The organism is Oryzifoliimicrobium ureilyticum (assembly GCF_037199735.1).
Lineage (GTDB): Bacteria > Pseudomonadota > Alphaproteobacteria > Rhizobiales > Rhizobiaceae > Rhizobium > Rhizobium ureilyticus.
Genome location: NZ_JBBBVQ010000004.1, coordinates 54468 through 278917, shown reverse-complemented (window position 1 = coordinate 278917; position 224450 = coordinate 54468). Strand labels below are relative to the sequence as shown.

Sequence of the window (224450 nt, the reverse complement as noted above, 5' to 3'; positions counted from 1 at the left end):
ATGAGCAATGTATTTGAAGAAGCCACGAAAAGAGGCAAAGAACTGCCCGGATACGCTCATGGCGCAAAACTGATCCGCGTCGACGAAATTGAGAGCCAGATCGATTTCATTTCCGGAATTGTGTACGCCCAAGTCCATTTGATGCGCGCATCGCTTGCGATCAGACGACTGCATATGTCATTGATGGTCCCGCGCGACGACGGTCTTAAACCCGCAATTGTCTACTTTCCAGGCGGCGGTTTCGTTTCCGCTAACCATGAACAATTCCTTCAAATGCGCTTTGCATTGGCAAAGGGCGGTTTTGTCGTCGCATCCGCAGAATATCGCACCGTGCCCGATACCTATCCTGGCCTTGTAGAGGACGGAAAATCTGCCATTCGCTTCCTGAGAGCACATGCGGCGGCCTATGGAATCGATCTGAACCGAATCGGCGCTCTCGGTGACTCGGCCGGTGGTTATCTTGCTCAGATGGTCGGCCTCACCCATGGTGAAAAAGCCTATGATCAAGGCGATTATCTTGATCAGACTTCAAGCGTGCAAGCTGCTGCGACGATCTTCGGCATCTCGAACCTGCTCAACATCGGCGAAGGCTTCTCGACGGAAAGCCAACAGATCCATCAATCCCCCTCTGTCACAGAAGCGCTCTTGGTCAATGGCCCTGCATTCGATAATTTTCCGGGTGCATCGATTGCTTCCGATCCGGAAAAAGCACGTGCAGCAAGCCCGATGGGTCATATTGACGGGAAGCATCCACCATTCCTGATCATGCATGGCACCGCCGATACGCTTGTGTCGCCAATCCAGAGCAAACAGCTCTATGAGGCCTTAAGCACAGCCGGTCGCAAGCCGGATTATGTTCTCGTGGAAGGCGCTGGGCATGGCGGAGCCCCCTGGCACCAAAAGCCGATCATCGACACCGTCGTCAACTGGTTCAAAACGAACCTCGCCTGAGGGTGAGACGTTGACGCCAGCGGGTTGCCGACGATCCCGGGGAGCTATTTTTCAGGCGCGCGGTGAATAACCAATATTCCCGGTACCGATGGTCGCTCCCCGGATCACCTTTGAACCAGTATGGCGGGTAAGAGGCTACCCGCTTGGGATTTGCTGTATCGCGACACTTTTGTTGAAGCATCCCCCGTTCGCCGGGACGAGGTCCACTTGCGAGATGCTCATGTGAAGGTCGCCACCATCATGGTCGCGGCAAGTCCAACGGCGGAAACCATACCAAGGCAATTCAGACACAACGCAACCTTCCCCGTTGTTTCCTCGTAGCGGGCAAGATTACGGCTCGTGCCAACCAAGGCCGTCAGACCTGCAGCAAGCCAGCACGCAAGGGTCACTACGCCAAACATAACGGCGATATGATAAGTCGCTTGCATCAATGTCCTCCTGATCACGTTGCGCGGTTTCGGACTATCTGTCTCAGAGTTACACTATGATCGGCTGACGGGACGATTGCCGTCTTGCGGCAAAGTCTGACAAACCGCATCGCAGCGGACGGTGTAAGAAACGCGGGGTGTGTTTATCTCATCCCTTTATCCTTAAACGTTTTCTCGATGACACGCCGTTCATAACCCCACTCGTTCGTACCGAAAAAGAATAGAAACACCGGACACCCAGATCCTTTCCTCATCTTTCCAACGGAAGCGGGCAAAGACAGGTTCCATTATCCATACGAGCAATTCTTCGGTCAGATTGCCGACCTCTGGTAGCAGCTCGATCGCGGCGGGAACTTCGAAAGTCATGTGAAGTTCGCACTGCGTTTGGCCTCGCATCGTCCGGCGCCGCAAGCAGCACAATTGCGCTGATAGCGAAACGGACAGCCATCGACGGGATGATGATAGTGGAAGAGACTTCAGATCGGAGCAAAGGATCGACCTCTCGCATCAAGTTGAGGCGACTAGGGCGAACTCTTGTGAGAGGTATCGTGACCGGAGCAGCGGATGATGACCCGTCTGCCATCGGCACTTATGCCAGCGCTGGCGCACGGTTCGGAACTGCGGCCCTGTGGCTGGCTCCCGTCATGCTGCCGATGATGTATACGGTGGTTTATCTATCCTCGAAGTTGGGTCAGGTTTCCGGACGTGGGCTCTTCCATGTCATCAGGGACTTTTATCCGCGCTGGTTGCTATGGTCGGTCCTTGTCGGCGTCGTCATTGGAAACACGATTGAGGCCGCAGCCGATCTCGGCGGCATGGCGGCCGCGCTCGGGCTCTTCGTCCCTGCGCCGAATGCCCTGCTCGTCACCGGCATTGCGCTCATAGTGTTCGCGGTACAATGTCTGGCCTCTTATAGAACAATTAGCAAAGTGCTGCGTTGGCTGGCGCTAGCGCTTCTGGCCTATATCGGGGCTGCGGTGCTTGCAAAGCCTGATTTGACTGCCATTCTTATGGGCACATTCATCCCGCACATTGCTTTCTCACCAGAGTTTCTATCGATCGTGGTCGCCATGGTCGGCACATCCCTTTCCGCCTACATCTATACCTGGCAGTCGAATCAGGAGGTGGAGGAACAGATCGCCGATGGGAAGAAAACCCTGTCGTCCCGCCTGGGCGCAAGCCGGGAAGAATTGCGTAGCACGCAGCGCGATGTACTGGCTGGCATGGGGTTCGCCAACATCATCATGTACTGCATCATGCTTTCAACAGCCGCAACTCTCCACGCCAATGGTCAGACCTCGATCGATACGGCAGCCCAGGCGGCGGAAGCACTCCGTCCTATTGCGGGCGATGCAGCTGGAATTTTATTCGCGCTCGGCATCATCGGGGTGGGCTTTCTGGCCGTTCCCGTGATGACGACGGGCGCAGCCTACGATCTTGCCCAGGCGTTTGGATGGAAGGCGAGCCTCAATGCCCGACCGCGGGACGCGAGGAAATTCTATCTGGCGATCGGCGCCTTCACGGCCGCCGCCGTCGCGTTGAATTTCCTCGGCTTCAATCCGATGAAAGCCTTGGTCTGGTCAGGTATCGTGCAAGGATTTTCGACACCGCCGCTGCTTTTCCTGATTATGTTGATGACGAACAACCGCCGCATCATGGGTGACAAGGTCAACGGTGGCCTGACCAACTTCCTCGGTTGGACGACAACGCTCGCCATCTTTTCAGCAACGGCCGGGTTGATCGCGACATGGTTCCTGTAGATCAGACGACCTAGGCGGGGACATGTCGGGCGCCGCCACCCGTCAGCGAAAAATAGAAATAGGCCGCCACAAAAAAAGCGATGATGCCTAGCACGATTAAAAGCCGCTTCAGCCATGGCGGGGTCTGCCGAGGCGGTTTCGGCTGTGGGCGGCGTTGGAACTTGATCACATTGTCTGTCATGGCGACTGCTTAGACCTTCTCATGCATCTTGCCAACAGTCTGACGCTGTTGCGTAATTGTCAGGTTAAGAGATGTAAAAAGGTTCGAATGAGGTCGGGTGTCGGCAGCGATTGGGATTGTCGTTCTCAACAGAAAGGGATGAGCATGGCGATCTGGAAACCGCGGGATATCATCAAGGCAAAAGTGCTCGGTATCGTCTGGCGCGGCCCGGAGCTTTTGGCCGCCGAAGTTTACGACAGCGATGGAGCGCTCAAGGGTGTCCGGCCCCTCGGTGGCTCCGCCGAGTTCGGTGAAACCCGCGAGGAGGCCTTGCGCCGTGAATTCAAGGAGGAGCTCGGATGCTCGATTACGATCTCTTCGACCTGGCATTTCTTTGAGAATATTTTTGTGCATGAAGGAGCCCTTGGTCACGAAATGATCTTTGCCGCAAAAATCGAGCTCGACAATGAAGAACTCTACCGAAAAGATCGTATCACTTTTTTCGAAATTGACGGACACGAGGAAGTGGCAGGCTGGTTCACGCTCCAAGACCTCGCGAGCAAAGAGATACCGCTCTTTCCCAATGGATTGTCGGAGGCCCTCGCTGCGCCTGACGGATGCATTCTGCGATGAGCGGCGCTTGCGAACAACGGCTCTGCCTTAAGACCGATCCGTTTCCAGAGAAAGAAGCGCTCGACGCACTCTGGAAAGCGGCGTGGACCACGAGCGAGACGATAGACTTTGCCAATATCCTATCTCGTAGCCTTGCCCATATCTGTGCATTCGAAGAAGACCATCTCATCGGCTTCATCAACATTGCAACGGATGGCGGTCAGCATGCATTTATTCTCGACCCTTGCGTCCATCCCGCCTCGCAAAGAAAAGGCGTGGGCACTGCCCTTGTCAAAGAAGCGATAGTCACTGCAAGATCACGTGGCGCGTCTTGGCTTCATGTTGATTATGAACCTCACCTCGAAGGCTTTTATCGGAGCTGCGGATTTACAAGCACCAAAGCCGGGCTGATCAAGCTTTAGGGACTATCGGGGAGCTTGCGAAGTCGTCTGCGCACATGGGAGATTCAGAGCTGAGATCGTTTCCGGACATTCAGATCCGTCCCGCGCGCCGCGATGAGATCGAGACGCTGGCAGACCTTGGCCTTTCATCCTGGATAAACGGCATTAAGCCTTTTGTTTTGCCCTCGGTCACTGCAAAAATCATGGCTGATAACCCTTTTATTTCCTTCATTGCAGCGATGGGGCCTCGCGTTAAGGTCGCCACCGTGGATCATGAAGCGGCAGGCATTGCCGCATGCGAACATGATGATGGAAAGATCAGTGATCTGTGGGTCTCTCCCCACTTTGAATGCCGCGGTGTCGGCCGGGCTTTGCTGCTTTACCTGGAAGGAGAACTTGCCGCAGCCGGTTTTCCCTCGGCGGACATAGAAGTTGCAGCCGCGAACGCCCGTGCGTACCGGCTTTACCAGCACCTCGGATACGTTGAAATCTGGCGCGCGACGAAATTCGATCCTAACCTTGCGATCGCGCTTGAGAAAATTGGATTGAGGAAAGACCTGGTGACCGCCTCTCACGAAAGAACGGAATGAACAAGCCAACGAAACCAGTTCTGACAGGACAAAGCGTCCGTCTCAGGCAGCCGCAAGACGGTGATGCGCAAGAACGCCTGATGCTCGGCACCGATGCGGAAATTGCTCTGATGTTCGGGGTAGATCCAAGTGAAGTCCGGCCTCTGACGCAAGAGAAGGCAGAGGCCTGGACACGGCAGATCTCAGACAATCCCTACGCCTGGATTGTCGAAGCAAAGGGTCGGCTCTTGGGTGACATCAGGCTTGACAGGGTCCATTTGCCCGACCGACGCGCGTCTCTTGCGATCGGACTTTACGATCGGTCGCGATTGAGCCAGGGCTTCGGAACCGAGGCGATGCGCCTACTCCTCCATTATGCTTTCACAGAACTTCAGTTACACCGGATCGCTTTGCGGGTCGTGAGCTATAACGAACGTGCTATTCGCGCCTACCAGAAATGCGGCTTCCGGATCGAAGGCCGGGAACGCGAAGCAGCGCGTGTCGGTAATACCTGGCACGACGACATCATGATGGGCCTCCTCGCGCACGAGTTTCAGCCGAACTAGATCGGGGCGCAAAAACGGCGAGACACAGCCAACTTCCATAAGTTGCATAAACTTCCGCGATAGTTGCATTGAAAAACGCACTTAAGCTTTTTTGATGGTCCCGAATACATCTTTGAGAGCAAATCGAAGCTGCATCATTTCAACGCGTTATGCTGCTGGTCACGCGTTCAACAAGAAGATCAGGAGACGCCGTGAGGCCATCTATGTGGAGCTTCATGTTGCACTGCGGTCACTATGGTCGAGAACCGTATCGCAGCCCGGGATTTCCGGCCTGAAAATACGGCTAGCCGGGCGCCTAGCGCTTGTAGCGCAAGGCTTTTTAGGTATGAGTGAACAACATCTAGAATAATTATAATGTATAGTTCTATTGGCGGATGACCGCAGGCATAACGCTCCACGCACAGCCATGAAGGCAGGAGAACCGATGGGCACGACGTTCTGGCCGAAGGATCCGCTGGAAGAAGCGGATCTCAATCTTCTGTCCGCCATTCTTCATCGTTGGTGCGATGCACATGGCCATCAGTTCAACAGCACCGAAAGCCAACATAAAGCAAAAGAACTGGTTGAGTGGTTCGAGTTCGGCATCAAGGATGAGGCCGAGCTTGAAAGCCTGATCAACGGCCAGCATCCACTTGTGACGAAGATCGAGTAAACGGCAAGCGCGACGACGCAGCAAGACGAAAGACGCGTTTTATCGCCCGCGTGATGAGGCAAAGACTGGCCGGATGCGCCTTACTCTGAAACGAATTGAAGTGCGCACCATGATCAGAACGACCGACCAACGCGACGTTAGCGCGCGCAGCAAAACGCGCTAACCAATTGCGGAAAAACGAACTTCAGGCGATTTGGGCCAACGTAAGAGCGTGACGCTCGCAAAGCCAGCGGATCAGCATGTCGCCTTGCAATGGACGCGACAGCCAAAAGCCCTGTATCTCATCACATCGCATCGCCTGAAGCAGATCGGCGACTTCTTTCGACTCCACGCCTTCCGCCACCACGCGGTAACCGAGGCTGTGGGAAAGACTGATCATCGACTGAACCAGCACGCGCTCTTTGTTCCCCTCCGCCATGTCAGCGATGAAGGACCGATCGATCTTGATCACATCGGCCGGCAGCTTTTGCATGCGGGTGAGGCTGCTATATCCGGTGCCGAAATCGTCGATGGCGATGCCGATGCCAAGGTCAGCGATCTTATGAAGAAGGTCCATTGCTGAACCGGTTTCCTTCATCATCTCGGTTTCCGTCAACTCGAATTCGATCTGCGAGGGCAAAACGCTGTAAGCCGTGAGCTTGGCGTCCAGCCGATCAAGGAAATCGGGTTCGCAAAGATTGGCAGCGGAGATATTGATGGAGAGCCGCATACGAAAGCCGCTCGCGTTCCATTCACCGAGCTTCTTCAGCGCGGCATCGATCACCCATGCGGTCATCTCCTTGACATAAGAAGATGTCTCGACAATTGGCACGAAGTCTGCTGGCGAGACCAGGCCGAACTCCGGATGCTTCCAGCGCAACAGCGCCTCAGCCGATTGAACCGAGTCGTCGTTCAGCGACATCCGCGGCTGAAACACGAGGAATAGCTGATCGTCGGCCTTTGACGCGGCCGAAAAGTCTTTCAGGAGCCGGTAATTGTGCTGATAGCGCAGGTCGGCCGCTGCCGAAAACAGCGCAACACCATTGTGGCTCGCACGCGCCTCATGCACGGCGCTCTGCAGAGACCGCAAGACGTTTTCTGGGCTCATTGCTTCCGGTTCATAGCAAAGGATCCCGATTGACGGCGTCATCTGGGCAGCAACGTCGATCAGCCTCTCAAGGCGTCGCAGTTCGGAAACGACATATTCTTGGTATGGGCCGAGCTCAGCTTCATCAGGCGCGATGACGACGAATTGCGTTGGCCCAACGTGGTAGAGGACCCGCCCCTCTCCAACACGGCGCGCAATGATCGAGGCAAGTCGACGCAGAATGTTGTCGAAGTGCGAAGCGCCGAGCACTCGTGCAAGATTGGCGATCTGAGAGTTTTCGGCGAGATCGACAACGCTGATCAAGCGCGGCTTGCCGCTCGCCTGTGCGTTCAATCCTGCGAGATCGTCGAGAAGCTGAAAACGGTTTGGAAGGCCGGTGGTGGCGTCGATACGGCCCACGGCGCGCTGCAATTCAATCTGGTCCATGACCATCGACGCCATATCGGTGAGTGCGTCGCATTCGGCAGTGGTCACAAGGCGAGGCTCGACCCCTAGAACGCAGAGTGCCCCAAGGCCAAAACCGTCGCGCGTAATCAAGGGCGCACCGGCATAGAACCGCACCCCGGCGCCGGCTAGGTGGCTGTCACAATAAAATGGATCGGTCTTCATATCCTCGACGACTAACAAAGCGTTCGTTTCGGCAACGGCGGCGCAAGGAGCTTTATGCCGCGGAATCTCGTTGTGCTCGACTCCAACCTTTGATTTGAACCATTGGCGATCGGAGTCGGTCAGTGAGACGGCGGCTATCGGAAGGTGAAAAAGTTCGGACGCGAGCCGTGTGATGCGATCAAAGCTTTCGCTTGGTGAAGTATCGAGCAGCTTTAAATTGCGCAAACAGGTGATGCGCTGCTTTTCATTGAGATTTGTCATAAATCTATCCTGCAGGCGCCTGAGCAGAGCCAGCGCCAGCCACAAAAATTTCTTACAAAAACAAAACGGGCATTCACTGAAAGTCGCTTTTAGCGAGACGTCCATCAGACTTTCATTGAGGCGGCATCATGCCTTTGCGCTATCCACGCAGTTGCCTTCAAACCCAACATAGTTCTTTATACTTATTGAACAGTATCAAATGGGCTTGCTGAATCGATTTAATGAAACTTACCGTTAGTATAAGATTAAAAGATACATGCAGATGCCATTAATCTGGCTTTGACATGCATTTTTCTAGAGCATTCCGCACAACAGCTTTAATTCCCCCTACCCCTTGCACCATCACTTTTGGCCTCTAATTGCCGAGGCTTGGAACATTTTCAGTCGCGATGATATGTTCTTTTCGGAATAAAATTAGGTAGTTGATGAGCAACGAAGATAGATCGAAAAATGAGGCACAACTTGCATCCGACGATCTCGTGGGAAGCCGATTGCCTGAAGATCCCTTCGCGGCGGCCTTTAAGGCAACAAGAATGCCGATGATCATTACCGATCCCCGACAGGACGATAACCCGATTATTTTCTGCAACAAAGCGTTCAATGATCTAAGCGGCTACGGCAATGACGAGTTGATCGGGAATAATTGCAGGCTGCTTCAAGGGCCCGAGACGGACCGTGGTGCCGTCGACAAGATCAGGAATGCGATCCACGCTCAAGAAAGCATCGCGATCGACATCCTGAACTATCGCAAGGACGGCAGCAGCTTTTGGAACGCGCTTTTTGTCAGTCCCGTGCGGAATCATGAGGGCGAAGTCATCTACTTCTTCGCCTCTCAGCTTGATTTCACAAATATCAAGAGCAAGGAAGCGGAGCTTGCAGCAGCACGCCATCTGGCCGAACAAGAAGTCGCACGTCGAACCAAAGATTTGACGCTAGCGCTCGAGGCCAAGACACTTCTGGTGCACGAAGTCGATCATCGCGTGAAGAATAACCTTTTGACCATCGCTTCGATCGTGAAACTCCACGCAAGGCTGACCCAGGATGAAACTGTGCGCAACACCCTTGCTGCCGTTCTGAACAGGGTCGAAGCGCTGAGCACGGTTCAAAGGAAGCTTTTCACACTTGATGATGTTGCCCGCTTCGATATCGCAGATTTCACGCGCGAACTCGTCATCGATCTGATGGAAGCGCTCAAGCGTGACGACATCAACGTCGAGCTTGATCTGTCGCCGGTTTATGTTCCTGCGGTGAAGGCGTCTCCGCTAGCATTGATCGTCAACGAACTCGTGGGCGACGCGGTAAGGCGAGGCCTTCGCGATGGCGGCGGACACATAAAAGTGACTGTCAGACGATTGAACGGACATTTCCTGATTCGAGTTGAAGATACGGCGGAGCCCGTCGATGTCGATCCTGAAGAACAGGATTTTGGACGTCTGGTGCTCGAGACATCGGCCAAGCAGGTCAATGCGCGCATTGAGCGGCAAAGGGAAGGCAGACAGACAACCGTCAGCGTGACGCTCATGGTTGAAGAAGAAAGTGGACCGAAACATTGAAAATATTGATTGTCGAGGACGAAACCCTTCTGGCGCTCGAATTGGAGAGCGAAATAGAAGCTGCCGGACATGATGTTGTCGGCGAAGCAATGGAGAGTTTTGCTGCAAGATCAATCATCGACGCCGAACATCCGGAATTTGCTTTCGTCGATATCCACCTTTTGGATGGACCGACCGGGATCGATGTCGGGCGCTATCTGGCGGAATGCGGAATCCCTTACGTGTTCGTCACGGGGAATGTGAAACGCATACCCGAAGATTTTGCCGGCGCGTTGGGTGCCATCGAGAAACCCTATACCGCGAATGGCTTGCGCAACGCGCTCGATTTTCTCGCCAGCGTCGTTGAAGGCGACGAACACGCGCTTCCCCCGCCAAGCCTCATCATGGCCCCGGAACCCTCAGAACGCCACAGAAGCCGGGCTTAAAGCGAAAGACATTCGGTGCAGGAGGAGGCAAATCGGCTGCCGACATAGGAGGCGACAACGGTTTGTCTCACCGGATGAAAACTCGATCATCCGCGTCTATCTCGCCATGCGAGAATTGACAATCCAACGCCGTAGCGAAGCGAGACGGCGCGTTTGCTCGTACGCGATCGTAATGTCTAGCCACTATTGGATCGATCGCACATCCAATTGAACTTAATCTGCGTCAGACCATTCTAGATGGTAGCCGGGTGTGGCGCATCGTCAGCAAAGCGACGCACATATGGAAGACTGCGCAAGAGGCGCGCCGTACTGAAAGAGAAGCGAGCAATGCGATCAGGCGAACTGCATTCTGTGGACCACAGCTATTACCCGCAATCGCATATCGGCTCGCCATTAGGTAATGTGCGGAACGCGGTCGTGCTTGACACGCCTATAGCGCCTTCCCCTGCGTCTCACTCCGATAAAGCAACTGACATTCTAGCTTATGCAGTCCGATCGGTTGAAGCGGGCGTGAGAACCGCTCTCGTGACGCTCATTGAGATCCGCGGCGGTTCTGCCCGCCCTCTTGGCGCCCAGATGGTCGTGCGCGAAGACGGCCTTTACTGCGGCTACGTATCCGGCGGCTGCACCGAAGCCGCCGTGGCTGCCGAAGCCATCGCAGCACTTGGCAAGGGCTCTGATAGAATGCTCCTGCTTGGAGAGGGATCGCCATTCTTCGATATCATTCTACCGTGCGGCGGCGGCATTACCCTAGCCATTCATCTGCTGCGCGATAGCAAGGCTGTATCCACCGCGCTTGATAAACTCGCGGCACGCCAACCGGTAGCCCTCCTCTATAGTGCTGCGGCGCAGCGCCTTGATATCGCGCAAGAACCAGTCGAGACCGGGCAATACGGCGAGTCCTTCGCTATTTCCTACCGGCCTTGTCCACAACTGATGATCCATGGCGGGTCTTTGGAAGCTGCCGCTGTTGAACGTCTGGCCAAGGCAGCAGGATACAGCGTCTGGCACCGCAACGACGCGGCTGCGTCAGCGCCCTCCATTGATCGGGATACGGCGGTCGTCATTCTCTATCATGACATCGATCGGGAACGGCCTGTGCTTGAGGCAGCCCTAAAAGCCAATCCATTCTATATTGGAGCGCTTGGCAGTACGAGAACCCATGAGCGCAGATGCGCATCACTGCGACAGCTCGGCTATAACCAAAGCGATCTCGATCGGATCAAGGCACCGATCGGCATTTTCCCAAAGGCACGCAGCGCAGATTCCCTTGCTCTCTCAATAGTAGCTGACATCGCTGCATCACGAATCGCCTGACAAAAGCGCTGTCCCCGAGGTTTCAAGACACGTTTAACGTTTCCCGAGAGGACCGCATGCGGCCCAAAGTGGAACGTTCATTTCAATTGTAATCAGCTTTTAGACTATAAATTTCGCGTTGACATCATGAGGGGGATGTGGACAGATTGACGCACTCCTCGGCCCTTTGCTTCATTCTCATGAAGCAGGAGGGCCGGCGTCAGAACGTCCTGCCTGTGCCTGCACAGTCGGCAAGGTGATAAGATGGAGGGAAACACGATGTTCCAACCCGCGTCATGAGCGGGGATTAAATGCGCCTTCTTCCATTGCATGTCGCGCCAATAGATCCATCAGAGACGATCGCACATGCACGGTGTTAAATCCAAGGCCGGTGCAGCCGCAAAGTCTTCCAAGCATCTCAATTCTTCACTGCCCACAACGACATAAAGCATCATAAAGGGAACAGCTCATGCTGAAGAAAAGTCTTGCCGTTATTGCCCTTCTCGCCGGTGTTTCCGGTGGAGTTGCAAAGGCTGAAACCATTTCCGCATTCTGCGCACCGACCGAATTCGAATTGTGCACCAATGTCGCCAAAGCTTGGCATGAGAAGACCGGCAACGAGGTCAAGATCAACAAGATGCCGGCCCAATTAGACGATGCTATTCCGATCTATCAGCAGCTGCTCGCCTCGAAATCCGCCGATGTGGATGTCCTGTTCCTCGATGTGATCTGGCTCGGCATGTTCAAAAACAACCTGCTCGACCTCACCACCATGATTCCGAAGGAAGACCAGGACAAGCATTTCGCCTCAACCCTGGGAGCCGCCAAACTTGATGGTAAGCTCGTCGCCATGCCGGCCTATATGGATGTCGGCTTGATGTTTTACCGCAAGGACCTGCTTGAAAAATACGGCAAGCAGCCGCCGAAAACTTGGGAAGAGCTCGCCGCAACGGCAAAGGAAATCCAGGACAAGGAGCGCGATGCCGGCAACAAGGGCATGTGGGGCTATGTCTGGCAGGCCAAGAGTTATGAAGGCCTGACCTGCGATGCGATCGAATTGATTGCGTCCAACGGCGGTGGCACGATCATCTCCAACGACGGCAAAGTCACGATCAACAACCCCCAGGCCGTCCAGGCTCTTGATCGCGCCAAGGGCTGGATCGGTACGATTACACCTGAAGGCGTGCTCGGCTATGACGAAGAAGCATCTCGCGCCATTTTCGAAGCCGGCAACGCCGTCTTCCACCGCAATTGGCCCTATGTTTGGGGAACCTCGCATGCGGCTGGAAGCGCAATCGTCGACAAGGTGGGCGTGATGCCGCTGCCGGTCGGAAAGGCCGGCGAAAAATCGAGCGGCTGCCTCGGCCCAATGTATTACGGCGTCTCCAAGTTCAGCACCAAGCAGAAGGTGGCTGCAGATTTCGTCGATTTCATCACCGGCACCGACATGCAAAAGATGCGTGCCGTTCAGTCTGCCTTCAACCCGTCGATCCAGTCGCTCTACAACGATCCTGAGGTTCTCGCCAAAATCCCATTCCTGAAGGACAACCAACAAGCCTTTGCCGATAGTGCGGTTCGTCCATCGGGCTACACGGGCACCAGCTACAACCGCGTTTCGCAGGCCTTCTATCGCGCCGTTCACGACATCCTGTCAGGCAGCGCAAACACCGAAAGCACCCTGAAAAGTCTCGCGTCGCGGCTGGAAAAGCTGAAGGAAAGCCGCTGAGGCCGAGCCATCATATCGCCGGGAGGCTCTCTTTGCAGAGCCTCTCGCTTCCGGCTCCAACAGGTTTGTGCAATGGCATCAGTTTCTCTCCAGGCCGTCTCCAAAAGTTTCGGCACCCATCCCGTCATTCGTGGAATTGATCTTTCAGTATCCGACGGCGAATTCGTCGTTTTTGTCGGCCCGTCGGGATGCGGTAAATCCACTCTCTTGCGCATCGTCGCCGGCCTTGTCCCGGCAACATCAGGACACGTCAAAATTGGCGGCGAGGATGTCACGGACGTGCCCGCCTCCCAGCGCGGCGTTGCCTTCGTGTTTCAGTCCTATGCGCTCTATCCGCATATGAATGTCGCCCGCAATATCGGCTTTGCGCTTGAAACCATGGGCATCTCGCGCACGGCGATTGCGGACAAGGTCCACACCGTCGCGAAAATGCTAAAGGTTGACCATCTTCTCGAACGGCGCCCGCGTGAACTTTCCGGCGGCCAGCGACAGCGCGTGGCGATCGGCCGGGCGCTGGTTCGTCAGCCGGAAATATTTCTGTTCGACGAGCCCCTTTCCAACCTCGATTCCGATCTGCGGATGGAAATGCGCATGGAAATCGCGCGGCTGCACGACGAGCTGAAAACGACGATGATCTATGTGACTCATGATCAGTCCGAGGCCATGACATTGGCAGACAGGATTGTCGTGCTCAATCAAGGGCGCGTCGAACAGGTCGGCACGCCGCAAGAGCTCTATCGCCGTCCACAAAATCGCTTCGTTGCCGGCTTCATCGGCAGCCCGCGGATGAATTTCCTGCTCCTGTCGCACATAAAAGCGCCGTCGTTCGATATTGCCGCTCTGGCTGCGAATGGCAAACCGCATTCGATCGGCATCCGTCCTGAAGCCTTGAGCCTGGTTGCAGCCGACCAAGGCCGTTTAACCGGGATTCTCGAACGCGTCGAAGATCTTGGCCACGAGCATTTTGCCTATATCCGACTTGATGGTGACGCCCTTTGGGTGGCACGAGCGGCCTTTCCACCGGCGCGGCGGCTGATCGGTACCAGAGTCGGCCTTGGCTTTGCCGACAGCGCTGTCTTTGTGTTCGATGAGGCGGAGAAACGCATCTCCGCAACTGCTGCCCTCGACGATGAGGAGATGAGCGCATGAGCGAGCGTCTTGCCCGTCGCGATCACAGAGCGGCCTGGCTCTTTCTGACGCCGCTTGTCTTTATCCTCATTCTGGTCGCGGCATGGCCACTCATCCGCAGCATCTATTTTTCTTTCACGGATGCCTTCCTCGACGATCTCTCGACCTATTCGAATGTTGGCTTCGCGAATTTCATTGAGGTCATTACCGATCGCACATGGTGGATCGCCGTTCGCAATACCGCCATCTTCGCGGTGATCTCGGTCGCCTTGGAAACCGTACTCGGCCTGATGATTGCCCTTCTGCTCAATCAGGCCATTCCCGGAAGAGGCATTGCGCGGGCGGCGATCCTCGTCCCTTGGGCCATTCCGGTTGTCGTATCGGCAAAGATCTGGGAGTGGATGCTCAACGATCAATTCGGTGTGCTCAATGAGATTCTGGTGAGGCTCGGCATCATCGACCATGGAATAGCATGGACGGCCGGTGGCTCACTCTTGATGGGCGTGCTGATCTTTGCGGATGTCTGGATGACGACGCCCTTCATGGTTCTGCTGATCCTGGCCGGACTGCAACTTATCTCCTCGGAAATTTTCGAAGCTGCAGAAGTCGACGGCATTCCTGCCTGGAAACGCTTTCGGTCAATCACATTGCCTCTTTTGCGCCCCGCGATCGGCGTCGCCGTTCTCTTTCGCATGCTGGACGCGCTGCGTATGTTCGACCTTGCCTACGTCATCGCCGCCAGCAATGAGAGCGTCATGACGGTTTCCATTTATGCACGCGACCGGCTGATCAGCTTTCAAGAGCTTGGCGTCGGTTCTGCGGCTTCCACATGGGTCTTCCTGCTGGTGGGCCTGGTCGCCATCGTCATCATCGGCGTTCTGCGCCTCGATAAAGCTGCGGGGACGTGAGGATGTCGGAAATTTCTTTCAAGCGCGCCCCTCGCCGCTCCCCATCCTATTATCGGATGCGGCGCAGGCTCGGTGTTGCGCTACAGATGGCCGCCTTGTTCCTGGTCATGATTTACACGCTCTTTCCCTATTACTGGGCCTTTGTCTCCTCGACAAAGCAGGGCGCAGAGCTTTTCCGATCGGCACTACTTCCGGCATTCAACTTCACCTATTACCGCCAACTGCTCGACAATAGCGTTTTCATGGGATCGCTCGTGAATTCCGTCTATGTGGCCGTTGCAACGACGTTTTTCTCACTGGTCATCGGTCTCAGCGCCGCCTATGCGCTTGGCCGCATCGACTTTCCGCAGCGCCGCGCAGTCCTCTTGATTGTCCTGATGATTTCGATCTTCCCGCAGGTGGTCGTGCTCTCCGGAATGTTCGAGTTGATCAACTGGATGGGTCTTTTCAATCGTCCCAGTGCGCTGATCCTGACCTATCTTCTGTCGACGGTACCCTTTACCACCTGGATCCTGACAACCTTCATCCGCGAATTCCCGCGTGAACTGGAAGAGGCCGCCATCATCGACGGCTGCTCGCATTTCCGCATCCTCACAAAAATTCTTCTGCCGTTGATGGGCCCGTCATTGGCGAGCACGGGCATCCTCGCCTTCATCCTCGCCTGGAACGAATTTCTCTTCGCTCTTACCTTTACGCTGACGGACGAAAATCGCACCGTGCCGGTGGCCATCGGCCTCATAGCCGGCAACAATCGCTATGAATATCCATTCGGACAAATCATGGCCGCATCTGTGACCGTTACATTGCCGCTCATTATCGTCGTCCTCATTTTCCAACGACGGATTGTGGCGGGCCTCACCGCGGGGGCGGTAAAGGGTTGAAGTAATATTTCTTGGAGGATTTGCTAGATGGACATGCTCGTTAAGCTCTACGAGCTTAAGCCCGATGAAGCGCTGAACAAGCGGATGGCTGATCAGGGCATCACGATCCGGCGCCTGCTGGTGCCGGAACTGAAGGCACTGACGGACTGGATCGAGCCGCGCTTTGGTGCGGGCTGGGCCGCCGAGGCAACGGCGGCCGCAATGCGCCAGCCGCCAACCTGCTTCATCGCCGTAGAGAACGGCATTTTGCAGGGCTTTGCCTGCCATGACGCAACAGCCAAAGGCTTTTTCGGTCCGACAGGCGTCGACCAAGAAGCACGCGGCAAAGGCATTGGTCACGCTCTTCTTCTTACCACCCTTCTCGACATGTACGCCCAAGGCTACCCCTATGGCGTGATCGGCGGCGCAGGCCCAATGGAGTTTTACCGTCATAGCGTGGGGGCAATTCCGATTGAAGGTTCTATTCCTGGCATTTACAGAGGAATGTTGAAAACAGCGCATCCGACCGAGGTTGACGAGTCCCACTGAGGGTGCTCATGCAACACGTGAGATCTCTTTCAAATACATGTGATGCATATCCGTAACGCCCTGATATAAAATGATAATTTACGTCTTCGTCCGGATGATGACAGATTTGTAACTTGTTCCTCCAGCTGACAGGTCCAACATAAGATCTGCGCCGGATAAACGAGGTGACAGATATGTCAGAGATCGAAAAACTGGTAAGACGTCGTATGGAAGAAGAATATGCCAAAGGCACATCCGCCGACCGGATTTCCCAGCTGGTGAAAGAACTGCTGAACAGTCTCGATATGTCAGAGACGGAAACCACCCGCCTTTCGCACGACCAACAACGAGCCTGATTTTGGATAGCCGGCGCGGTCCGATCCCGAGCCGGCCAGATGATCCAACGACTTCAGCCCTCTATCGCTACCGTAAAACCGAATTGCTCGGTCTCGCCAGGAGCAAGAAGATTGGTGAATGGGCGCGCTGTGATTGCATCGCCTTTTCCAGCTTCAGCCGCCGTACCATGCCACGGCTCGACGCAAAGGAATGGCGCGTTTCCCGGTTTACTCCAAAGGGCAATGTTCGGCAGGTTCTGGAAGGTAAATTTAAGCTGCGGCCCGCCCTCTGCTTCATACCGTAGCCCTTCTCCCGCATCCTGCGGAAAAATCAGTGCATCGGCGTCGAACAAGGAATGAGCGAGCACCAGACGCCCCGCCTGAAATGGAGAAGCCTGCAAGTCGCCGGTCAAAAGGCCATCGGCGAGATGGGCAAGCCGAGGCTCTCCACCATTGTCGAGTACGATCCTGTGCTCATGTCCTTCCGCACCCGGCAGAGGCCAGAGGAAGGCCGGATGAAAACCGAGCCCGAAAGGCATAGGGCGCGCGTCAAGATTACGGACCTGCGCCTCCACGGAAAGCCGAGCTCCGTCAAGCCGATGTGTTACCGCCAGCGAGAACTCAAACGGATAAACCGAGCGAGTTGCATCCGAGGATGACAAAACGAAGCGACACATGCTCTCATCCGACTCATCCAACACGAAGGTCGAGCGCCGCGCGAACCCATGTTGGGCCAGTTCGTATTGGTTGCCTTCGATCGACACCTTGTTGTCGGGCGCCTTTCCAACGATTGGAAACAAAATCGGCGAACGACCCGTCCAAAAGGCGGCATCTCCATTCCACAGCCACGAGCGTCCATCCGCTGTCTGCAGCGACTGCATCTCCGCCCCAAGCTCGCTGACCTCAACAGATAAATACTTGTTGGAGATGCGGGTGGTTGTCGACATCAAGGCCTCCTTCGGCGTTTGCTAGGGTAAGTCATGCCTGTTACAGTCTTTTTCTCACGAGGGCCTGACAAGATTATGCTTCCAACAAGACCGGGAGCGGTCATCGTATGCCGAGAGATGGACAAGCGCGCTAACGGAGCGCAAAGACCTCAACCGGCTCATCCAGCCCTGTCAGCAGAAAACTTCCGAGCCTATCGATATCCTCGCAACCAGCCATATCGACAAACGCGCGCGATAGCAGCACCGGCCGCTTGACCTGCTTCGTCAGTGTTTCGAGACGAGATGCGATGTTGACGGCGGGTCCGATCACGGTGAAATCAAGCCGCTTGCGCGATCCGATATTGCCGTACATCACATCACCGATATGCACGCCCACACCGTAGTCGAGATGCGGCCTGGCGCCATCGCGATTGGCATCGTTGAGCGCATTGATTGCCTCGCGGCCTTCTCGGATGGCCTGCAGCAAATCAAGACAGGCCTGGTCCTTATCGAGCGGAAAGATCGCCAAAAGGCCATCGCCCATGAACTTCAGGATCTCGCCGCCGTGGCGCTCGATCGGTTCGCTGATCGCATCGAAATAGGCGTTAAGGAGCTCGATCACATCGTCGCGCGGCCACATATCCGAGATATGGGTGAAGCCCCGCAAATCACAGATCATGATGGCAGCGCTAACGGTCGATCCGCTGCCGCGCGTGATGGCGCCGGCGAGAACCTGCTCGCTGGCATGCGGTCCCACATAGGTTTCCAGCATCGTCCGCGCCAGGATGTTCTTGGTTCGAATTTCCGTCACGAGCGTCAGAGCGGGCAAAACGTCTTTCAAGGCGATAATGTCACTTTCACGAAAGCCGCCCACGCGTTTGGTGACAAAAGTCGCCACATGCCGGCGGCCGAAGGTGTGGTGCATTGGCCAGGCCACATATTCGGTATAGCCCTGCTGCTTGAACTCGGCGTAATAATCATCGAATTCATCGAGTTCTTCCAACTCGGTGCGCACTTCCGCAGCCCCCTGGAATACGGCATTGATCGGACTGTTGACGAATTGCGGGCTGTTTTCCACCCCATAGGCGAAGGTGGTGATCTTAGCCTCGGTCATGCCGAGGCGCCAAAGAACGCGTGCGCCGTGCCATTGGGGGTGATGAGTTCTGAAATGGACGCTGCAGCGATCAAGGGCGACGCCCGCCTCTACCAGCTTGTCGCAAAGGGCCACTATAATATTGTCGATATAGCGTTCGTTGCTCGTCTCATTGATGAGCCAATCAATAACGCGACTGCGCCGCACCGGCCAGATCCCTTCGTTGTCCACGGAGGTAACATCTTGCGGGCGGATCTCGGTAGGCTGAACCATGCTGTTGGCGGACTTCAATCAAGCCCGCCCTCCTAAACATATAGCCGGCACTGACGAAGCAGGCTGAAGAAGGTCGTCGAATTGTTATTATAGACTTCGCTGATGGAAGGCATATGCAAAATCTGCAGATGCGATGCGATTCTGTCTGCTTAAGCTGTTTTAGAGTAAAAAGCAGCAATCGGTAAACCACGCCGATGGACGAAAACGGTCGTTAATGAAACACGTCTTGTGATACGGCTGGGCCATCGCACCTTTTATGGTGCGAAGGCAGTCGAACGAGACGAACGCAAAAAACCTTATGGCCGAGCGCGATTGCGCATGGCTTCCGCTTCTGCGTAGAACTTCTTTTCCCATTCTTTATGATTGTCGAGGCCTTCCTGAATGAAAGGCGTGAAAATCGCAAGGTTCATCAGCATCCAGTTGACGAGCCGCGCCGGGAAGCGCAGCGGCTTGACGAAGTCGACGAATAGAACGACGCGTGTCTTATCCGTGTGGTTCCAGGCCTCGTGCTCGTAGGCATCATCAAAGATCAGCACCTTGCCTTCCTGCCAATGGCAGATCTTGTCCTTGACGCGAATAGCGATCTCGTCGCCCTGATGCTCCGGAACGATCATGCCAAGATGAAGACGCAGCACGCCATTATAGGGACCGCGATGGGCCGGCAGATGCTTGCCTGGCTCGAATATCGAAAACATTGCTGTTTTCAATCCGGGGATCTTTTGAACGGCGTTCCATGTCGCTGGGCACGCCTTGATGTTCTGTTCGGATTTTACGCCAAAGCCAAGGAGGAAGAAGGTCTTCCAACCATTGTCCGTGGAAATGGTCTTCACGTCAGTCGAGATATCCTGGAAAGACGGCAGCTCGTTCTTGCGCACCAGCACCTTGTCGAGTTCGACACGAATTTGTGGCCATGCCTTTTCCACTTCGGCAGCCCAGGGAAAGGTGGCATTTTCGTAGACTGGCGGATTGCCAAGCTTGGCATATTTGTAATTGAGCTTCTCAGCCCAAGCAACGATCCCCATGAAGAACCGCGTGACGGCGCTCGGTCTTTCCATCGGGGCAATGCCTGTCGTGCCAAAGGTTTGGCCATCCTGCTTGGAACCTGATGTCTTGGAAAGAGTATCAGCTGTGCCGTCGGTCATTGAATCATCCAATGCGAATAAGAAGAGTTTTCCGTGAAGGTTACATACGAACAACGCGCGGCGTGACGCAAGAGCAGATATCGATCAAAGATAGCTAAGGATGTCGCCTGTTCATGCCGATTGTTGCCAGAGATATTCCTGAGCCAGCGAAGTTTCAATCCACCCTCTGACAGTGTCAGACCGGCAAAGCAGCATGCGTTGCGAATACTTGCTGGCAAATGCGCAGAAGCCGCCCGACCGCGATAAAGCGGGCACAGCCGCGCTCGAACGGACTTCGGGCGCGGCAATCCGGTTAGACTTTCAGTTCACGACGTTCCCTTTCGGTCACAATCGCAAGATCGAGCACCTTTTGGAGATTGGCCGCATGCCGAAAATTGGGGTCAGGCTGTGTGCCGTTTGCCACTGCATCGGCAAAACGCTGATAATTGGTGGGTACGGGCGGCGCTTCGATAGGACGCCAGGTTGCCGTCTCCACATCTTCGCCGAGGCAGCCGTGAAGTTCGGCCCCATTCGGCCGGTGGATGACCTCAAGACTACCCTTTTCGCCGTAGACGCGCAGCTTCAGTTCGTTGAGATGGCCCGTCGCCCACCGGCTGGCATGCACGACGCCCAGTGCGCCATTGGCAAAGTCGACAGCCATGGTGAAACTGTCATTGGCATCGAGCGTGTAATCGCCGATGCGTTCTTCCGGCGCTTTGTTGAAGGTCTTCAGGCGCGCGAAGACATGGTCCACGTCGGTTGCCGCGCCATAGGCTGCAAAGTCCAGGATATGGATACCGATATCTCCGAGAACGCCATTGGATCCATGGCCGGTCGACAAACGCCAGAGCCACGTCGACTCCGTGCGCCAATCGCCCCAGGCCCGGGAGACGAGCCAGCTCTGCAAATAGGAGGCTTCTACGTGCTTGATGGTGCCAAGTTCACCTGCAAGAACCATTTCGCGCGCCCGCTGTAGCGGCGAGACGTTGCGGTAAGTCAGGTTCACCATGTTAATGACTCCGGCCGCCTCCGCCGCCTCGGTCATTTCGAGCGCCTTGTCGTAATTTTCTGCAAGCGGCTTTTCACAAAAGACGTGCTTGCCTGCAGCGATCAAGGCCATGGTCGTTGGATGATGGGCACGATCGGGCGTAATGTTGGTGGCGGCATCAAACTCACCCCATGCCAGCGCCTCTTCCAAGGTCGCAAAGCGCTTTTCGATGCCGAAAGTATCAGCAAAAGCAGCAAGGCGGGTGGCGTCAAGATCAACGGCGCCCGCCAGTGTGACACCATCCATACGGGAAAAATGGGCGAGCTGGTTTTTCGCCATCACGCCTGTTCCAAGAACAAGAAGTCGCATTGAATGCCTCTCAGCGATAGCCGGCTTCCCCGGCCTTATGAAGTTTGGGACCGCGTTCCGTGATCGGCTCGAGCGCCTTCTCCACGGGTACGTTTGGCGCTTCGGTCACTTGTCTAAAGTTGGCGTGCGGATTGTAGGCCCACTTTACCGCATTCACGAGGACCTTTTGGACCGTATCCTGATGGTAGGTCGGATAGGTCTCATGACCGGGACGGAAATAGAAAATGTTGCCGGCGCCGCGACGCCACGTCATACCTGAGCGGAAGACCTCGCCGCCCTGGAACCAGGAAATGAACACGGTTTCCAGGGGCTCGGGCACCGAGAAGAATTCGCCGTACATTTCCTCGTTTTCAAGCTCGAAATGCTCGCCGATGCCAGCAGCGATCGGATGACCCGGATTAACGGTCCAAATCCGTTCACGTTCTCCTGCCTCGCGCCACTTCAAGGCGCAGGGTGTGCCCATCAGCCGCTTGAAGATTTTCGAGAAATGCGCCGAATGCAACACGAGCAAGCCCATGCCCTCCCAGACGCGTTCGGCAACGCGTTCAACAACGGCATCCGATACGGAACCATGATCCTTGTGACCCCACCAAGTCAGGACGTCAGTGGCCGCAAGGCGCTCTGCCGACAAGCCATGCTCCGGCTCTTGCAGCGTTGCTGTCGTTGCTTCAATCTCAGGATCGGCGTTCAAGGCGTTGGCAATGGTGGTATGCATCCCCTCGGGATAGATGCCGCGAACCACCTCGTTGGTATGTTCATGAATATTTTCACCCCAGACAACCGTGCGAATCGGCATTATCGCTCCTTTTGCGTCATGTGCGTGGCCGTTCTGGCGGCGCGTTTCGACTAGCTTGGGTCGTGATTCTCTTAGCCTGAACATAGGCTATCACCACCGTTTGAAAAGACGCTTACAGCCCTTCATGGCAACATCAGGACGGCAGGAGAAGCGAGCTTGATCACAAGCGGAAGTCGATCCGCATGGAGAGGATCTCCCACAATTTACCTTGGATAGAGAACTAAGCATCTTCTGTGAAACCAATTCCGCGCGACATATGTCAGTGCTGGATCGATTTCGAAAACAGATTGACGATGAGGACGCCTGTGATGATGAGACCAAGTCCCAAAATGGCCGGCAGGTCGAGTTTTTGCTTGAAGAAAACGAGCCCGACAATGGAGATCAACACAATCCCCAAACCGCTCCAGATCGCATAAGCGATCCCGACGGGAATTGTTTTGAGCGTCACCGAGAGGCAGTAAAAGGCACTGCAATAACAGGCCGCCATGATGAGCGTCGGCCATAGGCGGGTAAACTGCTGCGAAGCTTGAAGCGCCGTCGTGCCAATCACCTCGAGAACAATTGCAAGGAAAAGCATACCGTAGATCATGGGAGGACTCACGTGATTGCTCCTTGCTTGTCTTGTTTCCGACTCGCACCGACATAGCCGTCCAGCGCCATCTTTATCCTCCCTAGTTTGGAAGGAAAGAACAGGCCAAACGGCGACATCAGAACGTCGTTCAGGTTCATCTTTCAAAATGCCGCAGCCGCAAAGAGTTGCAGCCAAGACATGCTCCGTGGCATGAAGCACTGAGGTAACGGAATTAGGTATTCGTTTTGGCAGAAGAGGTCATCACTCTGTATGACGCGATCGGCGGGGATAAGGCCGTACGAGCGCTGTCGGCACGCTTTTATGCCTTGATGGACAGCCTACCCGAGGCGCACCACGTGCGTGCTGTCCATCCGCCCAGCCTGAAAGGCAGCGAAGAAAAATTTTACGAATATCTGACCGGCTATCTTGGCGGCCCGCCCGTCTATGTCGAGAAATACGGTCACCCGCGGTTGCGCTCTCGGCACTTTATCGCGCCGATCGGCGCACGCGAGCGTGACGAGTGGCTTCTTTGTTTCCGTAAAGCGCTGGACGAGACCATTGAAAACCAAAAGTTCAGAGACATCATCTGGCCCCCGATCGAGCGTCTGGCGCATCATATGCAGAACAGGGATGACGCATGATGACCCAGATGTCGAAAGCCACACGCATTTTTCTGGTTTTTTCCGGTCTCTTCGGGTGTGCGGGTGTGGGTCTTGCGGCGGCCTCCGCCCACGGCGGCGGCGACCCCAAATTCTTCGCCTTCGCCTCGGCCATGTGTCTTGCGCATGCGCCGGCGCTTCTTGCCCTTGCGCTGGCAGGGCGAGCCGTGAGGACCGCTGCTCTTGCAGGCACCTTGATGATCTTGGGAACGTTGCTCTTTGCCGGCGATCTCGTGGCGCTGCGCCTCCTCGGCAGCGGCCTGTTTCCCTACGCCGCGCCGACCGGTGGGTGGGCCATGATGCTCGGCTGGCTTTCGCTTGCAGCGAGCAGTATTCTGCGCACCAAAGACGTTTGAGACGCGGCACGGCGCACCGAATTGAAGATATCAATCACGCGGCCTGACATTTGCCGCGGTCGGTGTCAGGCTCCCTCGACGACAGTAAAACCTTCGAATACGGGCGGGCCCTTATACATATCCCGCCTGTCGCCCGCACTTCGGTGAGCGGCACGGAAGTTCTCCGAGCGCGTCCATTCGAGGAAGTCTTCTTCGCTGCGCCACACCGAATGCGATGCATAAAGCCTATATCCCTCGTCGGGATGGGCCCTGCCACGCAGGAGCTTGAACTCCACGAAACCCGGGACGTTGGCAAGACTGGAATCCCGTTTGCGCCATACCTCCTCGAAATCGCTTTCCGAGCCTTCAGCAACTTTGAAACGGTTCATGGCAATAAACATCAATCATTCTCCCTGAGCACGTCCTGCAAAATGCGCCGCCACTTTCGTGGGGAACGGCAGAACGGTGCCGCCTTTGGCAGGAATTTGCAACGGCTTTGCAGGTTCTTCGCCCGGCATTCGCGCCTCCCAGGCGGGAAAAAGAACAACGTTGGACCATCCGAGCCGCGTATTTTCCCTGTCCTGAATGAGGGCGTAAAGTTCCGGTACCATACCCGAACCATCCCTATCGGAAAGCTTGTGCAACCCGATCAACTGGTCGGCCTCGAAGGATCTCATCGCGCCGTATCTCTTTCACGCATGGTCTGAAGCGCGCGCTCAAGGCTGGATTTGCTCCCGTTTCGCAACGGGATGAAGGCTTTGCCGAACTTCTTGCAACCCGTCTTCACGCGCAGACAAGCGTCATGGCTGATGCAATCGATTGGGCAGAAAACGCAGTCGACGGACGGCAGAACCGTATCGATCCGTGAGACCGCTTCGCGCAATCCACCGTCGTGATGGATCAATTCCGCTCCGAAATTGCTCGCGATCTGCCGCAAATGCGCGACCTGGCAATCGCGTCCGCCGACATAAAGAAAGCTGCGGACACCTGTCGCCTCGCCGAGCTCCTGAGATGCAGCTACCTGCGTCTGTTTCGCAGGCTCATTGTGCCTGGCTGCCTTCTTCATTTTTCTTGCCATCGACTCCATCCCGTTTTGAACCCTCGCGCCTTGCAACGCCGCCTGACCTTATGAAACTTGAATTTCTCAGTAAAGTATAAAGTGGATTATTTTTATCATATTTTAAATCGGAGACGAATCTAGCCGGAGCGGGCCTTACCGTCCGTTGATCTGAACCTCCTGCGTGAAGGACCAGACCGGCTTCGTCCATTCTTCCGGAAGCTCGGGAAAGGGCGCAGCGCGCCGAAGACTTTCCAGTACGGCTTGATCGAGCTCGGGTATTCCCGTGCTGCGGACGAGTGAAATCGCACTTAGACTGCCGTCTTTCTGAATGGTGATGTTCACACGCGCATTGAGAAGCCCGCTCATCCGTTTGTACTGGCCGGGTATCCGCATGAAGCGGCGTATTCTTGCATTGACCTTGGCGGGANCTCGGGTATTCCCGTGCTGCGGACGAGTGAAATCGCACTTAGACTGCCGTCTTTCTGAATGGTGATGTTCACACGCGCATTGAGAAGCCCGCTCATCCGTTTGTACTGGCCGGGTATCCGCATGAAGCGGCGTATTCTTGCATTGACCTTGGCGGGATAACCACGCACGGCAGCGCTGCCCTCGCCATTTCCCTTGCCAGCGCCGGCCACGGCGCGCGACGAGGTTCCGGCCTCACTTCCATCTGCAACGCCCTTCTTCTTATCCTCCTTCGCGTCGCCCTTGGAGCCGGACGCAGCGCGACGAGGCTTTTGCTGGGGCTGGCTTTTGACTAGCGGTTCAGGCTTCACACTCTTTCGATTTTGGGATTTGGGTGGCGGCGCGATCTGCGGCTTTTCACTTGGCGTCGGCGGTTCGACCGGAATCGCAGTAGCGTCCTGCTGCGGCGCTGGTTGAAGCGGCTGAACGACTTCCGGCGCCATAGGTTGGGCGACGGACGTCTCGGCCGGACCCTGTGATGTGAGGACCTCCGGCTCGCTGGCTGTCACCGTTTCGGGGGAAATTCGCGTCACGGTCTCAGTTGGCGCGACCGGAGCGGTCGGTGCAGTCTCAGCCTCTAAGGGTTGCGCCTTCATCTCCTCCATAGGCTGAGGCTGGATGATGTCAGGCACGACCGCTTCGGGTGTAACCTCCTGGGGCTGCGCTTCCACGCTTTCCTGACCGGCAGCGACTTGGTCGGTGTCGGCATCCCCAATCATGATGACCTCGACCGCTTCGCCGGCCTCGTCGTTTAGAGGCAAAGGCGCACTGACAAATGTCATCAGAGCGACGACGAGTGCGCTATGAAGGAAAAGCGAGCTGCCGCAAACAGCCAGGAGCCGCTCACGCAGCGGATGTCGAAGCGCCGCCTTGTCTGCAAGGTCGATCGCCACGGAAGGGACATTTGCCGCTGCCTGAGCTTCAATCGAAGGACTTTGAGGGAATGCGCCGATCTCGGCATGGCGCCTATAATGAATGACAGCTTCGGGTTCTGGAAGGCGCGGCGCATTTGCAAGATCCGAGATCTCGTGACCTGGCAGGCGATCGATGCCCTGCCCGTCCTGGGCAGCACTCCAACGCTGCATGCCATCAACCTTGGCAGATCGCATCGCTCTTGCCATTCTAGCCTCTCCAGGTTCTCAACGATGCGGCCTTGCCGGCCACAACCTCATCCTTCGAAGGGAACAGAGACCTGAGAGCGCGTTCTCAGCATATCCAGACAGGCGCGCGCACTTGGTCCATCGCAGGCAGGCGCGTCATTGACGACGATGCGCTTGACGCCAGCACATGTCACATTGGGTAAGTTGAACTTGCGCACCCGCGTCTTGTCTTGCGGGATTTCGCCGAAATCGATCGTCGTGATCTTATCGACGACATTCTTGTCGTTGAAAAAGGCGAGTTCATAGGAGACCTTACGGATTGGCGCGCCAAGACGGTTCGTCAGCACGAAGGTCGCCGCACAGCCATTTTGCAATTGACCAAGTGCATTTAGCTCGACCTCAAGCACTTGCTCGGTCGAACCGGGCGAGACGGGTGACTGCGTTTGCGACATCGCCGCGCTCTCAGACAGAACGAAACCAAGAAGACCAAAAAGACTGGCGGCAACTTGCCGTTTTTGTCGGGCCAAAGCACGCATCGAAGACCTCTCAGAAACTAGACTAACTGTGTCATCTATTCGTGTTTAGAAATTGATGACTGATAAAGTCAAGTTATTTAACGTGATCGTATATTATCTTTGGCGGACAACAACTGATGCTGATGGAAATCGGCATCGAGCGCGCGTGACTGGGCCGGCAATGCCTAGCTCGGGTCGTCACTGACCGTCCGGTTTGATCGATATCAAGATGTAAATTTGGGGGTTTAGTACTGTAGCAACGCTGGAAGGAACCTTTTCAGGCGTCGTACGTTTTTGAACTGACTTGGTGAGAGAGCGAGATGTTTGCGTCAGGCTCCCCTTGCCTTCGTATTTTTCAACGGGCGAAACGCCCCAGTTATGGAGCAAAAATCATGGCTTCTTCCCTTTTCCAGTCCGTCCGTGGCCGCCGCAATGCCAATGGCATGCTGAGCGATATCGAGTCCACCATCGAAGATCAGATCGCTTCTTTGCGTGAAGAAATCGGCAGCCTTTCTCAACTCATCGGCAAGAACTCACGCCGTCAAGGCGAGAGAGTTCGTTCGCAGGCGACAGAAGGCTACGAAGAGCTTCTAGCGCGTGGCGAAGACCTTCTCAATGAGCTTCACCGCGGCTATCGTCGCGGCACTGCTGAGGTCAGCAAAACCGTACGCCGCCATCCGCTCGCCACAGTTGGCGCTGCTGCCGCTGTTGGACTGGCTGTCGCCCTCCTCGCGCGTCGCTAGGAGCACCGATGCTATTAACAATATTGGGCACCCTAATGGGCCCAGGCATTCATTCAACCGTTGCGCGGGTTAAGCGCAACGGTATCCTTGTCGGCATAGCAGTCTTTTTTCTTCTAACTGCATATGTTCTTGCCGTCACAGCCGGAACAATTTGGTTGGCGCATATTTACGGGCCCGTAGAAGCAGCTCTTTTTCTGGCAGCCTGTGCAGTGCTTATTGCCATTGTCATGTTTATCATCATGGCAATCTTCAATGCACGGGATGCTCGCCGCGCGCGGGAACGCAAAGCGGTCGTACAAAGTGCAGCAGCGCTGGGCTTGAGCTTTATCCGAGGCCAGCCGCTTCTTACGGCAGGCATTCTTGCGGCTCTCGTTGCCGCCAATCTTATTGGTAAAGGCGACGACGACTGATCCTCAAAGGGAACGAATGCCGAAGGCCGCCAGCTTCTTGGCGGCTTTTTTATTGGATCATTTCATCGCAGTGGAACTTACAGCCTGGGCCTTACCCTCTTTGTTCCGGTAACGCCCTAACTTGTCTTTCCCAAGCTCGTATTATCCGATTGTCGGCTGGTACTGGTCGGCATGCGCCTACGCAGGCTTCATCAAGACCGTTCCTGGATGAATTCGGAAACAGGCCAGCCGGACCTGTAAGTGTGTCCACAGACACTGCATTGACCTAACACATTAAGAACGTGGGCTAAATTAGCGGCGCAATTCTTACGTGGCTCAGAAGACCGCCATGAAAAAAGGCGGCCCTGCTACAAGCAGGACAGCCTTTGGTGTTCCCATCTGACACGGCCTTAGAAAGCAAAGGCCTTCGATGTAAGCGGCGCCGATGTGGCGTCAGGTCCAAACTCAACTTCACCGGAAATCTGCAACAGTTCCTGTAGGCGCTGGCGGGCACGGTTCACGCGGCTTTTGATTGTTCCAACGGCACATTGGCAGATCTCAGCTGCTTCTTCGTAGGAAAAGCCCGAGGCTCCCACGAGAATGATGGCTTCACGTTGATCCGCTGGAAGTTGCTCCAAAGCCTTGCGAAAATCCTGTAAGTCCAGCGCGCCGTATTGCGACGGATGTGTCGCCATAGACTCGGTAAACAGCCCGTCGCTATCCTGGATTTCACGGCCACTCTTGCGCATTTGGCTGTAGAGCTCGTTTCTCAGGATCGTAAAGAGCCAGGCCTTCATATTCGTACCCATCTCAAAGTGATCCTGCTTGGCCCAAGCTTTCATGATGGTATCCTGCACCAGATCGTCTGCACGGTCGTGACGACCGATTAACGAAATCGCAAATGCGCGAAGACTGGGCAAGGCCGCCAGCATTTCTCTTTTGAAACTTGTCTGCTGCTGCGACATCAAGGTCTCCTCACTTGCCGGTCTTGGCAGAAGACATCATTTCCGCCTGATCGAGCTTCTCGAGAAGATCCAGGAACCGATCCGGAATAGCCTCATCCTGTGCTGCAGCATAAAGCGACCGCAATTTCACGCCTATCTGATTGCTAGGATCGAGAATATCGCCGGAGCGGTTATTCGGAGCCTGGCTTTCAGGATCATCGTTCGTTTTTGCGGTCATTAACTCTTCACTTCTTGATGGGTGCCTTTGGCCTTGGTTGACAGCACGCAACGAGGCGTCACGATGCGGGATTTCATCCGCTGCGCTTCTGTCAGTGTACCTGCGCTCAAAGCTATTCATCTTCGCTCACTTTTGCCATGACTTAGTCGGCATGAACAATGCGGAAGGCGTGAAAAAGTTCCCGAGCGGGGCGGAACTTTTTTTAGGAAGCTGCGTTTTATTGCCTATTAGGGTCTGTCCACGACCCGCAGACGGGAGCCTTTAATGACACTTTCAACAAGAATCGCGCCGCACCTTCCCTACCTGCGCCGCTATTCCCGCGCACTCACCGGCACTCAAACTTCTGGCGATGCCTATGTTGCCGCTGTTCTTGAAGCCATCATAGCGGACCTGAGCATCTTCCCGGATACGTCTAACGACCGTGTTGCGCTCTATAAACTTTTCACGAAATTGTTTGGTTCCACTGCAGTGCAGATCCCTGAGCCTGCTTCTCCTTACGCTTGGGAGCAGCGTGCGACGATCAACCTCGCCAAGGTTCCGCCATTAGCTCGCCAGGCATTTTTGCTGGCTTCGGTCGAAAGCTTTAGAGTGCCTGAGATCGCTGACATTCTCGAAGTCCGGGAAGACGAAGCCATGGGTCTTCTTGACGTTGCATCGAGCGAAATTTCCCGTCAGGTCGCAACCGACATCATGATCATCGAAGACGAACCATTGATCGCAATGGATATCGAGCAGATGGTCGAGAGCCTCGGCCATCGTGTGACCGGCATTGCCAGAACCCACTCTGAAGCCGTTGCCCTGTATGAAAAAACGCAACCGAGCATGGTTCTTGCCGATATTCAGTTGGCCGATGGCAGCTCGGGTATCGATGCGGTCAATGACATCTTGAAGACCTCGAGCATCCCGGTGATTTTCATCACTGCATTCCCTGAACGCCTGCTGACTGGCGAGCGTCCTGAACCAACCTTCCTGGTAACCAAGCCGTTCAACCCAGATATGGTCAAAGCCCTGATCAGTCAGGCTCTTTTCTTCAACGAATCTACCAAGGTTGCTGCCTAATCATGATCTTCCGGCGGGTGTGGAACCATGCCGGAAGAAACGCGTTGCGGTGCTACCAGCATCCGTCTATCGCAGGACGCTGCTTATGGCCTCACCGGGCACAAAGTGCTTGACTGGGGCCATATGCCTGCGATTGATTTTTCACGGTTAGATAGAATTGAGGAAAGGCGGCTTGGTGAACAGTCATCACCGGAGAGCCGAGGCGCACTTGGAGCTTGAGAGTAAAGTTGCACTGATGTCGAATGCGCTGACAAGCGCAGGCATCGGCATAATCTATCAAGACGCCAGCTTATCTTTCATCTTCGCTGAAAATCTTCCTTCTCCTTTCAAGGCAAATTTTGCACCAGGCGGCCGCGATACCGATCTCTATGGCGCCGAGCAGGCCAACCAGCTGAAAGAGCGAAAAACCTCGCTTTTGGCCTCCGGAGCAGCCGACAATGTGCAAGTCGAGCTGATTGTCGATGGTGAAACCCGCACCTACGAACTCAAGATGCAGCGGGTTGGCACCCCTGACGCTTACGGGGTTTTATCCGTCATCTCGGATGTTACAGAAACGAGGCATAGGGAAAAGGTCCTGAAGTCTCTATTAAGGGAACTTTCGCATCGGTCAAAGAACCTGCTTGCCATCATTCAGGGCATCGCAACCCAGACCGCGCGCAATACGCTGTCCCTCGACAACTTCCTCGTTAAATTCCGCGGCCGACTTCAGTCGTTGTCGCATTCCCAGGACCTGATAACGGATTCCAGCTGGCGGGGCGCCTATTTCTTCGAGCTGGCAGAAAAGCAATTTGCACCCTATTGGCCGGAAAACAGAAGCAGCCCGCCGATTTTCGGGGAAAATGCGCATCTTACGCCAAATGCGGCCGTCCATCTTGGGCTCGCCTTGCATGAACTCATTATCAACTCCGCTTCCTATGGCGCCATCGCCGCCGGGACCGGGTCGATTTCCCTCGACTGCCGCCTGGTTCAGGCCACAGGCAAAAGAACCATCGAAATCGTGTGGATGGAGAAATTAGACAAGATCCCCGAAATACATGATCTTGCCGAGACGAGCTTCGGAAAAACGGTTCTCGAACGCGTTGTACCCTCGTCCGTTAACGGCCGATCCGACTTCAAGATCGGTGACGGCCGCATCGAATATCACCTGAGCATCCCCGAAAGCGAGTTTGAGCTGCGGACAGTAGCAAGCAAACTATAGGGCGAGCCAACACCTGATCGATGCTAACGATCGGCACGACGTCAATCTCAACGGGCAGATTCAAGGAGCGTCGCGCGTCGCGTTGGGACAGCGTGGTGATTGACGATAGGACATAAGGTCAAAATAAAAACAGCCAGCGCGAGGGCGACGCGCTGGCTGTTTTACTCACCGGGAGGGGACCGTGAGTAACCGGATGATGCGTTGGGGGCGCGCATGTTAGGGTCGATGCGATCATCATCCGGACAGCTCTACAACGGCCCCGTATAAGTTTGGTTCCACCTGATTTTAAAAAAATCGCTTCCGCGTCGAAATTTGCGAGATAGCAGCTCCGCGCCGCAGGATAGGAATGAATAAAAAGTATCTATCTTCAGTAACTTAACTCAATAATGAAGACCGATATCGCTTCAAAATTTTACCATTTGATAAATTTTTTTTCCTGAGTTACGTTTTCCTCACTGACCATCGAACAAAAAAGAGGGAACTGAGATGGAAGGCAACCCGACTGGGATCCAAGGGGGACGTCTGTCTCCGGCAGACTACGAGGCCAATTTTTCTGATCTTCATCCGCGGCTGGATCGTCATGAAGCGCTCGTGGCGGCGGATCGATGCTATTTCTGTTACGACGCGCCGTGCATGACGGCCTGTCCCACCTCAATCGATATTCCTCTCTTCATTCGTCAAATCGCCACAGGCAATCCGCTTGGTGCCGCGAAAACCATTTTTGATCAAAATATTCTGGGCGGAATGTGCGCTCGCGTCTGTCCCACCGAAGAGTTGTGCGAAGAGGTTTGTGTACGCAATACGGCCGAGGAGCGTCCCGTCGAGATCGGACGGCTGCAGCGGTATGCGACAGACGTTGCCATGGATGCCGACAAGCAGTTTTACGAACGCGCGACACCGACAGGCAAGAAGATCGCCGTTATCGGCGCTGGTCCCGCCGGTCTTGCTGCCGCGCATCGCCTTGCGGTCAAGGGTCACGATGTCGTCATCTATGATGCGCGGCAAAAGCCAGGCGGCCTGAATGAATATGGTATCGCTACCTACAAAGCCGTCGATGATTTCGCGCAGCGCGAAGTCGACTACGTCACAGCCATCGGCGGCATCGAAATTCGCCAGGGAGCGGCGCTCGGTCGCGATCTGTCTCTTGCAGATCTGCAATCGCAATATGACGCGGTTTTCCTCGGGCTTGGCCTTGCTGGCGTCAATGCGCTGAAGATCGAGGGCGAGTCGATGGCAGGGGTTGAAGATGCTGTTGAATTCATCGCCGACCTGCGCCAGGCCAAGGAAAAGGCGACGATCAGCATCGGTCGACGCGTTGTCGTGCTCGGCGGAGGTATGACGGCAATCGATGCGGCTGTTCAAGCCAAGCTCCTGGGCGCCGAGGAGGTGACGATATGTTACCGGCGTGGCAAGGAACATATGAATGCCTCCGAATTCGAGCAGGATCTGGCGACCTCGAAGGGCGTCGTCATTCGTCATTGGCTCGCGCCGCGCGCCGTGCTTTCTGAAAACGGCGTCGTCAAGGGTATCGAAGTCGATTACACCAAACTTGTCGATGGGCGCCTGGCGCTGACGGGCGAGACAGGCTTTATCGCCTGCGACCACATATTGAAGGCAATCGGACAAACGTTTGAAGCATCGGGCCTCGATACGCTCGCCATGGAAGGCGGCCGCATCAAGGTCGATGCGGAAGGTCGCACGACACGCGAGGGCATATGGGCCGGCGGAGACTGTGTGGCCGGCGGAGACGACCTGACGGTATCCGCCGTCGCGCAAGGGCGCGACGCGGCTGAATCCATCCATCGCGCCCTGGCTGCTGCGCAGCCTGTCGTCGCCGTCGCCTGAGGGGAAGCATCATGGCTGATATCAGAAATAACTTCATCGGCATCAAATCCCCAAACCCGTTTTGGCTGGCCTCCGCACCACCGACGGACAAAGCCTACAACGTCGAGCGAGCCTTCAAGGCCGGATGGGGCGGCGTGGTATGGAAAACGCTCGGCGAGGCCGGCCCGCCAGTCGTCAACGTCAACGGTCCGCGTTACGGCGCAATCTGGGGCGCCGACCGCCGCCTTCTCGGCCTCAACAATATCGAACTCATCACCGACCGCGATCTTCAGACCAATCTGCGGGAGATGAAACAGGTCAAAATGAACTGGCCGGATCGCGCCCTGATCGCCTCGATCATGGTGCCTTGTGAAGAGGAAAGCTGGAAGGCCATTCTGCCGCTTGTCGAGGAGACCGGCGCGGATGGCATCGAGCTCAACTTCGGCTGTCCTCATGGCATGAGCGAACGTGGCATGGGCGCCGCCGTTGGTCAGGTACCTGAGTACATTGAGATGGTGGTGCGCTGGTGCAAGCAATATACGCGCATGCCCGTGATTACAAAGCTCACCCCCAATATCACCGATATCCGCTATCCGGCGCGGGCCGCCAAGCGCGGCGGCACGGACGCGGTTTCGCTGATCAACACGATCAACTCCATCACGGCTGTCGATCTCGATAGTTTCGCGCCCGAACCGACAGTAGGCGGTAAAGGCACGCATGGCGGCTATTGCGGCCCTGCGGTCAAGCCGATCGCGCTCAACATGGTGGCGGAAATCGCCAGGGATGCAGAAACACGCGGGATGCCGATCTCAGGCATCGGCGGCATTACGACGTGGCGCGATGCGGCAGAATTCCTGGTTCTTGGCGCAGGCAATGTTCAGGTCTGCACGGCTGCCATGACCTACGGCTTCAAGATCGTCCAGGAAATGATTACCGGCCTTTCGGATTGGATGGACGAGAAGGGCCATCGCACGCTCGACGACATCTGCGGCCGCGCTGTGCCGAACGTTACCGACTGGCAGTATCTCAACCTCAACTATGTGGCCAAGGCGCGCATCGACCAGGATGCCTGTATCAAATGCGGTCGCTGTCATATCGCCTGCGAAGACACGTCACACCAGGCAATCACTTCCATGGTCGATGGCATCAGGCATTTCGAGGTCATGGAAGAAGAGTGCGTTGGATGCAATCTTTGCGTCAACGTCTGTCCCGTGGAAAACTGCATCACCATGGTTCCGCTTGAGGCAGGAACTCTGGACAAGCGCACCGGCCAGTTCGTCGAGTCTACCTATGCCAACTGGACGACCCATCCAAACAACCCGATGGCACGCCAGGCTGCAGAATAACAACCTGATGACAAAGCGATGCGCGCTTGTGGAGCGCGCATCGCGCAACCTTGTATGTTCATGGCAACGCGCAATCGTCTGTCGTGTGCGGATTTCGTTCGTGGGAACTCACTCATAACGCCCCGATCAACCGTGATCGTGGCGGCGGTAGATGCCCTTCAACTCGAATGTGACGCCCTCGGGGTGATAGGTCGTATTTCCCTCACCCGAGAAATACGCGGCGACGATCCGTCCGGTCAGACGTGAACCAAAACCACTGCGTTTTGGCGGAGAGACCGGTGGCCCACCGCGTTCTTGCCATAAGAGATGAAAACTGTCGTTGTCGTCCACAGACCAGGTGATTGTCACAGTGCCCTGCTCGTTGGACAAGGCGCCATATTTCAAGGCATTGGTGGCCAATTCGTAGATCGCCATCGAGAGGCCCAAGGCTTGCTGCGATGAAATCCAGAGCGAAGGACCATCCATCACCGCCCTGCCCTCATGATCGAGATGCGCTTTCATGCTCTCGCGGACGATTTCGCAGATCGTAACGTCCCGGTCCGAGAGATAAACGAGGTTTTGCGCTTCTCCGAGTGCCGTGATGCGATTGCGCACGGTCTCGCGCGCTTCCTCCAGCGTATCGGCGTGACGCATGGTTGCCGTCACGACAGCCGTCGTCACCGCCATCGTGTTCTTGACCCTATGGATCAATTCGCGCTTGAGCATCTCTTCCTTGCGCCGGGCAACAACAAAAGGCGTCGTCTCGATCGTAACGTTGATGATGCCGCGAATATGGCCCTCGTCGTCATAGAGCGGGCTGTAGGAAAAGGTCCAGAAGGTCTCCTCGAGGTAGCCGTTGCGGTCCATCATGAGGCGAAAATCCTCCACGAAGGTACCTTCGCCGGCAAGAGCGCGATCCGTGAAAGACTTCAGATCGTCCCACACTTCCGCCCATAGCTTGGAAAAGGGCTGTCCAAGCGCCCCCTCGGCTTTCATGCCAAGCAGAGAGCCATAGGCTTCGTTGAAAATGATGTTGAGGTCGCTTCCCCAGAACAGGCAGATCGCATGACGCTGTTTCAGCATCATCTCGACAACAGCTTTCAGCGACACCGGCCACTGATCTATCGGCCCAATGCTCGTCGACGCCCAATCATAATCTCGAATGGCCTCGCCCATAGGCCCGCGGTCGCCCGGAAAATCGTGAGTCAAAAACCGCTATCCTCAGTCCTTCATTCAGTCCTCTTAAAAACATGCAGCACGCTTTGCAAACTGAAACTGCATGGAGCTAAATTGCTGAGGCAAATTACCGCGTAGAGCGAACCGAACGCATCGTTTGCCCATCGGTTCGGATGACGGGCCGGCGAACGCTTCAGGGCCTGATCAAACCGCCGGAATAGTCGAGCGCATAGGCCTCGGTCCCGGCGACAGCAATCGTCTCACGACCTTTGAAATGAAAGGCATCGCCTTCATTCCGATCTCGATAAACGCCACTCGGACCTGACCAGTCGAAGCCGCCAAGAAAGCGGCCCTGCCGATACATCTCGGACAGCGCGGCACGGATGGTGTCCCCTGCCCGGGTGCCATCGATGAGATCCGCGCGCGTGATGTAGCCATAGTAATTCATGGCCCAGACAGGCTCGCCGCAAAACCACAACACTTCCTGCCCGATAAAATCGGTCCCCCCGAAGTAGCTGTCGAGATAGCGCCAGTCGCCACTCGTCCAAGCAAGATCATGTGAGCCTTCTCGGCTTGAAGGGGAGGTCTTGCCGCCTCCTACATAGGAAGCAGCTTTCGCCGCGACGATCGTCCGATTGAGGAGATCGAGATCGATCACCTGCTGCCTCCCTCCCTCATCCTCGCTGCCTCACAGCACATGCGTCGGAGCGAAACGAATGCCCCGATTTTTAGAGCGTCAGTTGCCTTCGGCTTATTCATAGAACGCACTGCCCAAAATGCATATCGCGCTCACATGGATTATGTGAGCGCGATCAGTTTTGGGTCAAGCGGCAGTTTGATCAGGAGGCGAGCGCGTAAGCGGGCCGATAACCGGTCGAACCGCGTGTCCTGAACTGCCCGATAAGATCGACAAGCCGATCCGTCTCATGCACCAGTCCTTGCGCAGCAGCCGTCGTTTCTTCGACCATGGCAGCATTCTGCTGCGTCACCTTGTCCATCTGATCGCCGGCTGCCGAGACCTCGCGCAGGCTGAGCGACTGCTCGCGGGCGGCTGTTGCTATGTGATCGATCGCCCCGCTCATACCAGTGACTTGCTCGACGATTTGCTTCAATGCTGCGCCGGATTCGTCGACGAGCTTGACGCCGGCCTGAACCTGGCCGGTCGATGTGGAAATCAGTTCCTTGATTTCCCGCGCGGCGCTGGCCGACCGTTGTGCAAGTTCGCGGACTTCCTGAGCAACAACGGCAAAACCCTTGCCCGCCTCACCGGCGCGTGCAGCCTCAACGCCGGCGTTCAACGCAAGCAAATTGGTCTGGAAGGCGATCTCATCGATGACACCGATGATATTGCCAATCTTTGCCGAGGAGTTCTGGATTTCGCTCATGGCCGAAATTGCACGGGCCACCACAACGCCGCCGTTCTCGGCGTTTTCGCGTGTCGCCGCAACAGATTGCTGCGCTTGGTTTGCGCCATCGGCCGTACCGTTGATGCCGCGCGCGACATCGCCCAGAGCAGCAACGGTCTCTTCGAGCGAAGCGGCCTGCTGTTCGGTGCGGCGGGCAAGATCGTTGGACGCCGTTGAAATCTCCGAAAGTCCGGAGCGGATCGTCGAAACCGCCATGATGACGCTATCGATGGTCTGTTCAAGCGACGAGACGGAACTGTTGAAGTGATCGCGAATGCCTGCATATTGATGATCAACTTCGCCGACCCTGGCCGTCAGATCACCCTTGGACAGGGCATCGAGGCCGGCAGAAATCTGCTGGAACGCATGCTCCATGGATTGCGCATTGGCGAGACGGTCTGCCTCCTGCCGCAGGCGCTCTTGCTCGGCCGAAAGCCGGGCTCGCTCCGCATTGGCTTCTGCAATTTCCTTGGCACGACCGGTTTCCTGGAACACCTTCAGCGACCGCGCCATTGCGCCGAGTTCATGGCGGTGCTCTGCGCCCTCGATCTGTACCTTCTCATCGCCGGAAGCCAGTTTCTCCATCAAGCTGGCCATGGTGCGAACTGCGGACGAAATGAGCTTGCCCGTGAAATAAGCCAGAACCAGACCGATCAGAACCAGAAGACCGCTGATCAGGAACGTCGAGAACTTGGCAGACGAGACGGTATTGTCGACCGAGTCGTCAAGCTTCTTCTGCTCAGCCATGACAGAAGCCTGCAAGTCTTTGAACGAGCTTGCAATCTTTGCGGAAAGTACGTTCAGCTTGGTTTCGCGAATAGCCTTGGTCGCAAGCAATACGTCTCTGACATCAGCCAGACGGCTGGTGTAATTCTGCATCAGCTGCTTGGCACCGGCGAGCCGCTTGCGCTGCAGATCGTTGCTGGGAACTTTTGCGGCTGCGTCGTCGAGAGCCAGAGCTTCGTTCAGCGAGGCTTGAGAAATATCGTAAGCTGCGAAATCGCCAGCATGGATAAAGCGCTCGGAATAATAAAGGCTCTTATTCAAAGCCTCCAAAACGGTGCCCGTTGCATGCAAGGTCGCAACATCGTTCTGGCGCCATGCGCTACGCATCACATCGTTCAGCGCAATGCTGGTCCATGGACCGAATTCCGTCACCTTGCTGATCAGTGCATCGCGGCGCGCTTGCAGTGAGACCACCTGCATGAAGGCGTCGTTGTAAGCAGCAACGTCCTGACGGATCTTGTTCATCCCGTCCTGCAGGACATTGTTTCCCGCAAATCTCGGATCGTTCAGTGCAAAGGCATCGATGCTGGCCTTGAAGGTCTTGACGACATCTGGGCTAGGATCGACCTGAAACTTCTCGACTGCAAGATTGATACTATCAAGCCGTTGGCTGAAGTCCGAGATGGCCAGGCTCTGGCCGGCCTTCTCGCGATAAGACGAAAAGATTCCGGCAAGTCCGTCCATGCCTGAGATCGCGTTCAACGTCAGGAGGCTCATCAACAAAATAAGCGGCAGAAAGCCGAAGGAGATCTGAGCACGGATTCCGAGTTTCTTCCAAAAATGCGACATGTGATCGTCCTCCTAGCTCACTGGCTTTTCGGCAGGTAGTTGACGAGATTCTTTCTGGTGACCAGTTCGAAAGGCACGTTGTTCTCGCGCGGCACCTTCTCCGATTTGATCATCTTGAGCGCCGCATCGACGGCGACAGCGCCCTGCCCTCTGCCGTTCTGGCGGATCGTGACGGCAAGATCTCCTGCCTGCATGGCAGTCAGCGCATCACCGATCGCATCAATGCCGGCCACCAACACCTTTGAGGTGGAAACGCCGTTACGCTTCATGGCGCGGATGGCACCGAGCGCCATATCGTCGTTGTTGGCAATGACCGCATCGAATTTGACGCCTGCGGAAATCCACTCCTGAACCTGCTGATCCGCAAGATCGCGCGACCAGAAGGCGGCCTGCCGTTCGACGATCTGCACACCGCTGCATTCCGGCGTGGCAAGCACTCTATCGACGTCTTCGGTGCGAGCCCGAGCCGCGGCGTGGAAGGGCTCGCCGATCAGCACGACGACCTTGCCTTTGCCCTTCAGCATGCTGCAGATCTCTTTTGTCTGAAGCGTGCCGGATTCCAGTTCGTCAGAGGCCGAAACGGCCTGATTGTCCGGAAGATCTGCGAGATTGGAAGGAACGTTGTTGACATAGACCAGCGGTATGTTGGCGTCCGACGCCATTTTGCTGATCTGCGGACCAAGGTCGCCGTCGGAAATTCCAACGATGATCGCATCGACTTTGTCAGCGATCATCTGTTTGATCTGCTGCATCTGGACATCGTTTTTGCCGCCCGCGGTCTGAACAACCAGCTTCACGCCTGGCGTTGCTTGGGCCTTGGCGACGACGCCTTCCTGCAGGGTCGTTCTGAAATTATCAAGGTCAGACATGGAAAGGCCGATCGTCTGAGCCTGGACATCAAACGCCATCAGAACCGGCCAAAGCGTTGCAAGAAAGAACTTTTTCATAATACCCCCGGAAGAAGTGTTGAGGCATTTATGAAACAATTGGCTAAATATAAAATTAATTGCAGTAGTAAGCGTTGTTAACGGTACTTTTGAATGCTCGGCAAAGCTTTACTGCTGCTCTTTCATCTTTGATGGGGCGCTCACTTCATTTACCGGCTGATCGAAGCGAAGTAGATTCGGATCGACGAGATGGATAAAAGCGACCATAACCAGCGCTGGACGCGCCTGTGCCCTATGGCGCACTCTGCAGGTCAAGAGCAAACATTCTACGATATGCACCAGGGCTGGTTTTCAGCCTTTTGCGAAAATGATGCCGCATCGTCGCAAGCGTGCCGAAACCGCTTGCCGCCGCAATATCATCCAGGCTGAAAATCTGTCCTTTTTCCAGAAGTTCCTGTGCATATCTTAGTCGCTCGCGGATCAACCATTCGCCAACCGTGGTTCCGGTAGCCGCTTCGAAGCGGCGCTGAAAGTTGCGCAGGCTCATACCAGCCCGATCCGCAAGCGCTGCAAGCGGCATGTCACTGGCCAGCTCGCTGCGCATCCAATCGATCAACGGTCCGATCTTTGCGCCCGTGCGCTCCTTTGCGACCGGCGCGCGCACGAACTGCGCCTGGCCACCCTCGCGGTGCGCCGGCAAGACAAGACGGCGCGCCACGCTGTTGGCCGCTTCCGCACCAAAATCCTTGCGCACGATATGCAGGCACAAATCGATGCCCGCTGCGCTTCCGGCCGCCGTCAGCAGGTCGCCCTCGTCGACATACAGAACATCTGTTTCAAGCTTGATGTGAGGATAGGCTGCGGCCAGACGATCGAGATAGCGCCAGTGCGTGGTAGCGCGCCGGCCGTCAAGAAGGCCGGTTGCCGCCAGCACCGCTACGCCCGAGCATAAAGACGCGAGCGGCGCGCCACGTAGCCTCGCCTCAAGCAGAGCTTGGCTAAGCGCCTCTGGAACGGGCGCATCGATCGCCTTCCACCCAGGAACGACAATGAGGTCGGCGGTTTCCAGAAGGTCAAGGCCGCCTTGAACCGATACCGTCAAACCGCCGCCCGCCATGAGCGGACCGGGTTCAACGGCAGCAACGGAAAAGCGATACCAGTCATCGCCCATTTCCGGACGCGGAAGACCGAACACCTCATAGGCAATGCCAAACTCGAAGGTGCACAGGCCGTTATAGGCCAGCGCGACGACATGCGGCGATCTTCTCAGCTTATTCATGTTTGGCATGATCTTTACGCATATAGGCAAAAGCGCCAATTCCGCATTCAGCTAACATCTGCAAGGATCCACGGCAAGACGTCAAACCCCGAACGAAAGGAAGAACCAATCATGCCAAGCACCGTCAGCCAAACGCCCGCAGCACCGTCCGAACAGGCCGCGCGGCATTTCGCGGCAAAGCTGACTTTCGAAACTGATTGCTGGGACGTTCACGAGGCCTTTGCCACCGGCAATGTCGACTTCGTCCTCCTTGATGTACGCTCGCCGTCACTCTATCAAAAGTCGCATGTCCCCGGGGCGGTTAACCTGCCGCATGGGAAGATGACGGCGCACCGCATGGCGCAATGGCCCGCACAAACGCTCTTCGTCCTCTATTGCGCCGGACCGCATTGCAACGGGGCGGACAAAGCAGCCTTCAGGCTCGCGAAACTTGATCTTCCAGTAAAACTGATGATTGGCGGGATAACAGGCTGGGCCGATGAAGGATTTTTTCTTGAGGAGGGCGAACCGATCAACGCTCTTTAGGCCCACTCATCTTTGCAAGATAAGGTGGCTCTTCAGAAAAAACTTTATCGAAAACGGCCCAATATCTTTGACGCGTCTAGATTTATCAGAAAGATGCAATACATAGACGCTGTTGGCAGCGCATTCGACGGTCGGTTTGACGCAGATCGGGACAGCTGAATTGGAGCCTGCCGAGCCTGACGCTGGCAATTCCGATCGACTTACAGAGAACGCGCTTGAAGAGTTTAACCACCGGGTCCCTTGCGACGCACGAATCCGAGCACGACAACTACAAAGAGCAATCTCTTCGTGGCTATCTTCGCGATGGTACAAGTGCCAACCATCAGCGGGTGGACGAGCAATTTGCTCGGTTCAACCTCAACGATCGACATGATTACATCTCGTTTTTGAGCGCGCATGCGCGCGCTTTACTTCCCATCGAGGCGGCGCTTGACCAGCAAGGTGCTCATCGGATCATCCCAGAGTGGAGCGCCCGCAGGCGTAGCGACATGCTGTGCGCAGATTTGAACCGGCTCAATGCTGAAATACCGCCGTCGCTTGCGGCCCCCCAGTTAAAGAGCGATGCCCAGATCTGGGGCGCAGCCTATGTTCTAGAGGGTTCAAAGCTCGGAGGCGCATTCCTCGCCAAGGGCGTCCCAGACAACTTCCCAACCTCATTCCTGACGCCGAACATGGCGAAAGGCTCAATGAAGCTTTTCATGGACAGCCTGGATAGAGCGGATGTCGATCATCCGGTCGAGGCATTGGGCGCGGCGGCCGCCGTGTTCGGTCTCTTCCTGCAGGCGGCACGTTTGGAACGGGAGCGCCTCGTTTCGTGAGCGTTAGCAGCCATCAAGTCGACCTCACCAATTGCGATCGCGAGCCCATCCATAAGCTCGGGGCAATTCAGCCGTTTGGCTTTCTCATCGCATTGTCGTCCGACTGGTTGATCGCTGCAGCTTCAATCAACACAGAGCAGTTCATTGGTGTTGCTCACCAGGATCTCCTCAGTCAGCCACTGGGTAATTTCTTCGGCAGCAAGACCATTCATCTGCTGAGAAACAGGCTGGCAGCCATACGTGGTCCGGACATCGTGGAACGGCTGCTCGGCATTCCTTTGAAAGAGGATGACGATAGCCGCTTTGACGTTGCCTTACACATTAGCAACGACCAGATCATCATCGAGGCCGAGCCGTCTCAGCATGAAGATGCAGGCAGTTCTCCTCTTTCGACCCGCAGCTTGATGAGCCGCCTCGATCAAGCGCAGACTATGGAAGCCTTTTACCGCGAAGGTGCGCGTCAGGCCCGGGCGCTGACCGGCTTTGACCGCGTCATGGTCTATAAATTCGATGCAACCGGATCTGGCGAGGTTGTCGCCGAGGCGACGCGGCCCGGCATCGGATCGTTTCTCGGCCTGCATTATCCCGCCTCGGATATTCCAGTACAGGCACGCACGCTTTATCTGCGCAATCTCTTCCGTATCATCGCCGATGTGAGCGCAGAACCCGTTGCGGTCAGCCCAACACTCGCGCCTGATGGAAGCGAGCTTGATTTGTCCATGTCAATATTGCGTTCGGTTTCCCCGATCCATATCGAATATCTGAAAAACATGGGCGTTGGAGCGTCCCTGTCTATCTCGATCGTGGTCGATGGCAAATTATGGGGCTTGTTTGCCTGCCATCATTACAGCGCGCGCCTACCCTCTTTCGAACGCCGCTCGACGTCAGAACTTTTCGGTCAGATGTTTGCATCTCGCCTCGAAAGTCGCGAAAGACGTATGGCGCTCGAATTCGAAACGCGGGCAAGAGGCGTCGCAGACCGCCTGCTGACATCAATTGCGGACAATGCCAGCCTGCTCGACGACCCGGCCTGGCTTGTCGAGGCGCTGGAAACGGTCATTCCGGCGGATGGGATTGGCGTGTGGATTAGCGGGAAGGCCGCCCTGACGGGCATTTCCCCTTCCGTGACCCAATTCACCGAACTCGTGAAGATCCTCAACCGCAATGCGGCCGGTCGGGTTTTTTCGACGGATCGGATCAAGGAAATCTGGCCGGAGGCCGCCGCGGACAACAATGCGACGGCAGGCTTGATCGCAATCCCGATCTCCCGCATGCCGCGCGATTACGTGGTCTTGTTCCGACAGGAGCTTGTTCGGACGGTACGTTGGGGTGGCGATCCGCATAAACCGGTTGAGTATGGCCCGAACGGGCCTCGCCTGACGCCCCGCAAGAGCTTCGAGGCGTGGTCGGAACTGGTTCGCGGTCGCTCGCTGCCCTTTAGTCCTGCAGAACTGCGCGTCGCCGAGACCATTCGCGTCACGCTGATTGAAGTGGTTTTGCGGCTGGCTGACGAGACAAGCGCCGTGCGCGTTCAAGCCAACGAACGCCAAGAACTGCTGATCGCCGAATTGAACCACCGCGTCCGCAATATTTTGAGCTTGATCAGCGGCCTGATCCGCCAAACGCGCGGCGGCTACGATAACGTCCCCGATTTCGTGCAGCAGCTTGAAGGCCGCGTGCAGGCGCTGGCACGCGCGCATGACCAGATCACGAGGGACCATTGGTCGCCGGCTCCCTTGCGCTCCCTTTTGCAGGCTGAAGCAGCCGCCTATCTTGGAAAGAACGCTGCCCGCATCATTATCCGCGGGCAACAAGTTCTTCTTACCCCTCAGGCCTTTTCGACGGCAGCCCTCGTCTTCCACGAGCTTGTTACGAACAGCGCGAAATATGGCAGCCTGTGCGACAGCGGCACCGTGGAAGTGTCTTGGCTGAAAAATGACGACGGCGACCTGTCAATCGCATGGCGCGAAAGCGGTGGCCCGCCCGTATCAAAACCAAAGCGACAAGGCTTCGGAAGCACGATCATTCGCCACTCCATCCCCTACGACCTTGGCGGCAAGAGCACAGTTCGCTACAGGCCCGAAGGTTTCGAAGCGGACTTCATCATCCCTGGTCGCTTCGTAACTTTGGAAGAAGGCGAGGCTGTCGAGACGCCTCTCTTGAACGAGAGGGAAATATTGGAGAGCCGCCGCGAGGCTGTCGCCAAGCGACTGGAGGGACGTTCCGTTCTTCTGGTCGAGGACAACCTCATCATCGCCATGGACTGCGAGGATATCCTGCGCGGTCTCGGTGCTGCCCAACTCGCCATGGCGCCGAACATCGCCCAAGCGATGGAGGCGATGCGGGATACGCACTTCGACCTCGCGATTCTCGACGTTAATCTCGGAGAAGAAAACAGCCTGCCGATCGCCCATCGCCTGGCAGCCATGCAGGTCCCGTTCATTTTCGCGACCGGCTACGGAGAGGCCATGATACGGACCGAAGGTTTTGAGGACATGCCCGTTCTGCAGAAGCCTTACACGTCCGACGCCATCGTGTCGGCGCTTGATCTTCTCGCCAGCACCCACACTGACTGAATCGACTTTGGTAGCGTCAATCGGCTCACGGCTGGATCGCAAGGCCGCCGAGGAAAAGCTGTTCCAGGAACCGCGCCGCATCCTCAAAACGACCTTGCCCCGACTGCTGCTCGCCCAGCACAGCGCGGACCTGAACGTCGAAATCCGCATAATGCTGCGTGGTCGACCAGATCGAAAAGATCAGATGATAAGGGTCGCACCGTGCGATCTTCCCATCCTTTGCCCAGGTTCTGATTACGGCGGCCTTTTCATCCACCAAAGATTTGAGTGGCCCCTTTAGTTCATCGATGACATTGGGTGCGCCTTGCAAGATCTCATTGGCGAAGAGCCTGCTCTCGCGTGGGAAGTCGCGCGCCATTTCCAGCTTGCGCCGGATATAGCTGCGGATTTCGCTTTCCGGATTGCCCTTTGCATCGAAAGCGCGCAGTGGCTCCAGCCATGTGTCGAGCACTCTGGCAATCAGCGCGCCGTGAATGGCTTCCTTCGTTCGGAAATAGTAGAGCAGATTGGGCTTCGACATGCCGGCAACCTCGGCAATCTGGTCGATCGTTGAGCCACGAAACCCATGGCTGGAGAACACCTCGAGGGCGGCTTCCAGGATCTGCTCTTCCTTCTCTTCTTGAATACGAGTGCGGCGCTGTGTCCTGGAGGCTCTCGCAGTGGCCATTCTACGGCAAATCCCTACAAATTATGTGGCTGAGCGGCATGAAACGGCCGCGTCGAAACTGCACGAACTGGGGACGATGAAGCATAACTGCGAAGAGCAAGAAATTTCATGATTTTTCGTCTTGAGCCCGGCGATGGAAGTTGTAATGTTTACCAACCGGTCAAATTATCCGACAGAAGCCAAGCAAGTGCAACTGCGGAAATTCTGAAGATCAGCGGCGCAAGCGCATATTGCCCGCAGATTTGCAATGAACACTCTGAGCAGGGATGCGGCAACTAGCATTCGTGCGAAGAGGACTGGAAAGAACAAGCCGCAAAAACGCGGCAGGGAACCAAAAAGGGCCGGCGCCGTCGGCCCGAAGCAATGGCGAGGATTGACGAATGGTGGCAGCACCAGGCGAGAACATGCGTATCGACGCAGATCGTCTCTGGGACTCTCTCATGGACATGGCCAAGATCGGCCCTGGGATTGCTGGCGGGAACAATCGCCAGACGCTGACGGATGCAGATGCCGAAGGTCGCCGCTTGTTTCAGAGCTGGTGCGAAGCAGCCGGTTTGACCATGGGTGTCGACAAGATGGGCACCATGTTCATGACCCGGCCAGGCACGGATCCCGAGGCCCTGCCCGTCTATGTCGGTAGCCATCTCGATACCCAGCCAACCGGCGGCAAATATGATGGCGTCCTAGGAGTGCTTGCCGCACTCGAAGTCGTGCGCAGCATGAACGACCTCGGCGTAAAAACGAAACATCCTATCGTCGTGACCAACTGGGCCAATGAGGAAGGCGCGCGCTTTGCGCCGGCGATGCTGGCATCGGGCGTCTTTGCCGGTATCCACACGCTCGAACACGCCTATTCTCGCAAGGACCCTGACGGGAAAAGCTATGGAGAAGAGCTGAAGCGGATCGGCTGGCTCGGCGATGAAGACGTCGGCCAGCGCAAGATGCACGCTTATTTCGAATATCACATCGAGCAAGGCCCAATCCTGGAGGCTGAAAACCGGCAGATCGGCGTCGTAACGCACTGTCAGGGCCTTTATTGGCTGGAATTTACCCTCACCGGCCGCGAAGCGCATACCGGCTCGACGCCGATGGCCATGCGCGTCAATGCCGGGCTTGCCATGAGCCGGATCATGGAAATGGTGCAGGCCGTTGCCATGGAAAACCAACCGGGCGCCGTCGGCGGCGTCGGGCAGGTTTTCTTCTCGCCGAATTCCCGGAATGTGCTGCCCGGCAAGGTCGTCTTTACAGTCGATATCCGCACACCCGATAAAGCAAAGCTTGAGCGGATGCGGGAGAAGATCCAGGGCGAAGCGTCCAAAGTATGCGAGCAGCTTGGTGTCGGCTGCGATGTGGAACAAGTCGGTCACTTCGATCCCGTCACTTTCGATCCGGTTCTGGTCGGGCGTGTACGAGAAGCTGCCGAAAAGCTTGGCCTTTCCCACATGGATATTATTTCCGGTGCCGGCCATGACGCTTGCTGGGCAGCCAAAGTGGCCCCGGCCACGATGATCATGTGCCCCTGTGTCGGCGGCCTTTCGCATAACGAGGCGGAGGAGATCTCCAAGGAATGGGCCGCAGCAGGCGCAGATGTTCTACTGCACGCCGTCATGGAAACGGCGCAGATCGTCGAATAGCAAGACCTGAGCCTGGCCGTCATGCCGGGCTTTTTGATCCGACCTTCCGGTCCAGCGCCCGGCTACCCGTCATATGACTTGCGCGGATGCCGTCAGAATAAACAAAACAGGGAATAGCAGCCATGAGCACAGTGATTAAAGGTGGAACCGTTGTTACGGCCGATCTCACCTACACGGCGGATGTCAAGATCGATGGCGGGAAGATTGTCGAGATCGGCCCCAACCTGTCTGGCGAAACCGTCCTCGACGCATCCGGTTGCTATGTCATGCCGGGTGGCATCGATCCGCATACCCACCTCGAAATGCCGTTCATGGGCACTTATTCTTCAGACGATTTCGAAAGCGGCACCCGCGCTGCACTTTCCGGCGGCACAACGATGGTTGTGGATTTTGCCCTACCCGCCCCAGGTCAATCGCTTCTGGAAGCGCTGACCATGTGGGACAACAAATCGACGCGCGCCACGTGCGACTATTCCTTCCATATGGCGATCACCTGGTGGAGCGAGCAGGTCTTCAACGAAATCAAGACTGTTGTCGACAAGGGGATCAATACTTTCAAGCACTTCATGGCCTATAAAGGCGCGCTGATGGTCAATGACGACGAGATGTTTGCCTCGTTCCAGCGTTGCGCCGAGCTGGGCGCACTGCCCCTCGTCCATGCGGAAAACGGCGATGTGGTTGCCTCCATGTCGGCCAAGCTTCTCGCCGAAGGCAATAACGGTCCGGAAGCGCACGCCTATTCGCGCCCTCCCGAAGTCGAAGGCGAAGCGACGAACCGCGCCATTATGATTGCCGACATGGCCGCCTGCCCCGTCTATATCGTCCATACGTCCTGCGAACAGGCTCATGAAGCCATTCGCCGCGCCCGCGCCAAGGGCATGCGCGTTTATGGCGAACCTTTGATCCAGCATCTGACGCTCGACGAAAGCGAATATTTCGACAAGGACTGGGACCACGCCGCCCGCCGCGTCATGTCACCGCCCTTCCGCAACAAGCAGCATCAAGATAGTCTCTGGGCGGGCCTCCAGTCAGGCTCCCTGTCTTGTGTCGCGACCGATCACTGTGCGTTCACCACCGAGCAGAAACGCTTTGGCGTCAACGATTTCACCAAAATCCCGAATGGAACGGGTGGCCTCGAAGATCGCATGCCGATGCTTTGGACAGCTGGCGTCAACACTGGGCGGTTGACGATGAACGAGTTCGTCGCCGTGACCTCCACGAATATCGCCAAAATCCTGAATATCTATCCGCGCAAAGGTGCCGTGCTCGTTGGCGCCGATGCCGACCTCGTCGTTTGGGATCCGAACCGCGAAAAGACCATAGCCGCAAAGCGTCAGCAGTCGGCAATCGACTACAACGTCTTTGAAGGCAAGCACGTCAAAGGCCTGCCACGCTACACGCTGACGCGCGGCGTCGTCGCCGTTGAGGAAGACGAGATAAAGACCCGCGAGGGCCACGGCAAATTCATCGAACGCCCACCGGTAACACCTGTCGGCAAAGCCTTGTCGACTTGGAAAGAGCTCGTCGCACCACGCAAGATCGAGCGCTCGGGCATTCCGGCAAGCGGCGTATGATGACCAGCAACGCCCGTTTTCTCGGCAACGAGAATTTTTCAGGCGCCAGGGCAATTGGCAAGCTTTCGCAAGAGCCTGCCCTGGGGTCCCATGTGAGACAGCGATTAGATGCCCGAAAGTTCAGGGACCAGCGCTTCCAACTCGGGCAAAAGAACGACGCTCTCCTGCTCGTGCGGATCAGTTCTCGCTATCACAGCCGAGCAGGGTTCGGTCGAAAGATTGGCGGGCAGGTGCGGCATGCCGGCTGGAATATAGAACATGTCGCCGGCTCTGACGATGACATGATGCTCCAGCCGCGGCCCGTACCAAGTGTGCGCTTCGCCAGGCGGGATTGTCAAAAGGTGCATGCAAACGCCTGTCGCCCCGACGGTTTCGGACGAAATTCCCTCCAAATAATCAAACCCTTGCTTGCCGCTGTATTGCCCTGCCGGCCTAATCACTCGGCATGTCGGATTTTCGGTCGCATCCATGGCTGCTCCTCCTCTTTTGGAAGAGGAAATCCCATCCCATGCGGAATGGCAAGACGGCCTCGTGCCGGACGTTTCTTTTTCAATGAGCCTCAAAAATGACAGTAACAGCACCAGCCGTCGTTTCCGCCCGTAATCTCTGTCTGACCTACAAGACCAATGACGGACCGGTGCATGCCCTGTCCAACGTCGATCTCGATATCGAAAGGGGCGAGTTCGTCTCCTTCATCGGCCCATCAGGATGCGGGAAGACGACTTTCCTGCGGGTGATCGCCGATTTGGAGACGAAGACTTCTGGTGAAATCACTGTTAACGGCATGAGCCCGCAAGAGGCCCGCAGCGCCCGGGCCTATGGCTATGTCTTTCAATCGGCCGCCCTTTATCCCTGGCGGACCATCGAGAAGAACGTCGCCTTGCCGCTCGAGATCATGGGCTATCCGGCTGCAGAGCGGCAAAAGCGGATTGCCGATGCGCTGGCGCTCGTCAACCTTTCCGGTTTCGAGCAGAAGTTTCCCTGGCAACTGTCGGGCGGGATGCAGCAGCGAGCGTCGATCGCCCGTGCGCTTGCCTTCGATGCCGACCTGCTTTTGATGGACGAACCATTCGGAGCGCTGGACGAAATCGTTCGCGACCATCTGAACGGCGAACTGCTCAAACTCTGGTCGGCAACCGGCAAGACCATCTGTTTCGTAACGCACTCCATCCCCGAGGCTGTCTACCTGTCGACCAAGATCGTTGTCATGTCTCCTCGCCCGGGCCGCGTGACCGACATTATCACCTCGACACTGCCGCGCGAGCGCCCTCTCGACATTCGTGAGACACCCGAATTTCTCGAAATCGCCCACCGCGTTCGCGAGGGCTTGCGAGCGGGGCATAGCTATGATGGCTGACCTAGCGACCAAACGTACCCCTCCCCAACCCCTCCCCACAGGTGGGAGGGGCTTACCATGTGGCACCGCTCCTATGCCTCTGGTCAGGTTGAGACAAAGATCAGAACCAGCAAATCCCCGTCACGTAATGTTGTTTAGCCCTAGAAGGGCTTGCTCGGCTTCTGAAATCGCTAGAAATCCGTCCGATTGTTTCTTTCAACAATTGGCCCCTGGAGCACTGGCTTCAAAGACGGCGCAGAAGGTGCGACATCGTAAGCCCCTCCCCCTTGTGGGGAGGGGTTGGGGAGGGGTCTAATGCCCCACACAAACATCAGCCCTGTCGTCCGAGATCAAGCAAGGCGTCTCAGGCGTGACCTCACCAAAGCCGAAGCAGCGATGTGGAATATGTTGCGCGATATTCGTCCCTTTGGTGCGCGCTTCCGCCGTGAAACACCTGTTGGTCCTTATATCGCAGACTTCGCTTGGTTGTCTGCACGCCTTATTGTTGAGGTCGATGGGTACAGCCATCTCACCGTTGAAGGCCGCGCTCACGATGCGAAGCGAGATGATTTCTTGAAGAGCCAGGGCTTCACTGTACTGAGATTCAGTAACGAGCAAGTCCTCGAGGGACCCGATTATGTTTTCGTCTCAATTCAGCAGAGCGCGGCTGCGTTCTTGAAACAGGATGCCGCATCATGACCTTGCCCCAAAAGATCGGTCCCGTGCTTACTGTTGTCGTTGGCATCGTTGTCATCTGGTATGTCGGCGCGGTCTTCATGAATGCGCCCTTCCAGCGTGACGCAGATCAGCGCGCCGGGCGACAGTCGACGACGATTGAGTTCATCGAAGCCACCTTGGCGCAGCCAAAGCCAATTTTGCCTGCACCCCATCAAGTGGCACAAAATGTGTTTGAGAACACCTTTTTGCGCAAGCTCTCCAGCAATCGCAGCCTCGTCTATCATGCCTGGGTAACGCTGTCCTCGACGCTCGCGGGCTTTGCTTTCGGCACGCTGGCCGGTATCCTGATTGCCATCGGCATTGTCCACGTCAGAACGCTGGACCGCAGCCTGATGCCCTGGATCATCGCCTCCCAGACTGTGCCAATCCTCGCAGTCGCGCCGATGGTGATCGTCGTCCTGGGTGCCGTCAATATCACCGGGTTGATCCCGAAGGCACTGATATCAACGTATCTTTCCTTCTTCCCGGTGGTCGTCGGAATGGTAAAAGGCCTGCGCTCGCCCGAACTCATGCATCTCGATCTCATGCGCACCTACCATGCGACGCGCGCCCAAACCTTCTGGAAGCTTCGCTTTCCCGCATCGGTTCCATTTCTCTTCACCTCGATGAAGGTCGCGGTTGCGGCAAGCCTCGTCGGCGCGATCGTCGGCGAATTGCCGACAGGCGCGGTTGCCGGCATCGGCTCAAAATTGCTGGCCGGCTCATATTACAGCCAGACCATCGACATCTGGGCAGCGCTCGTTGCCGGCTCGGTCCTTGCTGCGCTCCTGGTTGCCATTGTCGGGCTTGCCGGCCATCTCGTCGATCGCGCCATGGGACGCAGACCATCATGAAGCGCTCCGTCCTATTATCCTGGCAGGCGCTGCTCGCGGCCGTCCTCTGTCTTCCCGCACTATCGGGCGTTTCTGTCATGCTAGCGGAAGCGCCAGCGCAACCGGCCTTTGCCGAGATTTCCGCCATCCTCGTTCTTCTGCTCGGCGCGGTGATCTTGTCCATGTCGCGCTTCTCTCGCATCGTGCGCGTGACAGCGCTCTTTGCAGGTGCTCATGGCGCGGCGTGGTTCCTGATCGGCCTGCTGGGTACGAATTTCGGTCAGGCCGCCGCCCCCTATTTCTGCCTTGTGGCCGCCGCGTGGCTATTGGCATGGCGCGCCGTCAGCGAGTTGTCGGATATTGAGCCGCAGGACCGGCGGACGGCTCTCGCGCTACGCCTCCTCATCCCGGCGATTTTCGGTGCTTGGGTCTTGGTCCTGTGGGAAGCCGTGACGCGTGGCGCAGGCATTCCTTTCGTGCTCCTGCCGCCGCCAAGCGCGATCGGGGCACGGATCGCCACATCCTTGCCGATCCTGTTCGACGATGTGCGTCAGACGATCTTTAAAGCCGTGCTGATCGGTTATGCGATCGGCTGCGCGGCCGGCTTTGCGACAGCGATTATCGCGGACAAGGTGTCGTTTCTCCGACGCGGCCTTCTGCCGGTCGGGAATTTCGTTTCCGCCCTGCCGATCATCGGCGTCGCACCGATCATGGTGATGTGGTTCGGCTTTGATTGGCCGTCCAAGGCAGCTGTCGTCATTATCATGACGTTTTTTCCCATGCTGGTGAACACCGTCGAAGGACTGACCGCATCAGGCCATATGGAACGAGATCTGATGCGGACCTATGCAGCCTCTTACTGGCAGACTTTGTTTAAGTTGCGCCTGCCGGCCGCCATGCCTTTTGTGTTCAATGCGCTGAAAATCAACTCAACATTGGCTCTGATCGGTGCGATCGTCGCCGAATTCTTCGGAACACCGATTGTCGGTATGGGCTTTCGCATCTCAACGGAAATCGGCCGCATGAGCCTTGATATGGTCTGGTCGGAAATTGCCGTTGCAGCGTTGGCCGGCTCAGTCTTTTATGGGATCGTCGCTCTCATCGAGCGAGCGGTGACATTCTGGCATCCGTCTATGCGCGGGGCTAGATAAAAACGAAAAGCGTTAAGCAAAAAGACGCTTTGCAAGCGGTCCTTTCGCCGGAAACGGCGGCGGGCGAACAACCTCAGAGGGTAAGGGAAAAGACGATGAAAAAAACAATAATGGTATTAATGGCAGGCGCGATGTCGCTTGCTGCCGCGCAGGCCATGGCCGCCGATAAAGTGACGCTGCAGCTGAAATGGGTCGCCCAGTCGCAGTTCGCCGGCTACTTCGTGGCGAAGGAAAAGGGCTACTACAAGGACGAAGGTCTCGACGTAACCATCAAGCCCGGCGGACCGGACATTGCACCAGAGCAGGTGATCGCCGGCGGCGGCGCGGACGTCATCGTGGACTGGATGGGTGGTGCGTTGGTCGCCCGAGAAAAAGGCGTGCCGCTCGTCAACATCGCCCAGCCTTTCCAGAAATCCGGCATGGAAATGATCTGCCGCAAGGATGGTCCGATCAAGACGGAAGCCGATTTTAAGGGCCACACGCTCGGCGTCTGGTTCTTCGGTAACGAATACCCCTTCTTTGCCTGGATGAACAAGCTCGGTCTGAAGACCGACGGCGGCCCTGATGGCGTAACGGTCCTTAAGCAGAGCTTCGATGTCCAGCCGCTCCTACAAAAGCAGGCCGACTGCATCTCCGTCATGACCTACAACGAATACTGGCAGGCGATCGATGCCGGATTGAAGCCCGAAGAACTGACTGTCTTCAACTATACCGCCATGGGCAATGACCTGCTCGAAGACGGTCTTTATGCCATGCAGGATAAGTTGAAAGATCCGGCCTTCAAGGAAAAAATGGTCAAGTTCGTCCGCGCCTCCATGAAGGGCTGGAAATATGCGGTCGATAATCCGGACGATGCGGCTGAAATCGTCGTCGATGCCGGCGGTCAGGACGAAAATCACCAAAAGCGCATGATGAGCGAAGTCGCCAAGCTGATTGGCGATGGATCGGGCGTTCTGGACACCAAACTTTACGACCGCACTGCGAAGGCGCTGCTCGACCAGAAGATCATCTCCAAGGAGCCTTCCGGCGCCTGGACGCATGACATTACCGACTCTGCAGCCAAGTAAGCGGCTGGGATGCGCAGGAAAAGCCCCTGCGCATCCTTCCTTCACGATAAACGTGCAATTACTTGGTCGTCGGCGGCAATTGCAGGTAGGGGTCGTTTGGGCCGTAAGGAATGGCCGGCTCACCGCTACCACCCTTGATGAGGCCTTTGACAAGGTGGCCCTCGGGACCGAAAAGGTAGGCGCTGCCGGCGCATAGATGGGCCAGTTGTCGATAATCGAAATAAGCGAAGCTATTGTCGGCAAGGAATGCCGCTTCCTTGAAGGCCTCACCCTGAATGGCCTGGTAGCCGGCCTGCCTGAGAAAGGCGTTGCCCACCTCAGGAACAATCGACGCGCCTTTACACAACGACCTGATGATCAGAGACATCTTCACGATCCGTAGCGTCTGCGCATCATTCGAGGCAAGAGGCTTCAACGATTTCGCCAGGTAGTAGTTGGTTGCCGGATCATTGGTCATGGACTTTCGCCAGAAAGCCGGAATGTCTTCCGCAGCGCAAGATAGTTGTGAGAAAACCAGAACAGCCCCGGCCAGAATAAGCTTCGCAGCGGTATGTCTCATATTTGTTGCCCTCTCCCACTCCCGTTAGCGACATCTATACAGAAACAGAAGAGGAATTTCTTGTAATTCACGATGAAGTTGTAGCAAAACCCCGGCCACAGCAAGTTCGAAGCTTCTTTCATCATGAGAGCGGTCATTGATCCCGATCACAGAGACCGGTATGATCGCATCAGGGACATTATTTTGCTTTGAACTTGCGCGACAGGGTGGCCGATCCCATTTGTGACAGGCCTCATCAGTAGGCAGGGCGCAAGAGATTGCGAGCGCGCAGCCCGAAAATGACGAAAACGAGTGCCGAAAGATGGCGCTTCTGTTCGCTCAATCAGGTTATGCCGTCTCACGAATTGAACATGGGGCTGACCAGCGATGGCAAGAATAACGACGAAGACTGCTTTCATTCTGCCGAGCGCATGCCTGCTGTTCGCAATGCTGAGCCTGGTGCCAACATCCGGATTCGCCCAGGAAACCGTTTCTGCACCGGCAAAAAATGCCCCCGCAATTGTCGTGACGGAGGTTACCAAGCGCGCACTGATCGATCGCGTGATTGCGAGCGGCACCGTCAAGCCGGTCGAGGAAGTCTATGTTGCGCCCATGCTGGACGGACTGGCCATCAAGGCGCTGAATGTCGATATCGGCGACAAGGTCGAAAAAGACACCGTTCTGGCCCAGCTGAATGGAGATTCCCTGATTCTCCAGAAAAGCCAGATGCAGGCGACGAAGGCCAAGAGCGAAGCCTCGCTTGCACAGCTCCATGCCCAGATGGTGGAAGCACAGGCCAATGCCGAACAGGCACAGCAGCAGCAGGCCCGAACGCGAGAACTGGTAAAAAAAGGCACGGTGTCGACCGCAAGCGTCGAGCAGGCCGATGCAGCGGCCGCCTCGGCCAACGCAAGGGTCGTCTCCGCGCAGCAAGCCATTCTGGTTGCCGAAGCGGACATCAAAGTCGTAGAGAGCCAGATTGCCGATCTCGACTTGAAACTGGCACGCACCGACGTCAAGGCGCCATTTGCGGGCATCGTCTCGGGCAAAAATGCCCGCGTTGGCGCGATCGCCCTCGGCAACAGCCAGCCACTGTTCACGATGATCCGCGAAGGAAAGGTCGAACTGGTGGCCGAAGCTCCCGAAGACGAGATCGGCAAAATCCAAGCGGGCCAAAAAGCAACCCTTACGCTGGCGGGAGGCCGCGAGCCGCTCTCTGGGACCGTGCGCCTGGTTTCTCCCACCGTTGATCCAACCACGCGCCTCGGTCTGGTTTACATTCTGATCGACGACAGCAGCAAGGCGCGCAGCGGGATGTATGGCAGCGCTCAGATTATCACCGGCCGCACGGAAAACGCTGCCTTGCCGGTCTCGGCCGTGCTTGTCGAAGAGGGTCGTTCCTCGGCGCGCAAGGTCGAAAACGACAAGGTCCGCTTCGTCGATGTCGTGACGGGTATTCAAGACAACGGTTTTGTCGAAATCCGCGACGGCTTGAAGCCTGGCGACCAGGTGGTTGCGAAGGCCGGCGCTTATGTCCGTGACGGCGACCGCATCAATCCGGTCCGTGATCAAACCGCAGCATCGAACTAAGGAACGGCCGAGATGAATTTTTCCGCCTGGTCGATCCGAAATCCGGTCGCGCCGCTTTTACTTTTTGCGCTTCTGGTGGTGGTCGGCCTCCAGTCGTTCCACCGGCTGCCGGTGACGCGTTTTCCGAATATCGACGTGCCTCTGGTGCAGATCGTCGTCACGCAGAGCGGCGCTTCGCCGGCCGAGCTTGAAACGCAGGTCACGAAGAAGATCGAAGACGCCGTCGCGTCGATCACGGGTATCGATGAAATTCAATCGACCGTGACCGACGGCCAATCTCTGACGGCTGTCATGTTCCGCATGGAAGTGCCGACGCAGCAGGCTGTGCAGGATACGAAAGACGCAATCGACCGTATTCGCTCCGACCTGCCCTCCGATATCGAGGCGCCGATCGTTGCCAAGGTCGATGTCGAGGGTCAGGCGATCCAGAGTTTTGCGGTCTCCTCACCTGACATGACGCTGGAAGAGCTCTCATGGTTCGTTGACGATACCGTCAAGCGCGCACTGCAGGGCAATATCGGCATTGGCCGCGTCGATCGCTATGGCGGCGCAAATCGCGAAGTGCGCATCGAGCTCGATCCGAACAAGCTGAACGCCTATGGCATCACCGCTGCCAGCGTGAACCAGCAGCTGCGCAGCACGAATATCGACCTCGGATCAGGGCGTGGCCAGGTGGCCGGCAACGAGCAGGCCATTCGCGTTTTAGGCGATGCGCGCAACGTGACGGAACTGTCGAACACCACAATTGCGCTGACGAACGGCCGCTTCGTCAAGCTCTCGGATCTCGGCCAGATCCGCGATACCTATGAGGAGCCGAAGTCCTTTTCGAAGTTCAACGGCAAGCCTGTCGTCAGTTTCGCCGTGTTTCGCGCCAAAGGCGCAAGCGAAGTCTCGGTCGCCGAAACCGTTCGCCAGAGCCTCGATAAGGTGCGGGCGGAAAATCCGAAGGTCTCGATCGAAATGATCGACGACTCCGTCTATTTCACCTTTGGCAATTATACGGCCGCCATGGACACGCTGATAGAAGGCGCGATCCTGTCGGTCATCGTCGTCTTCCTGTTCCTGCGCAACTGGCGCGCCACGGTCATTTCAGCTGTTGCCCTGCCCTTGTCCGCGATCCCGACCTTCTGGATCATGGATTTGATGGGCTTTTCGCTCAATCTCGTCAGCTTCCTCGCCTTGACGCTCGCCACCGGTATCCTGGTGGACGATGCCATCGTCGAAATCGAGAACATCGCCCGCCACATCAAGATGGGCAAAACACCCTATCGCGCCGCGATCGAGGCCGCGGACGAAATCGGCCTTGCTGTTATTGCAACGACCTTTACGATCATCGCCGTCTTCGTTCCCGTCTCCTTCATGCCGGGCATTCCCGGCCAATATTTTATCCAGTTCGGTCTGACGGTCGCCTTTTCCGTCTTCTTCTCGCTGATGGTTGCGCGTCTCATCACGCCGATGATGGCCGCCTACCTCATGCGCGCCGAAGATGCGATGGACGATCATGCCGATCACGACGGCATTTTCATGCGCGGCTATACAGGCCTCGTTCGCGTCACGACCGGACGCTGGTGGGCACGCTATTTAACGCTTCTTGCAGCTATCGCTTTCCTCGTTGGGTCCCTCGCCCTCTTGTCGCGTGTTCCCGGCAGTTTCCTTCCGCCGGAGGACGCCTCGCGCATCGTGCTTTCCACCGAGCTTCCGCCCAATGCAAGGCTGGCCGATACCGAACAGATGACTGACATCGTCTATCAAAAGGTCAAGGACATCGACGGTGTGGCAAATGTCTTCGTGCTCGGTGGCGCTTCACCGAAGGGCGAGCTTGAATTGCGGCGGGCCACCGTCACGATCAATCTTCAAAAGCTCGATCATTCGCTCCTAAAGCGCCTCGTCAACGACGTTCTGGGCTCCACTCCGCTGATTGGCCCATACTTGCCGAAAGTCCCGCCATCCGGCCGTGAAAAGCCGCAATGGCAGATCGAAAAGGAAGTCTTTGCTCGTCTGCACTCGCTGCCTGACGTGCGTATTTTGAAGCTCAACGATCGTGGTGAGCGTGATCTTTCCTTCAACTTCCTGTCGCGCAGCGAAAAGGATCTGAACCAAGCCGTCGGCATCCTCGAGGCAAAGCTCCGTGCCGATCCCGTGCTGGCCAATGTCAGCGCCGATGGCGCACTGCCGCGGCCTGAACTGCAGGTCCGTCCGCGCAAGGACCAGGCCGCGCGTCTCGGCATTACGCCGCAACAAATTTCCGAAACCATTCGCGTGGCAACGATTGGTGATGTCGATGCAGCGCTGGCGAAGATCAGCCTTGACGACCGCCAGATCCCGATCCGCGTACAGGCGGCATTTGGGATGCGCCGAGATCTCGGTGCGATCCGCGCCCTGAAGATCCAGACGGCAAGCGGCGCCATCGTGCCTTTGTCGGCCGTCGCCGATATCGATTATGCCGAAGGGCTGAGTTCCATCAAGCGCAACAACCGCTACCGTGTCGTTGCGATCGGTGCGGATCTGCCGCAGGGGGTTGCGCTCGACACTGCTTCGGCGCGCTTCCGCGAGATCGTGCAGAGCGCCCATATCCCATCCACGGTTCGCCTCGCAGAAAGCGGCGATACCAAGGTCCAAAAGGAAATGCAGCAGAGCTTCGTCAATGCGATGCTGCTGGGCCTGATGCTGGTTCTGACCGTGCTGATCCTGCTCTTCAAGAACGTCATCCAGCCCTTTACGATCCTGTTCTCGCTACCGCTGGCCATCGGTGGCGTGGCGGTCGGCCTCCTCGTCACCAACAATCCGCTTTCCATGCCGGTCCTGATCGGCATCCTGATGCTCATGGGCATCGTGACGAAAAACGCCATTCTGCTGGTGGATTTTGCGATCGAGATGCGTCGCCACGGTATGGCGCGCGTCGCGGCTATGATCGAGGCGGGCCGCAAACGTGCGCGCCCCATCATCATGACGTCGATTGCCATGTCGGCCGGCATGCTTCCCTCGGCACTTGGTGTCGGCGAAGGCGGCTCTTTCCGCGCGCCGATGGCAATCGCCGTGATCGGCGGCATCATCGTCTCGACGGTGCTCTCGCTCGTCGTCGTGCCGTCCTTCTTCCTCATCATGGACGACCTTTCGCGCCTGCTGGGCTTCCTTTTCGGCCGTCTGATCGGCAAGAAAGACGAAGAGTTGCTGCCGAGGAGCCGCGAAGAACTGACGGAGGCCGTGGACGGCCTTAGCCAGCGCATCGACAATCTGGAAGGCGAGCGCCATTCCCGGTCGGGCGGCCATCTGCCACCGCCCTATGCCGCCGAGTAAGGCGGCGTAGGGAAGGCATCACGCCCTAATCCGTCTTGCCCCGTCAGATGCATCGTAGATTGTGGTCGCCGCTCAGACCCGGGCCAGCCGAAAGTTCTCGCCGGCCAGCTCGACACGGTTAAAACCAGACACATGCGCACCAGCGGCAATATCGCCGTTTTGCGCCAGTGAAGCGAGCAGACTACGGCGCGTCTGCGCAGCCGTGTCGGTATCGAGATCGAAGACAAGGCAAATATCGGGATCGGCCGGCTGAAGATCGGCGAGATGCAAGGCATCTGCCCAGATCATCAGCCGCTCGCCTCCCGTGCCAATGCGAAAGCCCATTTGACCCGGTGTGTGCCCCGGCAAGGAAATCGCCTCGATCCCTTCGGCAACACTCCCTTCGCCAATCAATCGAAATCGTCCGGCATAGGTTTGCGTCAAGCGGCGCGCGAGAGCAAAACCGCCGCGGCGCGCCTCCGGAAGGCGCTCACGCTCGGCCTCATCGGTGAAGAACGCAAAGTCCCTTTCGGGAACGAGGATTTCCGCTGCGGGAAAGAACGCGTCCTCGCGCTCGAACAAACCAAGGGCATGATCGGTATGGATATGGGTCAGTAAAACCTGTTTCACCTTGGCCGGATCTATCTCCATCTCCGCCAGAAGGCCCCGCGCCTTACCGAAATTCGGCCCCCACGCCGTCCCACATCCGCTATCGACAAGCATGAGGCCGTCCGGCCCTGTCAGAAGAAAACAATTGACGTCGAACACGACGCTGTCGCTTCCCAAGGCGTCGAGAACAGGTTTGAGAGCAGCCGCGCTCTTACGATGCATGAGGAGTTCGGTCTTGGCTTCAAAAACGCCATCCACAAGAATGGTAACCTCATAGGGCCCGAAACGGCGTGTCATTCCTGTCAAAGTTAGCCTCCTGCATCAAACCACACTGTTGCCACCTCATCGGCTGCGGCGTCTATATACGGCTAGGCAAGTCCCGCTATGCATCGTCAGCTCAGGCAAAAGAGGGAGCCTATGGGCACTGTTTCGGCGCCTTCAGCGTGCGGTTCAGCCGTGCAATGATCGGCTCATAACGCTTCTGCTGTGCAGCCGGATAATCGAGCTCGAAAGTTCCTTCGAGATCACCGCAATAAGCAATAACCCTGGCGTAAAGAATACGATCTCCCTTTCGCCCAGAATAATTCGCCCAGGAAGCACCGAGCTTCTTATAGGTAATCTTCCATCCCTTTTTAGTCCAAAATTCATGAGAGGAAGCCACCTCCTGGGGGAAAGTTTGAGCCTCATCAGTGACGAATATGTGACCAGCAGAAACGGTAAGATTGGCAGAGCCATCCGGGCTGGCAAGAGCGAGTCCGTCGCCGTTAGCAGGGTCGACCACGATCTTGTAATCAGCGGGAATATCGACGGAAAAACCGAAACGTTCGTTCTGGTAATGTTTGAAAGCCGGCGCAGCGGCGGCGGGAACAACGGATGAGACCAGCAAGAGGAAGGCAAAACGGAGCATGGGATAACCAGGGCTATTGGGACAGGGTTATACTGATTTAAACCGGAGTGCTGGTGCAGCGGGTCAGAGCCCGCCATGCTCCTTGATAAAGGACACGATAGAGCCGACGCCCTCGCCGCGCTTCATATCCGAAAAGACAAAGGGACGGGCTGTGCGCATGCGGTTCGCATCGCGCTCCATCACCTCAAGATCGACGTCGACGAAGGGCGCAAGGTCCTTTTTGTTGATGACAAGAAGATCGGATTTGGTGATGCCGGGGCCGCCTTTGCGTGGGATCTCCTCGCCCTGGCAGACGGAGATCACGTAGATCGTGAGATCTGCAAGATCGGGCGAAAAAGTCGCCGCCAGATTGTCGCCACCGGACTCGATGAAGACGACATCAAGGTCGGGAATGCGCTCGGTCAGGCCGGCAATGGCCTGAAGGTTGATCGTCGCGTCCTCGCGAATGGCCGTGTGCGGGCAGCCGCCGGTTTCCACGCCGACGATCCGGTCCGAGGTCAGCGCCTGCATGCGCGTCAGCGCCTCGGCGTCTTCCGTCGTGTAGATATCGTTGGTCACGACTGCGACGGAATATTCCTCGCGCATTGCTTTGCAGAGCTTTTCCGTCAACGCCGTCTTGCCGGAACCGACCGGGCCACCGATGCCGATACGAAGGGGACCGTTTGCTGATTTCATAGTGGAGGCTCCGGGCATCAATTCATTGTTTCAACAACAGGATACGCCTGCGGAACCGGTCTTCACAAGGGAAAAGAGCTGAACTTTTCGCGCCGCTCACACTTCTTCGAGCAGCTTTGGAGGACGTTCCAGTTGTAGAAGAACGCCGGTGCGGGAAGTCCTTCTTGTCAAACAAAAAAGGCCGTCTGCGGATGTCAACATGCCTGCATGCTCCAGGCAGTCGAGCATAAAAAGACGGTGCGCCGGATTAAGCCCCTCCCCCTCGTGCGGAGGGGTCTTTCCCTCGTAAACAACAACCTCAAGAGCGAAACAGCCGAACCGGCTGAACCTCATGCCGCAGCGTCGCAATATCCGCTTCAATGGCGGACGAGCCAAGATCGTCGAGGGTCGAGTTTGCTGCCCGCTCGGCCAGTTCTCCAATTACAGGCTCAAGACCCGCGACAATAAAAAGTCCATCCTTTTGCCCGGAAGTACTAAGCCGGATGCCCGCCGAGACCGCCTGCGAGACATAAGCATGCAAATAGGCGGCAAGCGCCGCCGTCAAAGGCACGCCGTGCGCCCCGGCAACCGCGCCGACCGCGACGGGATAGGCGCATTTTTGCGGCAGCCGGTCGAAGACCGGCGATGGCCAGGCACGCGCGGATGTGAGAAAGCCAGCGCCCAGCAGCATGGTTTCCTGATGGCGCTCACGCCCGCCAGCCAAAGCCTCGGCAAGCGCCGCTGCTTCGCCGAGCCGCACTTCATCACCAGCGGAACGGTGGCTTTCTGCAAGCAGCACAGCATCGTTCCAGACGCTACCATGCCGCAAAAGCGTTTCGATCCAGACGCGCAGGCTGTCCGCATCCTGTACCAGCCTGTCATGCACAGCCCGCTCCAACCCGCCGGAATAGGCGAATGATCCGATCGGAAAAGCGGGCGACAGCCAAGCCATCAGCCTCAGCAGCGCCTGCGTTTCATCGACAGCACCGGTCATGTCATCCTGATCGCTTTTAGTGGCTATGGCCGTGGTCATGCCCATGTCCGTCATGATGGTGGTCATGGTCGTGCCCGTGATGATGAGCATGACCGCCATGCGAATGATAAGCGCCCCTTGCCGGCTGGAACGGTTCTTCGACGTCGAGCACTTCGGCGCCAAGACCTTGCAGCATGGAACGGATCACATGATCGCGCAGGATCAGGATGCGTCCCTCCTCGATCTGCGCCGCCAGATGGCGGTTGCCGAGATGCCAGGCAAGTTCGATCAGATGCAGGTTGTTGCGCGGGCGGATCTCGAAGAGTTTCTCGGCTGCCGCGCGAATTTCGATCGTGTCGCCATTATCCAGCACCAGCCGGTCGCCATGCGCCAGAAGCACCGGCTCCTTCAGGTCGAGCATCACCATACCCCCGCCTTCCAGGTGCAAAAGCTTGCGCCGCAGGTGGCGCAGATCATGCGGCAAGGTCACCGTATCGATCGGCTCTTCCGCAACACTGCCGGCGGGACGATAGGAATGGACGTGCTGCATTAGGAACTCCGATTAATTGAACATATGAAGAGATAGCCTAAGCGTCTGCGGCAAAGGATTCCAGAGGCCAGTGCGCAATCCAGTCTCGCGCAGCGCATGGGCCGTCCAGGTGTTGCATCCGAACAGCGCATTGAACGATCCGGCAGCCTCGAAAAACCGGTCGGTCTGCCCGTAGCTTCGGCCCTCAATGACGGAGACACTGCCGGTCTGCTGGGTAAAACTTCTTGTCACATAAGCAGAAAGCCGCGCAAAACCGGCCTCATCGATCGTCAACACAGAGACGGCCGGATGGCTCTCATCGATTGCGCCCGCCACATCCACATGCAGCACGGATCGATCGATGGTCAGCGCGCGAAAGAGCGGCCCGGCTTTCAAATCGGCCCAGGTTGGCGTTTCCAAGTAAAAGGCACGACCGCCCCACCCGACAATCAACCATTGCGCCTGCGGATCTAAAACCGGCACGCCAAATCCATCGAGAAACCGAAATATCGCCCGCGTATCGGCATTGAGCGGAATGGCGATATCGGTATGGATCGGGTTCGACAGCAACAGGATATGACGCTCCTGCCCCCGCGCTGCCTGAGGCCGCTCGGCAAAGAACGGTCGCGGAATGAGCGTTCCCGCCGCAACCGCCACAAAAAAAGCAAGGACGAGGGCCAGGACGGTGCGCAGAAAAATCTTCAGCACCGAAACTTATCCCGGTTCGTGCCGACGGGCTCCACAAACGGAAATGTCGCGGCGTTTGAGGTCATCAAGGCGACATCGCCTTCATTAGGTGTCGCGAGAAGAAATCCAGCACCAGTTCAAGCTCGCGGTTTCGCCCTGGTCCGAAGGTATGACCTTCATCCTCAAAGAAATGAGCCTCCACAGCATGGCCTGCCGTTTCAAGCCTTGATACGAGGCATCTTGCAAATTCGACATCCCAGAGTTCGTCTTCGACACCGTGCGCGATGAAGATTGGGTTCGGAAAGAGTTCGGGCTTAAGCGCCAGCCCCGGTCTCGTCCGCTTAGAAGAGCCGCGCCAAAGCCAAGCAGGATGAGCGGTCTCAATATTGTATTCTTTGCCATACCTATGATTGTCGACGATATAGGCACCATGGATAACGTCTTGGACGGCATGCACGGCGATTGCGTCTGGAAGGGCCGGAGATTGGTCCTCAGCAAGAAGCTGCGCGAGTAGGAGGGAAAGTTCAGCGCCTCGGGAGTGACCGAAAAGCCCCGCACCACATCCATATTCCGCCATAAGCTTTTTCATTTCCAGAAGCGCTTGCTCCACTACATCCAGTGGAACGTCGATGATATCAGGCCGAGTATAATATTCAGGGTCGTTCTCGGTGTAGCTCTTCGCCATGGCAGCAAAGCCATTTGCTGCAAAAAGTGCGGCCTGAATATGATGAACCATGATACTGCCGCCCTCGGAGCCGTGAAGACAAACGATCCCGCCCTTAGGCTCGGTTGCAGGCCAATAAACGAGAGCATCGGCCTCGTAGCAATAGCTTTGAAATACTTGCAGCGACATGAAAATCTGTCCGGTAAATGGGGCTTAAAAGACATTATGGTCAATGTGAAACTTGAAATAGATACGTAAAATCAAAGTTAAGGTCTCCAGAAGCAACACCACCGGGAGCAGTGTTGCGTCATCAGGAGAGCAATTAAACGCCTCTGACTGGCCAATTCCTATCAAAACAGGAAATAGCGCTGCGCCATCGGCAGGACTGTTGCCGGCTCGCAGGTCAGCAACTCGCCATCTGCCCGTACCTCGTAGGTTTCCGGGTCGACCTCGATCTGTGGGGTCAGGCTGTTATGCACCATCGACGCCTTGGAAATGCCGCCGCGGGTATTCTTGACGGCGACAAGCTTCTTGGCGACGCCGAGGCGTTGTGCAAGCCCGCCATCAAGCGACGCTTGGCTGACGAAGGTCACTGAGGAGTTGGTGCGCAGCTTGCCGTAAGCGGCAAACATTGGACGATAATGCATTGGCTGCGGCGTTGGGATCGAGGCGTTCGGATCGCCCATCGGAGCGGCCGCGATCGAGCCGCCCAAGAGGATCATCTCAGGCTTTACGCCAAAGAAGGCCGGATTCCAGAGCACCAGGTCGGCGCGCTTTCCGACCTCGACAGAGCCGATTTCATGCGAAACGCCATGGGCGATCGCGGGATTGATCGTGTACTTGGCAATGTAGCGGCGAACGCGGAAATTGTCGTTGTCGCCAGTCTCATCCTTCAGGCGGCCGCGCTGACGTTTCATCTTGTCGGCTGTCTGCCAGGTGCGGATCGCTACTTCGCCAACACGGCCCATGGCCTGGCTGTCGGATGAGATGATCGAAAAAGCACCGATATCGTGCAGGATATCTTCCGCCGCAATGGTTTCCTTGCGGATACGGCTTTCTGCAAAGGCAATATCCTCCGGGATCGACGGCGACAGGTGGTGGCACACCATCAGCATGTCGAGATGTTCGGCAATGGTGTTGACCGTATAGGGCCGCGTTGGATTGGTGGAGGAGGGAATGACGTTTGGCTGGCCGCACACCTTGATGATGTCGGGCGCGTGCCCCCCGCCTGCCCCTTCGGTATGGAAGGCGTGGATGGTGCGGCCCTTCAGCGCTGCCACGGTGTCTTCCACAAAACCGCTTTCGTTCAGCGTATCGGTATGGATCATCACTTGAACGTCAAAGGCATCGGCGACCGACAGGCAATTGTCGATGGCGGCCGGCGTCGTGCCCCAATCCTCGTGCAGCTTCAGGCTGGAGGCTCCGGCGAGGATCATTTCTTCAAGCGGGGCTGGCAGCGAGGCATTGCCCTTGCCGGCGAGCGCCAGGTTCATCGGGAAAGCGTCGAAGCTTTCGATCATCCGCTCGATGTGCCATGCCCCGGTGCAGGTGGTGGCGAGCGTGCCATGGGCAGGCCCCGTGCCCCCGCCCAGCATGCAGGTGATGCCAGACATCAGCGCTTCTTCGATCTGCTGCGGGCAGATGTAGTGGATATGCGCATCCATGCCACCGGCCGTCAGGATCCTGCCTTCGCCGGCGATTGCCTCGGTCGAGGGTCCAACGATGATGGTGACACCAGGCTGCGTATCGGGATTGCCTGCCTTACCAATGGCGTGGATGCGGCCGTTCTTCAGGCCGACATCGGCTTTGTAAATGCCGGTGTGGTCGACGATCAAAGCATTGGTGATGACGGTATCGACAGCGCCTTCGGCCCGCGTCGCCTGGGACTGGCCCATGCCGTCGCGGATCACCTTGCCGCCGCCAAACTTCACTTCCTCGCCATAGGTGGTGAAATCCTTCTCCACCTCGATGAAGAGTTCCGTATCGGCCAGCCTCACCTTGTCGCCGGTGGTAGGGCCAAACATGCCGGCATAGGCGGCACGGGATATCTTATAGGACATGACGATTTACTCCCGAAATTGGTTCCGGCGCGGCTGACTGCCAGCGGATCTGACCGCTATTTTTGTTTCAGACTGTCGGCGTAAGCTTTGAGGTCTTTGGTTCTCTGCTGCGTGAGCCTCGTCTTGCACATCGATACCGTCATATCCTCGGCGCTTCCGTCGCGCATGGCAAAACCTTCGGCCACACAGGTTGCGTCGCGATAAGCGATCCAGGCCCGCTGCGCTGCCAGAAGGGCTTTCTCCGCCCCCTTGTCGTCCCCCTGCAATTCTTGATCGCGGGCAATGGCGGCCTGGCGTGCCGGCTTCCAATATTCATTCAGCTTGGAATCGGCAGCCTGGAAGTCTTTTTCGGCGCAATAACCCATTTCCATCTGGTTGACGGCATTGGTGCAATCGATGGCCTTTGGCTGCTGGGCTGATGCTGGTGTCGCCATCGTGCCCGAAAACAGCAGCATGGCCGCAACCATAACGATGCTTGCTGCTCTCACACCGAAGCCCCATCGTAATGCTTTGGAGAAAGCGCACGGGCATCGACGCCATCGAGGCAATTGGCATTCACCGCGATCATGCGGACGCCATCCGGCCGCTCGGCGCGGGCAAAGCTCTCGATCCCGCAGGTTTTGCAGAATAGGTGATGGATCGCCTTCTTGTTGAAAAGATATTCGCTGAGGTTCTCCTCACCCGAAATGAGGTGAAAATCGCTTTCCGGCGCAAAGGCAAGCACGGAGCCCAGACGGCGGCAGCGCGAGCAATTGCAGGCGACGGTCTTGTCCAGATCGACATCGGCTTCGAACGTGACGGCGCCGCACTGGCAGCCCCCCTTGTAGTGAGAAACAGTCATTAAAGCCTCCCCATAACCTGTTGCCGGAACCCATAGACGGCTCGCCCCCCCGAAAGCGGAATCAACGTCACCGAGCGTGTCTGGCCTGGCTCAAAACGAACGGCCGTGCCAGCTGGAATGTCGAGCCGCATGCCGCGGGTCTGCTCGCGGTCGAAGGAAAGCCCGGCATTCGTTTCGTAGAAATGATAGTGGCTGCCGACCTGCACCGGCCTGTCGCCCGTATTCGACACGTCGATCGTCAAGGTCGGGCGCCCGACATTCAACTCGATCTCACCTGCAAGTGGAATGACTTCACCTGGGATCATTGGCCTGGCCTCTTCAGCGGATCGGTTCGTGGACAGTCACAAGCTTCGTGCCGTCGGGAAAGGTTGCTTCGACCTGTACGTCGTGGATCATCTCGGCAATACCCTCCATAACCTGATCGCGGGTAATGACATGCGCGCCAGCCTCCATCAGCTCCGCGACCGGGCGACCATCGCGCGCACCTTCAACGACGAAATCGGTGATGAGCGCAATCGCCTCCGGGTGGTTCAGCTTGACGCCGCGCTCAAGCCGGCGGCGCGCCACCATGGCGGCCATGGAGATCAACAGCTTGTCTTTTTCTCTCGGAGTCAGATTCATCGTCTATCCATTTTATATCGAACATAGATACGCGCCGAGTGGTGCACGCCTTCGTCAAATTCTTATCAGCGCAATGTGGCAGGTGATCGAACACCTTTACTACAGGCTCCAGACTTTCGGCACAGGCGCGCCGTTACGCAAGAGCGAAATGAGCGGGATCAAAATTTTTCTTAAGGCAAACCCGTCTTCCGCCGTTAGGCGAAGCACAAACTTGTCATTCCAGGCACTCGCCCCCGCAGCATGACCTTCAATTAAAGGACGAATTCTTTCAAGATAAGCTTCAGCCAAATGACCAGCATAAAGAACCGTAGCAAAAGCGACTTTTCCGCCCAGCACCGGCGCAAGATCGGACAAGATCCCAATCTCCCCGTTGAGCTTCAGTTCTTCCGCATGGATGAGCCGACCGTTTCGACGCACGCGCCAGCGGTCGCGAAACAGGCCATTGTTCATACGCTCGCCCATGGCCTTGCGGCCCAGCAGAACAGCCTCAACAGCCAGAAATTCCGCGGTCTCGTCCAGATCGACCTCAAGCCGGCGTGCCAGCGAGGCGCGTTCGAAAAGGATGGTTTCTTGCGGCAGCCAGTCCAGCCGGGCCCCCGCGCCGACCTTGAGCAGGGTCGAAATTTCCGCCGTACCGGCCGATGCCTTGTAGATCTTCTCGCAAGCCTGGGTGGTAACGTCGACACGCGTGCCGGGGCCTGCCTCCACGCTCCATGTCATCTGATCGCCGCCCGTCAGTCCACCGGCCGTATTGATGATCACGGCCTCCATAGAACCATCGAAAGTTGCAGGCAGCCGGATTTTGGCAGCCCCCTCCTGATAGAGTTCATCGATACGGCTTTGGCCATCACGTGCCTTGACGGCAAGATGGCCTCGCCCCTCGGCGCGCTGCGGGCGCGTCGATGCGATCGGTGGTTGCATCTGAATAAGATTCATCTCGAGTCGTGGCATTGGCGGCGCCCCGTTCATTACATCTATCCCTACCGCCATGGCTCAAGCAATTCCTGTGCCGTCATTCGATCGTCGGAGCCGATTGCAACAAACGACGACAGGCGGTTCTCTCCTGCACAGATAACCGCCATCTGCCTGCTTTGTCATCAGTTCCACTATACCGTCAAATGGCGGCGTGCCGCAGGCGTATCGAGCGTTTCCGCCGCGCCCTCATGAACGATTTCGCCCCGATCCATGATATAGACATGATCGGCAAGTTCCCGGCAGAAATCGAGATATTGCTCCACCAGCAAGATCGCCATCCCGGTCGAGTCCCTCAAATAGCGGATTGCCCGGCCGATATCCTTGATAATCGAGGGCTGGATGCCTTCGGTCGGCTCGTCAAGCACGAGGATTTTTGGGCGCGTGACCATCGCTCGGCCGATTGCGAGCTGTTGCTGCTGGCCGCCGGACAGGTCACCCCCACGCCGCGCCAACATGCTGTGCAGAACCGGAAACAGACTGAAGATATCCTCAGGAATCCGGCGTTCACGGCGCGCAAGCGGCGCATAGCCCGTTTCCAGATTTTCCTTCACCGTCAGAAGCGGGAAAATCTCCCTGCCCTGCGGCACATAGCCAATGCCAAGCTTGGCCCTTTGGTAAGGCGCCATGCCATCGAGCGCCTTGCCATTAAAGCTGACACGCCCGGCCGACAAAGGATGCTGGCCCGTGACAGCGCGCAAGAGCGAACTCTTGCCGACACCATTGCGGCCAAGAACGCAGGTGATCTTGCCCGCCTCAGCCGCAATCGAAATTCCCCTCAGCGCCTGCGCCGCGCCATAATGGAGATTGGCGTTTTCAACGGTAAGCATGTGAGGCCTTTCCAACAATGAGAAGCGTCGTAACCAAAGCGTCCCTCATCTTCACCGCCCCAGGTAATTCTCGATGACTTTGGCATCGTTTGAAACAAAATCGATGGAGCCCTCGGCAAGAACCGAGCCTTCTGCCAGGCATGTCACTTTCACGCCGAGATCTCGGATGAAGCCCATGTCGTGCTCAACGACGACGACAGAGCGGCTCTTGGCAATGTCCTTGAGCAGGATCGCCGTCTCCGTCGTTTCGGCATCCGTCATACCGGCTACGGGCTCATCGACGAGAAGAAGCTTTGGCTCCTGCGCCAGCAGCATTCCGATCTCAAGCCACTGTTTCTGGCCGTGGGAAAGATTGGCGGCGAGCTCCTCGGCCCGATGGGTCAGTCGCACAGTCTCCAGGATTTCCTCGATGCGGTCGCGGTCCTCGCCGGACAATCTATAAAAGAGCGTCGAGAACACGCCGCGGCGCCGATTCAGCGCCAATTCGAGATTGTCCCAGACCGTATGGCTTTCGAACACGGTCGGCTTTTGAAACTTCCGTCCAATGCCGAGTTGGGCGATCTCGGCCTCGTCCATGCGGGTCAGGTCAACGGCGCCATTGAAGAAAACTTCGCCCTCGTCAGGCCGTGTCTTGCCGGTGATGATGTCCATCATCGTCGTCTTGCCGGCCCCGTTCGGACCGATGATGGCGCGCAACTCTCCCGGTTCGATGACCATCGACAAAGAGTTGAGGGCCTTGAAACCATCGAAGGACACCGAGACGTTGTTGAGGTAGAGCACGCTGTTGGGTTTGGTATCAGGGATCATGGCGCACTACTCCGCGGGCTGGATCTTGGCGGTGACGCCGTCTTCACGTTGGTCGGGCGGCACATCGCGCACGGTCTTGCGTCTTTTGGCGGAAGACAAGGTTCCGACGATGCCCTTCGGCAGAAACAGCGTGACGGCAACGAAGAGACCGCCAAGGGCAAAGAGCCAGTAATCGGGGAAAAGACCCGTAAAGACGGTCTTGCCGCCGTTGACGAGAATCGCCCCGAGGATCGGGCCGATGAGCGTGCCGCGCCCACCGACGGCGGTCCAGATGACGACCTCGATCGAGTTTGCCGGCGCGAATTCGCCGGGATTGATGATGCCGACCTGCGGCACGTAGAGCGCGCCTGCAATTCCGGCCATCATGGCGGAAACGACGAAGGTGAAGAGTTTGAAATGCTCGACACGGTAGCCGAGGAAGCGCGTGCGGCTTTCGGCATCGCGAACGCCCACCAGGACCTTTCCGAACTTCGAGCGGACGATTGCAGAGGCAAGGATGAGCGAGAGCGCCAGCATGATCGCGCTGAGCGCAAAGAGCACGGCGCGTGTTCCTTCGGCCTGTATGTTGAAGCCAAGGATGTCCTTGAAATCCGTCATCCCGTTATTGCCGCCGAAGCCCATATCGTTGCGGAAGAAGGCCAGCATGAGCGCATAAGTCATGGCCTGCGTGATGATCGACAGATAAACGCCATTGACGCGCGAGCGGAAGGCGAACCAGCCGAAGATGAAGGCAAGAAGGCCCGGCACCACAAAGATCATCAGCGCGGCGAACCAGAACTGATCGAACCCATACCAGAACCAGGGCAGTTTCTCCCAGTTCAGGAAGACCATGAAATCCGGCAAAAGCGGATTTCCATAGACGCCGCGCGAGCCGATCTGGCGCATCAGGTACATGCCCATCGCGTAACCGCCGAGCGCAAAAAATGCGCCATGCCCCAGCGAGAGAATGCCGCAAAAACCCCAGACGAGATCAAGCGCCAGCGCCAGCAGGGCATAAGTCAGGTACTTGCCGAACAGCGACATGATGTAGGTTGGGACATGAAGCGGGCTGGACGCAGGCATTGCAAGGTTCAGAACCGGCACCAGCACGGCCGCGGCCAGAAGCAGGAAGACTGCAATGGTGATCCGCCTGTCGAGCGACCTTAAGAGAAAAGCCGTAATCATGCTTCCACCGCCCTTCCCTTGAGCGCGAAGAGCCCGCGCGGACGCTTTTGAATGAACAGGATGATGAGAACCAGCACCAGGATCTTGCCGAGGACGGCGCCTGCGAATGGTTCGAGGAACTTGTTGACGACCCCAAGCGATAAAGCGCCGACCAGCGTGCCCCAGAGATTGCCGACACCGCCGAACACGACAACCATAAAGCTGTCGATGATGTAGCTCTGGCCAAGGTTGGGCGAAACGTTATCGATTTGCGAGAGCGCAACGCCTGCCATACCGGCAATCCCTGAGCCGAGAGCAAAGGTGAAGGCATCGACCCACCCAGTGCGAATGCCCATGGACGAGGCCATTCGGCGGTTCTGGGTGACAGCACGCATCTGCAGACCAAAGGCTGAACGCTTCAGAATGAAGAGCAGCGCGAAGAAGACCGCAAGCGAAAAGGCTATGATCCAGAGCCTGTTCCAGGTGATCGCAAGACCGCCTGCCTGGAAGATGCCGGACATCCAGCTCGGATTGCTGACCTCGCGATTGGTCGGCCCGAATATCGTGCGTACAGCCTGCTGCAAGATAAGCGATACGCCCCAGGTCGCGAGCAGCGTCTCGAGCGGGCGTCCGTAAAGATGGCGAATGACCAGCCTTTCCAGCATGAAACCAACAAAGCCGGTAAAGAGAAAGGCAGCCGGCACGGCAAGCGCCAGAGAATAATCGGCCACTTCAGGATACGCCGTCGCGATATACTGCTGCACCACATAGGTCGTATAGGCACCGATCATCACCATCTCGCCATGCGCCATGTTGATGACGCCCATAACCCCGAAGGTAATGGCAAGCCCGATGGCTGCAAGCAGCAATACGGAGCCGAGCGAGAGGCCGTACCAGATGTTCTGAGCGATATCCCAGAGCGCGAGGCTGCGATTGATGGAGTTGATATGCGCTTCGATGGCGGGCTTCAATTCTGCGGGCGCGGTCGAAAGAGCGGCCGTCAATGTCGTCAGCGCACTGCGCCCGCCTCTCTCGGCAATCGTATCGATCGCCGCCTGCTTCTGGTCGGCCGGAAGATCGCTCTTCAGCACCATGACAGCGCGGGCGGCCTCCATGGTGTTGCGAACTTCCTCATCCTTCTCATTGGCGAGTGCGCCTGTCAGCAATTCCAAATTGGCGGGATCGGCATCCTTGAGAAGCCCTTGGGCTGCCGCAAGACGGGCGCCGCGGTCAGGGCTTAGAAGCGTTAATTGACTGGTTGCGGTCGCAATAACGCCGCGCAAGCTGTTGTTGATCTTGACCTTCGACATGCTGTCCGGATCGACATCGGCGACTGTCTCACCGGTGATCGGGTCAGTGAAGACCGGCTCGTCATCCGTGCCGCCTTTGACAAGAACAGGACCACCTTCAGGATTGCTGTAGAGGTTGCCATCGCTGAGGTTCTGCAAGATTGCGCCGACATGCGGATCCTTGGAGGCGACCAGCGCCTTGATCGCTTCGGCACGGGCATCGAAGTCGCCAGGCCCGAGCGCATCGACAAGCGCATGAATATCTTCGGCGGCCCTTGCCGGCAGCGCCGCGGCGCTGAGCGCGAGAACGAAGCTGATCAAAAGGATTTGGACGGCGCGCAGCATTGGCTTTCTCGTCTCTCTCATCGCCTTTACAGGCGGTTCGGATCTCTTGCGAGCGGCGAAGGAACTTCGCGGGGTTCTTCAGGAGCTTCGCCCGGCCTCGAAGAGCCGGGCGAAACATTATCGTTGGAGAGAAAAGGCCTTAGGAGCCGCCCTTGCCGCCGCACTTGCCGGTTGCGACATTGAAGTTGCCGCAGGACATCGGCTTGCGCCAATCGGAGATTAGATCCTTGGAGTCCGGCAGATAATCGGACCATTCGTCGCCGACGACAGCTGGGGTTTCCTTGACGACTTCGAACTGGCCATTCGCCTGGATTTCGCCGATCAGGACAGGCTTGGTGATGTGGTGGTTCGGCATAACGGTAGCATAGCCGCCCGACAGGTTCGGCACAGTCACGCCGATGATGCTGTCGAGAACTTTATCGGTGTCGGTCGTGCCGGCAGCCTGAACAGCCTTCACCCAGGCATTGAAGCCGATATAGGCAGCTTCCATCGGGTCATTGGTCACGCGCTTGTCGTTCTTGGTGAAAGCGTGCCATTCCTTGATGAACTTCTTGTTGGCCGGCGTATCGACGGACTCGAAGTAGTTCCATGCAGCAAGATGGCCGACGAGCGGCTTGGTATCGAGACCGGCAAGCTCTTCTTCACCGACAGAGAAGGCAACCACGGGGATATCCGTTGCCTTGATGCCCTGGTTTCCGAGTTCCTTATAGAATGGAACGTTCGCATCGCCGTTGATCGTCGAGACGACAGCCGTCTTCTTGCCGGCCGAGCCGAACTGCTTGATCTTGGAGACTTCCGTCTGCCAATCGGAGAAACCGAATGGCGTATAGTTGATGAGGATGTCTTCCTTCGGAATACCCTTCGTCTGGAGGTAGGCTTCCAGGATCTTGTTGGTCGTGCGCGGATAAACGTAGTCGGTGCCTTCAAGCACGAAGCGCTTCACGCCTTCCTTTTCGAGCAAGTAGTCGACAGCTGGAATGGCCTGCTGGTTTGGCGCTGCGCCCGTATAGATGATGTTGCGCGAGGATTCTTCGCCTTCATACTGGACCGGGTAGAACAGCAGCGAATTCAGCTCTTCGAAAACAGGCAGAACGGATTTGCGCGAGGACGAAGTCCAGCATCCGAAGACGGCAGCAACATGATCCTTCTGGATCAGTTCGCGTGCCTTTTCGGCAAAGAGCGGCCAGTCGGAAGCCGGATCGACTACGACGGCCTCCAGCTTCTTACCGAGCAGACCGCCCTTCTTGTTCTGCTCGTCGATGAGCATCAGCATGGCGTCTTTCAGCGTGGTTTCGGAAATTGCCATGGTGCCGGAAAGCGAGTGCAGGATACCGACCTTGATCGTATCGTCTGCCGCATATGCCCCGTGGAAAGCCGCCGAGGCTGCCATGGCAGCGCCGAGAACGGCTCCGGTAATTTTGGATTTCAATGTCATCCGATAATCCCCTCTTTATGGTCTTTGATCGACCCGCAACGGAATTTGCTGTTGCTGAGGGCACTATCCGGCGCTGCATTTCAAAACCACATACGTAGATTGACGTAGATGGCGGGGCGAAATGTGCAGATCATGCACTTAAGCGGCATGAGCTTCCGTGATAGGCAGAGAAAATGAGGGACATGCGGTAAAACCGCGGGGCAAGAACAGGCATGGCCGCACGGCAGCGCATCATTCCAATCCGGCGTGAATATAATCGGTGGGTCGCGAACCAGACGCTTGAAGATTATGCGCTGCGCTTCACGGCCAAGAGCGCGCGACGCTTTTCGGCAAGCCGCATCTCGCACACGGCGATCGGCGCGATTTCCTTTCTGGCGCTGGAGGCGATCGGCGGCGTCATCACCTTGTCCTATGGCACGACCAATGCTGTTCTCGCCATCCTTGTGGCTGCGCTTGCCATGCTCGCCGTCGGCTTTCCAATCAGCCGTTACGCCATCCGCCACGGCGTCGATATCGACCTTCTGACACGTGGCGCAAGCTTCGGCTACATAGGCTCCACGGTCACCTCGCTGATCTATGCGAGCTTCACCTTCATGCTTTTTGCCATCGAGGCATCGATCATGTCGGGCGCCTTGGAGCTGACCTTTGGCATTCCACTTTGGATCGGTTATATCGTCAGCGCGGTCATGGTCATTCCGCTGGTCACCCATGGCGTGCGCCTCATCAGCCGCTTCCAGATCATTACCCAGCCGTTCTGGATCGTCCTGAACATCCTGCCCTTCATCTTTATTGCCTTCTCTGATCCCGGCAAGTTCCATGAATGGCTAAGCTTTGCCGGGCTTCTTCACATGAACGAAATGTCGACGGGTCCGGCTCCGTTCGATCTCCTGCAGTTCGGCGCCGCCTCCGCCGTGATCCTTGCCCTGATGTCGCAGATCGGCGAGCAGGCCGATTTCCTGCGCTTCCTGCCGCCGGAAAAGCGCCGGAACTGGCGCCATCGGCTGGCCATCTTCCTTGCCGGGCCTGGCTGGGTCATCATCGGCGCACCGAAGCTGATCGCCGGCTCTTTTCTTGTCGTCCTGACCTTGTCGTCAGGTGTGCCGATCGATCGAGCCGCCGACCCCTCTGAAATGTATCTGGCTGCGTTCGGCTACATGATCCCCTGGCAGAACGCCGCGCTTGGCCTGATGGCTGCGTTCGTCATCGTTTCGCAGCTCAAGATCAACGTCATGAACGCCTATGCGGGCTCCTTGGCATGGTCGAATTTCTTTTCGCGGCTCACCCATAGCCATCCCGGACGCGTCGTCTGGCTGATTTTCAACGTGGCTATCGCCCTTCTCTTGATGGAGCTTGGCATCTATCGCCTGCTGGAGGAAACGCTCGGCGTCTTTTCCATCATTGCGATGGCTTGGCTCTGCACTGTTTCGGCAGATCTTCTCATCAACAAGCCGCTGGGTCTTGCCCCGCCCGGTATCGAATTCAAGCGCGCGCATCTTTACGACATCAATCCCGTCGGGCTTGGCGCAATGACGCTGTCCGCGGCCGTGGCGCTGACGGCCCATTTCGGCGCTTTCGGGACCATTGCCGCCTCGCTGGCCCCGTTCATGACACTCGCCGTTGCCTTCATTGCATCGCCCACCATCGCCTGGGCGACCAAGGGCAAGTATTACCTCGCCCGCAAGCCGAGGCAAAGCTGGAAGCTCAGCGCCACGATCACCTGCTCGGTCTGCGAACATGATTTTGAGCCGGAGGATATGGCCTGGTGTCCTGCCTATGCCGCGCCCATCTGCTCGCTCTGTTGCTCGCTCGACAGCCGCTGCCACGACATGTGCAAGCCGAAAGCAAGACTGAACACGCAAGTCGGCACCGTGGCGCGCCGGCTTTTGCCTGAAACAGTCATCGCCAAGCTGACCACGCGCCTTGGGCGTTACGCGATTGCTGTTGCTATTGCGCTTACGGCTATGGGGCTCATTCTCGCTGCAATAGCCCACCAGGTCGGTGCTGCCTCCCCGCAAACGGCCGACGTCGTCAATCGCACCATCCTCATCGTCTTTTTCGTCTTCGCCATCATCTCCGGCGTCGTCTGCTGGTTCTATGTGCTGGCCCATGACAGCCGCGTCGTCGCCGAAGAAGAATCGTCCCGGCAGAATACGCTCCTGCTCAAGGAAATCGCGGCGCACAAGAAAACGGACTCCGCTCTGCAAAAGGCCAAGGAGACCGCGGAGGCTGCCAATCGCGCCAAGAGCCGTTATGTGGTTGGGCTCAGCCATGAGCTTCGCACGCCGCTTAACGCCGTTTTGGGCTATGCGCAGATCCTGGAGCGGGACGAGACGATCCCACAGCCGCGCCAGTCCTCGATCAAGGTCATTCGCCGTTCGGCAGAGCATCTCTCCGGCCTCATCGACGGGCTGCTGGATATCTCGAAGATCGAGGCCGGCCGCCTGCAGGTCTATTCCAACGAAATCAACATTCAGGATTTTCTGGATCAGATCGTCGACATGTTCCGCCCGCAGGCGCTGGCCAAAGGCCTTGTCTTCAACCATGAACGCACTGCCAGCTTGCCGCAATATGTGCGAACGGACGAAAAGCGGCTGCGACAAATTCTCGTCAACCTCCTGTCCAATGCCATCAAATTCACCGATGCAGGCACGGTCGGCTTCGACGTTGCCTATCGCAGCCAGGTCGCAACCTTCACAATTTCCGACACGGGGCGCGGTATCGGCGAAAAGGATTTGCCGCGCATATACGAGCCCTTCCAGCGCGGTGAAGCTGAAAGCGCGCGCCCTTTGCCAGGCCTGGGCCTAGGCCTGACGATTACACGACTTCTCACCAACACGCTGGGCGGCGAAATTACCGTTGAGAGTGAGAAGGACAAGGGATCCACATTCCGTGTGCGGCTGATGCTGTCGGCCGTGTCACGCCCGGCTGCTCCGCCGCAGGAGCGCCGCATCACCGGCTACAAGGGCGCGCGCCGCACCATCGTCGTGGTGGACGATAATGAAGATCACCGCGAAATGATGCGCGAAATCCTGACGCCGCTTGATTTCGTCGTGTTGACAGCGGCAGGCGGCGCGGAATGCCTGACGCTGATCGAGGGCATCAAGCCCGACCTCTTCCTTCTCGATATCTCAATGCCAGGCATGAGCGGCTGGCAGCTTGCCTCCCGGCTGCGCGAGGCCGGAGAGACCAGTCCCATTCTCATGCTTTCGGCCAATATCGGCGAAGCGGGAGCGGCCGGCGGCGGCAATGACGGCAGCCATGACGATGCCATTGGCAAGCCGGTGGATATTCGTCAGCTCCGCGATAAGCTTTCTCTCCACCTGAAGCTTGAATGGACCTATGACGATGGAACACCCGTATCCGTGCCAGCGCGCCAGCAGCTGAAAAGCCCGGGCGCCGCCCATATCAGGGAGTTGATCGGCCTGACCGAAATCGGCTATGTCCGCGGCATCGAGGCCAAGCTGGACGAACTTGCGCGCGAGGAGACGAACAAGCCGTTTACGGACGCGCTACGCGCCCTCGTCAGCGCGTTCGATCTGGCCGGCGCCACGGCTTTCCTGCAGCGCTTCGAGCAAAAGGCGGACACCCTTGGCTGACACACCCCGCGATATCGTTCTTCTCGTCGACGACTCGCCCGAAGCGCTCGGGTTTCTGACCGACGCGCTGGAACAATCCGGTTTTTCGGTGTTGATCGCGACGTCGGGAACGGCGGCGCTCGGCATTGTCGAACGCATTACCCCGGACATCATCCTGCTCGATGCCGTCATGCCGACGATGGACGGCTTTGAAACCTGCCGCCGCTTGAAAGCAAACCCGGCACTTGCTCCCGTTCCGGTCGTCTTCATGACAGGCCTCACCGAAACGGAACATGTCGTCCACGCACTGGAATCGGGCGGCGTCGATTATCTGACGAAGCCCATCAATATCGATGAACTGCGCGCTCGCATTCGCGTTCATCTGCGCAATGCAAGATCTGCCCAAAGTGCGCGGGTTGCGCTCGATGCGGCCGGCCGCCACCTTCTTGCCGTCCGGAGCGATGGGACGATCCAATGGTCAACCCCACAGGCAGCCCGCCTCGTGAACGCCGCTGTGGGGCGCGACGACGGCATGGAGCTGGTAGCAAGTCACATCGCGAACTGGATGGTCGAACGCGGGCGCCAAGGGCGCGATCCAGCCATTCCCATTGCACCCGTGGGCCAGACGGGTCTACAGCTCGCCTTCCTCGGCACGATTGGCCCCGATGAGCATCTCTTTCGCCTGACGGCGGCGAGCCGCATGAGCGGCGATGAATTGCTTCGCCAGCATTTCGGCCTGACGCAGCGCGAGTCCGAAGTGCTGGTCTGGATCGCAAAAGGCAAGGCAAACCGAGATATCGGCGAAATCCTTGGCCTGTCGGCGCGGACAGTCAACAAGCACCTGGAACAGATCTACGTGAAGCTGGGGGTCGAGAACCGCGCCTCTGCCGCCGTCAAAGCGGCAAACGTGCTTCACGAGATATAAATACACGATCAGCTTCAATCACTTTAAGATAGCGATCGCCCTCCTCACCGACGCTGCCGCACCGGATAAGCGAGGTTCCTCTTCGCCTCAAAAGAAAACCGCCCGTGACTGATCACGAGCGGTCTTTCGTCAGCTTTTCGCCGAAAAGGATCGGCGAGAAATGCTTAGGATTCCTTCGGCACGTAGGTGTACTTGCCGTCAGCGCCCTTCTTCCAGATGTACATGACGTAACCTGGGATCTTCGGATCGCCCTTCGCGTCGAACGACATATCGCCGAGAACGGTCGGGAACGGACCCTTTTCCTTCATTGCCTTGGCAACTGCTTCCGGATCGGCCGAGCCGGCTGCCTTGGCAGCGCCTGCGATCGACTGAACAGCAGCGTAGGAATAGAGCGTGTAAGCTTCAGGATTGAAGCCGGCAGCCTTGAACTTTGCAACCAGATCCTTGTTGGCAGGGTTCAGCGTCGGATCGGGACCGAAGGTGTTCAGCGTGCCTTCGACAGCGTCACCGGCAATCGAAGCCAGTTCGTTCGAAACGATACCATCGCCTGAAACCAGCGTCGCCTTCAGGCCCTGGTCCTTTGCCTGACGGATGATCAGACCAGCTTCCGTGTGCAGGCCGCCCCAGTAGATGATCGAAACGCCAGCCTGCTTCATCTTCGCGATGAGCGCGGAGAAATCCTTGTCGCCGACGTTAACGCCTTCGTACATGACTTCCTTGACGCCGTCAGCGTTCAGGGCCTTCTTGGTTTCGTCTGCCAGACCCTGGCCGTAAGGCGTCTTGTCATGGATGACAGCGATCTTGGCATCCTTGAAGTTGTCGGCAAGATACTTGCCGGCGACAGCGCCCTGCTGGTCGTCACGGCCGCAGGTGCGGAACGTGTTCCACAAGCCGCGCTCGGTGAAGGTCGGGTTCGTTGCAGCTGGCGTAATTTCCAGGATGCCGTTTTCGGCATAAACTTCCGAAGCCGGAATGGAAACGCCCGAGTTGAAGTGGCCGACCACGAACTTGACGCCGTCAGCGGCAAACTTGTTGGCAACCGAAATACCCTGCTTCGGGTCGGACACGTCGTCGCCGAGCTCGATCTTGACCTGCTCGCCATTGATGCCGCCGGCAGCATTGATATCGGCAACAGCCTGCTCTGCGCCCTTTTGGAGCTGTGCACCGAAAGCTGCGTTCGGACCTGTCAGAGGTCCGGCGACACCGATGAGGATGTCAGCCTTTGCAACCCCGCTGAAAGCGACAAGCGCCGTCAGGGCCACAGCCGACAGAAGAGACTTCTTCATCCGATTACTCCCAATCAAATAAGGGGGGTTCTGTAGGAGACCCGGCGCATCCCCACCATGCTGCGCCGAGAAAGCTGTTCCACTCTTTCGAGCAAGGCGCAAACAAGTTCGTTTGCGCTCTGCTTATTATTATGCTTGCCCTGCATGTACTTTATGCAATGACCGCAATGATTGTCAGGCTGGCCTGATGGGCAATTCATGCCCGTTTTCAGCAGCCTGTCAATGTTTCTCCTTCCAGGAGAAAGGCGAACTTTTTTCATAGAGCCAATAGTAATTGCTGGTCATCTGCGTGGTCCGCCGATAGCGGAAACCGGCAGTCGAAAAGACCAGCAAGGTTACAAAGTCGAGCCCGTAGAAAAAGCCGTCGAGGATTGGCCCTTCGAAAAGCGCATAGTGCAGAAACTGCATGGCCCCAGCCAGCAGCAATGTATAGACGACGGCCAGGGGGTAGTTGCTCCAGCCCTCGGCTACGGCCTTGCCGGCACGCCACGCCGTCCAGAATCCGAGCAAAACAACCAAAGCGCGGATCACCAGGTGAACGCCCGCATCTTGCTCTACAAAAAGTCCTTGCATGAAATCTTCCTCCCGTTCCTAGTGCCGACCGCCTTCAAGATAGGCGGCGCGCACTTCCGGGTTGGCCAGAAGTTCGCGGCCCGAGCCGCTCATGGTGACCTTGCCGTTGACCATGACATAAGCGCGGTGCGACAGCTTGAGCGCAGCAAAAGCGTTTTGCTCGACGAGAAAGACCGTCAGGCCCTCTTCCTCGTTCAGCTTCTTGATCGCATCGAAAATGCCCTTGACGATCAGCGGCGCCAATCCGAGCGACGGCTCATCGAGCAGCAGGAGCTTGGGACGCGCCATCAGCGCACGGCCGATAGATAGCATTTGCTGTTCGCCGCCGGAGAGCGTTCCGCCACGCTGCGTCTGACGCTCCTTCAAACGCGGGAACATTGCAAAGACCTTCTCGACGTCCTGATGGAAATATCTCAGGTTATCGAGACCGGCGCCCATCTGAAGATTTTCCAGAACCGTCATGCGCGGAAAAATACGCCGCCCTTCCGGGGACTGGGCAATGCGCAGCCGTGCAATCTCGTGCGTCGGCATCTTGGTGATATCGCGGCCTTCGAAGATGACAGATCCGACGCGCGCCTGCGGGCTGCCGCAGATCGTCATCATCAACGTCGATTTGCCTGCGCCGTTCGCACCGATCAAGCTGACGATTTCGCCGCGACGCACATCAACGTCGACGCCTGCCAAGGCGCGGATATTGCCGTAATAGGTCTCGACGCCCTTGACCTCAAGAATAGGTTCGCCTGCCATTATCGTGCATCCCCTTCGAGGTGCTCGACGCTCGCGATGACCTCTTCCACTTCCTCGTCTTCTACGCCGAGATAGGCAGCGATGACTTTGGGATCGTTTTTCACTTCTTCCGGCGTGCCGTCCGAAATCTTCTTGCCATATTCGAGAACGATGACGTGGTCGGAGATTTCCATCACCACCGACATGTCATGCTCGATCAGGAGGATCGATGTGCCGGTATCGGCGCGAATGCCTCTCAGCAGCGCGTTGAGCGCCGCCGATTCCTTGGGATTGAGGCCGGCTGCCGGCTCGTCGAGACATAGGAGTTCCGGACCGGTGCACATCGCGCGAGCAATCTCCAGGCGGCGCTGCGCACCATATGGCAGATCGCCGGCCGGATCGTCGGCGCGATCGATAAGATCTGCCTTTTCAAGCCAATAGCGGGCAAGTTCGATTGCCGCCGCGGCTTCGCGCTTATAGGGGCCGATGTTGAGAAGTCCGAGGATCGTATAGCCGGACGCCTTCATCAGCTTGTTGTGCTGTGCGACCAGCAGATTTTCCAGAACGGTAAGGCCAGAGAACAGACGGATGTTCTGGAAGGTTCTTGCGACCTTGGCCTCACGGGTAATGCGGAAATCGGGCAACCGCTCCAGCAGATGGGTTTTGCCATCACGCTGGGTCATCGTGATCATTCCCATCGTCGGCTTGTAAAAGCCGGTGATGCAGTTGAACACGGTGGTCTTTCCCGCGCCGTTCGGGCCAATCAGCGCTGTAATTTCGCCGCGACGACACTCAAACGAAAAATCGTTGATGGCCATCAAGCCGCCGAAGCGCATGGAAAGATGTTCGACCTTCAAAAGCGTGTCGCCGGCCGAAGAGGTGGAAACGGGGGTCATCAACCGTGGCCCTCCTTGGTAAAGCTTCCGGAGACTGCCTTGCGCTCTTTGAGGAAGGCGGTGGGTGCGCGTGAGCCGACGAAACCGCGCGGCTTGAACAGCATGACAATAACCATGGCAAGGCCGAAGAGCAGCATGCGGTAAAGCTCTGGCGTAAAGTCTGGCCCGAAGACGACCTTCAGGAAGCTCATTTCACGCAGCACTTCCGTACCGCCCACCATGACCACGGCAGCGATCGCAATGCCGGTCAGCGAACCCATGCCGCCTAGAACGACGATCGCCAGAATGACGGCAGATTCCAGGAACACGAAAGATTCAGGTGACACGAAGCCTTGACGTGCCGCGAAGAAGGAGCCGGCAAAGCCGCCAAACATGGCGCCCGTCGAAAAAGCGGTCAGCTTTGTCGTCACGGTGTTGATACCGAGTGAGCGGCAGGCGATTTCATCCTCACGCAAGGCTTCCCAAGCGCGGCCGATCGGCATGCTGCGCAGGCGGATCGTCACATAGGCGGTCAGCATGCAGAGCAAAAGAATGAGATAGAAGAGGAAGATCTTGTAGTAAGCGCCCGAAATCGGCAGGCCGAAGGTCTTGGCAAAGCCGCCAGCGCTTGCATCGAACGGAAGACCGAAGAAGGTCGCCTTTGGAATGCTGGAGATCCCGAACGTGCCCTTGGTGACATCGGTCCAGTTGATCAGAACGAGACGGATGATTTCACCGAAAGCCAGCGTGACGATGGCCAGATAATCGCCCCGAAGACGCAAGACCGGGAAACCGAGGACCATGCCCCAAAGCGCTGCAAAGATGCCGGACATCGGCAAGAGCAGCCAGAAGGAAAGGCCGAAATGGCTGGACAGCAGCGCATAGGAATAAGCGCCGACCGCGTAGAATGCGACATAGCCAAGATCGAGCAAACCGGCGAGACCGACGACGATGTTCAGTCCCCAGGCAAGCATCACGTAGATCAGGATCTGGATGCCGAAATTGTCGACCCACTTCAATGAGCCCTGCGGGCCAAGGAAATAGAGGATCGCCAAGGGATAAAGGATCATGAAGACGAGAGCGATTTTCAGAAAGTGCTTATGAAAGAAGCCCTTCTTCGTCGAAATCTCCAGCTCGCCTGCCTTTGCCTTTTCCAGCTTGCGCCTGTTGATGTGCGGCTGGATGAAGACGATCGTTACGAAGCGTGCGACAGCCGCAATGATAACGAAGATCGCGAGCAAGCCCCAACGCTGAACGATGATAAGCTCGTTGTTGATGTTCTGGTCGGTTTTCAAGCCGACATAAAGAACGAACAGACCAAGTGCGATGAGGCCGGTGAAGACACCTTCCACGAGGCCGCGACGGACAAGTCCGGAAAAAGACTTGTCAGCTGACATGTCATGATTTGCCATGTGGTTAAACCTTCTCGACTTCCGGCCGCCCAAGAATACCTGTCGGCTTGAAGATCAGCACGAAAGCCAGGATCGCGAAGGTCGCGACGTCTTTATAGGCGATGGAGAAGTAAGCCGACCAGAGCGACTCGATAAGACCGATCAGAAGACCGCCAAGAACTGCTCCCGGCAGAGAACCGATGCCGCCGAGAACGGCAGCCGTGAAGGCCTTCACACCCGGCACGAAACCATCTGCGAAAGACACGACGCCGTAATACATCAGGAACATCGTACCTGCGACGGCAGCCAGTGCCGCGCCCATTATGAAGGTGATCGAAATCGTGCGGTCCACATTGACGCCCAGCAGAGCTGCCATCTTACGATCCTGCTCGGTGGCGCGCTGCGCGCGGCCGAGCGACGTATGATTGACGAGATACCAGAAGGCGACAAGCAGGACGACCGTGATCGCAATAATGATGATCTGCTTCAGCGAAACCGAAATGCCAAGAATGGAATAAACGGAATTGACGAGCGGCGGAATCGGCTTGTTGCGCGGGCCCTGCGTCACCTGAATGAAGTTCGACAGCGTAATCGACATGCCGATGGCCGTGATCAGCGGCGCAAGGCGGAATGAACCGCGCAGGGGCCGGTAGGCGATCCGCTCGATCGACCAGTTCCACAAGCTTGTCATCAGCATGGCCACGACCAGCATCGCAAGCAGCAGAACCGCTACCGGAAGACCGGCAAAGATCGACGTCAAGACCAGGAAAACAATCAAGGCTGCAAAGCCGCCCAGCATGAAGATATCGCCGTGGGCGAAGTTGATCATGCCGATAATGCCGTAGACCATCGTATATCCGATAGCCACCAAACCATAAATTGATCCGAGAGTCAGCCCGTTGAAGAGCTGCTGGACAAAATACTCCATCTACCAAGTCCCCTGGATACGGTTGATTGAACGTATCTCTTGTTTTTGGAGTCAAGCTCCGTTGTTCGAGCGGATTCCATACCGTTTTGCCCACAAAAGTGAAGCATAATTTTTAAGCAGCGCAAACTTCTCAACTGTTTTGGCGCAAATGCCGCTTTTATAACCAAAAGGATGCGGGATTCAGCGAAAATCATTTTGTTTTGCCGCTTTGATAGGTGATATCACCGATTTGTTACGGGCCTTCGCAACTCCGGACGCCAGTGCGACACCATGAAATGGATCACGTAAAACTGACTGTCCCTCCGGTCGGCTCTTAAGGGCGGCAATGATAAGATAAATATGTCGCTGCACCTGAGATCTTCGGCAGATTGTGCGCGCTGAATTCAAGAGGCTTTACGATGATGCAGGAGATCTTCTACACTCCTATATAAGGCTACGATGCTTTAGCTTGGTCAAGCGACGTTGCGACGGATCAATATAAAGTGACATCGGCGCATTCGGTCGCATCGGGTACGTCCGCAGCGATTGGTCTTGTGCGATACATTTTACCGAAAGGCTTTACCGCACCTTCATGCTTGAGATCTTCGAGAAAGCTGCCCTCGCCGCCGGCGAGACAATCATGATGGTGTACAATGCCGGCTGCACGGTAGCGCTGAAGGCAGACCGCAGCCCTGTAACTGTTGCCGATGAGAAAGCCGAAGCAATCATACTCGCGCATCTTGCCGCGGCCTTCCCCGAGATTCCGGTCATTGCAGAAGAGGCGATGGCTGCGGGACACAAGCCGAAGGTCAAAGACGCTTTCTTCCTTGTCGATCCCTTGGACGGGACCCGGGAATTCATCGAGGGACGGCGCGAGTTCACGGTCAACATCGCCTATATCGAACATGGCACACCGACGGCCGGCATTGTCTATGCCCCTGCGCTCGGCGTTGCCTATGTCGGTGATAAAAGCGGCGCGGCAAAACTCGATATCGACAGCAATTTTAAAGTCCGCGAACGCCTGGCGATTACAACGCGCGCGTCGCCTACCGAGAAGATAGCGCTTGCCAGCCGCTGCCATGACAGTCCGCAAACCTCAGATTTCCTGATGCGTGAAGGCATCACACATTGCACGAATATCGGCTCATCGCTGAAATTCTGCCTGTTGGCCGAAGGCAAGGCGGACATCTACCCGCGCTTCACGCGCACCATGGAATGGGACACAGCGGCCGGGGATGCCGTCTTGCGCGCCGCTGGCGGGATGACCTTGACATGGGAAGGCCTTCCCTTGCGCTACGGCAAGCTAGGTCAACATGACGGTGACTTCAGTAATGGTGGCTTTGTTTGTTCCGGTCGCGGGAACTGAACGCCGACTGAACGCGCGCTCTTGGGCTGGCACAGCTGTTGTCAGCGCTTCAGATCAGCCGATGCCTCACCGCCTGCGCGACAGCCTGCATGCGGTTAGACGCATTTAATTTCCGCATGGCGCTTTTCATGTAACCGACGACAGTATGTGGCGATAGACTGAGAATAATGGCGATCTCATCACTGCTTTTGCCAGAGGCGGTCCAACGAAGGCATTCCACCTCCCGCCGGCTGAGCGGCTCGGCAAAAGCCGGTTCTCGTGCCTGCGTATTGACGACGTGGTCAAGGAGTTCCATGCAAGCAAAGACGAGCGCCTCGCTCTCCGCTCGCTCCAACGCCGGGCGCATACCGGAAAACGCGAACAAATATTGGCTTAGCTGCGCATCATGCAGCGAGAGGCCGGCCGTACGGCGCAGCCCATGCGAGATAAACAGGGCCTCGACCCGCTTTTCCCGACCTGGGACACTGACGCAAAAACTGTCCTCATTAAAGAAGACTGGCATGATCGTGCGCTTCAGGGATGTAACAATCCGGCTCACTGGGAAGATTTCGCTTTTGTCGTAGATCTGTTGAAGCGGCTGCGGCCAATTGGTTAGCATACAGTTCAGCAGGAAGCCGGTTTTATGGTCCACGGGAAAACGTGACATCACAAAATAGCTGTAGCCAAAACGCCGCGTCATGGCTGCCAGGCTTGCCTGCGTATCCTCGCTACCGGCCTTTGCATCCAGCCGATTGCCGACGCCTACACCATGGTCGAGGTTGACATGATCCGTCATCTTGTCCGTGTCCAACAGCAAGTGATAGCGCAACGCTCGAACGGCGGTAAGGTTGCAGCTCCTGGAAGTTGAAGGCCTCAGCTCTGGTATCGCAACTTGCCCAAAAAATTCACCACCTAATCAAGAAAACTTTCCCCATTGCGCCCGATTTTTGAAGACCACTAAACGCAAAAGGGCTGGCTTTGCCGAAAAACACTATTTTTGACTGCTTTTTAGCGTCGTTCCGGTTCAAATCTTATCAAACTGTTACGATGCATTTAGGCAATTCTTAAATCTGCCGCGCTAAGGTTGGTCGTGGTCTTGAGTAGTGTAGAGAGTCCCAATGACCGAAATGGTACGACCCCGAGTTAAATATGTCATCGGTCCCGATGGCAGCCCCTTGACGATCGCGGATCTTCCGCCGCCGAATACGCGGCGCTGGGTTATCCGTCGAAAGGCAGAGGTTGTTGCAGCGGTTCGCGGCGGGCTGTTGAGCTTGGAAGAAGCGTGTGAACGCTATACGTTAACTGTGGAAGAATTCCTATCGTGGCAGTCGTCCATCTCCAGCCATGGGCTGGCCGGCCTGCGTACGACCCGCATTCAGCAGTATCGTCATTAATAATAGTGTCACTTATTGAGCTTCCGGCTTTCTTCACGCTCCGAAAGAGCGTGAAGGAGGCCGGAATTTATTGAAGATACGGCATAGAACCACAGTCCCGGTTGTGTGAATGCGCTGGCAAATCCGCTCGTTTTCGCCGCTACAATCACCAATGCCACGATCAATACGTCCATCATCGACCACTTCGACAGTACCGGTACGATCCTGCGGCTGATGAATTGCTGACCGGGATTTCTGACCGCCAAGGCTTCGGCTGCAAGAAACAGGATCTTCAGCGCCGGCAGAATAACAGACACCAAGCCGATCACCGCCGCCAGAAGAACATCCCCTCCCCGCCAAAGCGCCGCTACAATTTCCAAAAGCGAAGACTGCTCATCGAAGAAGTAGAGCCGCTCGAAACGCATGAGCGGCAAGACAAGCCCCAATGCCAGGCAAAAAGGCGTTGCCACAATAAGAATGGCTTGAGCGACAGGGACTAGGGTCGATCCTGGCTTTTGCATTCGGTGCCTGTTCCATTGCCGGTCATGCAACGAACTATACACGAAAGCAGATCAAGGCCACCCTCACCGAGGGCTTGCTATATCGAAATCGAAAAGCCAACTTGATGGCGCTTCACCCACTAGTGAGTGAAATTCAGACAACGCATATGTTGCGATGAAGCATGATTCGATCAGACCAGCGAGGGGCAAGAGGCGAACTGCGGGGCGCTCGAGGCGCTGTTTGACGGGCTGGGCCCCTTCAGGCACCGTTCGAAGCGCTTTTATCCGGCCGAGTTGCAATTATGCAACTTGAACGTTTGACGCTCGAAGAAATTGCCCTTGCGCCCTCTCAAAAGCTCCAATTAGCTATGCGCTAAAGATCGGATCCAGGCCAAAATTCCATCGCCGACTTAGGCTCAAAACGACACATCGATCTTTCAAAACTTGGCGCTTGCGAGACAAACGCCAAAAGCCATGCAAGGCGGGTCCGAGCGCCCGTCCTGCATGGCTTTTCGACCGGAGTAGCCGATCAGGCGCGTGCGCGCGCGCCGCTATCGCGTTCTTCGAGGGCAGCGGCGCGCTGATAATCGGCCTCCACATCCTCGAGATTTTGTTCCAAAGCATTCTGCTGAACCCTCAGTTCCCGAATGGAAACCTGAAGATTATCAGCCCTCTGACGAGCAGCCTTGGCGAAGGTCGGATAGGCGAAGTGATTGGGATCATTGATCCCTGACTTCTTTTCCTCGACGATGATCTGGTTTTCCAGCTCCTTCGTCATCCGCTCGAATTCCGAAACCATTGACTGCAATTGCTGCAGTTGACGACGTTTTTCGTTCACCTGAAACTCTTTGAGGCGAACGAGGCTCTCACGCGACTTCATACGCATTACTCCAGTGATGCGAGATCCCGGGCTCCAGGCCACGAATTCGACGCAAGCCGCAAAAGGCCTACCGTCAGCATCATGCCCCGGTCTTAAAATGCCGAAAGAAATGATGAGTCGCCTCTTGATTTTGCGCCATCGCTTCCCCTCGACATGCCCACGCCTCGCTTTGACACGTGCGTCCCGAAAAATATCAGCCGATATTAATAAAAACCTACCGGCGGTAACCTTTCGTTTACGGGCATCGTTAATGATAAGCCCGATGACTTAAGGCTCGGTAAACATCAGAAATTGACCAGGCAAACCACGTCATTCGTGAGTCGAATGAATCGATTAGCGAGGAATCCTAATGTGTTAGATCAGACTCAACGCCCCAAAATTTCCCTTACAAAACAACGTAATGGAAAAAATGCTTAATGAATCCATTACGACTTGCCAGAGTGAATCAGAATTTGTTAACCATTTCGTGGCAACTTCCAAATCACCAGTGGCATTCAGTATCGCGTAGGGGAAGAAGCGGGAAGACCTTTCGGCGGCGGTAAAGGGGATAATGATGCGGGTACTACTTATTGAAGACGACAGCGCGACAGCGCAGAGCATCGAATTGATGCTCAAATCTGAAAGTTTTAACGTCTACACCACCGATTTGGGTGAAGAAGGCGTCGATCTCGGCAAGCTCTATGATTACGACATCATTTTGCTCGACCTGAACCTTCCTGACATGTCCGGCTACGAGGTGCTTCGGACATTGCGTCTGTCGAAGGTCAAGACGCCGATCCTGATCCTGTCGGGCATGGCTGGCATCGAGGACAAGGTCCGCGGTCTCGGCTTCGGTGCTGACGATTACATGACCAAGCCGTTCCACAAGGACGAGCTCGTTGCCCGTATCCATGCGATCGTTCGCCGCTCCAAGGGTCATGCGCAATCGGTCATCATCACCGGCGAACTGGTTGTAAACCTCGACGCGAAGACCGTTGAAGTCGGCGGCCAGCGGGTTCACCTGACCGGCAAAGAATACCAGATGCTGGAACTGCTTTCCCTGCGCAAGGGCACGACCCTTACCAAGGAAATGTTCCTCAACCACCTTTATGGCGGTATGGACGAGCCGGAACTGAAAATCATCGACGTGTTCATCTGCAAGCTGCGCAAAAAGCTTGCCAATGCCGCTGGTGGTGCGAACTACATCGAGACCGTTTGGGGTCGCGGTTATGTCCTGCGCGAGCCGGATGGCTCTGAATACGCGGAAATCGCCTGAAGCTAGGTTTGCTGAAGGCGCAACTAGTTAACGGCGAGCCATCGCCGCGTTGTTGCGCCTTTCCTCGCACTGTTTGCCGTGCCGCGAGAAGACTGAGCCGTCGTAGCCTATTAAATCCCGCCGTACTGGCGGGATTTTTTTATGCCTCCCTGCCCTAATCTGCTCCATCACCCGTACGACGCACCAGCCAAGGATGATCCGTCATTTCCGCAAACGCGCGTTGTTATTTCCGATGATGAAAAGGCACCGACCACAGGGGACAGCGATTTCAAGTTGATTGCCCGAAAAGCCGGATGGCTTATCCGAACAGCACAAAGCTATTCACTGCGCCGCTTCGGGCGGAGCTGACTTGAAGACAGAAAGATCAAAGAAGCTCAGGCTGCCGCGACCGAGCGCTTGCCAAAAACCGCCGTGAGGATCTTACGGTCGAATGGCTTGAGCAGGAAGTCCGTTGCGCCGGCACGCTTGCCTGCCATCAGCTTGCGCAAATCGGCTTCGATCACGCAGTAGTAGATTTTCACGGCCTTCCCGTCGTCGAGCGCCCGGATCGATGAAATGAGGTCGAGAGCGCCCGGCATGGCGGAATCGACCACCATGTAATCGGGCATATCGACCTTGCAGCGTGACAAGGTCTCTTCGGCGGATGCCGCTTCGGTGACAACGAAATCGAGTTCCGACAGAATGCGGCGTCCGACCTTGCGAACCACATCCGATGCATCGGCAATCATAAATTTCTGCACCATAACCTCCACAACCCACCCATACGCGTCGGTCGAAGCAACATAAGATGTGCTCTGCAAAGGAGGCTTGATCCGGAAAGGGCTCAGGCTTTTGCAAGAGTGCTTGCGCGACAACGGTCAGGATAAGGAAGGACGGCTAAAAATTCGTTACCGACCGACGAGATCAGGCCTCAGCGATCACCTCGGCGGTAAAGACAATTTCTTCGCCCAACGTCTCATACGAAATCTTCATGCCTGCCTCTTCGGCCAGCAAGATCGTGTAATAGGGCTGAATCGAATGGGCATCGATCGCTTCTTCCAGATGGCCGTTCATGAGTTCCATGAACTTCGGCGGGACGCGCAGCATTCTGCCCTTGGCAACGATGCTGAACTTCGCCTCGCCATCTGGATTTTCGAGAGTAACATCCAGCGAGCCGCCGCGCGGGATGGCGGACGATGCCACCAGGAACAGGTTAAGGAGGAGCTTAACCCGGTTCTTGGCAATGATGGCGCGCGGTCCGCTCCAGCTGATTTCGGTTTTCTTTTCGGCGGCGGCGAAGTCGCGCACGGCCCTTTCGGCTTCGCCCGTGTCGATCGACGCACCGACCGATCCCGAGGCGCCAAAAGCCAGACGCGCAAACTTCAATCGCACGGAAGCATTGAGTGCGCTGGTCCGAATAAGGTCCATGGCGTCGGCATCCGCGCCACCTTCATCGAGAAGTTCAAGACCGTTGTTGATGGCGCCGACCGGCGAAATGACGTCATGGCAGACGCGGCTGCACAACAGAGCGGCCAAGTCAGGGCCGGACAGCGTAAGATTCGGGTTCTGCGGCATCATATTCTCCTGAAGGCAGCCGGTTTAGTGGCCCGATAGCACAAGTGCAACGAATGCACGAGCGGAGGTTCATCCTGCGCCATAATGACACCATATTTGGTAAACCATCTGTTAAGACGATGCGCGCAAGATGCAATAACCTGCCACCTGCGGCAGGCACGTGACCGACCATGATGAACGGATGACAAGATGCGCATTCATTTCCACGGACGAATGGCACGCCTCGGCGTCCTGCTGGCCACGCTGGCCCTGTTCGTTGCCTCGACCGCCTCTCAAGAAGCCTTCGCACAACGGGCCAACGACAGCCAGTACACGATGCAGGAAATCGTCGATACGGGCAACTCCTTCTTTGGCCAGACCAGCGGCGGCCTTGCCAAGGTCGTCGAGACGGCATTCAACCGCTATGGCCTGCCCAATGGCTATATTCTCGGCCAAGAGGGCTCTGGAGCCTTCATCGCCGGTTTGACCTATGGCGAAGGCCAGATGAATACCAAGAATGCGGGTGAACATCCGCTTTATTGGCAGGGTCCCTCGCTCGGCCTTGATGCTGGCGGCCAGGGAACGCGCGTGATGATGCTGGTCTACAATCTGCCTTCAACAGAATCGATCTATACCCGCTTTGGCGGTGTCAGCGGCCAGGCTTTCGTCGTTGCCGGGGTCGGCATGACGCTGCTTAAGAACAACGACGTGCTCGTCGTGCCGATTCGTACCGGCGTCGGTGCACGGCTTGGATTGAATGTCGGCTATCTCAAAATCACGCGTCAGCCGACATGGAACCCGTTCTGACGTCGGCGGAAAAATTTCCTGCCATGATCCGACAAAGGGGATCATGATGGCGCTCTGGAAGCAGAACTACATCCAGCCTCGCGAAATACGGGGGTCCGCCGCGCATTTGGGGCGGGCTTCCAGCGGACACGCATTTGCCTGAAGTGACAGCATCAAGCCCGGCGAAATTGACTTCGGTTTAAGGGTTGGTGGTATAGGATGCTTCCGGCGATGCTGCACCGCCCGTGCACAGATGTAATGTGCAGTAATCTGAACTTAGCCTGATGAAGTCGGTGGCCCTATAGTGATTGAGTATGCTCTCCTTTTCGGACTGGGCTTCCTGACAGCAGCCTTCCTGGTGTTTCTGATGGCACCAGCCGTTCACCGCCGCGTGGTCTGGTATACGGAAAAGCGGATGATCGCGACGATGCCGCTCAGCCCGCAGGAAGTACGCGCCCAAAAAGATATGGTCCGGGCACTTTATGCGGCTGAAAACGCCCGTACGGCGCAGGAATTGGCACGGGAACGCGAAAAAGCGCTTGGGCTGCAGATTGAGCGCGACAAACTCGCGAAAGAGGCAAGCCGTCTCACCGCAGAGACCGGGATGCTGGAAGCTCAGATTGCGTCGATGAGCCTTGATGCTGCCGAGCTGCGCTCGCAGATCCGCGCCAACGAGAATCGAATTGCCCAATTGCGGGCAAGCCTTGAAGATCATGAAGAACTGACGGCGAAAGCGGAAAATGCTCTTGAGCCGCTCAAGGAAGAGATCAAAAAGCTGACGGCTGAGATCGCGACCATGAAGTTCGACCTGTCGTCGCGCGATAGTAAGATCACCAAGCTTTCGGCGGAAAACAGGGCGCTGCGAAAGGAGCAGGAGCTCCTCGAGCAGTCGACCGCAGGGCCGGAGCATCACCCAGCTGTCAGCCACCAACCGGCGCCCGAAGTCGAAGAGCCCGAAAAGATCGAGTCTGCCATGAAAAACCCCGAGACCGCGGAACTACAGCAGGAGAGTGCCACGGTGAATGCGGCGCTTGCCGAGGATCTGCGCGCGCGCGCAACAGCACTATCAGAAAAGCTTTCGCAGGCCGCTCAGAACGGCGTCGACGACGAAACGCTGCGAACGGAAATTGCCGATGTCGCCGCCCGCCTCGTGGCCATGACGGCACAGCGCGAGGGAAAAACATCGCCGATCCTGCCGCTACTGGAAAACCTGCCTCCTGTCGAAAAAGATAAGCGGACAAGTCTCGCCCAAAGAGCGGCCGAACTTCTCTCAACAGCAAAATGATAGCTGCTTCCAACGCTGAAGACTTCATAACCGTGTCTTGAGATTGTGGCTCGCGCTGACGTCGCGGCGCAGTCTCAGCCGATCAGCTTGGACCAGAGGGTTCGCCCACCTGTCGGTGTCTGTGGCGATCCATCAGGAAGAAGGCCAGAGCCACGGCGCAAATGGTGAGTTCCAGCAGAAACGTCCAGTGCAGCATAAAGCTGATGATCCAGTGGCTATAGTTTGCCGGTACCTCCACCATCTGAAAAGCTCGCGATGAAAAAGGCGCGAGCCAGAACAGCGGTGCGGCCACCGTATCCATCACCATGTGCAGCAAGGTTGCGAAGAAGAAGATAAAGCCCGCGGGAAGCCAGCGACGGTCGATGCCGGCGATGAGCGCAAGTGTGATCGCCGCCAGCACAAGCCAGAACAGCGGCCAGTGCATGAAGAAGGCGTGATGGTGAATGCGACTGTTGAAGAGGTAGAAATAAAAGATATCCAGGTCGGGAACGATGCTGCCGATCATGGCAGCCGGCACCATGCCAGGCGCCGAGGTGCGGCCTTTGGCAAATCGACCGACAATGAAGCCTGCGGGAAGATGGGCGATCAGCATGAAGGTCCCTAACTGCTCGGCAGCAGCCTTTTGGTCTGAAAAAGCATGGAAAGCTAACGCTGACTGGTTTCTACAGCGCTAAATAGTAAAGACGGTGGGCATTGCCTTAGCACTTGAGAAGCCCGAAATTCAACCAGAGCGTAAAAGCCCATCAAACGGAACATCTAATCAGATGCGCTTCATCAGAGACGACAGAGCATAAAGTGCAATGCCGGTTGCGGTAGCGACATTAAGACTGTCGAGACCGGGTGCCTGTGGAATGCGCGCGCTCATGAAACCTGCAAGAAGCTCGGCCGGCAGTCCCTCACCTTCTGTGCCGACGACCAGCGCCACACGCTCGGATCCGCCAATAGACCTGATATCCGTCTCACCCTGCGGCGAAAGCGCCCAGATATTAAACCCATCCTTTGAAAGCTGAGACAAAAGATCGAGCGCCGTCCCGCCACGCTTCCAGGAAAGGCTTAGCACCGAGCCGACGGACACGCGCAGCGATTTGCGATAAAGCGGATCGCAGCAGGTTTCGTCGAGCAGCACGGCATCGGCCCCAAAAGCAGCCGCATTGCGGAACATCGAGCCGATATTATCGTGGTTGGAGATGCCGCAGCCGACCAGGACCAGCGCTCGCTTCGGCCAGTCCATCGATAAGTCCTGCTCGACATGTTTGCCAAGCGCCAGCACGCCGCGGTGCAGGTTAAAGCCGACAATGGCGTCGAGAACATCCGCCTCCGCAACATAGACCGGAACCTGCTCGGGCAGGAGCTCGAGGATAGGCTCAAGGCCGGCAAGCCGGCTTTTCAGGATCAGAAGCTTTTCAGCGACAAAACGACCGCGTGCATGTGCCTGCGCTAGCATGCGAACCACTACACTCCCCTCAGCAATAAATCTCTGCTGGCGACCTGTCAGATCGCGTTCGCGGATATTGCGGAACTCCTGAATGCGCGCATCGTCGGCATCCTCTATGCTGATAGGCAAGGCCACGCCGGTCAGCCGGCGGTTACGGTCACATCCGCGACCATGCGTCCTGCGGCGATATCAAAGACCAGCGCCTTTTTGACGCCCTGCGCGGTCACACCGTAGAAAAGGATCTGGCCGCCCGAGAAGGACGTCGATTGCAGGACGAAGCCTGCTGGCAGCGCGGCCGTGGCGCTCACGGGCGCATCGGAAGGAACAAGCCCGCTTTGCGCGCTCGGCGTGCGCGCGGGAGCCGGCACGCGCATCGTCTTATAGACAACGGCGCCGAAGACAGCCATAAGGCTCACAAACATGATGATGCCGGAGACAATCTGCAACCGCACCATTTTGCGGCGGACACGCTCCATGGCCGGATCAAGGGGCTTGTCCTCCAGCTCGTTATCCGGATCGATTTTCGTCATCGGTTGCGTCCCAATCTTGTGTACCGTCGGAGAATTAGCGTCTTGAGCGACCCCTTTAAACAAGCAGCCGGCATTAGGAAAGTCCTGACAGCCGGTGAAGATGCCGAAGGCCGTCTCGATGCCTGGATCACCGCGAACCTTGGAGAAGAGTTTTCTCGTAGCCGTATCAAGGCTTTGATCAAGGATGGCCAGTTGACCGTCAATGGGCAGCCTGTCATCGACCCGCAAAAGAAGGTTCGCGCCGGAGACCAGATAGAAGTCCTGCTGCCCGAGCCCGAAGACCCTACGCCGAAAGGCGAAGACATCCCTCTTGACGTTCTCTTCGAGGATTCGGACGTCATCGTCATTTCCAAGCCGTCGGGTCTTGTGGTCCATCCGGCTGCCGGCAACTGGACGGGCACACTGGTCAATGCGCTCATCCATCATTGCGGCGACAGTTTATCGGGAATTGGCGGCGTGCGCCGTCCCGGCATCGTGCACCGGCTCGATAAGGACACCACCGGTGTCATGGTCGTCGCCAAGAACGACATTGCGCATCGGCATCTGTCGTTGCAATTCGCCGACCACGGACGCACCATGCCACTGGAGCGCGCCTATCAGGCTGTCGTCTGGGGACGTCCTCGCTCGCTTGCTGGAACCATCGATGCCCCGCTCGGAAGAGCCGTGGGCGATCGCACCCGCCGCGCCGTCAAACGGCAGGAGGACAACAATGCCGATGAAGCCATCACGCATTATCAGGTACTGGAGCGCTTCCACGAGTCGCCCGATGCAACGGCGCTGGCCTCACTGGTAGAATGCCGCCTGGAAACGGGTCGCACGCATCAGATCCGCGTGCATATGGCCCATATCGGCCACCCATTGCTCGGCGACATCACCTATGGCGCCGGCTACAAGACAAAGGCCAACCTTCTGCCCGATTCCGCCAGAAAAATCGTCAGCGGCTTCGGCCGTCAGGCTCTTCACGCCTTCATGCTGCAATTCGAACACCCGACGTCCGGTGACATCATGCATTTCGAAGCATCGATGCCCGAAGATATGCAGGAACTGGTTAGCGCGTTACGACGTTAGAAAACCGAGATGAAAATTCGCGTGGCTTTTTCGTTGAGTAATCTCGCAAGCAAACCATTGAAGCGGCTATGGTCTTTGGCGCGTGTCAGTCGTTTTCCCCGTGGCTTCACAAGGCTTGGGTCAGCATCTTGAACCTTGTGAAGAGCGTTCTTATCTCTAGCTAGAACGAGTGCGGGCTAAAAGCCGCACGGGTCCGGTTTGCTGATAACGCGAAGGCGCGCTGCACGGAACCGGAAGACAGAAGGAGGGTGCATTTATGGCCCGGAATACATTACCGACAATCACGTCCGGCGAAGGCGGGCTCAACCGCTATCTGGATGAAATCCGCAAGTTCCCCATGCTGGAACCGCAGGAAGAATATATGCTTGCCAAGCGATATGCCGAACACGGCGATCGCGATGCCGCACATAAGCTGGTAACCAGCCATCTTCGTCTCGTTGCAAAAATTGCAATGGGCTATCGCGGCTATGGGCTGCCGATCGGCGAAGTCGTCTCTGAAGGCAATGTTGGTCTGATGCAGGCGGTAAAGAAGTTCGATCCTGAACGCGGCTTTCGTCTGGCGACCTACGCCATGTGGTGGATCAAGGCTGCGATCCAGGAATATATCCTGCGATCCTGGTCTCTGGTGAAGATGGGCACAACGGCTAACCAGAAACGCCTGTTCTTCAACCTGCGCCGCCTCAAAGGCCGCATCCAGGCAATCGACGAGGGTGACCTGAAGCCGGAACACGTATCCGAAATCGCCACGAAGTTGAATGTTTCGGAGGAGGAAGTCGTTTCGATGAACCGTCGCCTTTCAGGCGATGCGTCGCTGAACGCTCCAATCCGGGCTGCAGAGGGCGAATCCGGCCAGTGGCAGGATTGGTTGGTGGACGATCACGAAAGCCAGGAAGCCGTTCTCATCGAACAGGACGAGCTCGAAAGCCGGCGCAACATGCTGGCGAGAGCGATGGGCGTGTTGAACGACCGCGAACGTCGAATTTTCGAAGCACGCCGCTTGGCTGAAGAGCCTGTGACGCTGGAGGATCTGTCGTCGGAGTTCGACATTAGCCGCGAGCGTGTCCGCCAGATCGAGGTCCGTGCCTTTGAAAAGGTTCAGGATGCTGTGCGCAAGGACGCTCTCGACCGTGCCAAAGCTCTTCGCGTCGTGGAAGCAACGGCCTGATCCAGCCCTGATCTAAAAAGATTATCTTGATGACAGCGCGGCGCCTTCCGGCGACCGCGCTGATCTTTTAGGTTTGCCTGGATGCTCTTTACGCATGAGATGTCCACAAACCGAGCAGGACAGAATGAAAAACATCATGGTTATCGATGGCGCAGACAACTGCGCTTATGACGTCTTTCAGGCGACGGAGGAGGAGTTTCGCTCCATATTTCCGGCAAACGACCAGGACGTCGCTTTTGCCGAGGAGCTTGGCGATCGAGAGGAAGGATTTCTTATAGAGATCTACCAACGGCCTCTTCATAAAACGAAGGTCCAAGGCCTGCATGGAATGCTCTTTGTCGGCTGCAGCCACAAGAAGATCTTCTATCCCAACCGGCGGGATTCCGATCTCGATGGCCGAGGCCGGCCGTTTCTAAGCGCCGATCTCTTGTAGCTCGAACACTTCGCTGATGGGAAAGCCCTTCTTTCGCGAAAATGACAAGCGGTCGGCTGAGCTTATCTTCATCCTGATTGCTGAGCTTCGCCCATAAGCGTTTGCTCTATTTTGACGTGATCTGCAAAGAACGAGATTTGTCCGCCATAGCTGCAGGCGATCGTGGAGAGAACGCCTGCAGGGGAGATGGCCTCCAGGCGCTTCCGTTCTGATCCAAACTCACTCTTTCCAATCTGACCCTGAAAGAGGTGCTGCCAGCCGAGATCTGGTTGATCGCCCGGCGCGGGACCATCAGGCGCATGACGCCACAACCAGATCGTATCGATGATCGTACCTTCCCAAAGCGCCTCGATGTTGAGCCGGCGCACCCCATCGGCTTGAAATCGTGACAACAGATTGCCGTTTCTGAAGCGAAGTAAAAGGCGATGGGCATCAATGTCGTAACTGAAAAACGAAAGGTTGCTGTCATGCACGCCGGAAAGGCGCAACCGGCCAATGCCATCGACCTGCCACATGCTCTCCAAACCCCTCCTCACGTAAATTGCATCGCGGTTTCGAGCCGGTTACCAGCCTACGCGTTTCTAGCAGATGCTTGACAGGACAACTGTCAAAAGAAAAGCCCGCAAACCGGAAGCCTGCGGGCTGGAATTCGTCAAAGAAACAAGCTTACTGGCTGCGGACAGCGTCACCCATGGCCTGCCACTGCGGCATGACGGTGTCGAAGGCCTGTTTGCCGCTTGCACCCTTCTGGAACGTCAACAACGCGCGTCGACCGTTACGATAGACGATGGGAAGATCAATCCAGTCGCGGCTGGCCAGAAGCGAAAGATTGCGTGCTTTTGCGTCCGGCTCTGCGTTAAGCGCGAGCATGTAATAGTCATCAGTGATTTTGGCCCAGCCGGTATTCAGGGCTTCGCCTCTATCCTGCTCAGTCGTCTTCATGCTGATACGCTGAACGCTATCGACCCCACCGCCTTCGAAAGTTTTCGGCAGTGAGAAGACAACCTCGATCATATGGCTCGCTTTAAATTCGGGGTCGGAGTTCCGCTTGAACGTCACAAGCGCTGTCAACTCGCGTCCGGGGACGGAAATCGAAGCCTGGATCGTGGGTTCCTGACGGCCGTTCTCGCCAGCTTCGCTTTGCACCGACCAGGTCACGGAACCAGGAATTGCCGTCGGCGACGGCTGGCCGACAACCTCCTCATAAAGGAACAATCGTTCAGCGCCGGCAGGCGGCACATTGGAAGCTGCCTGATCGGCGGCGGGGGGCGCGGCATTGGCTGCTTGAGCCTGTGCCGGCGTGGACGCGGTTGCCGTCGGCGCTCCCGAACCAGCCGTATCGGCACGCTGCGGTGCCTGATCTGCCGATGCAACCGTGCGCTCAGCGACCGACTTGCCTTCGGCAGTCGGAGGATTGCTGACGGTACCAGGACCGCTATCAATCTCTGTGCCATCGGACATCAGGCGCTGCGTAAACTTGTTATCCACCAACGACGGGTCGTGCTGTGTGCTCGGCTGGGCGGAATTGCTGGAATTGCCGCCATCGGTCGTTGCCGCAGGCTGTGGCGTATTGCTCGCCGGCTGGCTGTTGCCGGAAGAGGCATCTTGCGATGCAGGCGGCGTGGTGGTTGCGGGGGGCGTCGTTTCGCTATCGGTGCGGGTCGGGATCGAGCGCACGAGCCCGGTCAGCATCGCCGTCACCTGCTCGCGCTTGACCCAAGCGGCATAACCGCCACCGGCCACGACGACGACAAGAAGCAACAGGACAAGGATAGGAACAATCCGCTTCTTGCGCTTCGGTTCGACACGGATCGCTCTGTTTTGGCCTTTGGAGGCGACGAGCGATTCAAGATCGTCGCGACCGTCGCCATCACCGTCCTCCTCGGCGACAACACCGCGGCGGTCGTAGTCGCGTAACGCGGACGCTTCGCTCCAGCCAGCGCCGGGCTCGGTCGCATCGCGAATATCCGACAGGATGTCGTCATCCTGGAAATGAGCGGGGGCCGCGCTCTTGCGTGTAGAGTCGATGGGCGGCAGGTCGTCAAACGCAGCAGCTTCCCAGGAGAAGGCCTCCGTTGTCGGCATCTTCTTCGCCTGCGGGGAAGCGGCAGGTGCGACCTCTAACTTCGGAGCCTCGTCTACAGGCTTGGATGCCGCGCGCCCTGGGGCGGAAGGCTCGATGACGCCAGAGAGAAGCCGAAGTTCCTCTTCCGCCCAATCCATCGCCTCGCCCTTTATGGCGTGTGCTGGTGGCTGGACAGGCTCAGGGGTCGCTACCGGTTCGTTCCAAACAGGCTCGAAATGGCCGGGAACTTCTGCTTCCGGAGGCGGGGTGAAGGCAGCAACTTGAGGCTGAACCTCGTGCTGACCGTGTCGCTCTTCGGCAGGATGCTGCGGCTCTTCGGGCGCCGCAAAAACCGGCTGCTCCTCAGCGGTCGGTTCGGCATGAACTGGCGTCGGATCGGCCGGCAACCAGGCCGGAGGCTCTGTCGGAGAAGGGGCCGCAGGCGGTGCAGGAATGGTCCTTGCAGCCGGCGCCGGCGTATCGCGCCACAGCGCTTCGATCTCCTCGATCTCGTCCAGCATGGTTTTTTCGCCGACCGGGCGTGGTGGCGCAGCGGGCTGTACCGCAGGCTGTTGCGGCTCCGGCGCGACCGGCTCGGGCTCCGGTTCGACCTGCGGCGGCACCACAGGAACGGGCTCTTCATGCTGAGGCAGAACGTCGTGCTCGGGCGCGGCGTAAAGAACCTCTGGCGCTTCACCCGGCACGGGCTCCCCGACCGGCTGCTCAGCGGCAGGGTGCGATACCTCGGGCTCCACGGGGGAAACCGGCTCATCAGCAAAGCTTGGCTGCGAATAAGCAACCGGCTCTAGCTCTGGCTCTGGGAGGTTCTGTGGTGCTTCGGCCGGCGTCAAAAATGCCGGCGGCGCAGGCGTAATTGGCTCAGGCTCTGGCGTAGTGGGTGCGGCCGGCTCTTCACGAGGCGCATCATAGGCTTCGACCGGCGTCGGAGCAGGCTCCTGCGGCACCTCCGCCAAAGGTGGAATGCTCGTCTCGGTGACAGGTGCCTCTTCAGCGGGCAAGGCCTCGGCATATTCGGAGTCGACCTCGCGGATCGCGGCCTCAAGCTTTTCCAACTGCCGCTGAAGCATGGCTTCCGGCGGCCGAGGCTTCATATTCTCAAGCTGACGCTGCACGGCGCTGCGAGCACGCTCATACACCTTGGCCCGCATTTCGGGTGTATTTTCAGCAAGGCCGTCGACGGCCCGCCGGATAACTGCGATAAAATCCGCCATTCGCACTTTCTCGAACAGGTTCGGACGCCATCAGCGTCCGACCAGTTATTAATGGAGCGTGACCTTAATCCTCAAAAGGATCGGTCACAAGTATGGTGTCGTCGCGCTCCGGACTTGTCGACAGAAGCGCAACCGGCGCGCCGATCAACTCCTCGACCTGACGAACGTATTTAATGGCCTGCGCCGGAAGGTCTGCCCACTTGCGCGCGCCGACCGTCGATTCTTTCCAGCCTTCCAATGTGACATAAATAGGCTCGACACGGGCCTGTGCACCCTGGCTGGCAGGAAGATGGTCGATTTCTTTGCCGTCGAGCCGGTAGCCGACGCAGATTTTCAGCTCATCCAGGCCATCGAGAACGTCAAGCTTGGTGAGCGCAATGCCGGTAATGCCATTGGTGGCAACCGATTGGCGAACCAGAGCCGCATCGAACCAGCCGCAGCGACGCTTACGGCCAGTGACCGTGCCGAATTCATGGCCTCGCTCGCCAAGGAACTGGCCGATCTCATCCGTCAGCTCTGTCGGGAAAGGCCCCTCGCCGACGCGCGTCGTATAGGCCTTGGTAATTCCGAGAATGTAACCGAGCGTTCCCGGCCCCATGCCCGACCCTGCCGAAGCCTGTCCAGCCACCGTGTTGGAAGAGGTGACGAAGGGATAGGTCCCGTGGTCGATATCGAGCAGAGAGCCCTGCGCACCTTCAAATAGGATCCGCTTGCCCGCGCGCCGCTCGCGGTCGAGCAGTTCCCAAACCGTATCGCGGAACGGCAGCACCTTATCGGCGATCGAGGTGAGTTCTTCCATGATCGCCTGATGCGCTATTTCCTGAACGCCAAGTCCTCGGCGCAGTGCATTGTGATGCGTCAGCAGCCTATCGACCTTGCCTCCCAGGGTGTCGAGATCGGCAAGATCCATGAAGCGGATCGCACGGCGACCAACCTTGTCTTCATAGGCAGGGCCGATACCGCGACGCGTCGTGCCGATCTTGGTGCCGGAATTGGAGGCCGCATCCTCACGCATGCCATCGAGTTCGCGATGCAGGGACAGGATCAGCGTTGCATTATCGGCAATGCGCAGGTTGTCGGGCGTAACCTTGACGCCCTGAGCTTCCAAACGGCCGATTTCGGCGATCAAAGCATGCGGATCGACCACGACGCCGTTGCCGATGACGGCAAGCTTGCCGGGACGAACGACGCCCGAGGGCAAAAGCGAGAGCTTGTAGCTGGTGCCATCGATGACGAGCGTATGGCCGGCGTTATGACCGCCCTGGTAGCGCACAACGATATCCGCGCGCTCAGAAAGCCAATCAACGATCTTGCCCTTTCCTTCGTCGCCCCATTGGGAGCCGACAACCACTACATTCGTCATTTACGCCCTTCCTATGGCCCGCGAACCGAGCCGCGCCGTACACAAACCCGCGCATCTATAATGCTTTGTTTTCGGGAAAGCGACCCTGTTTAACCCGCGAATTGGGCTTTTTACGTGACAAATCAATTGTGGAAAGGCTATTTGCGCGCGCACTGCCGCATTGCCTCCCGCAAAGCGAGGTCGAAAAAACAAGAGAATCGCGTCATGCATCGCCTCGCCTATATCAGTCTACTGGCAGCAACCCTGTTTTGGGGAGGTAACACCGTCGCGGGCAAGCTGGCGCTTGGCCATATCAGCCCTATGATGTTGATTTCTCTGCGTTGGTTACTGGCAACCACCTTGATCTTCGCCTCGTCAGTTCAAACTTTGAAACGCGACTGGCCGGTAGCACGGCAGCATTTGCCGCTCTTTCTACTGCTGGGAGCAACGGGCTTCACGCTGTTTAACGCCATGCTTTACTCGGCCGCGCACTATACGACGGCTATCAATATCGCCATCGAACAAGCCGGCATTCCCATGCTGATTTTCCTGTTGAATTTCCTGTGGTTTCGCACCCGGGTTTCGCTCGCGCAGCTTTTCGGCTTTGTCCTGACGCTTGCCGGTGTCGGACTGACGGCGACTCATGGCGATCCGATGAGCCTCTTGTCGATCGGCGTCAACTTCGGGGACGGCTTGATGCTGATTGCCGTTGCCGCCTATGCGCTTTACACCATTTTCCTGCGCTTCAAGCCGCAGGTCCACTGGCGTACGATGATGGCCTTCCCTGCGCTCGGCGCATTTTTGTCGTCCCTTCCCCCGCTTATCTGGGAGGCGCAGCGCGGCGCGCTTGTCGTGCCTGATCCGGCCGGCTGGGCGATTATCATCTATACGGCACTGTTTGCATCACTGGCCGCGCAAACGCTTTACGTCTTTGCGGTAGGGCGCATCGGTGCGAACCGGGCGAGCCTCTTCATCAATCTCGTACCGGTCTTTGGCACGCTGATTTCGATTCTCGTTCTTGGAGAGGCTCTGCATGCCTTCCACGTCGTCGCGCTGATCCTTGCTATCAGCGGCATTGCCATCGCCGAGTGGGGGCGTCCGCGCATCGCGGCTTAAAGTTTTTGATTGTCAGCCAAGCTCAAGTGTCGTGACGCCGAATACGTTTCTCAGAGGAATGGCTGGAGCAGGTCCACGATACATGCGCGCCGTTTCGAATACGGGCTGGAGGCCTAGGCTCTGGCACAGCTCCACCGCCGGACCGTTGTCGGCGGGTACGTCGATGAAGATCCGTGCGCCGGCAGCTTCCGGAAGAAGGGCGGCGAAAAGTGCTCTTGCGATCTCGGCGTCGGCGGCAAAAACCGGCCCTATCTTGTAGCCGTCAAAGCAGCGCCGGATGGTGCCGTAGCCTTTGATCTTTCCGCTCTTTCTGACGATATAGGTGCGCCGGCCCCGCCGCGTTTCGCACCATGCTGTCAGGAAATCTGGACGGGCAACTGTAAAGATGGACGCATCGTAGCGCACCAGCCCGTCGATTTTCTCAGTCACTGGCTGCGCAACGAGCGTCGCGACAGGCGGCTGCAGCGGCACGCCGCCATATCGCTGTGTGCGATACGCGATCTCGAACCCCTTGCGCCTGTAATTGTCCTGTTGCGCGGGCACCCCATCAAGCCCGATCGTACGCGTTCCGGCAGCGGCAATCGCCGCATCCCACAAGGCCTTTCCAAAGCCACGACCGCGAAACTCTGGATGAACGAGATAAAGGCCGAGAAAGGCAAAATCAGCACCGTATTTCACGAGCGAGATCGAGCCGATCGGCACTTCGCCCAGCGCACCGACCAGAAACCCCTCCGGATCGGCGGCATGAAAACCGTGAGAGTCGTCAACACCGGGATTCCATCCCTCCTGCCTCGCCCATTCCAAAGCCAGCTCGAGCTCTCCGGGGCGCATGGGACGGACGGCGAAATCCGAAGTCATCGAATGATCCACAATCAGAGTGAGAAGAAAATGCAGCGCCCGCGTTCGAAACACCGTAACGCTCTCGGGCGAGCAAACAAGCTTCCCCACCGCGCAACGACGCCCCTCCCCGCACGACACATCACGAGACAAAGCCTTGAGCAATTTCAATCAATTTGCTTGAGAAAAAGCAAACGGGATCACAAAACAGCCTTAAAAAAAACGCCAAAGCGCCATCAGGCCCAAGATGTCCCGCTCACTTTACCAAGGCCGTCGCTCCACAAAAAGTTCGAGATCCAGTTCAGGAAGCTGGTGCGTCGTCTCAAAGATTTAACGCCTCGTTGTGTAAGCATTTCAATACACGCCGCGTTTGCAGCGCATGGTCAACACTAAGGATTGCAAGCCCCTCGCAGATACGTGAAGATAGGTTCCCTTTCGCCAGGCAAAGACAGATCTTGGACAGCGGCAAGCCAAAGACACCAATTCAGCAGCAGCCCGTCCGCAGGCGTCGGCGGCTTGTGCTGGTGTTGATGGTATTTGCTTCCTTCGCACTCATCATGGGCGTCGTGCTTCTGTCCAACGACATGCGCCACCTGCGCTCGCTTATGCGCTATTTCGGCCATGATCTGCCGATGCGGCAAACGGAAGCGAAGAAACCCGTCGTCGAGACGACGCCGAAAACGGCGCGGCCGATTTTGGCGCCGACGATCAAGCTGCCAGCACATATTTTCGAAGAACCCAAGCTTGCCTCCATGGGTGCTTTCATCAGCGGATGGCGCATCAGCGGTCCAGACCTTTGCGACCGACTGCGGCGCGTTGGCCTCGACGCTACGCCATGGTCGACCTCGCAGTTCAATGACAAGAACTTCGAGTGCTCTTTTGAGCACGTTTATCAGAAGGACGGCGACGTGACCGTCAGCTCGTTCTTTCTTGTCGTGCGGGGTGACGAGCAGGGACGCATCACTATGATCCGCGCCAAATTCGTCAAACCGCCGCGCGACAATGCGGGGCGGCTTGCGCCCGCCGCCTTTGGCTTCCTGGATGAACTCTTCGTCCTGTCGCACTGGCCTGATTGCGGTGGTGCCAGCACCGTCGTGCGCTCACTGAAAGACATCAAGATCTCCTGCTCCGGCAAGGTGCTGGACTTCACGCAAGAGCCGATGAACCCGGGCAGCTATAACTTCTTTCTCTCGCTAAAACCGGATTCCGTCGAAGAAACCCGCAGCGCTGCCTATTTTACGCCGGATCGCTGGCTGAAGGGGCCGGACGCCTCTCCCTCCGATATTCCGTCCGTTGTAACACGAGGTTGAGGCTTAAAGCCTTTCCATGGAAGGCTCTGGTCTTGGCAGAGACTGCACGAGATTTTTACGCTTCAAAGAAGCGGCGCACGGCCTCGATTTCGTTGGGCCTGATATCGTGGCCGCCCGGATGCCATTCGAGGCTAAGATCGGTGCCCTGCCCCGTGAAATAGTCGGCCAGCGCCTGCGTGACATCCTTTGGCGAGATGGGGTCACGCTCCCCAGCGGTGATAAGCACGCGGCGCCCACTGAGTGCAGGATTAGGCTTTGGGCGAAACGGGATCAGCGGATGCATCAGCACGCCGGCATCGAAGAGATCCTTCTCGATCAATATATTTGCGAGGATGTTCGCACCGTTGGAAAAGCCGAGGCCGAAGATTTGCCCTGCGCCGCAATCGACGGCGATATCTTTCACGAAATTCGTGAGCTTATCCGTGGCACGGGCAAGGTCGGCCATGTCGTAGACGCCCTCGCCAGTACGCCGAAAAAACCGTGCGGCGCCATGCTCGGAAACGTCACCCCGCGGCGAAAGCACGGTCGCGTCGGGCATTAGCCGGCGGGCAAAATCGAAAAACTGGTTTTCGTCGCCACCGGTGCCATGCAAGACGACTAAGATCGGCTTACCGGCAGATCCGGTGTGAAGCCGGTGGATGTAGGAATTGTCACTCATCATAAAATCTCCGGCCTTCCCTTTTGCATTGGCCCTCTTCTAACGGAAGAGCCGACAGCCTGCCGTGATAGGCACCGAGCAAGGAAAGACGATGTTGGCTTATGTTGGAATGAAAGAAGACCTCTGCCGCATAAAGCGGGCGAATGGCGCTCGACATGAGAGCCGAGCGACATTCATCCTATCCGCCTAACGGTGCGGGATTAGCCTTCAAGCGGTTCAAGGTGCTGCTCAAGCAGAGGCCGCAGATGCTGGTGCTGTTTGGGCAGCATTAGCGCCTCGCCGAGATGGGCAGTATCCTCATCGCGGTCAAAGCCCGGCTCGTTCGTGGCAACCTCGAACAAAACACCGCCGGGCGTGCGGAAATAGATTGCCCAGAAGTAATCACGATCAATCACAGGCGTCACTTGGTAACCGGTTTCCATCAGTGCCTTGCGCACTTCTAGCTGCTTTTCACGGTTTTCGACTGCAAAAGCGACGTGATGGACGGAGCCGGCACCGGGCAAAGCGCGGGATATGTTCGGCATGGGTTCGACATCGATGAAATCGGCTCCATTACCGCCGGGCATGATCATGCGCTTGACGCCATCGCGATCTTCCGCGACTTCGTAGCCCATGTATTTCAGCAGTTCGACCGTTGCTCCTTCGTCGCGCAAACGCATATCGACGGAGTGAAATCCGCGGATGGCATGGTCGACATCGATACCGCCCTGCGTCCAGGGTGCCCGTTGGTCATTTTCCACTTCAACAAGCGCAAAGCCGTCGCCATCAGGCCCGGCGAAATCGAGCCGCTTTTGGCCAAAACGTTCATCCTGCTTCAGCCCGTCAACGCCCTGCTTGCTGAGCCTGTCGCTCCAGAAGCCGAGCGAGCCCTTCGGCACGGAGAAGACCGTTGTGCCGACTTCGCCGGTTCCAGGACGCCCACGTGCCATTTTCGGGAAGGGAAAGTAGGTCATCACAGTGCCGGGCATACCCGTCTCATCGCCATAATAGAGATGGTAGACATCGGGCGCATCGAAATTGACGGTCTTCTTGACGCGGCGCAGCCCGAGCAGGTCCGTGAAGAAGCGGTTGTTGGTGCGCGCATCGTCAGCCATTGAGGTGACGTGGTGCAAACCTTTGATCTGGCTAATCATTTCGAGTTCCTTTCCGGCCATTTCCACTGGCCTTCGATGACCTCAAGATGGCCCGGATCATCCGCCTGGAGAAGTCTCGCAGACCGTAACGGATTGTCTACAAATGCTGAACGATGAGACGGACCTGTTCAACAGGACCGCGATCATGCACAATTTAGCTCGCATCTCACGCCGTCACGGTCTCCGGCAGTTGCCAATCGATCGGCACTTCGCCATGCGCCGCCAGAAACTCATTGGCCTTTGAGAAGTGCCGGCAGCCGAAAAAGCCGTTATGCGCAGACAGAGGAGATGGATGCGGCGCCTTCAACACGAGATGCCTGTTCTGATCGACGAACGCGGCCTTCTTCTGGGCATAGGACCCCCAGAGCATGAAGACTACAGCCGGCCGTTCTTCGGCGACCCGGCGAATGACAGCATCGGTAAACTGCTCCCAACCCTTGCCCTGATGGGCAGCCGCCTGCGCCTCCTCGACGGTCAGCACGCTATTGAGAAGCAGTACACCCTGCCGTGCCCAATGCTCCAAAAACCCGTGGCGGGCCGGTGCGATACCAAGATCGGACTGCAGTTCCTTGTAGATATTGACGAGCGAAGGCGGGATGCGGACGCCGGGCCGGACGCTGAAGCAAAGGCCGTGAGCCTGACCCGCACCATGATAAGGATCCTGTCCGAGGATCACGACCTTGACCTGATCGAGCGGCGTCAGGTCGAGCGCCCGAAAATATTCCGATCCCTTTGGAAAAATCCGCTTTCCCTCTTGCTTGCGTTCGAGAAGGAAAGCCTTCAGTTTGTGCATATAGGGCTGGGTGAATTCCGCGCCGAGCACGGCCTTCCAGCTGTCTTCCAGTGCGATATTCTGTTCGGTCATAGCCATTCCCGGAAAATGAGACGAAGATCTTGCCTTGGGCAAGATAAGGCTTCACCGATTTCCGCAAGGGTGCAAGCCCACGCGAACTTTATGCAGGACTTCCTGTGGATAGCTGGATTGTCGAGCAGGAAAAGCCTGCATCAGGCAAGCCGTCTCGCCTTCGGCTCGCTTGCTTCAAGGGCGGCAATCTCCTGTTCCGGCAAGCCGAGATATTCGGCGCTATAGGGAGCGACAGCCATGAAGACAAAGTCGAAATGACTGCGTTTGTCGGCGTCGAGAACATATTGCCGATGCACCCGCAGAAAGTCGCGCTTGATGCGGCGATATCGATCAGCCGCCAGCATAGCCTTGAGCCGCAGGAAAATCAGCCGCGGCTGCGGTGCGTCGGGGTGACCCGTCAATGCCGCGACGGGGGCCTTGTAGAAACTGATGACATCCGTCAGGCATTGAACCTCAAGCCAACTGATGGCCGGATAACGCAGGACAAGACCGGCCCGTGCGCGCAAACGCGCCGCGCTGCGCATCAGGCTGGCCTGAAGCAATGCGCCACCAAGCGTCACGAAGACGAGCCGCTTGCCGCTCAGGATATCAGGGTGACGTTCGAGCACCATGCCGAGGACATGGGTCGCCAAGGCCGAACCCATGCTGTGCGAGGTCAGGACATATTCATCCGCCGGTTCGCGCAGAGCGGCCGTGAGGGCAGCAGCGCTTGAAGAAAGCCACTCGTCCAGTTCCTCTTTATCCAACCGCGCCACTGCGACAGCCAGTTCCCAATCGGCAAAAAGATGCAGCACATGGTTCTTCCCGAACCATGGTAGAATGAGGTGGAAGAAGAGGAGGTAGGCAAGCACAGGACTGATTGCAGCAAGCCAGATCGTTGGCGAGACCATCCATGGCAGGACCAGCAAGGCAAGCGTTGCAGCAAAGGCAAGCAACATCATCAGAAACGGAAAGATGAAAAACAGCCCAAAGCGCCAAGCATGCCTGAAATAGGCAAATGCGCCGCCTTCCAGAACAACCGAGCCCGCTGCCTGGAAGCCATTCCAGAGCCGCTTATGGAAGGCCTGCCCATTGAGCCGCTCGACGATGTCGTTATGATCAAGGACGTGAACCGTCGTTTCGCTCGACCAGTCACCGCCGGATGCCGCCACGTCGAAAGAAAAACTCGGCGCGCCGACATTTGCATCACCGACAGAAATCTGCGTATCCCACAAGCCAGCCGTCTTGACAGCGGCCCGCGAAAAGCGTTGGCGATGCTGCGCCGCTGTCAGTGGCTCGAAACCTGGAAAATGAACGAGTACGCGGCGCATATAGCGCATCTGATCCTGATCGAAACGCAACATAAATTCTCGAACTTTGAAAATGAATCCCGGCCACTCGGCGTCGTATAGATCGTCTGCTGAAGCAATTGACTGAACATTGTGTTCTGAGAGAGGCATTTACGCCCCGCTATCGAAAGATTTTCCTCAATTATAGTGCAGCTTCAAAGACTTCCAAGAGGCGTTGCTCAAAAGGCGCGCCGATGGCTCTTGCGCCCCCAGCCTGAAAACTTTGGTTATCCTGCGAAGGTCTCAAGCGCTTCAGCAACACGCTGTCGCTCGCTTGCGCCAAGCGGCAGGACCGGGCGTGGAGGATCGGCGTGGAATAGGCCGAGAATATCGCCGATCGCATAGACAACACGGAAACTGCCAAACTCTCGGAAAAGCTCCCAGAGCGGCTCGAAGGCGGCGTTGAGTTTTAGCGTGCGAGCCTGATCACCGCCACGCGCCGCTGCCGTCAATGCAAGCGCCTGGCGAGGCAAAAGACCGGCGATGACGCTGTACCAGGCATCGGCTCCGGCCAGCAGAGCATCCGCCGCGCCCCAATCACCGCTGTAGCCGATGGCAAATCCTTTTCCCAGCCGCGAGCGCAGCTCGGCGATTTCGCGGCGCGCATCTCCCTCGGCCGGCAGCGGCATTTTGACGGCGACGATCGCGTCAATCTGCGAGAGCCGCTCCAAAAGCCTGGCGCTAAAAGTAAATTTGGTCGTCGACGGATTGTTGTAGATGCACAGCGGCGTTGAACTGGCGCCGGCCACTGCGACGAAGTGCTGATAGACCTCTTCATCGGTAAGCGGCGTATAGGAAACCGGCGCGAGAAGAAGACCGTCTGCCCCTGCTGCAGCCGCGTCACGGGCAAGAGCGATGGCTTCATCGGTGCGCAAAGCCCCGACACCGACAATCAACGGCACCGTGCCACCGACAGCATCCCTTGCGATCTCAATGGCACGGCGTCTTTCGGCACGGCTTAGAAATGCATGGGCCCCGGTGCTTCCAAGCAGGCCGATGGAGTGAACGCCTGCATTTTGCAAACGCTCAACGAGCCTCGAGAGACTAGCATCGTCGACATGTCCCTCTGCATTGGCAGGCGTTGGCGGAAAAGCCGAAAGACGATGAAAAAGATCAGTCATCAAATTTTATCCTTCAGGGGCAAAGCATCTTCCGGCCAAAGTATGAATAAGGCCGCCAGACTTATGCACCCACGAAAAGACGTGAAACGCCGCTCTGATGCAAGATCGGCCTTTGTCGTGAACGTGCTGATTTAAAGGATCCTGTCCGCTTGATCTGGCAGTGGCAGCCAGCATTGATCGCGACGTCCAAATATGCGGTAGCAATTGCGCGCGATCAGGCGATAGATAGGATCCCGCAGGAAGCGTGGCGAGAGGCGTAAAATTCCAAGCGCCTTCCACGGCCAGCCGAGCCCGGTATAGATCGCGATGATTGCATCGCTGTCGCGATAGAGCTTGTCGCCATCAACAACGATAATGCTCTCGGGATCGGCCGGATCCATACCAAAGCGACGGTAAAGCGCCGCACCAACGTCATTTTGCATGGAAGCCAATCGAAAGCGTCCATGGGGATCGTGGTTCAGCACGAATTGGGCATTGGCAGAGCAAAGCACGCACATCGCGTCAAAAACGATGATCGGACCTTCGACATTCTGTTCTTTGCGTTTCGGTTCCATGCCGCACGCCCTTCCAGAATCAACGCAGGCTTATTTTGCATCAACAGGCCTACAGTATCGGCTGGGCGATCGGAATCAATTTCAATGGCGCTCGTCTTGTGAACCGCCCTCACGCCTACCGCCGTCCCGGCGCGTCAGCCATTGTTCACTGCATCGCTGTTTCAGCAAGTTGATGGCTTAATGCTCGAAAAGCACGAAGGCATAGGTCATGTCAGGTGGAACGTCAGGGATATCGCCTTTCCAGGCATCCCGTTTCGTTCGAATGAAGGCATCGCTGTAGGACAGCTTGTCGTTCAGCATATGTTGATAAAAACGGATCATGAATCGCGAGGTCGCCTCGTCTGGGATGCTGTCGATCGTCAGGAGCGAGCGGCGCGCTCCGGCAACCGAAAGCGCCAGCGGCAGGCCGCGCAATGTCGAACTGATGCCCATGTCTCCAAGAGCCGTGTCGCAAGCTGCAATCACCACAAGATCGGTGTTTCGCAAATCCCAGTTGAGAACTTCACGGGCATAGACAACATTGTCGGTTGGCGTCTCCTGCCCTTTCGCCACAAACCGTGGATTGGAAAGGATGAAGCCAGCATTGAAGAGGGCGGCATTTTCGTCTTCGCCGGAGTGGAAAAAGCCATGCGTCGCCAGATGGATGAGGCGCGCCGATCCTATGTCCGCAGCCAGTTTGCTTTCCGTGGCTGCGGTGTCTGTCAATAGTTCGGCCTTATAGCCGCCGTCACGCATCAGCTTTGCAATCTCCTCCACCTCGGTCTTCGAGGCCGGCAGCGCCAGCTTCTTTTGATCTGCGCCGTAGGAAAGGCCGCCCGCCAGAAGAGCCGACGTACCACCATCGAGCACTGCATGATTGGTGCGGTAGCGATAGGCATCCGCCGTGGTCATCACATGGACGTCGACGGATTCGCCAAGCCGACGACCGTCCAGTAGACGCAGTTCGGCAAACGGCAGCTGATAAAGGATCTCGTCGGGGACAACATAAAGCGACTTCATTCCTTTCGCGGCCGTGTTGAAGACCACCGCCGTCCGCACGATGAGCGTGGAGATCATCAACTTTACCTGACCAGGATCAGCCGACATCGGAACGCTGAGGATTGGCACCACGCGCGGTGCCTCCCCAGGCCTTGTGATGACAGCGCGAACATCCATCGTCAGCGGTTCGCCGCTGCGGTCGGCCGGCCAGGTCCGGGTGACGAAGAGATCCGCCATCGCATCGCCCGCGTCGGTGCTGATGGCGGGGCCAAGCACCTTGACATCCTGCTGTACGAAGGAGGTGATAGGTTCAAGACCCTTCGACTTCCGCGCATCGTTGAGCTGAAGGCGGGCCTCCTGGGTCGCCTCATGTAACGGCGCCATGTTACTGCCGAACAAGGTTCCGGCAACGATTTCACGCAGCCGGCCGTATGCGGAAAGATAGGTATCGATCAGCTTGCGATAATTGGCATCATCGGTGGTTTCCGCTTCCGCCCACAAATCGCGTTCTGCACGCCGATCCATGGGTTTCCACGTTTCGATCAAGGATGCAAAAGCTGCTCCCGCATCCGAATACCGTGTGGTGAACTGCGCATAGGCGGATATGGCATCATCGGCGAGGATCCGGGCGGAAAGACCGGCATTGAGGCTGCCCGACGCCACCGTATTGGCGCGCGTCCATTCGAAGAGGTCGGTCGTAAGGCGACGATATTGTTCGGCCGCGCGCGCATCGTCCCGTTGCTCATAGGCTTTCGCAACATCAAGACCGGTTTCGAAGACAACCGGATAAAGATCGCCGAACTGCTCGCGCGCCTTGCGGTCCGCCTCCAGGCGAAAGGCAAGAACACGCTCCGGCAGACCAGCTTTTTCGGCCTCATCGGCAAAAAGATCGAGGAAAGCGAGTGATAGTTCGATATTGTCGAATGCCTGTGGTATCGCCTGCAGACGATCGCGGTCCAATGTTTTTTCGCCAAGCCGATAAGCGACGTAATCCTGCCAGCCCGCAATCTCAGTGCGATAGGCCGGCTCATATCCCTTGCCTCCAATCGTGCGTCCGATCGAGGCGAGAACTGATTTGGCATCGGAATAACGATCCGCCTCCATCAGATCATGGGCGAGATTGGTCGCGGATATGATCGCATCGCCGCTGCCACCGCCGAACTTCCGGTAGCGTTTGTCATAAACGACCTTGTCGATCTCAAGTGCTTTGACTGGAAGTTTCAATGACCGCAGCACGGCCGCATAATTGTTGCCCATGCGCCAGACATCGGGATCGTCCTCGCCAAAAATCCGGCGGGCCTCTGAATAGACATAGTGATAGGCCGCCTCGGCGCCGGCAAGCTGGCCAGCCGCATGCATGCTTTGTGCAAGTCCATCATAGGCATTGAACCCTGCCTTGCTGTTCGGGCCGTAATAGGTAAACAGGACATTCATCGCCTGCTGGTTCAGCTGGATTGACTGCCCATACGCCCCGACATCGCGCAGGTATGCGCCGGCATTAAACCAGAAATAGCCCTTGCCCGGACCTTTGTCCGTCATGATGAGCCGCGATTGCAGGCCATACTGCAAAATCAGCTCTGCCGCTTCCGTTCCCATGCGCTCGTGAAACTCATTGAGGGCCTGGCCGGCGGTACGAAAGAACAAATCGCCCGCTTCATGCAACTCCATGGCTTTCATGGCGCCGAGAATGCCATCAAGAGCTTCCTGATTGCGTCCAACGCTCAGCAGAGAATAGGCGGCGTTGGCGCGCATCTTGAGGGCGCGGTCCGATTGCTCGCCTGCCTCACGCGTGGCAATCTCAACGGCGCGGGCAAGCCACTTGTCCTGCGCAGCGTTGTCTTTGATCATGCCGGCTGCAACAGAGAGGTTGAACACGAAGTCGTCGAGGCTCTGTCCTCGCAATTTCTGTACCAACGGGTCTGCAAGGGGCAGAAGACGCGCATAGACATCCGCCCAGTCATGGTCATAACCGGCAATCTCGACAAGCGTAAAGGCAAGTTTGGCCGCGTCCGCCGGCTTGGACTGAGCTAGCTTGGGCGTCAGCGCCTTTTCGATCAGTGCTCTCGCCTGCGCCTGGTCTCCAGCTTTCAGCGCTTTGTCGACCTGCGCCAGAGCTGCTCTTGGCGCAGCCTCCTTGGCGGCCACAGAAAGGTTGGGTTGAACGAGAATGAGGGCAGAGGCGATCAGAAACGAAGAAAGCCAACGCGGTTGCCGATTGGGAGAAGACCGAGTCACGAAATCGGCGTCAGAACGTTTAAAATGAACGCGGCGAGGACAAACGAGGCGAAATGTCATCAAGGCAATTCCGCAAAAATTGAAGAGTGAAAATCACTGCGAAATGTGGCGCAGCAACCATAGGTCGGCAAGCCGTGCGATTGAGTTTTTCAAGATGAGAGACGAGAGCACGCTGGCGCAGCTCCATAAAATCCATGCTCCCGCAAATGCGTTGAAGCGCCGATCCGGCCGGATCGACGCTTCAACTTTCGAAAAAAGCGTGATCCGGCCGAGGGCAACAACCGGATCACGCAAGGCACCGAGTGGGGGGAAAGTTACTCGGCAGCCATGCGCGGGCTTTCCGGCTCATGCACCACTTCCGGCTCGTCAACATGGGTGTGATTGACGAGAGGACGATTGCCTGAGAGCCGGCGAACCAGCACATAAAAGACGGGCGTCATGAAGATGCCGAACAGTGTGACGCCGATCATACCTGAGAACACCGCGACACCCATGGCGGCACGCATTTCAGCGCCCGCGCCGGTTGAGGTGACGAGAGGCACGACGCCCATGATGAACGCGGCCGAAGTCATCAGGATCGGGCGCAACCGAAGACGGCTCGCCTCGATGGCGGCTTCCCGTGGCGTACGCCCTTCGAATTCCAGTTCGCGGGCAAATTCCACGATCAGGATGGCGTTCTTCGCCGACAGTCCGACCAGAACGATAAGGCCGATCTGCGTGAAGATGTTGTTATCCCCACCCGTCAGCCAGACGCCTGTGAGAGCGGCCAGCACACCCATGGGAACGATCAGGATGATCGCCACAGGAAGGGCAAGGCTTTCATACTGCGCAGCCAGTACCAGGAAGACCAACAGAAGAGCGAGCGGGAATACGATGTAACTCGAATTACCGGCGAGAATCTGCTGATAGGTCAGATCTGTCCATTCATATCCAATACCCTTTGGCAGATCGGCTGCGATCTTTTCAACGGCGGCCTGTGCCTGGCCCGAGGAGAACCCGGGTGCCGGCCCCCCATTGATATCGGCGGCCAGGAAGCCGTTGTAGCGGTTGACGCGCTCAGGGCCGGTCGTGGCATCGACTTTCATCAGCGCCGAGAGCGGGATCATCTGACCGGAGGCCGAACGCACCTTAAGCTTTGCAATGTCCTCCGAATGCGAGCGGAACTTCGCATCTGCCTGCACACGCACGCTGTAAGTGCGGCCGAATGCATTGAAGTCATTGACGTAAAGCGAACCGAGATAGATCTGCAGCGTGTTGAAGACATCCGTCACCGACACGCCAAGCTGTTCTGCCTTGGCACGGTCCAGATCGGCATAAAGCTGAGGCACACCGATCTGATAGCTTGAGAAGAGCCCGGCCAGTTCAGGTGTCTGGTAGGCTTTGGCCAGGAATGCCTTGTTGGCATCGTCCAGGGCCTTATAGCCGAGACCGGCGCGATCTTCGAGCTGCAGCTTGAAGCCGCCCGTCGTCCCGAGGCCCTGTACCGGGGGTGGCGGGAACATGGCGATGAAGGCATCCTGGATTGCACCGAATTCCTGGTTGAGTTTGAGCGCGATCGCCCCACCCGACAGATCCGGCGTCTTGCGCTCCTCGAAAGGCTTGAGCGCAACGAAGACGACGCCGGCATTCGAGGAATTGGTAAAGCCGTTGATCGACAGGCCCGGGAAAGCAATGGCATGCGCCACGCCCGGTGTCTTCAAGGCAATATCGCTCATCCGCTTGATGACGTCTTCAGTGCGGTCGAGGCTGGCTGCGTCGGGAAGCTGGGCAAACCCGATGAGGTACTGCTTGTCCTGCGCCGGCACGAAGCCGCCCGGCACTGTCGTGAAGAGGCCATAGGTCGCGGCGACAAGCCCAAGGTAGAGCACCATGATAATGCTCTTGCGCCCAACGAGACCGCCGACGCCCTTGCCATAACCGTGCGAGGCTGCCCCGAATGCACGGTTGAACCCACGGAAGAACCAGCCAAGGAGGAAGTCCATGCTGCGGGTCAGCCAATCCTTCGGCTGATCGTGACCCTTCAGAAGAAGGGCAGCAAGTGCCGGAGAAAGGGTCAGCGAGTTGAAGGCGGAGATCACGGTCGAGATCGCGATCGTCAAGGCGAACTGCCGGTAGAACTGGCCGGACAGACCCGTGATGAAGGCAAGCGGAACGAAGACCGCCGTCAGCACCAGCGCGATTGCGACGATCGGCCCGGAGACCTCGCGCATGGCCTTATAAGTTGCAGCGCGTGGCGACAACCCGTTTTCGATATTGCGCTCCACATTCTCGACCACCACGATCGCATCGTCAACGACGATACCGATGGCAAGAACCAGACCGAACAGGCTGAGTGCATTGATCGAAAAGCCGAAGGCATACATGATCCCGAAGGTACCGATGATCGAAACCGGAACGGCGATCAATGGGATGATGGATGCCCGCCATGTCTGCAGGAAGAGGATGACGACGATCACGACGAGAGCAACGGCTTCGAGGAGGGTATCGACCACCTTCTCGATCGAGGCGCGCACGAATTGCGTGGTGTCGTAGACGATCTCATACTTCACGCCTGCGGGCATTGCGGTCTGCAGTTCGTTCATCGTCTTGACGACGGCATCCGAAATGTTGATCGCGTTCGAGCCTGGCGACTGGAAGACCGGAACGGCGACCGCACTCTTCCCGTCCAGAAGCGAGCGCAGCGAATAATCGGCTGCGCCGAGTTCGACGCGAGCAACGTCGCGTAGCCTTGTGATGGCGCCGTTTTCGCCCGCCTTTACGATGATATTGCCGAATTCTTCCGGTGTCGTCAGACGGCCTTGCGCATTGACGTTAAGCTGCAGGTCGATGCCATTGTTGCTCGGCGATTGGCCGATGATGCCGGCTGCGGCCTGCACGTTCTGCTGGCGGATCGCGTCGGAAATGTCGCTTGCTGCCAGACCATGTTCTGCGGCCTTTTGCGGATCGACCCAAACGCGCATGGAATAGTCGCCCGAGCCGAAAACCTGCACCTGGCCGACGCCGTCAATACGTGCCAGACGGTCCTTGATGTTCAACACTGCATAGTTGCGCAAGTAGGTGATGTCATAGCTGCCATCGGGCGAAATGAGGTTCACGACCATCATCAGGTCAGGCGAGCTCTTTACCGTGGTGATGCCAAGGCTGCGAACTTCCTCCGGCAGGCGCGGCTCGGCCTGCGAGACACGGTTTTGCACCAGCTGCTGTGCCTTGTCGGGATCGGTACCCAGCTTAAAGGTCACGGTCAGCGTCATGACGCCGTCGGACGTCGCCTGACTGCCCATATAGATCATGCCCTCAACGCCGTTGATCTGCTCTTCAAGCGGCGTTGCGACAGTTTCTGCAATGACCTTAGGGTTGGCGCCGGGATAGGTGGCGCGGACGACGATCGACGGCGGCACAACCTCGGGATACTCCGAAATCGGCAGCGAACGCAGGCCAAGCAAGCCTGCCACGACAATGAGAACTGATAGGACGCCGGCAAAAACCGGTCTATCGATAAAGAAACGCGAAATGTTCATGGATGTGCCCTCTCCATAGAACCCGGGATGCGAGGTCCCGGCCCGGTGCTCATCAGAGCCACCGGAGACAAAAGGTAATGGTGGAAGAAGCCGGGCGCGGCGTGGTTTATTCGACGCCGTTCCCGATCCGTCCCTGGTATGCGATGCAATGCCTGATCGTCAGCCGCTACGGGCCTTGATCCTATGCAGCCCTTCTCAAGACGAAGGGGATTGAAGAGCAGCCGCTAGTTTGCGGCAGCTACCTTTTCTTCCATCTGCGGAACGACGACCGCTCCTGGACGAACCCGCTGCAGGCCGTTGACGACGACCTTGTCGCCTTCCTTCAGCCCGCTTTCGACGGCGCGCTCGCCATTGATGCCGATGCCGAGCGTAACAGGACGGTAGTTCGCCTTGTTATCCGCATCGACGACGAAGACGAATTTCTTGTCCTGGTCCGTGCCGATGGCGCGCTCGGTAATCATGATGCGCTTTTCTTCCTTCGGCTGGCCCATGCGAACCCGCACGAACTGACCGGGGATCAGCCTGCCGCCCGGATTGTCGAAGACAGCCCGAACGCCGATGGTACCGCTGGATGCATCGACCTGATTGTCGATGAATTGCAGCTTGCCTTTGACCGGCGTGCCTTCATCGGAAAGCGTGCCGGCTTCCACCGGAATGGCATCGAGTTCCGGCAGCGGACCGTTGGATGCCGGCAAGGTGGCCAGCGCCTTGGAAACGGTCTCTTCGCTGGCGTTGAAGCTCGCATAGATCGGATCGACCGAAACCAGCGTCGTCAAGGCTGGCGATGCCGAACCGGCAGCAACCAGATTGCCGACTGTAACCTCAATCTTGCCGACGCGGCCGGAAACCGGCGCGTAGACCTTGGTATAGCCGAGGTCGAGTTCGGCGCTGCGCTGCGCGGCCTGGGCATTGCGAAGGCTTGCCTGCGCTTCCGTATAAGTGCTTTGGCGCTGGTCCAGATCGCTCTGCGAAATGGTCTTGCCTTCCGAAAGCCGCATGCCGCGATCAAGCTCGGTCTTTGCGAGAGCCAGCTTGGCTTCAGCCGAGGCAACCTGGGCCTGTGCTGCGGCAAGGGTTGCCTCGTAAGGAGCCGGATCGATGGTAAAGAGAAGATCGCCCGACTTTACAAGGGCCCCTTCCCGGAAGTGAACGGACTGGACCGCACCGGCGACCCGTGGGCGCACCTGCACCCGATCGACCGCTTCGAGCCGGCCGGAGAACTCGTCCCAGCTGCGCACGTCGCGCGCCTTGGCAATGGTGACGGTGACCGGCATGGCCGGTGGCGCGGCTTGTTCAGCCGCAACGGTTTTTTCGATGCCGAACGGTATCTCGATAAACAGGCTCGCCGCTGAAACGGCCGCAACCAACCCCAAACCGGCGCCCCACAGGGCCCGGCGCTTTGCTGTCAAAGTCATTGCTACTCTCCTTGCGGTCCTTGGGGAACCGCCAAACATCAGATTGAGATCAACCCGTACTCGGCCGATCGCCGATATGTTTTACAAAACCCTCAAAATGCTGACCGAGAAGACCCGGCCATTCCCCAGTGCTGCCCTGCACCGCACCGCCATAGATGGATGGCCAGCCGGTCCCGACGGGAAGGATCTGCTGGAAAACTTCAACACCGGCGGCACGAAGCTTGTCGGCATAGCTGATCGTCTCGTCCTTGAGCGGATCGTCCGCGCTTGTCATGACGAGGGCGGGCGCAACGCCCGAAATTCTTGAGCACATGCAAGGTGCCGCGTAAGGGTGACAACCGGCCGCGCCGAGATAGTGACTCCAGCCTTCCGACCAGCGCGCGCGCATCCCAATCTCATCGGCATGGCGGACCGACGCCGTTCCCATAAAGGGATCGACCATCGGCGACATCAGGATCTGGCCGCCAACGACACCAGGAAATGCATCCCGAGCCTTCAACGCCACGCCCGCGGCGATATTTCCACCCGCCTCTGTTCCCGCCAGAAAGAGCGGCGACTTCTTATCGCCCAGCCCGACCGGCTTGTTGGCGCGCTTGTTCACGAAATAGCTGAGGACCGAGAAGGAAACCTCGAGCGCCTTCGGGAAAACCCCGCCCGACAAAGTGCCGTAATCTGCCATGACCACAATCGCACCGGTAGAAGCCATGGTTTCTGCTGCGCGGCATTCAATATCGACACGATAATCGACAAAAGCGCCGCTGCGAAAATAAAGGACGACCGGTGGACCCTTGACATAATCAGCGCCGAGATAGGCACGCGCAGCCACGGGGCCAGCGGCCACCTTGTCCAGCATCATATCCTTAATCTCGACCGCCATCGGCCTGCCCTTCCAACTGGCAAGAAATTCGAAAACACTCTTGCCTTGTGTGGAAAAACATACTGTTATTCACTCAGTGGAATAAGCGGGCCAAATGCGATTACACTGTTCGAATATTCGAATAATACCGCATTGCGAAGAGCGTAAGGTGAATCATGGATCAGTTATCGGCAATGCGTGCATTCCTGCGCGTGGTGGAAACCGGCAACTTCACGCGCGCCGCAACAACCCTTGGACTGCCGAAAGCCACCGTCACCAATTTGATCCAGGGTCTGGAAGCGCATCTTAGCACTAAGCTGCTCAACCGTACGACGCGCCGCGTCATGGTGACGACAGACGGTGCACTTTATTACGAGCGCGCAGCTCAGATCGTCAGCGAGGTCGACGAACTCGACGCAAGCCTTTCCAATTCGCAAAGCCTGCCAAGCGGACGACTGCGCGTGGAAATGTCCTCCGTCATGGCTGAACTCATCCTAATCCCGGCGTTGGGCGACTTTTACGAAAAATACCCGGATATCCATATCGATCTCGGCGTCGGCGACCGCACAGTGGATTATCTCGCCGAGAATGTCGACTGTGCATTGCGTGGCGGCGCGCCGGCCGACCATTCGCTGATTGCAAGGCGCGTCGCCGAACTCGGGCTCACGGCCTGCGCTACACCCGAATATATTGCCCGCCACGGCGCGCCTCAGCATCCGAGCGATCTCGAACGTGATCATAAATGCATTGGCTATTTCCACGCCCAGACAGGGCGATCCTTTTCTTTCGACTTCATCCGCGGCGAGGAGACAATCTCGATCAACCCGCGCGGCCTCTTATCTGTCAATGATGCACGCAGCTATATGGTCGCGATTAGTGCAGGCCTCGGAATAGGCCTGGCAGGTAGCTTCATGGCGCGCGAAGCCATTGCCAAGGGCGCCCTGTGCAGACTTCTGCCGGAATGGCAGCTTGAAACCATTCCCCTTTACGTCGTCTATCCGCCGAACCGCCATCTCAGCAATAAAGTGCGCGTCTTCGTCGATTGGCTGGCAAAGCTTCTCGCACGGACCGACCTCAGCGGCGCCTGATGGCGCGCACTATCTGGCCGCAGTCACAGTCGGTCGCGTCAGGGCCCGTCCGAGCTTCTGCCCCGGTATTTCCACGAACAGATAGCCAAGCCACGACAGGAAATAAACGACCGGAACCGTCGCCAGCAATGCGATGGCAAAGCGCATGTGATTGCTGAAGGTGAAATGCGTGATGAGAAACGCGATCACCGGCTGCATGATGAGAAGATGAATGAGGTAAGCCCCGAAGGACAACTCGCCCAGCCGGTGGAAGAACCGGTTCCCGAGTTCATCCGAAACACGCCCGACAGTTGTCGAGACGATACTCGGCAGGCGTCGGTGATGGATGAGTGAGAAGAGAACAAGCACGAGGCCTACCCGCACAACCTCATGCTTGAGGCCTTCCTGTCCACCGATCGGCGACAGGATGAGGATCAGGCTGACCGCAAGGCTCGCCATCAATCCCCGCCGGTCCATCGACAGCGCGGCCGCGCAGAGCATGCCGACAGCGAAAACATGCCATTTAAGCGGCAGGAAGGTTGGCATCGGAAAGGAAATATGCGCGAGCCGCATCACGATACAGATACCGGCGGCCAGCGCGACGGAAGCGGCGATTGCCGTGAACCATAGCAGGCGCTTGACTAGGATCATCATGAACGGCAGCGCCACGTAAAACTGCATTTCAAGCCCGATGCTCCAGTCCGGCAACGGCGTGCTGAAGGAATAGGTCGGGATGAGGCCAAAGAAAAATGTCTCATGCGCCAGGAAGTTCTGGAAGCTTCCATCGATGTAACGTGACGCGGCCTGCTGTGGAACACCGTTGAAATGATCGATCACCATCCGCGCATCGTATAGCATCGGCCCCAGCGCAAAGGCGGCGACAAGCAGAACGTAATAAAGCGGCGCGATGCGGAAAAAGCGCCGCAACCAAAACTTTTTCCAGGTTTCCGGCTCCAGCCAAGGCTCCTTGGCCTCGCGCAACTGGTAGTGAAAAACCATCAGGAAGCCCGACAGCATGATGAAAAGATCGACGCCAAGATCAGGATCGCCGATCACGGGGAGATGAAACCCCGTCAGAATATGAGCATGGCCAACAAGCACCCAAAGCGCAGCCAATCCGCGAAGCCCGTCGAGACAACCGATGCGGGCCGCTTCGCCTTTTTCAGACATAGATGCCTCCGTAGAAAGCCGCGCATATTGTGCGCTGCACACTAAAAATGCAACTGAAATTAATTAACGCAGACGCCTATGCCAGAGAAACGGGAGTCCATGCTTGGGCGGCCAGAGGAACTCAGAACTTCCGCGCACAGTCTCTCAAAAGCCGAAAGCCACCTGTCTTATCGGTTCAAATTCCAGAACCAGCTCGGAAGGATCATTTTCGATCCTTTAACACGACCTGCGGTAACACATGATCCAGGCTTCCTGAAGCTTAAAAGGCTGTGGCGCGTGCAAAACATTGCCTCAACCCACGGTCAGAGATCATTGCGCCGCGACGTTTGAAAATGTCACTGATCCAACAGGCCGCTCAACTCGGATTCGAGTTCCGCCGCGAAAATATATGTCATATTCCGCCCCACTCGGAACATCGATTTCAATTTCATCGCTTTTCCTGTCTGTGTTTTGGCTTGGCATTTGACCCCACCATCGGCGCCGAAGGCTGACCACCGCCACACGGAAGAAACGGCAAACTGATCAGCGTGTTAACCTGGACTAACCGCGGTCAGTCTTTCGCGCCGAAAGGGGTCGGACTTCAGTGCTTAATCACAATTGGCGGATGTCTTCGTTCAAATCGCTGTTTCGCACGAAGTGCTTGTCGAAAGATAACCTCTGAACGGATGACAGGAATCAAAAACTAATCTGCTTTTTCAAGCTCTGACGCTGTTTCTTCTGCCTTCTTCTTCCAAAATCGAGCGGCCTTAATGTTCCTTTTTACGCCAATTCCTTCTTCATAAAGATTCTGCATTTCCGTTTGGGCATCAGGAAGGTCTTGTTGCGCCGCCTTTAGTATCCACGATGCACCTTTTGCGGGATCTTTTTCTACACCATTCCCCTCCAAATAGTGCATTCCAACTGCATATTGAGAGGCGATATCGCCTTGCTTTGCGGCCTGAAGATACCAACGCGTAGATTTAACCTGATCTGCCGGAGCAATTACCCCGTTTTCGTAAATGCTACCGAGTAACTTTGCTGCCTCTCGATGGTTTTGCTCAGCAGCCTTGGTCAGCCACTTGACGGCTTCATCGTTATTTTCCCTCACACCGTCAAAGCCATTGAGATACATTGCACCGACCGCAAATTGAGCGGACGGACTCCCTTGAACGGCTGCCTTCTTATACCATTCAAGCGCCTTTATATCGTCATTTGCGACTCCTTTGCCATACGATAAGCTTCACCCAGCTGAAACTGGGCTTCGGCGTCGCCGCCTTCTGCCTTAGAGGTCAACAATGATAAGTCGCTTTGAGCAAGGTTCTCACTCTGAGGACTCGCAGCAACGGGCAGAACGACTATTAAAGATGCTGCAAGCAAAACTCTTAAAATTGATCGACTTCTAAACATCTAGTTATCCAATTTAACGTCATCCCAGGGCGGCTGTGTTTTTCCGTTTCGCGGAATAGGCGAGACACCTCCCTGTGGATAATTTCCGTTAAGGAACATGTCTGCCTCTTGATCTCGCCTACCCGCAATAGCTTTAGGCCGCGCCAGATTACGAACGCGATTGTTCCCAGTGAAGTAATATCGTCCACGGTTCAGAAATTTTGCATAGCTGCCGCCCGGGTTGAACGGCTGCCCTCGCGCCGTAGACGAGGTTTTTCCCGTCCGCCGATAGTCATTATAAAAGCAAATCCGCTCGTCCAATCGCGGCTTGCGTGCAATTCTTTGAGTACGCAGTGCCGTAAAAGTCGGAAAGCATCTGCAGTAAAATGCGAGATTTTACGCTGCCCTGTTGACAGAGAAATGTATGCGAAGATGGTCTACGGCACCAGGCTTCCTGAAAATCGGAATCGATTTTCAGGAAGCCTGGTGCGCAGATTCAAAGTGTTCGCGCGTCCTTTGTGTATCCGTTCGAATCCACGGCGCGCTAGCGTTCGGACACATTCATGTAGAGCGGCTCGCCCGGCCTCAACGTCACCTTCATCAAGGGCTTTGGTGAGCCATGCTTCACGTTGTCGAGTTTGAACTGACGCATGAGAACGGCCAGGATTGCAACCGCCTCCATCAATGCAAATGCATTGCCGATGCACACCCGCGGGCCAGCGCCGAAGGGCATATAGGCATAACGATGTCGGCTCTTCACCGCCTGCGGTGCGAAGCGATCCGGATCGAAACGATCGGGCTCCTCCCAGATCAGACTGTGGCGGTGCACCGCGTAGATCGGAATGAAGAATACGGTGTCGCGTGGGATGCGATAAGGACCAAGAGTGAATTCCTCCAGCGCCGTGCGCGTGATGATGGGCGCCGGCGGATAAAGCCGCATCGCTTCGCTAAAGACCTGCTTCGTATAAACGAGCTTCGCCACATGCTCCGCCAACAGCGGGCCGCCCTCCGTTACCGTCTCTATTTCATCCAGCATCTTGCGCTCGCAGTCCGGATGGCGCGCCAGCAAATGCATCGTCCAGGCAAGCCCCAGCGCTGTCGTCTCATGCCCGGCCGTGATGAAGGTCATCAGGTTATCGATGACCTCTTCGTCATTCATCCGACGGCCAGTTTCCGGATCGGTCGCCGACAAGAGCATCGACACCAGATCGTGGCGCTCGACGGGTTCTAGGCGGCGCGTGGCGACGACGCTTGCAAGGCTTTCTCGCAGGAACGCGGTAGCAGATTTCGCCTTCCGCCGGCCAGGATGAGGCGTCCATTCCGGCGCGCCAATCACCCCGAGCGCAAAGGTCCAGCCGCTCGCTTTCAGGTAATCGGTGATCGACCGCTCAACGCGTTCGACATCAATTCCGTGTCCGCCGGACATCATGGTCTCGACGATGATATCGAAGGTAGTGCGCATCATTTCATGGCCGATATCCAGCCTGCCCGCGCCCTGCGCCAGCCAACGATCGCGCGTGCGCTCGGCGATCGAAATCATCGCAGGCTGCAAATCGAGAAGCTTGTCATGGCGAAACGCGCCGGCCACAGATTGGCGCTGCCATTTCCAGTGCGGCCCATCTGCGGTCAGCAGTCCCTGCCCCAGTGCAGGTCCAAGCGCCCGGCGTACGTTTTCACCCTTGCCGAGACAATTGGCATTTTTGACGAGCGCCTCATGGATGAGCGCCGGATCGGCAAGATACACCGTCAGGGCACTTGTTACGCGCGTGAAAAGCACGGGCTGTGAAAAGATTTCCGGCGGCAGTGCATCAAGCGGGTTGCGGATCAACGACAGAAACAGTCTGGGCAAGGACCGATGGATCAGCGGATAAGAGGCCTCTGATAGGCTTGCTTGATCGACAGGGGCATTCATGAAAAGTCCTTTCCTCAAAGAACCGATGGCCTTTGACGAATTAAGGTATATACCTTAGGAATATTTGTATGGGTCGTCGAGCTTTCAAGAGCGAAAGACATGACAAAAGCTAAAACCTCCGAAGCGAAACCTCTAAAGCGGCCAAAGACGCGTGAGCGCATCTTGAGTGCAAGTCTTGCCCTTTTCAACGAAATCGGGCCGGAACGGGCAACCACTGCCGAGATTGCCAAGGCAGTCGGCATCAACGAAGGCAATCTCTATTATCATTTTCGCACGAAGGAATCGCTACTTCTTGCTCTGTTCGAGCGCTTCGAAGACGAGGCGCTTGCCCTGGCCCACATGGCATCGAAAGCGCCATCGCAAACGCCCGCCACCTATTCCGGATTTCTGCGCCACTGGTTTTCCCTTGTCTGGGCCCATCGCTTCTTCTTTCGCGATCTTCCGGGCGTCATTGCAACAGCCCCGACGCTCGATAAGCCCATCCTCGCCATGAGCGCCGGCATGCATCTTGTCGGCGACGATATGTTCCGCAAAGCACAGGACGCTGGCTTGATGGCTGTTCCCGATACAGAGCGGGAACCGCTTCTGGCAAATATCTGGATCGTTTCGACCTATTGGGCTGTTTACCTTAGCCTGCAACAAGGCGTGCGCGATCTTGGGCCCGCCCATCTTAGCTGGGGTTTCAATCAAGTCGCCAGCCTGCTGCGCCCGTACCTGTCGCAACAGGCGCGCGAGGACCTGGATGCGGCTCTAAAGGTTGCTTTTGATTTCGGCGGTTAAATAGGTCGATCAAAGACTATAACGATCCCCAAACATCTCGATTTTCATCGAATAGTAGCATGCAGATCCAACTTCCCGGCATAGCCGCAAACCCTCTGTAAACACCATAAAATTTTGGGGTTTTCAGACTAAAGTCTTGCATTAAAGTCTATTTTTTAACCAGTTATCAAAGATGTTGCTGCAATTTTAGGCGGACAACGGCGTCAAGCAACATCCAAAAAAACGCCCCTTCGTAGAAGCGGGAAAGCTCTTCATTGGACAAGGGCCGAGCAACGGCGCTGATGCTTTCTTCAGCGACTTATTGATTGAGGCAATTTTGAAAATCCGTACAAAACTTTTGAGCTGCGTTTTACTTCTTTGTGCGGTCATTGCCGCACTGGCGATCTTCGCAGTTATCGCCATTCGCGATCAGGCCAAACTGGCGGAAACGACCGTCGCGGACCGCGTGATCCCGATGCAGCAACTGAAAGAGATCAGCGATGACTATGCCATCAGCATCGTTGACCTTGCGCACAAGGTGCGCACCGGCGACATCACGCCTACGGACGGCGCTGCCAGTGTGCGTAATGCCCTCACCGACATCGACAAGAACTGGAACGCCTATATGGCGACCTATCTGACGGATGAAGAGCATCAATTGGCAGACAGCTTTGTCAGCCGCAGACAGGCGGCGGATACGGGTGTCCAGGAATTGGTCTCCATCCTGGACAAGGGAGACAAGGCCGCTCTTGCAACCTTTGTCGATACGAAGCTTTATAAGGCCATCGATCCCGTTGGTGAGGTTCTCGGCAAGCTGATCAAACTGCAGATCCGCGTTGCCAAGGAAAATCTTGTCGCCGGCAACGAATTGAAATCGATGCTCTTTGTCGTGACCGCGATACTCGGATCGATCGCTGCCCTCGTGGCCGCCTTTTCGATCTGGACGATTACCAAAGGTGTGATCTCACCGCTCAATGCAATCGGCAATGCGATGCAAAAGCTTGCCGACGGCGATACTGAAATCGCTGTCTTCGGCCTTGATCGCAGCGACGAAGTTGGCGCAATGGCCAAAACCGTCGCGATCTTCCGCGACAATGCCCTGGAACGTCGTCGTCTGGAGAAGGAAACAGAAGAAAATCGTGCCTTGAGCGAGCAGGAACGCCGCGAAAACGAACGCCGCCGCGCCGAGGAGGCCGATCAGGTGCGCTTTGCGGTCGAGAGCCTCGCCACCGGGCTCGACCAGCTTGCCGCCGGCAAGTTGAACTACCGCATCTCCTCGCCATTCGCAGAGCGCCTGGACCAGGTGCGCGGTGATTTCAACAGCGCGGTAACGCGGCTGGAAGACGCGATGCGCCAGGTTGCCGTCAACGCCCAAGGTATCGCGGCCGGATCCAGCCAGATCAAAGTCGCCGCCAGCGATCTGTCTCATAGGACCGAGCAGCAGGCAGCTTCGGTCGAAGAAACCGCCGCTGCACTTGAAGAAATCACGACAACGGTGGCAGATTCAAGCCGGCGCGCCGAAGAGGCCGGCCGTCTTGTCGGAGAAACACGTGGGGCAGCGGAACGTTCGGGCGAAATCGTTCGCCGCGCCGTCGGCGCCATGGAAGAGATCGAGCGCTCGTCCGGTGAGATTTCGAACATCATCGGTGTCATCGACGATATCGCCTTCCAGACCAACCTTCTGGCCCTTAATGCTGGCGTAGAAGCGGCGCGTGCCGGCGAAGCCGGAAAGGGCTTTGCTGTCGTCGCGCAGGAAGTGCGCGAACTTGCCCAGCGCTCGGCAACAGCTGCCAAGGAAATCAAGACGCTGATCGGCCGCTCGGCCGGACAGGTTGCAACAGGCGTCGACCTTGTCACGCAGACGGGCGAGGCTCTCGAAAGCATCGTCCATCAAGTAAAGGACATCGACTTCAACGTCCGCAGCATCGTCGAGGCAGCGCGCGAGCAATCCACCGGCCTGAACGAGATCAATCAGGCTGTCGGCATGATGGACCAAAACACACAGCAGAACGCCGCCATGGTCGAGGAATCGACTGCGGCAAGCCATTCGCTGTCGAAGGAAGCCGAAGAACTCTTCCAGTTAATTTCGAGCTTCGAGATATCGGGACATCAGTCAGCAGTAGCAGGCGGCGCTCATCGCGTTGCGGCAAAATCCTCTTCGCCGCGTCCGATTCACCCGGCATCCCCTCAACCAAAACTGCGAAGCACCGTGGCAGGGCCGGCTCCCGCCTTGCCGTCGTCAAGAAGCACGCCCTCGCCGGCACGCAAACTGATGGGCACCATAGCCGGGGCCTTCGGTGCAAAAACAGGAACGGCAACCGCCCCTGCGCAAGATAACTGGGAAGAGTTTTGATTCGCGGCGCATAGGCCGAGCCGCGTGAAATCATAACTTCTGCAATAAGACTTGAGCCGGCAACTTCTTCATGTTGCCAACCCGGTCCGCAAGTCAATCCGACGGCGCATCCTTCAGAGTGCGCCGTCTCTTTCGTCTCATGGACCGGAACTAAACTGCCGCTATGGAAACGATTTACCTCACAAAGATCCAAAAACGTGAATACCGGCCTGTTATTGAAGTCAGGTGCTCACAAGCAGACATCAGAAAGGCCGGCCTCGACTACGACGCAGAAACGCATGGCTACTGCGAGTTCGATTACATCGAGACGCGCTATGTTTTCGACGAGCTCTTCGGCCATGCGGAAAAAGATCCGGTGGATTACCTGGTTCTTGGTCAGCCGCACCATGCGATCCGAGACGCACCCTACTTGATCCATACCAATTACGAGCTGCCGCTGATGCTCGACGGTCTGAAGCCGCTGGCCGTTTTCTCCGACTCCGAAGGCTCGCCCATCCTAGACCAGATGAAAGCCCGTTTTGCGCCGCACGTTGCGGCAGGACACATCACTATGGCGGAACATCTGCGATCGACCGAAGTTCTTGGAAAGCGATTCAATCTGATCAGCCTCTTCTATGCGCGTCCCGGCGAAGAGTGGCGCATCGGGCTTCTCCGACAGCTTCAGGATTTGATCGATAAGGGCGGCTGGCACGCGACATGCGAAGAAATCGAAGGTCTGCTGCTGGATTACACGCGCCAGCAAAATGACTGGTGGATGAAAAAGCGCCAGGCAAGCGAACTGAAGTGAAGGTACCCTTTTTGTGAACCTGTAGCGACTAGCTGGCCCAAACACGATACTTCGATCTTCACCGTAGCATTTTCATTGCTTCATCCGCTATCGAGACGCATCTGAAGACGAGATCGAATGGACTGCCCTATGGACGATAACACGACGCTTGGCCCCGAACTTCTATTGCTCTTCCTTTTGGCGACGCTCTGGGGTGCTTCTTACAGCTTCATCAAGATTGGCGTCGAAACCATCCCGCCGATCACTTTCATTGCTGCGCGCACCTTGATTGCCGGCCTTTTGCTGTTGGCGCTGTTGCGCTGGCGGGGCCTGTCGCTGCCGCGCGGGTCTTTGCAATGGAGGCGCTTCTTCATTCAGGCGGCCATGAACAGCGTGCTTCCCTTCACGCTGATCGCCTGGGCCGAGCAAACAACCGATGCGGGACTTGCCGTCATCTTGAACTCGATGACGCCGGTCTTCACCTTTTTGCTGACAGCGCTCGTCATTCGCCATGAAGCCGTAACGCACCGCAAGCTTGTCGGCGTCACGGCAGGTTTGATCGGCACGAGCCTCATCATCGGCGTTGAAGCACTGCAGGGTATCGGCAAGGAGCTTTGGGCGCAGCTTGCCATCGTCGCCGCCACGATATCCTATGCAGGCGCGGCCATCTTCGGCAAAAATTTCAAGGGATTGGACCCGATGATGCCGGCAGCGGGCTCGCTCATCTGCGGCGCCGCCATCCTGATCCCCATCAGCCTTATCGTCGACCATCCCTGGACGCTTGCACCATCAAGCCGTTCTCTCCTTGCACTCTTGGCTTTGTCGGTCTTTTCCACTGCCCTCGCCTTTGCAATCTACTTCCGCTTGGTTCAAACCTTGGGTTCGGTGGGAGCAACGGCTCAGGCCTATCTGCGGGTGCCGATGGGGGTTGCTTTTGGCGTTTTCTTTCTGGGCGAGCGGCTCAGCCCTACCGCCTTGATTGGCCTTTTCTGCATTCTTTTCGGCGTCATTTTCATGACTTTGCCGTCTCGCAGGCGCCTTCGTCCATCATGAGAGGTATCAATCCAAGCCAAAGTCGGGTCTAATGGGCATCGCTCCACGTGACTCGGAGCCACTTTTGCGCGGTGTTGATGACCGTGCAAAAAGGAGGGAATGATCATGATTCGAAATACACCATCTTCCATCGGCCGGCTGTCTCTTTTCATCCTTGCCATGACGGCGGCAACCTCGGCTTTGGCAGCCGATTACATGTGCGAAAATGTTGCGACGACACGCAAAATGCCCGGCCCGTCGGCTGCCGGCGCCCTGCCTTCCTCAGGCTCTTTGACGCTCAAGGTCCATATTGACGAGACCGCCCCCGCCCGCTCAACACTCGAATGGAGCGGCGATCCGAATGTCGACGGCATCAGTGAATGGCCGGCCGACGCCAAGCTGATCAAGGCCAATGGCACGATCGCGGCAACTGCTTCATCCGTAAAGGGCGATCTCGGATCTGTGGTAACGATCACGATCGATGCGAAGGGGGCGTTGCGCATCACCGAAAGCAGCCTCGTGCCGCTCGGCGTCGTCTATGATGTCACAGAAGGCAAATGCCATAAGATCGGCATCTGACGGCCGATCTTCCCATGCGAAACCTTTATCTGCGAGTTGTGGCATGATCGGCGGGCCGGCGCTGGCCGGTGACGCCCTCACTGCGTTTTTTGCTCGCGACGCCGAGGAAGTTGCCCGCAGCCTGCTCGGCTGCCGCTTCATGGTCGGCATGGTAGGCGGCCTCATCGTGGAAACGGAAGCCTATTTCCCCGACGATGCGGCCTCGCACAGCTTTCGGGGACCGAGCAAGCGTAACGCGGCCATGTTCGGCGAACCGGGCAATGTCTATGTGTACCACATCTACGGCATGCACTGGTGCGTGAACTTCGTCTGCCGACCGGGTTCTGCAGTTCTGATCCGGGCGCTGGAGCCGGAACAGGGCATTGCCGAAATGGCAGAGCGGCGAAAGCTCGACGCGCTGCCCGCGCTTTGCAGTGGCCCTGGCAAACTGTGCCAGGCGCTCGGCATCGACCTGACATTGAACGATCGAAAGCTTGATTGTCCGCCTTACGCATTGTTCAAAGGAGCCGCCCCTGTCGCGACCATGGTTGGCCCGCGCATTGGCATTACCAAAAATGCCGACGCGCCTATGCGTTTCGGCGTGGCGGGCTCGCGCTATCTCAGCAAGCCCTTTCCCAAAACCTCAGTCTCTATTCCATGACGGCAGCGTGATCTGCTGGCGCCGACGATGCGCCGGGCTTGCGCAGCAGGAAGACGAGCGGCATGACGACAATTGACATCAGCATCAGCAGCTTGAAATCGTCCATATAAGCAATGATGGTCGATTGCAGCGTGACCAGTTCGTTGAGCGCGGCGCGGCCAGCTTCCGATAGAGGACTGAGCCCTTGGGCAGCCTGCTGCTGAAAGGCGTGGTTGAACGGGGTTACATAAGCGCTGATATTCTCGTGGTTGACCTGCGTATTCTCCACGATCAGGGCCGAGACAACCGAGATACCGACACTCGAGCCGATATTGCGTGAGAGGTTGTAAAGACCCGTCCCATCGCCGCGCATTTCCGCGGGAAGTGTCGAGAAAGCCATGGTCGTCAGCGGCACGAAGAGGAAGCCGAGTCCCGCGCCCTGGATGAAGCCGACCGAGACGATCGTCCATTGCGACACATCGGGCGTCCAGCCGGTCATGTCATACATGGCCCATGCCGTCAGACCGAGGCCGAGCAAGAGAAGAAAGCGCGTATCGACCTTGCCGATCAACCGTCCGACGATGAACATGCATAGCATCGTGCCAATACCGCGCGGTCCCATGACGATCCCTGCCGTTATGACGGGGTATCCCATCAACGTCTGCAGGTAAGGCGTCATCAGCGCGAGCGAAGCGAGATAAGTGACGCCGACCACAAAGATAAAAAGCATGCAAACCGCGAAATTTCGATCGAGAAAGAGCCTTGGATTGACGAAGCTTTTCTCTGCCGTCAGCGTATGAACCAGCAGAAGGTAGAATGCCGATGCAGCAACGAGCGCCTCAACGACGATTTCACCCGAGGAGAACCAGTCCAGCTGTTCGCCACGGTCAAGAAAGAGCTGCAGTGCCGCGATGAAAAGGCTCATCATGCCAAAGCCGAACCAATCGAGCTTGGCCTGTGCATTGGCTTTGGTCTCGGTCACGAAGACCAGGATGCCCCCGAAGGCCAGCGCGCCGATCGGCACATTGATATAAAAGACCCAGCGCCAACTGATATTGTCCGTCAACCAGCCGCCGATAACTGGGCCGAGTACCGGACCCACCATCACCGATACGCCGAACAGCGCCATCGCGGAGCCGCGTTCCTCGGGCGTGTAGATATCAAGCAAGATACCTTGCGACAGCGGCACCAGCGATGCACCGAAAAAGCCTTGCAGCAGGCGAAAACCGACGATCTGCGGCAGCGATTGCGCAAGACCGCACAGGACCGAAGCGCTTACGAAGCCGGCAATGGCGGTCATCAACACGCGCTTGCGGCCGAAGCGAGCGGCTAGAAAGGCCGATGGCGGTGTCATGATGGCGGCCGCAACGATATAGGATGTCAGCACCCAGTTGATCTGGTCGGCGCTTGCCGAGACACTGCCCTGGATATAGGGCAGCGCAACGTTGGCAATGGTCGTATCCAGCGCCTGCATGATCACGGCAAGAATAACGCAAGCCGTGATCGCGCCGCGATTGGCAACCGGTGCTTGCGCAGCGGCCGTGTTACTCATGGCTCTTGCCACCAAACCAGCGATTGATGAAATCAGGCAGGCCGCGGGCATGGCCCGTATCGACGTCGACCACGGTGCTCATGCCGACACGCAGCGGTGGCTTGCCATTCATGTCCTCGATACTGACCCGCATCGGGATGCGCTGAACCACTTTAACCCAGTTGCCGGTCGTGTTCTGTGCCGGCAGCAGTGAGAAGCTCGATCCGGAGGCAGGACTGATGCTTTCGACCTTGCCCTTCCATTCGACGCCCGGATAGGTATCGACATAGATCGACACTGACTGTCCCGGCTTGACATAGGTAAGTTCGGTTTCCTTGGGGCTTGCATCGATCCACAAATGGTTGGTCGACACGAGGGAGAAGGCCTGAGTGGATGCGGCGAGATAAGAGCCAACCTGCAACGAGTTTACATTTGTAACGATGCCGTCAAATGGCGCCCGTACGACGCTATGATCGAGCTCCCTCCTGGCATTGTCGACAGCCGCCTGAGCCTGCAGATACATCGGGTTCTGTTCGACCGGCTGATTGGCATCGCCGCCAAGCTGGGCAAGCGTTGCTGCCGCTTCAGCCTTGGCAACCTCTACCTTCTGCTGGGCAGCATCGAGATTGTGTTTTGCCTCGTCAAGAGAGGTACGCGAACCGCTTCCGGAATTGACAAGGTTCTGCTGGCGGTCGAACTGCTCACGGTAATAGGGCAGATCAGCCTCGGCTTGCGTGATCTCGGCAAGAGAATGCTGATAGCTGGCCTTGAGGTTCAGGATCTGGTTGCGCGTAACACCAAGTTGAGCCTGCGCTCCGGCCAGAGCGATCTGGAAAACATCGGGCCGCAACCTGAACAGCTCCTGACCGGCCTTAACCTGCTCATTGTCGTGCACATCAATGCGATCGACGATGCCAGAGACATCCGTGGTCAATCCGACCATATCGGCCTGGATATAGGCATTATCGGTAGACATGATCTGTCCACCGGTCACGTAGAAGTAACCACCGATTACAAGAGCAACGGGCAATAGTCCAAAGAGAACGGGGCGAACGAGGCTGCGCCGGCGGCGAGGCTTAGTCCCCGAAGGGGCACCGCTGGGCGCAGCCACAGTAGCGGCAGGCGCAGGTTTGGATGGTGTCGCCTCCGCTACCGGCTCCTGCTGTGCAGGAACGTCAGAGGGCGTTTCGCGAACTGTCTCTTCGTCTTCGGGATTGACAACGCGCAACGAGGTTTTGTCTGCCATGGGTATGTCTCTTTGAACTTGCCTGGAACGGGTCGCCGCTGCCAGGCGTCATGAATTCCGATCGAGCAAGGCCGGCGCCGGAAAACAATCGAGACGACGGTCCAACATTTGACGTGCAAGCTTCGCTCACATCCCCGGATTTGGAACGGCAACGTTCTCAATACACTTGCACATCAATTTATAAGCATGCTAACTATGTGGATGTATATAGACGCTTTGCCCATTTTTGGCAAGCTCATATCTTCTGGTGGGTTGAGCAATCTTGAGGTAGCTTGTCAGAAGAAGAGAGACGTGCGCTTTCGGCTTTAATGCCTCTCAGCGCACAGCTACCGTCAATGCATGATGGCATCATAACGCGCGCCGCAGCCGGCGAGCCACGTTAGTTTCAGCGCGGCTGAAAGTCCGAGGGTTACGTGTCAGGCTCTGCCGGGCGTCAGTCTGCGGCGGCCGTGGCCGGACAGCACGCGGCGAAGTGGCTTTTCGATACATTCGTAAGCGGCAATTCCGAGCAGCGTTCCACCGATCACCGCGACGAGAATGAGCGGAAAATGGCCAAGACCAATTTTTCCGCCAACCTTGACGATGACGGAAATGGCCAGCGTATGCCAGAGATAGATGGAATAAGACGCATTGCCGAGATATTCGAGCACCGGGACACGCCCGATGCTACCGCCACCTTCCAGTGAGACCATGCCAAAGACAAGAGCAAGTGCCAGCGGACCGCAAAGACGCTCGTCGAAGTCCGCTCCTGTGATATAGATCGCCGCAAACCCGGCCGCCGAAAGGCACACGCAGGCCAAGGCAAGACCGGTTCCCGCAATATAGCGGCGAAGCCATAGCTGCGCGATCAGGACACCGCCGAGAAACTCCAGGATGATCGGTCGCGTATAGGTGGCAAGGATTGCATTTTGCGGCTGCAGAATAAGACCGATTGCAAAGAACGAAAAAAACATTACCGCCAGCGCGCCGAGACGCCACCGACGCGGCAAAGCGAGCGAGATCGCAAAAAGCGAATAGAAGAACATCTCGAAATTCAGCGTCCAACCCTGCACGAGCACGGGCCAGATCTCGCCATTGCTGGGAGAGCGGACCGGAATAAAGAAGAGCGAGCCGATGATATGCTCGGCTGTCAGCTTCATATTGGGAAACAGCCCTGCAACCGCGCCGGCGATCATGATGGCAGTGACCAGCCAATAGGAAGGTGCGATGCGGATAATCCGATCGATAATGAAGCTCTGCGGAGAGACGGCGCGCCGCTCGGCAATTACCCACATGATGAAGCCGCTGATGACGAAGAACACGTCGACGCCCGCAGCGCCGATGGCAAAGTGGCTCCCTGCCCGTTCGGCAGCATGAAACACCACGACCGCCAGAGCAGCAAAGGCGCGCAGATACTGGATGCCGTAAAGTGTCTTCATCACTTCCCCTTGGGCAAAAATGGCGGCCGCGGCCGGATGAAAAGCGCTACTTGATAGAAGAGCCCATCGATACCGCCGGTTCGATCGGCTGCCATCGAGCGGCAACGGGGCTTCGTTGTAAAGCAAGCTTGCCGGCGCAGACGTAAAGAAGGAATGTGCCCACATTGTAAGGCGTCAACACGTCGATCTCCACGAAGGAGCGGATGATCAGCAACACAGTGACGCAAAACAGGACGTAGCATTCGTCGTTTCGCCGGTCCGTGATGAAGTGTTTCAGCAGGCCGCCAACCGTGCGTAGAAGCGTGAAAGCCAGAAGAGCAATGCCAACAAGGCCCAGCTCAACCCCGGTTTCGATATAGGTGTTGTGGAAGTGGAAGCCGCTGCGCGAGCCGATGAAGAATTCCTCCCACAGCCGCTCCGGCTCCGAAAAGCCCTGGACCCAATAGGCCTGATAGCCGACGCCGAATACCGGATGAAGACCCGCCGCCTCGATGCCCTGTTGCCAGAGATAGGTTCGCCCTGTCAGCGTCGAATCCTTGCCGAAGATACCGAGCACGGCATCCACGGCGCCAAGGTAGACGCCGGCAACGGCGAGCATCACAACAGCAACTCCGCCTCCGACGATCAGAAACTTGCGGTGACCGGGCGCAAGATACAGCATGCCGCGCAAGCCCACCACCAGTGCCACCAGCACCACGGTCGTCAGCACCGAGGTGGCCGACTGTGAAGCAAACAGGGCATAGGCCGATAAAAGACCCACCACGCCGGAAATACCGAGCCAGATGAAGCGCTCGCCGAGCACAAGAACGAGGGCAACGGCAAACAGCGTACCGAGCGAGGCATAAAAACCTAGCTGGTTCTTCGAGGCAAAGGCACCCACAAAGCTGTAGGTGCCGTCAAGCGGATCGAACTGGTAGTAACCGAACAGGATCGAATAGGTCAAAACCACCGCCGCGCCCATGACGACACCCTTGCAAAGGGTGCTGAGATCGACCACGCGTGCGGTGATCAAGCCGCAAATGATGCACGTCAGATATTGAATGGCGGCACGCATCGAGACGGCCGGTGCCTGAGACCAGAAGGTCGACAGGAACGCGACTGTGGCGAAGGCAAAGATCCAAAGGTAATTCGAATATTTGCCAAGCACCCGCTTGTAGTCAACCGCGACAAGCGGCAACCACAAGGCATAATAAAGAAGAATGGACGCCTGGCCGAAATTGACCGAATAGGCGAAGCAGAACATCGATACGGCGACGGCGAAGATCCCGTAGGTCCTGTTTCTTCCTGGTTCGATCAACGTCGCTTTTGCGATCCGCATAGGGTCTTTCCGTAAACTGGAACATCATGCGTGATGACGATCCAGACGCCACTGGTCTGATAAAGGCTCGACACGCCGGCACAGCCGGCGGATAGACCGCCGGCCCGCTGTGGCTACTGCATCAAAAGCTCGGCTTTGACCTTGATAATGTCGCCGGGCTGCAAGGGGGTATTTTCCTGCGCCGCAATTTCCTTTTGCTGTCCGTCCACGTCTCGCACGATTGCATAGGAAATCGTCGGGGCCCCGCCCTTCGGATCAAAGCGCGCTGCTTCGACCGATTGCGCTAACGCCTCCGACATCAGCGACTGGCTGGTTGCCAGCTTCAGATTGAGTTCGTCGAGTTGTGCATTGGTGTCCTGCAAATCCTGCGCGATTTGCGCGTCCCGATCGTTGCGAAGATTGATCTCGTCCTGATTGGCCTTGTTGATGTCCTGCTTGGCCTTCAGCGAATTGGTGTCGATATCGAGAAGCGTCGCTTCGAGATCGGCAGCCCGCTGTTCGGCGGTCATCTTGCGGGCGCTGAGCACCAGCCCTTTTTCCGCCAGATCTTCGACCTTGTCTCGGTCTTCGGTGGCAAGCTGCAGCTGGCGGTTCTGGGTTTCGGTCTTCTTGGCCAGCGTCTCAACCTGGTTCTGCAGAAGCGTACGCAGATCGGACAGGGCTTGCAATTGCAGCGTCAGGCGCTTCTTGCGCGTGGCCATCAAGGCCAGTTCGCCGTTATACGTTGCCTCTGCGACGGGCTGGCCCTTCAATTCGCTCGGCATGTCGAATTTTTCCTGACCGCTTCGTTCAGCCTCAAGCCGCGCCTTCTTGATCAAGAGACGGCTGCGATCGACAAGCGAAACGGAGGCTTCGCCCTTGGCTTGGATGAAGTCTCGGGCGAAACGCTGTCCAGAGTCAGCACGGCGCAAACCACCTCCAAGGCTGACGGCCTTGATGACGGTGAGATTGGGCGAGTAAGGATATTCACCGGGCTTTTCAAGATCGCCCGACAGATAGATCGGCCGGAACTCCGCCAGCTCGACCGAAGCAGAGGGCAGATCCCGAAGGCCGAATTTCTTTTGCAAAGCGGTGCCAATTTCTTCCGAAACTGTACCGGTGGATTTGCCGGATACCGGCAACTCACCGACGAACGGCAGCGAAATGGTACCGGATGGTCCGATTGTATAATCGCCACTGATCGAAGACCAATCGCGGATAGAGCCCTCCGCCGTCTGCCACTCGGCAACGCGAATGCGTAGTTTGTCCATCACGCCAAGCTGATAATCGGAAGCCGCCGCCGCGTGAGAGAAGAACGCAAGTCCCATGAAGGCCAGCATGGAAAGTCCGGTTCGCAATTTGACCGACAATCCGCTCGGCTTCAGATCCCGATGAAAGCGAGGATTCTTTAAAAATGATTTCGAGTGCATTTTGGATGCACTCACATCAGACAATGCCTGAGCGCCGGCATCGGCGCCGCTTGAAATGCGATAGGCTGTTTCCGTCATGGAAGCTCCATCAAAAGTGCGGCACGCTTGCGCGCGCCGCAAAATAGCTATGGCAAAGATAAATAGCGTTCTCGCGGCGGATTAGTAGCTGCCGCGCTGCATGCACACCGCCGGAATTGTCCGGGCGATGATAGCCACATCCTTCAAGAGCGACCAGTTTTCGACATAGTGCATGTCGAAGTTGACGCGCGCCTGGTAGGAGACGTCGTTGCGACCGCTGATCTGCCAAAGACCAGTCAAGCCAGGACGTGACTTCAGGTAGTAGACCGCTGCCTGCTGATAAAGCTCGAGTTCGTCGCGCACCACCGGACGTGGACCAACAACACTCATGTCGCCCCTGATGATATTGATCAGCTGGGGAAGCTCATCGAGGCTAAGCTTGCGCAGCACGGAACCGACGGTCGTTACCCGCGGATCGTTCTGGAGCTTACGCGTTGCCTTCCATTCCTCCATCGCTTTGGGATTAGCGTCGAGGTATTCCCGCAGTATCCTGTCGCCGTCGACGACCATGGTGCGGAACTTGAGGCAACGAAATTCTTCGCCATTGTGGCCAATCCGTCGATGGCCATAGAACGCTGGTCCTTTGCTCGACAATTTGACGAGCAACATAACCATCAGAAAAATCGGGCTCAGGAAAATGAGACCGATGGTAGCAGCGGAAACATCAAATATCCGCTTCAACACCCCGCCTGTCGGAGGGTAAACGCCATCTTGAACCGCGCCGAAGAAAGACGCGCCGTCCGATCTCGCTGCAGACTTCATAGAGAAAGCTCCATTTATGTTTGCCATTAAGTCGGTTGAACACCCGGCCGAGAGTGGCCGTGATCGATGTACAGTTTATGGAGGTATTTGATTTTTTTAAGTCACAATTTTTGCGGGCAGCTCAAAACGAGGTGCCAGGCGACCCCAAATCGGCCGAGCCGCTTTAAAAAATACTTTACCTAAAACGATTAAAAGCGCTTTTTCACCGTGGATAAACTTCGATTTACTGTATAAATTTTTTTAATCTCAAGTTTCGGCAAGTCTTTCGTGGCTATTTTTATTCCTGCCTGCGCCGTCGGTGGACGCGTCGCATCCGTTCTTTCAAGTTAAAAGCACAAATTCTACTCGCTCCGTCAGGAATTGTTGCATCGCAACATATTCTTTTGCGCCGCACGGAAAGCAGCAAAACGATTAAAACTTTGTAATAAAATTTGAACGGTAAAACCTAATAAGCGTGGGAAATGGCCAACGAAAGTGCTTCCTGCGTGTATCGCGCCGCCACAATTGACTGTTCTTTTTTGAGATCGGACGCGAATCTTCCCACCGAGAAAGGTTACGAAGGATTCACCCAACCTCGAAACGAGTTTTAAAAAGATTGTCTTTATTCAGATCGGCAGCGTTAAGAGCTTCACGGCTTAGTTGAACGCCGACTAAATAAAGAATATAATCAGGCCTTACCGTAAGGGCGGCCACGCATCGAACTCGAATGAGTCGCCCCTCGGGGGAGGCAACCATGTATGCACCTCGCGTTTTCATAAGCATGTTTTCCGCTCTCGTAGTCTTTGCGATCGCAAGCTACGTCATTGGCGGATCCGTTGTGACCACGATCATCGCAACCGTGATTGCCACCATCGTCCTGCAAACGGGATATTTCATCGGGGTGCTTATCCTTGTCGCTCGCCAGGGGAGCCACACCTCATCCTCGGCGCCACGGCCTGCAAGCTCGCCCTCGCAGCGTCTTGAAAATCAGGCGCCGTTTCGTGCTCCTCCCTATGAAAATCGCTGACAACCTTATTTAAGGTCTTAACGCTTGCGCACTGTTCACTCAGAACCTCGGCTTTCAGGCCCTTGCCGTGAGCGGTAGAAGTCGCAAAAGCATCTTTTAAGCTATTTCAGGTTGCCGCCGCTTTTCGAACGTCCTAACTGTCACTCCAAACACGGAGGGTTTCGACGTGCAGGATACATCAGGCATTTGCACCATCATTGCCGCCAAGAACGCCGCTGATACCATTAAGGCGGCCATCATTTCGGCATTGGCTGAAACGGAGGTCAGTGAAGTCGTCGTCGTCGACGATGGGTCGTCCGACCAGACGGCCGATGTCGCAAGATCCGCCGACGACGGGTCGGGCAGGCTCACCGTCGTGAAGTTCGATCAGAACCGAGGCCCATCCGCAGCACGCAATCATGCCATTTCGATTTCCCGCGCGCCATTGATTGCCATTCTCGATGCGGATGACTTTTTCTTTCCCGGACGTTTCGCACCTATGCTTGCGCAGGACGACTGGGACTTTGTGGCCGATAACATCGCCTTTGTCGATGCCAATGAGGTAGGCCGGGCGGCCACGCTCCGCGACAGGTTTCCGCCAAAGCCAGTCTTCCTCGACCTCAAGGGCTTTGTCGACGGCAATATCTCAAAGCCGGGCGTCAGGCGCGGCGAAATCGGCTTCCTGAAGCCCGTGATGAGACGCTCCTTTATGAAAAAGCACGGCCTGCGCTACCGTGAGGAGATGCGGCTCGGAGAAGACTACGAACTTTACGTTCGGGCGCTGGCGCGCGGCGGGCGCTATAAGGTCATTCACAGCTGTGGCTATGGCGCAGTCGTCAGGGGTAACTCGCTGAGCGGCAGCCATAAGACCGTCGACCTCCTGCGGCTTTACGAAGCCGATTGCGCTATCCTGGCGGAAGGCGGATTGAACGCAGAGGATATTGCCGCCGTAAAGCGCCATGCCGCCCATATCAAGGACAAGTATGAGCTGCGCCATTTTCTCGACGTCAAACGGGAGAAAGGCATGGCGGGCGCCCTCGCCCATGTAGCGGGCCGCCCCCTTGCCGCCCCAGGCATTGCCGCCGGCATTTTTCGCGACAAGACCGAGCGGCTGCGCAATCCCGGCGGCGTCGAAGTGGCAACGAGAGGCGCAGGCGGCCTTCGCTATCTCTTGCCCGTACCGACGGACGCCTGACCAGGCAGCCGTCCGCCCCATCATGTCGGCCGGATGGACGAAACCTTGATGAGGCGTCGATGAGAAACGTCACCGCTTCAACTTGCCGGCAGCAAGCCCGACTACACTGCCGAGGAGGCGCGGATCGCGCCAGGCCCATCGCGCGAGCAGCGAAAAGTCAGGCCGCCGTCTGCGACGAAGGCCTGCCATCTGCCCCCAAAGCGCCTGCTGTCTTGCCCGCGTCTTGTACTGGTTGATGGTTTCGATCTCGCTGGGGCGACCTGCAAAGCGTTGCTCCAGTCGATCGAGCGCCATCCAGGTGATAAACTGCTGACGCAAAAACTCGGGCGAGGCGTTATCGACGCCGTGGAAGATATTGACGCCCTCGCCGCGCAGCGCTCCCGGCGCAGCGCACAGGATCACGCGCTTTGCCGCCAGCATGCAGTCGCAGAAAAACAAAACGTCTTCTGCTGCCAGTCTGAGCGCTGCATCAAAACGCTTCGTCTCGATCAGCGGCCGGCCGATCACCATGGCCGACAGATGGAGGAACGCCCAATTCTTGAGCATGACGGACGCGATATCGGGGATCTCGATCACCGGCGGATGATCTGAAAGGCGCTTTGACGCTTCGGTCCGCTCGAGATCGGCAATTCCGAAATGATAGTCGAATTCCTCTCCACCTTCGATCGAGGCAAAGTAGCAATCTGCGTTGTGGGCCTCCATGCTTTGATAGGCATTGGCAAGGTGATCGGGGGTCCAGAAATCGTCCGAATCGAGAAACGCGACATAGCGCGTGCCCGCCGGCACATGATCAAGACCCGTGTTGCGTGCACCTCCCGGACCTGCGTTTTCCTGACGCACCGCATGGATCCGTGCCCTTTGTTCCTCGGGCAGACTGGCAAGCTCGGCGCTCAGCGGATGCGGCGACGCATCATCGACAACGACAAGATCGAGGTCCTGGAATTTCTGCGAAAATACGGAGGTCAACGCCCGGCGTAATATACCGTCCTCGCGTTGGTAGAAGGGAACAACAATCGTAAAGACGGCCAATCCGGTCTCCTGAAAGACATCATCGAAAAGTGTTCGCGCCAATACTTAGCGTAGGAAATCAGGCCGGCAATCGCAATCCCATTTCCCGGCAAATACACGCTACTGGCGATTACAACACCTTCGCCAGCGCAAACAAGAAGACGCTAAAATAGCATTGCCATAAACAAGCCGCAATTTTCTCGTGCGAAATTACCGGCCTTGGGTACGACAGTTTGCTCATCCTCAAAAAAAATTTTGGTTCCCCGGTGAGGTACTAAGGCAGCTTAAGAGCTGCATGGGTCACGTGACAAATATTTGATAAGCTTGTGTTTTATTCGTGATTCAAAGCAATTGTGATCCCATGAGCCCCTTTTGAAACGCGCTGGTTTTAAGCGCCGAAAGTCGCTTTTCGGTAGGTTTTTGCTGCACTGCCATATTTTATTCCGCTAAAAACGGTTAAGTTGCACTCACGAAGGGCTCACGTCTGCTTTCATTGCAATGCCCCACGGTCTGGGAGGAACCGCGGCCAAACAAGAGGGACGACTGAACACGTGACTGTTGATGCCAACCTGTCTGCCCGGATCAATATCATGCGGATCCTGCTCATTTCGGGCATTGTCTTCGTGCATGTTCCTTTTGATCCGCAAACAAGCCCTTATCTCGGCACCTATGGCGCATTCGATTGGCTGCGTGTGTTTCTCGCCGACTCGCTCTTTCGCATCGGCGTGCCCTGCCTGAGCGCGATTTCCGGCTATCTCTTGTTCCGCCGTGGCCTGGAGGCGTTCAATTACCGCAAGGTCGTCGTCAACAAGGCGCGCACGGTTGCTCTGCCGTTCCTGATCTGGAATTTAGGCTTTGCCCTCGTCGCATCGCTGGTCATTGCCCTCGGTTTCGGCGACGGGTACCTGCCTAATCTGGCTGAGGCCAGCCTGCGTGAGCTGATGACCCATCTTCTGGCCGCAGAGGATTATCCAGTCAATCTGCCGCTCTACTTTCTGCGCGATCTCTTCATATGTGTCCTCATGTCGCCCTGCTTTGTCTGGGCATTGCGCCGAGCGCCCCTCCTCACCCTGATCGGGCTTTTCCTCGTGGCCATTGTGCCGCAGATCCCGGCGGTCGTGGTCTTGAAAAGCTCCATACCCTTTTCGTTCTCGCTCGGCATCTATATCGCCCTTAACCGGATTGACGTGAAAGCGCTTGATCCGCACGCGCAGCTTGGAACGGCTCTGCTGTTTGCAGCCGCTATATCGCTTGCATGTCTTCTCTACTGGAATGGCAATGATTATCCGCAGTGGCTCGAGATGACGCGCAACGTGCTCTCGATTCTTGGGGCCGCCGGTTTTTGGGCGATGTCGGCGCTTTTAGTAAAAAGCCGTATCGGCCAGAGGCTGTCACGGACGGGCAGCCTGAGCTTTTGGATTTTCTGCAGCCATTATCCGGTGTTGCTTATCTTCTGGATGGTGTGGGGCAAGATTGGCGGTGATTTCTATCCGCTTTATTTCGTTCTCGCAGTCGCGACACTTTTCCCAATTTTGATTTTATCGCACGCGGCTGTGCGCACGCTCTCTCCCAGACTTTATGGCCTGCTCACCGGAGGACGAACCGAAAAGGCGGTTAAAGCATTACAACCCGCCCAAGTCCCCCAACATTTGTCTTCACAGCAGAGGTAATTGCATGAGGTTTTTCGCACGTTTGACATTGCGCTCGCTATGCCTTTTTGCCGCCCTCGGTTCCTGGGCGGCAATGCCTGCTCATGCAATGGAGACCGGAAAATCCTTTGTCGACAACTTCGATACCGTCAACCAGCGTTTCTGGATGATCTCCGATGGCTGGAACAATGGCGCACATCAGAATTGCACATGGTCGAAAAGCGAGGTCAACGCGAATGGAGGGACTTTGAAGCTTGGCTTTGAAGCCGGTCGCATGAAGGATCGTGATTTTAAATGCGGCGAAATCCAAACGCGGCAGCGCTACGGCTATGGAACCTATGAAGCGCGCGTCAAGGCCGGCACTGGGTCCGGTTTGAATTCTGCTTTCTTCACCTATATTGGCCCGGTGGATAAGCTTCCACAGGACGAAATCGACTTCGAGGTTCTCGGTAAGAACATGAACGAGGTTCAGCTCAACCAGTATATCAAGGGCAAGGGCGGCAATGAAAAGCTCGTGCCTCTTGCAAAGCCTGCGAACGAAGACTTCAACGACTTCGCCTTCGTATGGGAGCCTGGTCGGCTTCGATATTATGTGAACGGCAAGATGGTTCATGAAGTCACAGATCCAGCCAAGGTGCCGGATGAGCCGCAGAAAATTTTCTTGAGCTTCTGGGGCTCGAACACACTGGCAGGCTGGATGGGCAAGTTTGCCTATCAAGCGCCGACAACGATGGAAGTCGATCGCATCGCCTACACCGCACCCGGAGACAAATGCCAGTTCCCGGAATCGGTCGCCTGTAAGCTGAATTAGTATGATGGCCGGCGAATTTTTCATGACGTGGGCCGATCAGGCCAGTTGTTTATGGAGAGTGGATGACTGAAATCCTTTACTTGGCTCACGATCTTTCCGATCCGGCGGTTCGCCGGCGCGTCCTCATGCTGCGTGAAGGCGGCGGCGCCGTGACGCTGGCCGGCTTCCGGCGCGGCGATAATCCTCTCGCCTCAGTCTCTGGCCTGCAGCCGATCGAACTTGGGCGCACCGCAGATGGTCGATTTGCCCAACGCATCGGCGCGGTTATGCGCGCAACAGCCGGACTTTCGCGGCGGCTCGCAGGCCTTTCGCGTCCAGACGTGATCGTCGCTCGGAACCTTGAAATGCTGGCGCTTGCAAGCCGTGCTTCCAGGCTGTTCGGCGGCGTTCCGGTGGTTTACGAATGCCTGGACATTCACCGGCTGCTGCTGCGCGGCGATCAAGCCGGGCGCATGCTGCGACGCGCAGAGGCCTTCTTCTCCCGCCAGACGGAACTCGTGTGGACAAGCTCGCCAGCGTTCATTGAAAACTACTTCCGCCCTCTCTCGGGGATCAAAGCACCGTTTATGCTGGTCGAAAACAAGGTACTGGCACTTGATGGTCCCGGCGAACGGCCTGCGCCCCGCCCTGCCCCAAGGGCAGGCGAGCCATGGCGCATTGGCTGGTTTGGCGCGCTGCGCTGCCGTCGCTCGCTTGCCATCCTCTCGGAATTTTCCCGTAAGATGGAAGGCAAGGTGGAAATCATCTTGCGCGGCCGCCCCGCCTACAGCGAGTTCGAAGATTTCGACGCAATGGTCGCCGCGGAACCCTATATTCGTTTCGAAGGTCCGTATCGAAACCCGGAAGACCTTGCCGCTATCTACAGCGAAGTACATTTTACCTGGGCAATCGACTTCTTCGAAGAAGGTCTCAATTCCGAATGGCTGCTGCCGAACCGGCTTTATGAAGGCTGCCTTTATGGCGCTGTGCCCATCGCCCTCAAGCGTACGCAAACGGGCCGGTTCCTCGCCGATAAGGGCATCGGCATGCTGCAAGTGGATGCCGATCCGAACAATCTTGTGCTCGCTTTCGAAACGATAGCGGCACCTGACTATGACAAGCTCGCCGCCGAGGTGTACGCCCAACCGACGACGACTTGGTTTGCCGACCGCAGCGACTGCCGCGCGCTGGTCGAAAGCATCGCACAGCTATCGCTGTCGACAAAAGATACGAAACTAGCCGCTCCCGGCCCCCAAGAAGCAATTCTCCAAGCAGAAGGTTTTGCCAAAATGCCGACCGAGGAACGCGGGACCAAATCCTGCCTGATCATTATTCCCTGCCTGAACGAGGCAAAACATATCGGCCCACTCATCGAGCGGCTGACACCGGAGATGGACGTGCTCGATGCGCGCATCGTCGTTGCCGATGGCGGCAGCACCGATGGCACGCGTGACATCGTGACGGAATTGAGCGCAAGCGATCCCCGCATTCTGCTGCTCGACAATCCGCGCCGCCTGCAAAGTGCTGCAATCAACCTTGCGGTCGCCACCTTTGGCCGCGATTACGAATATTTCATTCGCATCGACGCGCATGGCGATTATCCAGAAGACTATTGCCGCCAGCTCGTTGAAGAGGCCCGCCGCACGGGAGCAGATTCGGTTGTGGTCGCCATGGAAACGGTTGGATATGGCCTCTTCCAGAAAGCGACTGCCTTCGCCCAAAATTCCAAGCTTGGCAATGGCGGGTCAAAGCACCGCGAAGGCGCCGAGGGCCACTGGGCCGAACACGGTCATCACGCACTGATGAAGGTCGCAGCCTTCGAAGCGGTCGGCGGCTATGACGAAACCTTTAGCCATAACGAAGATGCCGAACTCGATTATCGGCTGGGCAAGGCCGGCTTCCGCATCTGGATGACCGACCGGACGCGGATGATCTATTACCCGCGTGACAGCGTGCAAAAACTGTTTCGTCAATATATAGGCTACGGCCGCGGCCGAGCCCGTAATATTCTCAAGCATCGCAGCATGCCGAGCCTGCGCCAGATGCTGCCGCTTCTTGTTGCGCCCGTCTTCGTGGCGGCGTTTCTGGCGGTCATCAACTGGGCAGCCGCAATCCCCTTTGCTTTCTGGGCTCTCGCCTGCCTCGGCTACGGCTTCTGGATGGCGGTAGGACAGCGCAATCCCTATGGCCCGCTGGCCGCCTTTTCCGCCATGGTGATGCATTTTGCCTGGTCGGTCGGATTTTGGATGGAAGTGCTGGGTCTTCGCAGCAGAAAGACCTCTTCATGACGGAGGAGGACCTGATCAAGATCGATATTGGCCTTTGCACATATCGCCGCGCCTCGCTTGACGAAACGGTGCGCTCGCTCGGGGCGCTTGCCGTGCCTGAGAATGTTCGTTTACGGATCATCATTGCCGATAATGACATCACGCCATCGGCCGCGCCTCGCGTGGAAGCGCTGCGCGCCGAGGTGCCGCACGAGCTTGCTTACGTCCATTGCCCGGCCGGCAATATCTCGATTGCCCGCAATGCTTGCCTCGACAATGCGAGTGGCGAGTTCATTGCGTTCATCGACGACGACGAGGAGGCCTCGCCGATCTGGATTGCGGAACTGCTAAATGTTGCCAGGAAAAGCGGTGCTGCCGCCGTCCTCGGTCCGGTCCGCAGCGTTTATGATGGCGCTGCCCCGCTCTGGATGCGTGAAGGCGACTTCCATTCGACTTTGCCGGTCTGGGTCAAGGGTGAAATCGTGACGGGCTACACCTGCAACGTGTTGCTGAAGCGAACCCATCCAAGCCTTACCGGCCGCCGCTTCAACCTGGCGCTTGGCAAAAGCGGTGGCGAAGACACCGAATTCTTCAGCCACATGCATGCCGCAGGCGGCAAGATCGCCTATGCCGAGAAGGCCGAGGTCGTGGAACCGGTGCCGCAGAGCCGCGCGGCTCTTTCCTGGCTGGCAAAGCGTCGCTTCCGCTTCGGTCAGACTCATGGCCGCCTGGTGGCCGAGCGCCATGCCGGCATAGGTCGTCTGCCGCAAATCGGCCTTGCTGCGGCGAAAGCTGCCGTCTGCTATGCCGCCGCCCTTGCCTTTGCGCCTATGCCTGTGAAACGCAACCGTTATGCTCTGCGCGGCGTCATGCATTCTGGTGTGGTCAGCGGCCTCTTCGGACTGCGCGAATTGACGCAATACGGAACGGCGGAGGCGACATGAGCGAAGCGCAGCCGGAGGTCAGCTTCATCATTGCAGCATATAATGCGCAGGACACGCTGGTCGCTGCGATAGAGAGTGCGCTTGCCCAGCGTGACGTGACGCTTGAAGTTGTGGTTGCGGACGATTGCTCCAGCGATAGCACAGCTGAAATCGTCCGAACGTACCCGGACGAGCGGGTTCGTCTCGTCTCGCTTGCAAAGAATGGCGGGCCCTCCGCAGCGCGCAATGCAGCCTTCAACGCGGCGCGCGGACGTTGGCTTGCCGTGCTCGACTCGGACGACGCCATCGATCCGGACCGCATGCGGCGATTGATCAATCGCGCCGACTGGGCTGGCGCCGCTGTTGCTGTCGATAATCTGCGCGTCGTTCGCGCCGATGGCACGCCTGCGCAGGTCATGTTCGATGAGGCGGACTTGGCCGCAACGCCCGAACTTTCGCTGCCCGCTTTCATTCGCTCAAATGCGCTGTTTCAGACAACGCATAATTTTGGATATTTGAAGCCGGTATTTCGGCGAGACTTCATTGAAACGCATCGCCTTCGCTTTGACGAAAACCTCCGGGTCGGGGAGGATTACCTGTTCCTCGCCAGCGTCCTGGCGCTCGGCGGTCGCTGCGTCATCGAGCCCAAGCCGGGCTACGACTATCTGATCCGTGAAGGCTCGATTTCACGCGTCCTGAAACTCTCTCATATCGATGCGATGCTGGAGGGCGACCGCACCTTCCTCGCTCGCTATAGGCTTGACGACGAGGCCATGCGCGCTCAGGCGTTTCGCACCCGTAGCCTGTTGCGCGGACGATCCTTCCTCCACCTTGTCGATGCCATCAAACGCAGGTCGCTGCCCAACGCTTTGGCCGTTGCGCTGCGCGATCCCGCTTCCCTCAAACATCTCGGAATGCCGATTTCGGCGCGGTTTGCCCGCATGGCCGCCGCGCTCAACAATCGCCGCCGTTCGCTTCCGCAAAGGATAGAGCCATGAATCAGCGAAATCTGACAGTCCACGGCAGCGTGCCGACACCGGCCGAACCGGCCGATTCCTTTATCGATATCGATCGACTGCTGGCCATCCTGGTGCGGCGCGCCGGCGCGATCGCCGCTTGCGTGGTGGCCTTCGTCGCGCTTGCGGTGATTTATCTGATCTTTGCAACGCCTCAATATACGTCGATGACCCAGATCCTGCTCGACGACAATATGACGCGCTATGCGGAAGACCAGACGCCGGTCGCCAGTGCGCAGCAGGTCGATATGCAGATTGCCAGTGCGGTGGAAATTCTTAAATCCAACGAGCTTGCCTTGCGGGTCGTGGATGCCGAAAAGCTGGCCGATAACGACACGATCATGAACGCGTCCGGCGGTCCGCTCGCCATGCTGAAATCGGGCATCAAGTCCATCTTCTCGTCCGAGCCCGAAATCTCCGAGGAGGATATCCGCAACGGACGCCGCCAGAAGGCAGCGGCCTTGATCCAGCAGGCGCTCAACGTTGAACGTGTCAATCGAAGCGCGGTTCTTGCCTTGTCTTTCCGCTCGACCGATCCGATCCTGGCCGCTCGTGTGACGCGCGCCTATGCCGAAGGCTACCTCAAGGACCAGCTCAATGCCAATTTCGACGCAACGGAAAGCGCTTCAGTCTGGCTGCAAGAACGTATCGACGATCTGAAGAAGCGCTCTCAGGAAGCGGCTCTGGAAGTTGCCAATTTCAAGGCTCAGAATGGTCTGACTTCGGCCAATGGCGAGCTGATGTCCGAGCAGCAGCTTGCCGACCTCAACAAACAACTCATCGTCGCGCAGGCTGACGCCGCCAGTGCATCGGCGCGCTACAATCAGTTCAAGTCGATTGTCGACCAAGGCCAGGACGCCGCAATCGAAAATGCTGCGATCTCCTCCGCGCAGGGCGACAATACTGTGATCCAGGATCTGCGCACGCGCTATATCCAGGTCAATCGCCGCGTTCAGGAAATCACGCAGAGTTTCGGCGCCGATCACCCACAGGCAGTCGCCTTGCGGAGTGAAAAGCAGGAACTGGCCCGCCAGGTCTTCCAGGAGCTGCAGCAACTGACGTCAAGTTATCGCAATGAGTTCGAAGTTGCCCGCTCGCGGGAAGCGTCGCTGCGTCAGAGCATCGAGCATCTGACGGGCAAGAGCAGCGAGAACGACAAGTCGATGGTCACGCTGAACGATCTCGAACAGCGCGCTACCGCTCTCAAGAACCTCTACGAATCCTACCTCGGCAAGTTCGAGCAAGCCTCACAGCAGCAATCCTTCCCGATCGCCAAGGCGCGTGTCATTTCGCAGGCTGGTGTTCCTTCGGCGCCTTCCAGCCCCAAGAAGACGATGACCATTGGCCTTGCCATGGTGCTTGGCCTGATGGCAGGCGGTGCGTTGACCGCGTTCCAGGAATTCCGCGAACGCTTCTTCCGGGTCGAATCAGACGTGCAAAATGTGCTTGGCCTGAAGTTCCTCGGTTATCTTCCGCTGATGGGTAAACCAAGCGCGGAAAAGAAAAAGCTGTTCGCAAAGGGCCGCAAGTCCTACGCAATGCCGCCGGCCGATGCGCAAATCGAGCAGGGTGCAAGCTTCGAGCGCATCATGCGGATTGTCCTCGAAGCACCACGCTCTATCTTTGCCGAAACCCTGCGCAATGCAAAACTGGCTAGCGATGTGATGCTGCAGGGTCGGCAAAGTCGCGTGATTGGCGTGATTTCGGCTCTTCCCGGCGAGGGCAAGTCGACAACAGCAGCCAATTTCGCTTCGCTTTTGGCTTCCAGCGGCAAGCGCACGCTTCTGATCGACGCCGACCTTCGCAATCCGGGCCTAACGCGGATGCTGCGCAAGCCGCCCGAACACGGCCTGATCGAAGCCGCACTTGGTGAAGTGCCATGGACAAATGCCGTCAGGGTCGATCCGCGTAGCAAGCTTGCGATTTTGCCGGCGCGCCTCAACGATCACCTGATGCATACGAGCGAACTCCTGTCTTCGCCCGGTATGATGACGCTGATGGACAATGCCCGCCAGACCTTCGACTACATTGTCGTCGATCTCGCCCCGCTTGGACCGGTCATCGATGCAAAGGCCTTTGCGCCTCAGGTGGACGGCTTCGTCTTCGTGACCGAATGGGGCACGACGCCGACCAATGTCGTGCGCGATATTATCAACGCCGAACCGCAGATCAAGTCGAAGATCCTCGGCGTCATCCTCAACAAGACGGACATGAACGAGCTCGGCAAATTCAGTAATTTCGGCGCGACGGAGCGCTACCGCAATAAATATGTGAGCTACTACAACGATCATCCGACGGGAGGGGCGAACACGCCGTCGCGCGCACCCGAGGAGCAGGCGCCGGTCTGAGGAGGAGAGATCATGTTGCACCCGACCGTTCGGGTGCAACATGCCTGTTGAAATGACGCCCTGTGAGGCAAGAGGTGCTTGAGAGCCGTGCGTTGAAAGGCAACACAAGGAGGAGAGACGATGCCACGCCCGATCAGCGATGAAGAGATCAAGAAAGCGACGTCACCTGTCAATATCTTGGATGCTGCAACGGAGGGGACCGCAAAAGATCAGACGCTTGTTATCGCGGCTTGGGACATCAAGCATAACCTCACGCTTCAAGGTCATAACGAAACGTTCAAAGACCAGGCCTTTCTGAGAACAGCCTGGGAGCATTTGACGAAAAACGGGCATGATACGCTGGCGAGCAACATGCTTGCGCATTTCCTGGGTGGCACGGGAAAAGAGATACGCTTTTCTCTCAAACAATTATTTGCTCAAGACCAAGGTGTGGTGAAGAAATTCAACGCGATTGTGGGCGCCCAAATTTACAAGGCCGAACAAGAAGGTCGGCGCAAGGGTCTGACGTCGCAGCGAGAACTGGACGACTTCCTCAAGGCAAACTTGAAGAACTTTGACGGCAAGATGCCGAACCCCATGGACCTGCGCAAGGACTACGGCCCTCTGACATTTCCCTATTCCGGGCATGTCCAGATTGAACAGGGCGACTTCCACAATGCAGGATGGAAGAACGCGACAGGCGCCCTCACTCTGTTCTGGATTTATGCCGGCAGAACCACAACCAGCGGGTATCGCCAGTATCGTGTCTTCGCCTGGTGCCTTAAGCAATATAAGTGGCATCCATTTGAAAACCGCTTTACGCGCCTTGTTCATATAGCTGCCGAAAATGCCAAAAGCCCTGAAATGGACCGGTATTCGTTACCACCACTGCCATCAGCGGCCAAACCATCGGCCGGCATGATCAAGCTTGGCCCGGAGACCATCGGCCGCTGGAGAACGCAGGAAGCTCCCTCAGGTTCTGGCAGACTTGAACAGCAAACGACTTTCAATCCCGCTCGCGAATTCAAGATCATATTCGAACCCGGCGAGTGCATCGTTCCTGTTTATGTGCCCCAATCCGCCAGCGGTTCCCCGCTCAAGATGTAGATGGGGGAACCCTTGGTACGAAGCCGAAGCCTCGTGAGATTCAGGTCGAGAAAAGATGCACCCTTCCCCGCCAGAGACGTGCCACTGTTAGATGGCCGCTCTTAAAAGCGCGCGTATCGACGTTAAGACGGCGTCTGGCAATTTCGGGTTCGTTGTGCGGCGTGTGACCATGCACGACAAGCTTGGGAAGCTTGATGGGGCTGTCAAAGAAGCGTTGCCGGATGAAGACAAGGTCCTCATCAGTCTGCTTTTCAAGTGGCACCGAAGGATCGATCCCTGCATGAACAAAGATTGTATGCGGCGTGTCGATCAGGATCGGCATTCGCTGCAGAAACTCGACATGTTGCCGAGGCAGCGACTGGCGGATGAAATTATCAAGCTTGCTGGCAATCGGAAAGATCAGCTTCAGATGCTCAGCATCGAGTCCATAGGAGGCAAGCGTCGCGGCCGAACCCATCTTCAGCCATTCGGTGAAGGGCAGACTGCCATTCATATATTCCAGCATCATCAGCTCATGATTGCCAAGAAGGCAAAGCCGGTCAAAATCCTGCGGCGCAGGCGTCATCAGATGGGCAAGCACCTGTGCCGAGGACGGTCCGCGATCGATATAATCGCCCAGCATAATGATCAGTTTGGGTCCCGGCATGCGGGAGGCATCTTCGACAATGGCCGCTTCGGCCTGTTGAAGAAGGTCAAGACGCCCATGGACATCGCCTATGGCATAGATCGGTCTGTCGCCAGGATCAAATTTGAGGCGCTTGCGTGCGCTCAATGGCATTAAAAAAGCCCCATAAATTGTGGTGAAGGTTGCTGTCCGGATCTTCGAGCGCTGAGGAAGCGACATCCGCGGATCGGAAAGTGGTGCGAATGCCTATAACACAGCGTCTGGCAGGAAAATCCTCTTTTTCGTTATTCCGTGGAAAAACCGCCCTTATCATCGGCATCCAAATTCGTCACTCCTATATCGTTGGGGCAAAAGAGTGGCCAATGGGAACGGTTTCGCAATTACAGAACCGGATTAGATCGCCGGCTCACCGAATTCAGAGCGAAGACGAAGCTCTGGAAATTGCCAGGACGCTCGCACCCCGCTTTGCGGCTGCAGCTAGCGACCGCGACATCAACCGGTTGCTGCCCTATGACGACCTCGATCAGTTATGGCAATCAGGCCTTGCCGCCATCGCCATTCCGGCCGAACAAGGCGGCCTCGATGTCCCCAACATGCTTCTGGCCGAGATCGTAACGCTGATCGCCGAGGGCGACCCTTCTATCGGTGAATGCCTGGCTGTTCATTTTCAGGCGCTCGAGGGGCTTCGCGACCACGACAACGAAGATCTGAAGAATCGGCTCTATGCCAGAGTCCTCGAGGGAGATCGCTTCGCTTCCGCAGTTATGCCGGGCCAGCTTCTTTTGGAGGATGAAAAGATAGGCCTTCGGCTCGAGGGACAGGCTTGTTCGACAGCCGGTCTTCTTTACGCGGACTGGATCGTTGCAACATCGGCAAATGGCGCACAAAGCGCCTTTATTGCGACAGAGAGCAATGGGCTGAGCATCGTCGACGATTGGGATGGCATGGGCCAACGGGTCAATGGCGCGGCAACCGTCTATTTCGATGCCACTATTGTGGAAGCGGGTTCTGTCATACGTCACAGTCAAGCCGCAATGGGGACCACGAAAGCAATGGCGGCTCTCCTGCAAGCCGCGGTCGATCTCGGCATCGCGCGCGCCGCCCTTGCCGACTACAAAATACGAGGCAAAACGAACGCCACCGCCTTTGGGCAATTCGCTCTCCAACTCGACATGCTCTCTGGCGCGATGGAAACAGCCGGACGCAAGCTCGACACCGCTGAAGTCAACACGGCCGATGAACCGATATACGCAGCCCTCTACGCGGCTTCGGCCATCGGCATTTCGACAAGCGCGGCGGCACTGGAAATCAGCTCGGCATTGTTCGACCTGCCGGCAGGCGCTGGCGGCATCGGTCTTAATCTCGATCGCCATTGGCGCAATGCCCGTGTCAGGGCCAATGGCTCGGCTCGCGAACCTCTCTTAAAGGAAGCTGCCGCCTACTACGGCAGCAGCTTGTCAGATCGACAGACTTAAGGCTTGGACGGCATCATCTTCAAAAGAACGCCGTCTTTCAGCACCGCATGGTGATAGATTGCGGCAACGGCATGCACCCCGGCCAGGGCAATGATGGCCCAGGCAAGGTTTTCGTGAAGCTCCCCGAACATATGGCGATAATCGGTGTTCACACCGACAAAATCAGGGATAGACAGATAGCCGAAGACATCGACGGCCTTTCCCTGTGCCCAGCGCCACAGAAAACCCAGTACGATCTGAGCGACGAGCCCGAGATAAAGCAAATAGTGTGCGCCTTCCGCTAGAAGCCCGACGATGCCCCTTTCCTTCGGCGGGAGATCGCCCGCGCTCAAAATGCGCCATGTCACACGCGCAAGGAACACGAGTGCCAGCAAAAGCCCGCAGGCTACATGAAGCGACTGCAGTCCATGCCGCAAAGCGCCACCGCGTTCCACAAAATCCCAGATCTGCGCCGTCAGGAAGAGAAACACAACGAGAAAGGCCGTTAGCCAATGCAGCAGGATCATGCCGCCATTGTAGCGCCTTTGCCGACCATCAACGCTTCCCGCTTGAATATTCATAGCCATCATAGTCTCCGTAAACTTTGCTTGGTATCTATTACGGAAGACTGACCCTGAGCTGAATGCTGGAACCAACCAGCCTCAGCCAAGCCCGACGACAGACAGGAAAAGACGCTCGACCTCCTCAAGCACCAACTGGTGCCCTTGTTCACTGGCAACGACGCCGTGCAGCCCGTTGAACAGGAAAATCGCCGTCAATCGTGGCGAGCGCAGCTCCCAGGCGGCGGCGGCGGCCCCGCCGACCAACAGAGACGTGAGATCTTCGATCAGGAGATTGCGCACCATACCCTGTGGGTTAGGCGAGGTAGCGGCTGCGAAAATCATCGCATGCACGTGCGATGCTTCAAGATGTGCTGCCGCGCAGGATCTTGACCAGGCCGCCAAACGGCTTCTCCAGTCGGCGGACTGGTGCGCGCGCGTTCCTGTCTTGATTCTTTCCAAAACGGTCTCGATGAAACGCGCGCGCAGCGCCTCGATCACCTCCCCTTTCGAAGCAAAATGAAGATAGAAAGCACCTTTTGAAATCCCGGCGCCACGCGTTAATTTCTCGATTGTCGTTGGCTCGACGCCCTTTTCCAGAAAGATCTTTTCTGCGGCGGTGAGAAGATCGTCGCGCCTGACATCTGCCGGCTTCGTTCTCGGTCTGCTCGCAGACTTGGGTTGCTTCACCTTAAAGCTTCCTTCTTCTTTCCGGCTCGGTGCGGTGCAGATAGCCCGCAAAAACGTCACGCTCCGATGTCGTGGCGATTTCCGGCAACAGCGCGCCAATACCGCCACGATGAGAGGCGCTATGAACAATCACGTGCGCCAGCATCTCTTCCCGGCGCATGCGCCCATAGCTTCCATCCGTGAAACGGAAATCGATCATTTCTTCAAGTTCACCGCTCGTCAGCTCTCTGACATAGTTAAGATACCAACGGTTGATGGTCCTCATCTCTGCAGCGACCTCGCCAGAGGCGGCGGGTCGTTGACCCAGGTGCGCCTATGTGTCTGCGCCATCTTCTGCAAATTCAGCGAGAATATCCGATCGACAAGATGCAAGTGGTAGAGCGTCTCCAGCGCAGGGTGAAACCGATCCGCCGAAATCGTTTTTTCCGCTCGGAGCATCGCCTCGAGCAGCTCATCCTCTATCTGCGCCTTGTAACCGAATAGTGCGCAAAAAAGAGATTGGCTGGTCATAGAACAAGCTCCGATACCAATTATAGCTCAACATTAATTTTTGACTGACCGTCAGTCAATGGATAAATCAAATGCATCTGGATTTGCCCTGTCGACGCGACGTAAAGGGAGAAATTCGATCAAGGACAATGCATGATGCGTCGAGTCAGAACGTATCAGATCAAATCCACCGCCGGCATAAACGGCAGATTAGCGCATTGCGGAAAGTGTCCGTGCAGCGCCCTGCCTTTCATCGCCATCCTCGATCGGCATGCCGCCTTTGACGAACTGTTCCAGCGTCATGTTGTCGAGAATATCGGAAATCGCATCGCGCACTTCCGTCATGGAAAGGCGAACCTGACAAGTTTCAGGATCTGAACAATCGTCACAGGCCTCGTAAGCCGTACGGCTGGCGCAGCGGATCGGCGCAAGCGGGCCATCCAGTGTGCGTACTACATGACCGATACGAATTTCGCTCGGAGGGCGCGACAGCGAATAGCCACCGCCCGGCCCCTTCTTGGAGCGCAAAATACCGACATTCCGCAATTCAAGCAGTATCGTATCGAGGAATTTCTTCGGGATGTTGTTGCGCGTAGCAATGTCATTGATGAAGGCGGTTTCGCCTTGCTCGAGGCGCGCTAGGTCGACCAGCGCCTTTAAACCGTACTTCCCCTTTTTCGTGAGCATCTATCAGCCTCGCTGTTGTCGCCGCCACCGGGCAGAACAAACACGTCGACCGGGACAATACATCACTCTTTATATAAGGAATCTGGAGCAATGGAGCTATAGGCCTACACCGAAAATTTATAATGACGTCCAATGTGATAGATAGAATCCAGGGACTCGCAAACTTGGCTTTCGTCCTGGATCGTCAATCGAAGCATCGGACCCAAATCAAATTGCTTGTCCCCACCTCAAAGGCATCGCTAAGAAGAGGTTGTGCATCTGAGCGGATGCACGGTGCGCCGGAAGGATCTTTCGCCCCTAAGGCACCAGTAGGCTTGAGCGAATCTGGATTGGGAAAGACCAAACGTGGATTTGGATTCGCAGGGAGGAATGAAAGTGACAGGTCAAACAGGCGTTCAAGAAACCGACACCGCCGCCACCAAATCCGCCAGCCTTGGAATTGCTCTTCTTGTTGCCGGCACCTTTTTCATGGAAAACCTGGACGCCACCGTCATCACGCCGGCCGTTCCGCAAATGGCGCAGAGTTTTGGTGTGGCACCTGTCGAACTGAATGCCGGTATCTCGGCCTATATGCTGACGCTCGGCATCTTTATCCCAGTCAGCGGCTGGATCGCAGATCGCTTTGGCCCCCGGCAGGTTTTCGCTGCAGCAATTGCGCTTTTTACTTTTGCATCGCTGCTGTGCGGGATCACCAATTCGTTGCCAACCTTTATCGCGGCGCGCGTCTTGCAGGGCATCGGCGGGGCGATGATGGTGCCGGTCGGGCGCCTTGTGGTCTTGCGTGTCACGCCGAAAGAAAAATTGATCAGCGCCATCGCGGCCCTGACGTGGCCCGCCCTGGTCGCACCGGTTCTCGGACCGCCTGTCGGCGGCCTCATTGCCGATCATGCGGACTGGCGATGGATCTTCTATCTCAACCTACCACTCGGCCTGATCGCAATGATCATCGCGTTGAAGATCGTACCCGCAGAGCGAGACACTAAGGTAGGCCCCTTCGACTGGCTCGGTTTTGCAGTCACCGGAGCGTCCCTATTTGCTCTGATGATGGCGGCCGAGATTGCTGGCCGGCCTGACGCAAATTTCAGCCTCGCTGCTCTGGTGGGCGGCATAGGAGCTCTTTTGCTTATAGCAAGCGTCGTCCACCTCAATCGCGCGCGCGCTCCGATGATCGAACTTAAGGCGCTCAAGGTAAAGACATTCGCAGTTACAATTTGGGGCGGCTCTTTGTTTCGCATGGGCATCAGCGCTGTGCCGTTTCTCATTCCACTGATGTTGCAGATTGGCTTCGGGTATGACGCATTTTCTTCAGGCTTGGTCCTGATGGCAGTTTTTGCAGGCAACCTGGCGATGAAACCGATGACCACGGCGATTCTGCGCCGTTTCGGTTTTAAGACCGTCTTGATCGGAAACGGCATTATCAATGTTTTGGCCCTGAGTGCCTGCGCAAGTTTCACGCCGGCTATGCCACTGCCAATCATATGCTTTGTATTGTTTATCGGCGGCATGTCCCGCTCGATGCAGTTCACCGCACTGAACACGATCGCTTTTGCCGATGTTTCGAAGGAGATGATGAGCGGGGCCAACACGCTGTTTTCCGCCGCGTTCCAACTCACCGTTGGTCTCGGGATTGCTCTCGGCGCCATCGCCTGGCGCTTCGGAGAATATATCACTTCGAAAACCGGCGGTCCGCCGGTGCAGCCGTTTCAGATTGCCTTCATGATCATTGCTGCAACGGCGGTGCTTGCATTGATCGATATGTTCACGCTGGCGGCAAATGCCGGCGAAAACGTTTCCAAGAAACCCAAGAAGTCTTGAGAGAAACGATCCATAATCCGATCGGTTCGGTTGTCGAAAAATTGTTCACTTTTCCGTGTAAAGACTTGTTTTGACGGCGCGAATACCGCTCTCCAAAGAGATTACTATATTCCTCAAGCAATGGTTCACCGATGATCGCACAACTTAATAATGCACGCCCTCAGGTCTTAAGCCTGCTTCGAATTGCACTTGGCCTCGTCATCTTCTCATTTGGCACAGCCAAGATCCTGCACTTCCATGCGGGTAATTTCACGCCGGAAGTGGGATCACTTCCGTGGGTGGCCGGCCTTATTGAGTTGATCCTTGGGTTTTTATTCCTGATTGGATTCCAAACCCGCGCGGCAGCCTTCATCCTGTCAGGCGAAATGGCTGCGGCCTATTTCGTCGCTCATTTTCCTAAGAGCTTCTTTCCAACGGAAAATGGCGGCTATGCGGCTGCGGTGTTCTGCTTCGTTTTCCTCTATTTCGTTTTCAGCGGGCCTGGCCCGATCAGCGTCGATGCGCAAATCAAGGGCGCACGAGCCTGAGGTGACGTGACCTCGCACTCTCGCTTAGTACAAATTGCATACTGAAAGGCTGCCACCCTCGATGGCAGTCTTTTCCACATGTCGATCCCCGGCTTTTGCTCAGGCGACCTAACGATTGGAACATTTTTCACGGCAACAGGTTCGACACCTACCGCAGCGACGCGTCCTTCTTGAGCGAGAAAGTAGCTTTGAGGGTGAGAACGAGGGCAGCTCCTCGAACAGCGCCTGATGGCTGGCCGCCTTCATGCATAAACCTATTGGCAATCGAACATGCCACCGCCGGTCGAGATTTTGATGGTTATTTCGCGCTGGTTTGTCGGCAGATAGAAGCTCGAAAGATCGGATATTTTCATGCGCTCAAGCCATATTGTCATCGGCATCGTCGTTATCATCATTGTGATCGGCGGCATCTTTATGCTGAGCGGTAGCCGCGAGGATACGTCCGGACAGCCATCCCCGCATGCGCTGGACCAATCGCAATAAGACGATTGCCGCGCTTCGAGCCGAAGCGAATTTCATCGGCTCCGGATAGTTTTCAACCTCGAAGGATAAACGACTTAAACCGTCCTATTTGGCCAATTCGAGCGAAACGCTATCACAAGCGACAAAGGAGCTATCACGTGCACGCTTTATCTGAAGTGCCAGGACGAGGATGAGAGCTAGACCGGTCGCAGTCATGACCCCGCCAAATAAAACTGCCGGCATCGCCCCGTGACGATCGAGAAGAGCTGTGAAGAAGACAGGGGCGATGGCATTGGCAAGATTTTGGGGAAGCGATAGCCGCGCCGCCTGCTGGCCATAGTCGGCACGCGAGAAGACAGCAAGAGGCAGAAGCGCGCGCGCAACTGCCATAACCCCCGAGCCGAAGCCGTAAAGGATAATAAAGAGGATCAGCAGCGGTGTGGAACCGCCAGCGAAAAGCATCAGCAGGAAGCTGGCAACGAGCATGAGAAGACCCGCAATGGCGCTCACGATGGGACTGCTCCTGCGTCCAAGCAGCATGTCCAGAAACCGAGCCGAAATGCCAAGCGCCCCGCGCGCCGATCCAAGCTGTAATGCGAGCATCGGCGAAGCGCCGGACTGCTTGAAAAGCTCGATCAGCGATGGGGCGAGGCCGAAGGTTACAAAAGTAGAAATCGTCGTTGCCGCCGCCATCAGCCAAAAGGCCCGACGCCGACCGGCAGGCGACAATTCAATAGGCGCCATTTCCGGAGAAGCATCACCTTCCGCTAGAATCGACTGAGGCTTCGGCAAGACGAAAAGATAAAGAGGCAAACTAATGAAGATCTGGAAGGCAGCACAGGCAAGAAAGGTCATGCGCCAACCGATCGTCGCGTTCGAAAAGCTTAAAAGCGGCCAGAAGATCGTGTTGGAAAGCCCTGTGAACAACATCAGTATCGTGACTGTCCGCTTGGCATGCGTACCCTGGCGCTCAACGACAGCGGCATAGGCGGGTGCGGAAAGCCCAAGCGCACCGGCCAGCCCCAGCACTGACCAGGCGAGCAGATAGAGGTAAAGATCGTTCGCCACAGCAAGCAGAGCAAGACCTATGGCAAAACCGATGCTTGAGGCGCCAAGCACGCGGGCGGCACCATATCGCTTCAGAAGCCGACCGGTTATTGGCGACCCGAGCCCGCTCAACACCATCATGATAGTGAGGCCGGAAAAGACGACTTCGTTCGAAAGCCCAAGATTGGGCGCAATGACCCGCCCCATGACCCCCAGCATATCGAAGCTCATCCCCCAGGCGGCGATTTGCGTGATAGATAAAACCGAAACGGTCTGTATCCGCCTGGACAATTTAGATGCTGGCATGAAAGAGGATCCGAAGGCTTAGGAACGGATGCTACCAGCCTTTACCCAGCGCTTGAAGTGACAGTTTCATGACGGTTGGCCGATATGATGTGCACGAAGGCCGCCTAACAAGAGATCTCAGGCAAAGCGCTTATAGCTTTAAAATACAAAGACTTAATGAGACTGACGCAGTTGATCGATCTGATGTTCTAACTCTTTGAAGTGTTCATCATTTTCTCGCCAAATTCTCTCATGTTCGACCCGCGTCACGAGAGCCTGACGAATGTCTCCGATGGCCGTATCGGTGCGGGCGCGTTCCTCTGCCTCTCGCGCCGCGTGCCAGTCGAATTCCTTCTGGGTCGCGACCTTGTGTCCCCAACCGGCAAATGTCGCTTGGCTGGCTTCGGCCGATTTAACAATAGCTGCGTCCAGACGTGATTGTTCTCTCGACAAAGTGCCGTAAAAGAAAGTGCTGAGCGCCGCCAAGACCGCAAAGAGCACGCCGGCCGCCGACCAAATGACGGGCCATTGCGTCTTGCTGTTCGTGCGCAACTCGTTCGACAAAGCATTGATACTGGCAGTCAGGGTCTGAAAACCAGTATTCATATTGGAACGAAGATCGACGATATCCTTGCCTTGGTTTTCGACGCGTTCAGAAAGCCGCGCATATTGCGCCAAAGCATCGAAGCGAGCCACTCCCGTCGTTGCCATGTCAACGTCCCCAGCCATATCGACCTGCCTTTCATGCCGTAGTTCTTGGAAACGATCGTCTCAAACAACACCTGCACTCACAAGAAGAGCGATCGTGAAACCATCTTGAATACATTATCGTGGTGCCGGCTAATGCATCGCAAGCTCCGGCAGCAACACAGACCCGTGGACGTGCTTAACTGGTAAAGTCATCACTAAGCATGACGAGCGAGGTAAACGATTCTTCGCTCGAATTTCACTCGGAGCGCATTTGCGTCAATGCCGTAATGGTTGAGCTTTTGGCAGCATTAAGCTGCCGGCACTCAACCAAGGCACGGCGATCCTGTCCCCAGAGACGATATTGGCCTTCGCGATCGACTGCCGCTGGTATCGTCACAGGCGATTGACACTCTGCCATGATCGCCGCCGAAACAGTCGGCGGGCGCGGCTCGACTTTACCGGATAGAGTTGAGTGCGTTGCGCACGCTGTCAGGCATGGGAGGAGAGAGGCAAACAGGAGCGCCCTTTTCATTTTGCTTTGCCCTTTCGGCTGCCAAGGCTGTTTCAAGGTCGGATGTTTTGACGGCGGTTTCGGTGCGCTGGCGGGCAAGCTCAGCATCAGCGGCATCTATCTTCGTCTGCTGCTGCTTTTGCCGATCGAGCGCCTGCAGTTCGGCTTTGCGATTGGCTTCTGCCCACTCAATACGGATTTCCGCCCTGCCCGCGTCCTTCGCTTTAGAGACGGCCGATAGGTGCGACCCTAGAACGACAGAGACAAATGCAGCGACAAAGCCGAGCTTGATGTATGTCAGGGCGCCCATCAAGCCGCCCCTTCGTTGCAAAGCTTCTGCTCAGCTGCACGGCGCTTGATGAGACCCGCGATAACGCGTCCGCCGCCTCGATTAAACAGCGGAAAGAAGTTGCAGGATTCCCGGATCTGACCGGCATTTTGCTTTCTGGCGATCGTTGACCTACAAAACCCACCAACGCCGATATTGTAGGTTAGCGAGAGGTCGGCGACGTAAACCTTGGTTGGCAAACCATCAGGGTTTTTCAGACATGTCCGCATGCCCTGCTCATGCTCGATGAGGCTATCAACCAACATGTTATTGCAATCAGTCTTTGAAAATTTCATTCCCGGCTTGATGCCCTTGGTTTCGCCGTAGCAGGCCGTCCAAACGCCGATGACATCTTGATAAGCGTAGAGCCTCAGCCCCTCGAAGCCGCCAACAGTTTGTACGGTAAGCGTCCCCACGACGGTCAAAACCGCTGCGCCCTTGGCAGCGTTGCGCAATCTAGTCGCCATCGTGAACGCCTTTCTGCGCAACAAGGCGGGCAATATAAGCGCCAGCCGATACAACCGCTGCTAGGATTGGCAAAGTGCCTTCGGGAAGAAAGGAAGGGCGTCCGCCGAAGACAAAATACGCCTCAAGCAATGATAAGGAGGCCGCGACCGCCGCCAGCCGCATTGACCACGCCCGCTTGAAAACGATTTGCCAGTTCCAAACAAGGCGCTTCTCGATCGAGATCCATATTAGGAAAATGGTATTGCGGACGCGGCTAAGCAGGCCGCGCCATAGAGCTGCGAGCATGTAAGGCTCCGAATTGTGAGGGGGTGTTTAGAGGTTAGTCGCCGCCATCCAAATGGCGTCGATCTCTGCGTCCGAGAGTTTCAAACTTCCCGCAACGCCAGCAATAAGCGGATGCATGCGTTCAAAGCTGCTGGCGTAGTCCCATTCGACAAGCGCCCTTTCCCGATCCGGACCAATGGGAAGTGCTTCAATAGCCGCCTGAACCTGAGACAGAAGATAGCCCGCGTTAATGAGGCCGAGACGAAGTTGCCGAGCCGTCAACAAGGGCAGCTGAGCGCGCCTTTGCGCGTCTGTAGGCGGCACATAAGCCGCCGCGGATGCCTTGGCAGCGTCGAAAAGCTCCTTACCTGCATTTTCGGCGTCGGTTGAGCTTGCTGTGAAGGGAATCCAACCAAGCTCCGGGTGGTTAATCTCCATGTCGATCGAAGAGCCGTCTGCTCGGCAAAAAATAGCGTAACGAAAGTCCATTACGAAACCCTCAGCCAAAGAGTGATGGAATTTGAAGAGCCGTTTACGCAGTAGCCCATGCACCGCCACGTCCCGGCCAGCGTTGCGCCAGATTGCTGACCGGCGACTCCCGAAGGAATGAGCGAACTACCGGCAACAAGATCGCCCATATTCGCCGGAGCGCTCCGATAAGCGAAGGCGTAAGAACCAAGCCCGTTGGCGCCGATAGCTTGTGCGGGAGGACGGGCATTAAGGGCATCAGAAAGTAAGTTTCCAAAACCTGTCATAGGGCCTTGGAATGCAATATTACCGTCCGAATATATTCGAGCCGAACCCACGCCGAGCTCATTCTGAAAGTATCCTGCTCCGTCAGCCGCTACAAAACCCTCAACGTAAAATCGACCATCCTGCTCGCGTAAAGAAATGCGTCTAACGTTCTGACCGGAACTATTGAGTACCAGAAGATTCATTGAGGCCTCGGCCACCGAATAGTAGGTTAGTCCTCTCCTGACGTTGTTGATCTTGTGCCAATAATATGTGTCGCTGCCAGTCTGGGCCACCTGTACTTCAAGACTTGTATAAATGCTGCCAACGCCCTCATTAACAATATCGCCACCTGGCAAAAAGCGACCATTAGGTAAGTAATAGTCACTACCGTTATATGTCAGGTAGTGCTGGCCGTTGGTACCTAAATAGATAGTGCCAGAATTGGGGCCGTTATCGGTCTGGAAGTAATTGGCTCGAAACGCGCCATCACTTAGTCTCTGGCCGATTGAGTTAGCTACACCGCCCTGTGATGGGTAAGCGCCCCTCAAAAGGTCGCTATTCATACCGGTGCCCTGGCCCTGATACTCAGAAGTCCAGATCTTCCCATTGGCCGAAATGTCAAAAATGTTGTTGAAGTTGCTTATAAAGCCATCATTTGAAAACTGCAGGTAGAGACGACCCAACTGATTTGTGATCAAGCGATATGCGGAAGCTGGAGGCCCCGTCCAACGGGTCTCGGCATTGTTTGGCGAAACCAGATTATCAATACGGGCGCTGTTGCCGGGCAGCGACTGGTAGATATTGCCGTTAATGCCCGCACTGCCATTTATAGTTATGCTGCTACTGAAAGTCTTCCCCGACATCGTTCCTGGCAACCGGGCATCCGAAACCGTGCCTTTGGTCAGATTCCCAGCATCGTCAGCCCCAAGATTCGCCCGCGCATCAGTGGCATTCGTCGCGCCCGTTCCACCAGCGGTGATGGGCCGTGACAGGTTTGAATCCGCCGTTAGATCGTCCACCAGCGCATTGTATTTTGAGGACTGGATTGTGGTATTCGGCGTTCCCTTGGTTCCCGCCGGTGGGGCGTAGACGCCACCCGTTCTAGGCATAGTGATCTCCGTTGAATTTTATGAAAGGAATTGGGATATCTGTACTGCTCCGTACAAAGTGCTTGGAGCTAAGCAAACAGTGGCCTTGACCGCGCGCGGGAAGAATGAAACCGCAAATGAGAGGATCGCACCCACTCGACTTCCGCGAGAAAATCGTACATGCTACACCGCAGCTCGGGGGCTTTTCATGAAATTAAGATTACCAGTCGCGGCAGCGTTAGCCTTGTCGCTTTTCGCTGTACCGGCGATGGCGCAGTCGCGCGATTCTACGGTGTGGAAAAAAGTTGGCAACTGGATCATCGCGCCGGACTCTTCGCTCGGCGGCTCCTGCTATATGACGACGTCTTTCAACTCCGGCGTCATTCTAAGGATCGGATTTAACCTCCCGACTGGCCCCGCGCCGCTGCATATGGTTGTCGCCAGCCCTTCTTGGAAGTCGATCAAGCCAGACAAAGTCTATGACGTCGCCTTGCAACTCGACAAGAATCCGATGTGGAAGACGCGGGCCACGGGCATGGCCTTTCCTGCCTCCAAGGCATTGATCATGCCCATCGGCGACATGAGGTTCGTCATGGAGATCGTCAAGAAAAACTACCTGAAGGTGTTTTTCGGCGGTGACATGATTGCACAGATGAGCCTGAAGAATTCCAGCACCGCGTCCACCGAAATGGCGCGTTGCAATGCGGTGTCGGCGCGTCCTCAGGCACCGGCAACAGCCCAAGGCGATCCATTTGCACCTCCCGGTGGCGCCTCTAAATCAGAAGACCCCTTTGCCGCCAAACCGGAAACAAAGGACACGTCAGACCCCTTTGCCATGTGACGCGCAAAAAATGCTAACTGTCGCCAGTGAAAATCACATAGCATAAAACTGGACAGCACGACCGATAATCTGGGCGCGCTATGTCCGCTTCGAAGTCTTGAAAGGTACGCAACTTGGGAGTTATCAGCCCCGTCCACTGGTTCATTATCCTCGTGCCGCTCATCATCATCATATGGGCTGTCGTCCATTCGCAGCGTAAGAGATAAATTCCGACCAGCGCCAAAAGGCTTTGAAAAGGGTCAGCGCGGACGCGCCTCGAACAAGCGTCCATAATTGACGCGTTTGATCCCGTCCTGCCCGGTCATCACGACTTCCGGCCGTACCTTCTCGACCTCCTGCGCCATGACGCCAATGCGCTTTGGCGCATCTTTTCCCTCGCCTTTATAGCGGTATTCATAGAGCCCACCAATCTTCTTGACGTCCTTCTTGACGCGGCGATCCGAAGCTTTGGTATATGATCCCGGTAGGTAACCGGTGAGTGCACCCAAGAGACCAAGTGACCCCGTCTGGTTCGCTTTATAAGCATCGAGCTTGTTCTGATAGCCCTGATTGATGATCCCGGCATAATCGGTATTGGCGACCGTCGGCCCTTGCGCCGGAATAAAGTTCGGCGACGTCACCTGCGCACCCGAAAGAAGCGAGCTGATCTCGTTGATCGGCTGATTGCGGGCGGCATATTGCTCGTTCAGATAGTTCGCGCGGGCAGCATTTTGTGCATTGATCAGCGCCTGCTGGCTGTTGAAACTCTGGTCAGCCAGCGCATTGTTGGCCGCGGCTGCACTGTTTTGGTTCTGATAATTCTGCGTCGCCACCGCGTTCTGAAAATCGGTTCGGCCTTGCGCCTGCGAATATGCCTGCTGCTGGGCGGAATTCTGAAACTGCGCTTGTTGCTGCGCCAGTGAAGCCAGGCGGTTCTGCTCCTGTCCGGCATTGGTGATCACGGCAAGGCGCGCATCGTTCTCCTGGCGCGTTGCGGCGTCGATCGCGCGGTTATAAGCCTCGGAACCCGGCATCACGCCCTGGTTCGCCAGTTGCTGCTCCACCGCCTGACGGCTTTCAGTCAACGAAGGTTGCAACCGCGCCATCATCGCATCCTGCACCTGACGCACATTCTCGCTGTAATCGGTGCCATAGCTGCGGGTGATGTCGCCCACATCTGCAAAAGACCCTTGCAACTGCGGCGCAGCGCCAAATTGCGTATATTGCGGCACCTTCAGCCCGCTCACATCGCCCGCAGCCGGCGCACCATTCAGCGTAAAGGGATTGCTGAGGATATCGTTGAGCCGGCCCGATTGACTGGCGGCCAGCGATGCAAGGTTGAGATCGGCGTTCTGGTTCTTATCGGCGATCGCCTGCTGCTGTGGCGACAGCGTCTGCGTCGCCGTTGTGACCGGCAGATCATAGATCTTGCCGCTGTTCGGGTCGGTCCATTTCTGCGTGCCGGTCTGCGAATAGGTCAGCGAGCCATAGGGCGTCACCTGGTTCACATTGCCGACAATCGAATTTGCCACCGCCGTGCCCACATTGGAGGCCGTCTGCGCCGAGGCCGTTTCCTTCGGATCAGGCGGGGTGGGCGCGCTTCCGTAAAGTCCCATAGCGATAGTGCTCCTTAGGAAATGACCGATAGAAGATTTGCAGGCTTGGCGCGTCGCTTACGACGAGTGAGCAGTCGCTGGCGAAACGAAGGCACAGATCGGTGACAAAGGTCTTCTTTCGATCTCTGACATTGATATTTTATTTGATGATGTTTCACGATATGTTCTCGAAGAGAACATCGGGATCTGACATGAAAAAACACTTTCCACTTGGCGTCCTGATGCTCGGGCTAACGGCCGCGTCGGCAAGTTCTGCACCACCGGATCAACAGGCCCGCACTATCGCATGGGCAATAGCCTTAAAAGACGGCAAGGCCGACTCCGGCAGGCAAAGTTGCAAGCCAGCCGTGGAGTGCGTGCTCTATGACAAGAACGAGCTAAAGCTGACCATCACCATCCCAAATCGGCAGAATGCCAATGTTTATCGGGTCGGTATTCGCTGCGACATTGCCTGTTCTTTGCCGGAAGGCGAATATGCCGATCTGGAACCCTCTCCAAAGCCGGTTCACTTATCGATGTATAGAGGTTACAGATACAACGGCTATACCACGTCAGAAGTGCGATATCGCGAACGGCTTGGCGATCTTTATCTCGACCTGAGACAGCCGCGTCATCAAGACGAGACTGAAGATACGGCAAACCCTTAAGCCACAACTTGGTAGCGTCTCAGGAAGGTGCATCAGGCATCAGTCGCGCCGCCCCATCGATGCGAACACAACCCGCATCTTTCAAGCGGCGGCGATGCGCTGATCCCTAGTGCTCGGCAACCCAATCCTCCACCATCTCCTTGGAGCCGGCAAGGCAGGTCTCAAACACATCGGCAGCAACCGCCCGCGCATGTTCATAGCCGCCCAGAATTCCTGCCACTGCCGTCACCAGGTTCGCGATGCCCTCGCGCCGCACAAAGCCATGCGTCTGCTTGAGGGGATCGCCGGAGAGCCGGTAGGCATCGCTGAGCTGCCAGTCCACGATGAGAGTGTTTAAAAGCGGCGCGAGGTCGCGCCCATGCGCGAGATAGAACGGGTTGAGCGGCAGGACGGTGAGGACCCGCGACAGCAGCCAGCACACATTGCGCTGGCGATGCTCGTCCTCATCAACGATGTCGTCTGCAAGACGGGCAATTTCAGCAATCTCCGCGAGAAACGCGGCGGCCGGCGCATTGCCGCCAGTCCATCGCAGCAGGCAGTCGCGCAGTTTTTCAGGATCGTTCGGTAACATCAAGAAGAAGCCTCCCCAGTGGTGACAAGCAAAGTGCCAAGATCAAGGTCGATAAAGAGTTTGGCGGTTCCGCCGGAGACGATCGCGCAGCCGAGCGCCAGCGTGTCGCCCTCGGCGCGCACATTCTGGCGAAAGCTGTAGATGTTGCGCACGGACGCCGAAGCATCCCACAGCGCTTGATCCCACAGCCCGCTGTCCCACAGCGAAGACCCGATCTTGTTGACGGAAACCCGCGCGAAGTTGGGGATCGCCTTGTTCCCGTTGGCGCGCGCACAAAGCTGGACGATAGGTTGCTCCAGGGCGCGCAATGTCAGCTTTGCCAGATTGGCGCTTTTCACTTGGCCAAAGCCGCCCGCTGGCAAAAAGCTGGTGAGGTAGGAGGCCTGAAACGGCAGCCCCTCATCCGTGCCGGAAATATCGCCCTGCCAGCAATAGCCGCCAACCGAGCCGAAAAACAGGCTCCGTTGATAGGCGGCAAAGCAGGTCGCCAGCCAGTTCTTGACGATCGCCCATTTGCCGTTCAGCGCGTTGAACACGAAGGCAATGTTGGACATCACCGGATTATCGGGAAAGGCGACGAAGACAAGGTTTTCCTCCGGCCAGAGCGTCAGCGTCCAGCCGGTTCCGGTGGCTCCGGCCGCCAGCCGCCATTCGTTCTCGATGGGCCGCGAGGCAGAGGCAAGGCTGAGCTGCTGGAGATCGCGCTTGAAGCTTTGCGACAGTGGGATCAATCCGTTGACCGTTGCGATCAGAACTTCACCGCCGGATTTGATGAAGGCATTTTTGCCGAGCGGCCGGCCAATTTGATAGACGCCGATCACGGCAAAGTCGCTGGCGCTGGCCGGATTGGAGCCTTGATAGACGGCAACTTCGCCCTCCGTCGAGACGAACACACAGTAATCGTTCGGTCCATTGCCGCTCTCGACAGACCATGAACAGCCGAAGAGGAGCGAGCCGCCCTTCTTCATCACCCCACCCAGCGGAAAGACGCTTGCGGCCCCGCCCACGGCATTGAGATCGAGATAATAGGCATCGAGCGAGCCGTTCTTCAGCAGGAACTGCCGGTTTTTGAAGACCCAGCCGAAGTTGAGGTTCGCCATGGTCGTGGTGTCGGAAAAGGTAATCGCCGGGCTCGTCCCCCAGCTCGTTCCATTGAACAGCCGCCGGTCGTCGGCCCCGTTGAGGCAGACAAGCCAGCTCGTGCCGGCATTGGTGTGTTGGAACGTGCACCAGTCGCCGCTCTTGAGGCCGGAGACAGCCGCTGGCGTCGTTGCCGGCGGCGCAGCCGGGGACGACATGTCATAGATCGCTGTGGCCGTTGCCATGAACAGGCGCTCGATCGGGCCATAAACATATTTGATCGCTGAAATGATGGTGTTGCCATCTGCAGTGAGACCGACGCGGCGCGATCCGCCGCGAATGCGCGCACCGGTCAGCGTCGGAAACCAGTTTTCCAGAACGCTGGCCGCGCCCGGCTGTTGCGAGGCAAAATCCGCCGTCGTCACCAATCCCTCGGTCGGGGCCGGAAACGTCAGTGGTGCCGCCTGTTGCTGCGCGCTCTGCGCCGAACTCGTCGCACCGCGGTTCGATTGCATCACGCGCCCCGCCTGGACTGATATCGTCATGTCACACCTCGATCGGCTGTAATTTCCTGCAGAAGGTCGGCCTCGAATTCCGCCAGATAGTCGTCGTAGGCGAGCCCCTTTTGCCGGCGCCAGCGCCAGATGATGTTCTTCACCATCAGCCGGTCCGGCAGCAGAAATCCGTCGTCGTCGGCAGAAAGCTGCGCCTTGCGCGTACCGCTATTGGCAAGCACCCAATTGCAGGAGATATAGTCGAAAACGGCATTCACGCCGGCTGAGGGCGGCGCGATATTCAGCGCCCCGCCGGAGATGAAGTAAAAGGGCTGCGCCGGCGATGCGGCGGCAATGACCGCCCATTGAGCAGAGTTCGTCACCGGCCGCACGGGAAGGCCCGCGCTCGTGCGCAAAGCGCCGCCCGGCACGACGCGAAGAAAATCGCTCGGCAGCGCGGCTCCAGCGCCTGAAATCGAGCTGGAGGCTATCAGCCTTTGCCAGTCCGCACGCCGCGCCAGCTCGTCGCCGGCCGCTTGCGCCAGCGCACGCATGCCATTGGCGCTCGCATCATTATTGCCATAGATGCTATCCAACCGGTCGATATTGACGGCATCGCAAACAGCATCGATCACCTCTTTCAACGTCATGGCGTTATCCCCTGCACGACGACCTGCCCATTGCCCCAGCGGGCCCGTTGGTCCTGCAAGGCAAGGCCAGAAAGCGCCGCTTCGCTCAGGCTGCTGGCGGCGGCCAGGGCCTGCGGGTCATGTTTCCAGATGGCGATTTCCTCGACGAGGCCGTAGAGATAAGCGTCCGGCGCGGCCTGCAGCAGCCAGTTGACAGGCGTCTGCGGGGAAAGCGGAGGAAGCGCCGCATAATAAGTGAGCGTTAGCGTGCCGTCCTGAAAAGGTCGCACCTTGATCGTGCTGCCGGTCACGGCATAGCCTTGCGGGCATCCGCCGGCATGGCGGTAGCGAGTCATCAGTTCGGGAAGCGGCCATGCGTTGAGCTCCCGCCCAGCCGCATCGTTCACGAGCCTCGCCTCCAGAAAATCATCCGGCAATGCACCCTCGCCGCCAGTCAGCGCGACGCTCGCGGTCTTTTCCATCGCACCAACCCGCAGCGCGCGGTTCATCTTGGCTTCGGCAAGCGCCAAAAGCCGGGGAAAGACATGAGTCATGTCGTTGGCATTGGCATATTCGCCGGCATCGACGAGAAGCGAGGCATAATCGCTGATGGCAGACATCACACCCTCCCCTCGAAGGAGCGCCAGGCGCGGTTGTCGCCGTCATTGAGCCAGCGGCTCACATAGGCCTCGTCGCCTTCGCTGTGCGCGCGCACCAGGTTCTGATGATGCACGTGGTTGAGCGGTACGGAGGCGATCTTCACCCAATCGCCGAATTGGTTGCCCGAGGTTTCGTTGCGGGTAAATTCATTGGCCCGCACGATGTTGTCGACGGGCGTATCGATCCGGTAATGCGTCTCGGCCCCATCGAAGTGCCGCCAGACGGACCTGCCACTCGCATAGTCGTAATCGTGCAGTTCCCATACGCCGTCGCGAATGCTCATGGGGCTTCTCCCAGTTCATCGGCGCGCTCGGCCTTGCTTTGGGCGATCAGCGCCTTGGCGTGTTCTAGCTCAAGGCTGATCACCTCGCCGGCCGGTTGGCGCGCATCGTCCAGCGGCCAGTAATCCACCTTCAGGCGCACGGGAAAAAGCTTGGGAGAACTCGTCTTGTCCTCCGTCTTTACCGGCTTGTCGCCGTTATCAGGTTTCGTCTTTTCGTCAGCCATGGATGTCTCCTTCCGCTGCCCGGATCGCCTTTGCGGCTGCCGAAGGCGGCTGTTGGGTTTGGGAGTGAATGGAAAAGAAGAGCCGGGAAACGCGCGGCGCGAGCCGTTCCCGCATGCGCAGGCGGCCGTCCTCGATTGATGATTGTCGCGGCTTGCCTTGGGCTGAAAGGTCAAGGCCCTGCCGCGCGTTCCCCGGCGCCGGGCGGGCGCAAGGCGGCCCTTTCCCTCCATCTGCAAGGCGCGGCCGATGACCGAAGCCATCAGGTCAACCATGCCGATGCAAAAATGAAAGGAAAAAGGCCGGCTGCCGCGCAGCGCCCGGCAGAGATCGCTGCTCCGTTGGAAGCAGCTCAAGCGGTTGCGGAGACGCCGAAGAGGTCGGCGGCAATGCCGAGGCCCTTTTCGTTGGAAACCTTCAGCGTGCCTTCACCGATGATGACGCCCTTATCGGCATCGCCCGTCTTGGCGACATCGGTATCTTCCTGGATCTTGCGCAGCCACAGGAATTCCACGAAGTTCGGATCGAGGAAGAAGGCATTGCGGGCGAGCGGCGCGCTCGACTGGATGGTCGAGGGATGCACCAGCACCTTCCCGAATGGCCCCTCGTAGAAATCGGCCGTCGCAACGATAGTATTGCGCTCGCCCCCGCTCGACACGGCGTAGCGGAAGGGCGCGACATTGGCGTCCGACATGAAGGTCACGAAGGTGCTCTTCACGAAAGACGAGCCGATCACATGCTTGAACTTCGCGCCGTTGTTGAAGCCCTGCTGCATCACGCCGTCGAGGATCGACTTGGTAAAAGCGCGCTGCGTGCCATTGGTGGCCGGCGTGGTAAAGCCGCTGACGAAGCCGCCATTGGCGCCGCTTGCCCCGCGCGAGGCATTGGTGGCGATCCAGCTTGGCAGACCGCCGAGCCGGCGCACCGCGCCTCCCACCGATGCCTGGTTGGACACGATGGCAAATTCGATATCCTTGCGGATTTCGACGCCCTTCTTGGCCTTCTGGTATTTGCGCTTTTGCACCTTGCCGGCCTCGTCCACCTCTTCCTGCGTGCCGGAGATGATCCATGTCTTGCGGAAGATCTGGGTATAGTTCCCAACGCGGGTCGGCGGGCTGATGGCGTCGAAGTCATATTCCTCGCCCTCTTCGTGAGCGTTGACGCCGGGCGCGGCCAGCTCATCCGTCTCCCATTCGGGATGCATCGACTTCGCCTTGCCCTTTTCGATCATGGAATAGATCGGCGTATCCTCGGGCGTGATGCGCGACACGACGTCGGAAAGATCTTCTCGGTTGCCGACCGCGTTGGTGGTGCGGAAGGTGTTGGTCACTACGGCCATATTGATATCCTTGATAATGGAGGGAAATAGTACGGGCCTTCCGCCCGCTCAACGCGCATCGGTGCCGCCATCCTTTTCGATGCCGGACGTTTCCGATGCTTGAGTTCGAACGTCGGCGCAGCAAAAGGGCAGCGATGCTGCCTTGTCCCGCCAACGAAATGAGATGATGTCGGTAGCCTCTGCGAATACGGCAGCTTTACCGCCGCATTGCGTGCATTCCTGCGCAGAGCCGATTGAAATTCGACCTGTGACTCTTATTCTTTGCGAATGTTTTCAGCAATTTCAGGTTGGTCAAATGATACGCTCTGTTCTTTCAGCCTTCGCAGCTACCACGCTTTTCACTGTCCTTCTTGGTCTGCAATCGGCGCTTTCCCAAGACAACCCAAACGTGAAGATGAGCCCTAATGGCGATCCAGCCATGATCAAGGCACACGAAAAATCCGAAAAAGGCCTCGACGATTTTCTCGAGAAACTGAGCAACCCACCAGAAGGCACGGAAAATTACGCAGTGAAGCTGGGTTTCGAGGATAAAGGCACCGGCATTGCGCTCACCACGGATCAGGCCGGCGCCCAGGTCGAATATATGTGGGTTTATCAGATCAAGCCGTCCGGCGATCATTACACCGCTCTATTGGGCGACACGCCGCAATATATCCAGAACATTAAGCCCGACGAGAAGGTGGAGTTCAAAAAGTCCGATATCTTCGACTGGACCTATGTGGACCATGGCAAGATGAAGGGCAATTATACCGCCTGCCCCTTGCTTTTGGCCGGCCCGAAGGAAGAGTTGCAACAATATCGCGATGAATTCGGCCTGGAATGTGAATAGCAACTGGCCCTAGACCGTCGACCCCAAAAATCGGACTTGTTTTCCCAAGCCTGATGGACGAGGCGCATTTGCGAACAGGCTTGGTCGCCGATTAAAAATCGATCTCCAGCGCATCGCGCAGCGAGCCGCTCTGCGTCAGGCGCGCCATGGCCTCCCGGCTGCGGCGGTTCTCGGTGTTTCGGTTGGCCGCCTTACCGCGCGGCACAGGCGGCGGGGCGTTGTTGACCTTGCGCATCGCCGCGGCCCTCGCCTGTTCGGCTTGCAGGCCGAGCCGGGCAAAATGGATCACCTTGAGATAGCGGTGGTCGGTAAAGTCGCGCATTTCCTCATCGGTAAAGCCGAGATGCCGGCCGGTGTCGAAAGCCGCCTGGAAGAAGGCTTCGCGGCCCTCGGGCTCGCTGGTCTGCGGAAAGACAGAGCGCAGCTTGGCATCTTCGTCGGCGAGCTTCGCCTGCATTTGCTCATCGCTCAGGTGGTCCTTGACGTCACGCGGCAAGGCCCCTAGCGCCATCAGCTGTTCGATCTGCTGAACGCCGGCATCATACTGCGCCTTCAACTGCGCATAGCTTTGCGGATCGGTCGACGCGAGCTGCGGCGATGGCGCAGGCGGCAGGGAAGCCGCCAGAAGCTCAGCCAGAATATCGGCGGTATTGGCAACACGGCTCGACATCTCCTCAAGCCCGCGCGCCCGCATCTCCACCTCATGGCTCTTCATGCGGTAATCATGGTCGCGCAGATAGCCGAGCTTCAATTCCCCGAGCGGCACCTCTTCGCCTGCAACGCTGACGAGAAGCTCATCGAGCACAGCCTCGCGCAGCGCCTCCTCGTCGAGACTGCCGACCGCCTCGTCCTCGCCGGGCGAACCGTCCTGCGGCTCCTCAGCTCCGCCGGCCTCCCCGGCCAGCCGCTCCGCTTCCTCGTCTTCCCGCTCCTGAAAATTCAGGATATCGGGATTGTCGAGATCGGTCGCATCAAGGCTTCCGCTCCCGCCGCCATCGGGCAAGCTCGCTGTCTCGTTCATGATGGATGTTCCTTTTTTCCAAGCCCGTCCAGGAAAAGTGTGAAGCGGTTTTCCGTTAGGACGGGCGGCAACAAAAAAGCCCCGGCCAGAAAAGCGCGAAGCGATTTACCGCGAAGAAGCACACGGCTCGTAAATCACTCGCAAAACGAGCGATCCAACCGGCCAGCGCGGGTTCAACGTCTTCTGCTGCCACGACGCGCGCGACAGCATGAGAAGACAGCGCCTCTCCAATCGGTGCCGGGACGCATCCCCGTCGCACCCGCAGCGCCGCGCATTCTGCCGAACACGCTGACCGCTGCACAAGTTCAAGTCACCCCTGCGCCCACTATCCGCGTTACACACGGTGCATATAGATTTGCCGCAAGGCCAGAGGACGGAGCCTTAAACGAACCCTCGTCATCCGGATATATTTTCATCTTAGGGAACCGCGCATTAACAACAAGCGCCAAAACGCGATGTCTAAAATATTCTTCGATCAGCCTGATGTTTTCAGATGAAGCGCGCCCGCGCCGAGCGCCAAATCATCAAGAGAGATATAACCGGCGTTGAAAGGCCGTCCGTCTATAGTCAACCATAAAATTCTGACGAGCAGTATCCTGGGTCAGATGCCGCAATACTGGTAGAATTCTTCGTCTGTAACGACAATCTTGGTATTTTCCGGCCACCAGAAATATCCCTGTTCCCTCTTGAAACGAACCTTAGGAAAAAAATCTGACGTCTTATCCCTGCGCAAGATACCCCACTTGCGTTCTGAGGTCGCTATGTCCGACGTCAAAAATTTCGGCCAACGCTTTTCGACCCGAGCACGAAGATCCGTAAGCAAGGTCGGCTTCTCGTCAAGTTCACGCAGGAGCCATGGTTCGAGAGGACCATGGAAACCGCCAAAGGCAGCAAGAAGCCGGTAGCGCTTTTTGTTGGCATCCACGGCTCTCTTCATTGCTGGTCCGTAATCAGGATGCCGTAGCATATTCTCCGGCACGTAACCGAGCCATTTTGTTGGCTCGAATTGCGTCGTCCAGATTAACTCACCCGTCCGTTCAATCGGGTAAACCAAAGACATCCACACCAGCGGAAGATGTTCGACCGCAATGTCCTCATCGAAAAATGGTTTTACACGCGAAGGAAGCAAATCAAACTCGATCCGCCACTCTTCCAGATAGGACTCATCTTGTGAAATCACCTCAACCAGCCAAAACGGCCAGTTCTTGGAGTCATACGGCGAAAATTTCGCACGAGGCAGTGGGAGAAGTCGGGGTGCGATAAGGTCGTGGCGATCAAGCAAGTCCGGCTGCTGCGCCAGACTGAGTTGAAGCCAGCGCGGCAATTGCCGGCCGGACTCTAGGCATTCACGGAATTCTTTGATGGCATCTCTTCGCCACCTTTCCAGCCAGAATCTAAAAAGTACCCATTGATTGAGGAAAAGTGGGTTGATATCGAGCTTGCGCTTCAGCCAAGCCGGCCATGTCTCAGGCTCGTCTGGATCTAGAAAAAGAAGCCGATCCCATTGCCACAGCTGGCGGAATCTTGTTTTCCATTCATTGATATAGGTATCCCGAAGAACAGCAAAACCCGCTTGGAAATCCTCCGGCCATTCCTCTGGCCTGTAAAACATGAACTCGTGCGAGTGGCTAAGCCGCACCCACAAATGCTTTACAGGATCTCTGCGGCCAGAACCGCCGAAGAAATGGCCTGTAGGGATCCTGCGATCCATATAACGATCAACTGCATGATGATATGTGCTCATAACGACTTCTTGACCTACGACGATAACCGATGAACGTCATTGCTTTTCTCGGTCAGCAACAGCAATAGCGGCGGCTCCACCGGTCAAAGTAGCTGCTAGACTGTTGAAGTGCAAAAGATCCTTGATGGCTGGATGACCATTAAGTGATTTGAAGAATTCAACTGCTTGAGGGAAATTTTCCTTAAACCAGTTCGGATAAAGACCATAAGACGCAATCCCTTGCGCTATTAATTCGCTGTCGCCCTTGGCTGGATCCTCATACCGCGCATTTACGTCCTTAGGTAGAATTGGATTTGGGGTCGGGTATCTTGCAAACAATTTACTTTCAGCAGACTTGCTCAATGTTCTTTGGTAATTCTGTTCAAGATCTCCCCTCGCTTCCTCAGGTATATCGAGTTTACCGAATTTATGCTCGACGAGATGTCCGGCCTCATGAAGACCTACTTTCGGCACATCTGCTTCATGCAGGCGTTCATTAAGATAAACCGCGGTTTTGCCCTTACCTGTAACAACTTTACCAGAGATATCTTGGCCTAAGGGAGCAAAAATCGCGTCAGAACCAGACATGTCCCTTATAATTTTTTCAACTTGATCTGCAGTTTGACCAGTATTAATCTCTCCTGGTCTTTGAACACCAAAAATATGTCGCGCCACAATGGGATTGCCTCTATCGTCAATGGCAATTTTGCCATCAGGACGTGCAGGCGCATTTTTGCTGTATGTCTCAGTAGCATCTTTATCGAAAATGCCTTCATTAGGTGACTGCTCAAGTGGTGGCCAATCTGTTTCGCGTCCTGTCTCGCGTGCATGGAAGAATTCTTTCGGTGACGTTTTCTCACTCAAGATTCGATTTTCAGCTTGTTGGTTAACGCGTTCAGAAAGAGCCGGAAGCGGCCCGCCCATAAGCCTCTTAGCTCCACCCACAGCAGCGTGCGCAGCAACCCCGGTCAAAAGGCCCGCGTAGATGCCGTTTCTGATCGCCTCCGGATCGCCGCCTGAACCGATAGCTGCACCAGTCCCGCCGACTAGCCCACCAGTCGCCATCGACGTCGCAGATTTAGCACCGACTTTCGCCGCCGTATTACCGATCACGGGCGTCACCGCTTTTCCAACAGCCTCAACCACAGGGCCAATGGCCTTGCCAACTAAAGGGCCAGCCAATGCGATTCCGCCGCCGGTCAAAGCACCTTTTCCGGCAGCGTTCCAATCGCCGCCCGAGCGGACCAAGCCATCTACTCCTCCAATAACAGCGCCTCCGGCAAGTCGATACGCGAGGTTGGGAACTCCGATTTCTGGTGCTACGACGGCCCCAACGACAGACGGCGCAATACTTCCTATAAGAGCGGCTTTCGGATTGGCCTCAATATCTGCCTCTTCCCTGGCTTTAATCTCTTGGTACTTCTCCCAATAACTCTTATCGTCGCCCAGATATTGGATACCAGCCGATATGCCGTTAATTCCGCTCCGCAGGTATGGACCAGCTACAGGAACACCATCTACGGCACTGGCCCTGAATGCATTGGCCCCACTGCGCAAACTTTCTACGGCATCTGAAGCACGGTCTGTCGCATTGCGGACCGCGCGACGCGCCATTCCCCAATAGCCCGGTTCGTCATCCTGTCCGGTTGCGACTTCTGGCGTCTTGTTGGCCGCAAGTATCCGTGCGTTCTCAATCGTCGGACCGCTTAAATATTGTGGTTGTGCAGCCCGCGAGAGCGCCAGTCTCTGAGCATTTTCGATTGTCGGACCGTTTAAGTATTTCGGCCGTATCGCAGGCGACGCCGCTTCAGAGGCTTTCTCAACAACATAAGGAGAACTTCTCTCCGGATCAGTCGCAGGTTTGATCCCTTCCGACCCATAGGGATCAAGCTCCAGATCGCTTGAACCGTCCCACTCAAGGCGGCTTTTCGCAGCGGCAAGTTGCGCGGCGGTCGGAAGGTCGGCCCTCTGAGGGGTATCAGAGCCTTGAGCCGCCACCGGCAAGCGATCACCTTTCAGCGCGTCTCCATTCGGCAAGGCGCCGGAACCATCGGCACTGTCCTCAGGAGGCTTACCATACATCACCCGAACATATTTTACTCCGCTTGCGTCGTCGTCAGCTTCGTCAGGCTCGCCAGCGAAATAGTAATCTTGGGATAGAGGTGAGTTGGGCCCATTTGCAGCCCCAACCTCTGCATCAAGATCGGAAGCTGGAGCATTGACCTTCATATTAAGATAATGCTTTGCAACCTCCTCCAGCGAAAGGCGACGAGATTTTTCAGCCATGGTCAGCTCCAATAGTAAGTGAAGAGAAAGCGGGGCCATGCCTCGCCGGGTTGGTGGGCAGCAATCAGTGCTCGGTCGCCGCGCCCCCCATTAGCCATGATCGCAATTTTTACATGCGGCCGGCGACAGAATCTGTATGTTCAAGACGAAGCATAATCATCGGACGGATCATGAGCGCGCGGCAGAGAAAATATATGTATAGAACCATCCTCGCCGGCCTCTTCGCTTTTGTGAGCGCGGCGCAGGCTGCGCCTCTTTCGGAGGCTCAGAAGAAGGCGACTTATTTTCTGCCTTGCGCCGCCTTGTATGGCGTCGTCGCGCGCGTTTATGAGCAAGCGGGCGATACGAAGAACGCGGCTCTGGCGAAGGAAAAGTTCGACCGGCTCGCGCAGACCGGCAAGGCCGATGTGGTGGCTGGGGGCGAGACGGCCGAAAAGGCTGATCAGTATCTGCAGCAACATATCGACAGTATCGTCAAGCTCGCCGAGAAAGACAGCCAGTCCATTTCCGGCTTCAAGAAGGTTTGCGACGAAAAGACATCGGGCTAGCCTTTGTCCGGCTGGCGTGAAACGAGGGTCAACCCCGCCTTCTCAGACGGCGCGCGCATTGGATGAAGGCGAGCCACTGTGATCTGCCGACGCTTTCACAGGCAACCCTTTTTTCAAGAGCCGAAACGGGCTGATGCAGCATAGCTCAGCGTCATATCCTGTCGTCATGTAAGGAACTACGCCATTAGGCTTTACAGGAACTGCAGCATTCACCTACCCCTATTTTTCCTTTATGTTCCGTGTCATGTTTCCAGCGCCCAAACCTTTTCCGGTTGCGAAGGCGACAGGCACAAGCTGCAATAAATTGGTTTGGATCGAACACCGGTACGCGCAAGGAATGAACGCATGACATCCGACGAGCCTCAAGGCGAACTCTTTGCCCACGCCTATTTCTTCGGCATTGTGGCAGGAAGCGCGATCTGCCCGACCATCAACGCCGGATACCTGCTTATACTACCAATCGTTTTGTTCTTTTCCGTTCCGGCAGTCCTGCTTCTCTACGCAATCTACCGTAAATATGCCGCAACGCTTCATCAAAATCTCGCTCTGTCCAGCCTCGCAACGACATCGATCACGTTCTTGATGGCAGCTTTGGTTGAATTCTGGTTGGTCGATTTTAAGTCTCACGCGATGTTGCCGGAGCCGCTGTTTCTAGCGGCGTTCCTGACTGCAATCGGCTGCGCCTTTTTTTCCTGGAGATACAGAGTAAGATTTCCACTCAAGGCGTGAAGTAACTTTGCAAGCAGAGCCACACGAAGACATAAATAGCCGCGCCTATTTTTTCATCCCGCAATGAACTGCCAAACACCGCAGCAGCAGCCCCTCTTCACAGAGCGAATGAACTCACGTACGCGGCATCGCTCTATGCGAGGCGCGCACTGACATCAAAAGCAGTGAAAGCGACATGATCAGCATGATAAGCGGGGCAAGGCCAAAGCCGATGCCGATCAACACCGTATCGGCGTCATAAGGTCCGGAAAAATACGGCCCGTAATTGATCGGTCCGTCAAACCCTTGCACATCGCATGCATTGCTGCCGTAAAGCAAAGTGACCCTGATTACATCGAGACTGAACCCAAGCAAAAACACGAGAATAGCTGCGATGATGCCCTCCGAAATCATCACCGACCGACGCCCATTCGCGGGATTGATCATTTCCATGATTCCGATGACGAAGAACAAAAGCACGAAGGGCGCACTGGCAAAAACACCCGTCAAAAAAACTTTGGTGTCAGACCCGGTGCACGTCCCGCCGTCATGTCCCAACATCAGCAAGACGAAGGCAATGCAGGCGAACAAGATTCGAAAAACCTTCGCATTTCTGATCACAAAGCCCATCGATCCCTCCTCCTGCGGCACGCTGTGATAACACGGAACAAAAGGGGAATAAAGTCACCGAAAGCCGAGATGGCGAGCCGGGCGGTGAGACATTTTGTAATGGCACTTGCCCCCCACGGCATCTTCATCAGATAGATCATCGAAAACGACGATGCCCGAAATTCTCCCAGGGTTTCTGCACCATATAGTCCGTAACACCGAGGCCGTACCCAGAAACGCGCCCATAGGACAATCCGTTATACAAAGTTGCGATCGCTTCTGGTGTGGGATTTTTTAGTCTAGCTTTTATACCAGCCAAAATCCTTGCCGTAAGCTCAATATTTTTGGCTGGATCGTGTCGAAGCTCATCTTCGTTCATCCCCGGCATTAATGACAACCATTCTGCTTTAACATTGCCAGGGCGCATTGATTTGTTATTGGGATCCGCAATGTCATACCAGCCGTGAGCATTTTCATAGTAAATTAGTGACTTGAGTAAGGCTGGATCTATATTATTTTCTTGGGCTGACTTATCTATAAACTCCGAATTTTTGGCGACAGCAGACGCACCTACGGGCGGATATGCATACCAAGCATTTGCTTTAGACTCAAACAACCGGTGATTACCGTCCTTTCCAGTTTCATTTATAAATTCAAACGGGCGATTTTGGCCACCTATGATATCAGCCCTTCGAGCCTGATCATAAGGAGCCCTATCTTTCGCGGATGTTCCGGGCGGTGCAGCCGGCAACGTATATCGATCATATTTTTTCGAAGGCCCCTTGGTGAAGCCTGCAGGAAGCTCGCCATCCTGCGTTTCCGGCATACCTACGCCAACCAACTTCATCCCAGCGCTCCCAGCGTCAGGCGGGTTTGACTCATTGCGATATGGCTGTGCTTCGCCTCCTAATGGACCAGCGGGGTTCACCGATTGATAGTCATTAATTACTGGCGAGGGATTGCCCGGACCTGTGGCTGGCGGAATACCCATCTGTTGTTCGATCGCACCACGGGCATTGTTTGGTTGATGCGGCGCGTTAGCGTTTTTTAAATCAGGATTTGGATAGGCAGGCGGTCCAAATCTCTCACTATCAAAAGGCGAGGCTGTCGGATCTCCGGCTTTTGAATAGCCCTCCGGCGCTCTCGCGTTGAGTTCATATGTGTTGCTTTTATCCAGCGGCCCGGCAGGATCGGTGGTGTCGCCGGCGCCACTTCCTTGATTCCTTAGAAGATCAAGCACGCTCCTTGCATAGTCCTCCAGCGAAAGGCGGTGAGATTTTTCAGCCATTGTCAGCTCCAATAGTAAGTGAAAAGAAGGCGGGCCGATGCCTCGCCGGGTCGATGGGAACGTTGCGTCGAGCCACCGCTGGCGCGTCGGTTTGCTCTCAATTGAGGGGCTTGAACCTGCGTTTTCCAATATTTACAGACTGGTTGCGTCGCCCCCTCGCGCAGAAGTCGCTGAGCCACGAAAGCGGGTGGCGGCTGGCAGCAGCTAATACTTATCGCTTGCCCGCTCTCTCAACTGCTCCATTAGCCATGACCGCAATTTTGACGTGCGGCTGGCGACAGATTCTGTATGTTCAAAACGAAGCAGAATTAGCGGGTGGATCACGAGCGTGCGGAAGCAAAAATATATGTAAAGAACATCCGCGTTGCCACTTCGCCTTGTGTACGCAGCCTAAGTTGCACTTGCTCCAAATTTTAGAATCATGCGACTGCTTGGCTTACACTAAAATACCAAGAAGCGGCTTTGTGATGGCATCTAGTATTTTCGAAACTTACCGTTGCGCCCTCATCGGTAAATCTGTTTCGCGCGTGTGGCGAGGCTACGGCTCGGCTCTGTTCTTGGAATTAGGAGAGCTTGCGCCAGGTCCTCTCAGAGACGGCAAATCCGGCGAGCCGAAGGGCGAATTCACGCTTATGATCGAATGGAGCTGGCGCATTGAGACCGAAACTTCGATCTTATGCGGAACGTGGAGCGAACAAGACGAGTGGCCGGATTTTCTGAAAAATCTTGTCGGTCGCACAATCGTGGATGCGTACCTCTTTGCGCGTCTCCCGGAAATCTCCCTCGCTCTTACAGACAATCTATATGTCAGCTCGTTTATGACCTCAACAGAGCAGCCCGCGTGGGTACTATTTGATAGGTTTCGGGATAAGTGGATCAATGTTGAAAACGGCAAGGTGATCGAAGAGAGCGGTACAAAGTGACGGCCTAACCCGGCTGTTGAATCGCAATCTCCGATCTCATTTCCGTCTCACGCCGGCGCGCCGGCCTGCCCCTGCGCCACATCCTCGGCCATCAGCGCCAGCTTGCGGCGAAAGGTGCGGATAGCGCGTGCTTCGGCGGCAAAGGCGGCGCGCGTCGCATCGTCTTCGGGCCGCGCCTGAATGCATTGATTGATGGCCGCCGCTTCCATCTCGTCGAGCAAAAGGCCCGCGACGGCGCTGTCCAGAAGAAGCCGCGCCCCGGCCAGTTTTTCTTCTTGCCTCATCCAGCTTGTCCTCCAAATCGCGCCGGCGACAGGCGCTCGTCACGCATCAGTTCCGCTGTGTTCTGCTCGCCGCAGTGTAATTTCCTGGTCGATCTGGTAGCGCTGCAGCTCGGCTTTGCTGCGCAGTTCGGCCGGTCGCCGTTTAACGTCGTTGCAGTTTGCTCTGTCAAGCAAACGAAAAGAACGACTAGCTAACGGGAGGCCACGGAAAGCTTGTTATCTTGAGCCACATCCGCGCCAAGATAAGTTAACCGCGGCCAAACCCTTTTACATTAGACTCATTTATAACCTTCAGCAGCGCGCGAATTTAGCTCATAGGAATTTGATCGATCCCACGGCCAATTGGGGTGTTGAGGAACAGGTAAATAGAGTTCTCCGACATTTTGTAGTGGTTCAAAAGGACGGGAATTTAAAATGTGATTGAGAGTATCCTTCCCGGAAGGCGAAGGTTGACTATAAGCAGCCTCGGCGTGGCCATCAGTCATTACGCGTGAATCCCTCGTCTCATCTGCGATCAACAGCCCTTGCTCTAAAGCATCCCTAACAAGATAAGGAAGCGCTGAACGGGGAACATTATTTTCAGAAGCGTAATCCGCTATTTTCAGCCCAACCTCATTATTGAACAAATCGCGGTAGCCATCTAGGAGGCCCCCTTTAACGCTATTATTATCCGGTTCACCACCAAATTCACGCTTCAGGCGGTCTGTGAACCAGGTCTTGTGCTCCCGCAATTTGCCGAGATTTCTCGTAAGAAATTGCCCCTCCGTCGTTGCGAGACTTGCCGAAACCAAAGCGTGAGCAAAAGCATTTTTATTTTGATCAGATTGATGAGGTCCCTGCTTATTTTCGATGCCAAACGCTTTCGAAAAGATATTGACCTGCTTCTCCTCGTTCTCCAGCCTGCTCTTGTACGGATACCAAACGCCATTCCGGCCTTGGTCATCTCCATCCGGATAACGCCTCAAAATCCCTTTATCCCAGTCAAAGTTCTCGGAAAGCTCTGCGAGTGAGGGTAGACGTCGTTCACCAGCCATCAAAGGACTCCAGTTGTGATTTGAGAAATGGGGCGTCAACACGCTTCGTTGATGATTGACGATATCAGCGTTGAAACTTTCAACCGCGACCAAAAAAATCGGACCCTGGCAGCGCTCACCTAGAGAATTGTCTCCAAGCCGTTGCCTTCGAGGCGTGCGAGACGATTGAGAGCATTATTCCTATTGGTTTTGAAGAACGAATATCTTTCATCGCAAGCTTTGGTGCTATTACGCTCCAATATGCGGCCCGAAAGGGCGAGGCACTATTTGTCCAAAACCAGAAGATCCCGGTCGCCACGGTGAAAAAGCAATAAAGACCCATTTTCCCCGAGAGACTCGCATTCGCGATCGATACTGCCGCTCAGCACCGGAAATTGAGTAACAGGAGCCGCTGCGCAGGAGCCTTTGTCCGAATTCATCAGGGCGATAAAGTGGCCGCTGAGACGGCAATAACGATGCTCCTCGAAAGGCACGGGACCTTGCTGTTCGGAGCCAAGGCAAATCGTGTCGAAACCTGAAAACAGGGGGCTGTTGAACTTGACTTCCCTCGTCTTCGCAACTTCGTCGAGAACCCGCTGGGCAGCCGGATCGGCTGACTCCAATTCCGAGGGCGTGGTTATATATATCATCAATGCGAAAAGCATGATTGGAATAAGGATGATGCTGAGAGCAATTGAGCCCAGCCAAATCAATACCTTCTTCTTCTTCGTCACCCAACCCCCCATCACTGCCGGTTGCAGCTCTATCTTTCCTCGCTGCCGCCCCGTTTACAAGATTTCCGCACCGTACTTCACATAAATCTCAGCGTGTATTCGACTTGCGGCATTCCAGCAAAAGTCTGGCAGGCTTGAGTTGAAAGTGGCGAAAAACAATGAGGTAGGGTAACTCAGCGCATCTGTGCTGACCTGAACCGTCCTATCCTTGCCTCATCCAGCTTGGCCTCCAAATCGCGCCGGCGAGAGGCGCTCGTCGCGCATCAGCTCCGCCGTGTTCTGCTCGCGCCGCAGCGCAATCTCCTGGTCGATCTGGTAGCGCTGCAGCTCGGCTTTGCTGCGCAGTTCGGCGAGCCGCAGCTCGCGCTCCATCTCCAGTTTCTTGAGGTCCGTCTGCGCATCCATCTGCGCCTTTTGCAGGCGCGCCTGCGTCTCCGCCTGCAGCTTTTGCAGAGCGGGGTTCTGCTGGTCGCTGCCTTGAGCCTGCATCTGTGCCAGCTTGGCCATATCAGGCTTGGTAAAATAGCGGTCGACGGATTTGAGGCCGGAGGCCTCGATCAGCTTGGCCAGCGCGTTATAGACATTGTCGGGCGTCACGAAGGGGTTGTTGACAGGCCCATAGGAAGACAGCAGCTTTTCCTGGATGGAGCCCACCATCTGCATCACCATCATGTCGCGCTCGCGCGTGCCGGCGCCAAGGCCGGTATTGACGCTCACATCCATATCGGCATTCCAGGGGCGCGGATCGAAGGAGACCCAGCGCCCGCGCAGGCGCACCATGCGCGGCCGATCCTGATGCTTGATGACGAGCTTCAGAAGCCCCCGGAAAACGGGCACCAGCCCCCGGGCAATGGTGCGCGCCATCAGTTCCGTCTGGCCGATGCCCGCCGCCTCGAACATGGCAGAGGCCTTTGCCGTCATGTTCTGCAGCGCATCCGGCGCAAGCCCGCTGGCCGCATCGGTAATGCCGGTCACATCGGCCATGTCCCGGTCGAAATAATCCAGCATCTGAAAGGAAGACGCCGCCACGAACGGCACTTCGGTAAAGCCGAGCGCCTCGCGCACATTGACGCCGGCATTGACGCGGATCGGCTTTCCGAATGCCGGGTTCAGCACCGCGTCGGGATTGGCGATCGCCTCTTCCTGCACGATGGGCTGCGGCTTGTTCTGCCAATAGAGATTGTCGAGCGTTTCGCGCAGCAGGACGGTCTTGACCTTCTGGCCCTCCATCGTGTCGTCGGCGATGGAGGTTCCCTCACGTTGGTGCGGCCTTCGCTCGGCAATGATGTCGGCAAAGGGCACTTCGTCCCATTCCTCGTCTTCCAGCTTGCAGTCCTCGCGGATCGCGCCGGCATAGACCATGCGGCGCAGCTCCGCGATGCCGTCGTCATCGGCGTCGATGCGCACGTAAAGCTCGTAATAATCCACCTCCTGCATGGCGGGCGCGGCCATTTCGCGCGGCTCCAGGAAGGCGCGCCGGCGCGTTGCCTCTTCGCCGTCCCGGTCGAGATCGGTGGCGGAAACCGGCAGCGCTTCCACCAGCTCGCGGTCATAGCCCAGCGCCACCAGTTCGCTGCGGCGAAGGCGCATGCTGATGCCCGTCAGCGGGCTCTCGTCGATCTTCAGCGCATCGGGATGCACCAGAAGCTGCTCGGGCGGCACGGCGGCAAGGCGCACGCGCCCATCCTGGCGTCGCCGGCGGATCTTCACGTCGTAGAGCGGCATGTCGATCGGCCCTTGCGGCGTCTCGATCCGCTCGATGCGCCGCGCCTTCGATAGCACCGTCACATCGTCGCCCGCCACCAGTTGCACCAGCGAGGCTTCATCCAGCCCGCTATGCTCCGATACGCTGACGCGCATCTTCTTTTCATACCACCAGCGAATGATGCCGTTGCGCAGCTTCAGCGCATCGTGGATCGCATCCTGCACGGCGTCGTAGCCATCGCTCTCGGGAAAGACGACATTGGAAATATAGTCGGTCGCCTGCTCGGCATTGTCTTCATCGCCGGCCGCAACAGGCTGGAATTCCGCAACCTTCTCATTGCCGAGAATGGTGCGCATCAAGGAGGGCAGCACCTTTTTCACATGGGCGCGCACATCGCGCGACACCACCTTGGAGCGCCCGTCCTGATGCGGCACATCGCTCATCTCGCCGTCGAAATATTCCATCGCCCGGTCGCGGTCTTTCGACAGCTGCTCGCGATAGCTTTCGCAATCCCTCACGAGCTGAGAAATCACGCTCGTCGTCATATCCGCACCCGCTTCCATCAAACCACCTTTTGAATCTTGAAATTCCAGTCGCCGGCTGCGGGCTTCACCTTGGCAAAGCGCAGCATCATCATCGCGTATCGGGAGGCGGACATCACATCGTCGCGCTCCTTCACCACGCGCCCACCCTTGCGGTGGTAGATGCGCCGCTCTTCCAGCCATGAGCCGCAGTTGCGGAACACCTTCCAGCGCCCCGTCTGCATGCGGTCCAGCATTTCCATCAGCCCGGCTTCGACACTGTTGGTGCCGTCGGTAAAGGTCGCCCGCTCCGGCAGCATTTTCAGCCCCTGGGCGCGATATTGTCCGGCAAGGTTTTCCCCCGCCGCTGTGTCGTTGTTGCCGTCATGCGGCCAGGCAAAGGGCAGCCAATCGCCCCAGGCTTTCAGCGCCGCCGCATGCAGCACCGGCGTTGCCTGCCGCTGGCGGTAATCGCGCACCAGATAAATGATGTCACCATCCCGATCCCATGCAAGCTGCACCGCCGCCGTCGGATGGTCCCAGCCGAAATCGAGCCCGCCGATCTGCGGCCAATGCTTGGGGATCGCAAAGGGCTCGACGGTAATATCCTCTTCCGCAACCGGAAAGATGAGGCCGGAGCCCAGCGACGGCAGTCCCCGGGCACGCGCCTCCCGCTCATGGGCCGGGTAGCTTGCGATAATGCGCGCGCGCTGCTCGAGCGAATAATGCTCGGCATCGTCGATCGTCATCGTCGTCACATGGCGCGAATCCGTGCCGGGATCGCCGGGCACCGGCATGATGAAGCGGGCCACCACGGTCGACATGCCAAGCAGCGGCGTAAAGGTCATCTGCGCGAATTGGCCGAGCTGCCCGTTATTGGTGCGCGTCAAGCCTTCGCTATAGATCGTCTCGTTCGGCTCCTCGTCGAACCACACGCCGTCGACGGTCGGCCCCTGCCATTTTTCGCGGCCCTTCTCATAGGCCTTGAAGGAAAGAAGGCTCTCGCCGGCCTGCACATCGCCGCCGCCGCCCCAGCGGATCACCACGCTGTCGAGCAGGTTCGGCACGCTGCTGGCGCGGGTGCGCGACAAGATGCAGTCGGCCGGGATAAAGCCCCTGCCCCAATGATCTTCCATGGCGGGCGGCCCAATCAGGATGCGCTGCGGATTATCGCGGGTCGTCTCGCCCGTCACGGACCCCGCCCAAAGCACCGGCGGCTTCTTGAATTCCGCCCCGTTCCACCAATCCGGATAGCGCCCGGTCAGATGCATCGCCCATTCCGCACCGCCTGCAATCGTCTTGCCCAACTGGTTTCCGGCCATGAACAGGCGCTCCGACCGGTCGCGCCCGGCGGCATGAAACTCTCGCTGCCTGGCATAGGGCCGGTAAAACCGCAGCTTGTTCGTCGCCTGCCGCCGCTCGATCTCAACCGCCACCGCCATGCGCTCCGATAGAAGCGGGCTGAGCCCGCTCTTGGCGGCAACAGGCCGCGCATCCGCTCTTGATCCGCTCATCCGCGCCCGCCGATTCTAAAAACAGAAAATGATTATTGCAGCCTTCATCGCAAACGCGACTGGCCGCCATGCCCCATCAATGACGGTGGTGATGAAAAGAGGAAGCACATGCACCGACTGCAAGCGGCACTGTATCAGGCATCATCCGCACGGCGCTCAGGCTTCTCTTGAAAGCATCCGTGCCGGGACGCATCCCCGCCGCACCGATGATACCGTCACTCTACCCGGCGCCGCATTAACAGCAAGGGGAGAAACAAAACGTGGCACCAGCGTCAAAAATCCAAAACTCTTTGAGCCGCTTCGGCAGGGGCCGCATGGGAGTATTGCTCCGCATCCAGCATGGTTGTAGTGGGTAAGAGACGAGCGTGGCCTTTCGCATCGACCCCAAAATCGGGATCGATTTCGACTGGCCTGATACCTAGATAGAAAGAGGTAGCGCTTCCTTTGTGCATCCGTCCGGGTGCACTGCGCGCCAGGAATGAAGAAGGATGCCGCAATGGCGCAAGAACCAAAACTGGAACATTCGGATTTCTCCGGTGAGTTCGAAGACGATGGCGTCACCGTTCTCGTCGACATCCACAGGCCGGCCGGCAGCCAGGGAGGCTGGACCCTCGAGGTGATTTCGCAAAACGAAGATGTCACCACCTGGGAGGATACCTTCGCCACCGATCAGGAAGCCTGGGAAGAATTTCTCGCCACCGCGGAGCAGGAAGGCATTCGCTCCTTCCTCGGCGACGAAAACAGCTCATCGATCCACTAAGCGCGGCTTGATCGGGCGGTCTTGTCCGCCCGGCGAACTCTTAGCACGACATCACTTCCTCAAGCCTCTTCAGGGCGCTCACCCGGCTCACTGCCCTCGCCATCCTCAGCGCTGGCGAGAAAGGGCGCAATGGCGGCGTCCAGTGCCTTTATCCGGTCGATCAGTTCGGCATCGCTCAACTCGCCGATCTGGCTGACATTCAGCGTTACGTCCTTCGGCATCGTCGCCGCCACCACCTTGAAGAAATCCTGCGGACGGCTGTCGATCACCTTGGAAATGGCCGCCTGGCCCTGGCTCTTCCAGGCCGTCAGGAGGTCCTCCAGAAAGGCTTCGCCAAGCCGCACCCGGGTATCCTGCAGTTCATGTCCTTCGCCGGCAGGATCTGCCACGATAGACACCTTTTCGCGCGCAGCGAGCATATTGCCCGTCGTTTTTCGCTTGGCACCTGTAGACTTGGCACTTGTGAACTTGGCGGCGGCCGTCGTCCCTACCACCGATGCCTTGGACCCCTTGGGCGAAGCACGGCTGCGAACTTTCTTGACTGCAACTTGAGCGGGTTCGCCTTGCGGCATTGAGATAGCAGCGCCAAGCGCACCATCCTCAAAGGAAATATCATCCATCATGTGAAAGTCGCTCTCATCACATAAAAAAGAGCGCCATGCAGCCCCAACGGGACACATGACGCTCAGGCGGGGAGGAACGCGAAAACTGAAAAAATCGGCATCAAATCATGCAGAAATGCTGGCCTGAAAAAGAATCTGGAAAAAGCTTCAAATGAACGCGGATCACAGGCGGAACTAACCAACCGCCCAAAAGCACTGCAACCGAGACCTCGGTTCGTCAAATTCGCGGGGAAACTGCCCGTCGAAACAGGCCTGTTCCCTCTGCAGATCAGCACCGGGACGCATCCCCGTCGCGCTGATACAATCTACTTTACGTAGCAACGCATGAACAACAAGAGCCACAAAGCGGTTTTTTACACTCTGGCTTCCGTTTTCTATGGTACCGTGGCAGGAAAGCGGCAGAAGACCCACTTGCCATCCTACCTTACCTACCCGCCAGCCATCTCAAGAAGATGAGCGCGATGAGTTGACGCCGCAAGCGCGGTCGACGTTATGATACCGGGACGCATCCCCGTCGCATCATGGCCGTGATTATGAAGGCCGGCGGATAAACAACAACAACATTTTTGTGCCGCCAGTATTTTCCTTCATCGACAACGACACAGTTAAAGTCCGATCGCTAGGCCATAAGGCGCTTCATGAGCAAAGCATTCCCGGAAGGAGGATGTCACGTTGAGCAGTCGCTATGCAGCAACGCCGCATGACAGAACAGTGCTGATGCTTTCCTGCCTTGGCCTCACCTGCGGTTACGGCATTGGAAAATATCTTGTGCAAAGTCCTTCGCTTGCGCAGAATCTCTTTGCTTTAGAGGCCGGGGAGATCGGCACCATCTGGACAGGGCTCGCGCTCACCACCTTTGCGCTTTTATTCGATCATGTCCGCCCGAAGGTCGAGGCACGGCTCGAATGGCTGAGCAAAATGGCTGGCCATCTGCGTGCCCGCGCACGGCGACGCTGGAAAGGCGATAGAAGCCTTGACGACTATCACAAGGCGGAAGCGACGGTGTTCGTCGCATTGGCCGTTCCGCTCTTTATTCTCGTTCTGGCCATCCAGATCGTCTTTATCCCGCTCCTCGTCCTTGTCAGCCTGATCCTTTATTTGAGTTTGATCAGGCAGATGATGAGCCTCACCAACCAAAGCCCTCTCTGGAGCCCCGCCATTCTGATGGCGGTCGGTCTTATCGGCGGTTATCTACTGAATTGAACCCTTGCTAGGGCTTTGAGCGCAACGTCTCTTCCGTCATCCTCGGACTTGACCCAAGGATCCAAGCGGTTGGCGCAGAGCCCTATCGGCTGACAGTCGCTTCACTGATGACCGCCGCCGCCTGCGTCTCATGTCCGTATTGCAGTCCGACGAAACCCGAGTAGCCCATATAGAGCGCAATCAGCAGCATCAGGACGCCGGATGCGTAAGGGGCGCGTGCGGCAAAGCGGCTGAAGCCCGACCAGCGTTTTTGGACGTGGCGGATGCTGAGCGAGGCGAGAACGCCGACCGAGACCATAGTCACCGCAAGGCCGATGCTGAAGCACGCCACCAGCACAGCGCCCAGCGAAAGCTGTTTCAGTTGCAGGCACAGCAGGAGAACGGTGATCGCCGCCGGGCATGGAATGAGCCCGCCCGTCAAGCCGAACATCAGGATCTGCCAGCTCGTCACTTTGCGATTGGCGAAACGGCGAGCGATGTCGTTGGCATGCGCCCGCTGATGCGCATCCATATCGTCCTCATCGCCAAGATCGAGCCCGGCGTGGCTATGCACGTCCTCGCGATAGGCAAGCTCATAATCGTGGCTGTGATTGCCATGGCCAAGGCTAATCCGCGCGGTAAAGGCATGCGGCTCCGGCACCTCATCGACGCTCTCGAGATAGCCGCCCTTGTCGATAAAGCTGAAGGTCTGGCGCGTGCCATCGTCCCGCAGCGTCTCGATCCTCACGTCTTTTGCCGCAAAGCCATAGCCGCTTTCGAAGCTCAGCCGAAAGCGTGGCGGCACGCCGGTCTCGAAGATCTCCAGCGCCATTATGCCGTGGCCGGTATCGACACGCCTGACGTCATGATGGTCGTGGTCGTGGTCATGCTCATGGGGGCGGTTATGATGATGGCCGTGCATATCCTGTTGCTCGCGCCATGTGCGCCACAGCATCCAGACCGCGATGCCGATAATGATGGCGGCCGAGGCTATTTGAAAATAAGGCTCGGTCCGCTCGGCATCCATGCCTTGACCAAGATATTGCCCCGTCAGCGCCACCGCCCAGACAACGGCCGTGTGGGACAGCGCGGCTGCAAGCCCAAGCATTACGGCCTGTGCCACTGTGCCGCGTACGGCAATGATGAAGGCAGCCATCATCGTCTTGGAATGGCCGGGCTCCAGGCCGTGCAGCGCACCAAGCAGAATTGCGGTCGGAACGAAAAGCCAGGCATGGGCGCTGCCCTGTTGGAGGATCTCTGCAAAAGAGCCCATCACACGCACTTTCTTGAAAAAGATATTCGCCGATGGTATAGGGGGGTACCCTATATGTGTCAAGGGAGCGACCCTATCCTCCGTGGTGACGCTGCCGGCATGGTACAACAGCGGAAAATGCTTTATCTCGCCTCGGCCAGGGGCTGGTGTCCAGCCATCTGCCCAAAGCCGTCGATCACACCCCTGGGCGCAATCATCCCCGTCAGGAAGAAACGCATGAGCCACATCGTCAGAGAAAAGCAGAAGCTGATCAACCGAGTTCGCCGCATTCGCGGTCAGAGCGAAGGGATCGAGCGGATGCTGGAGGAGGAAAAGGGCTGCGCCGAGGTCATGCATGCGATCGCCGGCATGCGCGGCGCGATCAACGGGCTGATGGGCGAGATCATCGAAGATCACATCCTGTCCCACGTTGCGGCCGCCGACCTCACCCAGGCCGAGCGCGAGGAAGGTGCTGCGGAATTGATCGACGTTCTGCGCAGCTATCTGAAATAGAAAGGGTCAGATGCAGGAAATGGATCAGGGTCTTCGCCGTGCTGTCCTCATCGTCGCACTCGCCAACCTTGCCTATTTCGGCGTAGAATTTTCCGTGGCGCTGTCCATCGGCTCGGCCTCTCTTCTGGCCGATAGCGCCGATTTCCTGGAAGATACGGCGGTCAATCTCCTGATTTTCTTTGCCCTTGCCTGGACGGCTCAGCGGCGCGCGCAAGTCGGTATGCTCATGGCCTTGATCCTGCTCGCCCCTGCCCTTGCCTTTCTCTGGACTGCTTGGCAGAAATTTTGGCTGCCGGTCCCGCCGGCGCCATTTGCGCTCTCGCTGACAGGCCTCGGGGCATTGATTGTCAATCTTGGTGCCGCGCACCTCCTGGCCGCCTACCGGCATTCGAGCGGCTCGCTCACAAGAGCAGCCTTCCTATCTGCGCGCAACGACGCTATCGCAAACCTTGCCATTATCGCTGCCGGCCTGATCACAGCCTATCTCTGGCCCACGGCCTGGCCCGATCTTATCGCCGGCTTTGCAATCGCCATTATGAATCTCGATGCCGCCAAAGAAGTTTGGGAGGCAGCACGCGGCGAACATGCCGCCGCCCCTTAGCCGAATTCAGACGGCAAGAGACAACAGCCACTCACGCTGGGAAAAGCGTGCCCAGGCTGCGGTAAAGCATGTATCCGGCGACAACGAAGATCAGCATAGCGAAGAGGCTGTTGAGGGTGCCCTTTCGCGCCGACAAATTCTTGGCGATCCTTGAACCTACGAAGCCGCCCAGCACGCCCCCAGCGATGAACACCGCCGCCAGCATCCAATCGACATAACCTGAGAAGGCGTAGTTCAGGGCCGTCGTCAGGCCGAATGCCGTTACTGCGACCAGGGACGAGCCGATGGCGAAAAGGATTGGCATGTTGGTCGAAGCGATCAGACCGGGAACGATCAGGAAGCCGCCGCCGATCCCGAAAAATCCGGAGAACATGCCGGTCAAGCCGCCGAAGCCTGCGACCTTGTGAATATTCTCGCGCGAACACTGCGCGCCGGGATTGCCTTCCGCACCACGCCGGCGAAACATCAGAACGCCGACAGCGAGCATTAACAGGGCAAAGAGGATGAGCAGCTTCTGTCCGTCAATCATCTTGCCGATGCTGGATCCGATCAAGGCGCCTGCAACGCCCGCAACACTGTAGACGCCGGCACAGCGCCACTTCACATGGCCATGCCGCGCATGGCCGATGAGGTTGGTAAAGGCGTTGGTGGCAACGGCAAAAGCGCTGGTGCCGATGGCAAGATGCGGGCTCGGCACGCCGACGAGGTAAACCATCAGCGGCACAGCCAAAATCGAGCCGCCGCCGCCGAAAAGGCCGAGCGTGAACCCGACCAATCCCCCCGAGACGGCGCCAAGCCCATATTGCAGCGGATCGAGCATCATGAACTGAAATCCCCGCCGCCCATCAGGCCGCGTTTTGATTGAGGACGGGCGAGGCAAACCATTCGCGCCCTTTCAACATCCCGTGCCAGTAGATTGGCGGCAGTGCTTCGGCCTTCAGATACCAGGCAAGGCTTGATGGCTTCGTGCCATCGATTAGCCATGTGGGAAAGGTTGGCAGCAACTTGCCGCCATAGCCGAACTCGGCCAATACGATCTTGCCGCGCTCGACGGTGAGCGGACACGAGCCATAGCCGTCATAGGCGGCCGGCATCGGCTTTCCATCGAGACAGGCAAGAAGGTTTTCCGCAACGATGGGAGCCTGTTTGCGTGCGGCGGCGGCCGTCTTGGCGTTCGAAGTTCCTGCCGCATCGCCGAGCGAAAACACGTTTGCATAGCGCTTGTGCTGCAGGCTCCTCTCATCGACCTCGATCCACCCGGCCGGATTGGCAAGCGGACTGTTGCGCACAAAATCCGGCGCGATCTGCGGTGGGCAGACATGGATCATGTCAAAGCCCAGCGTCTCTTCCGTCACGCTGCCATCGGCTGCCGTCTTCGCAAAGCGCGCTTCTTTGCGCGATCCATCGACCGACAGCAGCTTGGAGCCAAAATTGAGGTTGGCACGGTACTTGCGGACATAGTCCATCAAGGCTGGCACGTAATCCTTAACGCCGAAGAGCACCGGTCCGGCATTGTGGAATTCGATTGCGATGTCCGCGATCCGGCCCTTGCGGAACCAATGATCGCCGGAAAGATACATCGCCTTCTGCGGCGCGCCAGCGCATTTGATCGGCATCGGCGGCTGGGTAAAGAGCGCGCGCCCACCCTTCAGATTTTCCACCAGCGACCATGTATAGGGTGCGGTGTCATAGCGGTAATTGGACGTCACGCCGTTGCGGCCCAGCGTGTCTTCGACCCCCTCGATGGCAGACCAGTCGAGCTTGATGCCGGGTGCGGCGACGAGCATGCGATAGGTGATGCGCCGTCCGTCCGAAAGGATCACGCTGTCATGCTCGGGATCGAACTCGGCCACCGCCGCTTTTTCCCATTGGACGCGATCGGGAATAACGGCCGACATTTGCCTGACGGTGTCTTTGGCTTTGAAAATGCCGCCCCCCACCATGGTCCATCCGGGCTGATAGGCATGGCGATCCGATGGATCGACCAGAACGATCGTCAGGGACGGACGGCGCTTGATGAGGCTGGCGGCCGTTGCAATGCCAGCGGCGCCTGCCCCGACGATCAAAACATCGCAGGTGAGCGCGGCGTCCGCCTTCCGTACGCCCGGCATCCGCTCCAACTTGGATCGCAGATGCGTCAGGTCGTAGCCTGCCGCCTTTGCGGCCGACAGAGCCGCATCGCCCCCGACGACCGGGGACTGAGACAGCGCCCAGAGCGTTGCAGCGCGCGTGCCTGACCGGCAAAAGGCGAGAACCGGACCCGGCAAGATGTCGAGGGTTTCGCGAAACAAAGCCACATCGCGATCGCCAATATCGCTCAGAACGACAGGGATATGCCTGAACTGAAGGCCAGCGTTTTCGGCCGACAACCGGATCGCTTCGGCGCTGGGCTGGCCTTCTTCCTCTCCATCCGGCCTGTTGGAGATGATGGACTTGAAGCCGAGCCGGGCAAGTTCGTCGAGATCGGCAAGCCTCACCTGAGGTGAGAGGCTGATATCGTCGTTTATCTTGCGGATGTCCATGATAGCTCCTCAATGAGCATGAAGCGGCGGCGTTTGCCTGGAGGTGACGATGCGGTAGGCGAACATGCCGGCCAGCATGGCGGCGGCGAAAAGCACCACCTGCCAACGACCGGTGACGAGCGAAGCGATGGCAGGACCGGGGCAGAGCCCCACCAGTCCCCAGCCGAGACCGAACAGGACAGCGCCGGTCACGAGCGGGCGATCGATGGTGCGGCTGGCGGGAACATGAAATGCGCCGTCCAACATCGGCTTGCGACGACGGCGCTTAATCGCATAGGCGATAGAAGAAGGAATGAGCGCGCCCCCCATGACGAAGGCAAGCGAGGGATCCCAGCCGCCGGTCACATCGAGGAAGGCGAGCACGCGGGCTGGATTGACCATATCGGAGATGACAAGGCCGACGCCGAAGAGAAGGCCGCACAGAACCGACGCGAAGATCCGGTAAGCCATCAGAAGCCCCCGACCAGATGGCGCGTCACATAAACGGTGATGGCAGCCACGATCATGAACGTCATTGTCGCCACCATGGATCGGGGCGATAACCGCGCAAGCCCGCAAACCCCGTGGCCGCTGGTGCAGCCGGAGCCGAGGCGCGTGCCGAAACCGACGAGAAGACCGCCGACGACCAAAAGGATCGGCGAGGATGTGATGGTCAAGCCGGCATGCCCCAGCAAGGCAAAGACCGCCGCCGCACCGGCCAGAACACCGCCGATAAAACCGAGCCCAAGAATGCTCACGCCGCCGGATGTCCAGCCCAGTGCCGAGGCGGTCAGTCCCGAAATGCCGGCGATCCGGCCATTCAGTAAAAGGTAAAGGCCTGCTGAAAGGCCGATCAGCAAGCCGCCGGAAAGAGGCCATATGAAATGGAAATTCATCATGATCTCGAGCCTGCTACAGGATATTGACCGGGATCTTCAGATACTGAACGCCGTTTTCCTCTGCAGGCGGCATCTTGCCGCCACGCATATTCACCTGAACCGATGGCAGGATCAGCTTTGGCATCGAAAGCGTGGCATCGCGCGCATTGCGCATCGCGACGAAATCATCCTCGCTAACGCCCTCATGCACATGAACATTGCCGAGCCGCTGAGCGCCGACAGTCGTTTCCCAGGCATAAGCATCCCTACCCGGCGCCTTGTAGTCGTGGCACATGAACATGCGCGCCTCGTCCGGCAGTTGGGTCAAGCGCTTGATGGAACGGTAGAGCACGCGCGCATCGCCGCCTGGAAAGTCGCATCGCGCCGTTCCGTAGTCCGGCATGAACAACGTATCACCGGGAAAGACGGCATCACCGATCACATAGGCAAGGCATGCCGGCGTGTGACCTGGCACATGCAGAACCACCGCATCGAGATTGCCGATCTTGAAGCGATCGCCATCCTGGAACAACTGATCGAACTGACTGCCATCGCGTTGGAACTCCGTGCCGGCATTGAAGATCTTGCCAAAGACCTCCTGAACCCGAACGATCTCGCGACCGATGGCGAGTTGTCCGCCGATTTCTTTCTGCAGAAGCGGGGCAGCCGACAGGTGATCGGCATGAGCATGGGTTTCCAGCAGCCACTGCACTTCCAGACTTTCGGACTTTACGTAATTGACGAGAGCATGCGCCGAGGCGTTCATCGTCCGGCCAGAGGCAGGGTCGTAGTCGAGGACGCTATCGACGATCGCGCAGGCCTTCGAGCTTGGATCACGCACCACATGGCTCACCGTGAAGGTTGCTGCATCGAAAAACGACGTTACGACAGGACGTTTGGCAACATCATTCAATGCAACGCAAACAACGTCACAGGCATGAACAAGATGTGCATCGGTCAGATTTTCGGCCATCATCGCCTCCTTTGATACGGATATAAAATACATATTTATAGTAATTATGAAAGATCATATTTTCGGTAGTCACGAAATCATGAAGCCGCTATAGGTGGCAACGGGAATCCTCGGAAGGTGGGCTCGATATGGACGCGGTGAAAACCGACAATCAGGATCGCTATGGATCGCTTCGGCTCAACGACCGGGCGCCGGGCTTTTCGGCCCGATCGACGGCGGGAGAAGTTTCCCTTTCGAGCTATCAAGGCCGCTGGTTGCTGTTCTTCTCGCATCCGGCCGACTTCACCTCGGTCTGCACCAGCGAGTTCATCGCCTTTGCCAAAGCGCAGGAGAAATTCGCGCGCCTTGATTGCGAACTGCTCGGCCTTTCGGTCGATAGCCTCTACTCGCACGTCGCATGGCTGCGCGATATCGAGCAGACCTTCGGCGTGAAGGTGCGCTTTCCCCTCATCGAGGATTCCTCGATGGTGATTGCCAAGGCCTATGGCATGCTCGATTCGGCCTCTGAGAACAGTGGAACGGTGCGCGCCACCTACGTCATCGATCCCGACGGCATTATCCGCGCCATCGTCTGGTATCCGATGAATGTCGGTCGCTCGGTCGATGAGCTTTTGCGTCTTGTTGAGGCCCTGCAGACCTCTCAGCGCGAATGCGCTTTGACACCGGAGGGATGGCATCCGGGTCAAAGGCTGGTCGAACCGGCCGCCGCCTCGATGGAAGAGGCAGAAAAACTGCCCGATGGACAAAGCTGGTATTATCGGGAGCGCCGCGCGTGAGCGAACTTTCTTTATCGCTTGAAGCGATGCAGGAAAAATCTGCCGAAGCGGCCGATTTCATGCGCCTGTTCAGCACGCCGAGCCGGTTGATGCTTCTGTGTCACATCGCACAGAAGGAGCGGTCGGTGAGCGAAATCCAGCATGATCTCGACTTTAAACAGCCCGGCCTGTCTCAACAACTGGGTGAGCTTCGCCAGGCAGGCGTCGTGCAAACCCGGCGCGAGTCCCGCCAGGTTTATTATTCCATCGCCGATGACCGTGTCGCAACTGTCATGACCATGCTGATGCATCTCTTCTGCGGATCGGATTTGAAAGACGGCGCAGCACAGCCGAAAGCCAAACCACCGGCATCCGCACCTCAGATAACAGTCGCGAAAAGCGCGGTGCCGGGCGAAATGGCCCATTGGGCGCGGCTGGAGAAGGCAGAGTGAAGAAGACACCGCGCGTGTAGTCTGGCCGCCTGCCCCTAAAAGACCTCCACCAGTTGTTCGGCGCGATGCTGCGCGCCCATTTCCTGATACTGATCAACCATATAAACTGCATAGAAAGCGCAAAGCCCCATTTGCATTGCCAGTGAAACGAGATCGGCAGCATCGACCCAGGCCGGCCCTTTCGGCTGAATATTGATCAGCAAGGAAGGCACCAGCGAGACGCCGGTAAACAGAGCCGTGACGATCAGAAGATGGAAGAACCGCCGCAAAAACGGGCGACGACCACGCAGAAAGGCCGCCTTCAGCGAAGCTTCCCGTCCATCGACCCCTGCTGCCATCCAGGAGCCGAGAAAGGCAGTCAATGCGATCCAGGCTAATGAAAAAGTCGATACAGCGATGATGCCGATGATGGCAGCGTGAAAAGGGTATATCTTCAGAAACGCGACGTTCACGACCACAACAACAGTGACGAAGCTGATAACGAAAAAAGCAAGGTTCTTCAGGAGGAAGACGACAAACGATAGGAGATGGCGTCGCTGCGTCCACTCGATATCCAGAAGCTTTCCCATCAGGATGAACTGGAAGCCGAGCACAACGGGGATGCTGACCAGCAGAACAAAGGGGTTCGCGCCATGATTGACGGCCACGAAGGTAAGCCACAAAACTAAGGTGATTGCCAGATAGAGCAGCCGATTGCGGTTGATAGCCTTGAATGTCTGACTCAGCATAGGCTTCAAACTCCTATCAAGCTTGCTCGAAGACAGATGGTAAAACTTCGACCTGAAAAAGCTTTGCGACACTATCGCCATATTGAGCGACGACACCGGCAGCGATTAAACCCTTGGGTCTTTTTGTACACGGATGCATTCTTTGGAACGGCAGCATCAGAAGACCTCGACCAGCTGTGCAGTCCGTCCTTGAGTGCTTGCCCGGCGGAACTGCTCTACCATGTCCACGGCCACGACAGCCGGGATCAGAAGTTGGAACGGCAAGGCAGTGATGTTGCTTAGATCCATCCACAGCGAACCACTTTCTTGCATGATCGATGGATGGGTATAGCCGATGACGAAAGGCACCAGGCTGGACACGAGGTAGAGCAAAATCGAGATGAGAAGGGCTTTACCAAGCCGGCTGAAAAAGGACTGCCGCCTGCGTCGCAACGCCGCCATGAACGACGTTTCTATGCCGGCCATTCCCGCAGGTATCCACGATCCGAGCAGTATCATCATGGCGACCCAGCCAATCACGAGGCTGATGACGGCCAGCATAGCGTTTGCCCATACCGGGAAAAGACGAAAGGCCTGTGGAACCGCGAAAAGAACCACGGCTATCAAGAAGGCGAGGATATAGAATAGCAGGCTTTTGAGAAAGTAGCCGATGAAGGACGAAAGCGGCGAACGGGTACTCTTTTCATCCCCCAGCAAATTTTGGATCAGCAGAAACTGGAACACCAGCAGAACCACAAGTGCACCGAGCAGGATGCTCTTGGGAGCTCCGTGATTGCTGGCGAGAAAGATAACCATTTGCGCAAAAAGGCTGACAGCGTAGAGGCCGCGATTGCGTGCGATCACACGAAACATATCCTGAAGCATTTTCATCGTCCCCGGCGAAAGTGCGTAGGATATCTGCAAGGAAATTTTCAACCGTCAATAGTATGGATCCGAGAGAATTGATCGGATCGCCGGACCGCTTAGTCCCCGGAGTATCGGCATGCTTTTCCTCGCCTTGCCGTCCATGGCGGCGGCATGGCATAAGATCGACCGGCGCGCGAAGGCGCAAAACCCGCCCGAATGGAAAATGCCGATGAGCCGTTACTGGAGCCCTGTCGTCGAGACTTTGCAGCCGTATGTCGCGGGCGAACAGCCGCGCATGGAAAACCTCGTCAAGCTCAACACCAACGAGCATCCTTACGGCCCCTCGCCGCATGCTCTGGCGGCAATCACGGCGGCGGCTTCGCGCAGCCTGCGGCTCTATCCCGATCCGAGCGCACTTGCCCTTCGCACGGCGATTGCGGAAAGCTACGGCCTTTCTCCAGAGGAGGTTTTCGTCGGTAATGGCTCCGACGAGGTGCTGGCGCATACGTTTCAGGCGCTGCTGAAGCATGATGCGCCGCTGCTCTTCCCCGATATCAGCTATAGTTTCTATCCGGCTTATTGCCGGCTCTACGGCATTGCCTTCGAACAGATCGCGCTCGACGAAAATCTCGCCGTGCAGATCGCAGATTATCGCCGGCCATCCGGCGCCATCATCCTGCCCAATCCCAATGCACCCACCGGCATCGCCCTTGGCCTTGACCAGATCGAGCGCCTCGTTGCCGACCATCCCGATCAGCCTGTGGTCATTGACGAAGCCTATGTGGATTTCGGGGCGCAAAGCGCTGTGTCGCTGGTGCGCAACCATCCGAACCTTCTCGTCGTCCAGACCTTTTCAAAGTCGCGCGGCCTTGCCGGCCTGCGCATCGGATTTGCGATTGGTCAAAGGCCGCTCATGGAGGCGCTGGAACGCGTCAAGGACAGCTTCAATTCCTACCCGCTCGACAGGCTCGCCCAGGAGGGCGGCCTTGCCGCCTGGCAGGATCGCGACTGGTTCGAGCAGCATTGCGAAATGATCGTGCAGACCCGCGAGCGGCTCTCCGCCACGCTCGGTAGCCTTGGCTTCCACATATTGCCATCTTCGGCCAATTTCGTGTTTGCTGCCCATGCAACGCGCAGTGGCGCTGAGCTTGCCGCTGCGTTGAAAGCCCGCGCCATCCTCGTGCGCCACTTCAACAAGCCACGCATCGACAATTACCTGCGCATTTCCATCGGCACAGACGCCGAGTGCGAACGCCTCGTCGAAGCGCTGGAGGCGATCTTGACGGATGAGCCGACCACTGCCTGACAGCCGCAAGCCGGTCCCGTCCGATAAACCCATCAAAACACCGCGAGAAGTTTCTCGCCCATATCGACCTCTTCCAGCGCCACATAATCGCGCGTCGAAACCACCATCCACAAGGTGATGAACCCGTACGAAACAAGGTTTCTGAAGACCGACGCGGCTACCTCGGCGGCGTCAAGCTTTTCCCTTCCAAGTACCTCGAAACTGAAACCGGCCGCAGCAAAGATCGCCAGAAATATAAGCGCTAAGAACACAAGCCCCATAAATCCTAAGAAAAGAAGGCACGGGACAAAGCGCTTGAGGCCCGTGCGGATTGCGCGCTTCAGCGTACCATGTTGCCCATGAACGCCAGCTGGAACCCAGGTGCGCGACACAACGAGTAAGAGAAAATAAACAGCCGTAAAAAACAAGGCTGCGATCCTGAGCGCGGTCAGATAATCCACAATATGTGCCATCCTGATCGCGACCAAAAACACCGTCGCACACAGAAGCGAAAACAGGAAGACAGCGATGCCTTTCAGGACGACGATGATCGTTGCGCGGACCTGCCAGCGAGCTCCCCTCGTCTCGCTCAACACCGCCTGAACAACTTTCACCTGCCAGAAGCTGACCCCCACAAAATTGACGCCCGTCATCACCCACATCGCCGCCGGCGAGTAAGCGGCCGCAATATCAGTCCCCACGCCCATTAGCACCAGCAGCAGAAGCAACAGAAAGTTGCTGCGGATTATGTCAGCACTCGTTGAAAACACGGGACGCCCCCATCTTGAATGAAGCAAAGACGACAAAAGCCAATGCAACGCAGATCTAGGAAGATCCCAGCGAATGGCATCCCTCAAAATCTCGAAAACAAACTAAAGCGATCTCGGACGGGAGAAAATGCTGCAGCTCGCTGCTGGCTTGACATATTTTTTTCTGCAGCGCTAGATTGCAATGCCTGCCAAGGTGCCGCACACCCGCCGCTGGCATAGCCGCCACAAACCTGAAGAGGTCCCAATGCGCAGATCATCATCTCACGACATTCGCCTTCCGAATTCTGAGAAACTGGTGGTTCATGCGCAGTTTGAATTTGGGCATCCTTGCCCATGTGGATGCAGGCAAGACAAGCCTGACTGAACGGATTCTTTTCGAAGCAGGTGTCATTGAAAAGCCCGGCAGCGTCGATGCCGGCAATACGCTGACGGACAACATGGCGCTGGAGCGCGAGCGCGGCATCACCATCAAGGCCGCCGTTGTTTCGTTCGAGGTGGCCGGCCGCATCGTCAACCTCATCGATACGCCCGGCCATCCCGACTTCATCGCGGAAGTGGAGCGTGTGCTCGGCCTTCTCGATGCCGCCATTCTGGTGGTTTCGGCGGTCGAGGGTGTGCAGGCGCAAACGCGGGTCCTAGTGCGCGCCCTCAAGCGGCTCGGCGTTCCCTTCCTCCTTTTCATCAATAAGGTGGATCGCCTCGGTGCGCGCTATGACGAACTCTTGGAAACGCTCGGCGCGGAGCTTGTCGTTACGCCCGTTGCGATGTGCGAGGTGCGCGGTGCCGGCAGCCGCCTGGCAACAGCCGATCCTTGCGACCTGACGGCAGAGCCGCACCGCACGCGGCTCATCGAACAGCTTGCCGATCACGACGAGACCTTGCTGGCAGACTACCTGCTTTCGCCGCGCCGCATCGATTCCGCCCGCCTGATGCAGAGCCTCGCCGGCCAGGTTGCGCAAGGCCGCCTCCATCCGGCCTTCGCCGGCGCTGCGCTATCGGGCATCGGGGTCGCTGCGCTTTTGCCGGCACTTGCGGATCTCTTGCCGGCGCGCGATGCCGATCTCGATGCCCCCCTCTCAGCCCGCATCTTCAAGATCGAGCGTGGCTGGGGCGGCGAAAAGCTTGCTTACCTCCAGCTTTCCTCCGGGCGCATTGCCCTTCGCCAGACCCTCGATCTGCCCGCCGGCCCGGCCCGCGTCACCGGCATTCATGTATTCCGTAAGGGGCGCATGGAGCAGACCGGCATGGCCGAGGCGGGTGAGATCGCGCGCCTTTCCGGCCTTGCGACGGCGCGCAGCGGAGACCGGATCGGACTCCTCTCAAAGGACATGAAAGGAGCGCCGGGATCGGACCGAACAGTCGATGCGACTTTTGCCCCGCCAACGCTGGAAACACGGGTGGTGGCTTGCCATCCGGGCGATCACACAAAGCTGTGGCTGGCGCTCGATCAACTGGCTGAGCAGGATCCGCTGATCAATCTGCGCCGCGACGAGGAAAGCCGCGATCTCTTCCTTTCGCTTTACGGCGAGGTGCAGAAGGAGGTCATCGCCGCCATGCTGCAAAGCGAGTTTTCCATTGCGGCGCGCTTTGAGGAAAGCACGGTGCTCTATGCCGAGCGCCTCATCGGGATAGGGGAAGGCCTGGAGATAATCTTCAGGGCGCCCAATCCCTATCTTGCCACAGTCGGCCTCAGGGCCGAACCACGCCCGCCCGGCAGCGGCAACAGCTTTGCGCTGGAGGTTGACCTCGGCCAAATGCCGGCGGCCTTCTACAAGGCCGTGGAGGAAACGGTCTTCGACGTCCTAAAGCAGGGCATCTTCGGCTGGCAGATCATCGATTGCCATATCGCGCTGACGGCAGCGGCGCAAACCTCCCCGCAGACCACGGCCGCCGATTTTCGCGGCCTGACGCCGCTGGTGCTGGCAGAGGCGCTTGAAAAGGCGCAGACGATCGTATGCGAGCCGGTTGATCGCTTTACGATCGACGCGCCCGCAAAGAGCCTCAGCCCGCTTCTCACCCTGCTGGGCAAGAATGCCGCAGCGGTCGAACAAACAGAGGTGACGGAGGCACGAGCAAGGCTCGAAGGCACAATGCCCGCGGCCAAGGTTCAGGCGATCCAGCAGCAATTGCTGGGCCTGACCAGCGGCAGCGGAACCATGGAGAGCGCGTTTGAGCACTACGCGCCCTTGGCCTCGCAGATCTCCCCGCCTATCCGCGCCCGCACCGGGCCTAATCCGTTCGATCGAAAGGAATATTTCCAGCGACAGAGATAAAATGCCTCACGGAGCGGCAGAGAGGAAAACCCCGGCGCTACCCTCAGCGAAGCGCCACCTCCGCTTCGCGCTCGCGCAGCGCTGCCTCGAACAGCGGCTTGCCAGGCCCGGCCAGCCAATCTTCAAAGGAGGTGAGTTCGCCGAACTCGCGTGAAAGGGCTTGAAGATCGGCGGCCCCGGCAAGAAGACCGCTATCGAGGAGCTCCGTCAGCCGGTTGAGAAACGGATTGCCGGCAAGCAGAGCCGGCGGAAAGCGGCGATAGCCGATCGGGCGTCCTGCCGCTTTCGTAAAGGCGCGCTCCAGACCCGCGCCGGTGACCGACGCGCCGGCAAGCTCGATGATTTCACCCTGATATCGATCCGGCGCGACCAGGATCTGTGCATTCATCCGGCCAAGATCGCCGAGCGCGATCATCTGCATGGCCTGATCCGGATGCATGAAGAAACTGAACATGCCTTGCGGCAATCCCATACCGGGGAGAAGCAGCATTTCCATGAAGGTTGCCGGGCGAGTGATGGTCGTCATGATCGGCAGGCTTCGGACATAGGCTTCGATTTCGCTCTTGCTGTCGAAATGCCCCATTCTGGTCGGGCCTTTGCCCGCGCCCCCCCCGGAAGAATAGACGAGATGGCGCACCCCGTGGCGAACGGCGCTGTCGGCGATCGCCTTGCCATGCTGCACCTCCTCGGCATCCGTCACCATGCCGGCCGGCGAGCTTGTCTGAACCGAAAAGACACCGGCGATGCCGAGCATGGCGCGATCGATGGAGGCCGGATCAAAAAGATCGCCGACGGCAAGTTCGAACCCCTCGCCGTGGAGCGCCTTGGCCCGCTCGCCCAGCGGATCGCGCACAAAGGCGCGCACCACCTTGCCTTTGGCCTTCAGGGCGCGCGCCACCGCGCCGCCCTGCTGTCCCGTTGCGCCGAATATCAGAAATTCCGCTTGTCCGCTCATAATGGTTACCTTCAGTAATTATTGACGGTTACCATCTGGAACCGATTGAAAAGCAGCGCAAGACGGCACATTTTTGATCGTCGGTTACATCCGGATAACCATTGGAGGAGGCCATCATGCAGCGAGAAATCAACGGCCGGCCTGTCATCGAGACGGTGCATGGGCCAATGCTCACGCCCTGCGCGCCGGGCAGCATTCTGGAGCGCCTCGGCGACAAATGGACGATCCTTGTCATCTCGCTGCTGGCGTTATCGCCCGACACGCCGATGCGGTTCGGCGCAATTCGGCGCGGCATCCCCGATATCTCGCAGCGCATGCTAACACTGACGCTTCGGAACCTGGAGCGTGACGGTCTGATCAAACGCCATTATTATCCCGAGGTGCCGCCGCGGGTGGAATATCAACTCACCGAGCGCGGCAAGTCTATGCTGCAGCCGCTTGCCGCCTTCACCGACTGGATCCGCAATACCTGGCAAGATATCGAAGCCTCACGCCTTGCCTTCGATGCGGCGAAAACCTGATACACGCCCTTGTCCAAAACCCGCGCTTTGTGAATTGATATCGATGATCTTCCTCTCATTTGGAGTTATCTTCCCGGCTTGCGCACGGCGCCGCCTTGCTCGATCACGGCCAGCATCCATGCCGCCCGCAATCTGCGCCGCGGATCGCTGTCCGTCAGCCGCTCGGTAAGTTGCGCCCACAATTTCGGTGTCGCGATCGCTCTCGCCAGTCGGCAATAGTTGCGAAACTCGTGTGTGTTTCGTTCATCCACAATCTTCAAGAGCACCGTCTCGAGACGATCCACTTGCGTCTTCGACAACCGAACGCGCTTGAGGAAATGCGCAAGCCTTTGTTTCATATAGCCCGATCGGAAGAACCAGGGATCAGCCTCCAAAAACGCGATGGCCATCTCGGCCCCGCGCGCATCGCCTTTCTTCAACAGGTTATAGTCCCTGTCGAAATCCGCCGGATAGGCAGCCTCGATCGCCTTGAAGAAGTGCTCGCTTTTCCCACGCGTTGCAGGACCGGTATGAAGCGCAAGCCGAGCCTCCTCAGCCTCCCTTGCGCGTTCTTTCCAGGCAAACTTGCTCATGATGTCGCGTCCTCAGTCGCTCCGAGCCTCTTTTCCCTACTGGTCGCTGATCAGGCAAAGCCCCGTGCAATCCTGCCCAGCAAAGGCATTCTTCAGCGTCTCGGCCTTGGCGCGTTCCTCATCGTTAAGGGCAGGCAGCAAACTTCCCACCTGCGCGACCATAGCCTGCCGGTCGAGCGGGGTCGTTGCCGCGGCAATCGAGGGAGCCGTGTCGGTCAAAGCGTCCAGCAACACCCTCCGATTTTCAGGACGCAGATCGGGCGAGCGCAGCATTAGGGCAATGCCCGTCACCTCCTGCATGATACCAAGCCGCATCTGCCGCAGACCATTGCGGCGGGCATCGTTCATCTGCTCTTTCGGCAAAGTTGCGAAAAAATCCGTTGCGGCCTCGAGTTCGGCAGCGAAGACCTTCAGGAGATAGGCCCCTGCACGGCTGATCTCGCCCTGATAGGCGGCCGCATTGACATTGGTATCCGGAATGCCCCCAGGCTGTGCAGTGAAAAGCGCATAGGACTTGAAAACGAGAGCAGCTCTTTCCCCGACGGTCATAAGCCCCGGAATATCGGTGGCGCGATAGGGCGGGTTGCCGAGCGTGGATTCTGCATTCCAGAAGCGGCTCAAAACCTTCGCCTGATCGGCATTCGACAAGCGCGGCATACTGCCGACCTTACGCGTTTCACGCGCCGCCGCATCAAGCGTCTGAAACGCCGCCGCCGACTCTTTTTGATTGTCGGCCGAAATGCCCGCCTCAGCCGAAAGCACGGACAATCCGAGCCAGACGAAAGCAGCGAGAACTCTAACGAGTGGCTTCAAATCTTCCTCCTTGATGATTGGTCTCTTGGACTTCAAATGTTGTAAATCCTGATGAAGGCAAGTCCGCTCTGCCTGAAAGCCGTTCAAGACAATCGCGCCGCCCACTCGGCGTGCACTTTCTACACCTCATCCTTCTTGGTCTTCAGCGCATCGAGCGCATCGGCATTGTTCCGTCCCCAGGCATAAAGCAGCTCGATTGGCTCGACGAAGCGCCTTCCGAGTTCGGTGAGGGAGTAATCGACGGCCGGCGGAACGGTGCCGTAGACGCGCCGGCTGACGAGGCCTGCCGCCTCCATGTCACGAAGGGTTTGCGTCAGCATCTTCTTGGAAATGCCGGGAAGGCTGCGCAGAAGAACGCCCGTTCGGGCGCAGCCATCGAGCCGGGTATGCAGCACATGCAGGATCATGCTGGTCCATTTGGAAGAAAAGATTTCAAGAACGCGGCGCGGCGCGCAGTCCTCACGCCACTCGTGATCCGGTGAACCCGCCTTCATCATCTGTCTCCATGCCTGGTTACTCCAGGGTGTCTATGTCCCGTCTGGGTGCCTTCTGGCAAGCCCGGTGCATGGCACCTAGATGGAGCTGCAACGGATAAAAACAGCCCCGAAATTTCAAGGAGCAAGGGATGACAGGAAAAGCATTGATCGTCGGCGCAAGCGGGATCGTCGGCAGCGCCACGGCAAAATTGCTTGGCGAGACGGACTGGCAGGTCTGGGGTCTGGCGCGCAAGCCGCAGCCTCAGCCCAAGGTGACGCCGGTTGCTGCGGACCTTCTCGATCCGGCGTCGCTAAGCCAGGCGCTGGCGGGCATCGCCCCGACGCATGTCTTCATCTCGAGCTGGCTGCGCCAGCCGACGGAAGCGGAAAATATCCGCATCAATTCCGCCATGGTGCGCAATCTTCTCGATGCGCTTTCGCCGGCCCGCTCGGTTCGCCATGTCGCGCTGGTCACAGGCCTCAAGCACTATCTCGGCCCGTTCGAAAATTACGGCAAGGGCGCGTTGCCTCAGACGCCGTTCCGCGAGGAACAAGGACGTCTCGACATCGAGAATTTCTATTATGCGCAGGAAGACGAGGTCTTTGCTGCGGCGGCGCGTGACGGCTTCACCTGGAGCATTCACCGCCCGCATACCATCGTCGGCAAGGCCATCGGCAATGCCATGAACATGGGCACGACGCTTGCCGTCTATGCCGCGATCTGCGCCCATACCGGCAGGCCCTTCCGCTTTCCGGGCGTTGCCATGCAGTGGGAAGGGCTGACCGACATGACCGATGCCGGCTTGCTCGCCCGGCACCTGCGCTGGGCGGCCACCACGCCATCGGCCGCCAACCAGGATTTTAACGTCGTGAACGGGGATGTCTTCCGCTGGAAATGGATGTGGGGCCGCATCGCCGATTGGTTCGGCATCGCGCCTGCCCCCTTTGACGGCACGGTGCGCCCTCTGGAAGAACAGATGGCCGACGATGCCAAGGTCTGGCGGGAGATCGCCGCGCAGCACGATCTTGCCGAACCCGACATCCACAGGCTCGTTTCGCCCTGGCATACCGATGCCGATCTCGGCAGGCCGATTGAGGTCGTCACCGACATGTCGAAGAGCCGCCGTCTCGGCTTCCTCGACTACCAGCCCACCGACGATGCCTTCTTCGCCCTCTTCGAGGAACTGCGCGCCAGCCGCCTGATCCCCTAAGCGAACGTTAAACACGGCATCGATGATCGTGTGCGCAAGGCGCGTTCATCGGTCTGCCGGCGGGTCGAAACTTGAGCGCCATTGGGCACGACGCGGCCGCGCAGAAAGCTGCAAGACAACCGTTTCTCCCGTCTGCATCTTGTCCTAGAATGGCAAGAGAGGGGATCGGGAGGACATCATGACGCAAGCCGATAAGCTCTTTGCCGGAAGCATTCCCGCCATCTATCAGCGTCATCTGGTGCCGATGCTCTTCGAGCCTTTCGGCGCTGAAACGGCCGAGCGCGTCGCCGAAGCGCGCCCGCACAGCGTGCTGGAAATCGCCGCCGGAACCGGCGTCTTGACCCGGGCACTTGCGGCACGGCTTGCGCCTCAGGTTAAGATTATCGCCACCGACCTCAACCAGCCGATGCTCGACAAAGCGGCCCAATTGCAGGGCGAGACGCGCAATGTCACCTTCCAGCAGGCCGATGCGCTCCACCTTCCTTTCGATGATGAAAGCTTCGATGCCGTGGTCTGCCAGTTCGGCGTCATGTTTTTTCCCGACAAGCTGAAAGCTTATCGCGAGGCGCTTCGCGTCCTGAAGCCGGGCGGAAGCTATATCTTCACGGTCTGGGACGAAATCGCCCGCAATGACTTCGTGGCCGTCGTCATGGCAACGCTCGAACGCGAATTTCCCGGTGATCCGCCGCGCTTCATGGCGCGCACGCCGCATGGTTATCACGATCGTCGCGCCATGCTCGTCAGCGTCACGCAGGCCGGCTTCAACGAGACCTCGGTGGAGACGCTGCACCGGACGTCCCATGCCAAAAGCGCCCTCGAAGCGGCCATCGGCTATTGTCAGGGAAACCCAATGCACGAGGAAATCGAGGCCCGCGCCCCCGGCAAACTGCAAACCATCACCGAGAAAGTCGCCGCCGCCCTTGAAGCGCGCTTCGGCACCGGCGAAATCACCGGAGAAATCTGCGCCCATCTCGTGACCGCGATCAAGTAACGGTCTCTAATCACATATGTATCAGGTCATTGATTTGGTTGCGATGTAATCTGTCTTTAGCGTTCTGAGGGTGAGATAAATCCCTCAGTTCAGCTGCTTGGTAAGACCATCACTGAGCACGCGCGTTACGAAATCGGTGTGGATCATCGTGGCGACTTCTGCCGGCCCGTCCGGATAAGCGCTGATGGAGGCGACGGCAACGATCATATCGCCTTTGACGCTCACGACAGTCTTCGCACGGATTCGCTGGCCGCTCCCCTGCAAGGTAACCGCATCGATATAGCCGCGCTCTGAATCACCGAGCTTTTCCTCAGGGATAAAAGCGACATCCTGATCGAGCTTATAACCCACCTTTGGCATGAGATTTTCGAGCTCGATGTCTATAATCTTGGCTGCGAACTGGCGAAGTTCCTCATCCGTTGGAGCAAGACCTTTCCTGCCTGTCGGAAACACAAATAATCCGACTGCAGAGTTGCCGTTGGGGTCTTTCGAGTTTGTGAAGAGAGCTGCTGTGTAAGAAGGACTGGGCGCGCTGCTTTGCCGAAGCTTCATCCATCCTTCTGGTACATGCGCGGAATAGATAGTTCCTGAACTCGGCGGCAACTTCTCCCATCGCAGTGATTGCTCGATACTGTCTTGCGCTGGACGGTCGAATTTCAGCGTTCCAAAAAATTGCGCTATCCGCGGCTCTACGAAGTCGGCTTGGTCCGCCGAATAGGAGGCTCGCGCGACCAGAAGCAACTTGTCCCAACGCCATGCGGCCACTCTTTCGCGGCGATTGGAACCAGGATCGGCGCCCACCGCGGTGACATCGCCTGCATCGCGGCCACGCTCCCTTATCGCTTCGATTGATGGCGACCATTCTTTTGCGAATAAGCGGGCATAATCGACACCTCGCGCAATCGTCTCCGGCTTGATCTCGGCGGAAATGAGCTGGATTTGAAAGTGGTCGGGATCGGCGGGATCGTATCCCGTGGAGCGCAGAGACACCTTGTCGAACATGCCGTATTCATCCCATTCCGAGAGCGTTCGGTTTTCTCCGGACCAGACGAAGTTGTTGAGCTTTACCCCGTGAAAGTTCAAGCTCTCGGCCCCTTTGACGACATAGGGCTCCAAGGCTCGTGCTGCCCTGTCGAGGGCCATGTGGTCCACATTGTCCTCAGCAGCGACACCGAACCCAATAGCGGTCGTCGCTAAAACCAAACCCGACAAGCCTATTCGACGCAGCAGCGGGAATATGGATTTCACAATCGACTTTTCCTCATGACTTCTTCTCATTCTTGATGAGGTCTGCAGCCGGATCAAGGCCAGGCACTTGTCAAAGAGGACGTCATTTCCCCTCAAATAAACCGCTTACCTCATCTGAATATAACCCAGCTAACCGAGCCGCAAACGCGCAGGTGATAGCGGCGCATTCTTTCGGCCGGGCCTGCAGGAGGAAATGTGGGCCTTCCACGGGAAAGACGTGATCGGGCGACAGGTTGAAGTCTTTGACCAGTTTGGCGGAGACCAGCCGATCTCGTGTCGGCAAAAGGTAGATCGACGGAAGCGCCCGATGCTGCAAAGGCTGACGCACGTCGATCTCAAGGACCGCCTTCAGGCGCCCGGCCAGCGTTGCTTTCGGTACGAGGCGCAGGGCCTGACGGAAGGTCTCTGTGAACGCTGGTCTCGACCAACGCCCCATGACAAGCGGCTGCGCCAAGGCCACCAGCCATCCCGAGCCGATAGGCAGGATGCGCAGCAAGTCCGCCACGAAGGCAGGAACGCGCGCCGGAGGCCTTGCAAACGTTGCGACGAAAACAACGCCGCGGAGCGCCGGCAATCCTTCCGATGCCAGCAGCACCGCCAGTGGTCCCGCAAACGATTCCGCAATAAGAATAAAATCTTCGTCCGGCAGACGAGCTTTGACCCAATGCTGGATATCCAGGTAGCGATGAAGCGTCACGGGGTAATCAAGGATCGAGACCGGATGCCTTTGCGCAAGGACATCCCTGACTTCAGACAAAAGCTGGCCGGTTCCGTCCAGCCCGGGCAGAATGACGATCTTCATCGGCGATCAGTACCGCAAAGACCGTCATTCTACGAGACCGCTTCGGGTCGGTGCGGCAAGAAGCCCTCGCCTTACCCCCTGCTGCCTCAACCAACAGGCCCAAACATCCTCTCGCAATACGCCCGCAGGTGCTGCGGTTTGTCGGCTGGGCCGCGAAAGGCGATATGGCCGTCCGGACGCACCAGGATGAGCGCGCTGGTGGCGCCGATGCCGTAGGTGGCATGGGCCGTGCCGTCGAGGTCTGACAAGGCGAGCGCGTCACCTGCCTCGGGCACGGCGGCGCTGAGGATGAGGCGCGGCCGCACGAAGTCCCAGCCGCCGGCCTCGGCAATCGCCGCTCGCAGCTCCGGCAGCGCGTCCTGCCGGCGGCCGTCAAAGGCAAGCAGGCTCCAGCCCCAGCTGAAACCGTCGGGATTGTAGAGATGCCGGAAGAGCGTGGTGCGCACGCCGTCACCGGCAACGACATCGGCATCGGGGGCCCGCGCCCCGCAATGCGGCGCCCTGCGGTTCAGCCATTCGCGCAAGCCGCCGAGATGGTCTTCGTTGAGTGGGCTTTCCGGATAGCCGACATCGAGCTGCTGCAAATCGTCAGTGCCTTGCAAGAGCGTGCCGATCGAAGGCATCAGCTTGGCGGCAACGCCGATGGCCGTATCTTTGATGGCGCCGCGATAGACACTGTTGTGAAAGCCCTGCCTTTGGCGTGCGTCGAGCCCGCGATGCTCGCCGCCCCGCTCCGGATCGTAGGAGGACAGGACCAAGGGCTGCGCCTTGCCGTTCAGCACCATGGCCAGCCGCCAGCCAAGACCGATGGCATCGTGCAGTCCGGAATTCATGCCCTGCCCGCCGATGGGCAGCGTGCGGTGACCGGCGTCCCCCACGAGAAACACGCGGTGCTTGGCATAGTGGTCCGCCGTGCCGTGCTGGAAGCGGCTATGCGTCAGCCAGATCGGATCGGACAGCGTCAGCGTTTCGTCTTCGGTCACCTCGCGGGCAATCGCCTGCATTTCCTCCAGCGTCGGGTCGCGATCGGGAATGCCCTCGTCGTCGGCCAGGAAGAACAGCCGGTGGTAGCCGCCCCAAACGGGCAGCACACCGCAAAACCCTTTAGGATAATAGAAGAACCAGAGCTGATCGAAGGCTTCGGCCCGCCGCCAGCTGAGCTTGGCATCCACCTGCCGGTTCATGCGGTTCGGCAGCTTTTCCGGCTCAAAGTCAAGGCCCAGTTCCTGGCGAACCAGGCTGTCTCCGCCATCGGCGCCGATCAGGTAGCGACAGCGCAATTCCTCGACCGGGCCGAGGCGCTCCTCCTCGCCCTCGGTCTCAACCGCGGCGATCCGCACTGTCACGCCTTCGCCGTCCTGCGTGAAACCGACCAGCTTTCGCCCGCGCTCGACACGCCCGCCCTTTGCTTCGATCTGCTCGGAGAGGATCGTCTCGATCACGTCCTGCCCGCTATAGAGCACTTCGCCGAAGGGGCTGGCGACATCGGCAAGATCGACCGGATCGATGGGCTGGCCGTTCAGCAGCGTATTGACCTTGGTGATCCTGTAGGACTTTTCCGCCAGCGCATCGCGCAGACCGATGCTGTCGAGCAATTCTTGCGGGCGAGCCCACAGGTTGTTGGCGCGCGAATGCGGCCTGATATCGTGGCGCTCTTCGAAAATGCGGAATTTGACGCCGTGATGGGCAAGCGCGCAGGCGCTCGTCAGGCCGATCGGCCCTGCCCCGACGATGATCACGTCGGCGTCGTAGTTTAGCGGTGATGAGGCGTTCATTCCGTGTCCTTTCGGGCATTGTCATGATGGGGCAGGATGGTTTCCCGCCCTTTGAAATAAAGGTCGATGGCCGCATTGATATCGGAGAGAACGGCGCTCGCCGCGCGCAGGCGCTCCGCGCCGATACGCTTCAGGATCTCGGCATCGAGCGGCGCGGCTGCCCGCTCCGCCATGTCGAGCGCGGTGCGCCCGGCAGGCGTCAAGACCACGAGCTTGGCGCGCTGATGATGCGGATTGGTTTCCAACGTCACGAAACCGCGCTCGGCCAGAAGATCGACGACGCGCTGCACCGCTTGGCGCGTCAGCCCCATATTGCGGGCGATGTGGGACACGGGAAGCGGCACCGGCGAATAACCGAGCGCACCCATCACCTGCCACCACGCGGTCGTCAGCCCCGCCGGACGCACCAGCGCGTTACCCGTCTCGGCCAGTCGACCGCTGGTTTCGAAGATCTTGATGACAAGATCGCGGATATCGGAAAATTCGTCTCTTTCTCTCACCGCAGCACGCTGTCTTTTTGACAATATATTGTCAATTTGGGGCGGACGTGATCGTCGTCAAGGGGTGATCCGGCATTGCGCAAAGCCCTTGGTCTCGGCGAGCAAAAGACGATGCCGATGGCGAAGCATCAGTTCAGCGCAGCCATCGGTCTAACAATGTACCGTGGGATATATCCTTGACATATCCCACAGTGCCACTACATTGGATTACTCATGGGTATATGCCAGAAAGGACCTCACCAATGGACCAAGGCGCTGTCTTTCAAAGCAACCGAAGCCAGGCGATCCGTCTTCCCAAGGCCCTTGCTCTGCCTGATAATGTGAAGCGTGTCGATATTGTTGCGGTCGGCAGGACTCGGATCATCGCCCCCTCGGGCGAAATTTGGGATAGTTGGTTCGCTGGCGAAACCGTTACGGCAAATTTCATGGATGAACGCGATCAGCCGGTTGCGCAGGAGCGTGAAGAGTTTTGATGCTCCGATACATGCTTGATACCAATATCTGTATCTTTACGATCAAAAATAGGCCAGCACATCTGCGCGAGACCTTCAATCGTCACCATGGACAGATGTGCATAAGCGCGATCAGCCTTATGGAATTGATGTACGGCGCTGAGAAATCGACTGCCGCGGAGCAGAATTTGCGCGTTGTCGAAGGCTTCTCGGCCCGCCTCGAAGTTCTGTCTTATGATGAAGGCGCGGCGCATCACACGGGTCAATTGCGTGCTGAACTTGCCCGCAATGGGACGCCAATTGGACCCTACGATCAATTGATCGCGGGCCATGCCCGCTCGAAAGGCTTGATCCTCGTCACCAACAATCGGCGCGAATTTGACCGTGTGCCGGGTTTGCGGGTGGAGGACTGGGCGGCGTCTGCGACCTGACGGTTGACATGGCAAGTCAACGATCTCGTCGTTTTCCGCATACATTGCTGGCAGATCCTGCGTTCTCGTCCGATCCTGCCTGGCCCTCAGTCTTTCGGCACCACCCCATAGCGGTCATAGACGCCCTTCATCCGCTCTTCCTCCGTCCGGCCGGGAAAGAGCGCGTAGCTCGGAGCCCATATCCGCGAGACCCGTGCGATCTCGATGGAAATCAGGTGGCGAATGGGATAATCAGCCCCGGCCATGGCAAGGAGTTTTTCTCCCTGCACGAAAAATTCGGCCTCGCCCGGCCCGATGATGGTGGCTGTACCCGTCAGTTTGAAACCGCGCTGGCGAAACACATCGATGAAGCTGACGCAGACCGAAGGATGGGCGCGGATGTTCCGCACCGAATTGGTCGAAGCGATATCGGCAATCACAATGCGATCATCGCCAAACGAGGAGAAGATCTCTTTCGGCGTCACATTTGGCGTCCCTTCGCCACCAACGGTCGCCAACCAGCACAGTACCGAATTTTCAATATCGGTCCGCATCGCCTGATTGATCTTCGGTCCTTCCGGCATGCTTGCCTCTTCCTTCCCGGCTGTGCGTCACGCCTTGAGAGAGATTTCCGACGCTCCGCCGCGATCCATCACGGTTTTCGCGCCGCGCATTCCTTTGCCACCGGCGGGATCTGCTCGCGGGCGTCCGTCAGCTCGAAACCGGTGCTGTAGTCGATCTTTTTTGCCTTGATGGAAAACATCGTGGCAAAATCCACTCCTGACGTCAGCGCGGCCAAGAACTTCGGATGCTTGGAAAGGACGATGGTCCGGCGGCTCGGGCTGCGTTTGTCGAGCTTGATGGTCTCTGTGTATTTGCCGATCTCAAAGCGCGCGGTTTGCAGTCCCATCTCTTCAATCATGTCGTCCTCGATTTCGAAGACGAGGCCATTCTTGGCATCGCATCGCACCATATAGCACGCCTTGTTGTCGGTAGCCTGATCGACCGAGCATGACCCGACAGCGCCTGCGTTCTTGCCGGAAAGCCTGATCCAGGGGGCCGGCTCTTCAGTCTCCTGCGCGCCGGCAGGCGACATCATCAGGCCACAGTAGACCATGGAGCCGGCGACGATGAGCCGACCAATATTCTTTCGCGTTCCCCAATCCATTGTCATCTCGCCTCCCCCAAGGCATGTCAGCGGCAAGCGCCGCACGCGTTAGATATCCTGGTTCATTGTCACCGAAGGCATTTCCGCTGCACCGTGAATGCGCACGATCTGCGCCGGAATGCCGGCCACGGTGCAATGCGCAGGCACGGGCTTCAAAACGACGCTGCCGGCAGCGACCTTGCTGAACTGGCCGATTTCGATATTGCCGATGATTTTCGCGCCTGCGCCAATCATCACACCGCGCCGCACCTTCGGATGCCGGTCGCCGGTAATCTTGCCCGTTCCGCCCAGCGTGACATTCTGCAGGATCGATACGTCGTCGTCGATAACGGCCGTTTCGCCGATTACGATTCCCGAGCCGTGATCAAGCATGATGCCAGTGCCGATCCGCGCTGCGGGATGGATATCCGGCCCGAGCATCAGCGAGGTGCGGTTGGAGATAAAACTGGCCAGCTCGCGGCGCTCCCGCGCCCACAGCCAATGCGCAATGCGATAGGCCTGCAAGGCTTGAAAACCCTTGTAATTCATCAAGGCATGCAGAAAGGTCGTGCAGGCCGGGTCGCGCTCGCGAACCGCTTGCAGATCGCGCATCAGGGCCGCCGTCGCGCGCTCCTCCGCCAAAGCCTCGGCAAACAGAGCGGTGAGATCGGTCCGGTCGATGCCCTCGGCGTGAAGCAGATTGGCCAGAATCACGGCCATCGCCTCGCTGAGGCTGTCGCTGCGTGAAAAGATCGATGCGAGAAGACCTTGCAGCAATGGCTCCTTGGCGCTGAGATCGGCGACTTCCGCGCAGATCGCGTCCCAGGAGAGGCGGTCCGCCGTCTCGCCGATATCAAGCAATTGAAGCGTCATAAAGCGTCTTTCTCATGGTTGGAGAAAGGCAAAATATAGAGTTTTGAGCAACGCGCAATCAGCCCCTTGGGCGGCAGCCGCCGAGACCAGACCGCTAGACCTTGCCCGCCGCAACTTCCGCGACAATGGCATCGATATCGTCCAGCACCTCGCGCAGATAGGCGATTTCGCCGCGCAGCCGGTGCTGCCCATGCTTGAGCGCGGCGCGTTTCGTCACCCCGATATAGGGCGCGGCCCAGGCGTTAATGCGGTCCGCCTCGGCCAGCCGCTCTTCCAGCGCTTTGAGGCGGGCCTGGAGAAGGGCTGGCAATTCCGCAGCACTGGCAGGATCGAGCCTGACGAGCGCAAGATCGAAGGGATCGTGCTTGTACCAGATCTCGGTCAGGCCGCTGCGCCTTAGCTCCGCCAGCAGGCGCCGGCCCTCTTCCGTAATCTCGAAGATCTGCTTGACGGGACGCTTGCCGTCCTTTTCCTCGCCGATCTGGCGCAGATAGCCCTCTTCTGCGAGCCGCGCCATCGCACCATAGACAGCGCCGACCGAAATTTCGGTCCAGAGCGAGACATGACGGTTCTCCGCCTCGATGCGCAGCCGGTGCCCGTGCATGGGCCCCAGAAGGTCGAAGGAGGAAAGTATGAACAGGCGGATTGACGACATGCGGCTCTCGACTAATTACTCTCGCAAGAGTAATCTTGCGAAACATGATCTTAGACATCATCAGAAGGACATAGAACCATATGAAGGCGAGCGGCAACACAATCCTCCTCACCGGCGGGTCCTCGGGCATCGGGCGGGCTCTTGCCCAGCGCTGGCATGATGCAGGCAATAGCGTCATCATCACCGGGCGACGGCGCGATATGCTGGCGGAAACGGCAAAAGGCCGGCCCGGCATCAAGATTTGCGAGCTGGATGTCGCCGATGCCGCCACGCTGGACGCCCGCCTTGGCGAAATCCTTGCGAGCAACCCCGCCATCAATGTGCTCGTGAACAATGCGGGCGTTTACAGTGCGGAAAATCCGCGGCGCCGGCGCGATCTGAAGCCGGCCGAGCAGATGGTCGAAACCAACCTGCTCGCGCCGATCCGCATCACGAACGCGCTGATCGATCATCTGTCGGCACAAGCAAATGCCGCCATCGTCAATGTGTCTTCCGGTATCGGCTTCGTGCCCTATCCGGCAGCCCCGACCTATAGCGCCACCAAGGCTGCGCTTCATTCCTACACCGCCGCCCTGCGCCCTCTCCTCAAAGGAAAGGTCGAGGTCATCGAGATCATTCCCCCGCAGGTGCAGACCGAGCTGACGCCCGGCCAATCGCAGGACCCGAACTCCATGCCGCTCTACGACTTCGCCGATGAGGTCATGACGCTCCTGCACCATGAAGACGACAGCTCGCCGGCTGAAATCTGCGTGGAGCGCGTGCGCCAGTTTCGCGACGCTGAGCGCGCGGGCCGCTTCGACGAAATCCTCGACATGATGGCGCGCTATACGCCGGATCATTGAGCCGCAAAGAGAAGGCGGCGAGCCATCTCGTGCATTCGGACAGATGCAGAAAGGACGCGCCAGTGCTTTGACACCACACATCGGCCCTTCGAAACTCGATCCCGACTTTCCGGCCGATGCCGTAGCGTCAGCGGGTCAAGACCTGCGGTGCTGCCAGATCGGCTTTGAAAAAGCGGCTGGAAAGATTGAGATTGCGTCCGACGGACATGCCGGCAAAGAGGGCCCATATCGCGGCGGCCGCCACTTGCAGCAGAAGATTGCCGGCAGAGACCGTGCCCGATTCGACGAGATAGTGAAGACAAACCTCGAAGAGGAAGCTGGACAGGATGATGACAAACATCATCACGTCGCCCGGCACGGACAGCGTTCCCGCAGCCCGGTCGACGGAGATCGTCCAGCGGCGCACATGATGATAGCCCACCATGATCCCAAGAACAGCGCCGGCCACCCCGGCAAGAAGACTGGAAGGGTGCACGAACGGGAACAGCTCCATAAACCCGCGCACACCGACCACGACCATCAAGAACGGCATGATCAAAAGTCGGCCGATGCGAATGGTGCGCGGATAGCAGCGCGATATTCCCATGGAGAGTAGAACGAGAAAGGGGATGTAAACGTGCGGTGGGATATGCGGCATTGTCATTTCCCTTGAAAATGAATATAACCTAACACTGTTAGAATTAAGCATCGGGGGTCTTCTTGTCAAGCCAGTCCAAGCCGGCGCGCTATCATCATGGAGACCTGCGGGCTGCCCTCCTGAGGCAGGCGCGCGCGCTTTTGGAGGCTGAAGGGCCGGCGGCCTTATCCATGCGCGAGATCGCCCGGCGTGTTGGCGTTGCGGCACCATCGGCCTATCATCATTTTCCAGGGCTTGATGCCATTGCCGTCGCCCTGGCCGAAGAAGGCTTTGCCGAGCTTGCACAGCGGCTTGACACCGCCCCCACCAATGACAAAGGCCAACTTGCCGGGACCGGCCTCGCCTATGTCCGCTTCGCACTCGACAATCCCGGCCTTTATCGCATGATGTTCGGCGAAGGCTTCACAGCCTCCTCGCAAGAGGGTCAGAGCTTGAAGCAATTGCGGCAGCGCGCCTATGAAAGGGTGCTCTCGGGCCTCCGCAAAAGATTGCCGGAAGAGGAGGTCGAGACGGCGGCGCTTTTCCTGTGGTCGCTGGTTCACGGCCTTTCCCTGCTGATGGTCGATGGGCGTATCGAGCGGCCGGATGATTCCGAGGCCATGATCATGTCCGTGCTGCGCCTTGCCGGTACCGGTCTGCCGAGTTCGGTAAACCCGCCATCGGCAAACGATCCCCATTGACCGCGCGGCCATTCGCCGCGATAGGGAGAACGCGCGTTTTCAGGCGCGATAAGACATGACATCAGGAGTAAAGCCGTGAGCGGACCCAGCGTAGCCGAAGCCATCGAGCGCATCTATCAATCGCTCCAGGCAGACAATGCCGACATCGACACCCACATTGCTACGCTGAAAGCCGCCTTGGCACGCGAAGGCGTCAAGGAAGCGGTCTTCGATCCGGCAAGGCTCGTCCAGAACAACCGCTCCGGCCGCAAGCTCATGCAGGCCTATTTCCGCCAGCGCGGCGTGACCGTGAAATTCGCCGGCGCCTGAGCCCTGATCTAACGCAGCCAGATCGAAAGACCTTCCGGCGCGCTACCGGTTTAGCGTTTCAATTGCCCATGAGGCGGCGATATCTTCTCTTCCGTCATGGCCTGGACCGCGTGCAGCAGCCCCTCGCCCTTGTCAAAGGCTGCGAGTCACTCTACGGCACATTCCAATATTTCAAGAAGTATTGGAATAAGGGATGGGCCAGATGATGGATGAGCGCATGGCCCTCGTGTCTCTTGCCGCCCTTGCGCAGGAAACGCGCCTACGCATCGTTAGGGCGCTCGTGGTGGCCGGGCCGGACGGCCTGGCGGCAGGGCAGATTGGCGAGCGTATGGGCGTATCGGCAACCAATGTCTCCTTTCATCTCAAAGAGTTGGAGCGCGCAGGGTTGATCTCGCAGCGGCGGCTGTCGCGCTCAATCTATTACAGCGCCTGTTACGAGCGGCTGGGAGGCATCGTTAGCTTTTTGATGGAGGATTGCTGCGCCGGCCACCCCGCTGTGCGCGGCAGCATCGAGCAAAGCGCCGGCTGCGGCAAAACCGAAGGAGGCAAGGCATTTGCCTGATCCCACCATCTCCGCGCGCATGGTTGCCGCGCTCGGCCTGACGCAGATCATCGGCTACGGCACGCTCTATTACAGCTTCAGCATCCTCGCGCCCGGCATGGCAAGTGACCTTGACTTGACGCTCTCGCAGGTCTTCGGCGTCTTTTCTGCGGCCCTTTTCGTGGGCGGCCTCTCAGCCACCTATATCGGGCGCCAGATGGACAGGATCGGCGCGGCCGCCATCATGACCGCTGGATCGGCCCTTGCGGCATTGATGCTGGCGCTCTGCGCCGCCGCGCCGTCGCTAGCCACCTTCGCTATTGCCACCGTCCTTGCCGAAATTTGCGCCGGCATGGTGCAGTATCAGGCAGCCTTTGCCGCAGTTGTTGAAAGCAACCCGCAATCAGCGCCGCGCGCCATAACCTACTTGACGCTGATCGGCGGCTTTGCCTCGACGCTCTTCTGGCCGATCGCAACGGCGCTTTGCACCCACCTTACCTGGCGGGAGATCTATCTCATCTTCGCCGCCCTCAACTTCTTCATCTGCATGCCCATTCACTTCTGGATGATGCGAACGGCGAAAGCAAAATCTGCGGCCGGCACGGCGACACACAAGAGGCAGATCGTCATCGGTGCGATCCCGGCGCATCTGCGTTATCGCGGCATGATCCTCGTTTCCAGCGCCTTCGCGCTCACCGGCTTCACGCTCACCGCCATCCTCGCCCATATGGTGCCCATGCTCGGATCGCTCGGGCTGGGCGGCGCGGCTGTTGTGATCGGCGCACTCTTCGGCCCCGCTCAGGTGCTGAGCCGTTTGATCAACATGGTTTTTGGAAAGAGGCTTTTGCCGCCAATGCTCGCCGTTCTTTCCGGCGTACTGATCGTGAGCGGAACCTTGATACTTCTCATCTCCGGCAGCTGGTTGCCGGGAGCGGTTGCCTTTGCCGTGTGCCTCGGCCTCGGCTCCGGCATCAACAGCATCGCGCAGGGCGGCCTGCC

At 57.3% G+C, this 224450-nt stretch carries 225 protein-coding genes and 3 pseudogenes (1 of these 228 only partly in view); 93 read left to right on the top strand and 135 right to left on the bottom strand.

What is annotated here, in order from left to right; translation table 11 throughout:
- Nucleotides 1-951, top strand: a complete 951-nt coding sequence (locus VQ830_RS08625; RefSeq protein WP_337267667.1) for an alpha/beta hydrolase fold domain-containing protein — start codon at nt 1-3, stop codon at nt 949-951.
- Between the two features lie 218 nt (nt 952-1169).
- Here VQ830_RS08625 and VQ830_RS08620 read toward each other — a convergent pair whose 3' ends face one another.
- Nucleotides 1170-1379: a hypothetical protein gene (locus tag VQ830_RS08620; RefSeq protein WP_337267666.1), complete on the bottom strand. Its 210-nt coding sequence runs from the start codon at nt 1377-1379 to the stop codon at nt 1170-1172.
- A 548-nt stretch (nt 1380-1927) separates the two neighbouring features.
- On the opposite strand from VQ830_RS08620, the gene VQ830_RS08615 reads away from it, so the two are divergent.
- Nucleotides 1928-3139, top strand: a complete 1212-nt coding sequence (locus VQ830_RS08615; protein WP_337267665.1) for an Nramp family divalent metal transporter — start codon at nt 1928-1930, stop codon at nt 3137-3139.
- A 10-nt stretch (nt 3140-3149) separates the two neighbouring features.
- On the opposite strand, the gene VQ830_RS08610 is transcribed toward VQ830_RS08615, so the two are convergent.
- Nucleotides 3150-3320, bottom strand: a complete 171-nt coding sequence (locus VQ830_RS08610) for a hypothetical protein (protein ID WP_337267664.1) — start codon at nt 3318-3320, stop codon at nt 3150-3152.
- A 144-nt stretch (nt 3321-3464) separates the two neighbouring features.
- Here VQ830_RS08610 and VQ830_RS08605 point away from each other — a divergent pair, with 144 nt between their 5' ends.
- The 5 genes from VQ830_RS08605 to VQ830_RS08585 all read left to right on the top strand — a co-directional run bounded on the left by VQ830_RS08605 (nt 3465) and on the right by VQ830_RS08585 (nt 6099).
- Nucleotides 3465-3932 (top strand): NUDIX hydrolase, encoded by a 468-nt coding sequence (locus tag VQ830_RS08605; RefSeq protein WP_337267663.1) that lies wholly within the window; start codon nt 3465-3467, stop codon nt 3930-3932.
- Entirely contained in the window at nt 3929-4333 is a 405-nt protein-coding gene (locus VQ830_RS08600; protein ID WP_337267662.1) for a GNAT family N-acetyltransferase, read from the top strand. The genes VQ830_RS08605 and VQ830_RS08600 overlap by 4 nt, the downstream gene beginning before the upstream one ends.
- Before the next feature lie 35 nt (nt 4334-4368).
- Entirely contained in the window at nt 4369-4902 is a 534-nt protein-coding gene (locus tag VQ830_RS08595; protein WP_337267661.1) for a GNAT family N-acetyltransferase, read from the top strand.
- Nucleotides 4899-5447 carry a GNAT family N-acetyltransferase gene (locus VQ830_RS08590; RefSeq protein ID WP_337267660.1) on the top strand — a complete coding sequence of 183 codons (549 nt, stop codon included), beginning with the start codon at nt 4899-4901 and terminating at the stop codon, nt 5445-5447. The genes VQ830_RS08595 and VQ830_RS08590 overlap by 4 nt, the downstream gene beginning before the upstream one ends.
- A gap of 424 nt (nt 5448-5871) precedes the next feature.
- Nucleotides 5872-6099: a hypothetical protein gene (locus tag VQ830_RS08585; RefSeq protein WP_337267659.1), complete on the top strand. Its 228-nt coding sequence runs from the start codon at nt 5872-5874 to the stop codon at nt 6097-6099.
- A 184-nt stretch (nt 6100-6283) separates the two neighbouring features.
- Here VQ830_RS08585 and VQ830_RS08580 read toward each other — a convergent pair whose 3' ends face one another.
- Nucleotides 6284-8056 carry a putative bifunctional diguanylate cyclase/phosphodiesterase gene (locus tag VQ830_RS08580; RefSeq protein WP_337267658.1) on the bottom strand — a complete coding sequence of 591 codons (1773 nt, stop codon included), beginning with the start codon at nt 8054-8056 and terminating at the stop codon, nt 6284-6286.
- Between the two features lie 425 nt (nt 8057-8481).
- Here VQ830_RS08580 and VQ830_RS08575 point away from each other — a divergent pair, with 425 nt between their 5' ends.
- From VQ830_RS08575 to VQ830_RS08535, 9 genes are all read left to right on the top strand, one after another.
- Nucleotides 8482-9609 (top strand): PAS domain-containing protein, encoded by a 1128-nt coding sequence (locus VQ830_RS08575; RefSeq protein ID WP_337267657.1) that lies wholly within the window; start codon nt 8482-8484, stop codon nt 9607-9609.
- Entirely contained in the window at nt 9606-10034 is a 429-nt protein-coding gene (locus VQ830_RS08570) for a response regulator (protein ID WP_337267656.1), read from the top strand. The genes VQ830_RS08575 and VQ830_RS08570 overlap by 4 nt, the downstream gene beginning before the upstream one ends.
- 327 nt (nt 10035-10361) lie before the next feature.
- On the top strand, nt 10362-11351 hold the full coding sequence (locus VQ830_RS08565; RefSeq protein WP_337267655.1) for an XdhC family protein: 990 nt from the start codon (nt 10362-10364) through the stop codon (nt 11349-11351).
- A gap of 448 nt (nt 11352-11799) precedes the next feature.
- Nucleotides 11800-13056, top strand: coding sequence for an ABC transporter substrate-binding protein (locus VQ830_RS08560; protein ID WP_337267654.1), 1257 nt, complete (start codon nt 11800-11802; stop codon nt 13054-13056).
- A 72-nt stretch (nt 13057-13128) separates the two neighbouring features.
- Complete coding sequence (locus VQ830_RS08555) at nt 13129-14205, top strand: ABC transporter ATP-binding protein (RefSeq protein WP_337267653.1); 1077 nt, start codon at nt 13129-13131, stop codon at nt 14203-14205.
- The gene (locus VQ830_RS08550) at nt 14202-15092 is read left to right on the top strand and encodes a carbohydrate ABC transporter permease (RefSeq protein ID WP_337267652.1); all 891 of its coding nucleotides are present in this window, start codon (nt 14202-14204) and stop codon (nt 15090-15092) included. Before VQ830_RS08555 ends, VQ830_RS08550 begins: the two co-directional genes overlap by 4 nt.
- Nucleotides 15093-15094: 2 nt before the next feature.
- On the top strand, nt 15095-15973 hold the full coding sequence (locus tag VQ830_RS08545; RefSeq protein WP_438617505.1) for a carbohydrate ABC transporter permease: 879 nt from the start codon (nt 15095-15097) through the stop codon (nt 15971-15973).
- A gap of 27 nt (nt 15974-16000) precedes the next feature.
- Entirely contained in the window at nt 16001-16501 is a 501-nt protein-coding gene (locus VQ830_RS08540; RefSeq protein ID WP_337267651.1) for a GNAT family N-acetyltransferase, read from the top strand.
- Nucleotides 16502-16674: 173 nt separating this feature from the next.
- Nucleotides 16675-16836 carry a hypothetical protein gene (locus VQ830_RS08535; RefSeq protein WP_337267650.1) on the top strand — a complete coding sequence of 54 codons (162 nt, stop codon included), beginning with the start codon at nt 16675-16677 and terminating at the stop codon, nt 16834-16836.
- 53 nt (nt 16837-16889) lie between these two features.
- Here VQ830_RS08535 and VQ830_RS08530 read toward each other — a convergent pair whose 3' ends face one another.
- The 6 genes from VQ830_RS08530 to VQ830_RS08505 form a co-directional block, all read right to left on the bottom strand.
- Nucleotides 16890-17762 (bottom strand): aldose 1-epimerase family protein, encoded by an 873-nt coding sequence (locus VQ830_RS08530; protein WP_337267649.1) that lies wholly within the window; start codon nt 17760-17762, stop codon nt 16890-16892.
- A 130-nt stretch (nt 17763-17892) separates the two neighbouring features.
- Nucleotides 17893-19107, bottom strand: coding sequence for an adenylate/guanylate cyclase domain-containing protein (locus VQ830_RS08525; RefSeq protein WP_337267699.1), 1215 nt, complete (start codon nt 19105-19107; stop codon nt 17893-17895).
- Nucleotides 19108-19403: 296 nt separating this feature from the next.
- The gene (gene olsC, locus VQ830_RS08520; RefSeq protein ID WP_337267648.1) at nt 19404-20249 is read right to left on the bottom strand and encodes an ornithine lipid ester-linked acyl 2-hydroxylase OlsC; all 846 of its coding nucleotides are present in this window, start codon (nt 20247-20249) and stop codon (nt 19404-19406) included.
- Between the two features lie 292 nt (nt 20250-20541).
- The gene (locus VQ830_RS08515) at nt 20542-21585 is read right to left on the bottom strand and encodes a Gfo/Idh/MocA family protein (RefSeq protein ID WP_337267647.1); all 1044 of its coding nucleotides are present in this window, start codon (nt 21583-21585) and stop codon (nt 20542-20544) included.
- 10 nt (nt 21586-21595) lie between these two features.
- On the bottom strand, nt 21596-22381 hold the full coding sequence (locus tag VQ830_RS08510) for a ThuA domain-containing protein (protein WP_337267646.1): 786 nt from the start codon (nt 22379-22381) through the stop codon (nt 21596-21598).
- Nucleotides 22382-22640: 259 nt separating this feature from the next.
- Nucleotides 22641-22967, bottom strand: coding sequence for a DMT family transporter (locus VQ830_RS08505; RefSeq protein ID WP_438617525.1), 327 nt, complete (start codon nt 22965-22967; stop codon nt 22641-22643).
- 230 nt (nt 22968-23197) lie between these two features.
- Between VQ830_RS08505 and VQ830_RS08500 the strand changes: the two genes are divergently transcribed.
- On the top strand, nt 23198-23593 hold the full coding sequence (locus VQ830_RS08500; protein ID WP_337267644.1) for a group II truncated hemoglobin: 396 nt from the start codon (nt 23198-23200) through the stop codon (nt 23591-23593).
- Entirely contained in the window at nt 23593-23967 is a 375-nt protein-coding gene (locus VQ830_RS08495; RefSeq protein WP_337267698.1) for a DUF423 domain-containing protein, read from the top strand. Before VQ830_RS08500 ends, VQ830_RS08495 begins: the two co-directional genes overlap by 1 nt.
- A gap of 65 nt (nt 23968-24032) precedes the next feature.
- Here VQ830_RS08495 and hmuQ read toward each other — a convergent pair whose 3' ends face one another.
- The 6 genes and pseudogenes from hmuQ to VQ830_RS08465 all read right to left on the bottom strand — a co-directional run bounded on the left by hmuQ (nt 24033) and on the right by VQ830_RS08465 (nt 27023).
- A complete protein-coding gene (gene hmuQ / locus VQ830_RS08490) occupies nt 24033-24347 on the bottom strand; it encodes a heme-degrading protein HmuQ (protein ID WP_337267643.1) in 315 nt (104 codons plus the stop codon).
- A 3-nt stretch (nt 24348-24350) separates the two neighbouring features.
- Nucleotides 24351-24623, bottom strand: coding sequence for a hypothetical protein (locus tag VQ830_RS08485; protein ID WP_337267642.1), 273 nt, complete (start codon nt 24621-24623; stop codon nt 24351-24353).
- A pseudogene (locus tag VQ830_RS08480) lies at nt 24620-24931 on the bottom strand (DUF2325 domain-containing protein); the annotation flags it as partial. The gene VQ830_RS08485 and the pseudogene VQ830_RS08480, both read right to left, overlap by 4 nt.
- 228 nt (nt 24932-25159) lie before the next feature.
- Complete coding sequence (locus VQ830_RS08475) at nt 25160-25399, bottom strand: energy transducer TonB family protein (RefSeq protein ID WP_337267641.1); 240 nt, start codon at nt 25397-25399, stop codon at nt 25160-25162.
- The gene (locus tag VQ830_RS28800; RefSeq protein WP_438617523.1) at nt 25369-25914 is read right to left on the bottom strand and encodes a TonB C-terminal domain-containing protein; all 546 of its coding nucleotides are present in this window, start codon (nt 25912-25914) and stop codon (nt 25369-25371) included. The genes VQ830_RS08475 and VQ830_RS28800 overlap by 31 nt, the downstream gene beginning before the upstream one ends.
- A 725-nt stretch (nt 25915-26639) precedes the next feature.
- Complete coding sequence (locus VQ830_RS08465) at nt 26640-27023, bottom strand: hypothetical protein (RefSeq protein ID WP_337267697.1); 384 nt, start codon at nt 27021-27023, stop codon at nt 26640-26642.
- A gap of 455 nt (nt 27024-27478) precedes the next feature.
- Here VQ830_RS08465 and VQ830_RS08460 point away from each other — a divergent pair, with 455 nt between their 5' ends.
- Nucleotides 27479-27829 carry a hypothetical protein gene (locus VQ830_RS08460; protein WP_337267639.1) on the top strand — a complete coding sequence of 117 codons (351 nt, stop codon included), beginning with the start codon at nt 27479-27481 and terminating at the stop codon, nt 27827-27829.
- 8 nt (nt 27830-27837) lie between these two features.
- Nucleotides 27838-28239, top strand: coding sequence for a hypothetical protein (locus VQ830_RS08455; RefSeq protein WP_337267638.1), 402 nt, complete (start codon nt 27838-27840; stop codon nt 28237-28239).
- 389 nt (nt 28240-28628) lie between these two features.
- Here the strand turns inward: VQ830_RS08455 and VQ830_RS08450 are convergent, their stop codons facing one another.
- Both VQ830_RS08450 and VQ830_RS08445 read right to left on the bottom strand, forming a co-directional pair.
- Nucleotides 28629-29183, bottom strand: coding sequence for an RNA polymerase sigma factor (locus VQ830_RS08450; RefSeq protein WP_337267637.1), 555 nt, complete (start codon nt 29181-29183; stop codon nt 28629-28631).
- A gap of 10 nt (nt 29184-29193) precedes the next feature.
- Nucleotides 29194-29400 (bottom strand): NepR family anti-sigma factor, encoded by a 207-nt coding sequence (locus tag VQ830_RS08445; protein WP_337267636.1) that lies wholly within the window; start codon nt 29398-29400, stop codon nt 29194-29196.
- Between the two features lie 264 nt (nt 29401-29664).
- Here VQ830_RS08445 and VQ830_RS08440 point away from each other — a divergent pair, with 264 nt between their 5' ends.
- The 4 genes from VQ830_RS08440 (at nt 29665) to preA (ending at nt 34827) form a co-directional block, all read left to right on the top strand.
- On the top strand, nt 29665-30459 hold the full coding sequence (locus tag VQ830_RS08440) for a response regulator (RefSeq protein WP_337267635.1): 795 nt from the start codon (nt 29665-29667) through the stop codon (nt 30457-30459).
- Nucleotides 30460-30694: 235 nt separating this feature from the next.
- The gene (locus tag VQ830_RS08435) at nt 30695-31657 is read left to right on the top strand and encodes a sensor histidine kinase (protein WP_337267696.1); all 963 of its coding nucleotides are present in this window, start codon (nt 30695-30697) and stop codon (nt 31655-31657) included.
- Nucleotides 31658-32143: 486 nt separating this feature from the next.
- A complete protein-coding gene (locus VQ830_RS08430) occupies nt 32144-33502 on the top strand; it encodes an NAD(P)-dependent oxidoreductase (RefSeq protein WP_337267634.1) in 1359 nt (452 codons plus the stop codon).
- Between the two features lie 11 nt (nt 33503-33513).
- Nucleotides 33514-34827: an NAD-dependent dihydropyrimidine dehydrogenase subunit PreA gene (preA, locus tag VQ830_RS08425; protein WP_337267633.1), complete on the top strand. Its 1314-nt coding sequence runs from the start codon at nt 33514-33516 to the stop codon at nt 34825-34827.
- Nucleotides 34828-34953: 126 nt separating this feature from the next.
- On the opposite strand, the gene VQ830_RS08420 is transcribed toward preA, so the two are convergent.
- The 5 genes from VQ830_RS08420 to ftrA all read right to left on the bottom strand — a co-directional run bounded on the left by VQ830_RS08420 (nt 34954) and on the right by ftrA (nt 41138).
- A complete protein-coding gene (locus VQ830_RS08420; RefSeq protein ID WP_337267632.1) occupies nt 34954-36015 on the bottom strand; it encodes an HWE histidine kinase domain-containing protein in 1062 nt (353 codons plus the stop codon).
- Between the two features lie 160 nt (nt 36016-36175).
- On the bottom strand, nt 36176-36640 hold the full coding sequence (locus tag VQ830_RS08415; RefSeq protein WP_337267631.1) for a DUF5680 domain-containing protein: 465 nt from the start codon (nt 36638-36640) through the stop codon (nt 36176-36178).
- 181 nt (nt 36641-36821) lie between these two features.
- Nucleotides 36822-38963 carry a methyl-accepting chemotaxis protein gene (locus VQ830_RS08410; protein WP_337267630.1) on the bottom strand — a complete coding sequence of 714 codons (2142 nt, stop codon included), beginning with the start codon at nt 38961-38963 and terminating at the stop codon, nt 36822-36824.
- A gap of 17 nt (nt 38964-38980) precedes the next feature.
- Nucleotides 38981-39910 (bottom strand): substrate-binding domain-containing protein, encoded by a 930-nt coding sequence (locus VQ830_RS08405; protein ID WP_337267629.1) that lies wholly within the window; start codon nt 39908-39910, stop codon nt 38981-38983.
- A 232-nt stretch (nt 39911-40142) separates the two neighbouring features.
- The gene (ftrA, locus tag VQ830_RS08400; protein WP_438617496.1) at nt 40143-41138 is read right to left on the bottom strand and encodes a transcriptional regulator FtrA; all 996 of its coding nucleotides are present in this window, start codon (nt 41136-41138) and stop codon (nt 40143-40145) included.
- A gap of 102 nt (nt 41139-41240) precedes the next feature.
- On the opposite strand from ftrA, the gene VQ830_RS08395 reads away from it, so the two are divergent.
- The 3 genes from VQ830_RS08395 (at nt 41241) to VQ830_RS08385 (ending at nt 45048) form a co-directional block, all read left to right on the top strand.
- Complete coding sequence (locus VQ830_RS08395) at nt 41241-41654, top strand: rhodanese-like domain-containing protein (protein WP_337267628.1); 414 nt, start codon at nt 41241-41243, stop codon at nt 41652-41654.
- Nucleotides 41655-41869: 215 nt separating this feature from the next.
- A complete protein-coding gene (locus VQ830_RS08390) occupies nt 41870-42472 on the top strand; it encodes a biliverdin-producing heme oxygenase (RefSeq protein WP_337267627.1) in 603 nt (200 codons plus the stop codon).
- Nucleotides 42469-45048, top strand: coding sequence for an HWE histidine kinase domain-containing protein (locus VQ830_RS08385; protein ID WP_337267626.1), 2580 nt, complete (start codon nt 42469-42471; stop codon nt 45046-45048). The genes VQ830_RS08390 and VQ830_RS08385 overlap by 4 nt, the downstream gene beginning before the upstream one ends.
- Before the next feature lie 25 nt (nt 45049-45073).
- Here VQ830_RS08385 and VQ830_RS08380 read toward each other — a convergent pair whose 3' ends face one another.
- Entirely contained in the window at nt 45074-45715 is a 642-nt protein-coding gene (locus VQ830_RS08380) for a TetR family transcriptional regulator C-terminal domain-containing protein (RefSeq protein ID WP_337267625.1), read from the bottom strand.
- Nucleotides 45716-46095: 380 nt separating this feature from the next.
- On the opposite strand from VQ830_RS08380, the gene VQ830_RS08375 reads away from it, so the two are divergent.
- Both VQ830_RS08375 and hydA read left to right on the top strand, forming a co-directional pair.
- Nucleotides 46096-47349 (top strand): Zn-dependent hydrolase, encoded by a 1254-nt coding sequence (locus VQ830_RS08375; protein ID WP_337267624.1) that lies wholly within the window; start codon nt 46096-46098, stop codon nt 47347-47349.
- A 122-nt stretch (nt 47350-47471) separates the two neighbouring features.
- Nucleotides 47472-48923: a dihydropyrimidinase gene (hydA, locus tag VQ830_RS08370; RefSeq protein ID WP_337267623.1), complete on the top strand. Its 1452-nt coding sequence runs from the start codon at nt 47472-47474 to the stop codon at nt 48921-48923.
- A gap of 104 nt (nt 48924-49027) precedes the next feature.
- On the opposite strand, the gene VQ830_RS08365 is transcribed toward hydA, so the two are convergent.
- Nucleotides 49028-49393: a cupin domain-containing protein gene (locus VQ830_RS08365; protein ID WP_337267622.1), complete on the bottom strand. Its 366-nt coding sequence runs from the start codon at nt 49391-49393 to the stop codon at nt 49028-49030.
- Nucleotides 49394-49488: 95 nt separating this feature from the next.
- Here VQ830_RS08365 and VQ830_RS08360 point away from each other — a divergent pair, with 95 nt between their 5' ends.
- The 5 genes from VQ830_RS08360 to VQ830_RS08340 all read left to right on the top strand — a co-directional run bounded on the left by VQ830_RS08360 (nt 49489) and on the right by VQ830_RS08340 (nt 54027).
- Nucleotides 49489-50280, top strand: a complete 792-nt coding sequence (locus VQ830_RS08360) for an ABC transporter ATP-binding protein (RefSeq protein WP_337267621.1) — start codon at nt 49489-49491, stop codon at nt 50278-50280.
- 294 nt (nt 50281-50574) lie between these two features.
- The gene (locus VQ830_RS08355; protein WP_337267620.1) at nt 50575-50958 is read left to right on the top strand and encodes an endonuclease domain-containing protein; all 384 of its coding nucleotides are present in this window, start codon (nt 50575-50577) and stop codon (nt 50956-50958) included.
- Nucleotides 50955-51830, top strand: a complete 876-nt coding sequence (locus tag VQ830_RS08350; RefSeq protein ID WP_337267619.1) for an ABC transporter permease — start codon at nt 50955-50957, stop codon at nt 51828-51830. Before VQ830_RS08355 ends, VQ830_RS08350 begins: the two co-directional genes overlap by 4 nt.
- Entirely contained in the window at nt 51827-52960 is a 1134-nt protein-coding gene (locus VQ830_RS08345; RefSeq protein ID WP_337267618.1) for an ABC transporter permease, read from the top strand. Before VQ830_RS08350 ends, VQ830_RS08345 begins: the two co-directional genes overlap by 4 nt.
- A gap of 95 nt (nt 52961-53055) precedes the next feature.
- On the top strand, nt 53056-54027 hold the full coding sequence (locus VQ830_RS08340) for an ABC transporter substrate-binding protein (RefSeq protein WP_337267617.1): 972 nt from the start codon (nt 53056-53058) through the stop codon (nt 54025-54027).
- Nucleotides 54028-54085: 58 nt separating this feature from the next.
- Here VQ830_RS08340 and VQ830_RS08335 read toward each other — a convergent pair whose 3' ends face one another.
- Nucleotides 54086-54586 (bottom strand): hypothetical protein, encoded by a 501-nt coding sequence (locus VQ830_RS08335; RefSeq protein ID WP_337267616.1) that lies wholly within the window; start codon nt 54584-54586, stop codon nt 54086-54088.
- Nucleotides 54587-54961: 375 nt separating this feature from the next.
- Here VQ830_RS08335 and VQ830_RS08330 point away from each other — a divergent pair, with 375 nt between their 5' ends.
- Both VQ830_RS08330 and VQ830_RS08325 read left to right on the top strand, forming a co-directional pair.
- Nucleotides 54962-56155 (top strand): efflux RND transporter periplasmic adaptor subunit, encoded by a 1194-nt coding sequence (locus tag VQ830_RS08330; protein ID WP_438617521.1) that lies wholly within the window; start codon nt 54962-54964, stop codon nt 56153-56155.
- Between the two features lie 12 nt (nt 56156-56167).
- Nucleotides 56168-59452 (top strand): efflux RND transporter permease subunit, encoded by a 3285-nt coding sequence (locus VQ830_RS08325; RefSeq protein WP_337267614.1) that lies wholly within the window; start codon nt 56168-56170, stop codon nt 59450-59452.
- A gap of 72 nt (nt 59453-59524) precedes the next feature.
- Here VQ830_RS08325 and aidB read toward each other — a convergent pair whose 3' ends face one another.
- From aidB to urtA, 18 genes are all read right to left on the bottom strand, one after another.
- Nucleotides 59525-60337: an AidB family quorum-quenching N-acyl homoserine lactonase gene (aidB, locus tag VQ830_RS08320; protein ID WP_337267694.1), complete on the bottom strand. Its 813-nt coding sequence runs from the start codon at nt 60335-60337 to the stop codon at nt 59525-59527.
- 118 nt (nt 60338-60455) lie between these two features.
- Nucleotides 60456-60947, bottom strand: a complete 492-nt coding sequence (locus VQ830_RS08315) for a hypothetical protein (RefSeq protein ID WP_337267613.1) — start codon at nt 60945-60947, stop codon at nt 60456-60458.
- A 63-nt stretch (nt 60948-61010) separates the two neighbouring features.
- Nucleotides 61011-61622, bottom strand: coding sequence for an urease accessory protein UreG (gene ureG, locus VQ830_RS08310; RefSeq protein ID WP_337267612.1), 612 nt, complete (start codon nt 61620-61622; stop codon nt 61011-61013).
- Nucleotides 61623-61920: 298 nt separating this feature from the next.
- Nucleotides 61921-62595, bottom strand: coding sequence for an urease accessory protein UreF (locus VQ830_RS08305; protein ID WP_337267693.1), 675 nt, complete (start codon nt 62593-62595; stop codon nt 61921-61923).
- A gap of 16 nt (nt 62596-62611) precedes the next feature.
- Nucleotides 62612-63124: an urease accessory protein UreE gene (ureE, locus tag VQ830_RS08300; protein WP_337267611.1), complete on the bottom strand. Its 513-nt coding sequence runs from the start codon at nt 63122-63124 to the stop codon at nt 62612-62614.
- 12 nt (nt 63125-63136) lie between these two features.
- A complete protein-coding gene (locus VQ830_RS08295) occupies nt 63137-63808 on the bottom strand; it encodes a TIGR02117 family protein (RefSeq protein ID WP_337267692.1) in 672 nt (223 codons plus the stop codon).
- A gap of 67 nt (nt 63809-63875) precedes the next feature.
- On the bottom strand, nt 63876-64643 hold the full coding sequence (locus tag VQ830_RS08290) for an alpha/beta hydrolase family protein (protein ID WP_337267610.1): 768 nt from the start codon (nt 64641-64643) through the stop codon (nt 63876-63878).
- Nucleotides 64644-64804: 161 nt separating this feature from the next.
- Nucleotides 64805-66514 carry an urease subunit alpha gene (gene ureC / locus VQ830_RS08285; RefSeq protein ID WP_337267609.1) on the bottom strand — a complete coding sequence of 570 codons (1710 nt, stop codon included), beginning with the start codon at nt 66512-66514 and terminating at the stop codon, nt 64805-64807.
- A 56-nt stretch (nt 66515-66570) separates the two neighbouring features.
- Nucleotides 66571-67002, bottom strand: a complete 432-nt coding sequence (locus tag VQ830_RS08280) for a lysozyme inhibitor LprI family protein (protein WP_337267608.1) — start codon at nt 67000-67002, stop codon at nt 66571-66573.
- Nucleotides 66999-67355 carry a GFA family protein gene (locus VQ830_RS08275; protein WP_337267607.1) on the bottom strand — a complete coding sequence of 119 codons (357 nt, stop codon included), beginning with the start codon at nt 67353-67355 and terminating at the stop codon, nt 66999-67001. Before VQ830_RS08275 ends, VQ830_RS08280 begins: the two co-directional genes overlap by 4 nt.
- Nucleotides 67355-67660 (bottom strand): urease subunit beta, encoded by a 306-nt coding sequence (locus VQ830_RS08270; protein ID WP_337267606.1) that lies wholly within the window; start codon nt 67658-67660, stop codon nt 67355-67357. Before VQ830_RS08270 ends, VQ830_RS08275 begins: the two co-directional genes overlap by 1 nt.
- Before the next feature lie 13 nt (nt 67661-67673).
- Complete coding sequence (locus VQ830_RS08265; protein ID WP_034503828.1) at nt 67674-67976, bottom strand: urease subunit gamma; 303 nt, start codon at nt 67974-67976, stop codon at nt 67674-67676.
- 99 nt (nt 67977-68075) lie between these two features.
- The gene (locus VQ830_RS08260; RefSeq protein ID WP_337267691.1) at nt 68076-68897 is read right to left on the bottom strand and encodes an urease accessory protein UreD; all 822 of its coding nucleotides are present in this window, start codon (nt 68895-68897) and stop codon (nt 68076-68078) included.
- A 185-nt stretch (nt 68898-69082) separates the two neighbouring features.
- Complete coding sequence (gene urtE / locus VQ830_RS08255; protein ID WP_337267605.1) at nt 69083-69778, bottom strand: urea ABC transporter ATP-binding subunit UrtE; 696 nt, start codon at nt 69776-69778, stop codon at nt 69083-69085.
- Nucleotides 69779-69829: 51 nt separating this feature from the next.
- Entirely contained in the window at nt 69830-70585 is a 756-nt protein-coding gene (gene urtD / locus VQ830_RS08250; RefSeq protein WP_337267604.1) for an urea ABC transporter ATP-binding protein UrtD, read from the bottom strand.
- 6 nt (nt 70586-70591) lie between these two features.
- The gene (gene urtC, locus VQ830_RS08245; protein WP_438617485.1) at nt 70592-71749 is read right to left on the bottom strand and encodes an urea ABC transporter permease subunit UrtC; all 1158 of its coding nucleotides are present in this window, start codon (nt 71747-71749) and stop codon (nt 70592-70594) included.
- Nucleotides 71746-73362 carry an urea ABC transporter permease subunit UrtB gene (gene urtB, locus VQ830_RS08240; RefSeq protein WP_337267603.1) on the bottom strand — a complete coding sequence of 539 codons (1617 nt, stop codon included), beginning with the start codon at nt 73360-73362 and terminating at the stop codon, nt 71746-71748. Before urtB ends, urtC begins: the two co-directional genes overlap by 4 nt.
- Before the next feature lie 139 nt (nt 73363-73501).
- Nucleotides 73502-74797 carry an urea ABC transporter substrate-binding protein gene (urtA, locus tag VQ830_RS08235; protein WP_337267602.1) on the bottom strand — a complete coding sequence of 432 codons (1296 nt, stop codon included), beginning with the start codon at nt 74795-74797 and terminating at the stop codon, nt 73502-73504.
- Nucleotides 74798-75009: 212 nt separating this feature from the next.
- On the opposite strand from urtA, the gene VQ830_RS08230 reads away from it, so the two are divergent.
- Both VQ830_RS08230 and VQ830_RS08225 read left to right on the top strand, forming a co-directional pair.
- Nucleotides 75010-78393 carry a hybrid sensor histidine kinase/response regulator gene (locus tag VQ830_RS08230; RefSeq protein WP_337267601.1) on the top strand — a complete coding sequence of 1128 codons (3384 nt, stop codon included), beginning with the start codon at nt 75010-75012 and terminating at the stop codon, nt 78391-78393.
- Nucleotides 78386-79297, top strand: coding sequence for a response regulator (locus tag VQ830_RS08225; protein WP_337267600.1), 912 nt, complete (start codon nt 78386-78388; stop codon nt 79295-79297). The genes VQ830_RS08230 and VQ830_RS08225 overlap by 8 nt, the downstream gene beginning before the upstream one ends.
- Before the next feature lie 164 nt (nt 79298-79461).
- Here the strand turns inward: VQ830_RS08225 and VQ830_RS08220 are convergent, their stop codons facing one another.
- The 6 genes from VQ830_RS08220 to VQ830_RS08195 all read right to left on the bottom strand — a co-directional run bounded on the left by VQ830_RS08220 (nt 79462) and on the right by VQ830_RS08195 (nt 85076).
- Nucleotides 79462-80583, bottom strand: a complete 1122-nt coding sequence (locus VQ830_RS08220; RefSeq protein WP_337267599.1) for a branched-chain amino acid ABC transporter substrate-binding protein — start codon at nt 80581-80583, stop codon at nt 79462-79464.
- Nucleotides 80584-80802: 219 nt separating this feature from the next.
- Nucleotides 80803-81156, bottom strand: a complete 354-nt coding sequence (locus VQ830_RS08215) for a DUF6867 family protein (protein WP_337267598.1) — start codon at nt 81154-81156, stop codon at nt 80803-80805.
- An 18-nt stretch (nt 81157-81174) separates the two neighbouring features.
- On the bottom strand, nt 81175-81903 hold the full coding sequence (locus tag VQ830_RS08210) for an ABC transporter ATP-binding protein (RefSeq protein ID WP_337267597.1): 729 nt from the start codon (nt 81901-81903) through the stop codon (nt 81175-81177).
- Nucleotides 81903-82778 carry an ABC transporter ATP-binding protein gene (locus VQ830_RS08205; protein ID WP_337267596.1) on the bottom strand — a complete coding sequence of 292 codons (876 nt, stop codon included), beginning with the start codon at nt 82776-82778 and terminating at the stop codon, nt 81903-81905. The genes VQ830_RS08210 and VQ830_RS08205 overlap by 1 nt, the downstream gene beginning before the upstream one ends.
- Entirely contained in the window at nt 82778-84169 is a 1392-nt protein-coding gene (livM, locus tag VQ830_RS08200) for a high-affinity branched-chain amino acid ABC transporter permease LivM (RefSeq protein ID WP_337267595.1), read from the bottom strand. Before livM ends, VQ830_RS08205 begins: the two co-directional genes overlap by 1 nt.
- A gap of 4 nt (nt 84170-84173) precedes the next feature.
- The gene (locus VQ830_RS08195; protein ID WP_337267594.1) at nt 84174-85076 is read right to left on the bottom strand and encodes a branched-chain amino acid ABC transporter permease; all 903 of its coding nucleotides are present in this window, start codon (nt 85074-85076) and stop codon (nt 84174-84176) included.
- A gap of 571 nt (nt 85077-85647) precedes the next feature.
- Between VQ830_RS08195 and cysQ the strand changes: the two genes are divergently transcribed.
- Nucleotides 85648-86421 carry a 3'(2'),5'-bisphosphate nucleotidase CysQ gene (gene cysQ / locus VQ830_RS08190; RefSeq protein WP_337267593.1) on the top strand — a complete coding sequence of 258 codons (774 nt, stop codon included), beginning with the start codon at nt 85648-85650 and terminating at the stop codon, nt 86419-86421.
- A gap of 49 nt (nt 86422-86470) precedes the next feature.
- Here the strand turns inward: cysQ and VQ830_RS08185 are convergent, their stop codons facing one another.
- On the bottom strand, nt 86471-87196 hold the full coding sequence (locus VQ830_RS08185) for a helix-turn-helix transcriptional regulator (RefSeq protein WP_337267592.1): 726 nt from the start codon (nt 87194-87196) through the stop codon (nt 86471-86473).
- Between the two features lie 322 nt (nt 87197-87518).
- On the opposite strand from VQ830_RS08185, the gene sciP reads away from it, so the two are divergent.
- The gene (gene sciP / locus VQ830_RS08180; RefSeq protein ID WP_337267591.1) at nt 87519-87794 is read left to right on the top strand and encodes a CtrA inhibitor SciP; all 276 of its coding nucleotides are present in this window, start codon (nt 87519-87521) and stop codon (nt 87792-87794) included.
- A gap of 8 nt (nt 87795-87802) precedes the next feature.
- Here sciP and VQ830_RS08175 read toward each other — a convergent pair whose 3' ends face one another.
- Both VQ830_RS08175 and VQ830_RS08170 read right to left on the bottom strand, forming a co-directional pair.
- Nucleotides 87803-88294: a paraquat-inducible protein A gene (locus VQ830_RS08175; protein ID WP_337267590.1), complete on the bottom strand. Its 492-nt coding sequence runs from the start codon at nt 88292-88294 to the stop codon at nt 87803-87805.
- A gap of 508 nt (nt 88295-88802) precedes the next feature.
- Nucleotides 88803-89153 (bottom strand): flagellar export protein FliJ, encoded by a 351-nt coding sequence (locus tag VQ830_RS08170; RefSeq protein WP_337267589.1) that lies wholly within the window; start codon nt 89151-89153, stop codon nt 88803-88805.
- A gap of 553 nt (nt 89154-89706) precedes the next feature.
- Here VQ830_RS08170 and ctrA point away from each other — a divergent pair.
- Entirely contained in the window at nt 89707-90408 is a 702-nt protein-coding gene (gene ctrA, locus VQ830_RS08165; RefSeq protein ID WP_337267588.1) for a response regulator transcription factor CtrA, read from the top strand.
- 374 nt (nt 90409-90782) lie between these two features.
- On the opposite strand, the gene VQ830_RS08160 is transcribed toward ctrA, so the two are convergent.
- Both VQ830_RS08160 and chpT read right to left on the bottom strand, forming a co-directional pair.
- Nucleotides 90783-91148: a response regulator gene (locus VQ830_RS08160; RefSeq protein WP_337267587.1), complete on the bottom strand. Its 366-nt coding sequence runs from the start codon at nt 91146-91148 to the stop codon at nt 90783-90785.
- 163 nt (nt 91149-91311) lie between these two features.
- Entirely contained in the window at nt 91312-91962 is a 651-nt protein-coding gene (gene chpT / locus VQ830_RS08155; protein WP_337267586.1) for a histidine phosphotransferase ChpT, read from the bottom strand.
- Nucleotides 91963-92151: 189 nt separating this feature from the next.
- Here chpT and VQ830_RS08150 point away from each other — a divergent pair, with 189 nt between their 5' ends.
- Entirely contained in the window at nt 92152-92748 is a 597-nt protein-coding gene (locus VQ830_RS08150) for a DUF1134 domain-containing protein (protein WP_337267585.1), read from the top strand.
- Between the two features lie 283 nt (nt 92749-93031).
- Nucleotides 93032-94012 carry a coiled-coil domain-containing protein gene (locus tag VQ830_RS08145; protein ID WP_337267584.1) on the top strand — a complete coding sequence of 327 codons (981 nt, stop codon included), beginning with the start codon at nt 93032-93034 and terminating at the stop codon, nt 94010-94012.
- Nucleotides 94013-94094: 82 nt separating this feature from the next.
- Here the strand turns inward: VQ830_RS08145 and VQ830_RS08140 are convergent, their stop codons facing one another.
- From VQ830_RS08140 to VQ830_RS08130, 3 genes are all read right to left on the bottom strand, one after another.
- Entirely contained in the window at nt 94095-94604 is a 510-nt protein-coding gene (locus VQ830_RS08140; protein ID WP_337267583.1) for a metal-dependent hydrolase, read from the bottom strand.
- Between the two features lie 168 nt (nt 94605-94772).
- The gene (locus tag VQ830_RS08135; RefSeq protein WP_337267582.1) at nt 94773-95582 is read right to left on the bottom strand and encodes a TrmH family RNA methyltransferase; all 810 of its coding nucleotides are present in this window, start codon (nt 95580-95582) and stop codon (nt 94773-94775) included.
- A gap of 5 nt (nt 95583-95587) precedes the next feature.
- Nucleotides 95588-95977 carry a hypothetical protein gene (locus tag VQ830_RS08130; protein ID WP_337267581.1) on the bottom strand — a complete coding sequence of 130 codons (390 nt, stop codon included), beginning with the start codon at nt 95975-95977 and terminating at the stop codon, nt 95588-95590.
- 42 nt (nt 95978-96019) lie between these two features.
- On the opposite strand from VQ830_RS08130, the gene VQ830_RS08125 reads away from it, so the two are divergent.
- The 3 genes from VQ830_RS08125 to VQ830_RS08115 all read left to right on the top strand — a co-directional run bounded on the left by VQ830_RS08125 (nt 96020) and on the right by VQ830_RS08115 (nt 98643).
- Nucleotides 96020-97045, top strand: a complete 1026-nt coding sequence (locus tag VQ830_RS08125; protein ID WP_337267580.1) for an RluA family pseudouridine synthase — start codon at nt 96020-96022, stop codon at nt 97043-97045.
- Between the two features lie 256 nt (nt 97046-97301).
- The gene (gene rpoH / locus VQ830_RS08120) at nt 97302-98210 is read left to right on the top strand and encodes an RNA polymerase sigma factor RpoH (RefSeq protein WP_337267579.1); all 909 of its coding nucleotides are present in this window, start codon (nt 97302-97304) and stop codon (nt 98208-98210) included.
- 124 nt (nt 98211-98334) lie between these two features.
- Nucleotides 98335-98643: a DUF8220 family protein gene (locus VQ830_RS08115; RefSeq protein ID WP_337267578.1), complete on the top strand. Its 309-nt coding sequence runs from the start codon at nt 98335-98337 to the stop codon at nt 98641-98643.
- 68 nt (nt 98644-98711) lie between these two features.
- Here VQ830_RS08115 and VQ830_RS08110 read toward each other — a convergent pair whose 3' ends face one another.
- The 3 genes from VQ830_RS08110 to VQ830_RS08100 all read right to left on the bottom strand — a co-directional run bounded on the left by VQ830_RS08110 (nt 98712) and on the right by VQ830_RS08100 (nt 103303).
- Nucleotides 98712-99158 carry a hypothetical protein gene (locus tag VQ830_RS08110; RefSeq protein ID WP_337267577.1) on the bottom strand — a complete coding sequence of 149 codons (447 nt, stop codon included), beginning with the start codon at nt 99156-99158 and terminating at the stop codon, nt 98712-98714.
- Between the two features lie 151 nt (nt 99159-99309).
- Entirely contained in the window at nt 99310-101940 is a 2631-nt protein-coding gene (locus VQ830_RS08105) for a hypothetical protein (protein ID WP_337267576.1), read from the bottom strand.
- 64 nt (nt 101941-102004) lie between these two features.
- A complete protein-coding gene (locus VQ830_RS08100; RefSeq protein ID WP_337267575.1) occupies nt 102005-103303 on the bottom strand; it encodes an adenylosuccinate synthase in 1299 nt (432 codons plus the stop codon).
- A 204-nt stretch (nt 103304-103507) separates the two neighbouring features.
- Between VQ830_RS08100 and VQ830_RS08095 the strand changes: the two genes are divergently transcribed.
- Nucleotides 103508-104398 (top strand): DMT family transporter, encoded by an 891-nt coding sequence (locus tag VQ830_RS08095; RefSeq protein WP_337267574.1) that lies wholly within the window; start codon nt 103508-103510, stop codon nt 104396-104398.
- Between the two features lie 12 nt (nt 104399-104410).
- Here VQ830_RS08095 and VQ830_RS08090 read toward each other — a convergent pair whose 3' ends face one another.
- Complete coding sequence (locus tag VQ830_RS08090; protein WP_337267573.1) at nt 104411-105256, bottom strand: GNAT family N-acetyltransferase; 846 nt, start codon at nt 105254-105256, stop codon at nt 104411-104413.
- A 434-nt stretch (nt 105257-105690) separates the two neighbouring features.
- On the opposite strand from VQ830_RS08090, the gene VQ830_RS08085 reads away from it, so the two are divergent.
- Nucleotides 105691-106545, top strand: coding sequence for a DUF6030 family protein (locus VQ830_RS08085; protein WP_337267572.1), 855 nt, complete (start codon nt 105691-105693; stop codon nt 106543-106545).
- Nucleotides 106546-106600: 55 nt separating this feature from the next.
- Here VQ830_RS08085 and VQ830_RS08080 read toward each other — a convergent pair whose 3' ends face one another.
- The 10 genes from VQ830_RS08080 to VQ830_RS08035 all read right to left on the bottom strand — a co-directional run bounded on the left by VQ830_RS08080 (nt 106601) and on the right by VQ830_RS08035 (nt 121227).
- Nucleotides 106601-107203: an alpha/beta hydrolase gene (locus VQ830_RS08080; protein WP_337267571.1), complete on the bottom strand. Its 603-nt coding sequence runs from the start codon at nt 107201-107203 to the stop codon at nt 106601-106603.
- A 200-nt stretch (nt 107204-107403) separates the two neighbouring features.
- Entirely contained in the window at nt 107404-108336 is a 933-nt protein-coding gene (locus tag VQ830_RS08075; protein ID WP_337267570.1) for a VOC family protein, read from the bottom strand.
- Between the two features lie 166 nt (nt 108337-108502).
- On the bottom strand, nt 108503-109201 hold the full coding sequence (gene ung / locus VQ830_RS08070; protein ID WP_337267569.1) for a uracil-DNA glycosylase: 699 nt from the start codon (nt 109199-109201) through the stop codon (nt 108503-108505).
- A gap of 140 nt (nt 109202-109341) precedes the next feature.
- Complete coding sequence (locus VQ830_RS08065) at nt 109342-110544, bottom strand: hypothetical protein (protein WP_337267568.1); 1203 nt, start codon at nt 110542-110544, stop codon at nt 109342-109344.
- Between the two features lie 212 nt (nt 110545-110756).
- A complete protein-coding gene (locus VQ830_RS08060) occupies nt 110757-111650 on the bottom strand; it encodes a dihydrodipicolinate synthase family protein (RefSeq protein WP_337267567.1) in 894 nt (297 codons plus the stop codon).
- Between the two features lie 131 nt (nt 111651-111781).
- Nucleotides 111782-112204, bottom strand: coding sequence for a thiol-disulfide oxidoreductase DCC family protein (locus VQ830_RS08055; protein ID WP_337267566.1), 423 nt, complete (start codon nt 112202-112204; stop codon nt 111782-111784).
- A gap of 177 nt (nt 112205-112381) precedes the next feature.
- Entirely contained in the window at nt 112382-115477 is a 3096-nt protein-coding gene (locus VQ830_RS08050; protein WP_337267565.1) for a CHAT domain-containing protein, read from the bottom strand.
- Between the two features lie 254 nt (nt 115478-115731).
- Nucleotides 115732-118935, bottom strand: coding sequence for an efflux RND transporter permease subunit (locus tag VQ830_RS08045; RefSeq protein ID WP_337267564.1), 3204 nt, complete (start codon nt 118933-118935; stop codon nt 115732-115734).
- A 224-nt stretch (nt 118936-119159) separates the two neighbouring features.
- On the bottom strand, nt 119160-120350 hold the full coding sequence (locus VQ830_RS08040) for an efflux RND transporter periplasmic adaptor subunit (protein ID WP_337267563.1): 1191 nt from the start codon (nt 120348-120350) through the stop codon (nt 119160-119162).
- A gap of 49 nt (nt 120351-120399) precedes the next feature.
- On the bottom strand, nt 120400-121227 hold the full coding sequence (locus tag VQ830_RS08035) for an alpha/beta hydrolase fold domain-containing protein (protein WP_337267562.1): 828 nt from the start codon (nt 121225-121227) through the stop codon (nt 120400-120402).
- Nucleotides 121228-121382: 155 nt separating this feature from the next.
- Here VQ830_RS08035 and VQ830_RS08030 point away from each other — a divergent pair, with 155 nt between their 5' ends.
- Complete coding sequence (locus tag VQ830_RS08030; RefSeq protein ID WP_337267561.1) at nt 121383-122294, top strand: LysR family transcriptional regulator; 912 nt, start codon at nt 121383-121385, stop codon at nt 122292-122294.
- Nucleotides 122295-122303: 9 nt separating this feature from the next.
- Here the strand turns inward: VQ830_RS08030 and VQ830_RS08025 are convergent, their stop codons facing one another.
- The 3 genes and pseudogenes from VQ830_RS08025 to VQ830_RS08015 all read right to left on the bottom strand — a co-directional run bounded on the left by VQ830_RS08025 (nt 122304) and on the right by VQ830_RS08015 (nt 126720).
- Entirely contained in the window at nt 122304-123443 is a 1140-nt protein-coding gene (locus VQ830_RS08025) for an acyltransferase family protein (protein WP_337267560.1), read from the bottom strand.
- A gap of 682 nt (nt 123444-124125) precedes the next feature.
- Nucleotides 124126-124647 (bottom strand): annotated as a pseudogene (locus tag VQ830_RS08020) (tetratricopeptide repeat protein); the annotation flags it as partial.
- Between the two features lie 705 nt (nt 124648-125352).
- Nucleotides 125353-126720, bottom strand: coding sequence for a cytochrome P450 (locus VQ830_RS08015; RefSeq protein WP_337267559.1), 1368 nt, complete (start codon nt 126718-126720; stop codon nt 125353-125355).
- Nucleotides 126721-126819: 99 nt separating this feature from the next.
- Here VQ830_RS08015 and VQ830_RS08010 point away from each other — a divergent pair, with 99 nt between their 5' ends.
- The 6 genes from VQ830_RS08010 (at nt 126820) to VQ830_RS07985 (ending at nt 132849) form a co-directional block, all read left to right on the top strand.
- Nucleotides 126820-127500 carry a TetR/AcrR family transcriptional regulator gene (locus VQ830_RS08010; RefSeq protein WP_337267558.1) on the top strand — a complete coding sequence of 227 codons (681 nt, stop codon included), beginning with the start codon at nt 126820-126822 and terminating at the stop codon, nt 127498-127500.
- Between the two features lie 316 nt (nt 127501-127816).
- Nucleotides 127817-129832, top strand: a complete 2016-nt coding sequence (locus VQ830_RS08005; protein ID WP_337267557.1) for a HAMP domain-containing methyl-accepting chemotaxis protein — start codon at nt 127817-127819, stop codon at nt 129830-129832.
- Between the two features lie 163 nt (nt 129833-129995).
- Entirely contained in the window at nt 129996-130619 is a 624-nt protein-coding gene (locus VQ830_RS08000) for a hypothetical protein (RefSeq protein ID WP_337267556.1), read from the top strand.
- Nucleotides 130620-130748: 129 nt separating this feature from the next.
- Complete coding sequence (locus VQ830_RS07995) at nt 130749-131651, top strand: DMT family transporter (protein WP_337267555.1); 903 nt, start codon at nt 130749-130751, stop codon at nt 131649-131651.
- A 105-nt stretch (nt 131652-131756) separates the two neighbouring features.
- Nucleotides 131757-132209 (top strand): hypothetical protein, encoded by a 453-nt coding sequence (locus VQ830_RS07990; protein WP_337267554.1) that lies wholly within the window; start codon nt 131757-131759, stop codon nt 132207-132209.
- A 43-nt stretch (nt 132210-132252) separates the two neighbouring features.
- Complete coding sequence (locus VQ830_RS07985) at nt 132253-132849, top strand: DNA-3-methyladenine glycosylase (protein ID WP_337267553.1); 597 nt, start codon at nt 132253-132255, stop codon at nt 132847-132849.
- On the opposite strand, the gene VQ830_RS07980 is transcribed toward VQ830_RS07985, so the two are convergent.
- From VQ830_RS07980 to VQ830_RS07955, 6 genes are all read right to left on the bottom strand, one after another.
- Nucleotides 132839-134380: a DHA2 family efflux MFS transporter permease subunit gene (locus VQ830_RS07980; RefSeq protein ID WP_337267552.1), complete on the bottom strand. Its 1542-nt coding sequence runs from the start codon at nt 134378-134380 to the stop codon at nt 132839-132841. The two genes, VQ830_RS07985 and VQ830_RS07980, sit on opposite strands and share 11 nt — an antisense overlap.
- Complete coding sequence (locus tag VQ830_RS07975; protein WP_337267551.1) at nt 134373-135605, bottom strand: HlyD family secretion protein; 1233 nt, start codon at nt 135603-135605, stop codon at nt 134373-134375. Before VQ830_RS07975 ends, VQ830_RS07980 begins: the two co-directional genes overlap by 8 nt.
- Before the next feature lie 416 nt (nt 135606-136021).
- Nucleotides 136022-137023 carry an acyltransferase family protein gene (locus VQ830_RS07970; RefSeq protein WP_337267550.1) on the bottom strand — a complete coding sequence of 334 codons (1002 nt, stop codon included), beginning with the start codon at nt 137021-137023 and terminating at the stop codon, nt 136022-136024.
- 46 nt (nt 137024-137069) lie between these two features.
- A complete protein-coding gene (locus VQ830_RS07965) occupies nt 137070-138341 on the bottom strand; it encodes an O-antigen ligase family protein (protein ID WP_337267549.1) in 1272 nt (423 codons plus the stop codon).
- A 113-nt stretch (nt 138342-138454) separates the two neighbouring features.
- Nucleotides 138455-139660 (bottom strand): polysaccharide biosynthesis/export family protein, encoded by a 1206-nt coding sequence (locus VQ830_RS07960; protein ID WP_337267689.1) that lies wholly within the window; start codon nt 139658-139660, stop codon nt 138455-138457.
- Nucleotides 139661-139909: 249 nt separating this feature from the next.
- A complete protein-coding gene (locus VQ830_RS07955; RefSeq protein ID WP_337267548.1) occupies nt 139910-140590 on the bottom strand; it encodes a sugar transferase in 681 nt (226 codons plus the stop codon).
- A gap of 733 nt (nt 140591-141323) precedes the next feature.
- Here VQ830_RS07955 and VQ830_RS07950 point away from each other — a divergent pair.
- On the top strand, nt 141324-141596 hold the full coding sequence (locus tag VQ830_RS07950) for an exopolysaccharide production repressor protein (RefSeq protein ID WP_337267547.1): 273 nt from the start codon (nt 141324-141326) through the stop codon (nt 141594-141596).
- A 166-nt stretch (nt 141597-141762) separates the two neighbouring features.
- Nucleotides 141763-142770, top strand: coding sequence for a glycosyltransferase family 2 protein (locus VQ830_RS07945; RefSeq protein WP_337267546.1), 1008 nt, complete (start codon nt 141763-141765; stop codon nt 142768-142770).
- A 69-nt stretch (nt 142771-142839) separates the two neighbouring features.
- Here VQ830_RS07945 and VQ830_RS07940 read toward each other — a convergent pair whose 3' ends face one another.
- Entirely contained in the window at nt 142840-143799 is a 960-nt protein-coding gene (locus VQ830_RS07940; RefSeq protein ID WP_337267545.1) for a glycosyltransferase family 2 protein, read from the bottom strand.
- A gap of 530 nt (nt 143800-144329) precedes the next feature.
- On the opposite strand from VQ830_RS07940, the gene VQ830_RS07935 reads away from it, so the two are divergent.
- The 8 genes and pseudogenes from VQ830_RS07935 to VQ830_RS07900 all read left to right on the top strand — a co-directional run bounded on the left by VQ830_RS07935 (nt 144330) and on the right by VQ830_RS07900 (nt 153857).
- The gene (locus tag VQ830_RS07935) at nt 144330-145448 is read left to right on the top strand and encodes an acyltransferase family protein (protein ID WP_337267544.1); all 1119 of its coding nucleotides are present in this window, start codon (nt 144330-144332) and stop codon (nt 145446-145448) included.
- Nucleotides 145449-145452: 4 nt separating this feature from the next.
- On the top strand, nt 145453-146238 hold the full coding sequence (gene exoK, locus VQ830_RS07930; protein WP_337267543.1) for an endo-1,3-1,4-beta-glycanase ExoK: 786 nt from the start codon (nt 145453-145455) through the stop codon (nt 146236-146238).
- 62 nt (nt 146239-146300) lie between these two features.
- A pseudogene (locus VQ830_RS07925) lies at nt 146301-147437 on the top strand (glycosyltransferase); the annotation flags it as partial.
- A gap of 69 nt (nt 147438-147506) precedes the next feature.
- Nucleotides 147507-148505, top strand: coding sequence for a glycosyltransferase family 2 protein (locus tag VQ830_RS07920; RefSeq protein ID WP_337267688.1), 999 nt, complete (start codon nt 147507-147509; stop codon nt 148503-148505).
- Entirely contained in the window at nt 148502-149428 is a 927-nt protein-coding gene (locus VQ830_RS07915; RefSeq protein ID WP_337267542.1) for a glycosyltransferase family 2 protein, read from the top strand. Before VQ830_RS07920 ends, VQ830_RS07915 begins: the two co-directional genes overlap by 4 nt.
- Complete coding sequence (locus tag VQ830_RS07910) at nt 149425-150405, top strand: glycosyltransferase family 2 protein (RefSeq protein ID WP_337267541.1); 981 nt, start codon at nt 149425-149427, stop codon at nt 150403-150405. The genes VQ830_RS07915 and VQ830_RS07910 overlap by 4 nt, the downstream gene beginning before the upstream one ends.
- Entirely contained in the window at nt 150402-152771 is a 2370-nt protein-coding gene (locus VQ830_RS07905; protein WP_337267540.1) for a polysaccharide biosynthesis tyrosine autokinase, read from the top strand. The genes VQ830_RS07910 and VQ830_RS07905 overlap by 4 nt, the downstream gene beginning before the upstream one ends.
- A 120-nt stretch (nt 152772-152891) precedes the next feature.
- The gene (locus VQ830_RS07900; protein ID WP_337267539.1) at nt 152892-153857 is read left to right on the top strand and encodes a hypothetical protein; all 966 of its coding nucleotides are present in this window, start codon (nt 152892-152894) and stop codon (nt 153855-153857) included.
- Between the two features lie 40 nt (nt 153858-153897).
- Here the strand turns inward: VQ830_RS07900 and VQ830_RS07895 are convergent, their stop codons facing one another.
- Complete coding sequence (locus VQ830_RS07895) at nt 153898-154635, bottom strand: metallophosphoesterase (protein ID WP_337267538.1); 738 nt, start codon at nt 154633-154635, stop codon at nt 153898-153900.
- 89 nt (nt 154636-154724) lie between these two features.
- Here VQ830_RS07895 and VQ830_RS07890 point away from each other — a divergent pair, with 89 nt between their 5' ends.
- On the top strand, nt 154725-155957 hold the full coding sequence (locus tag VQ830_RS07890; RefSeq protein ID WP_337267537.1) for an acyl-CoA dehydrogenase family protein: 1233 nt from the start codon (nt 154725-154727) through the stop codon (nt 155955-155957).
- Here the strand turns inward: VQ830_RS07890 and VQ830_RS07885 are convergent.
- The 5 genes from VQ830_RS07885 to VQ830_RS07865 all read right to left on the bottom strand — a co-directional run bounded on the left by VQ830_RS07885 (nt 155954) and on the right by VQ830_RS07865 (nt 158362).
- On the bottom strand, nt 155954-156523 hold the full coding sequence (locus tag VQ830_RS07885) for a cytochrome b (protein ID WP_337267536.1): 570 nt from the start codon (nt 156521-156523) through the stop codon (nt 155954-155956). The genes VQ830_RS07890 and VQ830_RS07885 overlap by 4 nt on opposite strands.
- A gap of 75 nt (nt 156524-156598) precedes the next feature.
- A complete protein-coding gene (locus tag VQ830_RS07880) occupies nt 156599-157186 on the bottom strand; it encodes a TetR/AcrR family transcriptional regulator (RefSeq protein ID WP_337267535.1) in 588 nt (195 codons plus the stop codon).
- A gap of 1 nt (nt 157187) precedes the next feature.
- Entirely contained in the window at nt 157188-157451 is a 264-nt protein-coding gene (locus VQ830_RS07875) for a DinB family protein (protein ID WP_337267534.1), read from the bottom strand.
- Nucleotides 157448-157696 carry a hypothetical protein gene (locus VQ830_RS07870; RefSeq protein WP_337267533.1) on the bottom strand — a complete coding sequence of 83 codons (249 nt, stop codon included), beginning with the start codon at nt 157694-157696 and terminating at the stop codon, nt 157448-157450. The genes VQ830_RS07875 and VQ830_RS07870 overlap by 4 nt, the downstream gene beginning before the upstream one ends.
- A 189-nt stretch (nt 157697-157885) precedes the next feature.
- On the bottom strand, nt 157886-158362 hold the full coding sequence (locus VQ830_RS07865; RefSeq protein WP_337267532.1) for an RrF2 family transcriptional regulator: 477 nt from the start codon (nt 158360-158362) through the stop codon (nt 157886-157888).
- 375 nt (nt 158363-158737) lie between these two features.
- Here VQ830_RS07865 and VQ830_RS07860 point away from each other — a divergent pair, with 375 nt between their 5' ends.
- The 3 genes from VQ830_RS07860 to VQ830_RS07850 all read left to right on the top strand — a co-directional run bounded on the left by VQ830_RS07860 (nt 158738) and on the right by VQ830_RS07850 (nt 161187).
- Nucleotides 158738-160177, top strand: a complete 1440-nt coding sequence (locus VQ830_RS07860; RefSeq protein WP_337267531.1) for an MFS transporter — start codon at nt 158738-158740, stop codon at nt 160175-160177.
- 131 nt (nt 160178-160308) lie between these two features.
- Nucleotides 160309-160704: a DoxX family protein gene (locus tag VQ830_RS07855; RefSeq protein WP_337267530.1), complete on the top strand. Its 396-nt coding sequence runs from the start codon at nt 160309-160311 to the stop codon at nt 160702-160704.
- Nucleotides 160705-161055: 351 nt separating this feature from the next.
- Entirely contained in the window at nt 161056-161187 is a 132-nt protein-coding gene (locus VQ830_RS07850) for a hypothetical protein (protein WP_337267529.1), read from the top strand.
- Between the two features lie 84 nt (nt 161188-161271).
- On the opposite strand, the gene VQ830_RS07845 is transcribed toward VQ830_RS07850, so the two are convergent.
- The 7 genes from VQ830_RS07845 to VQ830_RS07815 all read right to left on the bottom strand — a co-directional run bounded on the left by VQ830_RS07845 (nt 161272) and on the right by VQ830_RS07815 (nt 166603).
- A complete protein-coding gene (locus tag VQ830_RS07845; protein ID WP_337267528.1) occupies nt 161272-162519 on the bottom strand; it encodes an MFS transporter in 1248 nt (415 codons plus the stop codon).
- A 153-nt stretch (nt 162520-162672) separates the two neighbouring features.
- Nucleotides 162673-163227, bottom strand: coding sequence for a hypothetical protein (locus VQ830_RS07840; RefSeq protein ID WP_337267527.1), 555 nt, complete (start codon nt 163225-163227; stop codon nt 162673-162675).
- Between the two features lie 416 nt (nt 163228-163643).
- The gene (locus VQ830_RS07835; RefSeq protein ID WP_337267526.1) at nt 163644-164009 is read right to left on the bottom strand and encodes a secretion protein HylD; all 366 of its coding nucleotides are present in this window, start codon (nt 164007-164009) and stop codon (nt 163644-163646) included.
- Entirely contained in the window at nt 164009-164494 is a 486-nt protein-coding gene (locus tag VQ830_RS07830) for a lysozyme (protein ID WP_337267525.1), read from the bottom strand. The genes VQ830_RS07835 and VQ830_RS07830 overlap by 1 nt, the downstream gene beginning before the upstream one ends.
- Nucleotides 164484-164780, bottom strand: coding sequence for a DUF7940 domain-containing protein (locus VQ830_RS07825; RefSeq protein WP_337267524.1), 297 nt, complete (start codon nt 164778-164780; stop codon nt 164484-164486). Before VQ830_RS07825 ends, VQ830_RS07830 begins: the two co-directional genes overlap by 11 nt.
- A 27-nt stretch (nt 164781-164807) precedes the next feature.
- A complete protein-coding gene (locus tag VQ830_RS07820; RefSeq protein WP_337267523.1) occupies nt 164808-165248 on the bottom strand; it encodes a hypothetical protein in 441 nt (146 codons plus the stop codon).
- A complete protein-coding gene (locus VQ830_RS07815) occupies nt 165248-166603 on the bottom strand; it encodes a hypothetical protein (RefSeq protein WP_337267522.1) in 1356 nt (451 codons plus the stop codon). Before VQ830_RS07815 ends, VQ830_RS07820 begins: the two co-directional genes overlap by 1 nt.
- A 187-nt stretch (nt 166604-166790) precedes the next feature.
- Here VQ830_RS07815 and VQ830_RS07810 point away from each other — a divergent pair, with 187 nt between their 5' ends.
- On the top strand, nt 166791-167423 hold the full coding sequence (locus tag VQ830_RS07810) for a hypothetical protein (RefSeq protein ID WP_337267521.1): 633 nt from the start codon (nt 166791-166793) through the stop codon (nt 167421-167423).
- Nucleotides 167424-167662: 239 nt separating this feature from the next.
- On the opposite strand, the gene VQ830_RS07805 is transcribed toward VQ830_RS07810, so the two are convergent.
- Nucleotides 167663-169018, bottom strand: coding sequence for a tail fiber domain-containing protein (locus VQ830_RS07805; RefSeq protein ID WP_337267520.1), 1356 nt, complete (start codon nt 169016-169018; stop codon nt 167663-167665).
- Between the two features lie 191 nt (nt 169019-169209).
- On the opposite strand from VQ830_RS07805, the gene VQ830_RS07800 reads away from it, so the two are divergent.
- Nucleotides 169210-169665, top strand: coding sequence for a hypothetical protein (locus tag VQ830_RS07800; protein WP_337267519.1), 456 nt, complete (start codon nt 169210-169212; stop codon nt 169663-169665).
- A 106-nt stretch (nt 169666-169771) separates the two neighbouring features.
- Here VQ830_RS07800 and VQ830_RS07795 read toward each other — a convergent pair whose 3' ends face one another.
- From VQ830_RS07795 to VQ830_RS07765, 7 genes are all read right to left on the bottom strand, one after another.
- A complete protein-coding gene (locus tag VQ830_RS07795; RefSeq protein WP_337267518.1) occupies nt 169772-170236 on the bottom strand; it encodes a hypothetical protein in 465 nt (154 codons plus the stop codon).
- On the bottom strand, nt 170236-171861 hold the full coding sequence (locus tag VQ830_RS07790; protein ID WP_337267517.1) for a hypothetical protein: 1626 nt from the start codon (nt 171859-171861) through the stop codon (nt 170236-170238). The genes VQ830_RS07795 and VQ830_RS07790 overlap by 1 nt, the downstream gene beginning before the upstream one ends.
- Nucleotides 171858-172460, bottom strand: a complete 603-nt coding sequence (locus tag VQ830_RS07785; protein ID WP_337267516.1) for a phage adaptor protein — start codon at nt 172458-172460, stop codon at nt 171858-171860. Before VQ830_RS07785 ends, VQ830_RS07790 begins: the two co-directional genes overlap by 4 nt.
- Entirely contained in the window at nt 172457-173059 is a 603-nt protein-coding gene (locus VQ830_RS07780) for a phage adaptor protein (protein WP_337267515.1), read from the bottom strand. The genes VQ830_RS07785 and VQ830_RS07780 overlap by 4 nt, the downstream gene beginning before the upstream one ends.
- Nucleotides 173059-173382, bottom strand: a complete 324-nt coding sequence (locus VQ830_RS07775) for a hypothetical protein (protein ID WP_337267514.1) — start codon at nt 173380-173382, stop codon at nt 173059-173061. Before VQ830_RS07775 ends, VQ830_RS07780 begins: the two co-directional genes overlap by 1 nt.
- Nucleotides 173379-173606, bottom strand: a complete 228-nt coding sequence (locus VQ830_RS07770; protein WP_337267513.1) for a hypothetical protein — start codon at nt 173604-173606, stop codon at nt 173379-173381. The genes VQ830_RS07775 and VQ830_RS07770 overlap by 4 nt, the downstream gene beginning before the upstream one ends.
- Nucleotides 173607-173956: 350 nt before the next feature.
- Nucleotides 173957-174943 carry a DUF5309 domain-containing protein gene (locus tag VQ830_RS07765; protein WP_337267512.1) on the bottom strand — a complete coding sequence of 329 codons (987 nt, stop codon included), beginning with the start codon at nt 174941-174943 and terminating at the stop codon, nt 173957-173959.
- A 295-nt stretch (nt 174944-175238) separates the two neighbouring features.
- On the opposite strand from VQ830_RS07765, the gene VQ830_RS07760 reads away from it, so the two are divergent.
- Nucleotides 175239-175772: a YegJ family protein gene (locus tag VQ830_RS07760; RefSeq protein WP_337267511.1), complete on the top strand. Its 534-nt coding sequence runs from the start codon at nt 175239-175241 to the stop codon at nt 175770-175772.
- A gap of 91 nt (nt 175773-175863) precedes the next feature.
- On the opposite strand, the gene VQ830_RS07755 is transcribed toward VQ830_RS07760, so the two are convergent.
- From VQ830_RS07755 to VQ830_RS07745, 3 genes are all read right to left on the bottom strand, one after another.
- Complete coding sequence (locus VQ830_RS07755) at nt 175864-176775, bottom strand: hypothetical protein (RefSeq protein WP_337267510.1); 912 nt, start codon at nt 176773-176775, stop codon at nt 175864-175866.
- Between the two features lie 619 nt (nt 176776-177394).
- Nucleotides 177395-178537: a hypothetical protein gene (locus VQ830_RS07750; RefSeq protein WP_337267509.1), complete on the bottom strand. Its 1143-nt coding sequence runs from the start codon at nt 178535-178537 to the stop codon at nt 177395-177397.
- Nucleotides 178538-178573: 36 nt separating this feature from the next.
- Nucleotides 178574-180802, bottom strand: a complete 2229-nt coding sequence (locus VQ830_RS07745; RefSeq protein WP_337267508.1) for a collagen-like triple helix repeat-containing protein — start codon at nt 180800-180802, stop codon at nt 178574-178576.
- A gap of 194 nt (nt 180803-180996) precedes the next feature.
- Between VQ830_RS07745 and VQ830_RS07740 the strand changes: the two genes are divergently transcribed.
- Together VQ830_RS07740 and VQ830_RS07735 are read left to right on the top strand one after the other, a co-directional pair.
- Nucleotides 180997-181350, top strand: a complete 354-nt coding sequence (locus VQ830_RS07740; protein ID WP_337267507.1) for a hypothetical protein — start codon at nt 180997-180999, stop codon at nt 181348-181350.
- 345 nt (nt 181351-181695) lie between these two features.
- On the top strand, nt 181696-182079 hold the full coding sequence (locus VQ830_RS07735; protein WP_337267506.1) for a hypothetical protein: 384 nt from the start codon (nt 181696-181698) through the stop codon (nt 182077-182079).
- 114 nt (nt 182080-182193) lie between these two features.
- On the opposite strand, the gene VQ830_RS07730 is transcribed toward VQ830_RS07735, so the two are convergent.
- Together VQ830_RS07730 and VQ830_RS07725 are read right to left on the bottom strand one after the other, a co-directional pair.
- On the bottom strand, nt 182194-182688 hold the full coding sequence (locus VQ830_RS07730) for a hypothetical protein (protein WP_337267505.1): 495 nt from the start codon (nt 182686-182688) through the stop codon (nt 182194-182196).
- Between the two features lie 136 nt (nt 182689-182824).
- Nucleotides 182825-183955 (bottom strand): transglycosylase SLT domain-containing protein, encoded by a 1131-nt coding sequence (locus VQ830_RS07725; RefSeq protein ID WP_337267504.1) that lies wholly within the window; start codon nt 183953-183955, stop codon nt 182825-182827.
- A gap of 110 nt (nt 183956-184065) precedes the next feature.
- Between VQ830_RS07725 and VQ830_RS07720 the strand changes: the two genes are divergently transcribed.
- The gene (locus VQ830_RS07720; protein WP_337267503.1) at nt 184066-184878 is read left to right on the top strand and encodes a hypothetical protein; all 813 of its coding nucleotides are present in this window, start codon (nt 184066-184068) and stop codon (nt 184876-184878) included.
- Between the two features lie 47 nt (nt 184879-184925).
- Here the strand turns inward: VQ830_RS07720 and VQ830_RS07715 are convergent, their stop codons facing one another.
- From VQ830_RS07715 to VQ830_RS07695, 5 genes are all read right to left on the bottom strand, one after another.
- A complete protein-coding gene (locus VQ830_RS07715) occupies nt 184926-185162 on the bottom strand; it encodes a hypothetical protein (RefSeq protein ID WP_337267502.1) in 237 nt (78 codons plus the stop codon).
- A gap of 278 nt (nt 185163-185440) precedes the next feature.
- A complete protein-coding gene (locus tag VQ830_RS07710) occupies nt 185441-186196 on the bottom strand; it encodes a hypothetical protein (RefSeq protein WP_337267501.1) in 756 nt (251 codons plus the stop codon).
- Between the two features lie 263 nt (nt 186197-186459).
- Complete coding sequence (locus VQ830_RS07705) at nt 186460-186909, bottom strand: hypothetical protein (RefSeq protein ID WP_337267500.1); 450 nt, start codon at nt 186907-186909, stop codon at nt 186460-186462.
- Between the two features lie 213 nt (nt 186910-187122).
- Entirely contained in the window at nt 187123-189177 is a 2055-nt protein-coding gene (locus tag VQ830_RS07700; protein ID WP_337267499.1) for a portal protein, read from the bottom strand.
- Nucleotides 189177-190649, bottom strand: a complete 1473-nt coding sequence (locus tag VQ830_RS07695) for a terminase large subunit domain-containing protein (RefSeq protein WP_337267498.1) — start codon at nt 190647-190649, stop codon at nt 189177-189179. The genes VQ830_RS07700 and VQ830_RS07695 overlap by 1 nt, the downstream gene beginning before the upstream one ends.
- A 496-nt stretch (nt 190650-191145) precedes the next feature.
- Here VQ830_RS07695 and VQ830_RS07690 point away from each other — a divergent pair, with 496 nt between their 5' ends.
- On the top strand, nt 191146-191409 hold the full coding sequence (locus VQ830_RS07690; RefSeq protein WP_337267497.1) for a hypothetical protein: 264 nt from the start codon (nt 191146-191148) through the stop codon (nt 191407-191409).
- Between the two features lie 59 nt (nt 191410-191468).
- On the opposite strand, the gene VQ830_RS07685 is transcribed toward VQ830_RS07690, so the two are convergent.
- Nucleotides 191469-192032 carry a hypothetical protein gene (locus tag VQ830_RS07685; RefSeq protein WP_337267496.1) on the bottom strand — a complete coding sequence of 188 codons (564 nt, stop codon included), beginning with the start codon at nt 192030-192032 and terminating at the stop codon, nt 191469-191471.
- A gap of 672 nt (nt 192033-192704) precedes the next feature.
- On the opposite strand from VQ830_RS07685, the gene VQ830_RS07680 reads away from it, so the two are divergent.
- Entirely contained in the window at nt 192705-193235 is a 531-nt protein-coding gene (locus tag VQ830_RS07680) for a hypothetical protein (protein WP_337267495.1), read from the top strand.
- 82 nt (nt 193236-193317) lie between these two features.
- Here VQ830_RS07680 and VQ830_RS07675 read toward each other — a convergent pair whose 3' ends face one another.
- Complete coding sequence (locus VQ830_RS07675) at nt 193318-194487, bottom strand: nickel/cobalt efflux transporter (RefSeq protein WP_337267494.1); 1170 nt, start codon at nt 194485-194487, stop codon at nt 193318-193320.
- A 216-nt stretch (nt 194488-194703) separates the two neighbouring features.
- Here VQ830_RS07675 and VQ830_RS07670 point away from each other — a divergent pair, with 216 nt between their 5' ends.
- Complete coding sequence (locus VQ830_RS07670) at nt 194704-194979, top strand: metal/formaldehyde-sensitive transcriptional repressor (RefSeq protein WP_337267687.1); 276 nt, start codon at nt 194704-194706, stop codon at nt 194977-194979.
- Between the two features lie 19 nt (nt 194980-194998).
- On the top strand, nt 194999-195580 hold the full coding sequence (locus tag VQ830_RS07665; RefSeq protein WP_337267686.1) for a cation efflux transmembrane domain-containing protein: 582 nt from the start codon (nt 194999-195001) through the stop codon (nt 195578-195580).
- Nucleotides 195581-195611: 31 nt separating this feature from the next.
- Here VQ830_RS07665 and VQ830_RS07660 read toward each other — a convergent pair whose 3' ends face one another.
- Genes VQ830_RS07660 through VQ830_RS07640 form a run of 5 tightly spaced genes read right to left on the bottom strand, consistent with a single transcriptional unit; the run spans nt 195612 to nt 199932 of the window.
- Complete coding sequence (locus VQ830_RS07660; RefSeq protein WP_337267493.1) at nt 195612-196403, bottom strand: sulfite exporter TauE/SafE family protein; 792 nt, start codon at nt 196401-196403, stop codon at nt 195612-195614.
- Between the two features lie 22 nt (nt 196404-196425).
- Entirely contained in the window at nt 196426-198102 is a 1677-nt protein-coding gene (locus tag VQ830_RS07655) for a bifunctional protein tyrosine phosphatase family protein/NAD(P)/FAD-dependent oxidoreductase (protein ID WP_337267492.1), read from the bottom strand.
- Between the two features lie 9 nt (nt 198103-198111).
- Nucleotides 198112-198552 (bottom strand): DUF6691 family protein, encoded by a 441-nt coding sequence (locus VQ830_RS07650; RefSeq protein WP_337267491.1) that lies wholly within the window; start codon nt 198550-198552, stop codon nt 198112-198114.
- On the bottom strand, nt 198552-198980 hold the full coding sequence (locus VQ830_RS07645) for a YeeE/YedE family protein (protein ID WP_337267490.1): 429 nt from the start codon (nt 198978-198980) through the stop codon (nt 198552-198554). The genes VQ830_RS07650 and VQ830_RS07645 overlap by 1 nt, the downstream gene beginning before the upstream one ends.
- 13 nt (nt 198981-198993) lie before the next feature.
- Nucleotides 198994-199932, bottom strand: a complete 939-nt coding sequence (locus VQ830_RS07640; RefSeq protein WP_337267489.1) for an MBL fold metallo-hydrolase — start codon at nt 199930-199932, stop codon at nt 198994-198996.
- 128 nt (nt 199933-200060) lie between these two features.
- Between VQ830_RS07640 and VQ830_RS07635 the strand changes: the two genes are divergently transcribed.
- Both VQ830_RS07635 and VQ830_RS07630 read left to right on the top strand, forming a co-directional pair.
- Entirely contained in the window at nt 200061-200708 is a 648-nt protein-coding gene (locus VQ830_RS07635; RefSeq protein WP_337267488.1) for a peroxiredoxin, read from the top strand.
- Nucleotides 200705-201139: an ArsR/SmtB family transcription factor gene (locus tag VQ830_RS07630; RefSeq protein WP_337267487.1), complete on the top strand. Its 435-nt coding sequence runs from the start codon at nt 200705-200707 to the stop codon at nt 201137-201139. Before VQ830_RS07635 ends, VQ830_RS07630 begins: the two co-directional genes overlap by 4 nt.
- Nucleotides 201140-201174: 35 nt before the next feature.
- Here the strand turns inward: VQ830_RS07630 and VQ830_RS07625 are convergent, their stop codons facing one another.
- Nucleotides 201175-201867, bottom strand: a complete 693-nt coding sequence (locus VQ830_RS07625) for a hypothetical protein (protein ID WP_337267486.1) — start codon at nt 201865-201867, stop codon at nt 201175-201177.
- 156 nt (nt 201868-202023) lie between these two features.
- The gene (locus VQ830_RS07620; protein WP_337267485.1) at nt 202024-202731 is read right to left on the bottom strand and encodes a hypothetical protein; all 708 of its coding nucleotides are present in this window, start codon (nt 202729-202731) and stop codon (nt 202024-202026) included.
- Nucleotides 202732-202942: 211 nt separating this feature from the next.
- On the opposite strand from VQ830_RS07620, the gene hisC reads away from it, so the two are divergent.
- The gene (hisC, locus tag VQ830_RS07615) at nt 202943-204019 is read left to right on the top strand and encodes a histidinol-phosphate transaminase (RefSeq protein WP_337267685.1); all 1077 of its coding nucleotides are present in this window, start codon (nt 202943-202945) and stop codon (nt 204017-204019) included.
- 32 nt (nt 204020-204051) lie between these two features.
- Here the strand turns inward: hisC and VQ830_RS07610 are convergent, their stop codons facing one another.
- Nucleotides 204052-204768, bottom strand: coding sequence for a hypothetical protein (locus tag VQ830_RS07610; RefSeq protein ID WP_337267484.1), 717 nt, complete (start codon nt 204766-204768; stop codon nt 204052-204054).
- Between the two features lie 302 nt (nt 204769-205070).
- Here VQ830_RS07610 and VQ830_RS07605 point away from each other — a divergent pair, with 302 nt between their 5' ends.
- Nucleotides 205071-207041: a GTP-binding protein gene (locus VQ830_RS07605; protein WP_337267483.1), complete on the top strand. Its 1971-nt coding sequence runs from the start codon at nt 205071-205073 to the stop codon at nt 207039-207041.
- 43 nt (nt 207042-207084) lie between these two features.
- On the opposite strand, the gene VQ830_RS07600 is transcribed toward VQ830_RS07605, so the two are convergent.
- Nucleotides 207085-207996: an NmrA/HSCARG family protein gene (locus VQ830_RS07600; protein WP_337267482.1), complete on the bottom strand. Its 912-nt coding sequence runs from the start codon at nt 207994-207996 to the stop codon at nt 207085-207087.
- A 101-nt stretch (nt 207997-208097) separates the two neighbouring features.
- Between VQ830_RS07600 and VQ830_RS07595 the strand changes: the two genes are divergently transcribed.
- Nucleotides 208098-208517, top strand: a complete 420-nt coding sequence (locus VQ830_RS07595) for a winged helix-turn-helix transcriptional regulator (RefSeq protein ID WP_438617453.1) — start codon at nt 208098-208100, stop codon at nt 208515-208517.
- 65 nt (nt 208518-208582) lie between these two features.
- Here VQ830_RS07595 and VQ830_RS07590 read toward each other — a convergent pair whose 3' ends face one another.
- From VQ830_RS07590 to VQ830_RS07580, 3 genes are all read right to left on the bottom strand, one after another.
- Complete coding sequence (locus VQ830_RS07590) at nt 208583-209089, bottom strand: hypothetical protein (RefSeq protein WP_337267481.1); 507 nt, start codon at nt 209087-209089, stop codon at nt 208583-208585.
- A 36-nt stretch (nt 209090-209125) separates the two neighbouring features.
- Nucleotides 209126-209902, bottom strand: a complete 777-nt coding sequence (locus VQ830_RS07585) for a hypothetical protein (RefSeq protein ID WP_337267480.1) — start codon at nt 209900-209902, stop codon at nt 209126-209128.
- A gap of 119 nt (nt 209903-210021) precedes the next feature.
- Nucleotides 210022-210396 (bottom strand): winged helix-turn-helix transcriptional regulator, encoded by a 375-nt coding sequence (locus tag VQ830_RS07580; RefSeq protein ID WP_337267479.1) that lies wholly within the window; start codon nt 210394-210396, stop codon nt 210022-210024.
- A 131-nt stretch (nt 210397-210527) separates the two neighbouring features.
- Here VQ830_RS07580 and VQ830_RS07575 point away from each other — a divergent pair, with 131 nt between their 5' ends.
- Nucleotides 210528-211589 (top strand): SDR family oxidoreductase, encoded by a 1062-nt coding sequence (locus VQ830_RS07575; protein WP_337267478.1) that lies wholly within the window; start codon nt 210528-210530, stop codon nt 211587-211589.
- 178 nt (nt 211590-211767) lie between these two features.
- Nucleotides 211768-212580: a class I SAM-dependent methyltransferase gene (locus VQ830_RS07570; RefSeq protein WP_337267477.1), complete on the top strand. Its 813-nt coding sequence runs from the start codon at nt 211768-211770 to the stop codon at nt 212578-212580.
- An 84-nt stretch (nt 212581-212664) separates the two neighbouring features.
- Here the strand turns inward: VQ830_RS07570 and VQ830_RS07565 are convergent, their stop codons facing one another.
- The 4 genes from VQ830_RS07565 to VQ830_RS07550 all read right to left on the bottom strand — a co-directional run bounded on the left by VQ830_RS07565 (nt 212665) and on the right by VQ830_RS07550 (nt 216905).
- On the bottom strand, nt 212665-213828 hold the full coding sequence (locus VQ830_RS07565) for a hypothetical protein (RefSeq protein WP_337267476.1): 1164 nt from the start codon (nt 213826-213828) through the stop codon (nt 212665-212667).
- Nucleotides 213829-213910: 82 nt separating this feature from the next.
- Nucleotides 213911-214630, bottom strand: coding sequence for an alpha/beta fold hydrolase (locus VQ830_RS07560; protein WP_337267475.1), 720 nt, complete (start codon nt 214628-214630; stop codon nt 213911-213913).
- A gap of 86 nt (nt 214631-214716) precedes the next feature.
- Nucleotides 214717-216405 (bottom strand): FAD-dependent monooxygenase, encoded by a 1689-nt coding sequence (locus VQ830_RS07555; protein ID WP_337267474.1) that lies wholly within the window; start codon nt 216403-216405, stop codon nt 214717-214719.
- Nucleotides 216402-216905 carry a MarR family winged helix-turn-helix transcriptional regulator gene (locus VQ830_RS07550; protein WP_337267473.1) on the bottom strand — a complete coding sequence of 168 codons (504 nt, stop codon included), beginning with the start codon at nt 216903-216905 and terminating at the stop codon, nt 216402-216404. Before VQ830_RS07550 ends, VQ830_RS07555 begins: the two co-directional genes overlap by 4 nt.
- Before the next feature lie 242 nt (nt 216906-217147).
- Here VQ830_RS07550 and vapB point away from each other — a divergent pair, with 242 nt between their 5' ends.
- Complete coding sequence (gene vapB, locus VQ830_RS07545; protein WP_337267472.1) at nt 217148-217378, top strand: type II toxin-antitoxin system VapB family antitoxin; 231 nt, start codon at nt 217148-217150, stop codon at nt 217376-217378.
- The gene (vapC, locus tag VQ830_RS07540) at nt 217378-217788 is read left to right on the top strand and encodes a type II toxin-antitoxin system tRNA(fMet)-specific endonuclease VapC (protein ID WP_337267471.1); all 411 of its coding nucleotides are present in this window, start codon (nt 217378-217380) and stop codon (nt 217786-217788) included. The genes vapB and vapC overlap by 1 nt, the downstream gene beginning before the upstream one ends.
- A gap of 86 nt (nt 217789-217874) precedes the next feature.
- Here the strand turns inward: vapC and VQ830_RS07535 are convergent, their stop codons facing one another.
- The 4 genes from VQ830_RS07535 to VQ830_RS07520 form a co-directional block, all read right to left on the bottom strand.
- Entirely contained in the window at nt 217875-218351 is a 477-nt protein-coding gene (locus tag VQ830_RS07535; protein ID WP_337267470.1) for a pyridoxamine 5'-phosphate oxidase family protein, read from the bottom strand.
- A 68-nt stretch (nt 218352-218419) separates the two neighbouring features.
- Complete coding sequence (locus tag VQ830_RS07530) at nt 218420-218941, bottom strand: hypothetical protein (RefSeq protein WP_337267469.1); 522 nt, start codon at nt 218939-218941, stop codon at nt 218420-218422.
- A gap of 42 nt (nt 218942-218983) precedes the next feature.
- Nucleotides 218984-219787 (bottom strand): serine O-acetyltransferase, encoded by an 804-nt coding sequence (gene cysE, locus VQ830_RS07525; RefSeq protein WP_337267468.1) that lies wholly within the window; start codon nt 219785-219787, stop codon nt 218984-218986.
- 94 nt (nt 219788-219881) lie between these two features.
- Entirely contained in the window at nt 219882-220442 is a 561-nt protein-coding gene (locus VQ830_RS07520) for a PadR family transcriptional regulator (RefSeq protein ID WP_337267467.1), read from the bottom strand.
- Nucleotides 220443-220522: 80 nt separating this feature from the next.
- Here VQ830_RS07520 and VQ830_RS07515 point away from each other — a divergent pair, with 80 nt between their 5' ends.
- Nucleotides 220523-221284: an SDR family oxidoreductase gene (locus VQ830_RS07515; protein WP_337267466.1), complete on the top strand. Its 762-nt coding sequence runs from the start codon at nt 220523-220525 to the stop codon at nt 221282-221284.
- Between the two features lie 127 nt (nt 221285-221411).
- Here the strand turns inward: VQ830_RS07515 and VQ830_RS07510 are convergent, their stop codons facing one another.
- Nucleotides 221412-221921: a hypothetical protein gene (locus tag VQ830_RS07510; protein WP_337267465.1), complete on the bottom strand. Its 510-nt coding sequence runs from the start codon at nt 221919-221921 to the stop codon at nt 221412-221414.
- A gap of 62 nt (nt 221922-221983) precedes the next feature.
- Here VQ830_RS07510 and VQ830_RS07505 point away from each other — a divergent pair, with 62 nt between their 5' ends.
- The 4 genes from VQ830_RS07505 to arsK all read left to right on the top strand — a co-directional run.
- Entirely contained in the window at nt 221984-222601 is a 618-nt protein-coding gene (locus VQ830_RS07505; protein ID WP_337267464.1) for a TetR/AcrR family transcriptional regulator, read from the top strand.
- A 75-nt stretch (nt 222602-222676) separates the two neighbouring features.
- Nucleotides 222677-222910: a hypothetical protein gene (locus tag VQ830_RS07500; protein ID WP_337267463.1), complete on the top strand. Its 234-nt coding sequence runs from the start codon at nt 222677-222679 to the stop codon at nt 222908-222910.
- 205 nt (nt 222911-223115) lie between these two features.
- Nucleotides 223116-223472, top strand: a complete 357-nt coding sequence (locus VQ830_RS07495; protein ID WP_337267683.1) for an ArsR/SmtB family transcription factor — start codon at nt 223116-223118, stop codon at nt 223470-223472.
- Nucleotides 223473-223491: 19 nt separating this feature from the next.
- Nucleotides 223492-224450: the 5' portion of an arsenite efflux MFS transporter ArsK gene (gene arsK / locus VQ830_RS07490; protein WP_337267682.1), read on the top strand. 223 nt of this gene lie beyond the right edge of the window; only the first 959 of its 1182 coding nucleotides appear in the window; its start codon is at nt 223492-223494; the stop codon falls past the right edge of the window.

What these genes read in the sequence shown, in the direction of transcription:
- VQ830_RS08625 (WP_337267667.1), top strand. Translation starts at nt 1, where the DNA reads ATGAGCAATGTATTTGAAGAAGCCACGAAAAGAGGCAAAGAACTGCCC.
- VQ830_RS08620 (WP_337267666.1), bottom strand. Translation starts at nt 1,379, where the DNA reads ATGCAAGCGACTTATCATATCGCCGTTATGTTTGGCGTAGTGACCCTT.
- VQ830_RS08610 (WP_337267664.1), bottom strand. Translation starts at nt 3,320, where the DNA reads ATGACAGACAATGTGATCAAGTTCCAACGCCGCCCACAGCCGAAACCG.
- VQ830_RS08605 (WP_337267663.1), top strand. Translation starts at nt 3,465, where the DNA reads ATGGCGATCTGGAAACCGCGGGATATCATCAAGGCAAAAGTGCTCGGT.
- VQ830_RS08600 (WP_337267662.1), top strand. Translation starts at nt 3,929, where the DNA reads ATGAGCGGCGCTTGCGAACAACGGCTCTGCCTTAAGACCGATCCGTTT.
- VQ830_RS08595 (WP_337267661.1), top strand. Translation starts at nt 4,369, where the DNA reads ATGGGAGATTCAGAGCTGAGATCGTTTCCGGACATTCAGATCCGTCCC.
- VQ830_RS08590 (WP_337267660.1), top strand. Translation starts at nt 4,899, where the DNA reads ATGAACAAGCCAACGAAACCAGTTCTGACAGGACAAAGCGTCCGTCTC.
- VQ830_RS08585 (WP_337267659.1), top strand. Translation starts at nt 5,872, where the DNA reads ATGGGCACGACGTTCTGGCCGAAGGATCCGCTGGAAGAAGCGGATCTC.
- VQ830_RS08580 (WP_337267658.1), bottom strand. Translation starts at nt 8,056, where the DNA reads ATGACAAATCTCAATGAAAAGCAGCGCATCACCTGTTTGCGCAATTTA.
- VQ830_RS08575 (WP_337267657.1), top strand. Translation starts at nt 8,482, where the DNA reads ATGAGCAACGAAGATAGATCGAAAAATGAGGCACAACTTGCATCCGAC.
- VQ830_RS08565 (WP_337267655.1), top strand. Translation starts at nt 10,362, where the DNA reads ATGCGATCAGGCGAACTGCATTCTGTGGACCACAGCTATTACCCGCAA.
- VQ830_RS08560 (WP_337267654.1), top strand. Translation starts at nt 11,800, where the DNA reads ATGCTGAAGAAAAGTCTTGCCGTTATTGCCCTTCTCGCCGGTGTTTCC.
- VQ830_RS08555 (WP_337267653.1), top strand. Translation starts at nt 13,129, where the DNA reads ATGGCATCAGTTTCTCTCCAGGCCGTCTCCAAAAGTTTCGGCACCCAT.
- VQ830_RS08550 (WP_337267652.1), top strand. Translation starts at nt 14,202, where the DNA reads ATGAGCGAGCGTCTTGCCCGTCGCGATCACAGAGCGGCCTGGCTCTTT.
- VQ830_RS08545 (WP_438617505.1), top strand. Translation starts at nt 15,095, where the DNA reads ATGTCGGAAATTTCTTTCAAGCGCGCCCCTCGCCGCTCCCCATCCTAT.
- VQ830_RS08540 (WP_337267651.1), top strand. Translation starts at nt 16,001, where the DNA reads ATGGACATGCTCGTTAAGCTCTACGAGCTTAAGCCCGATGAAGCGCTG.
- VQ830_RS08535 (WP_337267650.1), top strand. Translation starts at nt 16,675, where the DNA reads ATGTCAGAGATCGAAAAACTGGTAAGACGTCGTATGGAAGAAGAATAT.
- VQ830_RS08530 (WP_337267649.1), bottom strand. Translation starts at nt 17,762, where the DNA reads ATGTCGACAACCACCCGCATCTCCAACAAGTATTTATCTGTTGAGGTC.
- VQ830_RS08525 (WP_337267699.1), bottom strand. Translation starts at nt 19,107, where the DNA reads ATGGTTCAGCCTACCGAGATCCGCCCGCAAGATGTTACCTCCGTGGAC.
- olsC (WP_337267648.1), bottom strand. Translation starts at nt 20,249, where the DNA reads ATGACCGACGGCACAGCTGATACTCTTTCCAAGACATCAGGTTCCAAG.
- VQ830_RS08515 (WP_337267647.1), bottom strand. Translation starts at nt 21,585, where the DNA reads ATGCGACTTCTTGTTCTTGGAACAGGCGTGATGGCGAAAAACCAGCTC.
- VQ830_RS08510 (WP_337267646.1), bottom strand. Translation starts at nt 22,381, where the DNA reads ATGCCGATTCGCACGGTTGTCTGGGGTGAAAATATTCATGAACATACC.
- VQ830_RS08495 (WP_337267698.1), top strand. Translation starts at nt 23,593, where the DNA reads ATGACCCAGATGTCGAAAGCCACACGCATTTTTCTGGTTTTTTCCGGT.
- hmuQ (WP_337267643.1), bottom strand. Translation starts at nt 24,347, where the DNA reads ATGTTTATTGCCATGAACCGTTTCAAAGTTGCTGAAGGCTCGGAAAGC.
- VQ830_RS08485 (WP_337267642.1), bottom strand. Translation starts at nt 24,623, where the DNA reads ATGAGATCCTTCGAGGCCGACCAGTTGATCGGGTTGCACAAGCTTTCC.
- VQ830_RS08475 (WP_337267641.1), bottom strand. Translation starts at nt 25,399, where the DNA reads ATGCGGATACCCGGCCAGTACAAACGGATGAGCGGGCTTCTCAATGCG.
- VQ830_RS08465 (WP_337267697.1), bottom strand. Translation starts at nt 27,023, where the DNA reads ATGTCGCAAACGCAGTCACCCGTCTCGCCCGGTTCGACCGAGCAAGTG.
- VQ830_RS08460 (WP_337267639.1), top strand. Translation starts at nt 27,479, where the DNA reads ATGGCTTCTTCCCTTTTCCAGTCCGTCCGTGGCCGCCGCAATGCCAAT.
- VQ830_RS08455 (WP_337267638.1), top strand. Translation starts at nt 27,838, where the DNA reads ATGCTATTAACAATATTGGGCACCCTAATGGGCCCAGGCATTCATTCA.
- VQ830_RS08450 (WP_337267637.1), bottom strand. Translation starts at nt 29,183, where the DNA reads ATGTCGCAGCAGCAGACAAGTTTCAAAAGAGAAATGCTGGCGGCCTTG.
- VQ830_RS08445 (WP_337267636.1), bottom strand. Translation starts at nt 29,400, where the DNA reads ATGACCGCAAAAACGAACGATGATCCTGAAAGCCAGGCTCCGAATAAC.
- VQ830_RS08440 (WP_337267635.1), top strand. Translation starts at nt 29,665, where the DNA reads ATGACACTTTCAACAAGAATCGCGCCGCACCTTCCCTACCTGCGCCGC.
- VQ830_RS08435 (WP_337267696.1), top strand. Translation starts at nt 30,695, where the DNA reads ATGTCGAATGCGCTGACAAGCGCAGGCATCGGCATAATCTATCAAGAC.
- VQ830_RS08430 (WP_337267634.1), top strand. Translation starts at nt 32,144, where the DNA reads ATGGAAGGCAACCCGACTGGGATCCAAGGGGGACGTCTGTCTCCGGCA.
- preA (WP_337267633.1), top strand. Translation starts at nt 33,514, where the DNA reads ATGGCTGATATCAGAAATAACTTCATCGGCATCAAATCCCCAAACCCG.
- VQ830_RS08410 (WP_337267630.1), bottom strand. Translation starts at nt 38,963, where the DNA reads ATGTCGCATTTTTGGAAGAAACTCGGAATCCGTGCTCAGATCTCCTTC.
- VQ830_RS08405 (WP_337267629.1), bottom strand. Translation starts at nt 39,910, where the DNA reads ATGAAAAAGTTCTTTCTTGCAACGCTTTGGCCGGTTCTGATGGCGTTT.
- ftrA (WP_438617496.1), bottom strand. Translation starts at nt 41,138, where the DNA reads ATGCCAAACATGAATAAGCTGAGAAGATCGCCGCATGTCGTCGCGCTG.
- VQ830_RS08395 (WP_337267628.1), top strand. Translation starts at nt 41,241, where the DNA reads ATGCCAAGCACCGTCAGCCAAACGCCCGCAGCACCGTCCGAACAGGCC.
- VQ830_RS08380 (WP_337267625.1), bottom strand. Translation starts at nt 45,715, where the DNA reads ATGGCCACTGCGAGAGCCTCCAGGACACAGCGCCGCACTCGTATTCAA.
- VQ830_RS08375 (WP_337267624.1), top strand. Translation starts at nt 46,096, where the DNA reads ATGGTGGCAGCACCAGGCGAGAACATGCGTATCGACGCAGATCGTCTC.
- hydA (WP_337267623.1), top strand. Translation starts at nt 47,472, where the DNA reads ATGAGCACAGTGATTAAAGGTGGAACCGTTGTTACGGCCGATCTCACC.
- VQ830_RS08365 (WP_337267622.1), bottom strand. Translation starts at nt 49,393, where the DNA reads ATGGATGCGACCGAAAATCCGACATGCCGAGTGATTAGGCCGGCAGGG.
- VQ830_RS08360 (WP_337267621.1), top strand. Translation starts at nt 49,489, where the DNA reads ATGACAGTAACAGCACCAGCCGTCGTTTCCGCCCGTAATCTCTGTCTG.
- VQ830_RS08355 (WP_337267620.1), top strand. Translation starts at nt 50,575, where the DNA reads ATGCCCCACACAAACATCAGCCCTGTCGTCCGAGATCAAGCAAGGCGT.
- VQ830_RS08350 (WP_337267619.1), top strand. Translation starts at nt 50,955, where the DNA reads ATGACCTTGCCCCAAAAGATCGGTCCCGTGCTTACTGTTGTCGTTGGC.
- VQ830_RS08345 (WP_337267618.1), top strand. Translation starts at nt 51,827, where the DNA reads ATGAAGCGCTCCGTCCTATTATCCTGGCAGGCGCTGCTCGCGGCCGTC.
- VQ830_RS08340 (WP_337267617.1), top strand. Translation starts at nt 53,056, where the DNA reads ATGAAAAAAACAATAATGGTATTAATGGCAGGCGCGATGTCGCTTGCT.
- VQ830_RS08335 (WP_337267616.1), bottom strand. Translation starts at nt 54,586, where the DNA reads ATGAGACATACCGCTGCGAAGCTTATTCTGGCCGGGGCTGTTCTGGTT.
- VQ830_RS08325 (WP_337267614.1), top strand. Translation starts at nt 56,168, where the DNA reads ATGAATTTTTCCGCCTGGTCGATCCGAAATCCGGTCGCGCCGCTTTTA.
- aidB (WP_337267694.1), bottom strand. Translation starts at nt 60,337, where the DNA reads ATGACACGCCGTTTCGGGCCCTATGAGGTTACCATTCTTGTGGATGGC.
- VQ830_RS08315 (WP_337267613.1), bottom strand. Translation starts at nt 60,947, where the DNA reads ATGCTCCGTTTTGCCTTCCTCTTGCTGGTCTCATCCGTTGTTCCCGCC.
- ureG (WP_337267612.1), bottom strand. Translation starts at nt 61,622, where the DNA reads ATGAAATCAGCAAACGGTCCCCTTCGTATCGGCATCGGTGGCCCGGTC.
- VQ830_RS08305 (WP_337267693.1), bottom strand. Translation starts at nt 62,595, where the DNA reads ATGACCGGTGCTGTCGATGAAACGCAGGCGCTGCTGAGGCTGATGGCT.
- ureE (WP_337267611.1), bottom strand. Translation starts at nt 63,124, where the DNA reads ATGCAGCACGTCCATTCCTATCGTCCCGCCGGCAGTGTTGCGGAAGAG.
- VQ830_RS08290 (WP_337267610.1), bottom strand. Translation starts at nt 64,643, where the DNA reads ATGTCGCTGCAAGTATTTCAAAGCTATTGCTACGAGGCCGATGCTCTC.
- ureC (WP_337267609.1), bottom strand. Translation starts at nt 66,514, where the DNA reads ATGTCCTATAAGATATCCCGTGCCGCCTATGCCGGCATGTTTGGCCCT.
- VQ830_RS08275 (WP_337267607.1), bottom strand. Translation starts at nt 67,355, where the DNA reads ATGACTGTTTCTCACTACAAGGGGGGCTGCCAGTGCGGCGCCGTCACG.
- VQ830_RS08270 (WP_337267606.1), bottom strand. Translation starts at nt 67,660, where the DNA reads ATGATCCCAGGTGAAGTCATTCCACTTGCAGGTGAGATCGAGTTGAAT.
- VQ830_RS08265 (WP_034503828.1), bottom strand. Translation starts at nt 67,976, where the DNA reads ATGAATCTGACTCCGAGAGAAAAAGACAAGCTGTTGATCTCCATGGCC.
- VQ830_RS08260 (WP_337267691.1), bottom strand. Translation starts at nt 68,897, where the DNA reads ATGCAACCACCGATCGCATCGACGCGCCCGCAGCGCGCCGAGGGGCGA.
- urtE (WP_337267605.1), bottom strand. Translation starts at nt 69,778, where the DNA reads ATGCTTACCGTTGAAAACGCCAATCTCCATTATGGCGCGGCGCAGGCG.
- urtD (WP_337267604.1), bottom strand. Translation starts at nt 70,585, where the DNA reads ATGATCCCTGATACCAAACCCAACAGCGTGCTCTACCTCAACAACGTC.
- urtC (WP_438617485.1), bottom strand. Translation starts at nt 71,749, where the DNA reads ATGATTACGGCTTTTCTCTTAAGGTCGCTCGACAGGCGGATCACCATT.
- urtB (WP_337267603.1), bottom strand. Translation starts at nt 73,362, where the DNA reads ATGCTGCGCGCCGTCCAAATCCTTTTGATCAGCTTCGTTCTCGCGCTC.
- urtA (WP_337267602.1), bottom strand. Translation starts at nt 74,797, where the DNA reads ATGACATTGAAATCCAAAATTACCGGAGCCGTTCTCGGCGCTGCCATG.
- VQ830_RS08230 (WP_337267601.1), top strand. Translation starts at nt 75,010, where the DNA reads ATGGCCGCACGGCAGCGCATCATTCCAATCCGGCGTGAATATAATCGG.
- VQ830_RS08220 (WP_337267599.1), bottom strand. Translation starts at nt 80,583, where the DNA reads ATGAAGAAGTCTCTTCTGTCGGCTGTGGCCCTGACGGCGCTTGTCGCT.
- VQ830_RS08215 (WP_337267598.1), bottom strand. Translation starts at nt 81,156, where the DNA reads ATGCAAGGACTTTTTGTAGAGCAAGATGCGGGCGTTCACCTGGTGATC.
- VQ830_RS08210 (WP_337267597.1), bottom strand. Translation starts at nt 81,903, where the DNA reads ATGGCAGGCGAACCTATTCTTGAGGTCAAGGGCGTCGAGACCTATTAC.
- VQ830_RS08205 (WP_337267596.1), bottom strand. Translation starts at nt 82,778, where the DNA reads ATGACCCCCGTTTCCACCTCTTCGGCCGGCGACACGCTTTTGAAGGTC.
- livM (WP_337267595.1), bottom strand. Translation starts at nt 84,169, where the DNA reads ATGGCAAATCATGACATGTCAGCTGACAAGTCTTTTTCCGGACTTGTC.
- VQ830_RS08195 (WP_337267594.1), bottom strand. Translation starts at nt 85,076, where the DNA reads ATGGAGTATTTTGTCCAGCAGCTCTTCAACGGGCTGACTCTCGGATCA.
- cysQ (WP_337267593.1), top strand. Translation starts at nt 85,648, where the DNA reads ATGCTTGAGATCTTCGAGAAAGCTGCCCTCGCCGCCGGCGAGACAATC.
- VQ830_RS08185 (WP_337267592.1), bottom strand. Translation starts at nt 87,196, where the DNA reads ATGACGGATCATGTCAACCTCGACCATGGTGTAGGCGTCGGCAATCGG.
- sciP (WP_337267591.1), top strand. Translation starts at nt 87,519, where the DNA reads ATGACCGAAATGGTACGACCCCGAGTTAAATATGTCATCGGTCCCGAT.
- VQ830_RS08175 (WP_337267590.1), bottom strand. Translation starts at nt 88,294, where the DNA reads ATGCAAAAGCCAGGATCGACCCTAGTCCCTGTCGCTCAAGCCATTCTT.
- VQ830_RS08170 (WP_337267589.1), bottom strand. Translation starts at nt 89,153, where the DNA reads ATGAAGTCGCGTGAGAGCCTCGTTCGCCTCAAAGAGTTTCAGGTGAAC.
- ctrA (WP_337267588.1), top strand. Translation starts at nt 89,707, where the DNA reads ATGCGGGTACTACTTATTGAAGACGACAGCGCGACAGCGCAGAGCATC.
- chpT (WP_337267586.1), bottom strand. Translation starts at nt 91,962, where the DNA reads ATGCCGCAGAACCCGAATCTTACGCTGTCCGGCCCTGACTTGGCCGCT.
- VQ830_RS08150 (WP_337267585.1), top strand. Translation starts at nt 92,152, where the DNA reads ATGCGCATTCATTTCCACGGACGAATGGCACGCCTCGGCGTCCTGCTG.
- VQ830_RS08140 (WP_337267583.1), bottom strand. Translation starts at nt 94,604, where the DNA reads ATGCTGATCGCCCATCTTCCCGCAGGCTTCATTGTCGGTCGATTTGCC.
- VQ830_RS08130 (WP_337267581.1), bottom strand. Translation starts at nt 95,977, where the DNA reads ATGACGAAAATCGATCCGGATAACGAGCTGGAGGACAAGCCCCTTGAT.
- rpoH (WP_337267579.1), top strand. Translation starts at nt 97,302, where the DNA reads ATGGCCCGGAATACATTACCGACAATCACGTCCGGCGAAGGCGGGCTC.
- VQ830_RS08115 (WP_337267578.1), top strand. Translation starts at nt 98,335, where the DNA reads ATGAAAAACATCATGGTTATCGATGGCGCAGACAACTGCGCTTATGAC.
- VQ830_RS08110 (WP_337267577.1), bottom strand. Translation starts at nt 99,158, where the DNA reads ATGTGGCAGGTCGATGGCATTGGCCGGTTGCGCCTTTCCGGCGTGCAT.
- VQ830_RS08105 (WP_337267576.1), bottom strand. Translation starts at nt 101,940, where the DNA reads ATGGCGGATTTTATCGCAGTTATCCGGCGGGCCGTCGACGGCCTTGCT.
- VQ830_RS08100 (WP_337267575.1), bottom strand. Translation starts at nt 103,303, where the DNA reads ATGACGAATGTAGTGGTTGTCGGCTCCCAATGGGGCGACGAAGGAAAG.
- VQ830_RS08095 (WP_337267574.1), top strand. Translation starts at nt 103,508, where the DNA reads ATGCATCGCCTCGCCTATATCAGTCTACTGGCAGCAACCCTGTTTTGG.
- VQ830_RS08090 (WP_337267573.1), bottom strand. Translation starts at nt 105,256, where the DNA reads ATGACTTCGGATTTCGCCGTCCGTCCCATGCGCCCCGGAGAGCTCGAG.
- VQ830_RS08080 (WP_337267571.1), bottom strand. Translation starts at nt 107,203, where the DNA reads ATGAGTGACAATTCCTACATCCACCGGCTTCACACCGGATCTGCCGGT.
- VQ830_RS08075 (WP_337267570.1), bottom strand. Translation starts at nt 108,336, where the DNA reads ATGATTAGCCAGATCAAAGGTTTGCACCACGTCACCTCAATGGCTGAC.
- ung (WP_337267569.1), bottom strand. Translation starts at nt 109,201, where the DNA reads ATGACCGAACAGAATATCGCACTGGAAGACAGCTGGAAGGCCGTGCTC.
- VQ830_RS08065 (WP_337267568.1), bottom strand. Translation starts at nt 110,544, where the DNA reads ATGTTGCGTTTCGATCAGGATCAGATGCGCTATATGCGCCGCGTACTC.
- VQ830_RS08060 (WP_337267567.1), bottom strand. Translation starts at nt 111,650, where the DNA reads ATGACTGATCTTTTTCATCGTCTTTCGGCTTTTCCGCCAACGCCTGCC.
- VQ830_RS08055 (WP_337267566.1), bottom strand. Translation starts at nt 112,204, where the DNA reads ATGGAACCGAAACGCAAAGAACAGAATGTCGAAGGTCCGATCATCGTT.
- VQ830_RS08050 (WP_337267565.1), bottom strand. Translation starts at nt 115,477, where the DNA reads ATGACATTTCGCCTCGTTTGTCCTCGCCGCGTTCATTTTAAACGTTCT.
- VQ830_RS08045 (WP_337267564.1), bottom strand. Translation starts at nt 118,935, where the DNA reads ATGAACATTTCGCGTTTCTTTATCGATAGACCGGTTTTTGCCGGCGTC.
- VQ830_RS08040 (WP_337267563.1), bottom strand. Translation starts at nt 120,350, where the DNA reads ATGACTTTGACAGCAAAGCGCCGGGCCCTGTGGGGCGCCGGTTTGGGG.
- VQ830_RS08035 (WP_337267562.1), bottom strand. Translation starts at nt 121,227, where the DNA reads ATGGCGGTCGAGATTAAGGATATGATGCTGGACAAGGTGGCCGCTGGC.
- VQ830_RS08030 (WP_337267561.1), top strand. Translation starts at nt 121,383, where the DNA reads ATGGATCAGTTATCGGCAATGCGTGCATTCCTGCGCGTGGTGGAAACC.
- VQ830_RS08025 (WP_337267560.1), bottom strand. Translation starts at nt 123,443, where the DNA reads ATGTCTGAAAAAGGCGAAGCGGCCCGCATCGGTTGTCTCGACGGGCTT.
- VQ830_RS08015 (WP_337267559.1), bottom strand. Translation starts at nt 126,720, where the DNA reads ATGAATGCCCCTGTCGATCAAGCAAGCCTATCAGAGGCCTCTTATCCG.
- VQ830_RS08010 (WP_337267558.1), top strand. Translation starts at nt 126,820, where the DNA reads ATGACAAAAGCTAAAACCTCCGAAGCGAAACCTCTAAAGCGGCCAAAG.
- VQ830_RS08000 (WP_337267556.1), top strand. Translation starts at nt 129,996, where the DNA reads ATGGAAACGATTTACCTCACAAAGATCCAAAAACGTGAATACCGGCCT.
- VQ830_RS07995 (WP_337267555.1), top strand. Translation starts at nt 130,749, where the DNA reads ATGGACGATAACACGACGCTTGGCCCCGAACTTCTATTGCTCTTCCTT.
- VQ830_RS07990 (WP_337267554.1), top strand. Translation starts at nt 131,757, where the DNA reads ATGATTCGAAATACACCATCTTCCATCGGCCGGCTGTCTCTTTTCATC.
- VQ830_RS07985 (WP_337267553.1), top strand. Translation starts at nt 132,253, where the DNA reads ATGATCGGCGGGCCGGCGCTGGCCGGTGACGCCCTCACTGCGTTTTTT.
- VQ830_RS07980 (WP_337267552.1), bottom strand. Translation starts at nt 134,380, where the DNA reads ATGAGTAACACGGCCGCTGCGCAAGCACCGGTTGCCAATCGCGGCGCG.
- VQ830_RS07975 (WP_337267551.1), bottom strand. Translation starts at nt 135,605, where the DNA reads ATGGCAGACAAAACCTCGTTGCGCGTTGTCAATCCCGAAGACGAAGAG.
- VQ830_RS07970 (WP_337267550.1), bottom strand. Translation starts at nt 137,023, where the DNA reads ATGAAGACACTTTACGGCATCCAGTATCTGCGCGCCTTTGCTGCTCTG.
- VQ830_RS07965 (WP_337267549.1), bottom strand. Translation starts at nt 138,341, where the DNA reads ATGCGGATCGCAAAAGCGACGTTGATCGAACCAGGAAGAAACAGGACC.
- VQ830_RS07960 (WP_337267689.1), bottom strand. Translation starts at nt 139,660, where the DNA reads ATGCTGGCCTTCATGGGACTTGCGTTCTTCTCTCACGCGGCGGCGGCT.
- VQ830_RS07955 (WP_337267548.1), bottom strand. Translation starts at nt 140,590, where the DNA reads ATGAAGTCTGCAGCGAGATCGGACGGCGCGTCTTTCTTCGGCGCGGTT.
- VQ830_RS07950 (WP_337267547.1), top strand. Translation starts at nt 141,324, where the DNA reads ATGTATGCACCTCGCGTTTTCATAAGCATGTTTTCCGCTCTCGTAGTC.
- exoK (WP_337267543.1), top strand. Translation starts at nt 145,453, where the DNA reads ATGAGGTTTTTCGCACGTTTGACATTGCGCTCGCTATGCCTTTTTGCC.
- VQ830_RS07920 (WP_337267688.1), top strand. Translation starts at nt 147,507, where the DNA reads ATGCCGACCGAGGAACGCGGGACCAAATCCTGCCTGATCATTATTCCC.
- VQ830_RS07915 (WP_337267542.1), top strand. Translation starts at nt 148,502, where the DNA reads ATGACGGAGGAGGACCTGATCAAGATCGATATTGGCCTTTGCACATAT.
- VQ830_RS07910 (WP_337267541.1), top strand. Translation starts at nt 149,425, where the DNA reads ATGAGCGAAGCGCAGCCGGAGGTCAGCTTCATCATTGCAGCATATAAT.
- VQ830_RS07905 (WP_337267540.1), top strand. Translation starts at nt 150,402, where the DNA reads ATGAATCAGCGAAATCTGACAGTCCACGGCAGCGTGCCGACACCGGCC.
- VQ830_RS07900 (WP_337267539.1), top strand. Translation starts at nt 152,892, where the DNA reads ATGCCACGCCCGATCAGCGATGAAGAGATCAAGAAAGCGACGTCACCT.
- VQ830_RS07895 (WP_337267538.1), bottom strand. Translation starts at nt 154,635, where the DNA reads ATGCCATTGAGCGCACGCAAGCGCCTCAAATTTGATCCTGGCGACAGA.
- VQ830_RS07890 (WP_337267537.1), top strand. Translation starts at nt 154,725, where the DNA reads ATGCCTATAACACAGCGTCTGGCAGGAAAATCCTCTTTTTCGTTATTC.
- VQ830_RS07885 (WP_337267536.1), bottom strand. Translation starts at nt 156,523, where the DNA reads ATGGCTATGAATATTCAAGCGGGAAGCGTTGATGGTCGGCAAAGGCGC.
- VQ830_RS07875 (WP_337267534.1), bottom strand. Translation starts at nt 157,451, where the DNA reads ATGAGGACCATCAACCGTTGGTATCTTAACTATGTCAGAGAGCTGACG.
- VQ830_RS07870 (WP_337267533.1), bottom strand. Translation starts at nt 157,696, where the DNA reads ATGACCAGCCAATCTCTTTTTTGCGCACTATTCGGTTACAAGGCGCAG.
- VQ830_RS07865 (WP_337267532.1), bottom strand. Translation starts at nt 158,362, where the DNA reads ATGCTCACGAAAAAGGGGAAGTACGGTTTAAAGGCGCTGGTCGACCTA.
- VQ830_RS07855 (WP_337267530.1), top strand. Translation starts at nt 160,309, where the DNA reads ATGATCGCACAACTTAATAATGCACGCCCTCAGGTCTTAAGCCTGCTT.
- VQ830_RS07850 (WP_337267529.1), top strand. Translation starts at nt 161,056, where the DNA reads ATGCGCTCAAGCCATATTGTCATCGGCATCGTCGTTATCATCATTGTG.
- VQ830_RS07845 (WP_337267528.1), bottom strand. Translation starts at nt 162,519, where the DNA reads ATGCCAGCATCTAAATTGTCCAGGCGGATACAGACCGTTTCGGTTTTA.
- VQ830_RS07840 (WP_337267527.1), bottom strand. Translation starts at nt 163,227, where the DNA reads ATGGCTGGGGACGTTGACATGGCAACGACGGGAGTGGCTCGCTTCGAT.
- VQ830_RS07835 (WP_337267526.1), bottom strand. Translation starts at nt 164,009, where the DNA reads ATGGGCGCCCTGACATACATCAAGCTCGGCTTTGTCGCTGCATTTGTC.
- VQ830_RS07830 (WP_337267525.1), bottom strand. Translation starts at nt 164,494, where the DNA reads ATGGCGACTAGATTGCGCAACGCTGCCAAGGGCGCAGCGGTTTTGACC.
- VQ830_RS07825 (WP_337267524.1), bottom strand. Translation starts at nt 164,780, where the DNA reads ATGCTCGCAGCTCTATGGCGCGGCCTGCTTAGCCGCGTCCGCAATACC.
- VQ830_RS07820 (WP_337267523.1), bottom strand. Translation starts at nt 165,248, where the DNA reads ATGGACTTTCGTTACGCTATTTTTTGCCGAGCAGACGGCTCTTCGATC.
- VQ830_RS07815 (WP_337267522.1), bottom strand. Translation starts at nt 166,603, where the DNA reads ATGCCTAGAACGGGTGGCGTCTACGCCCCACCGGCGGGAACCAAGGGA.
- VQ830_RS07810 (WP_337267521.1), top strand. Translation starts at nt 166,791, where the DNA reads ATGAAATTAAGATTACCAGTCGCGGCAGCGTTAGCCTTGTCGCTTTTC.
- VQ830_RS07805 (WP_337267520.1), bottom strand. Translation starts at nt 169,018, where the DNA reads ATGGGACTTTACGGAAGCGCGCCCACCCCGCCTGATCCGAAGGAAACG.
- VQ830_RS07800 (WP_337267519.1), top strand. Translation starts at nt 169,210, where the DNA reads ATGAAAAAACACTTTCCACTTGGCGTCCTGATGCTCGGGCTAACGGCC.
- VQ830_RS07795 (WP_337267518.1), bottom strand. Translation starts at nt 170,236, where the DNA reads ATGTTACCGAACGATCCTGAAAAACTGCGCGACTGCCTGCTGCGATGG.
- VQ830_RS07790 (WP_337267517.1), bottom strand. Translation starts at nt 171,861, where the DNA reads ATGACGATATCAGTCCAGGCGGGGCGCGTGATGCAATCGAACCGCGGT.
- VQ830_RS07785 (WP_337267516.1), bottom strand. Translation starts at nt 172,460, where the DNA reads ATGACGTTGAAAGAGGTGATCGATGCTGTTTGCGATGCCGTCAATATC.
- VQ830_RS07780 (WP_337267515.1), bottom strand. Translation starts at nt 173,059, where the DNA reads ATGTCTGCCATCAGCGATTATGCCTCGCTTCTCGTCGATGCCGGCGAA.
- VQ830_RS07775 (WP_337267514.1), bottom strand. Translation starts at nt 173,382, where the DNA reads ATGAGCATTCGCGACGGCGTATGGGAACTGCACGATTACGACTATGCG.
- VQ830_RS07770 (WP_337267513.1), bottom strand. Translation starts at nt 173,606, where the DNA reads ATGGCTGACGAAAAGACGAAACCTGATAACGGCGACAAGCCGGTAAAG.
- VQ830_RS07765 (WP_337267512.1), bottom strand. Translation starts at nt 174,943, where the DNA reads ATGGCCGTAGTGACCAACACCTTCCGCACCACCAACGCGGTCGGCAAC.
- VQ830_RS07760 (WP_337267511.1), top strand. Translation starts at nt 175,239, where the DNA reads ATGATACGCTCTGTTCTTTCAGCCTTCGCAGCTACCACGCTTTTCACT.
- VQ830_RS07750 (WP_337267509.1), bottom strand. Translation starts at nt 178,537, where the DNA reads ATGAGCACATATCATCATGCAGTTGATCGTTATATGGATCGCAGGATC.
- VQ830_RS07745 (WP_337267508.1), bottom strand. Translation starts at nt 180,802, where the DNA reads ATGGCTGAAAAATCTCGTCGCCTTTCGCTGGAGGAGGTTGCAAAGCAT.
- VQ830_RS07740 (WP_337267507.1), top strand. Translation starts at nt 180,997, where the DNA reads ATGTATAGAACCATCCTCGCCGGCCTCTTCGCTTTTGTGAGCGCGGCG.
- VQ830_RS07735 (WP_337267506.1), top strand. Translation starts at nt 181,696, where the DNA reads ATGACATCCGACGAGCCTCAAGGCGAACTCTTTGCCCACGCCTATTTC.
- VQ830_RS07730 (WP_337267505.1), bottom strand. Translation starts at nt 182,688, where the DNA reads ATGGGCTTTGTGATCAGAAATGCGAAGGTTTTTCGAATCTTGTTCGCC.
- VQ830_RS07725 (WP_337267504.1), bottom strand. Translation starts at nt 183,955, where the DNA reads ATGGCTGAAAAATCTCACCGCCTTTCGCTGGAGGACTATGCAAGGAGC.
- VQ830_RS07715 (WP_337267502.1), bottom strand. Translation starts at nt 185,162, where the DNA reads ATGAGGCAAGAAGAAAAACTGGCCGGGGCGCGGCTTCTTCTGGACAGC.
- VQ830_RS07710 (WP_337267501.1), bottom strand. Translation starts at nt 186,196, where the DNA reads ATGGCTGGTGAACGACGTCTACCCTCACTCGCAGAGCTTTCCGAGAAC.
- VQ830_RS07700 (WP_337267499.1), bottom strand. Translation starts at nt 189,177, where the DNA reads ATGGAAGCGGGTGCGGATATGACGACGAGCGTGATTTCTCAGCTCGTG.
- VQ830_RS07695 (WP_337267498.1), bottom strand. Translation starts at nt 190,649, where the DNA reads ATGAGCGGATCAAGAGCGGATGCGCGGCCTGTTGCCGCCAAGAGCGGG.
- VQ830_RS07690 (WP_337267497.1), top strand. Translation starts at nt 191,146, where the DNA reads ATGGCGCAAGAACCAAAACTGGAACATTCGGATTTCTCCGGTGAGTTC.
- VQ830_RS07685 (WP_337267496.1), bottom strand. Translation starts at nt 192,032, where the DNA reads ATGATGGATGATATTTCCTTTGAGGATGGTGCGCTTGGCGCTGCTATC.
- VQ830_RS07675 (WP_337267494.1), bottom strand. Translation starts at nt 194,487, where the DNA reads ATGGGCTCTTTTGCAGAGATCCTCCAACAGGGCAGCGCCCATGCCTGG.
- VQ830_RS07670 (WP_337267687.1), top strand. Translation starts at nt 194,704, where the DNA reads ATGAGCCACATCGTCAGAGAAAAGCAGAAGCTGATCAACCGAGTTCGC.
- VQ830_RS07665 (WP_337267686.1), top strand. Translation starts at nt 194,999, where the DNA reads ATGGATCAGGGTCTTCGCCGTGCTGTCCTCATCGTCGCACTCGCCAAC.
- VQ830_RS07660 (WP_337267493.1), bottom strand. Translation starts at nt 196,403, where the DNA reads ATGATGCTCGATCCGCTGCAATATGGGCTTGGCGCCGTCTCGGGGGGA.
- VQ830_RS07655 (WP_337267492.1), bottom strand. Translation starts at nt 198,102, where the DNA reads ATGGACATCCGCAAGATAAACGACGATATCAGCCTCTCACCTCAGGTG.
- VQ830_RS07650 (WP_337267491.1), bottom strand. Translation starts at nt 198,552, where the DNA reads ATGGCTTACCGGATCTTCGCGTCGGTTCTGTGCGGCCTTCTCTTCGGC.
- VQ830_RS07645 (WP_337267490.1), bottom strand. Translation starts at nt 198,980, where the DNA reads ATGATGAATTTCCATTTCATATGGCCTCTTTCCGGCGGCTTGCTGATC.
- VQ830_RS07640 (WP_337267489.1), bottom strand. Translation starts at nt 199,932, where the DNA reads ATGGCCGAAAATCTGACCGATGCACATCTTGTTCATGCCTGTGACGTT.
- VQ830_RS07635 (WP_337267488.1), top strand. Translation starts at nt 200,061, where the DNA reads ATGGACGCGGTGAAAACCGACAATCAGGATCGCTATGGATCGCTTCGG.
- VQ830_RS07625 (WP_337267486.1), bottom strand. Translation starts at nt 201,867, where the DNA reads ATGCTGAGTCAGACATTCAAGGCTATCAACCGCAATCGGCTGCTCTAT.
- VQ830_RS07620 (WP_337267485.1), bottom strand. Translation starts at nt 202,731, where the DNA reads ATGCTTCAGGATATGTTTCGTGTGATCGCACGCAATCGCGGCCTCTAC.
- hisC (WP_337267685.1), top strand. Translation starts at nt 202,943, where the DNA reads ATGAGCCGTTACTGGAGCCCTGTCGTCGAGACTTTGCAGCCGTATGTC.
- VQ830_RS07605 (WP_337267483.1), top strand. Translation starts at nt 205,071, where the DNA reads ATGCGCAGTTTGAATTTGGGCATCCTTGCCCATGTGGATGCAGGCAAG.
- VQ830_RS07600 (WP_337267482.1), bottom strand. Translation starts at nt 207,996, where the DNA reads ATGAGCGGACAAGCGGAATTTCTGATATTCGGCGCAACGGGACAGCAG.
- VQ830_RS07590 (WP_337267481.1), bottom strand. Translation starts at nt 209,089, where the DNA reads ATGAGCAAGTTTGCCTGGAAAGAACGCGCAAGGGAGGCTGAGGAGGCT.
- VQ830_RS07580 (WP_337267479.1), bottom strand. Translation starts at nt 210,396, where the DNA reads ATGAAGGCGGGTTCACCGGATCACGAGTGGCGTGAGGACTGCGCGCCG.
- VQ830_RS07575 (WP_337267478.1), top strand. Translation starts at nt 210,528, where the DNA reads ATGACAGGAAAAGCATTGATCGTCGGCGCAAGCGGGATCGTCGGCAGC.
- VQ830_RS07570 (WP_337267477.1), top strand. Translation starts at nt 211,768, where the DNA reads ATGACGCAAGCCGATAAGCTCTTTGCCGGAAGCATTCCCGCCATCTAT.
- VQ830_RS07560 (WP_337267475.1), bottom strand. Translation starts at nt 214,630, where the DNA reads ATGAAGATCGTCATTCTGCCCGGGCTGGACGGAACCGGCCAGCTTTTG.
- VQ830_RS07555 (WP_337267474.1), bottom strand. Translation starts at nt 216,405, where the DNA reads ATGAACGCCTCATCACCGCTAAACTACGACGCCGACGTGATCATCGTC.
- vapB (WP_337267472.1), top strand. Translation starts at nt 217,148, where the DNA reads ATGGACCAAGGCGCTGTCTTTCAAAGCAACCGAAGCCAGGCGATCCGT.
- vapC (WP_337267471.1), top strand. Translation starts at nt 217,378, where the DNA reads ATGCTCCGATACATGCTTGATACCAATATCTGTATCTTTACGATCAAA.
- VQ830_RS07535 (WP_337267470.1), bottom strand. Translation starts at nt 218,351, where the DNA reads ATGCCGGAAGGACCGAAGATCAATCAGGCGATGCGGACCGATATTGAA.
- VQ830_RS07530 (WP_337267469.1), bottom strand. Translation starts at nt 218,941, where the DNA reads ATGACAATGGATTGGGGAACGCGAAAGAATATTGGTCGGCTCATCGTC.
- cysE (WP_337267468.1), bottom strand. Translation starts at nt 219,787, where the DNA reads ATGACGCTTCAATTGCTTGATATCGGCGAGACGGCGGACCGCCTCTCC.
- VQ830_RS07520 (WP_337267467.1), bottom strand. Translation starts at nt 220,442, where the DNA reads ATGTCGTCAATCCGCCTGTTCATACTTTCCTCCTTCGACCTTCTGGGG.
- VQ830_RS07515 (WP_337267466.1), top strand. Translation starts at nt 220,523, where the DNA reads ATGAAGGCGAGCGGCAACACAATCCTCCTCACCGGCGGGTCCTCGGGC.
- VQ830_RS07510 (WP_337267465.1), bottom strand. Translation starts at nt 221,921, where the DNA reads ATGCCGCATATCCCACCGCACGTTTACATCCCCTTTCTCGTTCTACTC.
- VQ830_RS07495 (WP_337267683.1), top strand. Translation starts at nt 223,116, where the DNA reads ATGGATGAGCGCATGGCCCTCGTGTCTCTTGCCGCCCTTGCGCAGGAA.